General features: G+C 73.1%; 183 protein-coding genes, 3 tRNA genes, 3 rRNA genes and 10 pseudogenes (1 of these 199 cut by a window edge). 125 read left to right on the top strand and 74 right to left on the bottom strand.

What is annotated here, in order from left to right:
- The 5 genes and pseudogenes from BS72_RS06925 to BS72_RS37845 form a co-directional block, all read left to right on the top strand.
- A 16S ribosomal RNA gene (locus BS72_RS06925) occupies positions 1-327 on the top strand; the annotation flags it as partial.
- Positions 328-637: 310 nt separating this feature from the next.
- Positions 638-3762: ribosomal RNA gene (locus tag BS72_RS06930) — 23S ribosomal RNA — on the top strand.
- Between the two features lie 131 nt (positions 3763-3893).
- A 5S ribosomal RNA gene (gene rrf, locus BS72_RS06935) occupies positions 3894-4010 on the top strand.
- Between the two features lie 432 nt (positions 4011-4442).
- Positions 4443-5057 (top strand): annotated as a pseudogene (locus BS72_RS39770) (hypothetical protein); the annotation flags it as partial.
- 327 nt (positions 5058-5384) lie between these two features.
- Positions 5385-6407 (top strand): tetratricopeptide repeat protein, encoded by a 1023-nt coding sequence (locus tag BS72_RS37845; RefSeq protein ID WP_232792345.1) that lies wholly within the window; start codon positions 5385-5387, stop codon positions 6405-6407.
- 167 nt (positions 6408-6574) lie between these two features.
- Here BS72_RS37845 and BS72_RS33690 read toward each other — a convergent pair whose 3' ends face one another.
- On the bottom strand, positions 6575-7975 hold the full coding sequence (locus tag BS72_RS33690) for a DUF1015 family protein (RefSeq protein WP_051950767.1): 1401 nt from the start codon (positions 7973-7975) through the stop codon (positions 6575-6577).
- Positions 7976-8244: 269 nt separating this feature from the next.
- Between BS72_RS33690 and BS72_RS06955 the strand changes: the two genes are divergently transcribed.
- Positions 8245-9264, top strand: coding sequence for an HAD-IIA family hydrolase (locus BS72_RS06955; protein ID WP_037907997.1), 1020 nt, complete (start codon positions 8245-8247; stop codon positions 9262-9264).
- Between the two features lie 201 nt (positions 9265-9465).
- On the opposite strand, the gene BS72_RS06960 is transcribed toward BS72_RS06955, so the two are convergent.
- Both BS72_RS06960 and BS72_RS06965 read right to left on the bottom strand, forming a co-directional pair.
- A complete protein-coding gene (locus tag BS72_RS06960; protein ID WP_051950768.1) occupies positions 9466-10374 on the bottom strand; it encodes a siderophore-interacting protein in 909 nt (302 codons plus the stop codon).
- A 4-nt stretch (positions 10375-10378) separates the two neighbouring features.
- On the bottom strand, positions 10379-11404 hold the full coding sequence (locus BS72_RS06965) for an ABC transporter substrate-binding protein (RefSeq protein WP_232792258.1): 1026 nt from the start codon (positions 11402-11404) through the stop codon (positions 10379-10381).
- Between the two features lie 189 nt (positions 11405-11593).
- Here BS72_RS06965 and BS72_RS06970 point away from each other — a divergent pair, with 189 nt between their 5' ends.
- The 3 genes from BS72_RS06970 (at position 11594) to BS72_RS06980 (ending at position 14728) form a co-directional block, all read left to right on the top strand.
- A complete protein-coding gene (locus tag BS72_RS06970; RefSeq protein ID WP_232792346.1) occupies positions 11594-12559 on the top strand; it encodes a FecCD family ABC transporter permease in 966 nt (321 codons plus the stop codon).
- 86 nt (positions 12560-12645) lie between these two features.
- A complete protein-coding gene (locus BS72_RS06975; RefSeq protein WP_407638960.1) occupies positions 12646-13662 on the top strand; it encodes a FecCD family ABC transporter permease in 1017 nt (338 codons plus the stop codon).
- 103 nt (positions 13663-13765) lie between these two features.
- On the top strand, positions 13766-14728 hold the full coding sequence (locus tag BS72_RS06980) for an ABC transporter ATP-binding protein (protein WP_051950769.1): 963 nt from the start codon (positions 13766-13768) through the stop codon (positions 14726-14728).
- Here BS72_RS06980 and BS72_RS06985 read toward each other — a convergent pair.
- Positions 14676-15023, bottom strand: a complete 348-nt coding sequence (locus BS72_RS06985) for a sterol-binding protein (protein ID WP_037908004.1) — start codon at positions 15021-15023, stop codon at positions 14676-14678. The two genes, BS72_RS06980 and BS72_RS06985, sit on opposite strands and share 53 nt — an antisense overlap.
- A gap of 162 nt (positions 15024-15185) precedes the next feature.
- On the opposite strand from BS72_RS06985, the gene BS72_RS06990 reads away from it, so the two are divergent.
- From BS72_RS06990 to BS72_RS07020, 7 genes are all read left to right on the top strand, one after another.
- The gene (locus tag BS72_RS06990; protein WP_051950770.1) at positions 15186-16460 is read left to right on the top strand and encodes a hypothetical protein; all 1275 of its coding nucleotides are present in this window, start codon (positions 15186-15188) and stop codon (positions 16458-16460) included.
- A 95-nt stretch (positions 16461-16555) separates the two neighbouring features.
- Complete coding sequence (locus BS72_RS06995; protein WP_037908007.1) at positions 16556-16849, top strand: hypothetical protein; 294 nt, start codon at positions 16556-16558, stop codon at positions 16847-16849.
- Positions 16850-16856: 7 nt separating this feature from the next.
- On the top strand, positions 16857-17663 hold the full coding sequence (locus tag BS72_RS07000; protein ID WP_037908010.1) for a TlyA family RNA methyltransferase: 807 nt from the start codon (positions 16857-16859) through the stop codon (positions 17661-17663).
- A 2-nt stretch (positions 17664-17665) separates the two neighbouring features.
- A complete protein-coding gene (locus BS72_RS07005) occupies positions 17666-18598 on the top strand; it encodes an NAD kinase (RefSeq protein WP_198545859.1) in 933 nt (310 codons plus the stop codon).
- A 250-nt stretch (positions 18599-18848) separates the two neighbouring features.
- A complete protein-coding gene (recN, locus tag BS72_RS07010) occupies positions 18849-20621 on the top strand; it encodes a DNA repair protein RecN (RefSeq protein WP_037908012.1) in 1773 nt (590 codons plus the stop codon).
- 91 nt (positions 20622-20712) lie between these two features.
- Entirely contained in the window at positions 20713-21537 is an 825-nt protein-coding gene (locus BS72_RS07015) for a hypothetical protein (RefSeq protein WP_051950771.1), read from the top strand.
- A gap of 358 nt (positions 21538-21895) precedes the next feature.
- Positions 21896-23023: a glycosyltransferase family 4 protein gene (locus tag BS72_RS07020; RefSeq protein WP_037908014.1), complete on the top strand. Its 1128-nt coding sequence runs from the start codon at positions 21896-21898 to the stop codon at positions 23021-23023.
- Between the two features lie 76 nt (positions 23024-23099).
- Here the strand turns inward: BS72_RS07020 and BS72_RS07025 are convergent, their stop codons facing one another.
- A complete protein-coding gene (locus BS72_RS07025; RefSeq protein ID WP_037908016.1) occupies positions 23100-24911 on the bottom strand; it encodes a glycoside hydrolase family 15 protein in 1812 nt (603 codons plus the stop codon).
- Positions 24912-25616: 705 nt separating this feature from the next.
- Here BS72_RS07025 and BS72_RS07030 point away from each other — a divergent pair.
- The 9 genes and pseudogenes from BS72_RS07030 to BS72_RS07070 all read left to right on the top strand — a co-directional run bounded on the left by BS72_RS07030 (position 25617) and on the right by BS72_RS07070 (position 37886).
- Positions 25617-27275, top strand: coding sequence for a CTP synthase (locus BS72_RS07030; protein ID WP_078901110.1), 1659 nt, complete (start codon positions 25617-25619; stop codon positions 27273-27275).
- Between the two features lie 82 nt (positions 27276-27357).
- Positions 27358-27981, top strand: a complete 624-nt coding sequence (locus tag BS72_RS07035) for an NUDIX domain-containing protein (RefSeq protein ID WP_037908022.1) — start codon at positions 27358-27360, stop codon at positions 27979-27981.
- Between the two features lie 846 nt (positions 27982-28827).
- Entirely contained in the window at positions 28828-30864 is a 2037-nt protein-coding gene (locus BS72_RS07040; RefSeq protein ID WP_232792260.1) for a tetratricopeptide repeat protein, read from the top strand.
- Between the two features lie 385 nt (positions 30865-31249).
- On the top strand, positions 31250-32365 hold the full coding sequence (gene ald, locus BS72_RS07045) for an alanine dehydrogenase (RefSeq protein WP_078901262.1): 1116 nt from the start codon (positions 31250-31252) through the stop codon (positions 32363-32365).
- Positions 32366-32761: 396 nt separating this feature from the next.
- Positions 32762-33691, top strand: a pseudogene (locus BS72_RS07050) (ParA family protein); the annotation flags it as partial.
- On the top strand, positions 33676-34380 hold the full coding sequence (locus BS72_RS07055) for a hypothetical protein (RefSeq protein ID WP_232792261.1): 705 nt from the start codon (positions 33676-33678) through the stop codon (positions 34378-34380). The pseudogene BS72_RS07050 and the gene BS72_RS07055, both read left to right, overlap by 16 nt.
- Positions 34381-34561: 181 nt before the next feature.
- Positions 34562-35779: pseudogene (locus tag BS72_RS07060) on the top strand (segregation/condensation protein A); the annotation flags it as partial.
- 266 nt (positions 35780-36045) lie between these two features.
- Complete coding sequence (scpB, locus tag BS72_RS07065) at positions 36046-36789, top strand: SMC-Scp complex subunit ScpB (protein ID WP_078901111.1); 744 nt, start codon at positions 36046-36048, stop codon at positions 36787-36789.
- Positions 36789-37886 (top strand): pseudouridine synthase, encoded by a 1098-nt coding sequence (locus BS72_RS07070; protein WP_037908032.1) that lies wholly within the window; start codon positions 36789-36791, stop codon positions 37884-37886. Before scpB ends, BS72_RS07070 begins: the two co-directional genes overlap by 1 nt.
- A 92-nt stretch (positions 37887-37978) precedes the next feature.
- Here the strand turns inward: BS72_RS07070 and BS72_RS07075 are convergent, their stop codons facing one another.
- Positions 37979-38839, bottom strand: coding sequence for a nucleotidyltransferase domain-containing protein (locus BS72_RS07075; protein ID WP_063835997.1), 861 nt, complete (start codon positions 38837-38839; stop codon positions 37979-37981).
- Positions 38840-39359: 520 nt separating this feature from the next.
- On the opposite strand from BS72_RS07075, the gene BS72_RS07080 reads away from it, so the two are divergent.
- The 4 genes from BS72_RS07080 (at position 39360) to der (ending at position 43537) form a co-directional block, all read left to right on the top strand.
- Complete coding sequence (locus BS72_RS07080; RefSeq protein ID WP_037908034.1) at positions 39360-40445, top strand: prephenate dehydrogenase; 1086 nt, start codon at positions 39360-39362, stop codon at positions 40443-40445.
- Between the two features lie 210 nt (positions 40446-40655).
- The gene (gene cmk, locus BS72_RS07085; RefSeq protein WP_037908037.1) at positions 40656-41333 is read left to right on the top strand and encodes a (d)CMP kinase; all 678 of its coding nucleotides are present in this window, start codon (positions 40656-40658) and stop codon (positions 41331-41333) included.
- A complete protein-coding gene (locus BS72_RS07090; protein ID WP_037908039.1) occupies positions 41330-41989 on the top strand; it encodes a lysophospholipid acyltransferase family protein in 660 nt (219 codons plus the stop codon). The genes cmk and BS72_RS07090 overlap by 4 nt, the downstream gene beginning before the upstream one ends.
- An 87-nt stretch (positions 41990-42076) precedes the next feature.
- Positions 42077-43537 carry a ribosome biogenesis GTPase Der gene (gene der / locus BS72_RS07095; protein ID WP_037908041.1) on the top strand — a complete coding sequence of 487 codons (1461 nt, stop codon included), beginning with the start codon at positions 42077-42079 and terminating at the stop codon, positions 43535-43537.
- 254 nt (positions 43538-43791) lie between these two features.
- Here the strand turns inward: der and BS72_RS07100 are convergent, their stop codons facing one another.
- Positions 43792-44127: a hypothetical protein gene (locus tag BS72_RS07100; protein ID WP_078901113.1), complete on the bottom strand. Its 336-nt coding sequence runs from the start codon at positions 44125-44127 to the stop codon at positions 43792-43794.
- Between the two features lie 380 nt (positions 44128-44507).
- Positions 44508-45326: a hypothetical protein gene (locus tag BS72_RS07105; RefSeq protein ID WP_107498696.1), complete on the bottom strand. Its 819-nt coding sequence runs from the start codon at positions 45324-45326 to the stop codon at positions 44508-44510.
- Between the two features lie 282 nt (positions 45327-45608).
- Here BS72_RS07105 and BS72_RS35230 point away from each other — a divergent pair, with 282 nt between their 5' ends.
- Positions 45609-46349, top strand: a complete 741-nt coding sequence (locus BS72_RS35230) for a transglycosylase family protein (protein WP_078901114.1) — start codon at positions 45609-45611, stop codon at positions 46347-46349.
- Between the two features lie 501 nt (positions 46350-46850).
- Positions 46851-47069, top strand: a complete 219-nt coding sequence (locus BS72_RS37850; protein WP_078901115.1) for an I78 family peptidase inhibitor — start codon at positions 46851-46853, stop codon at positions 47067-47069.
- A 152-nt stretch (positions 47070-47221) separates the two neighbouring features.
- Here BS72_RS37850 and BS72_RS39775 read toward each other — a convergent pair.
- A pseudogene (locus BS72_RS39775) lies at positions 47222-48211 on the bottom strand (phosphatase PAP2 family protein); the annotation flags it as partial.
- Between the two features lie 438 nt (positions 48212-48649).
- Between BS72_RS39775 and BS72_RS07120 the strand changes: the two are divergent.
- The gene (locus BS72_RS07120; RefSeq protein WP_037908046.1) at positions 48650-49846 is read left to right on the top strand and encodes an acyl-CoA dehydrogenase family protein; all 1197 of its coding nucleotides are present in this window, start codon (positions 48650-48652) and stop codon (positions 49844-49846) included.
- Between the two features lie 136 nt (positions 49847-49982).
- On the opposite strand, the gene BS72_RS07125 is transcribed toward BS72_RS07120, so the two are convergent.
- Positions 49983-50426, bottom strand: a complete 444-nt coding sequence (locus BS72_RS07125; RefSeq protein ID WP_037908049.1) for a cell division protein SepF — start codon at positions 50424-50426, stop codon at positions 49983-49985.
- Positions 50427-50762: 336 nt separating this feature from the next.
- On the opposite strand from BS72_RS07125, the gene BS72_RS07130 reads away from it, so the two are divergent.
- On the top strand, positions 50763-51998 hold the full coding sequence (locus BS72_RS07130; RefSeq protein ID WP_198545801.1) for a DUF5685 family protein: 1236 nt from the start codon (positions 50763-50765) through the stop codon (positions 51996-51998).
- A gap of 134 nt (positions 51999-52132) precedes the next feature.
- Positions 52133-52885, top strand: a complete 753-nt coding sequence (locus BS72_RS07135) for a DUF1684 domain-containing protein (protein WP_037908053.1) — start codon at positions 52133-52135, stop codon at positions 52883-52885.
- Between the two features lie 124 nt (positions 52886-53009).
- On the opposite strand, the gene BS72_RS07140 is transcribed toward BS72_RS07135, so the two are convergent.
- Positions 53010-53474: a PPOX class F420-dependent oxidoreductase gene (locus BS72_RS07140; RefSeq protein ID WP_051950773.1), complete on the bottom strand. Its 465-nt coding sequence runs from the start codon at positions 53472-53474 to the stop codon at positions 53010-53012.
- Between the two features lie 583 nt (positions 53475-54057).
- On the opposite strand from BS72_RS07140, the gene BS72_RS07145 reads away from it, so the two are divergent.
- Positions 54058-57513 (top strand): DNA polymerase III subunit alpha, encoded by a 3456-nt coding sequence (locus BS72_RS07145; protein ID WP_037908054.1) that lies wholly within the window; start codon positions 54058-54060, stop codon positions 57511-57513.
- The gene (locus BS72_RS07150; RefSeq protein WP_037908056.1) at positions 57510-58502 is read left to right on the top strand and encodes a DNA polymerase Y family protein; all 993 of its coding nucleotides are present in this window, start codon (positions 57510-57512) and stop codon (positions 58500-58502) included. Before BS72_RS07145 ends, BS72_RS07150 begins: the two co-directional genes overlap by 4 nt.
- Positions 58503-58816: 314 nt before the next feature.
- Here the strand turns inward: BS72_RS07150 and BS72_RS07155 are convergent, their stop codons facing one another.
- A complete protein-coding gene (locus tag BS72_RS07155; protein WP_037908057.1) occupies positions 58817-60454 on the bottom strand; it encodes a glutamate--tRNA ligase in 1638 nt (545 codons plus the stop codon).
- 435 nt (positions 60455-60889) lie between these two features.
- On the opposite strand from BS72_RS07155, the gene BS72_RS36330 reads away from it, so the two are divergent.
- From BS72_RS36330 to BS72_RS07225, 14 genes and pseudogenes are all read left to right on the top strand, one after another.
- Positions 60890-61900 (top strand): ParB/RepB/Spo0J family partition protein, encoded by a 1011-nt coding sequence (locus BS72_RS36330; RefSeq protein ID WP_051950774.1) that lies wholly within the window; start codon positions 60890-60892, stop codon positions 61898-61900.
- Between the two features lie 428 nt (positions 61901-62328).
- Positions 62329-63078, top strand: coding sequence for a phytanoyl-CoA dioxygenase family protein (locus tag BS72_RS07165; protein WP_063835998.1), 750 nt, complete (start codon positions 62329-62331; stop codon positions 63076-63078).
- Between the two features lie 59 nt (positions 63079-63137).
- On the top strand, positions 63138-64364 hold the full coding sequence (locus BS72_RS07170) for a radical SAM protein (protein ID WP_037908058.1): 1227 nt from the start codon (positions 63138-63140) through the stop codon (positions 64362-64364).
- A 65-nt stretch (positions 64365-64429) separates the two neighbouring features.
- Positions 64430-65701, top strand: a complete 1272-nt coding sequence (locus tag BS72_RS07175) for a glycosyltransferase (protein WP_157856165.1) — start codon at positions 64430-64432, stop codon at positions 65699-65701.
- A 153-nt stretch (positions 65702-65854) separates the two neighbouring features.
- Positions 65855-67426 carry a B12-binding domain-containing radical SAM protein gene (locus BS72_RS07180; RefSeq protein WP_051950776.1) on the top strand — a complete coding sequence of 524 codons (1572 nt, stop codon included), beginning with the start codon at positions 65855-65857 and terminating at the stop codon, positions 67424-67426.
- Positions 67427-67482: 56 nt separating this feature from the next.
- Positions 67483-69588 (top strand): carbamoyltransferase family protein, encoded by a 2106-nt coding sequence (locus BS72_RS07185; protein WP_037908062.1) that lies wholly within the window; start codon positions 67483-67485, stop codon positions 69586-69588.
- On the top strand, positions 69588-70499 hold the full coding sequence (locus BS72_RS32040; protein WP_157856166.1) for an RsmD family RNA methyltransferase: 912 nt from the start codon (positions 69588-69590) through the stop codon (positions 70497-70499). Before BS72_RS07185 ends, BS72_RS32040 begins: the two co-directional genes overlap by 1 nt.
- Before the next feature lie 546 nt (positions 70500-71045).
- A pseudogene (locus BS72_RS39780) lies at positions 71046-71228 on the top strand (2OG-Fe(II) oxygenase family protein); the annotation flags it as partial.
- A 226-nt stretch (positions 71229-71454) separates the two neighbouring features.
- Positions 71455-72501 carry an alpha/beta fold hydrolase gene (locus BS72_RS07200; RefSeq protein WP_037908064.1) on the top strand — a complete coding sequence of 349 codons (1047 nt, stop codon included), beginning with the start codon at positions 71455-71457 and terminating at the stop codon, positions 72499-72501.
- A gap of 85 nt (positions 72502-72586) precedes the next feature.
- Positions 72587-73330: a hypothetical protein gene (locus BS72_RS07205; RefSeq protein ID WP_232792263.1), complete on the top strand. Its 744-nt coding sequence runs from the start codon at positions 72587-72589 to the stop codon at positions 73328-73330.
- Positions 73327-73644, top strand: coding sequence for a phosphopantetheine-binding protein (locus BS72_RS07210; RefSeq protein WP_037908065.1), 318 nt, complete (start codon positions 73327-73329; stop codon positions 73642-73644). The genes BS72_RS07205 and BS72_RS07210 overlap by 4 nt, the downstream gene beginning before the upstream one ends.
- Complete coding sequence (locus BS72_RS07215; protein ID WP_051950778.1) at positions 73641-75290, top strand: class I adenylate-forming enzyme family protein; 1650 nt, start codon at positions 73641-73643, stop codon at positions 75288-75290. Before BS72_RS07210 ends, BS72_RS07215 begins: the two co-directional genes overlap by 4 nt.
- On the top strand, positions 75287-76153 hold the full coding sequence (locus BS72_RS07220; RefSeq protein ID WP_051950779.1) for a TauD/TfdA family dioxygenase: 867 nt from the start codon (positions 75287-75289) through the stop codon (positions 76151-76153). Before BS72_RS07215 ends, BS72_RS07220 begins: the two co-directional genes overlap by 4 nt.
- Entirely contained in the window at positions 76150-77754 is a 1605-nt protein-coding gene (locus BS72_RS07225) for a pyridoxal phosphate-dependent aminotransferase (RefSeq protein WP_051950780.1), read from the top strand. The genes BS72_RS07220 and BS72_RS07225 overlap by 4 nt, the downstream gene beginning before the upstream one ends.
- Here the strand turns inward: BS72_RS07225 and BS72_RS07230 are convergent.
- Genes BS72_RS07230 through BS72_RS07250 form a run of 5 tightly spaced genes read right to left on the bottom strand, consistent with a single transcriptional unit; the run spans position 77734 to position 82112 of the window.
- Complete coding sequence (locus BS72_RS07230; RefSeq protein WP_037908067.1) at positions 77734-78816, bottom strand: SIS domain-containing protein; 1083 nt, start codon at positions 78814-78816, stop codon at positions 77734-77736. The two genes, BS72_RS07225 and BS72_RS07230, sit on opposite strands and share 21 nt — an antisense overlap.
- Positions 78813-79628, bottom strand: a complete 816-nt coding sequence (locus BS72_RS07235; RefSeq protein WP_078901117.1) for a BtpA/SgcQ family protein — start codon at positions 79626-79628, stop codon at positions 78813-78815. The genes BS72_RS07230 and BS72_RS07235 overlap by 4 nt, the downstream gene beginning before the upstream one ends.
- Complete coding sequence (locus BS72_RS36335; protein ID WP_051950781.1) at positions 79625-80596, bottom strand: aldose epimerase family protein; 972 nt, start codon at positions 80594-80596, stop codon at positions 79625-79627. The genes BS72_RS07235 and BS72_RS36335 overlap by 4 nt, the downstream gene beginning before the upstream one ends.
- Before the next feature lie 29 nt (positions 80597-80625).
- Entirely contained in the window at positions 80626-81120 is a 495-nt protein-coding gene (locus BS72_RS36340; RefSeq protein ID WP_051950782.1) for a hypothetical protein, read from the bottom strand.
- Entirely contained in the window at positions 81117-82112 is a 996-nt protein-coding gene (locus BS72_RS07250; protein ID WP_078901118.1) for an LLM class flavin-dependent oxidoreductase, read from the bottom strand. The genes BS72_RS36340 and BS72_RS07250 overlap by 4 nt, the downstream gene beginning before the upstream one ends.
- Before the next feature lie 238 nt (positions 82113-82350).
- Between BS72_RS07250 and BS72_RS07255 the strand changes: the two genes are divergently transcribed.
- The 12 genes from BS72_RS07255 to BS72_RS07310 are packed head-to-tail and all read left to right on the top strand — an operon-like array spanning position 82351 to position 97761.
- The gene (locus BS72_RS07255) at positions 82351-83094 is read left to right on the top strand and encodes a hypothetical protein (protein ID WP_037908073.1); all 744 of its coding nucleotides are present in this window, start codon (positions 82351-82353) and stop codon (positions 83092-83094) included.
- Positions 83095-83096: 2 nt separating this feature from the next.
- Positions 83097-85016: an ABC transporter ATP-binding protein gene (locus BS72_RS07260; RefSeq protein WP_051950783.1), complete on the top strand. Its 1920-nt coding sequence runs from the start codon at positions 83097-83099 to the stop codon at positions 85014-85016.
- Positions 85013-86848 (top strand): ABC transporter ATP-binding protein, encoded by a 1836-nt coding sequence (locus BS72_RS07265; protein ID WP_051950784.1) that lies wholly within the window; start codon positions 85013-85015, stop codon positions 86846-86848. The genes BS72_RS07260 and BS72_RS07265 overlap by 4 nt, the downstream gene beginning before the upstream one ends.
- The gene (locus BS72_RS07270) at positions 86845-88566 is read left to right on the top strand and encodes an amino acid adenylation domain-containing protein (protein ID WP_051950785.1); all 1722 of its coding nucleotides are present in this window, start codon (positions 86845-86847) and stop codon (positions 88564-88566) included. Before BS72_RS07265 ends, BS72_RS07270 begins: the two co-directional genes overlap by 4 nt.
- Before the next feature lie 44 nt (positions 88567-88610).
- Positions 88611-89438 (top strand): phosphosulfolactate synthase, encoded by an 828-nt coding sequence (locus tag BS72_RS07275; protein WP_198545803.1) that lies wholly within the window; start codon positions 88611-88613, stop codon positions 89436-89438.
- Entirely contained in the window at positions 89431-90399 is a 969-nt protein-coding gene (locus BS72_RS07280; RefSeq protein WP_198545805.1) for a DUF7714 family protein, read from the top strand. The genes BS72_RS07275 and BS72_RS07280 overlap by 8 nt, the downstream gene beginning before the upstream one ends.
- 3 nt (positions 90400-90402) lie before the next feature.
- Positions 90403-91776 (top strand): 3-sulfopropionylcysteine synthase XcbD, encoded by a 1374-nt coding sequence (gene xcbD / locus BS72_RS07285; protein WP_037908076.1) that lies wholly within the window; start codon positions 90403-90405, stop codon positions 91774-91776.
- Entirely contained in the window at positions 91773-92750 is a 978-nt protein-coding gene (locus tag BS72_RS07290; protein ID WP_198545807.1) for a D-cysteine desulfhydrase family protein, read from the top strand. The genes xcbD and BS72_RS07290 overlap by 4 nt, the downstream gene beginning before the upstream one ends.
- Entirely contained in the window at positions 92747-94333 is a 1587-nt protein-coding gene (locus BS72_RS07295) for a lyase family protein (RefSeq protein ID WP_078901119.1), read from the top strand. Before BS72_RS07290 ends, BS72_RS07295 begins: the two co-directional genes overlap by 4 nt.
- Positions 94330-96459 carry a hypothetical protein gene (locus BS72_RS07300; RefSeq protein ID WP_157856167.1) on the top strand — a complete coding sequence of 710 codons (2130 nt, stop codon included), beginning with the start codon at positions 94330-94332 and terminating at the stop codon, positions 96457-96459. Before BS72_RS07295 ends, BS72_RS07300 begins: the two co-directional genes overlap by 4 nt.
- A 43-nt stretch (positions 96460-96502) precedes the next feature.
- Positions 96503-97477 carry an FAD-dependent oxidoreductase gene (locus BS72_RS32045; protein WP_078901120.1) on the top strand — a complete coding sequence of 325 codons (975 nt, stop codon included), beginning with the start codon at positions 96503-96505 and terminating at the stop codon, positions 97475-97477.
- On the top strand, positions 97474-97761 hold the full coding sequence (locus BS72_RS07310) for an acyl carrier protein (RefSeq protein ID WP_157856168.1): 288 nt from the start codon (positions 97474-97476) through the stop codon (positions 97759-97761). Before BS72_RS32045 ends, BS72_RS07310 begins: the two co-directional genes overlap by 4 nt.
- A 203-nt stretch (positions 97762-97964) precedes the next feature.
- On the opposite strand, the gene BS72_RS07315 is transcribed toward BS72_RS07310, so the two are convergent.
- From BS72_RS07315 to BS72_RS07345, 7 genes are all read right to left on the bottom strand, one after another.
- On the bottom strand, positions 97965-99431 hold the full coding sequence (locus tag BS72_RS07315; RefSeq protein WP_051950787.1) for a glutamate--tRNA ligase: 1467 nt from the start codon (positions 99429-99431) through the stop codon (positions 97965-97967).
- 256 nt (positions 99432-99687) lie between these two features.
- Positions 99688-100710, bottom strand: a complete 1023-nt coding sequence (locus BS72_RS07320; RefSeq protein WP_078901122.1) for an amino acid--tRNA ligase-related protein — start codon at positions 100708-100710, stop codon at positions 99688-99690.
- A gap of 67 nt (positions 100711-100777) precedes the next feature.
- A complete protein-coding gene (locus BS72_RS32050; RefSeq protein WP_051950788.1) occupies positions 100778-102760 on the bottom strand; it encodes a B12-binding domain-containing radical SAM protein in 1983 nt (660 codons plus the stop codon).
- The gene (locus BS72_RS07330; protein WP_037908084.1) at positions 102747-104033 is read right to left on the bottom strand and encodes a pyridoxal phosphate-dependent aminotransferase; all 1287 of its coding nucleotides are present in this window, start codon (positions 104031-104033) and stop codon (positions 102747-102749) included. The genes BS72_RS32050 and BS72_RS07330 overlap by 14 nt, the downstream gene beginning before the upstream one ends.
- Positions 104034-104041: 8 nt before the next feature.
- Positions 104042-104896: a class I SAM-dependent methyltransferase gene (locus BS72_RS32055; protein WP_051950789.1), complete on the bottom strand. Its 855-nt coding sequence runs from the start codon at positions 104894-104896 to the stop codon at positions 104042-104044.
- Positions 104889-105959: an adenine nucleotide alpha hydrolase family protein gene (locus BS72_RS07340; protein ID WP_037908086.1), complete on the bottom strand. Its 1071-nt coding sequence runs from the start codon at positions 105957-105959 to the stop codon at positions 104889-104891. Before BS72_RS07340 ends, BS72_RS32055 begins: the two co-directional genes overlap by 8 nt.
- Positions 105956-107089 carry a S66 peptidase family protein gene (locus BS72_RS07345; protein ID WP_078901123.1) on the bottom strand — a complete coding sequence of 378 codons (1134 nt, stop codon included), beginning with the start codon at positions 107087-107089 and terminating at the stop codon, positions 105956-105958. The genes BS72_RS07340 and BS72_RS07345 overlap by 4 nt, the downstream gene beginning before the upstream one ends.
- Before the next feature lie 582 nt (positions 107090-107671).
- Between BS72_RS07345 and BS72_RS07350 the strand changes: the two genes are divergently transcribed.
- The 3 genes from BS72_RS07350 to BS72_RS07360 all read left to right on the top strand — a co-directional run bounded on the left by BS72_RS07350 (position 107672) and on the right by BS72_RS07360 (position 110665).
- On the top strand, positions 107672-109018 hold the full coding sequence (locus BS72_RS07350) for an HTTM domain-containing protein (RefSeq protein ID WP_037908087.1): 1347 nt from the start codon (positions 107672-107674) through the stop codon (positions 109016-109018).
- 127 nt (positions 109019-109145) lie between these two features.
- Positions 109146-110285, top strand: a complete 1140-nt coding sequence (locus BS72_RS07355) for a methyltransferase domain-containing protein (protein ID WP_037908088.1) — start codon at positions 109146-109148, stop codon at positions 110283-110285.
- A complete protein-coding gene (locus BS72_RS07360; protein WP_037908089.1) occupies positions 110282-110665 on the top strand; it encodes a GntR family transcriptional regulator in 384 nt (127 codons plus the stop codon). The genes BS72_RS07355 and BS72_RS07360 overlap by 4 nt, the downstream gene beginning before the upstream one ends.
- A 68-nt stretch (positions 110666-110733) precedes the next feature.
- On the opposite strand, the gene BS72_RS07365 is transcribed toward BS72_RS07360, so the two are convergent.
- On the bottom strand, positions 110734-111927 hold the full coding sequence (locus BS72_RS07365) for a DUF5925 domain-containing protein (RefSeq protein ID WP_078901124.1): 1194 nt from the start codon (positions 111925-111927) through the stop codon (positions 110734-110736).
- Positions 111928-112184: 257 nt separating this feature from the next.
- Here BS72_RS07365 and BS72_RS07370 point away from each other — a divergent pair, with 257 nt between their 5' ends.
- Both BS72_RS07370 and BS72_RS07375 read left to right on the top strand, forming a co-directional pair.
- Positions 112185-112973 (top strand): SGNH/GDSL hydrolase family protein, encoded by a 789-nt coding sequence (locus BS72_RS07370; protein WP_037908096.1) that lies wholly within the window; start codon positions 112185-112187, stop codon positions 112971-112973.
- Positions 112974-113129: 156 nt separating this feature from the next.
- On the top strand, positions 113130-113393 hold the full coding sequence (locus tag BS72_RS07375) for a hypothetical protein (RefSeq protein WP_078901125.1): 264 nt from the start codon (positions 113130-113132) through the stop codon (positions 113391-113393).
- A gap of 124 nt (positions 113394-113517) precedes the next feature.
- On the opposite strand, the gene BS72_RS07380 is transcribed toward BS72_RS07375, so the two are convergent.
- From BS72_RS07380 to hmgA, 3 genes are all read right to left on the bottom strand, one after another.
- On the bottom strand, positions 113518-114768 hold the full coding sequence (locus BS72_RS07380) for a type ISP restriction/modification enzyme (protein ID WP_037908101.1): 1251 nt from the start codon (positions 114766-114768) through the stop codon (positions 113518-113520).
- A 287-nt stretch (positions 114769-115055) separates the two neighbouring features.
- Positions 115056-115802 (bottom strand): GntR family transcriptional regulator, encoded by a 747-nt coding sequence (locus BS72_RS07385; protein WP_051950791.1) that lies wholly within the window; start codon positions 115800-115802, stop codon positions 115056-115058.
- Entirely contained in the window at positions 115799-117118 is a 1320-nt protein-coding gene (gene hmgA / locus BS72_RS07390) for a homogentisate 1,2-dioxygenase (protein WP_037908109.1), read from the bottom strand. The genes BS72_RS07385 and hmgA overlap by 4 nt, the downstream gene beginning before the upstream one ends.
- Before the next feature lie 424 nt (positions 117119-117542).
- Between hmgA and BS72_RS07395 the strand changes: the two genes are divergently transcribed.
- The 3 genes from BS72_RS07395 (at position 117543) to BS72_RS07405 (ending at position 121211) form a co-directional block, all read left to right on the top strand.
- The gene (locus BS72_RS07395) at positions 117543-118154 is read left to right on the top strand and encodes a TetR family transcriptional regulator (RefSeq protein ID WP_051950792.1); all 612 of its coding nucleotides are present in this window, start codon (positions 117543-117545) and stop codon (positions 118152-118154) included.
- 302 nt (positions 118155-118456) lie between these two features.
- Positions 118457-119899 carry an aldehyde dehydrogenase family protein gene (locus BS72_RS07400; RefSeq protein ID WP_051950793.1) on the top strand — a complete coding sequence of 481 codons (1443 nt, stop codon included), beginning with the start codon at positions 118457-118459 and terminating at the stop codon, positions 119897-119899.
- Positions 119900-120128: 229 nt separating this feature from the next.
- Entirely contained in the window at positions 120129-121211 is a 1083-nt protein-coding gene (locus BS72_RS07405) for a zinc-binding dehydrogenase (RefSeq protein WP_037909420.1), read from the top strand.
- Positions 121212-121606: 395 nt separating this feature from the next.
- Here BS72_RS07405 and BS72_RS07410 read toward each other — a convergent pair whose 3' ends face one another.
- Both BS72_RS07410 and BS72_RS07415 read right to left on the bottom strand, forming a co-directional pair.
- The gene (locus tag BS72_RS07410) at positions 121607-122131 is read right to left on the bottom strand and encodes a DUF402 domain-containing protein (protein ID WP_037908115.1); all 525 of its coding nucleotides are present in this window, start codon (positions 122129-122131) and stop codon (positions 121607-121609) included.
- Between the two features lie 46 nt (positions 122132-122177).
- Positions 122178-122804: a TetR/AcrR family transcriptional regulator gene (locus tag BS72_RS07415; RefSeq protein WP_037908118.1), complete on the bottom strand. Its 627-nt coding sequence runs from the start codon at positions 122802-122804 to the stop codon at positions 122178-122180.
- A gap of 65 nt (positions 122805-122869) precedes the next feature.
- Between BS72_RS07415 and BS72_RS07420 the strand changes: the two genes are divergently transcribed.
- Together BS72_RS07420 and BS72_RS07425 are read left to right on the top strand one after the other, a co-directional pair.
- The gene (locus tag BS72_RS07420) at positions 122870-124018 is read left to right on the top strand and encodes an acyl-CoA dehydrogenase family protein (protein ID WP_037908120.1); all 1149 of its coding nucleotides are present in this window, start codon (positions 122870-122872) and stop codon (positions 124016-124018) included.
- A 160-nt stretch (positions 124019-124178) separates the two neighbouring features.
- A complete protein-coding gene (locus BS72_RS07425) occupies positions 124179-124811 on the top strand; it encodes a TetR/AcrR family transcriptional regulator (protein ID WP_037908121.1) in 633 nt (210 codons plus the stop codon).
- Positions 124812-124948: 137 nt separating this feature from the next.
- Here BS72_RS07425 and BS72_RS07430 read toward each other — a convergent pair whose 3' ends face one another.
- Together BS72_RS07430 and BS72_RS07435 are read right to left on the bottom strand one after the other, a co-directional pair.
- Positions 124949-125410, bottom strand: coding sequence for a MaoC family dehydratase (locus BS72_RS07430; protein WP_037908122.1), 462 nt, complete (start codon positions 125408-125410; stop codon positions 124949-124951).
- A gap of 434 nt (positions 125411-125844) precedes the next feature.
- Positions 125845-127071, bottom strand: coding sequence for an LLM class flavin-dependent oxidoreductase (locus tag BS72_RS07435; protein ID WP_232792264.1), 1227 nt, complete (start codon positions 127069-127071; stop codon positions 125845-125847).
- 85 nt (positions 127072-127156) lie between these two features.
- Here BS72_RS07435 and BS72_RS07440 point away from each other — a divergent pair, with 85 nt between their 5' ends.
- The 7 genes and pseudogenes from BS72_RS07440 (at position 127157) to BS72_RS07470 (ending at position 137110) form a co-directional block, all read left to right on the top strand.
- The gene (locus tag BS72_RS07440) at positions 127157-128017 is read left to right on the top strand and encodes a helix-turn-helix domain-containing protein (RefSeq protein WP_037909423.1); all 861 of its coding nucleotides are present in this window, start codon (positions 127157-127159) and stop codon (positions 128015-128017) included.
- A 558-nt stretch (positions 128018-128575) separates the two neighbouring features.
- Entirely contained in the window at positions 128576-129337 is a 762-nt protein-coding gene (locus BS72_RS07445; protein WP_037908129.1) for an SAM-dependent methyltransferase, read from the top strand.
- A gap of 222 nt (positions 129338-129559) precedes the next feature.
- Positions 129560-132289: a penicillin acylase family protein gene (locus BS72_RS07450; RefSeq protein ID WP_322942139.1), complete on the top strand. Its 2730-nt coding sequence runs from the start codon at positions 129560-129562 to the stop codon at positions 132287-132289.
- A gap of 243 nt (positions 132290-132532) precedes the next feature.
- A pseudogene (locus BS72_RS07455) lies at positions 132533-133285 on the top strand (SDR family oxidoreductase); the annotation flags it as partial.
- A 149-nt stretch (positions 133286-133434) separates the two neighbouring features.
- Complete coding sequence (locus BS72_RS07460; protein WP_037908133.1) at positions 133435-135156, top strand: AMP-binding protein; 1722 nt, start codon at positions 133435-133437, stop codon at positions 135154-135156.
- 258 nt (positions 135157-135414) lie between these two features.
- Positions 135415-136101, top strand: a complete 687-nt coding sequence (locus BS72_RS07465; protein WP_078901127.1) for a TetR/AcrR family transcriptional regulator — start codon at positions 135415-135417, stop codon at positions 136099-136101.
- A gap of 16 nt (positions 136102-136117) precedes the next feature.
- Complete coding sequence (locus BS72_RS07470) at positions 136118-137110, top strand: NADPH:quinone oxidoreductase family protein (protein ID WP_037908134.1); 993 nt, start codon at positions 136118-136120, stop codon at positions 137108-137110.
- An 86-nt stretch (positions 137111-137196) separates the two neighbouring features.
- On the opposite strand, the gene BS72_RS07475 is transcribed toward BS72_RS07470, so the two are convergent.
- Positions 137197-138411, bottom strand: coding sequence for an acyl-CoA dehydrogenase family protein (locus BS72_RS07475; protein ID WP_037908136.1), 1215 nt, complete (start codon positions 138409-138411; stop codon positions 137197-137199).
- A gap of 5 nt (positions 138412-138416) precedes the next feature.
- The gene (locus tag BS72_RS07480) at positions 138417-139502 is read right to left on the bottom strand and encodes a phosphotransferase family protein (RefSeq protein ID WP_051950985.1); all 1086 of its coding nucleotides are present in this window, start codon (positions 139500-139502) and stop codon (positions 138417-138419) included.
- A 154-nt stretch (positions 139503-139656) separates the two neighbouring features.
- Here BS72_RS07480 and BS72_RS07485 point away from each other — a divergent pair, with 154 nt between their 5' ends.
- Positions 139657-140997 (top strand): glucarate dehydratase family protein, encoded by a 1341-nt coding sequence (locus tag BS72_RS07485; RefSeq protein ID WP_078901128.1) that lies wholly within the window; start codon positions 139657-139659, stop codon positions 140995-140997.
- A 39-nt stretch (positions 140998-141036) separates the two neighbouring features.
- Here BS72_RS07485 and BS72_RS07490 read toward each other — a convergent pair whose 3' ends face one another.
- Positions 141037-141510, bottom strand: coding sequence for a gluconokinase (locus BS72_RS07490; RefSeq protein WP_037909435.1), 474 nt, complete (start codon positions 141508-141510; stop codon positions 141037-141039).
- 301 nt (positions 141511-141811) lie between these two features.
- Positions 141812-142429 carry an NUDIX hydrolase gene (locus tag BS72_RS07495; protein WP_078901129.1) on the bottom strand — a complete coding sequence of 206 codons (618 nt, stop codon included), beginning with the start codon at positions 142427-142429 and terminating at the stop codon, positions 141812-141814.
- A 252-nt stretch (positions 142430-142681) separates the two neighbouring features.
- On the opposite strand from BS72_RS07495, the pseudogene BS72_RS07500 reads away from it, so the two are divergent.
- A pseudogene (locus tag BS72_RS07500) lies at positions 142682-144741 on the top strand (alkaline phosphatase family protein).
- Between the two features lie 110 nt (positions 144742-144851).
- Positions 144852-145730, top strand: a complete 879-nt coding sequence (locus BS72_RS07505) for an ATP-grasp domain-containing protein (RefSeq protein WP_037909438.1) — start codon at positions 144852-144854, stop codon at positions 145728-145730.
- Positions 145731-145766: 36 nt separating this feature from the next.
- Here BS72_RS07505 and BS72_RS07510 read toward each other — a convergent pair whose 3' ends face one another.
- The 7 genes and pseudogenes from BS72_RS07510 to BS72_RS07535 form a co-directional block, all read right to left on the bottom strand.
- Positions 145767-146504 (bottom strand): class I SAM-dependent methyltransferase, encoded by a 738-nt coding sequence (locus BS72_RS07510; RefSeq protein ID WP_037908141.1) that lies wholly within the window; start codon positions 146502-146504, stop codon positions 145767-145769.
- A 420-nt stretch (positions 146505-146924) separates the two neighbouring features.
- Positions 146925-148763, bottom strand: coding sequence for an AMP-dependent synthetase/ligase (locus BS72_RS07515; RefSeq protein WP_078901130.1), 1839 nt, complete (start codon positions 148761-148763; stop codon positions 146925-146927).
- A gap of 460 nt (positions 148764-149223) precedes the next feature.
- The gene (locus BS72_RS07520; RefSeq protein WP_037908145.1) at positions 149224-150093 is read right to left on the bottom strand and encodes a LysR substrate-binding domain-containing protein; all 870 of its coding nucleotides are present in this window, start codon (positions 150091-150093) and stop codon (positions 149224-149226) included.
- Between the two features lie 115 nt (positions 150094-150208).
- Positions 150209-151060, bottom strand: coding sequence for a helix-turn-helix domain-containing protein (locus BS72_RS07525; protein ID WP_037908147.1), 852 nt, complete (start codon positions 151058-151060; stop codon positions 150209-150211).
- A gap of 25 nt (positions 151061-151085) precedes the next feature.
- Positions 151086-151619 carry a DUF6879 family protein gene (locus tag BS72_RS07530; protein WP_037908148.1) on the bottom strand — a complete coding sequence of 178 codons (534 nt, stop codon included), beginning with the start codon at positions 151617-151619 and terminating at the stop codon, positions 151086-151088.
- A gap of 106 nt (positions 151620-151725) precedes the next feature.
- Positions 151726-151842 (bottom strand): annotated as a pseudogene (locus BS72_RS37095) (helix-turn-helix domain-containing protein); the annotation flags it as partial.
- 296 nt (positions 151843-152138) lie between these two features.
- A complete protein-coding gene (locus BS72_RS07535) occupies positions 152139-153488 on the bottom strand; it encodes a hypothetical protein (RefSeq protein ID WP_037908149.1) in 1350 nt (449 codons plus the stop codon).
- Positions 153489-153655: 167 nt separating this feature from the next.
- Between BS72_RS07535 and BS72_RS07540 the strand changes: the two genes are divergently transcribed.
- The 4 genes from BS72_RS07540 (at position 153656) to BS72_RS07555 (ending at position 156402) form a co-directional block, all read left to right on the top strand.
- Entirely contained in the window at positions 153656-154252 is a 597-nt protein-coding gene (locus BS72_RS07540) for an ATP-binding protein (protein WP_051950794.1), read from the top strand.
- A gap of 62 nt (positions 154253-154314) precedes the next feature.
- On the top strand, positions 154315-154605 hold the full coding sequence (locus BS72_RS07545) for a hypothetical protein (RefSeq protein ID WP_157856169.1): 291 nt from the start codon (positions 154315-154317) through the stop codon (positions 154603-154605).
- A gap of 221 nt (positions 154606-154826) precedes the next feature.
- Positions 154827-155954, top strand: coding sequence for a bile acid:sodium symporter family protein (locus BS72_RS07550; protein ID WP_232792265.1), 1128 nt, complete (start codon positions 154827-154829; stop codon positions 155952-155954).
- A gap of 64 nt (positions 155955-156018) precedes the next feature.
- Positions 156019-156402, top strand: a complete 384-nt coding sequence (locus BS72_RS07555) for a mycothiol transferase (RefSeq protein WP_198545877.1) — start codon at positions 156019-156021, stop codon at positions 156400-156402.
- A 62-nt stretch (positions 156403-156464) separates the two neighbouring features.
- Here BS72_RS07555 and fdhD read toward each other — a convergent pair whose 3' ends face one another.
- On the bottom strand, positions 156465-157310 hold the full coding sequence (fdhD, locus tag BS72_RS07560) for a formate dehydrogenase accessory sulfurtransferase FdhD (protein WP_037908155.1): 846 nt from the start codon (positions 157308-157310) through the stop codon (positions 156465-156467).
- Between the two features lie 269 nt (positions 157311-157579).
- Here fdhD and BS72_RS07565 point away from each other — a divergent pair, with 269 nt between their 5' ends.
- The gene (locus BS72_RS07565) at positions 157580-157933 is read left to right on the top strand and encodes a chorismate mutase (RefSeq protein WP_037908157.1); all 354 of its coding nucleotides are present in this window, start codon (positions 157580-157582) and stop codon (positions 157931-157933) included.
- A gap of 184 nt (positions 157934-158117) precedes the next feature.
- Positions 158118-158205 (top strand) — tRNA-Leu (locus BS72_RS07570).
- A gap of 551 nt (positions 158206-158756) precedes the next feature.
- Here the strand turns inward: BS72_RS07570 and BS72_RS37860 are convergent.
- A complete protein-coding gene (locus tag BS72_RS37860) occupies positions 158757-158933 on the bottom strand; it encodes a hypothetical protein (protein ID WP_232792266.1) in 177 nt (58 codons plus the stop codon).
- Between BS72_RS37860 and BS72_RS37865 the strand changes: the two genes are divergently transcribed.
- On the top strand, positions 158926-159255 hold the full coding sequence (locus BS72_RS37865) for a DUF4232 domain-containing protein (protein ID WP_232792267.1): 330 nt from the start codon (positions 158926-158928) through the stop codon (positions 159253-159255). The genes BS72_RS37860 and BS72_RS37865 overlap by 8 nt on opposite strands.
- A 50-nt stretch (positions 159256-159305) precedes the next feature.
- On the opposite strand, the gene ku is transcribed toward BS72_RS37865, so the two are convergent.
- On the bottom strand, positions 159306-160361 hold the full coding sequence (gene ku, locus BS72_RS07580) for a non-homologous end joining protein Ku (RefSeq protein WP_037908161.1): 1056 nt from the start codon (positions 160359-160361) through the stop codon (positions 159306-159308).
- A gap of 749 nt (positions 160362-161110) precedes the next feature.
- On the opposite strand from ku, the gene BS72_RS36345 reads away from it, so the two are divergent.
- On the top strand, positions 161111-161278 hold the full coding sequence (locus BS72_RS36345) for a hypothetical protein (RefSeq protein WP_157856170.1): 168 nt from the start codon (positions 161111-161113) through the stop codon (positions 161276-161278).
- Positions 161279-161589: 311 nt separating this feature from the next.
- Positions 161590-161663: transfer RNA gene (locus tag BS72_RS07585), tRNA-Met, on the top strand.
- Between the two features lie 60 nt (positions 161664-161723).
- Here BS72_RS07585 and BS72_RS07590 read toward each other — a convergent pair.
- Positions 161724-162005 carry a DUF6343 family protein gene (locus BS72_RS07590; RefSeq protein ID WP_037908163.1) on the bottom strand — a complete coding sequence of 94 codons (282 nt, stop codon included), beginning with the start codon at positions 162003-162005 and terminating at the stop codon, positions 161724-161726.
- 212 nt (positions 162006-162217) lie between these two features.
- Here BS72_RS07590 and BS72_RS07595 point away from each other — a divergent pair, with 212 nt between their 5' ends.
- Positions 162218-163855 (top strand): ABC-F family ATP-binding cassette domain-containing protein, encoded by a 1638-nt coding sequence (locus BS72_RS07595; protein WP_037908164.1) that lies wholly within the window; start codon positions 162218-162220, stop codon positions 163853-163855.
- Positions 163856-164057: 202 nt separating this feature from the next.
- Here the strand turns inward: BS72_RS07595 and BS72_RS07600 are convergent, their stop codons facing one another.
- A complete protein-coding gene (locus tag BS72_RS07600) occupies positions 164058-166100 on the bottom strand; it encodes a putative Ig domain-containing protein (RefSeq protein WP_407638943.1) in 2043 nt (680 codons plus the stop codon).
- 498 nt (positions 166101-166598) lie between these two features.
- Here BS72_RS07600 and BS72_RS07605 point away from each other — a divergent pair, with 498 nt between their 5' ends.
- Entirely contained in the window at positions 166599-167414 is an 816-nt protein-coding gene (locus BS72_RS07605) for a TrmB family transcriptional regulator (RefSeq protein ID WP_037908165.1), read from the top strand.
- Positions 167415-167606: 192 nt separating this feature from the next.
- On the top strand, positions 167607-168497 hold the full coding sequence (locus BS72_RS07610; protein ID WP_037908168.1) for a DMT family transporter: 891 nt from the start codon (positions 167607-167609) through the stop codon (positions 168495-168497).
- Positions 168498-168603: 106 nt separating this feature from the next.
- Here BS72_RS07610 and BS72_RS07615 read toward each other — a convergent pair whose 3' ends face one another.
- Positions 168604-169407, bottom strand: coding sequence for an enoyl-CoA hydratase/isomerase family protein (locus BS72_RS07615; RefSeq protein ID WP_051950796.1), 804 nt, complete (start codon positions 169405-169407; stop codon positions 168604-168606).
- Positions 169408-169840: 433 nt separating this feature from the next.
- On the opposite strand from BS72_RS07615, the gene BS72_RS07620 reads away from it, so the two are divergent.
- A complete protein-coding gene (locus tag BS72_RS07620; protein WP_037909449.1) occupies positions 169841-170314 on the top strand; it encodes an ATP-binding protein in 474 nt (157 codons plus the stop codon).
- A 43-nt stretch (positions 170315-170357) separates the two neighbouring features.
- Here the strand turns inward: BS72_RS07620 and idi are convergent, their stop codons facing one another.
- Together idi and BS72_RS07635 are read right to left on the bottom strand one after the other, a co-directional pair.
- Entirely contained in the window at positions 170358-170984 is a 627-nt protein-coding gene (gene idi, locus BS72_RS07625; RefSeq protein WP_037908171.1) for an isopentenyl-diphosphate Delta-isomerase, read from the bottom strand.
- Positions 170985-171223: 239 nt separating this feature from the next.
- Positions 171224-172123, bottom strand: a complete 900-nt coding sequence (locus tag BS72_RS07635) for a cation diffusion facilitator family transporter (protein WP_051950988.1) — start codon at positions 172121-172123, stop codon at positions 171224-171226.
- 708 nt (positions 172124-172831) lie between these two features.
- On the opposite strand from BS72_RS07635, the gene BS72_RS07640 reads away from it, so the two are divergent.
- The 16 genes and pseudogenes from BS72_RS07640 (at position 172832) to BS72_RS07715 (ending at position 192467) form a co-directional block, all read left to right on the top strand.
- Positions 172832-174688 (top strand): DUF5941 domain-containing protein, encoded by a 1857-nt coding sequence (locus BS72_RS07640; RefSeq protein ID WP_037908179.1) that lies wholly within the window; start codon positions 172832-172834, stop codon positions 174686-174688.
- On the top strand, positions 174685-175437 hold the full coding sequence (locus BS72_RS07645; protein WP_037908181.1) for a phosphocholine cytidylyltransferase family protein: 753 nt from the start codon (positions 174685-174687) through the stop codon (positions 175435-175437). Before BS72_RS07640 ends, BS72_RS07645 begins: the two co-directional genes overlap by 4 nt.
- Positions 175425-176486, top strand: coding sequence for an iron-containing alcohol dehydrogenase family protein (locus BS72_RS07650; protein WP_037908184.1), 1062 nt, complete (start codon positions 175425-175427; stop codon positions 176484-176486). Before BS72_RS07645 ends, BS72_RS07650 begins: the two co-directional genes overlap by 13 nt.
- Complete coding sequence (locus BS72_RS07655) at positions 176464-177243, top strand: CDP-alcohol phosphatidyltransferase family protein (protein ID WP_198545812.1); 780 nt, start codon at positions 176464-176466, stop codon at positions 177241-177243. The genes BS72_RS07650 and BS72_RS07655 overlap by 23 nt, the downstream gene beginning before the upstream one ends.
- 35 nt (positions 177244-177278) lie before the next feature.
- Positions 177279-178127: a glycosyltransferase family 2 protein gene (locus tag BS72_RS07660; protein ID WP_037909455.1), complete on the top strand. Its 849-nt coding sequence runs from the start codon at positions 177279-177281 to the stop codon at positions 178125-178127.
- 82 nt (positions 178128-178209) lie between these two features.
- Positions 178210-179139, top strand: a complete 930-nt coding sequence (locus tag BS72_RS07665) for an ABC transporter permease (RefSeq protein ID WP_037908189.1) — start codon at positions 178210-178212, stop codon at positions 179137-179139.
- Complete coding sequence (locus BS72_RS07670) at positions 179126-179938, top strand: ABC transporter ATP-binding protein (RefSeq protein WP_037908191.1); 813 nt, start codon at positions 179126-179128, stop codon at positions 179936-179938. The genes BS72_RS07665 and BS72_RS07670 overlap by 14 nt, the downstream gene beginning before the upstream one ends.
- A 520-nt stretch (positions 179939-180458) precedes the next feature.
- Complete coding sequence (gene hpnC / locus BS72_RS07675) at positions 180459-181349, top strand: squalene synthase HpnC (protein WP_198545814.1); 891 nt, start codon at positions 180459-180461, stop codon at positions 181347-181349.
- A 25-nt stretch (positions 181350-181374) separates the two neighbouring features.
- Positions 181375-182301 carry a presqualene diphosphate synthase HpnD gene (gene hpnD / locus BS72_RS07680; RefSeq protein WP_037908204.1) on the top strand — a complete coding sequence of 309 codons (927 nt, stop codon included), beginning with the start codon at positions 181375-181377 and terminating at the stop codon, positions 182299-182301.
- A gap of 145 nt (positions 182302-182446) precedes the next feature.
- Positions 182447-183873: pseudogene (gene hpnE / locus BS72_RS07685) on the top strand (hydroxysqualene dehydroxylase HpnE).
- Positions 183870-184949 carry a polyprenyl synthetase family protein gene (locus BS72_RS07690; RefSeq protein WP_051950797.1) on the top strand — a complete coding sequence of 360 codons (1080 nt, stop codon included), beginning with the start codon at positions 183870-183872 and terminating at the stop codon, positions 184947-184949. Before hpnE ends, BS72_RS07690 begins: the two are co-directional and overlap by 4 nt.
- Positions 184950-185048: 99 nt before the next feature.
- Complete coding sequence (gene shc, locus BS72_RS07695; RefSeq protein ID WP_051950798.1) at positions 185049-187100, top strand: squalene--hopene cyclase; 2052 nt, start codon at positions 185049-185051, stop codon at positions 187098-187100.
- 3 nt (positions 187101-187103) lie between these two features.
- A complete protein-coding gene (locus BS72_RS07700; protein WP_037908211.1) occupies positions 187104-187733 on the top strand; it encodes a phosphorylase family protein in 630 nt (209 codons plus the stop codon).
- A 7-nt stretch (positions 187734-187740) separates the two neighbouring features.
- Positions 187741-188769: an adenosyl-hopene transferase HpnH gene (gene hpnH, locus BS72_RS07705; protein ID WP_037908214.1), complete on the top strand. Its 1029-nt coding sequence runs from the start codon at positions 187741-187743 to the stop codon at positions 188767-188769.
- 195 nt (positions 188770-188964) lie between these two features.
- Positions 188965-190998, top strand: a complete 2034-nt coding sequence (gene dxs / locus BS72_RS07710) for a 1-deoxy-D-xylulose-5-phosphate synthase (RefSeq protein WP_078901135.1) — start codon at positions 188965-188967, stop codon at positions 190996-190998.
- Positions 190995-192467 carry an aspartate aminotransferase family protein gene (locus BS72_RS07715; RefSeq protein WP_078901136.1) on the top strand — a complete coding sequence of 491 codons (1473 nt, stop codon included), beginning with the start codon at positions 190995-190997 and terminating at the stop codon, positions 192465-192467. The genes dxs and BS72_RS07715 overlap by 4 nt, the downstream gene beginning before the upstream one ends.
- A gap of 45 nt (positions 192468-192512) precedes the next feature.
- Here the strand turns inward: BS72_RS07715 and BS72_RS07720 are convergent, their stop codons facing one another.
- Positions 192513-193364, bottom strand: a complete 852-nt coding sequence (locus tag BS72_RS07720) for a tyrosine-protein phosphatase (protein ID WP_107498704.1) — start codon at positions 193362-193364, stop codon at positions 192513-192515.
- A 295-nt stretch (positions 193365-193659) separates the two neighbouring features.
- On the opposite strand from BS72_RS07720, the gene BS72_RS07725 reads away from it, so the two are divergent.
- Positions 193660-194529, top strand: a complete 870-nt coding sequence (locus BS72_RS07725) for an SGNH/GDSL hydrolase family protein (RefSeq protein ID WP_051950989.1) — start codon at positions 193660-193662, stop codon at positions 194527-194529.
- Positions 194530-194638: 109 nt separating this feature from the next.
- Here the strand turns inward: BS72_RS07725 and BS72_RS07730 are convergent, their stop codons facing one another.
- Positions 194639-195097: an ATP-binding protein gene (locus BS72_RS07730; RefSeq protein ID WP_232792268.1), complete on the bottom strand. Its 459-nt coding sequence runs from the start codon at positions 195095-195097 to the stop codon at positions 194639-194641.
- Between the two features lie 176 nt (positions 195098-195273).
- Here BS72_RS07730 and BS72_RS07735 point away from each other — a divergent pair, with 176 nt between their 5' ends.
- On the top strand, positions 195274-196098 hold the full coding sequence (locus BS72_RS07735; protein ID WP_198545816.1) for a helix-turn-helix domain-containing protein: 825 nt from the start codon (positions 195274-195276) through the stop codon (positions 196096-196098).
- A gap of 3 nt (positions 196099-196101) precedes the next feature.
- Complete coding sequence (locus tag BS72_RS07740; RefSeq protein ID WP_037908222.1) at positions 196102-196353, top strand: DUF397 domain-containing protein; 252 nt, start codon at positions 196102-196104, stop codon at positions 196351-196353.
- Between the two features lie 344 nt (positions 196354-196697).
- Here the strand turns inward: BS72_RS07740 and BS72_RS07745 are convergent, their stop codons facing one another.
- Positions 196698-197726, bottom strand: a complete 1029-nt coding sequence (locus BS72_RS07745) for a saccharopine dehydrogenase family protein (RefSeq protein ID WP_037908223.1) — start codon at positions 197724-197726, stop codon at positions 196698-196700.
- Positions 197727-197828: 102 nt separating this feature from the next.
- Between BS72_RS07745 and BS72_RS37100 the strand changes: the two genes are divergently transcribed.
- From BS72_RS37100 to BS72_RS07760, 3 genes are all read left to right on the top strand, one after another.
- Positions 197829-198152: a DUF5302 domain-containing protein gene (locus BS72_RS37100; protein WP_037908224.1), complete on the top strand. Its 324-nt coding sequence runs from the start codon at positions 197829-197831 to the stop codon at positions 198150-198152.
- A 380-nt stretch (positions 198153-198532) separates the two neighbouring features.
- On the top strand, positions 198533-200587 hold the full coding sequence (locus BS72_RS07755) for a M3 family metallopeptidase (protein WP_037908227.1): 2055 nt from the start codon (positions 198533-198535) through the stop codon (positions 200585-200587).
- A 573-nt stretch (positions 200588-201160) separates the two neighbouring features.
- On the top strand, positions 201161-201871 hold the full coding sequence (locus BS72_RS07760) for a class I SAM-dependent methyltransferase (protein WP_322942143.1): 711 nt from the start codon (positions 201161-201163) through the stop codon (positions 201869-201871).
- 172 nt (positions 201872-202043) lie between these two features.
- Here the strand turns inward: BS72_RS07760 and BS72_RS07765 are convergent, their stop codons facing one another.
- The 3 genes from BS72_RS07765 to BS72_RS07775 all read right to left on the bottom strand — a co-directional run bounded on the left by BS72_RS07765 (position 202044) and on the right by BS72_RS07775 (position 204786).
- Positions 202044-202322 carry a hypothetical protein gene (locus tag BS72_RS07765; RefSeq protein WP_157856171.1) on the bottom strand — a complete coding sequence of 93 codons (279 nt, stop codon included), beginning with the start codon at positions 202320-202322 and terminating at the stop codon, positions 202044-202046.
- A gap of 42 nt (positions 202323-202364) precedes the next feature.
- On the bottom strand, positions 202365-203567 hold the full coding sequence (locus tag BS72_RS07770; RefSeq protein WP_198545818.1) for an IS110 family RNA-guided transposase: 1203 nt from the start codon (positions 203565-203567) through the stop codon (positions 202365-202367).
- A 580-nt stretch (positions 203568-204147) separates the two neighbouring features.
- Positions 204148-204786 (bottom strand): TetR/AcrR family transcriptional regulator, encoded by a 639-nt coding sequence (locus BS72_RS07775; protein ID WP_037908234.1) that lies wholly within the window; start codon positions 204784-204786, stop codon positions 204148-204150.
- Between the two features lie 227 nt (positions 204787-205013).
- Between BS72_RS07775 and BS72_RS07780 the strand changes: the two genes are divergently transcribed.
- Positions 205014-206207: an MFS transporter gene (locus BS72_RS07780; protein ID WP_037908236.1), complete on the top strand. Its 1194-nt coding sequence runs from the start codon at positions 205014-205016 to the stop codon at positions 206205-206207.
- Between the two features lie 196 nt (positions 206208-206403).
- On the opposite strand, the gene BS72_RS07785 is transcribed toward BS72_RS07780, so the two are convergent.
- From BS72_RS07785 to BS72_RS07805, 5 genes and pseudogenes are all read right to left on the bottom strand, one after another.
- The gene (locus BS72_RS07785; protein WP_037908237.1) at positions 206404-207576 is read right to left on the bottom strand and encodes an MBL fold metallo-hydrolase; all 1173 of its coding nucleotides are present in this window, start codon (positions 207574-207576) and stop codon (positions 206404-206406) included.
- Positions 207577-207635: 59 nt separating this feature from the next.
- A complete protein-coding gene (locus BS72_RS07790) occupies positions 207636-208478 on the bottom strand; it encodes a GNAT family N-acetyltransferase (RefSeq protein ID WP_037908241.1) in 843 nt (280 codons plus the stop codon).
- A 155-nt stretch (positions 208479-208633) separates the two neighbouring features.
- A complete protein-coding gene (locus tag BS72_RS32065) occupies positions 208634-211951 on the bottom strand; it encodes a glycoside hydrolase family 2 TIM barrel-domain containing protein (protein ID WP_063835999.1) in 3318 nt (1105 codons plus the stop codon).
- 452 nt (positions 211952-212403) lie between these two features.
- On the bottom strand, positions 212404-213306 hold the full coding sequence (locus BS72_RS07800; RefSeq protein WP_037908248.1) for a transketolase family protein: 903 nt from the start codon (positions 213304-213306) through the stop codon (positions 212404-212406).
- Between the two features lie 113 nt (positions 213307-213419).
- Positions 213420-214063 (bottom strand): annotated as a pseudogene (locus tag BS72_RS07805) (transketolase).
- A 201-nt stretch (positions 214064-214264) separates the two neighbouring features.
- On the opposite strand from BS72_RS07805, the gene soxR reads away from it, so the two are divergent.
- The gene (gene soxR, locus BS72_RS07810) at positions 214265-214783 is read left to right on the top strand and encodes a redox-sensitive transcriptional activator SoxR (protein ID WP_051950990.1); all 519 of its coding nucleotides are present in this window, start codon (positions 214265-214267) and stop codon (positions 214781-214783) included.
- 184 nt (positions 214784-214967) lie between these two features.
- On the opposite strand, the gene BS72_RS07815 is transcribed toward soxR, so the two are convergent.
- On the bottom strand, positions 214968-215261 hold the full coding sequence (locus tag BS72_RS07815) for a YiaA/YiaB family inner membrane protein (protein ID WP_037908252.1): 294 nt from the start codon (positions 215259-215261) through the stop codon (positions 214968-214970).
- Positions 215262-215415: 154 nt separating this feature from the next.
- Between BS72_RS07815 and BS72_RS07820 the strand changes: the two genes are divergently transcribed.
- Positions 215416-215489: transfer RNA gene (locus BS72_RS07820), tRNA-Pro, on the top strand.
- Between the two features lie 41 nt (positions 215490-215530).
- On the opposite strand, the gene BS72_RS39785 is transcribed toward BS72_RS07820, so the two are convergent.
- From BS72_RS39785 to BS72_RS37875, 7 genes are all read right to left on the bottom strand, one after another.
- Positions 215531-215749: a hypothetical protein gene (locus BS72_RS39785; RefSeq protein WP_078901137.1), complete on the bottom strand. Its 219-nt coding sequence runs from the start codon at positions 215747-215749 to the stop codon at positions 215531-215533.
- Positions 215689-216105, bottom strand: coding sequence for a site-specific integrase (locus BS72_RS36355; RefSeq protein ID WP_051950799.1), 417 nt, complete (start codon positions 216103-216105; stop codon positions 215689-215691). Before BS72_RS36355 ends, BS72_RS39785 begins: the two co-directional genes overlap by 61 nt.
- An 891-nt stretch (positions 216106-216996) precedes the next feature.
- Entirely contained in the window at positions 216997-217257 is a 261-nt protein-coding gene (locus tag BS72_RS07830; protein ID WP_037908254.1) for a hypothetical protein, read from the bottom strand.
- 362 nt (positions 217258-217619) lie between these two features.
- Positions 217620-217901, bottom strand: coding sequence for a hypothetical protein (locus BS72_RS07835; RefSeq protein ID WP_232792269.1), 282 nt, complete (start codon positions 217899-217901; stop codon positions 217620-217622).
- A 94-nt stretch (positions 217902-217995) separates the two neighbouring features.
- On the bottom strand, positions 217996-218208 hold the full coding sequence (locus BS72_RS33725) for a helix-turn-helix transcriptional regulator (protein ID WP_037908257.1): 213 nt from the start codon (positions 218206-218208) through the stop codon (positions 217996-217998).
- A gap of 44 nt (positions 218209-218252) precedes the next feature.
- Positions 218253-218648 (bottom strand): hypothetical protein, encoded by a 396-nt coding sequence (locus tag BS72_RS37870; RefSeq protein ID WP_232792270.1) that lies wholly within the window; start codon positions 218646-218648, stop codon positions 218253-218255.
- Between the two features lie 27 nt (positions 218649-218675).
- Positions 218676-218807 carry a helix-turn-helix domain-containing protein gene (locus BS72_RS37875; RefSeq protein WP_232792271.1) on the bottom strand — a complete coding sequence of 44 codons (132 nt, stop codon included), beginning with the start codon at positions 218805-218807 and terminating at the stop codon, positions 218676-218678.
- A gap of 276 nt (positions 218808-219083) precedes the next feature.
- Between BS72_RS37875 and BS72_RS39790 the strand changes: the two genes are divergently transcribed.
- The 3 genes from BS72_RS39790 (at position 219084) to BS72_RS36360 (ending at position 220602) form a co-directional block, all read left to right on the top strand.
- A complete protein-coding gene (locus BS72_RS39790) occupies positions 219084-219497 on the top strand; it encodes an endonuclease domain-containing protein (RefSeq protein WP_407638961.1) in 414 nt (137 codons plus the stop codon).
- A gap of 72 nt (positions 219498-219569) precedes the next feature.
- Positions 219570-220046, top strand: a complete 477-nt coding sequence (locus BS72_RS07855) for a transposase (RefSeq protein WP_157856173.1) — start codon at positions 219570-219572, stop codon at positions 220044-220046.
- A 349-nt stretch (positions 220047-220395) separates the two neighbouring features.
- A complete protein-coding gene (locus BS72_RS36360) occupies positions 220396-220602 on the top strand; it encodes a hypothetical protein (protein ID WP_157856174.1) in 207 nt (68 codons plus the stop codon).
- 1264 nt (positions 220603-221866) lie between these two features.
- On the opposite strand, the gene BS72_RS39470 is transcribed toward BS72_RS36360, so the two are convergent.
- The 3 genes from BS72_RS39470 to glgX all read right to left on the bottom strand — a co-directional run bounded on the left by BS72_RS39470 (position 221867) and on the right by glgX (position 227979).
- Positions 221867-222304: an RDD family protein gene (locus BS72_RS39470; RefSeq protein ID WP_322942148.1), complete on the bottom strand. Its 438-nt coding sequence runs from the start codon at positions 222302-222304 to the stop codon at positions 221867-221869.
- A gap of 503 nt (positions 222305-222807) precedes the next feature.
- Positions 222808-225474, bottom strand: coding sequence for an alpha-amylase family glycosyl hydrolase (locus BS72_RS35260; protein ID WP_037908258.1), 2667 nt, complete (start codon positions 225472-225474; stop codon positions 222808-222810).
- Positions 225475-225837: 363 nt separating this feature from the next.
- Entirely contained in the window at positions 225838-227979 is a 2142-nt protein-coding gene (gene glgX / locus BS72_RS07870; protein ID WP_037908259.1) for a glycogen debranching protein GlgX, read from the bottom strand.
- A gap of 244 nt (positions 227980-228223) precedes the next feature.
- On the opposite strand from glgX, the gene BS72_RS07875 reads away from it, so the two are divergent.
- Together BS72_RS07875 and BS72_RS07880 are read left to right on the top strand one after the other, a co-directional pair.
- On the top strand, positions 228224-229474 hold the full coding sequence (locus BS72_RS07875) for an SAV2148 family HEPN domain-containing protein (RefSeq protein ID WP_078901266.1): 1251 nt from the start codon (positions 228224-228226) through the stop codon (positions 229472-229474).
- Positions 229475-229711: 237 nt separating this feature from the next.
- Positions 229712-230425 carry a 3'-5' exonuclease gene (locus BS72_RS07880; RefSeq protein WP_037908263.1) on the top strand — a complete coding sequence of 238 codons (714 nt, stop codon included), beginning with the start codon at positions 229712-229714 and terminating at the stop codon, positions 230423-230425.
- A gap of 104 nt (positions 230426-230529) precedes the next feature.
- Here the strand turns inward: BS72_RS07880 and BS72_RS37880 are convergent, their stop codons facing one another.
- Positions 230530-230686: the end of an ATP-grasp domain-containing protein gene (locus BS72_RS37880; protein ID WP_051950800.1), read on the bottom strand. Its footprint extends 218 nt past the window's final position; the window shows 157 of its 375 coding nt (coding positions 219-375); the start codon falls outside the window, past its right edge; its stop codon occupies positions 230530-230532.

The raw sequence follows: 230686 nt of genomic DNA on the forward strand, positions 1-230686 counted from the left end.
TGGGCTGCACACGTGCTACAATGGCCGGTACAATGAGCTGCGATACCGTGAGGTGGAGCGAATCTCAAAAAGCCGGTCTCAGTTCGGATTGGGGTCTGCAACTCGACCCCATGAAGTCGGAGTCGCTAGTAATCGCAGATCAGCATTGCTGCGGTGAATACGTTCCCGGGCCTTGTACACACCGCCCGTCACGTCACGAAAGTCGGTAACACCCGAAGCCGCGGCCTAACCCCTTGTGGGAGGGAGTCGTCGAAGGTGGGACTGGCGATTGGGACGAAGTCGTAACAAGGTAGCCGTACCGGAAGGTGCGGCTGGATCACCTCCTTTCTAAGGAGCACTTCCTACCATCGCAAGGTGGTCAGGGGGCCAGTTCATCGGCGAGTGTCCGGTGCTGGTTGCTCATGGGTGGAACGTTGACTATTCGGCACTGCCGGTTCGCCGGCTCGATCTAGTACGACCTCTTCGGGGGTATGGAACGGTGGGGTCGGGGTGGTGGTGTCGGGCACGCTGTTGGGTCCTGAGGGAATGCCGTTGGTGTTCCTTCGTGTTATCGGGGCCTGTCGGATCATGCTTTCGGGTGTGGTTTGTGGGTGACCGGTCGTGGCTTGAGAACTGAACAGTGGACGCGAGCATCTGTGGCCAATTTATTAAGGGCGCACGGTGGATGCCTTGGCACCAGGAACCGATGAAGGACGTGGGAGGCCACGATAGGCCCCGGGGAGCTGTCAACCAAGCTTTGATCCGGGGGTGTCCGAATGGGGAAACCCGGCAGTCGTCATGGGCTGTCACCCGCTGCTGAACTCATAGGCAGTGTGGAGGGGAACGCGGGGAAGTGAAACATCTCAGTACCCGCAGGAAGAGAAAACAACCGTGATTCCGGGAGTAGTGGCGAGCGAAACCGGATGAGGCCAAACCGTTGGCGTGTGATACCCGGCAGGGGTTGCGTCAGCGGGGTTGTGGGAGTTTCCTTGATCGGTCTGCCGGCCGGTCGGAGAGTCAGAAACCGTATGTGTAGGCGAAGGGCATGCGAAAGGCCCGGCGTAGAGGGTAAGACCCCCGTAGCTGAAATGTGTACGGCTCTCTTGGAGATCACCCAAGTAGCACAGGGCCCGAGAAATCCTGTGTGAATCTGGCGGGACCACCCGTTAAGCCTAAATATTCCCTGGTGACCGATAGCGGATAGTACCGTGAGGGAATGGTGAAAAGTACCGCGGGAGCGGAGTGAAATAGTACCTGAAACCGTGTGCCTACAAGCCGTGGGAGCGTCGCAGTGTGTGCTTGCATGCACTGTCGTGACTGCGTGCCTTTTGAAGAATGAGCCTGCGAGTTTGCGGTGTGTTGCGAGGTTAACCCGTGTGGGGGAGCCGTAGCGAAAGCGAGTCCGAATAGGGCGTTTCAGTAGCACGCTCAAGACCCGAAGCGGAGTGATCTAGCCATGGGCAGGTTGAAGCGCGGGTAAGACCGTGTGGAGGACCGAACCCACCAGGGTTGAAAACCTGGGGGATGACCTGTGGTTAGGGGTGAAAGGCCAATCAAACTCCGTGATAGCTGGTTCTCCCCGAAATGCATTTAGGTGCAGCGTCGTGTGTTTCTTGCCGGAGGTAGAGCACTGGATAGGCGATGGGCCCTACCGGGTTACTGACCTTAGCCAAACTCCGAATGCCGGTAAGTGAGAGCGCGGCAGTGAGACTGTGGGGGATAAGCTCCATGGTCGAGAGGGAAACAGCCCAGAGCATCGACTAAGGCCCCTAAGCGTATGCTAAGTGGGAAAGGATGTGGAGTCGCAGAGACAACCAGGAGGTTGGCTTAGAAGCAGCCACCCTTGAAAGAGTGCGTAATAGCTCACTGGTCTAGTGATTCTGCGCCGACAATGTAGCGGGGCTCAAGTATACCGCCGAAGTCGTGTCATTGCAGCATTACCCCAACGGGGGCTGTGATGGGTAGGGGAGCGTCGTGTGCCGGGTGAAGCCGCACTGGAAGGTAGTGGTGGACGGTTCACGAGTGAGAATGCAGGCATGAGTAGCGATTCAAACGTGGGAAACGTTTGCGCCGATTGACTAAGGGTTCCTGGGTCAAGCTGATCTGCCCAGGGTAAGTCGGGACCTAAGGCGAGGCCGACAGGCGTAGTCGATGGACAACCGGTTGATATTCCGGTACCCGCTATGAAGCGCCCAGTATCGAATCCTCTGATGCTAAGGCCGTGAAGCCGCCCTTGATCTCTTCGGAGTGATGGGGAGTGGTGGAGCCGCTGATCCGAGGGGGTAGTAGGTAAGTGATGGGGTGACGCAGGAAGGTAGTCCAGCCCGGGCGGTGGTTGTCCCGGGGTAAGGGTGTAGCCCGGACGGTAGGTAAATCCGTCGTCCATGCAGGGTGAGACCTGATGCCGAGCCGATTGTGGTGAAGTGGATGATCCTATGCTGTCGAGAAAAGCCTCTAGCGAGTTTCATGGCGGCCCGTACCCTAAACCGACTCAGGTGGTCAGGTAGAGAATACCGAGGCGTTCGGGTGAACTATGGTTAAGGAACTCGGCAAAATGCCCCCGTAACTTCGGGAGAAGGGGGGCCATTCCTGGTGATGGGCCTTGCGCTCTGAGCTGGGGGTGGCCGCAGAGACCAGCGAGAAGCGACTGTTTACTAAAAACACAGGTCCGTGCGAAGCCGTAAGGCGATGTATACGGACTGACGCCTGCCCGGTGCTGGAACGTTAAGGGGACCGGTTAGTCACATTTCGGTGTGGCGAAGCTGAGAACTTAAGCGCCAGTAAACGGCGGTGGTAACTATAACCATCCTAAGGTAGCGAAATTCCTTGTCGGGTAAGTTCCGACCTGCACGAATGGCGTAACGACTTCTCGACTGTCTCAACCATAGGCCCGGTGAAATTGCACTACGAGTAAAGATGCTCGTTTCGCGCAGCAGGACGGAAAGACCCCGGGACCTTTACTATAGCTTGATATTGGTGTTCGGTTCGGCTTGTGTAGGATAGGTGGGAGACTGTGAGACCATGGCGCCAGCCGTGGTGGAGTCGCTGTTGAAATACCACTCTGGTCGTGCTGGATGTCTAACCTCGGTCCGTGATCCGGATCAGGGACAGTGTCTGGTGGGTAGTTTAACTGGGGCGGTTGCCTCCTAAAGGGTAACGGAGGCGCCCAAAGGTTCCCTCAGCCTGGTTGGCAATCAGGTGGTGAGTGTAAGTGCACAAGGGAGCTTGACTGTGAGACTGACGGGTCGAGCAGGTACGAAAGTAGGGACTAGTGATCCGGCGGTGGCTTGTGGAAGCGCCGTCGCTCAACGGATAAAAGGTACCCCGGGGATAACAGGCTGATCTTCCCCAAGAGTCCATATCGACGGGATGGTTTGGCACCTCGATGTCGGCTCGTCGCATCCTGGGGCTGGAGTCGGTCCCAAGGGTTGGGCTGTTCGCCCATTAAAGCGGTACGCGAGCTGGGTTTAGAACGTCGTGAGACAGTTCGGTCCCTATCCGCTGCGCGCGTTGGAGTCTTGAGAAGGGCTGTCCCTAGTACGAGAGGACCGGGACGGACGGACCTCTGGTGTGCCAGTTGTTCTGCCAAGGGCATGGCTGGTTGGCTACGTTCGGGAGGGATAACCGCTGAAAGCATCTAAGCGGGAAGCCTGCTTCGAGATGAGGACTCCCACCCCCTTGAGGGGGTAAGGCTCCCAGTAGACGACTGGGTTGATAGGCCGGATGTGGAAGCACCGTGAGGTGTGGAGCTGACCGGTACTAATAGGCCGAGGGATTGTCCATGTATGCTCGCGTCCACTGTTTGGTTCCCGGGTTGCGAAAGGTCGCACCGGTGAACTGGTTGTCTTAATTGAAAAGTGTGCTGGTTCGCTTGGAGCCCTGTCGACACCCCTTCCGGGGTGGCCCGATAGTGTTTCGGTGGTCATAGCGAGAGGGAAACGCCCGGTTACATTCCGAACCCGGAAGCTAAGCCTTTCAGCGCCGATGGTACTGCAGGGGGGACCCTGTGGGAGAGTAGGACGCCGCCGAACTATCTTTCTGGACCCTTGGTCCCGGCCTGAGTGCTGGGACCAAGGGTCCTTTTTCATGTCCAGAAGCGTTCATCCCGCCAGTGCGGGAGACTTGAAGTACAGCAGTTCGATCTCACAGGAGTCATGTCGATGTCCCACTCGCCCGAAGACCGGAACGAGCGCGGCGAGGGCCGCCGCGAGGATCGGCGTGACGACCGTCCGGCAGGCCAGCGTCGCGACGACCGTGGCGGCTCCGGTTTCCGCCGTGACGACCGCCCCCGCTACGACCGGTCGCGCGATGACCGGCCGGCCCGCCCCAGCGGAGGCGGCGGTTTCCGCCGTGACGACCGTGGCGGTTCGAGTTTCCGTCGCGATGACCGTCCCCGTGACGACCGGCGTGACGACCGTCCGCGTGGTCCGCGTCGTGACGACGACCGCCCCGGTGGCGGTTTCCGCCGCGATGACCGTCCCAGCGGTGGCTTCCGTCGCGATGACCGCCCGTCTGGTGGCGGTTTCCGTCGTGACGACCGTCCGCGCGATGACCGTCCCCGTGACGACCGGCGTGACGACCGTGGCGGTTTCCGTCGCGATGACCGCCCCTCGGGTGGCTTCCGTCGCGATGACCGTCCGCGTGACGACCGTGGCGGTTTCCGCCGTGACGACCGCCCGTCTGGTGGCGGTTTCCGTCGTGACGACCGCCCGCGTGACGACCGTCCCCGTGACGACCGTCGTGACGACCGTCCGCGTGGTCCGCGTCGTGACGACGACCGCCCCGGTGGCGGTTTCCGCCGCGATGACCGCCCCTCGGGTGGCTTCCGCCGTGACGACCGCCCGCGCGATGACCGTCCCCGTGACGACCGTGGCGGTTCGAGTTTCCGCCGCGATGACCGTCCGCGTGACGACCGCGGTGGTTTCCGCCGTGACGACCGTCCGTCCGGTGGCTTCCGTCGTGACGACCGTCCGTCCGGCGGTTTCCGTCGCGACGACCGTCCCCGTGACGACCGGCGTGACGACCGTGGCGGTTCGAGTTTCCGCCGCGATGACCGTCCGCGTGACGACCGCGGTGGTTTCCGCCGTGACGATCGCCCGTCCGGTGGCGGTTTCCGTCGTGACGACCGCCCGCGTGACGACCGTCCCCGTGACGACCGTCCCCGTGGCCCGCGTCGTGACGACGACCGTGGCGGCTTCCAGCGGGACGACCGCTCCCAGGGTTACAGCCGTGGCCCGCGCCGGGAGAGCGGCGACCGGGAGCGCGGCGGCAGTGCCCGTCGGCCGTCCGTGCAGGGGCGGGGCCGCTTCGAGAGCGGTGGCCGTGACGAGCGGCGGGACGACCGCGAGCCGATCAGGCGGCTGCCCATCCCCGAAGAGGTCACGGGCATGGAGCTCGACTCGAGCGTGCGGCAGGAGCTGAAGAGCCTGCCCAAGACCCTCGCCGACGACGTCGCCCGCAACCTGGTGATGGTCGCCCGCCTGCTGGACGAGGACGCCGAGCGGGCGTACGCGTACTCCCGCGTCGCCCTGCGGCTGGCCGCCCGCGTCCCGGCGGTCCGGGAGGCGGCGGGCTTCGCGTCCTACTCCACCGAGCGGTACGCGGAGGCCCTCGCGGAGTTCCGCGCGACCCGGCGGATGACCGGCTCGGTCGACCTGTGGCCGGTCATGGCCGACTGCGAGCGCGGGCTCGGCCGTCCCGAGCGGGCGCTGGAGATGGCCGGTGCCCCCGAGGTGCAGAAGCTCGACAAGGCCGGGCAGGTGGAGATGCGCCTGGTCGCGGCCGGCGCCCGCCAGGACCTCGGCCAGGCCGAGGCCGCGGTGGTGACCCTGCAGAGCTCCGAGCTGGCGTCGAACGCCGTCCACCCGTGGACGGCGCGGCTGCGCTACGCCTACGCCGACGCGCTGCTGGCCGTCGGCCGGGAGCACGAGGCCCGCGACTGGTTCGCCAAGGCCCTGGAGGCCGACCACAACGGCAGCACCGACGCCTCGGACCGGCTCGCCCGCCTCGACGGCGTCGACTTCGTGGACGCCTTCGGCGAGGACGAGGACGAGGACACGGAGGGTGGGGCGGCCGACGGTGCCTCCGAGGCCCCGCACGCTCCGGTCGTCGGCCACTCCGGCGACGACCGTGACCAGGCCCCCGCGGCCGGCGAGGCCACGGGCCGCAGCGGCGACCTGGAGCACGGAGCGGACGCTGACGAGGCGGACGACGACGCCGAGGGCGACGACGAGCCGAAGGACGCGGACGCCGCGTCGGACGACGACGAGTCGGCTGAGGCCGACGGCGAGGGCGACGACGGCGCGGACGCGCCTGCGCCCGCCGGCGCCGACGACGACTTCGACCCGACCGACGAGGAGCCGGACGCGTCCTCCTTCCTCGACTCGCCCTTCCGCGCTCCCGCCCCGAAGGAGCGGAACGGCGACTGACGCCGCGGCCGGAGCCGCTGACGACGCGGCGCCCGGCAAGGCATGACGAAGGGCGGCACCCCGGGACCTCGGGGTGCCGCCCTTTCGGCTGTCACCGCGGCGGCGTCCTCCCGGCCGGCGGCATCGCGGGCCGGAGCCCCCGCACGCCGCCGGCCGACGGATCGCGGTCAGGCCGGGCCGAGGGTCCGCATCACCAGCCCGGTAGCCGGCTTCGGCCCGAACGAGGTCGACTTGCGCGGCATCATCACTCCCTGCCGGGCCAGGTCGAGGACGACGGACTCGCGTACCGGGTGCATGAGGACAGCGGTGCCGCCGAACTGTCCGGCGAGGTCGACGGCGGCCTGGGCGTCGTGGATGTACCGGATGTGCTCGGGCAGGTCGGGCACCCGCCAGACCCGGTCCAGCAGCACGCCGTGCAGCACCGTCGCGTCCAGCCGGCGCCACGCCTCCGGCCGGTCGGCCGGGAGCCAGCCGCGCAGCCGCTCCGGGTCGGGGCGGTCCAGCAGGTGGAAGCCCGCGGCGCCGGCCAGTACGAACGCGTTGCCCCTGCCTGCTGCCAGGGCTGTGCTGTCATCCGCGCCATCCGCGCCATCCGCGCCATCCGCGCCATCCGCGCCGGTGGCGCCCAGGCGGCCCGGGCCGTCGCGGCCGTCCCGGGTGTCGCCCTGCCGTCCGCCGGCGGCGTCCGCCAGCGCGTCGAGCGCCTCGGCGAGGCCGCACCGGCCGAGCGCCCGTACCCGGAAGATCCCGCCCGCCGCGGCCAGCGCCTCGCCGGGCGGCAGGGCGGGCAGCACCCGGTGGATCGCGCGGACCTCCAGCGGGTAGCGGGCGGTGTCCACCAGCAGCACCAGGCCGAAGTCCCAGGGCGTGCCGGGCGGATGCTCGTCCTGGAGGAGCCGGTAGGTGGCCCAGCGGTGGTGGCCGTCGGCGATCAGGGCCTGCCGCCGGGCGAGTTCGGTGTCCACCGCGGCGAGGTCGGCCGGTTCGGTGACCGCCCACAGCCGGTGCCGTACGCCGTCGCCGGTGGTGGTGGCCAGCAGCGGCGTGCCGGCGGCGGCGTGTTCGACGACGCGGGCGGTGGCCGGGCCGTCGCGGTAGGCCAGGAGCAGCGGTTCGAGGTTGGCGACGGTGGCGCGCATCAGGGCGGCGCGGTCGGCCACCGGACCGGGCATGACGTCCTCGTGCGGGAGTACGGCGCCCTCTTGCGGGCTGCTCAGCCGCAGCGCGCCGATGACGCCGCGCTGGACCCGGGCCGCGTCGCGTTGCTCGTACACGTAGAGCGCGGGGCGCGGGTCGAGGGCGAGGACGCCGTCGGCCAGCCAGTCGGCCAGGGTGCGGGCGGCCGCGCGGTGGCGGTCGTCCGGGGTGGCGGCCTCCGGGAGGATGAGCCGGACGACGTTGTGCGGGTCGGCGGTCTCCAGGAGGCGCCGGCCGTCGGGGCGGACCACGACGTCGTACGGGGGCGAGGTGACCGCGGCGAGCCCGCCGACCCGTTCCCGTACGTAGCGCAGCCCGCGGAACGGCGCCAGGTAGGGATGCCGCGAGCGGTCCTGCTCGGAGTCGGTCACCAGCGCATGCTAAAGCCCTCCGGGCGGGTAAGGGGGATCATCGAAGGGAGTCAAAGGGCATCGAAGGGGGCTCGAAGGGGCTCGAAGGGCATCGGATCGCGGGACCGCGTCCGTGCGCGCCCGCGCCGGGCACGTGGGGGAGGCGGCTGTGTCCCCTTCGTACCTTCGTCGTACCTTCGTACGAGTAGGCGGTGGAGTCGGGCCGTCGTGCTCCGCGCGCACAGCCCCGACCTCAGGCACCACCGCCCCGACAGCAGGAGAGCGAACCCATGACGGACCGCACCACCCCCAGCGGCAGCGCCAAGCCGCTGGCCGACGCCTACGACACCGCCATGCTCGACCTCGACGGGGTGGTGTACGTCGGCGGTGAGGCGGTCGGCCACGCGGTGGAGTCGCTGGAGCACGCGCGGGAGCGCGGGATGCACCTGGCGTACGTCACCAACAACGCCGCCCGCACCCCGCAGACGGTGGCCGAGCACCTGACCCGGTTGGGGGTGCCGGCCGAGGCGGCGGACGTGGTCACCTCGGCGCAGGCTGTGGCCCGGCTGATCGCCGAGGCGGTGCCGGCCGGCTCGAAGGTGCTCGCAGTGGGCGGGCAGGGGCTGGTGGAGGCGCTGCGGGAGCGCGGTCTGGTGCCCGTGGACTCCGCCGACGACGACCCGGCCGCCGCGGTCCAGGGTTACGGCCCGGACCTGCGCTGGTCGCAGCTGGCGGAGATGGCGTACGCGGTCAACCGGGGGGTGCCGTGGTTCGCCTCCAACACCGATCTGACGATCCCGGGTGCCCGGGGCATCGCGCCGGGCAACGGTGCGGCGGTGGAGGCGGTCCGGTTCGCCACCCACGGCACTCCCACCGTGGCGGGCAAGCCGCAGCCGCCGATGCACCGCGAGACGGTGCTGCGGACCGGGGCCGAGCGCCCCCTGGTGGTGGGGGACCGCCTGGACACCGACATCGAGGGGGCCTACGCCGGTGGCGTGGACGCGCTGCTGGTGCTCACCGGCGTGACCACCCCGGCCGGGCTGCTGGCCGCCGAGCCGCACCACCGGCCCGCCTTCGTGGGGCGGGACCTGCGCGACCTGCTGGTGGCCCACCCGGAGGTCGACGCGGTGGACGGGGGCTTCCGCTGCGGCGGCTGGACGGCGCGGGTGGCGGGCGCAGCGCTCACCGCGGAGGGTGCGGGGGACGCCCTGGACGGGCTGCGGGCGCTGTGCGCGGCGGCCTGGACCCACGCGGGCGGCGGGGCCTGCGACCTGGACGCTGCCGAGGCGCTGCGCACGGTGGGCCTGTAGCCGCAGGCCCGTCAGCCGCGGCTGGACGAGGGGTGGCCCGCCGCTACAGGTCGGGAGCCGTCCCGGTACCGCCGAGGCGGCGGGCGGGGGTGCGGATGCCCCCGCCCGCCGCCTCGGCGGTCAGTGCCGCGAGGGCCCGTGCCAGGGCGGCGAGCGGGGCACACCGTGCCGGGAGAGGTACGAGCGCGGCGCGGCGCGGCCTCAGCTCCCGGCCGCGGCTGCCGCCGCCTCGTCCAGCAGCTGGTCCTCGGTGCGGCCGAGCCGCCAGTACCCGCTGAACGTGATGGCACCGCGTGGCATCCCGCGCTCGCCGGTGAGGTGACGGCGCTGGGCCCGGACGCACGCGGCCTCGCCGGCCAGCCAGGCGTAGGGGGTGCCGGCCGGGAACGGGGTGGCGGCCAGGGCGGCGAGGACGCCGGCGGTGCGGTCGGGGGCGGCCGGGTCGCGCACCAGCCAGGTGACCTCGGCGTCGGCGGTGGTCGGCAGCGGCAGCCGGTCCTCCGGGTGGGCGACCTCGATCAGCGCCTTGACGCGGGTGCCGGCCGGCAGTCCGGCGAGGATGGAGGCGAGCGCCGGAAGGGCCGTCTCGTCACCGGTGAGCAGCATCCAGTCGGTGCCGGCGGGCGGCCGGAAGTCCACGCCGCCGTTGTCGGTCGCCACCGGGGCCAGCACGGAGACGCGGTCGCCGGGCCGGGCCGCCTGGGCCCAGCGGGAGGCCGGGCCGAGGTCGCCGTGGAGGGCGAAGTCGACGTCGAGCTCCGCCTCGTCGGGACGGGCGCCGCTGACGGTGTAGGTGCGCATGACGCCCCGCACCCGCGGGTCCATGGCGCGCCAGCGCGCGTACCACTGGTCGTCCGTCGTCTCGGGCAGGACCGGCACCGTCTGGCCGGGGCGCGGCAGGAAGAGCTTGAAGCGCTGGTCGCCGCCGCCGCTGACCAGGCCGGACAGCTCCGGGCAGTGGAGGACGACGCGGACCAGGCTCGGCGACAGCCGCCGCACCCGCACGACCCGCGGGTGGAAGAAGGCGTACGGCGAGGCGGGCGGTTCGGACGCCTCAGGCGGCTCGGTGTCCGCCGGGGCGGACCGCCGCTCGGTCGCTCGGGTCGGCACGGTGTCAGCTCACCTTCTTCGCACTGGTGATGGCCTTGGTGAGGGCCTCGATGTTCTCGGCGCACCTGGCGTACGAGAAGATCGGCTCGCTCGGCCAGCCGAGCACCTGGCCGGCCTTCACCGCGGGCAGCTGGTTCCAGGTCGGCTTGCCGGTCAGGTCCTTGGGCTGGAGCGTGGCGGTGCGGTTGTCGAGCATCAGCACGTCGGCCTTGTACTTGTCGGCGTTCTCCCAGCTCAGGGTCTCGAAGAAGCCGCCCTCGACCTTGTTGGGGATGATGAACCGCACGCCGAGGCTCTTGTAGTACGTCAGGTCCGCCGCCGAGGACGGGGTGGAGACGTAGAAGGAGTCGGCGCTGCCGGAGCAGGCCATCACGGTGATGTCGCCGTGTGCCCTGGTCGCCGAGCGCAGCGCCGCCGACGCGTCGTCGAACCGCTTCTTCTGGGCGGCGTTGGCGGCGGAGGACATGTCCGCGCCCAGGGCGGTGGCGAGTTCGGCGTAGCGGGTGAGCGGGGTGGTCAGCGGGCCGCCTGCCACGTCGACGCCGATGCTGGGCGCCAGCGCGAGGATCTGCTTGGAGCTCTGGTCGGGCACGTACCACAGGGTGGGCTGCTCGTAGATGTGGCTGATCAGCAGCTGGGGGGAGAGGGAGGCGTACTTCTCGACGTTGAACTCGCCCCAGGTGTTGCCCAGCACCGTCACCTTGCTGACGTCGATGCCGCCGGCCTGCGGGTCGGCGGTGCCGTTCTTGAGGGTGGTGGGGCCGAAGACGCCGGTGCACTCGACGCCGTAGTCGTGCAGGGCCGCCGCGACCCCGACGTAGGCGACGACGCGGGTCGGGATAGCGTCAAGGGTGACGGTCTTCTTGCGGTCGTCGGTGAAACGGAACGGTCCGGACGCCTTACCGGACGCCGTCGCCTTCGCTTTCGCTTTCGCCGAGCCCGAACCGGAGTCGGACGAGCCGCCGCACGCGGCCAGGAGGGCGCCGAGGCCCACGGTGCCGCCTGCGGCGAGGAGGCCGCGGCGGGACATTCCGGGCGTACGGGTAAAGCGGGGCGTGGGCATGACGGGCAACCGATCTCGTCGAGGTGACCTTGTGAAGGGTAGGCTAACCTAAGTTCCGTGTTGGTCGACCATGACTCCCCCAGCGCCGGCGCCCCGCCGGCCTCCCCGCCCCGCGGTGGCGCTTCCCCGCCCGCCGGCGCCCGCCGCGCCGCGGGCCTGCTGCTGGCCCTCGGACTGCTGGCGGTGGTGGCCGTGGCCAGCATCGCGATCGGCGCCCGGAACATCCCCGTCGACCAGGTCTGGCACGGCCTGTTCCACCCGACAGGTACCGACGACGACGTGGTGGTGCGCCAGCTGCGGGTGCCGCGTACCGTCCTCGGCCTCCTGGTGGGCGCGGCCCTCGGCATGGCCGGCGCCGCGATGCAGGCGCTGACCCGCAACCCGCTGGCCGACCCGGGCCTGCTCGGCGTCAACGCCGGCGCCGCCGCGGCCGTGGTCAGCGCCATCAGCTTCTTCGGGGTCGGCTCCACCACCGGATACGTCTGGTTCGCGCTCGCCGGCGCGGCCGTCACCGGCACCCTGGTCTACCTCGTCGGCGGCAGCCGCTCCGCCACCCCCGTCCGGCTGGCGCTGGCCGGCACCGCGATGACCGCGCTGCTCCAGGGCTTCACCAACGCCGTCCAGCTGACCGACAAGGCCGCCCTGGACCGGATGCGGTTCTGGCAGGTCGGCTCGCTCGCCTCGGCCAGCATGGGCACGGTCCGGGCGGTGGCGCCCTTCATCGCCGCCGGCGCCGTCCTCGCCCTGGTCACGGCCCGCCCGCTCAACGCCATCGCGCTGGGCGACGACACCGCCCGGGGCCTGGGCGCGAAGCTCACCCGCACCCGGGTGCTGACGATGGCCGCCATCACCCTGCTGTGCGGCGGCGCCACCGCCGCCTGCGGGCCGATCGTCTTCGTCGGCCTGATGGTGCCGCACATGGTGCGCGGGATCACCGGCCCCGACATGCGCTGGACCCTCCCGTACGCGGCCGTGCTGTCGCCGGTGCTGCTGCTCGGCGCGGACGTCGTCGGCCGGGTCGTCACCCGGCCCGCCGAGCTGCAGGCCGGCATCGTCACCGCCGTCATCGGTGGGCCCGTCTTCATCGCCATGGTCCGCCGGCGCCGGATGGCCGAGCTGTGAGCCGGCCGGAGAGCACGCGCGGCACGCGCGTACCGGGCACGGCCGGCACGGTCGTCGCGGCCCCGGCCCGGCGCCGTCCGGCGGTGCTGCGGGCGGGCGGCTGGGCGCTGGCCGTGGAGCGGCGCGCGCTGCTCGTCGGAGTCCTGCTGCTGGTCGTGGCGCTGGCCGTCTCCGTCGTCCTGATCGGCACCGGCGACTACCACATCGCCCCGGTGGACGTGCTGCGTTCGCTGGTCGGACGCGGCGACCCCGGGCAGGACTTCATCGTCCGGCAGCTGCGGCTGCCGCGGGTGATCGTCGCCCTCCTCGTCGGCGCCAGCCTCGGCATGTCGGGCGCCGCGTTCCAGACCGTCACCCGCAACCCGCTGGGCAGCCCCGACGTCGTCGGCTTCGGACAGGGCTCCGCGGTCGGCGCGCTCATCGTGATCGTGCTGCTCAAGGGCAGCTCCTACGAGGTCGCGCTCGGCGCGGTGGCCGGCGGCCTGATCACCGGTCTGGCCGTGTACCTGCTGGCCTGGAAGCGCGGGGTGAACGGCTACCGGCTGGTGCTGATCGGCATCGGCGGCTCGGCGGTGCTCACCGCCGTCAACAGCTACCTCCTGGTCAAGGCCGACTTCGTGGACGCCGCCCGGGCCGAGGTGTGGATCGCCGGCTCGCTCGACGGCCGCGAGTGGTCCCAGGTGTGGCCGCTGGTCGTCGCCTGTGCGGTGCTCATGCCGCTGCTGCTGACGCAGGGCCGGGCGCTGCGGATCACCGAGATGGGCGATGACACCGCCCGCGCGCTCGGCGTACGGACCGAACGGACCCGGCTGGTCGTCGTCCTGGCGTCGGTGCTGCTCACCGCCTCGGCGACGGCCGCCGCCGGCCCCATCGCCTTCATCGCGCTCACCGCGCCCCAGCTCGCCCGGCGGCTGACCCGCTCACCCGGCGTCTCGCTGCTGCCCTCCGCGCTCATGGGCGCGGTGCTGCTGGTGGCCGCGGACTGGGCCGCCCAGCGCGCCTTCGGCTCCGGCCAGGTGCCCGTCGGGGTGCCCACGGCGGTCCTGGGCGGCGGCTACCTGCTGTGGCTGCTGGTCAGCGAGCGGCGGGCGGGACGGGTATGAGCGCGCGAAGCCGGGGGAGTCAGGGCAACCGGGGCAGCCGGGGCAACCAGGGAGGCTGGGCCGGACGGCGCCAGCAGGTCGGTCGAGGAGAGGGAACGTCCGCATGATCCGCCAGAGCGACAGGTCGACACAGCGGGTGGGCGCACAGCCGGTGCCGAGCACCGGGAGCCGGCTGCTCGCCGAGCAGGTCACCCTCGCCTACGACCAGCGGGTGGTGGCCGAGAACCTGTCGGTGGCCATCCCCGACCGTTCCTTCACCGTCATCGTCGGACCCAACGCGTGCGGCAAGTCGACACTGCTGCGCGCCCTCGCCCGGCTGCTGAGGCCTGCCGAGGGCCGGGTCCTGCTCGACGGCCGCGCCATCGGCTCGCAGCCGGCCAAGAACGTGGCCAGGACGCTCGGCCTGCTCCCGCAGAGCTCCGTGGCGCCGGACGGCATCACCGTCTCCGGGCTGGTGGCCCGTGGCCGCTACCCCCACCAGGGGCTGCTGCGCCAGTGGTCGCCCGACGACGAGCGGATCGTCCAGGAGTCGATGGCGGCCACCGGAGTGGCCGAACTGGCGGACCGACATGTCGACGAACTCTCCGGCGGCCAGCGGCAGCGGGTGTGGATAGCCATGGCGCTGGCCCAGCAGACCCCGCTGCTCCTCCTCGACGAGCCCACCACCTACCTGGACATCCAGCACCAGATCGACGTACTCGACCTGTGCGCGGACCTGCACGAGCAGCACGGGCGCACCCTGGTGGCGGTGCTGCACGACCTCAACCAGGCCGCGCGGTACGCCAGCCACATCATCGCCATGCGCGACGGCCGGGTCGCCGCCGAGGGCCGGCCTGCTGACGTCATCACGGCCGAGCTGGTCGAGGAGGTCTTCCGGGTGCGCTGCCGTGTCGTCGAGGACCCGGAGACCGGTACGCCGCTGGTGGTGCCCGCCGCCCGCCGCCGCCCCGGGGCGGGCACCGCCACCCCGGACGGCACTCCGGCTGCGGCAGCTCCGGCTGCGGCAGTCCCGGCTACAGCAGCGAGCGCAGCCGCAGCACGTCCCGAAGGCCCGCCTGCACCCTGACCCGGCCCGAGCCCCACGCCTTCGCGAAGTCCAGCCGGCCGGCGACCAGGTCCACCAGGTCGTCGCCGGTCATCTCCAGCCGGATCTGCGCCCGGTCGGCGGGGACGCCGGGCACCGCCGCCACGTCGTGGATGCCGCCCCGGGCCAGCCGGCCGGTGAAGGTGGTGTCCAGGTCGGTGATGCGGCAGCTGAGCGAGCGGTCCAACTGGACGGCCTGCCGGACCCCCTCCTGCGCCGTGGCCAGGTTCGCCGACAGGACGTCGAGCGCGGCGCGGCACTCCTCAAGCGTGGCCATCGGCTGGATCTCTCCCGGTCCTCGTCCCGGTCGGGCGGTACGTCCGGATGACGGTACCGCAGGGGCCCGTCAGCGGGGCGCGACCTCATGAGGCGGTAGCGTCGTGAGCGCATGCGTCAGCGTGCGTTGCGAGCGTCGACGGCGAGGCGAGGAGTGAGAGCGATGAGGGACGCGTTGCGGACCTGTCTGCAGATCGCGGGCGGCCTGACCGAGGCCACCCGGCGCCGTGCCACCGAGGCGGCCAAGGAGCTGTGCGACCAGGCCGGTGTCGACCCGGAGGCCCTGAAGCGGGACGTCCGGGAGCGGATCGAGGCGGTCGTCCCGGCCGAGGTGCAGACGCTGGCCGACGAACTGCTGGCCGCGGGACGGGCCAACCGCGACCTGCTGCTCGGTATCGCCAAGGAGGAAGTCGACAAGGCGATGGACCGGGTCTCCCGGCTCGCCGACGACATCACCAAGGTGGGCGTGGTCCTGGAGACGCTGGAGCGGCGCATCAGGAACCTGGAGGGCACCGAGGGCACCGAGGGCACCAAGGACGCCGAGGACGCCGAGGACATCGGGAAGGGGACGGGGACGGCCCGGCCGCACGCCGGCGAGTCCGGCCCGGCGGGACGGGGCGGTGCGCCCCGGCCGCCCCACCGGCCCGCGGCGGCCCCTCACCGGCCCGGCCGCGCCCGACCGGGTGCCGCGACGCCGCCTCCGCGCCCGGCGCGGCGGCCGGCGCCGCCCGTGCAGCACGTCCCCCTTGAGGACGAGCCGCCCACCGGAGCCTCCTCGGTGGCCAACCCGCGCCGCGTGTCGGCCGAGGGCGCGCCGGACGTGCCGCACGGGACGGGCACGGCGAAGAAGACCGCCGCGAAGAAGACCGCCGCGAAGAAGACGGCGGCGAAGAAGACGGCGGCGAAGGAGACGGCGGCGGCGAAGAAGGCTCCGGCGAAGAAGACCGCCCCCGCACGGCCCTCCGGAGCGGCGGACACCGGGTCAGCCGCCAAGAAGACCGCGCAGAAGAAGACCGCGGCGAAGAAGACGACGGCGGCCAAGAAGACCACCGCCAAGACGACGACGGCCAAGAGGACGGCGAGCGCGGCCGGGACGGCGGCTCAGGCGGGTGCCGAAGCCCCGACGGAGGCCGCGGGTCCGGACGCCGCCGCCGTGAAGAAGGCCGCAGCGGCGAAGAAGAGCACCGCCGCGAGGACGACGGGCGCCGCGAAGAAGGCCGCGACGGCCTCGGCCTCGGGTACCTCCGCCGGCCCGACCGCCGGGAGGGCGCCCGCGAAGAGCGCGGCGGCCAAGAAGCCCGCGGGGGCGGTGAAGAAGACGGCGAAGAGGGCGGCCGCTTCCACGGGTACCTCCCGTGCGGCCGGCGGCGCCGGGAGAACCGCTCCGGGCGGGGCCGCCGCCGACCGGCCCGCCGACCGCCCGGACGACGACGCCTGACACCGCCGTGCGACACCGGCGCGTGACTCCGGTGACGGCGCCGGGCGGGCCGCCGGCGGAGCCCGCCCGTGGACGAACGAGACTGAGCGAGAGCGATGAGTGAGACCTACGACCTGCCCGGGGTGACCCCGGCGCCGGCGCCCGATCCGGCCTCGGTGCCGGAGCCTGTCTCCGGAGCCGGGGCGGAGGAAGCCGGGGCGGTGCCCGAGCAGCGCCCCGAACCCCTTGGGGTGACGGTCGAGCCGACGGGGAATGCTGACGTCGACGCGGCCGTTGAGCGGCTGGGGGATGCCGACGAACTGCCGACCGCCGCGCACATCGAGGTCTACGAGGACGTGCACGCGGGGCTGCGGCAGGCACTCGCGGCACTTGACGAGAACAGGGGCTGAACCACACGTGGCACGACGCCGACTCGACGCCGAGCTGGTGCGCCGGAGTCTTGCGCGCTCCCGGGAGCACGCGAGCCAGTTGATCGCCGCCGGGCGGGTGACCGTGGGCGGCGCCACCGCGACCAAGCCGGCCACCCAGGTGGAGACCAGCGCCGCGCTGGTCGTCGCCGAGGACCTGGACGCACCCGAGTACGTATCGCGCGGCGGGCACAAGCTCGCCGGCGCGCTGGAGGCCTTCGTACCGCGCGGCCTGGCCGTGGCGGGCCGTCGGGCGCTGGACGCCGGCGCGTCCACCGGCGGCTTCACCGACGTGCTGCTGCGCGCCGGCGTCGCCGAGGTGGTGGCCGTCGACGTCGGCTACGGTCAGCTCGCCTGGTCCCTGCAGAGCGACCCGCGGGTCGTCGTCAAGGACCGCACCAACGTTCGGGAGCTCACCCCGGAGGCGATCGGCGGGCGGCGGGTCGACGTCGTGGTGGGCGACCTGTCGTTCATCCCGCTCGGGCTGGTGCTGCCCGCCCTGGTGGGGTGCGCGGAGCCCGACGCCGACCTGGTGCTGATGGTCAAGCCGCAGTTCGAGGTGGGCCGGGAGCGACTGGGCAGTGGCGGCGTGGTGCGCAGCACCCAGCTGCGCGCGGAGAGCGTCAAGAAGGTGGCCGGTCAGGCCGCCGAGCTGGGCCTGGGCGTCCTCGGGGTGACGGCGAGTCCGCTGCCCGGGCCGTCCGGGAACGTGGAGTACTTCCTCTGGATGCGGTCCGGCGCCCCCGCGCTCGACCCGGCGGAGGCCGACCGTGCCGTGGCGGAGGGGCCGAGGTGAACGTGGTGCCGGTGCAGAGCCAGGCGCAGGAGGAGTCGGGTGCCGCGCGCACCGTCTTCCTGCTCACCCACACCGGACGGGAGTCCGCCGTCCGCAGCGCGGAGCGGGTGGTCAACGGTCTGATGCGGTGCGGCATCGGTGTGCGGCTGCTGGAGGACGAGGCCGCGGACCTGGCGCTGCCGCCGGCGGTCGAGCTGGTCGCTGAGATCGGCCCCGGGTCCGTGCAGGGCTGCGAGCTGATCATCGTCCTGGGCGGCGACGGGACGCTGCTGCGGGGCGCGGAGTTCGCCCGCGCCTCCGGGGTGCCCATGCTCGGCGTCAACCTCGGGCGGGTCGGCTTCCTCGCCGAGGCCGAGCGGGACGACCTGGACAAGGTCGTGGACCGGGTCGTCACCAAGGAGTACGAGGTCGAGGAGCGGATGACCCTCGACGTGCTGGTGCGCAACGAGGGCCACATCGTGCACACCGACTGGGCGCTGAACGAGGCGTCGGTGGAGAAGGCGTCACGGGAGCGGGTGCTGGAGGTCGTCACCGAGGTCGACGGGCGGCCGGTGTCCGGGTTCGGCGGCGACGGGGTGGTGTGCGCGACCCCGACCGGGTCGACCGCGTACGCCTTCTCCGCCGGCGGCCCGGTGGTCTGGCCCGAGGTCGAGGCGCTGCTGATGGTGCCGATCAGCGCCCACGCCCTCTTCGCCAAGCCCCTGGTGACCTCGCCCCGGTCGGTGCTCGCCGTCGAGGTGCACCCGCAGTCGCAGCACGGGGTGCTGTGGTGCGACGGCCGCCGGATGGTCGAGCTGGCGCCGGGCGCCCGGGTGGAGGTGCGGCGCGGGGCGGTGCCGGTACGGCTGGCGCGGCTGCACCACGCCTCCTTCACGGACCGGCTGGTCGCGAAGTTCGCGCTGCCGGTGGCGGGGTGGCGCGGGGCCGCCCGATAGCGGCTCGGGCGGGCACGCTCCGCCCTCCCGGCCGGTTGCCGGACCTCGCGAATCACTACGGCGTGTCGCGCCCCTTCGCGGGTACCCCTGTGCGTACGGTCAGCCGGCCGGGGGAGTGGCGGAGGGCTCGCTCGCGCGCCCGCCGCGGGGAGGCCGGCAGGCAGGCGGGGACGCCCCGCGGGCCGGCGGCCGCGCGGGCCGCGGGGTGCCGGAACGGGGCGGGCGTCGCGCGGGGTGCCGTGAACCTCGTATGGTCGTATCCGTGTTGGAGGAAATGCGCATCCGCTCGCTCGGAGTCATCGAGGACGCCGTGGTGGAACTGTCCCCCGGCTTCACCGCGGTGACGGGTGAGACCGGTGCCGGCAAGACCATGGTCGTCACCAGCCTCGGCCTGCTCCTGGGCGGCCGGGCCGACCCCGCCCTGGTGCGGATCGGCGCCAAGCAGGCCGTGGTCGAGGGGCGCGTCGCCCTCGGCCCGGGCGCCCGCGCGGCCGTCCGCGCCGAGGAGGCCGGGGCCGAGCTGGACGACGGCGCGCTGCTCATCAGCCGTACCGTCTCCGCCGAGGGCCGCTCCCGCGCCCATGTCGGCGGCCGCGGCGTGCCCGTCGGGCTGCTCGGTGAGCTGGCCGACGACCTCGTGGCCGTGCACGGCCAGACGGACCAGCAGGGACTGCTGCGGCCCGCCCGGCAGCGCGAGGCGCTGGACCGCTACGCCGGCGACGCCGTCGACGTGCCGCTGGCGAGGTACGCCGCCTCGTACCGCCGGCTGCGGGAGGTCGCACGGGAGTACGAGGAGCTGACCACCCGCGCCCGCGAGCGCGCCCAGGAGGCCGACCTGCTGCGGTTCGGCGTCGAGGAGATCGCGGCAGCCGAACCGCTGCCGGGCGAGGACGCCGAACTGGCGGCCGAGGCGGAGCGCCTGGGGCACGCCGAGGCGCTCGCCTCCGCCGCCACCGCCGCCCACGCCGCGCTGGCCGGCAACCCCGAGGACCCCGAGGGCGTGGACGCCGGCACCGTCGTGGCCGCCGCCCAGCGCGCCCTCGACGCGGTCAGCCGCCATGACCCGGTGCTCCGCGACCTCGCCGCCCGGCTCGGCGAGATCGGCATCCTCGTCGGCGACGCGGCCGGCGACCTCGCCGGGTACGCCGCCGACCTGGACGCCGACCCGCTGCGGCTGGCCGCGGTGGAGGAACGGCGCGCCGTCCTCGCCCACCTGGTCCGCAAGTACGGCGCCGAGCCCGGCGCGGAGCTGCGGGGCACCGACGCCGTCCTGGAGTGGGCCCGGCGCGGCGCCGCCCGCCTCGCCGAGCTGGAAGGCGACGACGACCGCGTCGCCGGCCTCGCCGCCGAGCACGACGCGCTGCGCACCGAGCTGTCCGGCCTCGGCCAGGCCCTCAGCGACGCCCGGACGGAGGCCGCCGAGCGGTTCGCCGCCGCCGTCACCGCCGAGCTGGCCGAGCTGGCCATGCCGCACGCCCGGGTGACCGTGGCGATCCGGCAGACCGAGGCCGCGGACGCCGAGGCGGGCATCGACATCGGCGGCCGCGCCGTCGCCTACGGCCCCACCGGCGCCGACGAGGTCGAGCTCCAGCTGGCCCCGCACCCCGGCGCGCAGCCCCGGCCCATCGCCAAGGGCGCCTCCGGCGGTGAGCTGTCGCGGGTGATGCTCGCCGTCGAGGTGGTGTTCGCGGGCACCGCGCCGGTGCCGACCTACCTCTTCGACGAGGTCGACGCCGGCGTCGGAGGCAAGGCCGCGGTCGAGGTGGGGCGGCGGCTGGCCCGGCTGGCCAGGACCGCGCAGGTCGTCGTGGTCACCCATCTGCCGCAGGTCGCCGCGTTCGCCGACCGGCAGCTGCTGGTGGAGAAGACCAACGACGGGTCGGTGACCCGCAGCGGGGTGTCCGTGCTGGAGGGGGAGGACCGGGTACGCGAGCTGTCCAGGATGCTCGCCGGCCTGGAGGATTCCGAACTCGGCCGCGCCCACGCCGAGGAACTGCTCGCGGCCGCCAAGGCCGCGCGCTGAGGACGCTCCGGCCGCGTCTCCGCCGCGGTCGGGGCAGCCCGCTCCGGACGGCGCGGGCGCGGCACGCGGGCCGACCAGGGAGGCCGGAGAAGTGAGCAGAAGCGGGCACGTGTCGGTGGGGGCCGCGGCCGCCGCCGCGACCAGGGCCGCCTACGTCCAGTTGCGCCGCCGGCCCCCGGTGGAGCCGAGGTTGTGGCAGCGCACCAACTACGCCGGCCGGGGGGTCGAGCTCTACGGCGGTCTGGCCGCCGCCGCGGGTGCCGCCACCGCGATGGCCGCCGCCCGCGGGGTGAGCGGCAGGGTCCGGCTCGCCGCCGTGGGCGCGGTGCTCGCGGCCGCTGTCTGCGGCGCCTACGACGACCAGAAGGGCTCACCCCGCGAGCGGGGCTTCGCCGCCCACCTGCGGGCGCTGCGCGACCGCCGGCTGACCTCGGGCGGCGTCAAACTGCTGGGCATCGGTGCGGCCGCCGCGGCCGCGGGTGCCGCCCTCAAGGCCCGCCCGCTGGACCGGGCGCTGGCCGGCGTGGTCATCGCCGGCACGGCCCACGCGGTGAACCTGCTGGACGTGGTGCCGGGCCGGGCCGCCAAGGCGGTCATCACCGCCGGGCTGCCCGGCCTGCTGCGGCGCGGCCCCGGAGCGGTGCTCGCCTCCGCGCCGGTGGGCGCCGCAGCGGCCGTGCTCGGCGACGACCTGGACGAGCGGACCATGCTCGGCGACGCCGGCGCGCACGCCCTGGGCGCCGCCCTCGGCGCGGCCCTCGCCCTGGCCGACCGGCGGCCCGCGCTGCTGCTGCACGCCGCCACCGTCGTCGCCTTCGCCGTGGCAGGCGACCGGGTCGGCCGGCGAAGCCTGTGGAACGCCCGCGGGTTGCGGCACTTCGACACCTGGGGACGCAGATATCACCCGTACGGGTGATCGGCCCCTGGGGGAGCGGGTCCGATGCCGTACGAAGCGGTCGGGGCGGGGCCGGGGACTGGCATCCTGGGACGGACGCCGCGCCGGCGAACGTTCCCGCCCGCGCGGACGTCGCGTGGACCGCGCGGCTCCCGCCGCACCTCGCCTCAGCCCTGAGCCCGCAAGCCCAGAGCCGTAAGCGCCCGAGCCGTAAACCCCCCATCCCCGATCCTCCCAGCCGCAAGCCCCCGAGCCCTCAAGCCCCGCGAAGACGAAGCCGTACCCGGGACCCCGCCCTTGGCCCACCGTCGGAATCCCGGCCGGGCGCGGCGTCCCCGGGCCGGCCGCTGACCGCCGCCCAGTCAGGAGCCCCAGCCGCGTGAGCAGCACCGACCTCTCCGCCCCGGGACAGCTGCACGCCGTGCACGTGCTCGGCACGGTGGCGGGGGCGCACGTCAGCTCCCTGGTCGGCGGGCTGGTGGCACGCGGGGTGGACGTCACCGTGTGCGGCCCGGCCACCGCCGAGGCCGACTACGGCTTCGGTGCCACCGGCGCCCGCTACACCCGCGTCGACCTCGGGCGCGCCCTCACCGCCGACGCGCCCGCCGTGGCGGCCCTGCGCACCGCCGCCGTCGGCGCCGGGGTGGTCCACGCGCACGGGCTGCGCGCGGGGCTGCTGGCCGCCCTGGCCCTCGGCGGCCGCCGCACCCCGCTGGTGCTCACCTGGCACGGCGCGCGGCCGCCGGCCGACGGCCGTGCCGCCCTGCTGGCCCGCTGGCTGGAGCGCCGCGCGGCCCGTTCGGCCACCACCGTGCTCGCCACCACCTCCGACCTGGTCGACCGGGCACGCCGGCACGGTGCCCGCGACGTGCGGCTGGCCCCCGCCGGGGTGCCCAGGCCGGCGGCCCGGCCGCCCCGGCCGCCGGCCGACGGCGAGCGCCACCGGCAGCGGGTGCGCTCGGAGTTCGGCGCCGTCGACCGGCCGCTGCTGCTCGCGGTCGGCCGGCTGGAGCCGGACGCCGGGTACGAGACGCTGCTGGCCGCCGCCGGACTGTGGGCCGGCGATGCCCTGCAGCCGCTGCTGGTGGTGGCCGGGGACGGCCCGCGGGCCGAGGACCTGAGGCAGCGGGCAGCCGAGGGCAAGCTGCCCGTGCGGTTCCTCGGCGCCCGTGACGACGTGCCCGAGCTGCTGGCCGCCGCCGACCTCGTGGTGCTGCCCAGCCGCTGGGAGGCCCGCGCGCTGATCGCCCAGGAGGCGCTGTACGCGGGCGTGCCCCTGGTGGCCAGCGCGGTCGGGGGCACCCCCGAACTGGTCGGCGACGCCGCCGTCCTGGTCCCCTACGGGGACGCCGGGGCGCTGGCGGCGGCGGTGTCGGAACTGCTCGCCGACCCCGAGCGGCGCACCGCGCTGTCCGTGGCGGGCCGCGCCCAGGCCGCGACCTGGCCCACCGAGGACGACACGGTGGCCCAGGTGCTCAGCGTCTACGACGAACTGACCCGGGCCTGACGCCGTCCGCCGCGGGCACGCGCCCAGGTCGGGCACGCGCCCGCGGGCGGAGCGGTGGCGGCTGCCGGTGGAGGCACTAGCGGATGGCGCCGGCCGCGGTCAGGCGCAGGGCGGTGTCGATGAGCGGGACGTGGCTGAACGCCTGGGGGAAGTTGCCGACCTGGCGTTGGAGGCGGGGGTCCCATTCCTCGGCGAGGAGGCCGAGGTCGTTGCGCAGGGCCAGCAGCTTCTCGAACAGCTGTCGGGCTTCGTCGACGCGGCCGATCATGGCGAGGTCGTCGGCCATCCAGAAGGAGCAGGCGAGGAAGGCGCCCTCGTCGCCGGGGAGGCCGTCGACGTTCTCCTCGGGGTTGTCCGCGGCGGTGTGGGTGGGGTAGCGCAGGATGAAGCCGTCGGAGGTGGACAGCTCGCGCTGGATGGCCTCGATGGTGCCGATGACGCGCTTGTCGTCCGGGGGGAGGAAGCCCATCTGGGGGATGAGCAGCAGGGAGGCGTCCAGTTCCTGGGAGCCGTAGGACTGGGTGAAGGTGTTGCGTTCCTTGTCGTAGCCCTTCTCGCACACGTCGGCGTGGATGTCGTCGCGCAGGTCGCGCAGCTCTTCGAGGGGGCCTTCGATCTCGCCGGACTCGATGAGCTTGACGGTGCGGTCGACGGCGACCCAGGCCATGACCTTGGAGTGGGTGAAGTGCCGGCGCGGCCCGCGGACCTCCCAGATGCCCTCGTCGGGCTCGGTCCAGTGCTTGGCCAGGTAGTCGATCAGCTTCAGCTGGAGGACGCTGGCGTAGTCGTTGCGGGCCATACCGGTCATGTGGCCCAGGTGCAGGGCCTCGATGACCTCGCCGTAGACGTCGAGCTGGAGCTGGTGGGCGGCGCCGTTGCCGATGCGGACGGGGCGGGAGCCCTCGTAGCCGGGCAGCCAGTGCAGCTCGTTCTCGCCGAGCTCGCGCTCGCCGGCGATGCCGTACATGATCTGGAGGTTCTCCGGGTCGCCGGCCACCGCGCGCAGCAGCCACTCGCGCCAGGCGCGGGCTTCTTCGCGGTATCCGGTGCGCAGCAGCGAGGAGAGGGTGATCGCGGCGTCGCGCAGCCAGGTGAAGCGGTAGTCCCAGTTGCGGACGCCGCCGATGTCCTCGGGCAGTGAGGTGGTGGGGGCGGCGACGATGCCGCCGGTGGGCCCGTAGGTGAGGGCCTTCAGGGTGATCAGGGAGCGGATGACGGCCTCGTGGTAGGGGCCGCTGTAGGTGCACTGGGCGACCCACTCGCGCCAGAACGCCTCCGTGTTGCGCAGCGCCGCCATGGGGTCGGGCAGCGCGGGCTGCGGCTTGTGGGAGGGCTCCCAGCTGATGGTGAAGCAGGCCCGTTCGCCGGCGGCGACGGTGAAGTCGCTGTAGGTGGTGAGGTCCTCGCCGTAGGTGTCGACATCGGTGTCGAGCCACACCGAGTCGGGGCCGGCCACGGCGACGGTGCGGGCGCCGACCTGCTGGACCCAGGGGACGACCTGGCCGTAGGCGAAGCGCATCCGCAGGGAGGAGCGCATCCGCACCTGCCCGGAGAGGCCCTCCACTATCCGGATGACCTGCGGCGCGCCGTCGCGCGGCGGCATGAAGTCGGTCACCCGGACGGTGCCGGTGTCGGTGTCCCACTCGGACTCCAGGACCAGCGACTCGCCGCGGTAGTGGCGGCGGGTGGCGTCCGGTGTCCCGGCGCCCTCGGGAACGGCGGGGCCGATCCGCCAGAAGCCGTGCTGGTCGGTGCCCAGCAGTCCGGCGAAGACCGCCGGTGAGTCGAACCGGGGCAGGCAGAGCCAGTCCACGGTGCCGTCCCGGCAGACCAGCGCGGCTGTCTGCATGTCACCGATGAGTGCGTAGTCCTCGATACGCCCTGCCACGAGCTACTCCAGTCGAACACGGCGCCGCCCCCGAGGGGACGGTCTTCTTGCGGTCGGGGGACAGAAATCCTGCGGAAACCCGGTCTGGAACTGTCGGAAAAACTGGGCGAGCCGCGGTCCGACAAGAGGGCGGGGATGTGCCGTGCCGGTCGTCTCGCGCAAATGCGTCCGAGCAGAATACGTCCTCGGGCGGGCCGCTGCGTGCCTCTCGTCGATCTTCGCTCGGCCGAACGGGCGCACCCGAAGTCAAAGCCGTGGCAGGCGCCTTGGGGCACTCTCACGGACGGCGGTACGACCGTGTCGTACGGCACTCTCCGCACGTCTGTGCGAAAAAGCCCGCAGCAATTCCGTGCGTCCGCCGGCCGTGCCGCCGGTACGCGTTTCCAGCCTCGCATACGGCGCTGCCTACCCGCGGAAGCGCGCCCCACCGCCGTATTTCCACCCGATCGGCACTCGATCGGCACCCCTCCCGCCCGGACCCCTCACCGGTCCGGCACCCGGCCGCCGGCGATCGCCGCCCGGCCGCCGAGCGCCCCCTCAGGTCGGCGTGGCGACCTCGCGGCCGAGCCGCCCGCCGGTGCCACTGCCTGGTCGCTGATACCCTGGTAGCCCGTGGGCCGGTGGGCTGTGAACCACTGAACCGCCGCGACGGCGCTCCGACCGGAGCCGTCCCGACCCTCACATCGCGACCACGGGAGCCCCCTCTTGGCAAGTGCGCCGAAATCCACGACGACCAAGCACATCTTCGTCACCGGTGGTGTGGCGTCCTCGCTGGGCAAGGGCCTCACCGCCTCCAGCCTCGGTGCGCTGCTCAAAGCCCGCGGCCTCCGGGTGACCATGCAGAAGCTCGACCCGTACCTCAACGTGGACCCGGGCACCATGAACCCGTTCCAGCACGGTGAGGTCTTCGTCACGGACGACGGAGCCGAGACCGACCTGGACATCGGCCACTACGAGCGGTTCCTCGACGTGAACCTCGCGGGCTCCGCGAACGTCACCACCGGCCAGGTCTACTCCTCGGTGATCGCCAAGGAGCGCCGCGGCGAGTACCTGGGCGACACCGTGCAGGTCATCCCGCACATCACCAACGAGATCAAGTCGCGCATCCGGCGTATGGCCGGCGACGACGTGGACGTGGTGATCACCGAGGTCGGCGGCACCGTCGGCGACATCGAGTCGCTGCCGTTCCTGGAGTCGGTCCGCCAGGTCCGCCACGAGGTCGGCCGCGACAACGTCTTCGTCGTGCACATCTCGCTGCTGCCCTACATCGGCCCCTCCGGCGAGCTGAAGACCAAGCCGACCCAGCACTCGGTGGCCGCGCTGCGCAACATCGGCATCCAGCCCGACGCGATCGTGCTGCGCGCCGACCGCGAGGTGCCCACCGCGATCAAGCGCAAGATCTCGCTGATGTGCGACGTGGACGAGGACGCCGTGGTCGCCGCCATCGACGCCCCCTCCATCTACGACATCCCCAAGGTGCTGCACACCGAGGGCCTGGACGCCTACGTGGTGCGCCGCCTCGACCTGCCCTTCCGGGACGTGGACTGGAGCCAGTGGGACGACCTGCTCAAGCGCGTCCACGAGCCCGAGCACGAGGTGACCGTCGCCCTCGTCGGCAAGTACATCGACCTGCCCGACGCCTACCTGTCGGTGACCGAGGCGCTGCGGGCCGGCGGCTTCGCCAACAGCGCCCGCGTCCACATCAAGTGGGTCACCTCCGACGACTGCAGGACCCCGGCCGGCGCCGCCGCCCAGCTCGGCGGTGTCGACGCGGTGTGCGTGCCCGGCGGCTTCGGCGACCGCGGCGTGGACGGCAAGGTCGGCGCCATCACCTACGCCCGTGAACAGCGCATCCCGCTGCTGGGCCTGTGCCTGGGCCTCCAGTGCATCGTCATCGAGGCCGCCCGCAACCTCGCCGGCATCGCCGACGCCAACTCCACCGAGTTCGACCCGGCCACCGCCCACCCGGTGATCTCCACCATGGCCGAGCAGCTGGACATCGTCGACGGCAAGGGCGACCTCGGCGGCACCATGCGCCTGGGCACCTACCCGGCCAAGCTCGCCGAGGGCTCCATCGTCCGCGAGGTCTACGGCGACCAGCCCTACGTCGAGGAGCGCCACCGGCACCGCTACGAGGTGAACAACGCCTACCGGGCGGAGCTGGAGAAGAAGGCCGGCATCGTCTTCTCGGGCACGTCCCCGGACAGCAAGCTGGTCGAGTACGTGGAGTACCCGCGTGACGTCCACCCCTATCTGGTGGCCACGCAGGCCCACCCCGAGCTGAAGTCCCGGCCCACCCGGCCGCACCCGCTCTTCGCCGGGCTGGTCAAGGCCGCCGTCGCGGCCAAGACGGCCGGCCGGTAGCAGCCGCACGGCGATCCGCGGGCCCGTGTGCGCATGGGCCCGCGGGCACACCCACCCGGACACGGACCCCGGAAGGCGCAGCATGCTCAAGGACTCCCCCGAGGAGTGGCGGATCACCGCCAGCACCACCCCGTTCACCGGCAACAAGACCGGCGTGCGGACCGACACGGTGGTGATGCCGGACGGCTCCACCGTCACCCGCGACTACCAGGTCCACCCCGGCTCGGTGGCCGTCCTCGCCTTGGACGACGACGGGAAGGTGCTGGTGCTCAAGCAGTACCGCCACCCCGCCCGGCAGAAGCTGTGGGAGATCCCGGCCGGACTGCTCGACGTGCCCGGAGAGAACCCGCTGCACGCCGCCCAGCGCGAGCTGTACGAGGAGGCCTACGCCAAGGCCGACGACTGGCGGGTGCTCGCCGACGTCTACACCTCGCCCGGCGGTTCCGACGAGGCGGTGCGGATCTTCCTTGCCCGGGGCGTCTCCGAGGCCGAGGGCGAGCGGTTCGAGGTCGCCGAGGAGGAGGCCGACCTGGAGTACGCCCGGGTGCCGCTGGCCGACCTGGTGCGCGGGGTCCTCGCGGGTGAGCTGCACAACAGCTGCCTGGTCGTCGGCGTGCTGGCGCTGAACGCGGCGCTGACCGGCGACGGCGTGGACGCGCTGCGCCCGGCCGACGCGCCCTGGCCGGCCCGCCCCTTCACCGCCTGAGGGTCGTGACCGGCGGGTCCGTCCCTATGCGGGCATACGGGCTTACGGGCCCGCCCCTGCCTCTGCGCGGCGTCGGAGGCGGTCGGGCACCTGGGGAGCCGGGCCCGCGCGGTCGCGGTCCCTGGCACCCGGACACCGTCCGGGTGCCAGGGGACGTCACTCGGCGGCCGGACTCCGTGGTCGCCCGGACGCCCGGGCGGGACGGGGCACCAAGGTCGCGAGGCGTGGTCGGCGTCCTTGGGTCGCGGGTCGCGCTCTGTAGGTCGCTCGATGTGGGTGGGGTCCCTTGGAGGGCTGAGGTCGAGCCCCGTCGGCGGCGGTGCGATGATCCGATGGGGTGATTGTCGGTCGCGTTGACGGTGTCAGCTGCGGGAGCGCGGCGCCCCCCGTGAACTAGGCTCGACGCGCCCCCTTCCCAGGGCACCCCTCGACCTCCCGGGAGCGCGCCCGTGACGGACCAGGCCCTCGACCCCCGGCGGACCCCCCAGGGCGCTGGACCGGCGGGGACGCCTGCGCCCGGGGTGAAGCCCGCATCGCTGCGAAGGGCGAAGCAGGCCGCCGACGCCCCGGCGCCAGGACGCGCGCCCATGCCCCGGCGGGACCCCCTTCCGCGCCACCTGTGCCGTCCGCGCCGGCCGCGCCACCCTCCATGCCTTCCGCGCCGTCCGCCCGGGCGGCGCGGGGCGGCGCGTCGTCCAAGGCCGTCCCGCCGCCACCGCGCGAGGCCCCGGCCGTACCCGCCCCCATCGTCCCCGTGCCGGCCCCGGCCGCGCCGCAGCCGCCCCGTACCCGCCGTACGCCCCCGAGGCGGGCGCGCCGCCGGTCGCCGTGCGGAGCCTGCCCGAGGTGCCCGCCCACTTCGCCGGCCGCACCCGCGAACGGGCCGAGCTGCGCGCCGAGATCCGCCGTCCCGGCCTCTCCGCCGTCAGAGGCGGCCGGGCCGCGGCGCGGGTGCGGGTCCTGCTGGTGGCCGGGCGCCCCGGCACCGGCCGCACCGCGCTCGCCGTCCGCCTCGCCCACGACGTGGCCGGCGACTACCCCGACGGCCGGTTCTTCGTCCGCCTCACCGACGACGCGGGCCGTCCGGTGCCGCCTGCCCGCACCGCCGCCGCGCTGCTGCGGGCGCTGGGCGTCCTGGACGCGGGAGCCGACCCGGCCGGGCGCTGGCGGGCCGAGGCCGCGCGGCGCAGGCTGCTGCTCGTCCTCGACGACGTCCCGCACGCCGACCAGCTCGACGGGCTGCTGCCCGACGCCCCCGGCTGCCTCGTCGTCGCGACCGCCGCGGGGCCGCTGTCCGGCGTGCCCGACGTCCGGCCGTGCGTCATCGGCGGCCTCGACGCCGCCGCCGCGCTGGAGGTGCTTGTCGGCCGGATCGGCGACACCCGCGTCACCAACGACCCGCGGGCCGCCGAGGCCCTCGTCCACGAGCTGTCCTGCCACCCGGCGGCCCTGCGGATGGCCGCCGCCTGGCTCGCCGCCCGGCCCCGCACCTCGCTGGCCGACGCCGTCGCCCGGCTGCGCGCCGCCTCCGACACGCCGTTCACCCGGCGGACCGCGGCCGAGGAGCCCGGCTCCGTCCTGGAGCCCATCCCGGAGACCAGCCCGGAGCCGACCGCGGAGAGCCGCCGCCCGGCCGCTCCCGGTGTCCTCGTCCGGGCCTTCCGCACCGTCCACGCGGACCTTCCCGCCCCTTCGGCCCGGCTGCTGCGCGCCCTCGTCCTGGCCCCGGCCGGCAGTATCGACGCGCACATCGCCTCCGCGCTGGCCGGCTGCCCGCCGGAGACCGCCGCGCGGGCCCTGGACGCCCTGGAGGACGCCGCCCTCCTCGCCCCCGGGTCCGGCGCCGGCCTGTACCGGCTGCCGGAGTGCCTGGTGCCCATGCTCGACGCCCTGCTGTACACCTCCGAGCGCCCCCAGGACATCAGGCTCGCCAGGGCGCGGATGCTGGAGCGGACCGTCCGGCTGCTGGAGGCGGCCAGGCCGGCGCTCACCGGTGCGCCCGCCGACACGGCGCCGGCCGGCGGTATCCGTTTCGCCTCGGCCGCGGCCGCGGGCCAGTGGCTGCGCGCGCGGCGCCCCGCGCTGGTGGCCGCCGCCCGGACCGCCGTGGACGACGGCGAGCTCGACACCCTCGCCCGCCGCCTGGTCGCCGCCCTGGTGCTGGCCCTGCGGGCCGACCCCGGCGCCGACCCGGGCGCCGTCGACCGCTACCTCCTGCACACCCTGGCGCTCACCGTCGCCGAGCGGCGCGGACTGGTACGCGAGAAGGCCGCCGCGCTGGTCCACCTCGCCGACCTCGACGCCGAGGCGGGCCGTACGGAGCAGGCCGCGGCCGGCTACCGCAAGGCCCTGGACGCGGCGCGGGCGGCCGACGACACCGAGGCCGAGGGCCGCGTCCTCGAAGCGCTCGGCGGCGCCCACCTGGAGCGCGGCGACCTGCCCCGCGCCTGTGACTGGTTCGGCCGGGCGCTGGCCCTGCGCCAGGCCCGCGGTGAGCTCCTGGACCAGGCCCGGCTGCACGCCAGGACCGGCGCCGTCCTCGTCCGCCTCGGCCGCTATCCCGAGGCGCTGCGCGCCTGGAGGGCCGCCGGGCCGCGCACCGGCGGCTCGGCGACCAGCCCTCCCAGGTGCGGGCGCTCGCGGAGGCCGCCAGGGTGCAGGAGTACGCCGGCCAGGGCGAGGACGCCCTGCGCACGTGCCGCGACGCCCTGCAATGGGCCCGCCAGGGGAGCGACCACGCGGTGGAGGCCGCGGTGCTGCTGCGCCTGGCCGACATCCTCGCCCGGCTCGGCGACACCGGCGGCGCCGACGTCCAGCGCACCGCCGCCCGCCGGCTGCTGGGCCCCGGCGAGCGCCCGGCCTTCTGACCGGCCGCCTCTCTGATCGTCAGTCCTGCGGCCGTCCGGGTCGGGGATCCTTCCGGCCGTCCGGGTCGGCCGCCCTTCCACCGTCCGAGCGGCCGGCCTCCGGCCGACGCCTGGAGCCTCGGTCCCCTGTCCTTCCGGCCTGCCCGTTCCTTCGGGCCGCCGCCGGGCCGCCCGGTGCTCCCCGCGCACAACCCCATGCGCGCGTCCAAGAGAATGCCAGCCTACGAAACTGCCAACGCAATCGCGTGAACCCACCACTTTGTAAGGCTGGACACCGGCTCTCCCTTCACTAAACTGGCTCAGGCCGCTGTCAATGCGGTCAGATCCGGCGTGTCGTGCCGTAGTGCGCCATGCCTGGACGAATCTCCCGGCAATCCCAGAGCGCAAGGACCGTGATCGACGTGAAGGTGGGCATCCCCCGCGAGGTCAAGAACAACGAGTTCCGCGTGGCCATCACCCCGGCCGGCGTGCACGAGCTCGTCCGAGGCGGCCACCGGGTCGTCGTCGAGCAGGGCGCCGGACTGGGCTCCTCCATCCCGGACGAGGAGTACGCGGCGGCCGGTGCGGCCGTCCTGCCCTCGGCCGACGAGGTCTGGGCGGAGGCCGACCTCCTGCTGAAGGTGAAGGAGCCGGTCGCCGAGGAGTACCACCGGCTGCGCAAGGACCAGGTCCTCTTCACGTACCTCCACCTGGCCGCGTCCCGCGAGTGCACCGACGCGCTGCTGGAGTCCGGTACGACCGCCATCGCGTACGAGACGGTCGAGACCCCCGGCCGCCGGCTGCCGCTGCTGGCCCCGATGTCCGAGGTGGCGGGCCGGCTCGCGCCGCAGGTCGGCGCCTACCACCTGATGCGCTCGGCCGGCGGCCGCGGCGTGCTGCCCGGCGGGGTCCCCGGCGTGCGGTCCGGGCAGGCCGTGGTGATCGGCGCCGGCGTCTCCGGCTGGCACGCCACCACCATCGCGCTCGGCCTCGGCTTCCACGTCACCCTGCTGGACAAGGACGTGGACAAACTGCGCGAGGCGGACAAGGTCTTCGGCAACCGCGTGCAGACCGTCGCCTCCAACGCGCTCGCCCTCGAGCAGGCGGTGCTCGACGCCGACCTGGTCGTCGGCGCGGTCCTCATCCCCGGCGCGAAGGCGCCGAAGCTGGTCACCAACGAGCTGGTGTCGCGCATGAAGTCGGGATCAGTACTTGTCGACATCGCGATCGACCAGGGCGGCTGCTTCGAGGACTCCCGCCCCACCACCCACACCGAGCCGACCTTCACGGTCCACGACTCCGTGTTCTACTGCGTGGCCAACATGCCCGGCGCGGTGCCGAACACCTCCACCTACGCGCTCACCAACGCCACCCTGCCCTACATCCTGGAGCTGGCCGGCCGTGGCTGGCGGGAGGCGCTGAGCCGCGACGCCGCCCTCGCGCTGGGCCTCAACACCCATGAGGGACAGGTGGTTTACGGTTCGGTGGCGGAGGCCCACGGCCTGGCCGCGGCCGACCTCCAGCAGCTGATCGGCTGACCTCCGGCGGCCCCGCCGCCAAGTACCCCCGCGCGGCGGGGCCTTGCGAGCCAAGGCCCCGCCGCGCGTGTGGTCGTGCCCTTGACAGGGAGGGTGTTCGGTTGCCGACACATCGTGCCGTCTCCGGCGGATTGTGTTGCTGCGGAGTACCGACACGCCATAGAGTCGCAAAACGTCGGCTGTAGTTACGCTGACCTGTCTAGAAGTTCCCTGGTCACCAAGGAGGTAAGACGACTTGTGAATGAGTCGACATTTGCTCCCGGGGGTGGTCAACCAGGAACGACCGTCGGTTCCGTCGCGGTCCGGACCTTCGAGTCACGCCGACCCGATCCGACCGCGGAGACGCGGTACGCCATGACGACCCCTTTCGACGACGACCAGGACGACCTGCAGGACGGCCAGTTCTACGACCCTGACGCCGAGTACGAGCCCGATCCCGAGTACGCCGCCACCCTCGCGCCCGACGCGGCGCGCCAGCGGCGGGAACGCGTCGGCCCCACCGGCCGGCCGCTGCCGTACTTCCCGATCCCCAACCCGCTCACCGACCACGGCCCGGCGAAGATCGTCGCGATGTGCAACCAGAAGGGCGGGGTCGGCAAGACCACCTCGACCATCAACCTGGGAGCCGCGCTGGCCGAGTACGGCCGCCGGGTGCTGCTCGTCGACTTCGACCCGCAGGGAGCCCTGTCCGTCGGCCTCGGGGTCAACCCGATGGAACTCGACATCACGGTCTACAACCTGCTGATGGAGCGCGGTCTGGCCGCCGACGAGGTGCTGCTGAAGACCGCCGTGCCCGGCATGGACCTGCTGCCGAGCAACATCGACCTGTCCGCCGCCGAGGTGCAGCTGGTCAGCGAGGTGGCCCGGGAGTCCGCGCTCCAGCGCGCCCTGAAGCCGCTGCTGTCCGACTACGACTACATCGTGATCGACTGCCAGCCCTCCCTCGGCCTGCTGACCGTCAACGCGCTCACCGCGGCCCACTCCGTGATCGTCCCGCTGGAGTGCGAGTTCTTCGCCCTGCGCGGGGTGGCGCTGCTCACCGAGACCATCGAGAAGGTCCGCGAGCGGCTCAACCCCGAACTCGTCCTGGACGGCATCCTCGCCACCATGTACGACTCGCGCACCGTGCACAGCCGCGAGGTGCTGGCCCGGGTGGTCGAGGCCTTCGACGACCACGTCTTCCACACCGTCATCGGGCGCACCGTCCGCTTCCCGGAGACCACCGTGGCCGGTGAGCCCATCACCACGTACGCGTCCAACTCCGTCGGTGCCGCCGCCTACCGCCAACTCGCCAGGGAGGTGCTCGCCCGGTGCCACGCCGAGTGAGTCTGCCCGGCGCCGACGAGCTCTTCCGGACCACGGGCGGCTCCGCCTTCCAGGCGCCCCCGCCGGTCCAGGACGGGATGCGGCGGCGGGCGGCCCGCGACGGCGACGCCGACCAGGAGGACGAGGTACGCCCGGAGCCCGCCGTGGCGGGCGCACCGGGCGCACCGGGCACGGTCGGCTTCGGTGAGGGCGGCCCGGCCGGCTCCGAGGAGCACACCGGCCGCGAAGCGGTCCCGCCGGCGCAGCGCCGGCCGATGGGCGGTGAACGGCCCGGCGCCGTCCAGCCCGCCCTGTCGCCGAGCCCGGTCGCCACCGCGACGGTCAGCGCCTCCGTGCCGCCGATCACCGCTGCTCCGCCCGTCTCCTCGGCGCCGCCCGCCGCCTCCGCCGGCCGGCCCACGCCGCCGCCGATCACCGCCACCCCGCAGCCCGCCTCGACAGGCCGGCGCAAGGCGCCCCGGCAGAACCGCCGCCCGAGCGGCCGGGAACGGCACGACGAGAAGATCACCGTCTACGTCTCCGCCGAAGAGCTGATGGACCTGGAGCACGCGCGCCTGGTGCTGCGCGGCGAGCACGGGCTGGCCATCGACCGGGGCCGGATCGTCCGCGAGGCCGTCGCCGTCGTCCTCGCCGACCTGGAGTCCCGCGGAGACGCCAGCATCCTCGTGCGGCGGCTGCGCGGGCGGTAGGCCGCCCGCCGTCCGGCTCCCACCCGTCCCGGCGGGAGCCCGCGGCCCCGGGGGCTCCCGGTCTCCAGCGGGGCCCGCAGCGGACCTGTCCCAGGCCCGCCGCACATCGTCGGGGGCGCCGGGCCGTGGAACGGCCGGCCGGGGGATAGCCTGCTCATCCGACCCCCACCCTGGAACACCGATGCCCGCGAACCCGCCCCCAGACGCTCAGCGCCCACGACGCCGACTCGGTCTCGGCGCGAATTCCCCCGCGCCCGAGCGGAGCGAGTACGGGGCAGGGGCGCCGGCCGCGGCGGCGGCCACCGAGGTGCCTCCCGTCGCGGCCACCGCCACCCTGGAGCCCCCGTCCGGCGCCGCCGCGTCCGGCGAACCCGTGCCGGCTGCCCCCGGCGCTGCCTCGCCCTCCGGTCCTGCCTCCGCTGAGCCGTCGGCCGTACAGGCGGTACAGGCCGTACAGGCCGCCCTGACGGCCGCCGAGGCGCCCGGTGGCGCCGACGTACGTCCTGAGCCCTCCGGAGAGGCGGAGCCGTCGGCGGAGCCCCCTGCGGGGGCGGGGGAGGACGCCGAGGCCGACGGCAGCCGCTTCACCGTCCGGCTGGCCAACTTCGAGGGCCCCTTCGACCTGCTGCTCCAGCTGATCTCGAAGCACAAGCTGGACGTCACCGAGGTCGCGCTCTCCAAGGTCACCAACGAGTTCATGGCGTACATCCACGCCATGGGCCCGGACTGGGACCTGGACCAGACCACCGAGTTCCTGGTCGTGGCCGCGACCCTGCTGGACCTCAAGGCGGCGCGGCTGCTGCCCGCCGCCGAGGTCGAGGACGAGGCCGACCTCGCCCTGCTGGAGGCCCGGGACCTGCTCTTCGCCCGCCTGCTCCAGTACCGCGCCTACAAGCGCATCGCGGCGATCTTCGCCGAGCGGCTGGAGCAGGAGGCGCTCAGCCGCCCCCGGACCGTCGGCCTGGAGCCCCAGCACGCCGAACTGCTGCCCGAGGTCGTCCTCAGCGTCGGCCCGGAGCGGTTCGCGCGGCTCGCGGTGAAGGCCATGCAGCCCAAGCCCAGACCCCAGGTCTACGTCGACCACATCCACGCGCCCCTGGTGAGCGTGCGGGAGCAGGCCGAGCACGTGGTCGCGCTGCTGCGGGAGCGGGGAGCGGCCAGCTTCCGCGAGCTGACCGCCGACGCGGCGGACACCCTCACCGTCGTCGCCCGCTTCCTCGCGCTGCTGGAGCTGTACCGGGAGAAGGCCGTCGCACTCGACCAGGAGGAGGCCCTGGGCGACCTCCAGGTGCGCTGGACCGGTTCCGCGGAGGACACCGGCGCGCCCCTGGTCACCGACGAGTTCGACCAGGAGAGCGGGTCGCCCTCGTCGAAGGCGGCGAAGGGCGACAAGGGCGCGGACGGCGCGGGGGACGTCGCCGGAGCCGGCCACACGCCCAAGGACGCGGAGAGCGGCCCGGCACCAGAGGAGGCCGGGAGCGGTCCGGTGTCCAAGGTCACAGCAGCCGTTCCGGTCCCCGAGGTCGCCGGGACCGATCCGGCCCCCAAGGTCGCCGGGGCCGGGACGTCCCAGGAACGCCACGAGGAGCCCCCGGCGTCCTGGCATGCCGACGGGGGCGTGCAAGACCCGGAGGGCACTGCCCAGGGCCGGAAGGGAGAGCCGTCATGACCACTGCGACCGGAACGGACCCGGAGACCGGGCAGGAGCCCGGGCCGGACGGCGCCGCCCAGGAGGCCGGACGGCCGGGCGGCGGGGAGGCCCGGGAGGGCGCTCCTGCCGGGCTGCTCGCGGCCGCCGTCGCGGAGCTGGAACTCAAGCCGGCGCTGGAGGCCGTCCTCATGGTGGTGGACGAACCCGCCACAGAGGAGCAGCTGGCGAAGGTGCTGGAGCGGCCCCGCCGGACCGTCGCCAAGGCCCTGCGCGAGCTGTCCGACGACTACACCCGACAGGGGCGCGGCTTCGACCTGCGGCTGGTCGCCGGAGGCTGGCGCTTCTACACGCGTCCGGAGTTCTCCCCGGCCGTCGAGCGCCTCGTCCTCGACGGCCAGCAGGCCCGGTTGACCCAGGCCGCGCTGGAGACGCTGGCGGTGGTCGCCTACCGCCAGCCGGTCAGCCGCTCCCGGGTCTCAGCCGTGCGCGGGGTGAACTGCGACGGCGTCATGCGCACCCTGCTCCAGCGGGGGCTGGTGGAGGAGAGTGGGACGGAACCCGAGACAGGTGCGATCCTGTACAGGACGACTCACTACTTCCTGGAACGCATGGGCCTGCGCAGCCTCGACGAGCTGCCGGAGCTCGCCCCGTTCCTGCCGGAGGCGGACGCGGTCGAAGCGGAGTCCCAGGAGGGGCTTCCCTCCTTCGATCCCGACGCCCCCGACGAACCAGCCACCCCTTCGACGACGGAACCTTGATGCGAAGCAGCGACAGGAACAGCGGCGGCAACCGTAACCCCCGGAGCGGAGGCGGCGGGGGCGCCGGGCGCCCCCGTGACGGGCGCGGCGGTGACGGGCCCGAGAGGCCGCGCCGGCCGCGTCCCGAGGAGCGCCGCTACGACGTCGGCGGCACCGGCCAGTCCGGCGCGAACAAGCCCGGCGGCATGCCGCGCACCAAGGACGGCGCGGTCAAGCCGGGCACCAAGGGCACGGGCGGCGGGAAGCCGACCGGCCGGGGCGGCCGCACCATCCCGGCGCGGCCCCGCGAGCTGGACGCCCAGATCGAGGAGCGCAACCGGGAGCGGCACAGCAAGCGCGGCCCCGCGCTGCCCAAGACCTTCCCCGGCGCCGAGCAGGAGGGCGAGCGACTCCAGAAGGTGCTGGCCCGGGCCGGCATGGGCTCGCGGCGGGCCTGCGAGGAGCTGATCGACCAGCGCCGGGTCGAGGTCAACGGGCGGATCGTCACCGAGCAGGGCCTGCGGGTCGACCCCGAGCGCGACGAGGTGAAGGTGGACGGCCTGACCGTCGCCACCCAGTCGTACCTGTTCTTCGCGCTGAACAAGCCCGCCGGCGTCGTCTCCACCATGGAGGACCCCGACGGGCGGCAGTGCCTGGGCGACTACGTGACCAACCGCGAGACCCGGCTCTTCCACGTCGGGCGGCTGGACACCGAGACCGAGGGCATCATCCTGCTCACCAACCACGGCGAGCTGGCCCACCGCCTCACCCACCCGCGCTACGGCGTCAAGAAGACCTACCTGGCGGCCATCCAGGGCCCGCTCCCGCGCGACCTGGGCAAGCAGCTCAAGGACGGCATCCAGCTGGAGGACGGCTGGGCGCGCGCCGACCACTTCCGGATCGTCCAGAACACCGGGAAGAACTACCTGGTCGAGGTGACCCTCCACGAGGGCCGCAAGCACATCGTGCGGCGCATGCTCGCCGAAGCCGGGTACCCCGTCGACCGCCTGGTCCGCACCAGCTTCGGCCCGATCCCGCTCGGCGACCAGAAGTCCGGCTGGCTGCGCCGCCTGACCAACACCGAGGTCGGCATGCTCATGCGCGAGGTCGAGCTGTGAGCTGACGTGCGCGCCGGGGCGCGCCGGAGGCCGTCCGGTGCGCTCTTCCGGCGCCTCCGGGACCCGTGGGGCTTCCCCCGGGCCGGAGGCCGTCAGCGCGACCGCGTGCCCTGGGGCGTGCGGTCCGCGTCCGCGGGGGCGCCCCACGAGCCCGCCACGACCCAATCGGGTGGCCGCCCGGCGCCCTCGGAGGCCGGCCCGGGCCGTACGGACCCGTCTCCGCCGGGCACCTCGGCCCTTCGCGCCGGGGCAGCCGGCGCGGAGCGGGCCCGCACCCGGACGAGGAAGTCCTCCACCGCCGTCCGGTCGGGCTCCGCCGGCAGCGGCGTGCGGCCGGCGGCCTCGTCGATCTCGCCTTCCAGGGAACGGGCCCAGGACCGCACCCGCCCCCAGGGCAGCTCGCCCCGGCGGACGGCCAGCAGCCGCTCGCGCTCCTCGCCGACCTCCACCACCAGCCGTCCCGTGCGGACGAGGTCCCGGCAGCTGAGCAGCAGCCGCACCAGGTGCACGGCGTGGTTCCAACGCGGCTCTCCGTGCTCGCGGAGGGCGGTCTCCAGGCGGGCCGACCGCTGGTGCGCGTAGCCGCGGAGGGACTCCACGGCCCGCAGGGAGAGGAAGCTGCCGCGTAGTTCGAGCAGCTCCCGGCCGATCTCGTCGGCGTACTCCACCAGCGGCGAGTGCAGGCACTCCAGCACCTCGGGGCTCCCCCGGAGGGCAAGCGCGCAGAAGCGCTCCAGCTCCCAGGAGAACTGGTCCTCCAGCGGGCCCGCGACGTGTGCGGGCGGCTTGTCCAGACGCCAGAAGAGCGGTGCCGGCGCCGCGAAGACCCCACGGCGCTCGGTGGCGCCGCCCTCCTGGGCCAGCCCGAAGGCCCGCGAGCCCACCACACACGCGTAGACCGTGTGCTCCCGGACCAGGTCGAGGCCGGGGCCGTCCGCCAGTGACTCGTGCATGGGCGCGATTATCGTCACTCCGTACGGCCGTCCGCCCGCTTTTCCACCACCCGCCCCACCGGCCCCGGACGACCGATCCGCCCCGGCGGGCCCAGGCCGCCAGGACGCCGCGGATGTCCCCAGGCCGCCGATTCCGCTCCCCTGAAGTCGCCGGCCCTCCTAAGGACCCTTGACCGCCCTTCCCAAGGACGCGATCCGGCGGCCTCGTCACCCCGGTCCGCCGACGCCACCAGGACGCGGGACGCCGTCCGTCCGCACCGGGACGCGGGACGCCGGCACCGGGCCCCAGAGCACCGGCCCCGCACCTGGCGGCCCGGCCTGCCCCGGCCCGCACCCGTCCGCGGGGCGGCCCGGCCGGTGGCCGATCCGCGTACCGGTCGGTGCGGAGCTGCCCGCCTCGCTACCCTTGCGCAGTGACGCCGCCCCGGTACGGACCGGTACGGCGGAACGCCGCCCAGAGCCGCCCCGCCCGCGCCCCGCCCCTCGGGGAGCGGCCCCGCACCCCGCAAGGACACCGCCCGTGAGGACCGCTCTCGTCATCGGAACCGGCCTGATGGGCACGTCCGCCGCCCTCGCCCTGAGCAGCCGCGGCGTCGACGTCCACCTGGCCGACCACGACGAGTCGGCCGCCCTCACGGCCGCCGCCCTGGGCGCCGGCTCCGCGGAGGCCCCCGAGGGCCCTGTCGACCTGGTCGTGGTGGCCGTGCCGCCGGCCCACGTGGCCGCCACGCTGGCCGACGCCGTCGCCCGCGGGCTGGGCCGCGGCTACCTCGACGTGGCCAGCGTCAAGGGCGGGCCCCGGCGTGAGCTGCTCGCCCTGGGCTGCGACCTCAGCCGGTACATCGGAACCCACCCGATGGCCGGCCGGGAGCGCTCCGGCCCCCTGGCGGCCACCGCCACCCTGTTCGAAGGCCGCCCCTGGGTGCTCACCCCCACCCCGGACACCGACACCGAGGTCCTCAACCTCGCCCTGGAACTGGTGGCCCTGTGCCAGGGCGTCCCCGTCGTCATGGACGCCGACGCCCACGACCGGGCCGTGGCCCTCGTCTCCCACACCCCGCAGCTGGTGTCCAGCATGGTCGCCGCCCGCCTGGAGAACGCCGAGGAGGCCGCGGTCCGGCTGTGCGGGCAGGGCATCCGCGACGTGACCCGGATCGCCGGCTCCGACCCCGCCATGTGGCTCGACATCCTGGCCGCCAACCCGGGACCCGTCGCCGACGTGCTCGCCGACCTCGCCGACGACCTCACCGGGGTCGTCACGGCGCTGCGCGCCCTCCAGTCCGCCGACGACGCCAAGCGGCACGACGGCGCCGCCGGCGTCGAGGACATCCTGCGCCGCGGCAACGCGGGCCGCGCCAGGGTCCCCGGCAAGCACGGCACCGCCCCCCAGGCATACGAACTGGTGGACGTGCTCATCGGCGACCAGCCGGGCGAGCTGGCCCGGCTCTTCGCCGACGCGGGCGCCGCGGGGATCAACATCGAGGACGTGCGGATCGAACACTCCGCGGGCCAGCAGGCGGGCCTGGTCAAACTCGCGGTGGAGCCGCGCTCGGCGCCCGTGCTCACCGCCTCCCTGCGCGAGCGAGGCTGGGCACTGCGCCGTTAGGGCCCGCTGCCGGGAGGGGACCAGCGCCGGACGTGTTCCGGGTCACAGCCCCCGCACCTGCCGCGCCCGCGTGGACGCGGCGGGTCCGGACGCGGTTGTCCACAGGGTTGGCGCGGGCCTGTCCGGGCGGCCGGTAACCTTGAGGGATGGCATCCGGCCCCGCCGGCGCGCCCTCACCCCGAAACCCGTGCACGAGGAAGGCCTCCCGCTGTGTCAAATCCGGTGATCGTCGCCATCGACGGACCTTCCGGCACGGGCAAGTCCAGCACCTCGCGGGCTGTCGCCGCCCGGCTCGGGCTGAGCTACCTCGACACCGGTGCCATGTACCGCGCGATGACCTGGTGGATGCTCAGCAACGGCGTCGACGTCAGCGACACCGCGGCCGTCGCCGGCCACGCCGGCAAGCCCGCCATCGTCTCGGGCACCGACCCCGAGGCGCCGTCCATCACGGTCGACGGCCTGGACGCCGCCGGACCGATCCGCACCCAAGAGGTCACCGACGCGGTCAGCGCGGTCAGCGCGGTACCGGAGGTGCGCACCCGCCTGGTCGAGATCCAGCGGGCCGTGGCCACCGCCGCGCCCGTCGGCATCGTCGTCGAGGGCCGCGACATCGGCACCACCGTCCTGCCGGCCGCCACCGCCAAGATCTACCTCACGGCCTCGCCCGAGGCCCGCGCCGCGCGCCGCAGCGGAGAGCTGAAGGGTGTGCAGACCGTCGCCGAGACCCAGGCCGCCCTGGTGCGACGGGACGCCGCCGACTCCGGCCGCAAGACGTCCCCGCTGGCCAGGGCCGAGGACGCGGTCGAGGTCGACACCACCGAGCTCACCCTTGAGCAGGTCGTCGAGCGGGTCGTCGAGCTGGTCGGGGAGAAGCGGGCCGCGAGGTGAGCCCGCAGCGCGCCTCGGCTCCGGCGAGCGCACGAGGCGCCGCGGTCGCCCGCGGGATCGGCATCGGCCTGGTCAACACCCTGCTGCGGCCGCGCGTCCTCGGCACCTGGCGGATGCCGTCGTCCGGGCCGCTGATCCTCGCCGGCAACCACACGCACAACGTCGACGGGCCGATACTCGTCGGCACCTCGCCGCGGCCGGTGCACTTCCTGGTGAAGAAGGAGGCGTTCGCCGGCCCGCTCGACCCGTTCCTGCGCGCCATCGGCCAGATCGAGGTGGACCGCTCCGGTCCCGACCGGACCGCGATCGGCTCGGCGCTGGAGGTCCTGGAGGGCGGCGGCGTCCTCGGCATCTTCCCCGAGGGCACCCGCGGCGCCGGCGACTTCGCCGAGCTGCGGGCCGGCCTCGCGTACTTCGCGGTGCGCTCCGGCGCCCCCGTGCTGCCGGTGGCGGTGCTGGGCAGCGGACGGCCCGGCCGGGCCGTCCCCTCGCTGCCGCCGCTGCGGGCCCGGATCGACGTCGTCTTCGGCGAGCCGTTCGCGGCCGGCGACGGCTCGGGCCGCCGCACCCGCACCGCCCTGGACGCCGCCACCGTGCGCATCCAGGAGCACCTCGCCGCCCACCTCGCGGACGCCCGGCGGGCCACCGGCCGCTGACCGCCGGGGCAGGCAGCCGGCCCGGCAGCCGCCCCACGACCCCACACCTGATCGGCCAGACCGACCGACGTTCCACGGAGAGAGCTCATGGACCAGCAATACGAGCACGGCGACGCCGGTGAACTCGGCGACGCCGAGTACGCCGAGTTCATGGAGCTGGCCGCGGAGGAGGGCTTCGACCTCGAAGAGGTCGCCGACGACCTCGCCGCCGCCGGCCACGGCCCGCTGCCGGTGCTGGCCGTCGTGGGCCGCCCCAACGTCGGCAAGTCGACACTGGTGAACCGGATCATCGGCCGCCGCGAAGCGGTGGTCGAGGACCGCCCCGGAGTCACCCGCGACCGGGTCAGCTACGAGGCCGACTGGAACGGCCGCCGCTTCCGGATCGTCGACACCGGCGGCTGGGAGCAGGACGTGCTGGGCATCGACGCCTCCGTCGCCTCCCAGGCCGAGTACGCGATCGAACTGGCCGACGCGGTGGTCTTCGTGGTCGACGCCAAGGTCGGCGCCACCGACACCGACGAGGCCGTGGTCAAGCTGCTGCGCCGGGCCGGCAAGCCCGTGGTGCTCGCCGCGAACAAGGTCGACGGACCCTCCGGCGAGGCCGACGCGTCCGCGCTGTGGAACCTCGGCCTGGGGGAGCCGTACCCGGTCTCCTCCCTGCACGGCCGCGGCACCGGCGACCTGCTGGACGCCATCATGGACGCGCTGCCCGAGGCGCCCGCCCTGCAGTTCGGGGGCGTCGCCCCGGGCGGCCCGCGCCGCGTGGCGCTCATCGGCCGTCCCAACGTCGGCAAGTCCTCCCTGCTCAACAAGGTCGCCGGCAGCGAGCGGGTGGTGGTCGACGCCACCGCCGGCACCACCCGCGACCCGGTGGACGAGCTCATCGAGCTGGGCGGGGTGACCTGGCGGTTCATCGACACCGCGGGCATCCGGCGGCGTGTCCACCTCAGTGAGGGCGCGGACTACTACGCCTCGCTGCGTACCGCCGCCGCGCTGGAGAAGGCCGAGGTCGCGGTGATCCTCGTGGACGCCAGCGAGACCCTCGCCGAGCAGGACACCCGGATCGTCACCATGGCCGTCGAGGCCGGCCGGGCCGTCGTCATCGCCTACAACAAGTGGGACAACCTCGACGAGGAGCGCCGCTACTACCTGGAGCGGGAGATCGAGCGCGATCTCGTCCAGGTGCAGTGGGCGCCCCGGGTGAACATCTCCGCCCGCACGGGTCGGCACGTCGAGAAGCTCGTCCCCGCCATCGAGACCGCCCTCGCCGGCTGGGAGACCCGAGTGCCCACCGGGAAGCTGAACGCCTTCCTGGGCGAGCTGGTCGCGGCCCACCCGCACCCCATCCGCGGCGGCAAGCAGCCGCGCATCCTGTTCGGCACCCAGGCGGGCACCCGGCCGCCGCGGTTCGTGCTCTTCGCCTCCGGCTTCCTGGAGGCCGGGTACCGGCGGTTCATCGAGCGCCGGCTGCGCGAGGAGTTCGGCTTCGAGGGGACGCCGATCCAGGTGTCGGTGCGCGTGCGGGAGAAGCGCGGGCGCAAGAAGTAGTACCGGCTCGTCCGCCGCCCCTCCGAGGGGCGGCGACGCGGGAACGGCCCGTGCCCTCCGAGGGCACGGGCCGTTCCCGCGTCCGGGCTCCACAGGGACGAGCAACGGGCCCGGCGGCCACCGCCGCCCGGTCGCCGGCCGGTAGCCGCGGTCGCAGACGCCCCTGTACGGCCTCCTGCGGCCCTTTCCGCCCTTCGGGCCGCCCCTTTGGTCCAGCCATCCGTCAGGGCGCCCAGAGAGGCTCTCTGGCGCCGTCAGAGCATCCGGTTGTCCCCACGCCCGGGAGGCAGTGCCGCCGGGCCCTCGCCGGGCGGCACGGCGGCGTGGCCGGGGGCCTCGGGTCCTCGGTGCCGGCCTGGCGGCTTGGCCTGCGGGTACTCCGAGTGCCAGGACCCGAAGCCCTTGAACTGGATGGCCTCCTCGCCGGTGCGGTCGCCGGGCAGGGTGCGGAAGAGCCTTCGGTACTCCGAGTAGAGGGCGTCATAGATCGGCGTGCTGCTGACACCGCCTGCGGCCGGTTCCTGCGCCGCGCGCATGGACGGGATGTAGCGCTGGTAAGGGGCTCGGGAGGAGGCGTCGAAGCTGTGCACGTAACTGCCAACGAGGCGGAGCCCGGACGGGATGCGGGCCGCACGGCTGAATTGCCTATCTTTGACCTGGTCAGCGAAGTACCGGACGGAATGGTGCCCAATACCCGCGCATGCGGGACGGCGCGCACGCCCGCGGCACGCCCGCGGCACGCGCGCCCTCGCCACGGTCCCCGCACCCGGCTGCGACGCGACGGCCGACCGGGCGCGGGAAGCACGGCCAACCCGGTGCCGCCGCAGGACCGGTGCCGCCACGGCCGCCACGGAGGTCCGGAACGGCAGGCGGACGGCTCCGGAGCGGCTCCCGTGCGTCGGCCCGGCGGTGTGCCGCCGCGGGGCCCGTCGAAGCACCTGCCCGGCCGGGCGATCGGCCGGGCCGCTGATCAGGTGCCGGAGAGCGGCATCATCGCGGCCACCAGCTGTCCGCGCGCGCACGCCCGGGCCAGTGCCTCGCGCATCAGGTCCTCCCGCGGCTGCCGGCCGATGGAGCCGGCGGGGCCGGCGTAGACGTACACCTCGTTGCTGCGCTGGACCGCGGCCCGCCAGCCGTCGCTGACCGCGAGCGGCTGGTGTGCCTGCCACCAGGCGGCACCCGGGGAGCCGCCCACGCCGGGCTGGAGGACGGCGTGCAGCTTGCCCATGGCCAGCAGCACGGACCAGCCGGTCAGCGGGGACGGCGGCTGCTCCAGATCGAGCTGCGGCACGAAGCCCTGCTCGATCAGGAGCGGCAGGAAGTCGTCCCCCTGCCCGACGGAGCCCACCCGGGCCACCGGGCCGGTCGGCTCCACCACGAGAGCGGGGCGCAACTGGTCCTTGACGATGATCAGACCGCAGGTGATGCCGAGGACCGCCTGTCGCGGTGCGAGGTCGGCCGGCGGCACCTGCGCCTGGGAGGGGAAGGGCGCCTCCCCGCCGGCCCCCGGGGCGTCGGGGCTGATGCTGCGCACCGCGCCCTGGAGGTCGGCCTCCGCGACCGGCACCACCTGCGAGGGGATGCAGCTCGCGTGCGCGAAGGCGAGTACGGCGGTCTCCTCGCCGACGAACAGCACCGTGCTGGTCCGCTCCTGCCCGCTGTCGCCCGGGGTGCGGCAGGAGGTGCAGTCGTACGTCCCGGGTGAGCTCTCGCCGTTGAGGAGCCGCGCGGTCTCCTCGTCCCCGATCTCGGCTCGTACCTCGTCACTCACGTCGAGCATGGGCGCCACGGGAGTCTCCTTGGAAAAATGCCGTGCTGCGGCCGCGAACACGGTCCGAAGCGGGTTGTCCGGCCGCCGGGCGTGTCCCCGGCGCACTCTGTCAACGGACAGCGCGCGCGGAGGGTCACGGTCTGCCATCCGGTACTTCCGGCCGCCTGGCGGGCCCCGGAAACGGCCACATGGCCAGTCGGATACGAAACCAGGAGCTGCCTGGTCCACCCGGGTGGGTTGAGCGCGGCCGTGTGCCGTGTTGCCGGAGTTTCAGGGGGGCGACCTGCCTAGCGTAGTCTGATGATCGAACTGTCGAATTTGTCCGATTCATCGCGCCCATCGGATTCGTCTGATCTGCCGACCGATCGACAGATCCGCAGTGCGGGCCGGAGCTCCTCGTTCCGTGCCACCGGTACCCGCGCCGCCACGGCCCTCGCCGCGCTCGGCGCCTTCGCGCTGCTTCCGCTGCTCACCCAGCCCGCCCAGGCCGCCTCAGAAGCCGCTCCCCGGCCGGAGCTGGCCGCTCCGCCGCCCAGCCGCTCCGCCTCGGCGCCGTCGCCCCTGGGAGGCCTCCAGGGCATGGATCTGATCGCCCGCGCGGCCACCACCACCCCCGAGTTCACCCGGCAGCGGTCGGTGTGGGACGACCTCGCCATGTGCGAGAGCAGCGGGGACTGGCACATCAACACCGGCAACACCTTCTACGGCGGCCTCCAGTTCTGGCAGCCGACGTGGGAGCTGTTCGGAGGGCTGGCCTACGCCCGGCGCGCCGACCTGGCAACCCCGCAGCAGCAGATCGACATCGCCGAGGCCGTCCTGCGCGTCCAGGGCTGGGATGCCTGGCCGGTCTGCTCGCGCAAGATCGGCCGCAAGGGCTTCGAGCGCCTCGTGCACACCGTCCAGCCCGGCGAGACGCTGGGCGGGATCGCCGAGCTGTACGACACCCACGGCGGCTGGCCCGCGCTCTACTCGCTCAACCGGTCCCTCATCGGCGACGACCCGGACATGGTCGAGCCCGGCATGGTGCTGACCGTCACCTGAGTCGAGGCCGGTGCAGGGCCCACCGCCGCCTGGCGGAGCGGGCCCGGCCCGGTGCCGGGTGAGCGAGGGTCGCCCCCGGCGCACTCCCACCGAGCGGCCCGCACCCCCCTTCGCGGGTGCGGGCCGCGCCGACACGTACGCCCCCGAGGTGTCGTGCGCGCGTCCGAGACGCCCGTACGGCCCCGCCGGCCCGGTTCTCTCGGCGACGGTCGCTCCGCGGGGCACTCCGCCGGGGGTCTGTCTGCCCGGGCCGCTCTGCCGGGGGTCCCTCTGCCGGGCGGCCGTGGTCCGTCCGGGCCCGCTCCCCGGGCGCGTGAGGGAAAAGCCGGGGGCTTTAGCGCCTTACCGTGCAGGTGTCCGGCAAACCACCAGAATTGGCCCGTCCGTGTGAAGACTGTGCGGACGTTGTGGCAGTCGCCCTCATGCATCCCGCACGCGTCATCATGCGCCCCGGTCTCCTGCGGCTGCGGAACATCTATTCGGACGAATACCGTGACAGGTATGGCACCTGAACCGAACCCGCCCGGTGGCAATCCCTCCGACGATCTCGGCGCCTATGTGGGACTGACCCGTCAGGAAGCCGAGGACCGCGCCCGCGAGCACGGCTGGACCACGGTCCGCAGCCTGCCGACCGGGACCGTGGTGACGATGGAGTACGTCGTCGGACGCCTGAACTTCATCGTGGACGCGGACCGCGTGCAGCGCTGCTGGCTGGGCTGAGGGGCGACACCGGGCGCGTCGCCTGCCGGTCCTGCGGACGCCTGCTGCCCGCGGGGGACAGCGGGGTGCGCTCGCCGCGGGGGGTCGCCCCCGGCCGACCGGAGGGGTGCGCTCCGCCCGTCTGGGGCGCCGTGCCCTGACTCCTGGCCGTGCCGCTCCCGGCTCCCGGCCCCTGGGCCGCGGGGAGCCGCCGCCGGCCGCCGAGTCGCCGCCGGTGAGGCCGCCGGCCTGCGCCGGAGCGGTGGACGCGCCCGCCACCGGGCCGCCCCCCGAGCCCTTGGGTGAACCCTTCCCCCGGCCACCGGACGGCGGCCCGGCCGCCGCGGGGCGCTCAGGGCGTCCGCGCCGCACGCCGGGGCCGTGGCGAGGGCCGCCGCGGGAGCGGCCGGGGCATCGGCCTCCGCGGCTTCCGCCAGCCGTGCCGCGACGAGCCCCGAAGGCACCGCCATCGGCGTCCTCACGCGGGCGCGGCGGTACCGGAGGCGAGCCAGCAGCTCGGTCAGCCACTCCTCGGTATGGGCCATCGCTGGCTCGAACCACGGGAGGGCCAGCAGGATCAGCAGCCCGGCGGCCCAGCCGAGCAGGACGTCGCTCACCCAGTGCGTACCCAGGTAGACGGTGGTGGCGCCCACGCCGAGCGCGAGCAGCGCGCTGGCCACCGACCCCCAGCGGCGGGCGCGCGGGGTGGTGGCCAGGTAGGCCAGGACGCCCCAGGTCACGACCGCGTTGGCGGTGTGACCCGAGGGAAATATGTCCCCGCCGGCGAACATCTCGGCCGATCCGACCGTGGTCGCGTAGTGCGGGCCGAGCCGCCCCAGACCGTACTTGACCGCGCCCACGGTGATGTTGAGCAGCAGCAGCGAGGTGCCGAGCACGAGCAGCGGGTGCAGTGTGCGGTGGCGCCAGGCGCGCCAGCCCAGCCAGGCGAGCACCATCACGGCTGTCGGGCCGCGCTGGCCGAGGACCACGAAATAGTCCAGGAACGCGTGGATCTGCGGCCACTGCTTGTAGGGGCGCCACAGCATGACCTGCCAGTCCAGCGTCACCAGTTTGGACGTGGTCACAACGCCGACGACGATCGCCACGTAGGACGCCACAGTCAGGCCGAACAGCCACACGCGTGTTCGGCTCATCTGAGGCATCCTGCTCCCGGTCGAGCGCCTCGCCGGGGGGTGGAGCCTGTAATCGGTACGCACCCAATCGACGTTACAGCGTGTGACAGCACACAACCGCCGCAGGGGCGGCTTTGTAATGACGATGTGATGTGGAGTGCGTCTCACCACTCCTTTGGCGGATGGTCTTTCGGGGTGGAATGCGCCGGGGCTCGGAAGATTATGTTCGACTGCTCATACCCCCTGCGGAGCCGTCTTATTCGAAGCTTATTTCCCTCGAATTTATTCGGTGTTTCCCGGCGCCACACCCAGCCGCTCGGCCCTGGGGAGCCGTCGGAGAGCGGCTCCGCCGCGGGCCCTGTCGGGGGAAAGGCCCTCCGCCGGGGCTAACCTAGCCGGTCAGTGGTGTCCGCCCGCCGCTCGGGGCATCCGCCGGTACCCGGTCGGCTCTTCGCTCGGAGGTCCGTCATGTCCGCAGCAGCCGCCCCCCGGGCCGCCTTCGACCCCCGCGACCCGCTGGGCCTGGACGACCTGCTGACCGCGGAGGACCTCGCCGTTCGCGAGACGGTGCGTGCCTGGGCGGCCGAACGGGTGATGCCGCACATCGCCGACTGGTACGAACGGGGTGAACTGCCCGTCATCCGGGAACTGGCTCGCGAGCTCGGTGCCATCGGCGCCCTCGGCATGCACCTGGACGGCTACGGCTGCGCGGGTGCCACCGCGGTGCAGTACGGGCTGGCCTGCCTGGAGCTGGAGGCGGCCGATTCCGGCATCCGCTCCCTGGTGTCCGTGCAGGGGTCGCTCGCCATGTTCGCGATCCACCGGTACGGCTCGGCCGAGCAGAAGGAGCGGTGGCTGCCGGCGATGGCCTCCGGGGAGGTCATCGGCTGCTTCGGCCTGACGGAGCCCGACCACGGCTCGGACCCGGCCGCGATGGCCACCCGGGCGGTGCGGGACGGCTCCGACTGGGTGCTCGACGGCCGCAAGATGTGGATCACCAACGGCACGGTGGCCGGCGTCGCCGTCGTCTGGGCCCGCGCGGACGAGGGGGTGCGCGGCTTCCTCGTGCCCGCCGGGACCCCTGGCTTCTCGGCGCCGGAGATCCGCCGCAAGGCGAGCCTGCAGGCGTCCGTCACGAGCGAACTGGTCCTCGACGGGGTGCGGCTGCCCGCGGACGCCGTGCTGCCCGAGGCGGTGGGCCTGCGCGGGCCGCTGAGCTGCCTGAACAACGCCCGCTACGGCATCGTCTGGGGAGCCCTGGGCGCCGCCCGCTCATGTTTCGAGGCCGCGCTGCGCTACGCGGGGGAACGCGAGCAGTTCGGGCGGCCGATCGGCGGGTTCCAGCTCACCCAGGCCAAGCTCGCCGACATGGCGGTCGAACTGCACAAGGGGCTCCTGCTCGCCCACCACCTGGGACGTCGGATGGACGCGGGCACCCTGCGGCCGGAGCAGGTCAGCTTCGGCAAGCTCAACAACGTGCGGGAGGCGATCGACATCTGCCGGACCGCCCGGACGATCCTGGGCGCCAACGGGATCTCGCTGGAGTACCCGGTGATGCGGCACGCCGCGAACCTGGAGTCCGTGCTCACCTACGAGGGCACGGTGGAGATGCACCAGCTGGTGCTGGGCAAGGCGCTCACCGGGCTCGACGCCTTCCGCGGCTGAGCCGCCGCACGCCGCGGGGCGTGCCGGCAGCGTGCCATCCGACAGGCCGGCACCTGTGGCGGCGAGGTGGCGCGGGCGGACGCGGACCGGCCCGGACCGGACCGGCCCGGGCCGGGCGCGACGGCCCGTCCCGGGGTCAGTTCTGGTTGAAGAAACCGTCGCCGTGGTGGCGGCTGTTCGGGCTCATCACCGAGTAGTCCGCCGGGGTGAGGAGGAAGACCCGGGTGGCTACCCGCTCGATGGAGCCGCGCAGCCCGAAGGTGAGGCCCGCCGCGAAGTCGACCACGCGCTTGGCGTCGGCCGCGTCCATGGCGGTGAGGTTGACGATCACCGGCACCCCGTCGCGGAAGAGCTCGCCGATGCCGCGGGCGTCGCGGAAGCCGTCAGGGGTGATCGTCGCGATGCGGCGCCCCTGCTCGTTGGCCGACTCCGACGCCACCCTGACCCGGGGGTCCGTCACCCAGGTGTCGGGGCGCTCCGGGCTGTCGCCGTAGTCGGCGTACTCCTCGTCGTAGTAACCCTCGCCGCCGTTGTCGTCGACGAGGCCCAGCCAGGCGCTCGCCCGTCGAACCGAACCCATGGACGCCTCCTCTCTCGCACGCGGTCATACCGTCCGCTTAGTCCTATCGTCGTCCATGATGACTGCGATGCGCCAAGGGGATAGTCGACGTGTGGGCGAGTTGTGACGGTACTGGCACACACGATAGTGGCGCACCGTCAAGCTGGGGCAGGTCCGGGAGAGCTGACGAGACGATGGGAACGTCATCCACGATCGGGTGAAAGCATGGGCCGTCCGGCCGTAGGGTCGACGCGGTCCACGCCGATAACATGACCGGCGTTCGGCCGCCGAAACCTGATCGCTGGTCACGATGACGGCACGGCCGGAGGCGTGGGGACGGGGATACGGGGGCGCGGTGTGTTCGGAGTCATCAGGCCGTGCCGTCATCGCATGTCGGAGGGCATGCTGGCGTCCTGGACGGCCCACCTGTGCGGGCTCTGCCTCGCCCTGCGCGACGGACACGGCCAGTTCGCACGTGTGGCCACCAACTACGACGGTCTGATCATCTCGGTGCTGGTCGAGGCGCAGGACGGCCCCACTGACGGCGGCCGGCGGACGGCCGGCCCGTGCCCGCTGCGCGGGATGCGCACCGCTCCGGTGGCCGGAGGCGAGGGCGCCCGGCTGGCTGCGGCGGTCTCCCTGGCGCTCGCCTCGGCGAAGGTGCGCGACCACGTCGAGGACGGGGACGGCCTGTTCGCCCGTCGCCCGGTGGCCGTCGCGGCCCGCCGGGTCGCCGACCGCTGGGACCTGGCGGGCGCCCGGACCGGTGGCGACCTCGGATTCGACACCGCCGTGCTCGTCGACGCCGTCGGCAGGCAGCAGGAGGTCGAGGCCGCCGCCACCCAGGGCACCAGTGTGCTGGCGGTGACCGAGCCCACGGAGACGGCCACCGCCGCCGCCTTCGCGCACACCGCCGTGCTCGCCGGGCGGCCCGGCAACGCCGAGCCGCTTGCCGAGGCCGGCCGGCTCTTCGGCCGGCTGGCCCACCTGCTCGACGCCGTCGAGGACCTCGCCGACGACTCCCGGACCGGGGCGTGGAACCCCCTCGCGGTCACCGGCACCGCCCCGGCCGAGGCCCGCCGGCTGTGCGACGACGCCCGGCGCGGTGTCCGTCTCGCCCTGCGCGACGTGGAGTTCGCCGACCACGCCGGCGCCCGGCTGGTCCACACCCTCCTCGTCCACGAGGTGGAGCGCGCCGTGGACCGTGCCTTCGGCACGGAGCGCTGCGCCCACCGCCCTGCCGCGCAGGACCGGTACGGTCCTCCGCCCGAGCCCTTCGGCCCCGAGGCGCCGCCTCACCCCGGCCACGGGCCGCGGCATCCGCAGGGGCCGGCGGGGCCCGACGTCCCGCCGCCGCCCGAACCGCCACGGCGGCGAGGGCTGTTCGGCGGCTGCCTGGTGTACGCCGGTCTGTGCTGCACCTGCCAGCTGTGCTGCACCGACCACGCCGACCCGTGGACCGGCCGGCGGCGCGACGCGTGGTGCGATTCATGTGATTCATGCGACTGCGGAGACTGCTGCCAGAACTGCGCCGACTGCCTCAACTGCTGCGACGGATGCGACGGGTGCGACGACTGCGGCTGCGACTGCTGACGTCCCGCCGACCTCCTGCTGACGTCCCGCCTGTCCCGCCGACACCTCCGCCGGCCTTCGTCCACACGGTCCGTCCGCCTCTTCCCCGGCCCTGGAGTCGAGGCGGGCGGACGGGTGTGCGAGGCTTGAACCTCATGAGTACGGACAACCCTGCCGAGACCCGGGCGGAGTGGGAGCGCTGGCGCGCCCGCCGAACCGCTGCTGTCTCGACGCCGCACGGCCCCCTCGCCCTCGTCGGAACCTACTGGCTGGACGACTATCCCGACGGGGAACTCCCCGCGCTGCCCGGACGGTGGCGGCCGCAGGGCGGGCTGGTTCACCACGAGGTCGACGGCGGCGGCACCGTGCTGGAGCCCGAAGGGCGCCCCCTGCTGCTGCCGGACGGCCGCAAGGCCCTGGCGATCGACCGGGAGGGGTTCCTCGCCGTACGGCTCTGGGACCCGCAGGCGCCCGCCCGCCAGGCGTTCGCGGGTATCGACGCCTTCGACTGGGACGCGAAGTGGGTCGTGCCCGCCGTCTTCCGGCCCTTCGCCGAGCAGCGCACCGTCCAGGTCCCCAACGCCGACGGGCGTGAGCGCGGGCTGGGGCTGACCGGTGAGCTCTCCTTCTCCCTGGACGGTACCGCCTGCACCGTGTCCGCCACCGTGCAGGAGGACGGCGGGCTGTGGGCCGTCATCGCCGACGCCACCAGCGGGAAGAGCAGCTTCCACTTCCGCTTCCTCTACGCGCCGGAGCCCGCCGCGGACGGCTCGCTGACGCTGGACCTGAACCGCACCTCCCTTCCGCCGTGCGCCTTCGCCGACGCCTTCATCTGTCCCTTCCCTCCTCCCGGCAACACCCTTCCCCTTCCCCTCGAAGCGGGAGAGCGCGCCCTCCTCGCGAGCTGAGCGCGGAACCCGCGAGAGGCTGCGCCTGACCTGCGCCTGACCTGCGCCGGACCGGTGGGCCGTGGGGGAGGGGCGCCCTTCCCCCCCGGCCCACCGGCCGGGACCTCGGCTGCGAGCGCCCCGGCTATACCAGGGGCCCGCTGGTGCCGCCCTGGGCGAAGCCCCAGCCGTAGGCGCGATCGAGCCTCAGCCGGATGACCAGCCTGCCGTCGGCCACCATCGCCGCCCGGTACTCCTCCCAGTCCGGATGCTCGCCCGCTATCGCGCGGTAGACCTCCACCAGCTCGTCCGCCGTCGCGTCGTGGGGATCGGCGGCGACGGGGGTCAGCTCCGCCTCGCCCTCCCCGACCAGATAGGCCACGAGGTCGGGCGTGGTCACGTAGAAGCTCGCCCGCGGATCGCGGCGCAGGTTCCGGGTCTTGGCTCGGCTGTCGGTGGCGGAGACGCGCACGAGCCGTTCTGCTTCGTCGAAGTGGAAGGTGACGTTGGACAGTTGCGGCCGGCCGTCCTTCTTGATCGTGACGAGAACGCCGTTTCCCTGCTGGCGCAGCAGATCCAGCAGCGGACTGGCGGCGGGGGACTGGGACATCATGGCTCCTCGCATCGTGATCACCGTTCGTGTTCGGGACAACGCACTGTGTCCGGCGGTTGTTCCGAATCGAGCGCCGGATCGTACGGATTCACTCGTCCGAGTGCGGAAGTCCGGCCTGACCAGGCGTGATTCCGTACGGTGGTCGACCCGGTCCAGGGGGTCGGCGGTCGCCGACCGGAGGCGGGGCGTGCCGCGCACCGGCCCGTACGGCGCCCGCGCGGGCGAACGCCGGCGGATGCGCGTCCTCGCGCTCCTGGGGTGCCCGATTCGGCGGATCCCCGTGTCCATCCACTGACCCAGCGCTCTCACTCGTAGCCCTGGGTGACAGGTGTTCGCTTGCGTGACGTCCATCTCGAAAGGTCGCATCGCCGGCGCCGCGTCCCGTGGTGCCAAGTCCGCTGCCGGGCGGCGGAGATGGCGTGCGGGGGCGTGATCCGGCCACCGCTGTCGGTGGTCGGATCGTTCGATGTGGACGCGTTCGAGTCGCTGACCTGGGAGCACCGCGCTAAGCTAATCGAACGGACGTACGAGGAATGTTTCGGGCGGATGGCTGAAAAGGGGCGGAGGGTGGAGGTGTGGCATGGCGGACTTCGTCCATCTGCATGTCGCGTCCGGTTACTCCGAGCGGTACGGCGCCGCGCACCCCGAGCAGCTCGCTCTGCGGGCGGCCGAGCGGGGGATGACGGCACTGGCGCTGACCGATCGGGACACCGTCACCGGGGCGGTGCGGTTCGCCGAGGCGTGCCAGGAGACGGGGGTGCGGCCGGTCTTCGGGATCGACCTCGCCGTGGCCGCGCTCGCGCCGCCGCCCCCGGCCCAGCGGCGCAGGACTCCGGTACGCGGCGGCGCCCACGTGGTCGAGCCCCCGCTGCGGTTCGTGCTGCTCGCCCGGGACGCCGAGGGCTGGGCGCGGCTGTGCCGCATCACCAGCGCCGCCCATGTCGGCACCGCGGGCCGGGCCGCCCCCGCCCAGGTGCCGTGGGACGCGCTGCGCGAGCACGGCGGCGCCGGACTGACCGTGCTGCTCGGGCCGCTCTCCGAGCCGGTACGGGCATTGGCGGCCGGCCGGGAGGACGTCGCCGCCCGGCTGCTGCAGCCCTGGCAGGAGATCTTCGGCGAGGGCTTGCGTCTTGAGGCGGTCGTCCACGGCCGCTCCGGTACCGGCCCCGGCTCCCTGCGGCTGGCGGCCAGGACGCTGGCACTCGCTGACCGGACCCGTACGACCGCGGTGCTGACCAACGCCGTCCGCTACGCCGACGCCGACCAGCACCGGCTCGCCGACGTCCTCGACGCCGCCCGGCTGCTGCGGCCCATCGACGGGCGCCGGCTGGACGGCGGACAGCGCTGGCTCAAAGGCGAAGGCGAGATGGCACGGGCGGCACAGGAGATCGTGGAGTGCGCCGGCATGGGCCCGCGTCGGGCCGGTCGGCTGCTTGCCGAAACCGCCGCCACCGCGGCGGCCTGCCGTCTGGACCCGAAGGCGGACCTGGGAGTCGGGTCCCGGCACTTCCCCGAGCCGGAGGTCGTCGGAGCCCGGCCCGGCCCCGGCTCCGCCGCCCGACTGCTGCGGGAGCGCTGCGAAGCGGGCCTGGTCCGCCGCGGCCTGGAACGGGACCGTGCGGCGCGGGAACGGATGGAGGGCGAGCTGGGCATCATCGGCAAGCTGGGCTACGACTCGTACTTCCTGGCCGTCGGGCAGGTGGTGGCCGACATCCGCGAGCTGGGCATCCGGGTCGCCGCCCGCGGTTCCGGCGCGGGGTCGATGGTCTGCCACGCTCTCGGCATCGCCACCGCCAACCCGCTCGACCACCACCTGCTGTTCGAACGCTTCCTCAGCGAGCGACGCAAGGGGCTGCCCGACATCGACATCGATGTGGAGTCCGCACGCAGGCTGGAATGCTACGACGCGGTCTTCCGCCGCTTCGGCCACGAGCGGGTCGCGGTCACCGCGATGCCCGAGACCTACCGGGCCCGCAGGGCGCTGCGCGACACCGGGTTCGCGCTCGGTATCCCGCCGCACGACGTGGACCGCATCGCCAAGAGCTTCCCGCACCTGCGGGCCTGTGACATCACCAGCGCCCTCGCCGAGCTGCCCGAGCTGGGCGGACTCGCCGCCGAGGCCCCGGGCTACGGGCCGCTGTGGGAGCTGGCCGAGGGGCTGGACTCCCTCGTCCACGGCATGGCCATGCACCCGTGCGGGGTGATCATCAGCGACGCGACCCTGCTGGATCGCCTTCCTGTCCAACCGACTCCGCAGGGCGACTACCCGATGGCCATGGCGGCCAAGGAAGAGGTCGAGATCCTGGGCAACATCAAACTGGATGTCCTGTCCGTGCGGATGCAGTCCTCGATGGCGCACGCGGTCGGCGAGATCGAACGCGCCACCGGCGAGCGGATCGACCTCGACGACGGGAAGCAGGTCCCGCTGGACGACGTCTTCGCCTTCAAGCTGATCCAGCAGAGCCAGACCATCGGCGTGTTCCAGCTGGAATCCCCCGGCCAGCAGGACCTGCTCTCCCGCCTCCAGCCGCGTGACGTGCAGGACGTCATCGCCGACATCAGCCTCTTCCGCCCGGGACCGGTGGCCGGCGGGATGCCCGAGCAGTACATCGCCGCCCGGCACGGCGGCGCCCCGCACTTCGCCCACGACGACCTGAAGCCGGTGCTCGCCGACACCTACGGGGTGACGATCTGGCACGAGCAGATCATCGAGACGCTGGACGTGATGACCGGGTGCGGCAAGGACCGCGCGGAGGCGGGCCGGCGCCTGCTCGGAGACAAGGAGAAGCTGCCGGAGATCAGGGACTGGTTCCACCGGGCCGCCGCCGCCCGCGGCTTTTCTCCCGAGGTCCGCGACGAGGTGTGGGCGACGGTCGAGGCGTTCGGCGCCTACGGCTTCTGCCGGGCGCACGCGGTCGCCTTCGCGGTGCCGGCCCTGCAGTCGGCCTGGCTGAAGGCGCACTACCCGGCCTTCCTGCTGGCCGGGCTGCTGGAACACGACCCGGGCATGTGGCCCAAACGGGTGATCGTCGCCGACGCCCGCCGCCGCGGGGTGCCCCTGCTGCCGGTCGACGTCAACCGCTCCCGCCCGGAGTACACCGTCGAGCGGGCGGAGAACGACCGGTGGGGGGTGCGGCTCGCGCTGGCCGGGGTGCGCGGGATCAGCGAGGAGGAATGCGCACGGATCGCCGCGGGGCAACCGTACGGATCACTGTCCGACTTCTGGCAGCGGGCCAGGCCCAGCCGCCCGGTGGCCGAACAGCTCGTCGGGATCGGCGCGTTGGACGCGCTGCCCGACGGGCGGCTGACCCGCCGGGACCGGCTGCTGCAGATCGCCGAACTGCACCGGCAGTCCCGCACCCGCGACGCGGCCGAGGGGCAGCTGCCCCTCACCACCGACGTGATCGGCGCTACCGAGTCCGGCGGGCTGCCCGAGATGACCGGTCGGGAGATGCTCGGCGCGGAACTGCACACGCTCGGTATCGACGTCTCGCGGCACCTTATGGAATACCACCACCGACTGCTGCGGGAGATCGGCGCGACCGACGCCGCCCACCTGGACGACCTGCCGGCCGGCCGCCAGGTCCTGGTGGCGGGAATCCGCTCCGCGACCCAGACCCCGCCGATCGCGTCGGGCAAGCGGATCATCTTCGTCACCCTGGAGGACGGCTCCGGCCTGGTCGACCTCGCCTTCTTCGAGGACTCGCACGAGGCGTGCGCCCATACCGTCTTCCACTCCGGGCTGCTGCTGGTCCGCGGCACCGTCCAGGTCCGCGGCACCCGCAGGACGATCGTCGGCAGCATGGCGTGGGACCTGGAGGAGGTCGCCGCCACCCGGCGCGACGACGGGCCCGAGGCCGCTCTCGCGCTGCTGGGCCGGAGCGGCCCCCATCCGACGCCGGCGCAGCCGGGACGCACGCTGGCCAACGGCACCTCCGGCGCCCGCCTCCACCCCTACGCCGACCTGCAGCCCGTCGGCTCCCGCACCGCCGACCTGCGGAAGCTGGGGCACCGTAGCCCGGGGAGCGCGGGATGAGGACACACCACATCGCCCACCTGCGCCTGCTCGCCGACCTCGGCGCGGAACGCTACCAGCAGGTGCTTGAGCTGTTGAACGGGATCATCCCGCACGTCCAGGCGTTCCCGCCCGACGCGGTGCAACTCGACCTGACCCCGGCACTGCGCTACTTCGACCGGAGCCCCTACGAGCTGGTGCAGATGGCCAGGATGCGGGTCGCGGCCCTCTACGGCATCGAGACCAGCGCGGGACTGGCCAGGAACCCGATGCTGGCCGCGATGGCGGCGGCAGCCTCCCCGCCCGGACGCACCACGCGCGTCCCGGGCGGGCAGGAGGCGGTGGAAGCCTGGCTGGGGCCGCTGCCGGTGAGCGCGCTGCCCGGGGTCGGCCGGGCCACCGCGGCCACGCTCGGCACCTACGGACTGCACACCATCGGCCAGGTCGCCAGCACCCCCGCGGTCACCCTCCAGCGAATCCTGGGCGCCGCCACTGCCCGGCAGCTCGCCGAACGCGTCCGAGGCCACGACCCCAGGCCGGTCACCCCGCAGGCCCCCACGGCACGCATGACCGCCGACCTCGTACTCGACCGCGACTGCCTCGACCCCGTGCGGCACCACCGCGCCGTGCTCGGGCTCGCCGAAGAACTCGGCCGCAGGCTGCGCACCGGGACACAGGTCACCGGCCGACTCACGCTCACCGTCCGGTACGCCGACCAGAGCGCCACCACCCGGACGCGTACGCTGCCCGAACCCACCGCCCACTCGCCGCTGCTGGCCGCCCCCGCGCTGGGCGTCCTGACCTCCCTCGCCCTGCAACGCGCCCGGGTCCGCGGCTACGCGCTGACCGCCGACCGCCTGCTGCCCGCCGCCGACGCCACCCACCAGCTCAGCTTCGACCCCGCCGACGCCCGCGCCCGCGCCGTCGAGGCCGCCGCGGACCGGGCCCGCAACCGCTTCGGGCCGGGCGCGGTGAGCCCGGCGACCCTGGCCGACCCTGGCCGGGGGTGAGTCCGGCCCGCGGTCACGGAGTACCGGCGTCGCGCTCTCCACCCCAGGGCGTTGGCCAGGGCGAACGGAGAACGCTCAGGGGAGTGCCCATGCCCCTCCCGGCAGGGTGTGCCCCGCTCGCCGCCCTGGCACGGGCACGCGCCGCGCCGGCACGGGAACGCGCCGTCCTGGTGCGGGCACGCGCCGTGTCGGCCGAAAACCCGGACAGCCCATGACGAGGGCTTCCGGCCGACTTGCGACCGCCCGCACCAGGACACCTCGCCACCGGGCGGACCGCGCCGGTCACGGCACCGGCGCCTCTCCCGTCCGCGGCCCTAGGACGCCGCCAGCACCCGGGCGCGACGGACGACCTCGGCGGCGCCGAGGGTGTTCGCGACGGCGAAGAGGTCGGGGCTGCGGGTGGAACCCGTCAAGGCGAGGCGGATGAGCTGGGACGCCTCGCGGATCGAGCCGGGATAGGCGTCCGGGTCCTTCTTGTACTCCTTGGGGCTGGAGGCGAACCCGTGCTTGGCGGCCAGGGCGCGGATCTGGTCGAACCAGTCCGCGGCGTCGTGCCGGTAGCCCGCGGCGAAGTCCTCCGCGAACGCCCGGACGAGATCCGGCGCCATGCCGCCGAACTGCGGGTCGCCGACGGGGACCGGGACGAACAGCTGCCGGAAGAAGAAGCCGTAGGCGGTCCGGAAGTCCGACCACTTCCGCAGGTCCTTGCGCGGGTTGTCGACGCCCTCCCGCTCCACGGCCAGGGCCGCCAGGGCGAGTTCGCGCTCCGCGTCGAGCACCGGAACCAGCTCGGGGTCGTGCTCCGCCGCCCACGCGCGGACCGCGGCGAGGATCTGCTCGCCGCTGAGGGTGGCGATGTGGTCGGCGCTGATGTCCTCCAGCTTGACCAGGTCCACCAGCGGGCCGGCCACTCCGAACTCCGCCAGCCGGATCGGCTCCTCCAGGGCCTGCGGCAGCGGGAGTTCGGCGAGCCGGCCGTTGGCGAGCCCGCGCAGGTAGAACAGCACGGCCTCGGCGGGATAGCCCGCCTGCACGTAGAACGTGACGCTCGACTCCGGGTCCTTGCGCTTGGACAGCTTCCGCTTGCCGCCCGGGATCTTCTTCATCAGCGGCGCGATGTGCGCGTAGGTCGGGGGCGTGAAGCCCAGCGCCTCGAAGAGCTGGAGGTGGAGGGGGACGGAGGAGATCCACTCCTCGCCCCGGACGACCAGGGTGACCCGCATCAGGTGGTCGTCCACGGCGTGCGCGAGGTGGTACGTCGGCAGCGGGAGGGGGTGGGCGGAGGACTTGAGGAGCACGACGTCGTTGCGGTTGTCCTCGTGCTCCAGCCGGCCGCGGATCGCGTCGGTGAACGACGCCCGCGCCCCGGTGGTCCCCGGCGAGCGGAAGCGCACGACGTAGGGGGCCCCCTCGTCCAGCTTCGCCTGCACGGCGGTCGGCTCCGCGTCCCGCCAGATCGCCCACTCGCCGTAGTAGCCGGTGGGAACCTTGGCCTCCTCCTGGCGGCGCCGGGCCTCGGCCAGTTCCTCGGACGTGGCGAAGCAGAGGTACGCCAGGTCCCTGCGCAGGAGGTCGCGGACGTAGCTGAGGTAGATCGGCTGGCGGGCGGACTGGAGGTAGGGGCCGTAGTCGCCGTTGCGGTCGTCCTCGTCGGCGGGCACCCCGAAGTAGTCGAAGGCGCCGGCGAACTGGGCCACGGCCCCCTCGACCTCGCGGGACTGGTCGGTGTCCTCGATGCGCACCAGGTACGGGCCGCCGCTGCGACGGGAGATGTCGCGGTTGATCATGGCGACGTAGATCCCGCCGATGTGCACGAACCCGGTGGGAGACGGCCCCAGCCGAGTGACCTGGGCCCCCTCCGGCAGCCCGCGTGGCGGGTAGCGTTCCTCCCAGTGCCCGGGTTCGGGCAGGTCCGCGGGAAACAGCGCGTCAATGACGGATGGGACGAGCATGGCGGGTCAGGGTCTCCAGCGACGTCGGGAAGGGGGGCCTCATCCTACCCGCGCCGCAGCAGGCGCTCTCGGGGCCGGCCGCGGCCGCCGCCCTCCGAGGGCGGTCGCCACGACGGGCTTTCCGGCTCCGCCCGCGGTCCGCCGGGAGTCGCCCCGCGAAGCGCTTCGCCGGACGTCGGTGCGAAGTCTTTCGATATATCTTTACACCATCCTTGAATAATGAGGTTTGGCGAGCAGATCTTTCCTGCGCGTCGCCGGCGTGTGCGTCGGGTCCGGTATATGCGGCAGTAAATGTCCAGAATGGCAATTATCCGACCGCCTGATCCCCATGTGTCACAGTGGTGTGACGCCCGACCCCCTTGTAGTATCGGGACCAGGAAACGCGGTGATACCTATGGACTGCTATGTCCGTACGGTGTGGCGTGAGGGGGCTCGATGCGCGACGTGGTTGAAATAGCCAACCGGTCCGACGTGGGTGCGGAAAGGGAATTCGAGAGTGCGCCCCTGCTGATTTCCCGGTTGACCCCCGGTGATTCACCGAGGATATCCGGCCTTTCCGACGACCACGTGCGTAGGTTGGCGGAGGTGGAAGCCGCCCTGCCTCCGATCCTGGTGCACCGGCCGACCATGCGCGTCATCGACGGGATGCACCGCCTGCATGCGGCCGCGTTGCGGGGCGATGCCGTGATTATGGCGACCTACTTCGACGGAGGCGAGTTCGAAGCCTTCGTTCAAGCGGTGCGGTCCAACAACGCCCACGGTCTCCCGCTGTCCTGCAAGGAGCGGGAGACGGCCGCCAAGCGCATCCTGGCCGCCCGACCCAACTGGTCGGACCGTGCGATCGCCGAGGTCACCGGGCTCAGCGCGCCGACCGTCGCCGCCGTACGGGGCCGCTCAACTGAAAGATTCTCGCAGTCGAACAGCAGGGTGGGGCGGGACGGCCGGGTCCGGCCCCTCGACGGGGCGGCGCGCCGCCAGAAGGCCGTCGAGATCATCCGCAGCCACCCGGGCGCCTCCCTCCGGGAGATCGCCAAAGAAGCCGGTATATCCGTCGGAACGGCCCACAACGTACGTCTGAAGCTGCGGGAGGAGGAAGCCGCAGCCGAGGCCACGCGGCTGAGCGGAGGCGGCGGGGACCCGCAGGACGGGGATTTCGGGCACAGCGCGTCCCGGGCGCTGCCCCCACCTGACTCTCCCGCGGACGACCGGCGCAAGCAGCAGGTGCTGCACAGCCTGCGCCGGGACCCTTCGCTGAGGATGTCCCGCAGAGGGCGGTTCCTTCTCCAGTGGCTCGGAATCCTCTCGCTCGGACCCGACGGGCTCGACCAGTTCGCACTCTCCGTCCCGAACCACTGGCTGAAGATCACGGCCGACCTGGCCCGCGAATCCGCGGCCACCTGGAAGCATCTGGCCGACGAGCTCGAGCGGCGTGCCGACGGCCTCTAGCCTCACTCCCGGCGGGGTTCGCCCCGCTCGCCGCCCTGGCACGGGCGCCCGCCGCGTCGGCCGAGAACCCGAGCAGCCCACGACGAGGACTTCCCGCCGCCCGCACCGGGACACCTCGCCACCGGGCAGGGCTCGCCGGTCGCGGCACCGGCCAGGCCCTGTCCGACAGATCTCGCCTGGCCCCCCCATGACCGCGCACGGGGTGCCCCCACGCGCCGCGTTGCCGGTCGTCGGCGCAGCCCGCCGCGTTTCCTCCCCCCGGGCCCGGCGGCAGGGAGTACCCCCGTCCTCCGCCCCGCGGTCGACCATGCCGGACCTCGCCGGCCCCGCCCCACGGGCGGACGACGAGCTTTGTCAGACAGGACTCAGGGCGGCTCGGGCGCCGCGGTCCTTCTCCCTTCACATCGAGCCTCGGAGGTCGGGCAGACATGGATTACTCTCTGCGCAAGCAGGCGTTCGACAGGGATGGTTACGTCGTGGTCCGCCAGTTTCTGTCGTCCTCCGAACTCACCGAACTGGCGGACGAGATCCAGCGGTTCATCCGGGAGGTCGTGCCCGACCTTCCGGAGACACAGGTCTTCTACGAGGTCGGGTCCGACGGGAAAAGAGGGGTCCGGCAGATCCACCGCATGAACTGCGATCCGTACTTCGACTCGTATCAGCACCACGGGAAGTGGATCGCGTTGGCAACCGAGCTCGTCGGCGAGGCGGTGATAGCGAGGCCGCCCATCTATTTCAGCAAGCCGCCGAACACCGATTTCCCGACACCGCCGCACCAGGACAACTGCGCGTTCGGCCTCACTCCACCGAACGGGGTCGAGATGCTGCTGGCCCTGGAGGAGCCGTTCGACGAGGAGACCGGCTGCCTGCGCTACCTTCCCGGCTCCCACCGTGAGGGGCCGCGGCGCCACACCTACAGCGGCGTCCGCGGATTCGCCCTTGAGGTGGCCGACTTCGGTCCGCGGGACGAGGCGCGCGAGGTGGCGGTGGAGATGCGGCCCGGCGACCTCCTGTGCCACCACCCGCTCACCGTCCACCGAGCCCACCGCAACCGCTCGCAGGACCGCACCCGTGCGGGCTTCGGCATGTGGTTCCGCGGTGCGAGCACCCGCGTCGAGGCGGCGAACACCGAGGACTACGACCGAAGCGCGCGCCGGGCACAGCACGCCGGAAGGTGAACCCGCCACCTCCGCGAACGCCTCCGCGCGGCAACCCCACGGGAAAGGTCCGCCAACACATGGCCGGTCAGATCAGGGACTTCACCCCCGGAGACGCGACACCCGAGGACAGCATCGTCATCTTCGGCGCCGGTGACGTGGCCCAGCTCACGCACTACGCCCTCCGCGCGCTGGGGCTGGACGTCGCGTACGTCTGCGACCCCCTTCTCGCCGAGGCCGGGGGCACCCTGTGCGGAACGGAGGTGATCCCCCCTGGCGCCCTCGCCTCCCTCGACCCCGGGACGACCTGCGTCATCGACGCCTGGGACCACACCCGCTACGCGCGGCAGCCGGCGCTCCTCGACCGCTTCCCACGGGTCCACTTCAGCGTCTCGCTGCTGAGGGGGACGGATTTCAGCGGTCCGCGCGCCCCCGTGCTCCCGGGCGAGCGGGAGCGGCGTATCACCCACTACGCCAACCAGTGCCAGGCCCTTCTCGCCCGGAGCGCGCAGGTGCGCCTGCGGTCGCTCGACGTCGTCGTCACCGAGGCGTGCACCATGCGCTGCGTGGACTGCTCCAACCTGATGCAGTACTACGCCCACCCGCGCCATTCCGACCTCGACGAGCTGCACACGGCTCTCGAACGGCTGATGGCCGCCGTGGACGGGGTGGACGAGTTCCGGGTGCTGGGCGGCGAACCCTTCGCCAACCCCCGGTTCGGGCGCACCGTGGACCTCCTGACGAGCGTGGCGGAGGCGGAGCGGGTGGTGGTGTACACCAACGGCACCATCGTTCCCCGAGACGCGAACCTGGCCTCGTTGGCGCATCCCAAGGTGCTGGTCAAGATCACGGACTACGGCGGCCTCTCCGTGCGGCACGACGCCCTCGCCGAGACGCTCACCCGGCAGGGCGTCAACTGGCTCAGCCAGAAGCCGACGTGGACGGACTCCGGCCGCATCGGACCCGTCGAGCGGACCCGCGCCGAGTTGGAGCGCACCTTCCGTGACTGCTGCGTCAACGACCTTGTCACCCTGCTGAACGGGCGCCTGTACCTGTGCCCGTTCTCCGCGAACGCCATGAACCTCGGCGCGCTCCCCGACGCTCCGGACGACGTCATCGACCTGCGGACGGAGCGGCCCGCCGACGAGCTCAGGGAGCTCATCAGCACGCTCTACCGCCGGAGCGGGCCGCTGACGGCCTGCTCGTTCTGCCGTGGCCGCGACCACACCACGCCGACCATCGAGCCGGCGGTCCAGGTCCGCCGCCCGCTGCCGCTGATCGTCCTCTCGGAACGGACCGACCGGTGACCGGCCACGCGCCGGGCGGTGGCATACCGCGGAGAGCGGGCGCACCGCGCGTCGCCGTGGTGTCGATGGACGCGGTCGGCCATCTCAATCCGATGCTCGCGGCCGTCTCGGCGCTGACCGCACACGGCCGGGGCCCCCGGGTGCGGGTCTACGGATCGGCCGGCACCGGCGCGCTCTTCCGCGCGACCGGCGCCGAGTTCGAGGCGCTCCGGCCGCCGCCGGCGCCCGCGAGAACGCAGACCGCCTCGGGGCCGTCCCACCTGGCCGTCCGCAGTTTCCTGGCCCCGCAGGAGGGGCTCGCCTCCCTGGTGGAGGCGGTCGCCGGGTTCCGGCCCGACGCTGTCGTGCACGACGTCTTCGATCTGCGCGGGGCGGTTCTGGCCGCCGCGTTCGGAATCCCCAGGGCCTCTCTGATCGGGTTCGCCGGCCTCCGGGCGCTGGGCGGGGAATTCGTCGAGGAACACAGTGGACTCCACCCCTCCCTGCTCGCCGCGAACGACCGCCTCCTGCGCGACTTCCACCTCGACGTGCTGGGTGACGACGTGTGCCTGCCGGTGCTGTACCCGTCGCGCCGGCTGTCGATCGTCACGGCGGTCGAGGAGCAGTCCCCGCCGCCGGGCGGCACCGCGGGCGAGCGCCGGCTCGGCGCGACGGAGGCGGCACTCGGGCCGGCGCTCCGCTGGCTGGGTCCCTTCCTGGGCGACGTCCACTGGGGGAGCGCCGCCACGGGGGAGCTCACGTGCGCCGCCCCGCGGCGACGGCCCGCCGGTCCGCTCACCGTGCTGTTCTCCCTCGGCACGAACATCGCGACGTTCCGCCGCGGCTCGTCGATGGGAGGCGCCGCCTCCGGCCACGCCTTCGTCGAGGCGGCGGTGGGACTCCTGCTGTCGGCGTTCGGCGGCGACGACCGCTACCGGCTCCTGGTGGCCACCGGCGGCTGGGCGCCGCCCGCGGGAGCGGTGTGGCCCGGCAACGCGGTGGTGGCGGAGGTGCTGCCCCAGCGCCGGCTGCTCGCCGACGCCGCCGACGTGTTCATCACCCACCACGGCTACAACTCGACGGTCGAGGCGGTGGCTCACGCCGTGCCGATGGTCGCCTTCCCGGGGTACGGGGATCAGATCGCGAACGCGGAGCACAGCGTGCGGCGCGGGGTCTCGGTGGCGCGCTGGGACCTGCGGCGCCCGTTGGCGACCTGTGACGCCGACGCTCTGCGGGACGCGGTCCACACGGCGGCCTCGCCCACCGGGCCCCGCCTGAGGCTGCCCGCGCTGCGGCGGGATCTCTTCACCGCCGGGGGCGCGGCGGCGGCCGCCGATCTGATTCTTGATTTGGTCTGAATCTGAACACCGATTCACCGTGCGTTGACACCCTGCGGCGGGAATATCTAGCATCATGTGCGATGTGAATTCAATGAGAAGGAATGAGACTTCCGAGTACTGCGGCGCTGCGCTGACACCCCGCAAGGATCGACACCTTGGAGAGGTCCCGTAATGGAAGTGCTCGACCGGCGAATTCAGGATCCGCGGTTCCTCTGCCTGTACGCGACGCTCCAGTACTACCCCGACGAGGTCTGCCGCCCGGACAGTTCGCTCGGCCTGCCGTACATCCACGCGGCTCTCGCGCACGCGGGTTTCGACGTCGACCTCCTGGACGCCAGCATCGGCCGGCCGGGGCGCGACGACCTGGCCGACACCTTCTACCGCCGGACCCCGCTCCCCGAGATAGCGCCCGACCTCTTCCGCATCGGTCTGACGCCGGAACGCATCCTGGAAGAGGTCGAGCCCTTCGACGTCATTGCCGTCAGCTCCATCTTCACCCAGCAGACGAGCCGGTGCCTGGAAATAGCCCGGCTGGTGAAGAGCGTCTATCCGGAGAAGATCATGGTGGCCGGCGGGGTAAACGCCCGGAGCCTGAAGCAGCTTTTCTTCGACAGCGGATACGACGTCATCTTTCTCTCCGAAGGGGAGAAGTCGATCGTCGGCCTCGCCGAACACCTGCGGTCCGGCACCCCGTCCCTGAACGCCGTTCCGGCGATCAGCTTCCGCCGCGGCGGGGAGACCGTCACGACACCCGCCGGGCCGGCCACAACCGACCTGGACGAGTACCCGATGCCCTCCTGGGGCGCGCTGCCGAACGACCAGTACTGGGCCATCAGCGAGCCCTGGGGCGGCCGCGACGGCTGGCTCGACGACTCCAAGCCCCGCTTCGCCTCCATCCTGACCTCCCGGGGCTGCCCCTACCGCTGCACGTACTGCCACATCTCCAAGGAGATCGGGGGAGAGGCGGGCGACATCGGGCGGCTGCGCTTCCACAGCGTGGAGCGGGTGGAACGGGAACTGGACACCCTCAAGAGCCTGGGCGTCGAACTCGTCTACATCAACGACGACTCGCTGCTGGCGTGGAAGCACCGCGTGCACAAGGTGCTCGACCTGCTGCAGAGCCACAACTTCCTGCTCGCCGACATCAACGGCGTGAACATCCGCCACCTGTTCCGGCGTTCCGGTTCCGGGGACGACCTCGTGGTGGACGTCGAGCTGCTGGAACACCTCTACACGGCGGGATTCCGGCGTATCGGCCTGCCCTTCGAATCAGGTTCCCAGCGCCTGCTCGACAAGTACTCCACGGCCAAGTGGCGCATCGACAAGTGCGACATCTTCGAGCTCGTCAGGATCATGTCCGAGATGGGTTTCACGACCAACGCCAACTTCATGGTCGGCTACCCGGACGAGACCCTGGACGAACTCAGCGAGACCTATGCCATGGCCCGCCGGGCCATGGACGCCGGCCTGGACGGCTGCGGGTTCTTCATGGTCCAGCCGTTCCCCGGCACGGTCCTCTACGACCAGGCCGTGGCGAGCGGGCAACTGGACCCCGACATGCGCCCCGACGACATGGGCTGGTCGAAGTCCCAGTCGCCGTCGCCCTTCCGCCACCTGCGGATCGACCCGCAGGTCCTCCACTATTCGCGGAATCTGGCCTTCGCTCTTCTGAACACCGACCGACGCAGCCGGGCCTGGCTGGACAAGACGGCGGGCGCGGCGAGCGGCGCGCTCCCGCGCTGACCGCACCGAGGTGGCACGTCCGGGACGGCTGCGGGACGAAAGGACAGCGGGGTAACGTGATCATCCTGGGTACCAAAGCGGTGCAGCACGACGCGTGTTTCGTCCTGCTGCGGGACGGCGAACCGCTGTTCATCTACGAGCAGGAGCGCTTCAACCGCGTCAAGCACGGAATGTCGAGCGACCTGTCCGTGCTCTTCGACGCCCTTGAGGAGCACTCCATCACGCCGGATCAGATCGATCTGGTCACCAACTGCATCGACCCGGCCCGCCTGGGTGAGCGCAAGGCACAGGTGCGCACCTTCCTGCGGGGCCGCGCGGCCGACGAGATGGACGCGTACCTGGACTGGCGGCTCCCGACGTGGCGCCGTTCGCTGCTCGCGGCGGGCTTCCCCGAAGAACGCGTCGTCGACATCCGCCACCACCTCTGCCACGCCGCCGGCGTCTACTACGCCAGTCCGTTCGGTGACGCGGCCGTCCTCAGCGTCGACGGCAGCGGAGAGACCGAGACCGCGATGCTCGCCCACGGTCACGGGCACGACATCACGGTGCTGCGCACCACACCGCACCCGCAGTCGCTGGGCCACTTCTACCAGGCGGCCACGTTCTGGCTCGGCTGGGGGTTCGGCGAGGAGGGCAAGACCATGGCCCTCGCCGGCTACGGCGACCCCAAGCGGTACCGGAAGCAGCTCGACGCGTTCATGCTGGTGGACGAGACGGGCGCGTTCGCCTTCGCCCCGCTCGAAGCCCGCGAGGACAACCGCTACACGTCGGCGGAGCTGGCGGCGGACGTGTTCACGCGGCTCTTCGGGCCGGCCCGGCGCGACGGCGAGCCACTGCGGCAGCTTCACCAGGACGTGGCGGCCGCCGTGCAGGCGATCTGCGAGGACGTCATGCTGAAGTCCGCGCGGTTCCTGAAGGCGGAGACCGGATCCCCGAACCTCCTGCTCACCGGCGGCGTGGCGCTCAACTCCGTGGCCAACGGCCTGATCATGCGCAGCGGCATCTTCGACCGGATCGTCGTCTACCCGCAGGCCGGCGACTCGGGGACGGCGCTCGGCGGGGCGCTGTACGCCCACCACCGCAACGCCGGGGCCGGCGGCGGGCGTCGCTGGCACATGACCCATGCCTACTGGGGACGGCGCGTCGACGCCGAGAACGCGGCCGCCGCGGCCGCCGCGTACGGGCAGCGCGGGGCCCGCTCCCCTGACGTCGTGGCGGCGGCGGCCGACCTGCTGGCCGCGGGACGGACAGTGGGCTGGGTGCAGGGCCGCTCGGAGGTCGGGCCGCGCTCCCTCGGCAACCGCTCCATCCTGGGCAACCCGCTGGTCCCCGGCATCAAGCAGCGGATCAACGACGGCATCAAGCACCGCGAGAACTGGCGCCCGTTCGCGCCGTCCGTCCTCCGGGAGGACCTGTCCACCTACTTCGAGGCGGACCAGGACCTGCCGTACATGACCGTCGTGGCGCCGCTCAGGGCCGAGTGGAGGCAGCGGCTGGAGTCCGTCGGGCATGTGGACGGCACGGCCCGGGTCCAGACGGTCACCGAGCAGAGCAATCCGCGGTTCTACGCCCTGCTGCGCGCCTTCAAGGAGCGCACGGGCGTGGGCGTGCTGCTCAACACCTCGTTCAACGACCGGGGCGAGCCGCTGGTGCAGACCTGCGAGCAGGCGTTGCGGCTGTACACGACGTCCGACATGGACGCCCTGTGCATCGACGACTGGCTGTTCACCGAGAAGGCGCCGTCCCCGCGGACCCAGCCCTTCGCCCCGTACCTGGACACCTTCCGCAGACTGCCGAAAGCCCGGCTGCTGCTTCTGGAGGGGGACGCCCCCATGCCCCACCCGATGCTCGCCGAACTGCGGCGTGACCACCCCGACCTCGGCCGTGGCAGAGCGGACACGGTCGCGGTCGAGGAACTGGCCGCGTCCTACGACGCGGTGGTCTGCTACGTGGACGCGCCGGCCGACCACTTCATCTTCGACCGCGGCCTGTACCACTCGGACCTCGCCGAGACCTCGCGCCGCATCATGTCCGAGGCGCGTGTCCCGGTCCACTGGGTCGACAGCCGCGGGGACGTGGTCCCCGCCCGCGACGTCCTCTACGTGCACCACGAGGACGTCCGGTGCCCGGTGCCCTCCTCGTACGCCGGGAGGTGGAGCTGATGGCAGCGGACCTGGCGGCGTGGACGCAGGAGGTCGACGGCGACGTCATCGGCTACACGTTCTCCAACGGGTTGAGCGTCCAGGCGGAGGTCGGCGAGAAGGACGACAGGCTGCGTATCCTGCCGCTGACCCGGTTGCAGAGAGCGGTGCTCAACTACCTGATGAACGACCCGTCCCGCGCGCGCGGCAAGCGGGTCTTCGAACCCTTCGCCGGATCGGGCGCGTTCGGCTTCATGGCCCTGCGACTGGGCGCCGAGCACGTCGACCTTCTCGACGTCAATCCGCGGGCCGAGCAGTTCCACCGCCGAACCGCTTCCGCCAACGGTTTTCCGGAACATCGCGTGCGCTCCACCGTCGCGGACATTCGGGAATTCCAGCCGGACGAACCCTATGATCTGGTGCTGGCGAATCCGCCGTTCGTGCCGACCCCGGACTGTATCGAGGGCACGCTCAACTCCAACGGCGGCCCGGAGGGAAACGAGCTGCTGGCCGCCCTGGTGGAGAGGCTGGACGACTTCGTCAAGCCCGACGGTGAAGCGCTCGTCATCCTCTACCAACTGGTCCAGGACGGCCTGCCGCTGGCCGCCCGCGTCTTCGGGCCCCAGCTGGCGGGCCGGAGAACCGAGTTCACCCCGCTCCAGGAAGTCCCCGTGCCGCTGGAGAGGTTCTGCGCGGCCTGCGAAATCCAGCACCCGGCCGAGGCGGCCGGAATCCGCCAATGGCGGTCAGACCTTGAGCGGCAGTACGGGAACGGCTTGACGCTCTCTCACTACGTCATGCACATTGGACCGCGAAGTGACGCCCCCGGAGTGTGCGAGGTCACCGCTAACGCCTCCCAGAAATTCGGTGCGGAATGCGTGCTCCCCGAGGAGAACGCGGACTTTCTGCCTGTCGACGGCCGACGCCGATAAACCGCTTCTCTCCCACCATCACCGGACCTGGAGTGTCTCGTGGTTCTGTCTGCGATCGACTGCTCGGCGCCCGGGGCCGCGGTGCGGTTCCGCCGTTCGCTGGCCGCGACGGGGTGCGCGGTCGTCGTCAACCACCCCGTCCCGGCGGCCCGCGTCCGCGCCGTCTACGACGAGTGGCTGGCGTTCTTCGAGACCGACGCCAAACACCGCTACGCGGCGGGTGACGACCGGCCCGACGGGTACTTCCCACCCCCGGAGAAGCCGGCGGCGGGCGGGTTCGTGCCCGACCGCAAGGAGTTCTTCCACGTCTACCCGCGGGGCAGCTACCCGGCGGAGGTCTCCGACGCCGCCCTGCGGTACCTCGACGACGCCCTCGCCCTGGTCTCCACGCTGCTCGGCTGGCTGGCCGACGACGTCGCCGAGGCCGGCGCCGGCCTCCTGCCCGCGCTGCCGCAGCGCCTGTCCGAGGACCTCGGCGCCACCGTCCTGCGCGTCCAGCGGTACCTGCCGGGAGCCGGCGGCGAGACGCCCACGCGGCCGCGGGCGGTGGCGCACACCGACATCGACCTGCTGACCCTGATGCCCACGCCCAGCGCGCCCGGCCTCCAGTTCCACGACGGCGACGGCTGGGCCGACGTCCCGGCGGAACCGGGGGCACTGGTCGTCCAGGCGGGGGAGATGCTGCAGCTCGCCAGCGGCGGCCGCTACCCGGCCCTCCTGCACCGGGTCGTCCACCAGGGCGACGCCGCGGAGGAGTCGCGTATGTCCCTGCCGCTCTTCGTGCACCCGGGCGACGACGTGGAGCTGGGCGACGGCGTCACCGCCGCGGAGTTCCGCTTCCGCCGTATGACCGAGGCCAGGGCGCGGCAGTGGAACGTGGTCGCGGGCGGGGCGCGGCGGCCGCCCGTCGCCGGCCCGGACCGCGGCCGGAGAGCCGCCGCCCCGGGACCGCGGAGTGAGCCGCGGGGCGGGGCCGGGTGGGGAGGGCCCGCCGGACGCCGTCGAGCAGGTCGTCCGGCAGGCGTGGGGTGCGACGCTCGGCACCGACACGGCGGGCCCGCACGACGACTTCTTCGCGGCCGGCGGCTCCTCCCTGGCGGCCGTCCGGCTGGTCGGCGACATCCGCCGGGCGCTGCGGACGGACGTCCCGCTGGGGGCGCTGTTCGAGGCGCCGACGATCGACGGCCTGGCACGGCTCATCCGGCAGCGGAGCGCGCCCAGCACCTCGTACGTCCGCCTGCGATCCGCCGAACGCGACACGACGTTCGTGTTCGTTCACCCGGTCGGTGGGTCCGTCAGCGGATACACCGACGTCGTCGCGGCGCTGCCGCCCGGTGCCGGGTGTGTGGGCCTCCAGGCCCGCGGGCTGGACCCCCGGTGCGAGCCGCACCCCGACATCCCCTCCATGGCCGCGGACTACCTGGCGGAGCTGTCGGCCCGGCACCGGCCCGAGGACCTCGTGCTGGGCGGCTACTCGTTCGGCGGCCTCGTCGCGTTCGAGATGGCCCACCAACTCGGGCGCGCCGGACGGCCGCCCCGCGGAGTGGTGCTGCTGGGCACGTACTTCCCGCAGCGCGACGTGACGCGCGCCGGCCGGATCGAGACGCTCAGCGCACTGGTCGGCGCGATCTACCGGACCCCGGTGGACCCGAGGGCCCTCGACGGCCTGGACGACGACGCGGTGGTGGGCGCGCTCGCCGCCGCGGCGTGCGGGAACGCCTCGCTCCCCGAGCAGTACCGCCACGCCGGGCTGCGCCGACTGATCGAGGTCCTCGCCCGCAACCTCGCCATGGTCGAGGCGTTCGACGTGCCGGTCATCGAGGGGCAGGTCCACCTTGTGAGGCCGGAGAGTCCCGAGCCCCGCGACGTCCCCACCGCCTGGCGGCGGCACGCCCGGGGAGGAGCGGTGGCGCACGACATCGGCGGCGAGCACAACGCGCTGATGTCGCAGCCGCACGGCAGCCGCATCGCGCGCCTGCTGGCGGAGCTCTGGCCTGCGTGAACGAGGACTTCACCGATACGGAAAGCAATCGAACGCAGCCGCACCGACGCTCCGAGCCGGTGGCGGTACGGAAGAAGGTGTCCTGATGGGCGAAATGCTGAAGCGGTCCCCCGACCAGCTCAACGAGGTCCACGACGTCACGGAGTTCCGGGACGCGGGCCGCTGCCGGGTCACTCCGGTGGCGAGGTTCGACGCGCCGGTGGCGCAGGCGCTCGTCGACACGCTGACCGACATCGTCCGCCGAGCCCACGCGGAACCGAAGGCCACCGCGCCCGACGAGGAGGGCATCGTCCGGGCGCAGACCTTCGAGGAGGGCGAGGTCTTCATGCTGGAGGCACCGTTCGACGGCTACTTCGCCGACCGGTACCTGATGGACTTCTACGACGTGGGCCAGCGCGGCATCTGTTCGAGGATGCACCTGCACACCGGACTGCGCTTCGTGCGCATGATGACGGGCCCCGGAACGCGCATACGGGTGTCGAGCCTCTCGCCGTTCCACATGCTGCACGCCGAGGGCATCACGCCGTTCGCCCTGGAGCAGTTCACCGACGAGCTGCCCGACACGCCGGACGGTGTGACCGTGCCGCGGTACAACGCGGTCGTCCCGGAGAACGCGTGGGTCGACATGCAGATCCCGCGCGCGGTGTCCCACCAGTTCAACGCGATCGGTCCGCACGCCGTCATCGACTCCGTGCATCCGGAGGAGTCGATCGAGACGTTCCGGGAGAGGATGTCCGGTTATCGGATGATGGCCCAGACGGTGTTCCTCGCCGAGGACCTCCCGGCGGCCGAGACCTGTGACCAACTGCCCGACACGGCCATCGCATGAGCGCGCGCGAACCAGCACCCGGGCCGGCGTGGCAGCCGGGCCCCGGCGCCGCCGACGAGGTGGGCGGCCGGATCGTGGCCGTGCTGCGGGAGGTCGCCGCCGACGCCCCCGGGACCGCGGCCTGCCGGGACGTCGACACGGCGCTCGCCGGGCTCGACTCGCTCGGCGTCGTCCAGCTCATGGTGCGGCTGGAGGCCGAGTTCGCGATCGAGTTCTCCGCCGAGTCCGTGACCCGCGTCAACTTCACGTCGCTCGCGGCCGTGCGCGCGCTCGTCGACTCCACCGCCGGACACCGGACGGGGCGGGACGCGTGAGCCGGACCGCGTTCTTCGCGCCTCCCCCGGAGGGCGTGCACACGTACGTGCGCGACGGTGGACGCGTACAGCCGGACGCCGCGGCAAGCGTGGCCGCCGACCTGCTGCACTGGGCGACGGCCGGCCCGGACCGCCCCTTCCTGACCTGGTGCCCGCGAGACGGCGGCGCGACCGTCCTGACCTACGGCGAGCTCGAACGGTACAGCCGCCGGCTCGCGACCCTGCTGGGGGGCCGGGTGGGCCCGAGCCGGCTGCTGGCCCTGCTGCCCGCCAACGACCTGCCCTCGGTCGTCGCCATCGTCACCGCTCTCAGGACAGGGACGCCGTGCCTGTTCCTCAACCCGCAGGATCCGGTACGGCGGCTGCGCTCGGTACTGGCCGACTGTCCGGCGGACCTCGTCCTGCGCTCGCCCTACGCGGCGCCGCAGGCGGCCGAGTTCGCCCAGACCGTTCCGTGGGATCCGACCGCGTGGGACGACGCGGAGCGCACGGACGGCACGGCCCCGGAGGGGACGGACGACGCCGCCGGGTGCGCCGACGCGCGGGCGCTGCCGGCGACGCACCCGGCGCTGCTCTTCGGTACCTCCGGCTCGACAGCCGCGAGCAAGCTCGTGGTCCAGTCGCATCGGGCGCTGACCAGCAACGCCGAGGCGGTGCGCCGACACCACGGGCTCACCCGGCACCGCACGCTGATGGGCGGCCTGCCGCTGCACCACGTGAACGGCGTGCACTTCACCCTCGTCGCGGCGCTGCACGCCGGGGCGCACACCGTCCTGCCGCAGGCGATCTCCCCCTACACCTACCGGGAGCTGCTCGACCAGCACCGCCCGGACATCGTGAGCCTCGTCCCGCCCGTGCTGGAGATGCTGCTGGCCACGGGCCGCGGCTGGCGGCCGCCGGACAACCTGCGCTACTTCGTGTCGGCCGCGGCGCCACTGACCTCCTCCCTGGTCCGACGGGTCGTGGACGCCTTCGGCGTGCGCGTGCTGCAGGGCTACGGCCTGTCGGAGACCACCAACTTCTCCACCACGGTGCCGGCCGACGCCTCGGAGGAGACCTACCGGGCGGTCGCGCTCGACGCCGGGATCCCGTCGGTCGGCGTCCCGCTGCACGGCAACGAGGTGGAGGTCTTCGCCGAGGACGGCACGCTGCTCGGTGAGGGCGCGCACGGCGAGATCCGCATGCGCGGCCACAACGTCATGGAGGGCTACGCCCACCGGCCGGATCTGACCGACGAGGCGTTCGCGGGCGGCTGGTTCCGCAGCGGGGACCTCGGCTACTGGGCGGCCGGCCCGGACGGACGCCGCTACTTCTACATCACCGGACGCGGCAAGAACATCGCGAAGGTCCGCGGGGAGACGGTCTCGTTGGAGGAGGTCGAGCGGGCGCTGCTCTCGGTCGACTCCGTCACCGACGCCGGCTGCGTCGCGCTGCCCCACCCGGCGTGGGGCGAGCAGGTCGTCGCCCTGGTGGCGACCCGCTCCGACGATCTCGACACGGTGAAGGCACGCCTCGCCGAACTGGTCCCGCCGGTCGCACTGCCGGTCCGCTGGCTCCGGCTCGACACGGTCCCGCGCACCGCCACCGGCAAACTCCAACGGCCTCGCCTGGCCGACATCGCGCGTGAGGAGGCCGCGACATCGTGAGAGGCACCTTCCGGGAGCGCTCCGACCATCCCCACGTCGCCCTGCGCGGGGAGCGGCTCGACAGCGGCGCCCGCTACCCGGCGCCGCTGCGGCCACTGCCCGCCGCGGCGGCGGCACCGGCGGACGCCGCCGCGGCGGTTCTGGGCCAGCAGCTCCCCGAGCACGGGGTCGGCCACCTCGAACTGGACCGCGTGATGAGCAACGAGGAGTTCCGCGTCTTCGGCGAGGCGCTCGGCACGCCGCAGCCGGAGACGTCACCCGACGTCCGGGCCATGGTCGAGGACCAGGTGATCCTCAATCTCCGCACCGACGGCCCCGCGACCTCCGATCCCGCCCGGCAGCCGTTCGCGGCCAACTCGCTGACACTGCACTCGGAGAGCAGCGGCGCCCCGGCACCGGCCCAGCCGCGCTACATCGTGCTGATGTGCGTGTCGCCCGGTGACGACGACGGTGCCGCGCAGACGGTCGTCGTCCCCATGGCGGGGGTGCACGCCGCTCTGCCGCACACCGCGCGGGAGGTGCTCCACCGCACCCGCTACGACCGGGACGGGGAGGCGCCGCCCGTGCTCCGCGAGGCCGGCGGACGGCCGGTGTTCTCCTTCCGCGACTTCGGCGCCACCCCGCTCGCCTGGGCCGCCGACGGGGTCGACGGCGGCCCGGCGGCCGTGGACCGCGCCCTGGTCGAGCTGCACACGGCGATGTACGGCCACCGCGCCTTCGGCTTCCACTGGCGGCCCGGACGCCTCGTCGTCATCGACAACACCCGCCACTTCCACGGGCGCACCCGCGGCAGGGCCCCGGTGGCCGGACAGGCCAGGCACCTCAAGCGGTTGCGTATCCGGGCTGCGGAGGGGGCGCGATGACCGACCTCTCCGCACTGTTCTCGGCGCTCCCGCCGCCGTCGCGGAGGCGGCCGCCGACGCCCGCCGCGGCGGACGCGACCAGTACGCACCAGGCCCTGGCCCGCGCCGGGGTCCAGGAGTTCGGCCCGGACGAGTACCTGATCGAGGTCTTCGAACGGGCGCCGGACCCGACCGACGCGATGCAGCTGCGGGACCTGTACCTCGGCCGGATCGAGCAGGCGCTCGGAGCGCGCTCGTCCCGTCCGGAGCTGGCCGAGGCGTGGCGGGCGGCGCGGCACCGCCGCACCGTGACACCCGAGCAGGTCCTCGCCTCCCGGGCGACCGTGCGGTTCGTCAAGGAGATGTTCAACTTCTACTTCCGGGACGACCTGTACGGATCGCTGCGCCGGTCCGATCATCTGATCCTCTCCTCCGGAGCGGTGGACGAGGAGGAGTGGGGACTGCCGGCCGCGGTCAAGGAGTGCGTCACCTACGCCCTGAGCCGGGACTGGTACGGGTACTCCGACTCGCGCGGACGCGAACCGGCGCGCGAGGCGATCGCCGCGTACGAGTCCGCGCGACTGGGCGGCGCCTTCTACGACCTGCGGAACGTCGCCCTGACCATGGGCGGCACCTTCGCCATCAGCGGCCTCACCGACTTCGTGCTCACCGGCCGGCGGAGCACCGCGCCGGCCCTGTGCGCCATCCCCAACTACCCGCCGCTCATCGAGTCCATGTCACGCCGCTCCGCCACGCGGCTGGTACCGACCCCGCTGGTGAACGGCGTGACCTCGCTCGCCCCCCTGCTGGAGCAGCTCCGTCCGGACACCCCGCTCGTGCTCCTGCAGACGGCCACGAACCCGACCGGGGCACTGGTCGACGAGGCGGAACTCGAAGCCCTCATCAAGGGGGCCGGCCCCGACACCGTCATCGTGCTCGACGAGTGCCACGAATGGCTCGGCCCGAGCCAGCGGTGGTCGCCGGCGCGTGCCGCCGCCAACGTCGTGCGCGTCAGCAGCCTGTCGAAGAACTGGTCGGCTCCAGGGCTGAAACTGGGGTGGATCCTGGCAGGCAGCACGTTCATCGACGCGTTCTACGAGTACGCGTCGAGCAGTTACGGCGGACCGCCGTCGTTCTTCTACACCGCCGTCGAGGTGCTGGCCCGGATGGAGCGCTGGCGGTTCGAGTCGAAGGCGGAGGCGGGACCGTCCGAACTCGCCGAGTTCGAGACCGGGTACGGGTTGACCGCCGACACCCTGCGCGCCGCCTACGCCGGCTACCTGGAGGAACGGGACAGGCGGGAGCAGGAGCTGCTCCGGAACCGGGACACCGCCGTCAGCCGGCTGCGGGGGCTGCCGGACACCGAGGTCACCGCGCCGCGCTACTCCATCAACCTCGTCGCGGACTTCGAGGACTACTCCGACTCCTACCTGGCCTTCCGCGACCTGCTCGACCTGCACGACGTCTCCGTCTTCCCCGGGCTGCTGACCTTCTGCCTGTCGGGCGGGCTGGTCAGGCTGACGACCGCGCGCCGCTGGACGGAGCTCACCCCGGCCCTGTCCCGGATAGAGCGGTTCCGGCGGACGCCGCGGCCGGTCGGGTCACTGCCGGCCGAACGGTAGCCGGTGGAGCACGCGGGCCAGTTCGGCGGCCAGCGGACCGGACACCGCCGAGTCGACCAGGGGCCGGGCGACCTCGGCGACGTGCTCGGCGACCGGCACGGTGACCGCCGCCACCTCGCGGGCTTCGGCGTCGGCCGCGCCCGCCACGACCACGAGGCGCCGGGAGCGGGCCGTCCGGCGGGCGGTCTCCAGCGCGGCTCCTCGGTCGGGGCCGGGGGGGACGAAGAAGACCACCGGATGGGCGGGATCGTGGCCGAAGCGGTGTACGTGCCACCAGTCCTCCGGGTCGACCGCCATGGCCGGCACCCCGGCGGTCTCGGTGAACTTCGCAGCCAGGTACCGGGCGCTCCCCGACGTCGCCGGGCCGGCGACCACGAGCACCACCGGCACCGGGGCGAGGAGCGCCGCGACCGGACCGGCCGCCAGGCGCGCTCCCTCGATCGTGGCCGACTGGGCGCGCGCGATGGTTTCCGGATCGCCGAGCGCGGCCGTGTGGGCGACCACGTCCGCGGGGCGTCCGCCTCCGCCCCGGTGGGCAGGTGACCGGCAGACCGCCGCCCCGAGGTGCAGCAGCGCCAGCAGAACGGCCTGGTAGGTGCGGATGCCGGGGGAGGGCTCGGACGCCCGCGGGTCGACGATGACGGACGTCTCGGCCGCGCGCGCCAGCGGACTGCCGGCCGCGCAGGTGACCGCCACCGTGGCCCGGGCGTGCCGGCGGGCCCCGGCCACCGCGGAGACGACAGTGGGGTTGCCCCCCGAGGCCGAGACACCGACGACGGCGGTGGTCCGAGCCTCTGCCTCCGGCCACGGCGGCGACTGGAGGAACGTGGCGGCGGGCAGCACCGCGCACTCCACGCCCGCTCGGGCGAGCAGGGGCGCGGCCGACAGCGCCGCGTGCAGCGAGTCGCCGCTGCCCAGCAGCACGAGGCGTTCCAGGGACCGCAGGGACCCGGCCGCGCGGGCCGCGGCCGGTTCCGCGACCCGCGACAGTTCCACCAGGTCGGCGGGGAGCCGGGTGAACTGGCGGGTCACCTCCCGCAGCGTGTACGACCGCGGGCTCATCGGCTTCCGCCGTGCACGACGCGCGCCAGCCGCCGGACGCTGCCGACGTCCACCCGGCCGTCCGGGCCGCCGCCACCGCGGGTCGTCAGACAACCGCTGACGAACGCGCCGTCGGCGTCCGCCAGCAGCCGCGCGGCGTTCCCGTGGGTGACGAACCCGCCCAGCATGACCGTGGCCCGGGGCGACCGGGCGCGGATGTCCGCGATCTTGGCGAGCGTCGCGTCCTCGTCGGGGTGGGCCACGCAGACCGCGTCGGCGCCCACGAGTTCGGCCCGACGCGCGACCCCGCCGGTGGTCTCGCCCTCTCCCGCCCACCGGAAGTGCATGGAGTCGACGTCGGCGATCAGCCGGACGTCGAAGGCGTCGATCGCCCGCCGGTAGGCCATGATCTCCAGCGGGTCGGGGCGCACCCAGCCGTGCGTCGACAAGGTGGCCCCCACGATCGCGTCGGCGCGTACGAAGGAAGCCCCCACCACCTTGGCCACCGCGAGCGAGGCGCGGACGGCGTGCCGCATGATCTGGACGCCCAGTTCGAAGCCGTCCGCGGTGGCGTCGGCGACCCGTGACGCGCACAGGGTCATCGCGGCGGTCCGGGCGGGATCGGCCTCGTCCTCGACGCTGTACACCCGGTCCACCGTCTGCAGCAGGACACCGTCGGCGCCGCCCTCGCACAGGGCCTCGGCGTCGCGTACCGCGTCGTCGACGGCGGCTGCCAGCGAGCCCGGCACATGGAAGGGCGTTCCGGGGAGCGGGGGGAGGTGGACCACGCCGTAGAGCTTGCGGTGCCGCCGGTCGTCCGCTTCCGTCGTCATCCGGTCCTCGTCTCCTGGAAGAAGGTGTAGGTCGTCTCGCTCCGGTAGACCGCACCGGGCGCCAGCTCGGCCGAGGGGAACGCCGTATGGTGCGGCGCGTCGGGCCATGGCCCCGGCTGAAGGCAGACACCGGCCCGCGGCTGCGGCAGGTGGTCGCCGGTGTAGACCGCCAGGCCCGGCTGGTCGGTGGCCAGCCTCAGGCCGCGGGCTCCGCCCGGAACCCTGAGCGTTGCCGTCCAGGGCCCCGGGGCGACGGCCACGCAGCCGTCCAGTGCCGCGGCTCCGAGCGTCCGCTCGGCACGCAGGTCGTAAGGAGTGCCGTCGACCGGCAGCACCCGCCCGGTCGGCACGAACTCCTCGCCCGCCTCGACGAGCGCGTCCGCGTTCAGCCGCAGCAGGTGGCGGTCGACCGGCTCGCGGCCGCCGGTGAGGTTCCAGAACGCGTGCAGGGTGGGACCGCACAGGGTCGTCCGGTCCGTCACCGCCTCGTAGCGGACGACCAGCCGGTCGTCCGTGTGGAGTTCGAACGTCGCGGTGCACCGCAGGTTGCCGGGGTACCCCTGGTCGCCGTGCGGGCTGTGCAGGCACATGGCGATCCGGCCGGAGTCCGGCCCGTCCTCGGCGCGCCCGTCCCACACCCGGGCGTCGAACCCGTCGGGGCCCCCGTGGATGTGGTGCTCACCGGCGTTGCGGGCCAGCCGATGAGGGCGTCCGCCGATACGGGCGGTGCCGGAGGACACGATGCGCGCGTAGCGGCCCATGGTCGAGCCGACGTAGGCCCGATCCGTCTTCCGTTCGTAGGCCGCGAGGTCGGGCAGCCGGACCACGAGGTTCGCCCGCCGCGCGCCGTCCGGGACGGACACCTCGACCAGCGTCGCGCCGTACTCCCACACGGCGACGCGCAACCGGCCGTTGTCCAGGCCGTGTTCGTGGACGGTGCGGCCCTGTCCGAGGCCGGCGCGGCCCACGGGGCGCCGCCATGACCGGACCCCGGCGGTCACGGCCCGACCGGCCGTTGCAGGCGGGTGCGCCGCGGCGCGGGGGTGTCGACGGTCCCGTACCGGACGAAGCCCAGGGCGGTCAGCAGGCGCAGCACGTCCGGCAGGTCCGGATTGGCCTCGGCCCGAAGGACGTCGGCACCGCCGTCCGCCGCCGTCCGTATCGCCTGTCGCACGGCACGCGCGCCCGCCAGCGGGTCGGGGCAGCGGGGATGGACGGCCAGCCGCTGCATGTACCAGGGACGTGCGGCGGAGGGCAGCAGCGGTTCCGCCGACGCGTCGAAGGAGGGCACGGGCCCGACGGTGACGGTCGCCACTGGCACCCCGTCCACCGTCCCGACGTGCACCAGGCGCCCCGCGACCAGGGCGCGGGTCGACGACAGGCGGCGAGCGGGCGCGGGGGTGCCCGAGCGCTGGGCCGCCGCGCGGTCGGAGGCTTCGATCAGGGAGTGCACGGCCGCGTCGTCCGCGGCGATCCGCCAGAGCACGGTCACCGAGCTCCCCCCATCGCCCGCAGCAGCGGGGCGACCTCGGTGGCGAACAGCTCCACGGTTCGCCAGTCCACCGGTGGGCGCGAGGCCAGCAGGAAGTCCCGGACGCCGAGCTCGACATAGGGCGCGAGCTTGTCCAGGCACTCCTGCGCGCTGCCGAAGCAGAGGTATTCGGGGAGATCGGCCGGGTGGCCGAAGGTGCCGGCCGCGACAGCCCGCCGTGCTCTCCGCCCGTCCCGGGTGACGACCGCCCGGAAGGTGATCGACCTGCGCACCTCTGCCGGGTCCCGGCCGATCCCGGCGCAGTTCTCCTCACACGCCCGCACCGCGGCGGAGTACGAAGCGAACGGCAGCGCGAGGCAGTTCCACACATCGGCGTGCTCGGCCACCACGCGGAGCACGCGCGGCCCCGAGCCGCCGATGACCAGCGGCACGCGCTCCTGGACCGGGCGCGGGTCGAGGTACGCCTCGCGCAGCTGGAAGTACTCGCCGTGGAACGTCACCGGTCCGCCGCCCCACAGCGCCCGTACGACCCGGCACGCCTCGTCCAGGACGGCTGGCCTCTCGCGCGCGGGCGGCTGCTCGATGCCGTACTGGCCGAACGCGAGATCCGCGCCACCCGCGCCGAGACCGAGTTCCAGGCGACCGCCCGAGACGTGGTCGACGGTGGCCGCGGCGACGGCGAGGAGCGCCGGATGCCGCCACACGGCCGGGGTGACGAGCATCGCGCAGCGCACCCTGCTCGTCGACGCCGCCAGCGCGGCCAGGGCGGTCATCCCGTCCAGGCAGGGCCCGGCGGGCCCGAGCAGGGGCGGCCGGAAGTGCTCGAACAGCGAGACCCAGTCGTACCCGAGCGACTCGGCGGTCTGCCACACCGTCCGGATGGAGGCGAAATCGGGGTACTGCTGGCCGGAGTGGAGGCCGACACGGATCCCGCCGAGGGGATCCGCGCCAGCGCCGTCGCCTTCGGGCCGGGCCGGGACCCGCTGATTCATCGCTGCCTCCGGGGGGTCGCCACGATCACCGGTCGAACCCTCGCACCGGGCCTCCCGCCGCAGAAGCGCTCACCCTGAACGCGACAAGCAGGGAAAGCGCGTCGGGGAGAGACGCCGGCGGCATTGATCAGTATCCGGTTCTGAGGGCCTTGAACGCTGCTCGGACTCCTGGAACGATAGGGGCGTGTTTCAGCCGGGAAACGGCGGTCGATATATGTGTCGGTGAATGGAGAATTCGATGTCCGACGGGGAGGTTCGGCCGCTCGGTGGGCAGATGGCCGGGCTTCTCGAATTCTCCGGAGTCGGGCCGGAGCGGAAATTCTCGACTGCGTTCCCCGCCGATGTGCTCCCTGGTGTCCTCACCCGCGATCCGCTCGCCGGCCATGTCGAGGCGATCGGCGCGCCCGAGCGTGTTCCGGCGCGCGCCGCCGGGACCGCGGGCCCCGGGCCCGCCCGTGTGCGGCCCGGCGCCGCCCGCAGTGCGGCTTCTCTGCCGGTTCCCGTCGCCGAGGAGCCGATCCGGGCGGATGCCCAGGCCGTGGAGGTCATGGCGGTCGATCCGGTACGGGTCGGCCCGCCCCGGGTGCGGTCCGCGCTGCGCCGGAGCGCCGCCGATCCCGGCGGGGAGTTCCGTGACGACGAATACGCCGACGGCTGTCCGGTAGGAGATCCGATCGACCGGTGGATCGATTCCGCCGTCGACGACTCCTTCGACGAAGAGGCCCGTGCGATATCCTGCGGGACGTTGCGGAACGGATATGCGAGCAGGGTCGATTATGTACGACGGGCCGGCGTCGGGCTACGGTCGGCATGTGATGACGCGGCGCGGGTCCACACCGTCTCGCGCATGGCGGAAAAGCGCGCTGTCTTCGGCTCCGGAGCACGCGTGTCGGAGTTCCTGTACGCGGTGGACGGCATTCCCCTGCTTCTTCGCCAGGACGTTGTTCGCGACCTCCGCCCGCTCATAGCCGGGGAGGACTAGCGGTGCGCGCCGGGGCTGAGCCGGGCACGCGGGAGAGAGGCGGGACGGACCGGGGCCGCCCGGAGCGCTCCACCACGTGGTGGGCGGCCGCACGCCGGCAGTGGCAGCTTGTCGGTGCCGTCCGTGTCGCCGGGCCGGTCCTGCTCACCGGTGTCTGGGCGGTCAGCCTCATGCGCACCGTCCTGCCCACGTTGACGGGACTGTCCACCGGGTGGCTGGTGTCCCGGTTGGTCTCAGCCCCGAGCGACCACCACGCCCTGGTCCTCGCCGTCCTCCTGTCGTGCGCCCTGATGCTGGCCTCGCAGGTACTGGAGGCGTTCGCCCCCGCCCTTGCCTTCAGCGCCTCGCAGCGGGTGGACGCCTGGCACCGGGGAGTCGTCGCCGAGCTGATGGGGCGGCCGGCGGGAATCGGGCACCTGGAGGACCCCCTGGTCCAGGACCGGCTCGCCTCCGCGCTGCTGAAGGGGCTGCCGGGCTGGGCCTCGTACAGCTTCGGCACCGCGGCGGTCGGCCAGACGGTCATCGTCACCAGGATCGTCGGCGCCTGCCTGGCCACCGCCGTGCTCTGCCGGTTCTCCCCGGCACTGGCCGGCGGTCTCCTCGCGGTGACCCTGTTCACCCGCTTCGTCAGCCGGCGCGAGTGGCTGGCGCAGCACGCCGTGGTCCGCGCCCTCGCGCCCACGACCCGTCGCGCGGCCTACTGGGCCGAGGTCGGGGTCATGCCCTGGGCGGCCAAGGAACTGCGGATCTTCGGGATGACCGACTGGGTGGTCGAACGGTTCCGGCAGCGCATGACCGCACGCACCAGGGAACTGGCCGCGGTCCGCCTGCGGCTGCTGGCGCGGATGCGGTGGACGTCCCTGGTGCTGGTCGCCGCGGTGGCGGGCGGGCTCGGCGCCCTGGCCCACGCCGCCGCCTCGGGCCGGATCACCACCGGCGCCCTCGCCGTCTACCTCGGGGCGCTCTGGGTGGTGGTCGCGGGCAACGGCATGGAGGTGGAGTCCTTCGACGTGGCGTTCGCCGGCCATCCGACGCTGCTCGCACTGGAGGAGCTGCGCGAGGTGGCCGGCGAGCCCCCGGCGGCCCCTTCGGCCCCCTCGGCGCTCCCGGCGGCGGCACCCCTGCCGGCCCCCCTCGTCCGCTTCGAGGACGTCGCCTTCCGGTACCCCGGTGCCCGGGGCCCCGTGCTCAGCGGAGTGGACCTGGAGATCGCCCCCGGCGAACTGCTCGCCGTCGTGGGCGTCAACGGCGCCGGGAAGACCACACTCACCAAGCTGCTGACGGGCATGCACCAGCCGACGCGGGGCCGGATCACGGTCGACGGGCGTCCGCTCGACGCCGAGCCCGTCGACCGGTGGCGCCGGCGGATCGCGGTCGTCCTGCAGGACTTCGTGCGGTACGACCTCTCCTTCCGGGACAACGTCGTGCTGGGTGCCCCCTGGGGGGATGCCGATCCCGCGCTCCTCGACGAGGTCGCCGGGCGGTCCGGCTTGGACGAATGGGTACGAAGGGCGCCGGACGGCTGGGACACCCCGCTGACCCGCGGCCGCACCGGGGGGATCGACCTCTCCGGCGGCCAGTGGCAGCGAGTGGCCCTGGCCCGCGCCCTGTACGCCGTCGCCCAGGGTGCCCGGCTGCTCGTCCTCGACGAGCCGACCGCGCACCTGGACGTCAAGGCCGAACTCGACACGTTCACCCGCATCGCCGAGAGCGCCGGCGACGCGGGCGTCGTCCTCATCTCGCACCGGCTGTCGACGGTCCGGCGCGCCGACCGGATCGTCCTGCTCGACGGCGGCCGGGTCGCCGAGGAGGGCCGGCACGAGGAACTGCTCGCCCTGGGCGGGCAGTACGCGGCCATGTTCGCCGCGCAGGCCGACCGGTTCGGCGAGCCCGCGCGGTCCGCCGGGACGGCCGCGTCATGAGCCGCTTCTCGGTGATCCGGTGGCTCTACCAGGTGGCCTGGCGCGAGCAGCGGCGCGTCGTGGCGGCCTACGCCGTACTCCTGGCCGGCGACGTGCTGGCCACCGGGGGCTTCGGCCTCGCCCTGCGGGCCGTGATCCAGGCGTCCCTGCACGACGCCCCCCGCGGAGCGGTGGCCGCCTCGGCGGTGGCCGCGGTGTGCTGGGGGGTGACGGCGATCGGGTCGTCGGCCCGGACGAACATGCTCATGCTGCTCGCCGAAGCCGTCGGAGTGCGGCTGGACGAGCGCATCCTGCGCATGGTCGGCCGGCTTGAGGACCTGCGGCAGCTGGACGACCCCGGCTACGCCGACCGCGTCGCCCTGCTCCGCGGCGGCGGCGACCTGCTCGCCCAGTACGCGCTCAGAGCCCTCGACACCATCGCCATCGCGCTGCGCCTGGCGGTGGTACTGACCCTGCTCGCCGTCGTCGCGCCGGCGATGGTGGCGCTGGCCGGGGCACTCGTCCCCGTCCTGTGGTTCCAGCGGCGGGGACAGCGGCGCGTCGGGCGGAGCGTGCTGGCCTCCGGCAGCGACGTCCGGCTGGCCGAGCACCTGCACACCCTGCTCACCGAGCCCGGCTCCGGCATGGAGATCCGGGTGGCCGGCGCGGGTGCCGCCCTGCGGGGCAAGGCCGACGACACGTGGGCGCGACTGATCCGGCGTCAGGAGCGGGCCCGGTACGCGGCGGCGTCCCTCGTCGCGGCAGGCTGGGTGGTCTTCATGGCCGCGTACTGCGGCGCGCTGCTCGTCACCGTCGACTCCGTCGCCGCCGACCGCACGGCGCCCGGCGACGTGCTTCTCGTCATCACCATCACGGTGAGCCTGCGGGCGCAGGCGGAGAGCGCCATGGCGACCCTGCGGCGCAACGCCGACGGCACGCACTACCTCGACGCCTTCCTGTGGCTGGAAGGGGTGAGCGCCGCCGCGGAGCCGGTGGGGCCGACCGGGGCGGTCCCGGACCGCCTGGCCGACGGCATCACGCTGCGCGGTGTCCGCTTCGACTACCCGGGGACCGGCACGCCCGTTCTGCGCGACATCGACCTGGACCTCGCCGCCGGAACCACGGTGGCGGTCGTCGGCGAGCACGGTGCGGGCAAGACGACGCTGATCAGACTGCTGAGCGGGCTGTACACCCCGACCAGCGGCTCCATCACGGTCGACGGAACCGCGTTGCCGAGTCTGGCGAGGCGGGACTGGTGGTCCCGTACGACCGCCAACTTCCAGGACTACGCCCGCTTCGCGTTCGTGGCCCGGGAGGCGGTGGGCGTCGGCGATCTCGCGGCGCTCGACGACCGGGAGCGGATCGAACGGGCCGTTGTCCAGGGCGATGCCAGGTCGGTGGTCGACGGGCTGCCGTCGGGGCTGGAGACCCGGCTCGGCGGGCAGTTCGACGGTGCGGAGCTGTCGGGCGGCCAGTGGCAGCGTGTCGCGCTCAGCCGTGCCTTCATGCGGACCCGCCCGCTGCTGTTCGTGCTGGACGAGCCGACCGCGTCACTCGACGCGCGCAGCGAGTACGACCTGTACCGGCGGCAGATGGAGACGGCCGCGCGGATGGGCGCGGAGTGGGGCACGGTCACCGTCGTGATCTCGCACCGGTTCTCCACCGTGCGGATGGCCGACCGCATCGTCGTCCTTGCCGACGGACGGGTGACCGAGCAGGGCTCCCACGACGACCTCATGGCCCTCAACGGCACATACGCGGAGCTCTACCGGCTCCAGGCGGACGGCTACCGGCCCGCCGGGGCTCCCGCCCCCGCCCCGGTCCCGTCCGGCACCTCACCGGAGGAGGCATGACCTTGCGCGGACCGTCGTCCCCGCTTCGGCACCCCGCGGCTGCCGAACGGGGGAACAGCACGCATCGGCGGTTCCCGCGCGACGCGACGCTCGTCGACCTGCTGGACGCGGCCGAGACCACGTACCGGGACCTCCCGGCGGTCCGCACCCCGGAGGGCGTACGCCTGACCCACGGGGAACTCGGCGCGCGCAGTACGGGCCTGGCGCGGCGGCTGGCCGCGCTGGGTGTCGGGCGCGGGACGCCGGTGGCCGTCCTCGCCGACCATGTCCCGGCCGCCGTCGTCGCCTTCCACGCCGTGATCCGGGCGGGAGCCCACTACGTACCGCTGGACGACCGATGGCCCGCGCAGCGGATGGCCGGCATCGTCGAGTCCATGTCCGTACCCGTCCTTGTGGCGTCGGCGGACTTCGAACAGGCGGCCCTGGAGGTCGGCCGGCGGACCGGGACAGGGACCCTGGTGCTGCTGGACCCGGAGGGCGGCGCGGCGGCCGGAGGGTCCGCGGCGGCGGATGGGCAGGACCCGTGGCGCGTGGTGCGGTTGGCGGGCGGCGCCCCCGACCGTCCCCGGCGGTTGGCGGGCGCGGTGGCGGCCTCCGCCCGCCCGGAGGCGACCGACCTGGCGTACACCCTCTTCACCTCGGGCTCCACCGGCGTGCCGAAGGGGGTGGAGGTGACCCACCGGAGCGTCGTGAACCTCGTCGACTGGTTCAACCGCCGCAACGGTGTCGGCCCGGACGACGTCCTCCTGCAGACCGCGGCCTTCGGCTTCGACCTCTCCGTGTACGACCTCTTCGGCCTCATCGCGGCCGGCGGAAGCCTCCTGCTGCTGCCCGGTAGGGAGCTGGCCGAACCGCGGGCCGTCGCCGACGCGCTCACGGAGCACCGTGTGACGCTGTGGAACTCCGCGCCGGCCGCCTTCACGCTCGTGCTCATGTTCGCCGCGGAGACCCGGCACCGCGGCGGAGCCCTGCGCCGCGTCTTCCTCAGCGGGGACTGGATCCCGCTCGACCTGCCGTCGGCGCTGGAGAGCACCTTCCCGGGGGCCGTCCTCGTCGCCCTGGGCGGTGCCACGGAGGCGTGCGTCTGGTCCAACGACTTCGTCGTGACCGGTGTCGACCCGGCATGGCGGAGCATTCCCTACGGCCACCCCATGCAGAACTGCCGGTACTACGTCCTCCGCGACGACATGTCCCCCTGCGACCTCGGTGAGGCGGGGGAACTCTACATAGCGGGGGAGTGCGTCGCGGCCGGCTACGCCAACGATCCGGAAACGACGCGGGCGCGCTTCCTGCCGGATCCCTGGGCGCCCGGGGCCGGCGGCCGGATGTACCGCACCGGCGACCGCGCGCGATGGACGCCCGACGGCTGGGTCGAGTTCCTCGGCCGGCTCGACTCGCAGGTCAAGGTCCGCGGCTACCGCATCGAGCTGGGCGAGGTCGAGCACGCGGCCCGGCAGGTGGCGGGCGTCGAAGAGGCGGCGGCGGTGGTCGTCGGCGACCCCCGCGACCCGGTCCTCGCCGTCGCCGTCCGGACGCGGGAGCCCATGGACGGCAGGAACCTGACGCGCGAACTCGCCGCCCTGCTCCCCGCGTACATGGTCCCGACCAGAACCCACATCGCGAGATCCCTTCCCGTGGGACCCAACGGGAAGGTCGACCGGAACGTACTCCGCCGACTTCTCACGGGACCCGTGCGGGACGCGAAGGCGATGCGGTGAGGCTGAATCCAACGCACACTCTGCGAATTTGCGAGGGAAAAGTGTTGAAAGGTCTTGAACACCGGCGGGCCTGGCCGACGGGCACCGTCGACTCGCACGGCCTGCCGAACTTTCTCACGCTGCCGGCCCGGGAGGAGAAGCCGCGCCGGACGGGCATCACGCATGTGCTGGACAAGGGAACGCCCCTCCCCGCTCTTGAGGCGTACCTGGTGTCGCAGGCGCACCTCATCGACTACCTGAAGATCGGCTGGGGGACGGCCTACATCGACCCCACCGCCAAGGAGCGCGTCGCCCTGTGCTCCGCCGCCGGCGTCGACGTGTGCCTGGGCGGCACGCTCCTCGAAGTGTGCGCCGCGCAGGGCAAGGTGGCCGAGCTGTGCGGCTGGGCGCAGAGCATCGGCGTGGACGCCGTCGAGGTCTCCAACGGCCTGCAGTTCCTCACCCCGGACCAGAAGTCCGGTCTCATCCGCTCCCTGTCGCAGGACTTCACCGTTCTCGCGGAGACCGGCGCCAAGTCCCAGACGGCACCGGTCGTCGCCGAGGAGTGGCTGCGGGAGCTGGAGTCGGATCTCGACGCCGGCGCGACCCTGGCGATCACGGAGGGACGGGAGAACGGCACCGTCGGCCTCTACGGCCCGGACGGCTGCGTGCGGGCCGACCTGGTCGAGGCGATCGTGGCCCGGCTGCCGCGGGAGCGCGTCCTCTTCGAGGCCCCGAAGAAGGCCCAGCAGGTCTGGCTGGTCAACCGGATGGGCGCCCAGGTCAACATCGGCAACGTTCCGCTCGACGAGGTGCTCGCGCTGGAGACCACCCGGCTGGGACTGCGTGCCGACACCGTGCCCGTGCCGGACGCCGGAGCCGGCCGTGAGTGAACCGGTCCTGACCGGGCCGGTCATGAGCGGGCCGGCCGCCGGCGGGCGCACCCTCGCGACCCCCGCGCCCAACACCATGAGCCGCCCCTACCGGGGCCTGTCCGTGCAGGAGACCGACGTCCCACTGACGCCGTCGGCGATCACGGAGCACCTCGTGGGCCGGGAGGTCTACCGGCGGACCGACTACCTCGTGCTCCGCAACGGGCCCGACCTCGCCGTGGCGCAGGTCCGCAAGGAGTCGGACGAGGAGCTGTTCGTCCCGGTGGCCGAGTGCGTCGTCATGGCCGGGCCGGGGCAGACGCTGTGGATCGACGCGCCGGACACCGACGTCGGCAACGCGACCGACCTGGCGCGGACGGCGCTGGCGCACGCCCGGGACGGCGTCCTGGCCTACGTGGTGCGCGGCAGGTTCGAGCACGTGAACTTCATCTGGAAGCCCACCCCCCTGACCGTGCGGGTGAGCGAGGTCGTGCCGCCCGACCCGCCGAAGCTCTTCGCCATGGCGCAGCAGGCCGCCGCCTTCGACGAGGACCTCCCGCCGATCGACCTGCGGTTGGACGCGGTGGACATCGTCCGGGAGGCCGCGGACCACCCGTCGGACGTCTACCTGCTGCCCTGCCGGGGCAGCGGAGTGGACCTGCCCGCCCCGGTCGCGTTCCTCGACACCCGGCCGGCCGAGCGGCGGGAGTGGCTGCTGATCGGCTGCGAGCGCTCCGCCCAGTTCCACCGCCACTTCTACGGGGACGAGCCGCCCCGGGTGGACATCTGCCCCCGCCGGCTCCCCACCTCCGCCGGCGAGCTGCGACTGACCAAGTGCTGCCTGCTGGAGCGCGGCGTCGAGTACGAGGAGGGCACCGCGGTCGTTCCCTGGGGTGCCAACCTGGACGAGGTCCGCGACGCCCTGCGCTGGCTCGCCGGCTGGCGCGACGACGCCACCACGACCAGCCCGAGGGGGAGATGAGGGATGGGAGCACATCCGTCCGATTCGGCACTGTACGGACACCTGTGGGGCACGGAGGAGCTGCACGCTCTCTTCGACGACGAGGGCCGCATCCAGTCGTGGCTGGACATCCTGGCGGCGCTCGCGCTCGCGCAGGCCGAGACGGGACTCGTTCCCCCCGAAGCCGCACGCGCGATCGCCGAGCACGCCGACGTGCGCGAGCTGGACCTCACGCGGCTGGTCGAGGAGACCAGGACAACCGGGCACTCCACCCTCGGGCTGGTGCGCTGCCTGCGCGCCGTCCTGCCCGAGGACGCCCGGGAGTGGGTCTACTACGGCGCCACCGTGCAGGACCTCTCCGACACCTGGCAGGCGCTGGTGACGCAGAAGGTCGCCGCCGTTGTGGACCGGGACCTGAAGCACCTCGTCGACCGTGCGGCGGCGCTGGCACGGCGCCACCGGGACACCATGATGTGCGCGCGCACGCACGGCCAGCCCGGCCTGGTGATCACCTTCGGCTTCAAGGCGGCCGTGTGGGCCTCGGAGCTGTCCCGGCACCGCGAGCGGCTGGCCGAGGCGGCCCGCCGCAGCCGGCTGGTCCAACTCGGCGGCGCCGTGGGCACCATGGAGTTCTGGGGGGACGAGCGGGAGGCGCTGCTCGCCGGATTCGCCGAACGGCTGGGCCTGGGCGTACCGGACATCGCCTGGCTGACCGCGCGGGACCAGGTGGCCGAGTTCGTGTCGGTACTGGCGATGGCGACCTCCACCCTGGCGAAGATCGGCCAGGAGGTCTACACGCTGCAGCGCTCGGAGATCGGGGAGTTGCGCGAGCCCTGGGAGCCCGGCCAGGTCGGCAGCATCACCATGCCGCACAAGCGCAACCCGGAGCTGTCCGAGCACCTGGTCACCCTCGCCAAGGTCGTACGGTCCAACGCGATGCTGGCCACCGAGGGCATGGTCCACGAGCACGAGAGGGACGGCCGGGCCTGGAAGACCGAATGGCTCGTGATGCCCGAGGCGTGCCTGCTGTCGGGCGCGGCCCTCTCCCTGGCCCGTCGCCTGCTCGACGGCCTGGAGGTCGACGACCGGCGGATGCGGGCCAACGTGGACGCCACCGGCGGGTACCTGATGTCCGAGTCCGTGATGCGCGCCCTCGCCGCCCGCCTCGGCAAGCACACCGCACACGAGGTCATGTACGCGGCGGCCGCGGCCGGACGCCGGGACGGCACCTCCTTCCGCGCCGCCCTGCTGGCCGATCCGGGCGTGACGGCCCACCTCTCGGAGGCGGACATCGACCGCAGCCTCGACCCCGCGTCCGCCGTCAGGGCGTCAGCGGTGTTCGTCGACCGCGTCCTGTCCGCGCTGACCCCCCACGACGCGAACGGTGGTCCCCGGTGACCTCACTGACCTCGCTGCCCCGGCTCCGGCTGCTGCCGGGCCCCACACCGCTCCAGCCCGCCCCGCGGCTTTCCAAGGCGATCGGCACGGAGGTGTGGCTCAAGCGGGACGACCTCACCGGCACCGGCCTGGGCGGCAACAAGATCCGGGCCCTGGAGTACCTGGCGGCCGACGCCCTCCACCGCGGGTGCGACTGCCTGGTCACCGGGGCCGGCCCGCAGTCCAACTGGGCCATGCTGGCCGCTCTGGTGGCCCGCACCTGCGGCCTGGACCCCTACCTGGTCTACTACGGGTCGTCCGAGGAGCCGGCCGGCAACCACGCGCTGGCCGAACTGGTCGGTACCGACATCCGGTTCACCGGGTCCGCCGACCGGGCGTCCGTCGACGGAACGCTGGAGTCCGTGGCGCGGGAACTGCGCGGACAAGGTAGGCGCCCCTACGTCCTGCCGCGGGGCGGAGCCACCGCGCTGGGATCGGTCGGCTACGTCCGAGCCGGCCTGGAACTGGTGACGCAGGCGATGGACGCGGAGCTGGAACCGGAATCGCTCTGGCTCGCCACCGGCTCGTGCGGTACCCACGCGGGGCTGCTGGCCGCGGTCCGCTCGCTCGGGTCCCCCTTCCGGGTGGTCGGCGTGACGGTGAGCAGACCGGCCGCCGAATGCGCCGAACGGGTGGCCGCGCTGGCCCACCAGAGTGCCGGCCTGCTGTCCCTGCCGACACCGGAATCCGGGGACGACCTGGAGATCGTCGACGGCTACACCGGCCCCGGCTACGGCCGGTCCTCGCCCGAGGGCGAGGAGGCGGCGCGGCTGGTCGCGGAGACCGAGGGGATCTTCCTCGACCCCGTCTTCGGAGCCAAGGCCATGGCCGCGCTCGTCGACGCCGCACGGCGCGGCCGGCTGACCGGCCCGGCCGTCTTCCTCGTGTCCGGAGGGGCACCCACCCTGCTCGACCCGAGCCGGAGGCAGCGATGAACCCGTCCGTGCCCCCCGGATACCTCGGCAACGAGGCCAGGATCACCAGCGGGCCGGCGCCGCAGATGGTGGCGGCGGGCTACGCGGTGGAGACCGCCGACGCGCCCCTGCTCCACCACGGCCTGGGCCTGGCCGACCTCGCCCACCTGCTGGCCCTGCGGGAGGCGGACGCGGTGCCCGAGGCGCCCGCGGCCGAACTGGCCGCGGAGATCCTCCGCATCACCCGTGTCCGGCCGGGCGACTTCCCCTACGACCCGGTTTACGGGGACGCCTACAACAGCCGGGAACGGGAGCTGGAACGGCGCCTGGGCCCCGCGGCCGGCTGGCTGCACACCGGCCGCACCCGCCGGGAGGCGGGGCGTATCGCCTTCCGCATGGCGCTGCGCCACCGAATCCTGGCGCTGCACCAGGCGGTGACCGACTTCGTCACGGCGCTGGGCAGCCAGGCCGCGGCGTTCGCGGAGACGGTCTGGGCGGACAACACGTACCTCCAGCCGGCCCAGCCCTCCACGTTCGGGCACTACCTCGGCGGCTTCGGCGAGGAGGCGGCACGCCACCTCGACCGGCTGGAGCAGGCGTACGCGCTGGCAGACCAGGCACCGACCGGGGTGGGCGGCGTCGGCGGCTCCCGGCTCCCGCTGGACCGGGCCGGTATGGCCGAGCGCCTGGGGTTCGCCGCGGCGGGAGCCCACACCCGCGACATCATGTGGGCCACCGACAGCGTCACCGACGCCGCCCTGGCCGCCGTGCAGGCGGCCCTCACCGCCGACCGGCTCGCCGAAGACCTGGAGATCTTCACCAGCCCCGGCTTCGGCTACGTGACCCTGGACCCCTCGCTGTGCCGCGCGTCCGTGCTCATGCCGCAGAAGCGCAACCCCTACGCCCTGGCCGTCGTCCGCGCCGGGGCCGGCACCCTGATCGGGAAGGCGACCGGGCTGCTGGTCACCGCCCGGACGCCGTCGGCCCGGACGGACAACTGGCTCCACACCTACCGGGAGGTCGCCGCCGCTGTCGACTCCGGCTGCGGGATCGTCGCGCTCGCCGCGGAGATCGTCCGCACGCTCCAGGTCGACGCCCCGGCGCTCGCCGCGGTCGCGGCCGAGCACTTCACGGGAGCGGCGGATCTCGCCGAGGAGCTGGTCCTGCGGTGCCGGGTGGACTACCGCTCGGCCTACCGGGTGGTGGGACGGGCTGTCGCGGAGGCCCTCGACGCGGGGCGGAGCAGCCTGGCACGGAACGATCTCGACCGGGCCGCCGAGGCCGTGCTGGGGCGACCGCTCGCCATCGACGAGAAGGCGGTGCTGGAGGCACTCGACCCGAAGCACATCGTCTCCACCCGTACGGCAGTCGGCGGCAGCGCGCCCGAACGCGTGCGGGAGCACGCCGCGGCGCTGCTCCGGCGCGCGGACCAGGCCGTCGCGTGGTGCGAGGGACGGCGGGCCCACCTCCGCGCGGCGGAGGAACAGCTCCTCGCCGACGCGGCGGCACTGGCGTCGACGGCGGGTCGGCTCCCGACACCCGCGACCGGCACCCGTCCGGCGCACACCGCGGACGTCCGGTCGGCGGACGGGGAGGGCCGGTGAGCCGTCCCGCTGAGCCGTTCCCGGCACCTGCCCAGGACCCGGCGGCCGCGGGGGCGGAGCCCGCCGCACCTGGGCGGTTCACCGTGGCAGGACGGACCGTCGCCGCGGTGGAGAACGAGGCCGACTACGCGGAGGCGGCTCGGCGGACCGGCTGCGACGGGCCGCTGCCGGTCCTGCCGCGGGACTGGCAGCGGCTGCGCGCGACGCTGGGCGCCCTGCCCGTCACCTCCGACAGCACGCCGCGGCGGTGGCGCGGTGCCGTCTTCGTCTGCGACCCGGCGTACGCCCCGGCCGGCCAGGTCCTCGCCCGGGCGAGCGGCCGGCCGCTGCTGCACGGGGACTTCGGCGAGGCGCTGCGGGCGAGCCGCGACCACCCGGTGACGCTCGTCGCCGGCGCCGACACCGTCTCCCACGAGGACTTCACCGCGGTACCGCCCGACGCGCGGCTGGGCCTCTTCGTCACCCGCGACCTGGTGACGGCGAGCGAGCTGGCCGTACGGACCGTCCTGCACGGTCCGGCCGCCGCCGCGCACCGGGGCGACCTCTCCTTCGACGTGGTCTCCATGGAGCCCACTGCCCCCGGGCGGCTCACCGGGGCCAACGCCACCGTGGAAGGGCTCCGCGACGCGCTCGGTGACGGGGTGGCGGTGCTGAGCGGGAGAAGCCACGCCCGCGAGTGCGTCCTCCACCTCAACGGCGCCGGCATCTGCGGACTGTCGGCCAACCGGCCGCTGCTCCCCCTGGCACCCGCGCCGGCGCACAGCGGCCGGCCGGAGCACCTGACGGCGTGCCAGCAGAACGCCGGGTGCTGGCGGGGCGATCTCGACGTGCCGGACCATCTGCGGGCGTCCGAGGTGCGCGCGGCGTTCGTGATGCTGGACGGCTGCCAACTCGCGCTCGCCGGACAGGGCCCCGTCCGCGCGGACGTCTCGGTGCCCCTCACCATGCTGGAGGGCTCCGCGATCGCCGTCGCCGCGGCGGCCGGGACGCGCAAGGGCGCCTCGCGGGCCGGGCAGCTCTTCCAAGCCCTCATCCGCGGCGGCCTCGCCCTCGGCGACGTGCTGTCCGAGGTGAACGGTGCCATCGGAGCCGAGCCTGACGCCTTCGGCAAGCTGGTGCTCTTCGGCGACGCCGGGCTGGTTCCGGCGCCGGCCCGCGACGCCTCCCGCACGCCGGTGGAGGTTCGCGGCCGGGTACACGTCCCCGACCGCTCGGACGCCGTCCTGCTCGCCGGCCCCTCGCTCCTCGCCGAGCGCGGGGACGGCCCTCTCGTCATGCGCCGCGCCCAGCAGGGCACCTGGTGGGCGCTCACCTCCGCCGCCGGGCGCGGCGCCGGCGAGGTCGTCGCCGTACCCGTTCCGCTCGACGGCACCTGGCGCACCCGCGCGGTCCCGTGGATCCGGCGGCTGCGGGACCTCGCCGGGCTGCTGAAGGCGGACCCGGCGGAGCTGGACGGGATCGAGCGCAGGGCCGCCGCGGCCGTCCTGAAGCGGGCGAGGGCCGAGGACGCGCCGGCAGCCGAGGAGGCCACCCGGGAGTTCCAGGCGGAACTCGACGGGCTGCGGGCCTTCCAGGCGCGGCTGATCGCCGACGAGGTCGACTGGATCCGGGAGAACTTCTACACGTTCACCGACAACTGGGCCCCGCCCTGGTCGGTGCGCACGCACGACGAGCCGGCCGAATGCCCGCAGTGCGGCGGACGGACCGTCACCCGGAACGACGTGTGGCCCGCCGGGGGGACCGGGTCGGCGCTGTGCTACGCCGTTTGCGCGCGCTGCGGGGAGATCGCCTCGGGAGCCGCGCGGTTCGGCTGCGATGTCACCGTGCGCGCACCCACGGGGCAGGTGCGGGGCGAGGAGTTCACCGTCGGCGTGACCGTGCGGGCACCGGCGGACCGACCCCTGGCAGTCGCGGTCGGCGCCTCGATTCCCAACGGGCGGCGCCTGCACTGCGACATGGCCGGCTCCAGGTCGTTCGAGCTCGGCCCGGGCGGGTCGGCGGTCACCGAGTTCACCGGCGTCAGCGACAGGGCGCGGACCAAGCCCGACCAGTACGCCGTCAGGGTCCTCGTCGCCGTGGACGGGGCGGTGCGCTGCCTCACCCAGTACGTCTGGGTGCGGTCGTAGCGGCGTCCGCACACGAGGCGCCAGAGGCTCACAGGGAGAAGAGATGTCTCATCAGCGACTGTACGACGTGATCATTGTCGGCGCCGGGGCGGCCGGGCTCTCCGCCGCCGTCCTGCTGGGACGGTCCAAGCGGAGCGTCCTCGTGGTCTCGCTCACCGTCAGACGGAACTCCACCGCGGCGAAGGTCAACAACGTGCCCTTCGCCCACGGCACCCCACCGGCCGAGGTGTTCGCGAAGATGGAGGCCGACGCGGCCTCCTACGGTGTGGAGTTCGTGTGGGACGAGGTCGTCTCGGCCTCCGTCTCCGAGCGCGGCCCCGTCGTCGAGACCGCGGGCAGCGGCTCGTTCGGCGGCCGGCGGCTCCTCCTGGCCGCGGGAACGGTCAACGAACTGCCGTCCTGGATTCCCGAGGGCGAGTGGGGCAGGTCGGTCTTCGACTGCCCGTACTGCCACACCTACGACAACGACGGCGCCGACTTCGTGTCGGTCGGGGTGGGGGAGGAGGCGCTCAAGCACGCTCTCCTGTGCCGGCAGTACGCCAGGACGCTGACCACGCTGGTCTCCGATCCGGCGGCCCTGGAGAGCGAATTCGCGGACACGCTGGTGAAGACCGGGTCCAGCGTGTTCGCCGACACGATCGACACCGCCGTCCGACTGCCCTCGGGGGAGCTGCTCCTGGCGACGGCCGGCGGCCGGGAGATCCGGGCCGGAACGGTGGTCCTCGACTTCGTCATCAGGCCGAACCAGCGCATCCCCAGGGCGCTCGGCCTCGAACTGAACCACCACGGCTACCCGCGCGCCACCCTGTTCGGCCAGACCTCCCACCCGCTGGTCTACAGCGCCGGGAACAGCCCCGGGTCGCCGTACTTCATGTGGACGGGTGCCGCGTGCAGCGGCATCAACGCGGCTCGGAAGATCTCCGAGGACATCGCCTTCAACCCGTCCGTCCAGTGCCTCTCCGGGCAGACCCACCCGGCCACAGCACCGGAGAGCGTCGCACGAGGGGGGCAGTGGTGAGCGATTCCGCGGAACGCGTCGAGGAGCACGATCCGTTGAACGGCACCGAGGGCGGGCTGAGCGCCGAGGCGAGGCGCGTCGTCACGGAGCGGTGGTGCGCGATCCTCCAACAGGGCGAGGAGACGGAGGACTACACGTTCTTCGAGCTCGGCGGGACATCGGTCGTCGCCTCCCAGCTGATCCTGCAGCTGAGCCGGGAGCTGGACTGCCGCATACCGCTCTCGGCGCTCTTCGAGCACCCGACGCTCCGCGAGTTCCGCGACCACCTGGCCACGATCCTCTGAACGGCGGCCCACCGAAGGGCCCGTATAAGAGAGGAACGGGGAGTCCGGCCTCACGCCGCGACCGGGCGGACGGGCGGCGAGGCGAACTTGCGCACTGTCCGGTCGGGCCGGGGCCCGGCTGGGGCGGGCTGGGACCGGCCCGCCCGGGCCGGCGCACCGGCCGTCCGGCGCGGCTCCCTTCCTGACGAGGCCGGTGGCGTCGGTCAGGCCGCGTGCCGGCGCCACCGCCTGAGTGCCTCGTCCCGGCCGAGGACCGCCACGCAGTCCCGCAACGGCAGCCTGGTGCCGGAGGCGCCGAGCATGGCCAGCAGCGCGCGGGTGATCCGGCCGTAGGCGTCCCGATCGCCGCCGGCCAGCTCCTTGGCCGTGGCCACCAGGTCCTCTCCGTCGGCGAGCGCCGCCACCGCCGCCTTCGCCCAGAGGGCGGCTTCGGGCTCCTGGCTCCGCCCCCGCGGGTCGCGGACGGCGAAGTCGAGGAGATCCAGGATCTCGTCGGCGTCGCTCAGCCGGGTGCGCAGGACGGGCGCCGCGCGGCACGCCAGCCGCTCGGCGGCCTGCCGGGACACGCCGGCGCCGGTCAGCCGCTCCGTGATGATCTCCTCCACGAACCCCGTCGGCGCGGCCGAGCGCAGGTAGGTTCGCGTCATCCAGGCGAGCTTCGGCAGCGACTGGTTGACGAATTCCTTGCGGCTGATGCGGGTGTAGTCGAACCCCTCGACCATCTCGTCGAGCGTGCGGATCTCCCGGCTGTCGCCGTCCCCGTAGCCCAGCAGCCCGTAGTAGTTCACCACCGCCTGCGGGGGCGTCCCGGCCCGCCGCAGCTCGTCGACGTAGAGCAGGTCGCCCGTCGGCAGGAAGCGGTCCCCGATGGTGAATCCCGGAGTGCGCACCAGAGGGTGATGCAGGTAGAGCGGTGGCTCAAGGCCCAGCGCACGGTGCATCACCGCTTGCGGCGCCATGTTGGACAGTCCCTCGATGCCGCGGATGACGTGGCTGATGCGCATCAGGCTGTCGTCCACGACGACGGTGAGGTGGTAGGTCGGCCAGCCGTCCGGCCGGCAGATCACGAAGTCGCTCAACTGCGAGACGGGCACGGTGACGGGGCCGCGCAGCAGATCGATCGAGGTGATCGCACCGCTGTCCGGGACGCGCAGCCGGATGGCCGGGGCGCGGTTCTCGCGGGCGGCCGCCTCGATGTCCGCGCGTGCCGGCTGCCGGCATCTGCCGTCGTAGGCACGGTGGCGGCTGCCCGGCCGGCGGGCCGCCGCTGCCACCTCGGCCAACCGCCCGGGTGAGCAGTAGCACCGGTACGCGTGCCCGGAGGCGAGAAGCGTCTCGACCGCCTCGCGATAGAGGTGCAGGCGCTCCGACTGGCGGTACGGCCCGAAACCGCCGCCGACCTCGGGGCCCTCGTCCCAGTGCAGTCCGAGCCACCGCAGCGCGTCCGGGTAACTCTGCAGAGTTCCCGGCGTCTGGCGGTCGACATCCGTGTCGTCCAGCCGGAGGATGAACGTGCCGCCGTAATGGCGGGCGAACAGCCACGAATAGAGCACCGTGCGGGTGATGAACGCCGGGCACGGCATTTCACCGTTGGGCGCGAACCTGACGCGGACCTGCTCGTGTCCCTCCGCCAGCGGAGGCTGCGGCGACTTGGCGGCTGAGGTAGGCATGCCGAAGGACTCCTCGGAAAAGCAGTACGGGAAGACCGCCGTCAGTCTGTCAGCGCCGTCGGCACCTCAACAGGGCCCCGGGCCCGATCGCTTGAGCGGCTCTCCCCGGCCCCTGCCGGCGCGGCGCCCTCGTCCGGCAGACCGGGCACGCGCCGCGCGGGTCGCCGCGCGCGACACGGGGCCGGCGCGCGACACGGGGTCGGGCGCCGGCGCGGGAACGCCGCCGGCCTGGCCCGGGGGAGAGCCCGAAGCCACCTCAGGGGACGATGGCCTTCCCCATCTCGCGCGGCAGCAGCTGCAGGTCGCGGATGTCGGAGTGGTCCAGGACCCACATGAGGTAGCGCTCTATGCCCATCCCGAAGCCGGAGGTCAGCAGGGGGTCGGTGACGCGCATGTCGGCGTACCACTCGTAGGCGGACTGCGGCACCTCGTGCAGCCGCAGCGCCTCCCGGAGCGACACGGCGGTCCGGTGCCGCTCACCGGCACCGACCACCTCGCCTGGGCCGAAGAGGAGATCGGCGTTGAGCGCGCGCTTTCGGTGTCCGTCCGCGAACGCCTGGTAGAACGGGACGGCGAGGTGGTCCCAGTGTGTGATCCAGACGAACTCGCCCACCCGCGAGATCAGTTCGCGTTCGCTGCGGCGGGGCAGCGTCCGCCAGCCGCCGTGGTCCTCCACCCCGCCCGGCCCCAGGAGGTCGGCCGCCTCGTCGAACGTGAGCTGGTGGAAGACGGGGGACCCGGCCAGGCGCTCCAGATGGTCCAGCCGCCCTCCCAGGGACAGGACGAGATCGGCCTCCGCCTCCAGCAGGCCGGCCGTGACGAACCGCAGATAGTCCTGGACCACCTCGATCACGGAGGTCAGCCCGCCTCGGATCTCGGCCTCGCTGTGGAAGAACTGGCTGAGGTGCGTCGGGTCGCTTGGCTCGCCACGGAACGACGGCATGACGTAGTAGCAGTCCGTACCGCTGACCCGGCAGCCCAGTTCGAGCATGAACTGCATCGAGTCGGCCAGGTAGGTGCGAACCCCCCCGAGGTCGACCGACACCGGGGTCGAGTCGCTGCCCCGGCCCATGGGGCTGGAGATGGAACCGGTGGTCACCGGGAGATGCATGGTCCGGGCCCGCCGGCCCCGCCAGAAATCGGACGTCAGTTCGCTCACGGCGTTCTGCAGCGTCGCCACGCCCCGGTACCAGGGGTTCGCGAGGATCATCCGGTGGTACCCCGCTCCCGCGTGCCAGGCACCCGAAGGGGAGATCGTCCGCGTGAGGTGTTCGGTCATGGCCTGCTCCTTGGGTCCGGGGGCCGGGGGTCGGCTCGACAGGGGTACGGGCGGTCTGCGGCCGCACTCAGAGGCCGGGTTCGACGACCTGGAAGGACTTGGGCACCTGCACGCTGCCGTGGTAGATCGCGAGCAGGAAGGAGTCGGCGGGAGCCCCCGCGAACCGCGCGCCGTCCAGCCGCACGTCCACCTCCTGGCCGGCGGCCTCCCGCGCGTGCAGTTGGCCCACCTCCACCAACAGGTCGTGGACGGCGGCGGTCAACGTGACGGTGACCGGCGCGGCGTCGGGCTCGCCGGTGACGCTGGCCCGCAGCGCGCGCACGGCCGCGATCTGGAAGGCGACGAGGCCCTCGAAGATGTCGGCGTCGAGCGTGCCGTCCGCGCTGACGGCCTGCCACACCCGCGCCGCCGCCAGGCCGACGAGCTGCTCCGCGGCTCCCCCGGACAGCAGGTGCGTCATCACCGCCTGGTAGTGCGTGTGGTCCGGGATCACGTCGGTTCCGATCAACCCCGCCACGAGCTCCCGGTCGTAGGCGTCGGCGTCGGTCCACACCGCGCGATGGTTCCGCACGAGTGCGTCGAGCACCGCGGTGGTACGTGTCCTGCGGATCCAGTCGTTGAGGACGCGGCACAGGTCGACGACCCGCCGGCCGGTCAGCCGGCTCACGGCGCGGATGAGGCCGCGCAGCAGGCCCGCGTGGAAGACCGCCATCGTGAGCCGGAGTTCCATCAGCTCCAGCCATTCCGCCTCGGTCATCTCCGCGTGCTCGATGACGAACTCCGCCTGCATCTCGGCGTTCGTGATCTGGTACGGCAGCCGCCGGGTCCGTACCGCGTGGTCGTCCCGGAACGCCGACGTCGTGTACTCCGTGTTGTTGAGCAGGAGCAGCGGGTAGACGACGGGTGAGCCGCCACTGGCGATCACGTACTCAAGGCCGGCGAGGAACGTCTCGACGCTCTCGCCGGGCATCCCCCAGATGAGTTCGGTGTAGGTCGGGATGCCGCGGCGCTCGAATTCGCCCTGGAGGCTGCGGTAGTAGGCCGGCTTGATGTTGGTGCGCCGCGCTATGGCGAGGACCTCGGGCGTGAAGGACTGGGCCGACAGGGTGACGGCGGCGATGACGTTGCCGGAGTACAGGATGTCGGCGATCGCCAGCACCCGCTTGCTGGTGTTCTTGGCCCAGTTCGTGAAGAGGAAGATCCGCTTGTCGAACCGGCGGAGCTCCGCCACCAGCCACTCGGCGATCTCGACGTCCTGGCCGATGATCCCGAAGTTGGCGTCGGCGATGAACAGCGTCGCCTCGGGGCTCGCGTGCCGGACCACGAAGGAGATCTCGTCCTTGATCCGCTGGAGAGGGAAGGGGCGGACCTTGGACCGGGTGGCGCCGCCCCAGTAGCAGAAGGCGCACGAGTAGGGGCAGCCGCGGTTCGTCTCCAGGATGATCACCCGGGAGTCGCGGATCTCCTCCGGGCTGTACACCCCGCTGAGCAGCGGTGACGGTATCGAGGAGAGGTCGGAGATCCGTTCGCCCACCGGGACCGTGCAGATCTTCCCGGCCCGGCGGAAGCTGATGCCGGGTATACCGGCCGCACCTCTGCCCGCGGACGACCGGGCCAACTCCTTCAGCAGGTCGCGGAAGGTGAACTCGCCCTCACCGTGCACCAGGTAGTCGACGGCCGCTGACTCCGCGAACACGGCCTCCTGCTGATGGGTGACGTCGTTGCCCCCCAGGACGACCGTGCACTGCGGCCACTTGCGCTTGACCGCTTCGGCGAAGCGCATCGAGGGGTGCCGGTTCCAGAAGTACACCGAGACCGCGAGGACGTCCACGCGGCCGAGGCCGGCGAGCCATCCGTCGATGCGGTCCACGATGTCGGGCGCCTGGAAGAGCACATGCTTGTGGAACTCGTACGCCGCCTCGCACTCCTGGTCGGCGGCGGCCGCCGCGTGCAGGTACCCGAGGTTCAGGCTGTACCTCACACCCGGCATCGGGGTGATCTCCAGCAGGTGGCACGCGAGCTTGCGCTGCCCCGTGTCAGCCTCGGCCATCGCTGTCCCCTCCTGCCAGGAGGCCCGCGGAGCGCAGGCGGTCGCATGCCTCGGCGAGCGTGGCGGGCTCGCGCCCGATGAACATCCGCACGTGGTGGCCGCCGCGCGCCCCGGGGCGGAGGGGCCGGTCGGCCGGCCAGGCGTCGGACATCAGGACGCCCGCGCGCACCGCGCACCGCTCCAGATAGTCCGCCCGGCTCCCGCTCCGGAAGGCGTCCGGGACCGGGAGGAGGACGTAGGGCCCGGCCGGCCCGCTGATGACCGCGTCGGACGGGACGCCCGCGCCCGCCAGGCGGTCGATGACGGTCCGGCGCCGCACCCGGTACGCCGCGCGTTCGGTACGCAGGTACTCCTCGACCGCGGGTCGGTCCTCCAGCCACCGGGCCATCGCGTCCTGCAGCACACCGCCGGTGTTGAAGCTGTGGCGCGCCCGGTAGCGGTTGACCAGGGTGTCCAGCAGTGGCGGCGGGCCGGTCAGCGCGCCCAGGGCCCACCCGTTGCAGTTGAACTGCTTGCCGAGCGACCGGACGGCGAGCCACGTCAGGTCCTGGGCATCAGGCCGGGCGAGGATCTCGCGGACGGACGACACCGGCTCCTCGCCGGGATCGTCGAAACCGTAGTAGGCGTCGTCCACCAGGATCGCCGCCCGGTGTTCCGCGGCCAGTGCCACGAGGGCTCGGACGGCCTCCCGCGACCAGCTGCGCCCGGTCGGGTTGTGCTGGGCGTTGAGCACCACCAGGCCGGGCGACTCGGACAGGCCCGAGGCGAAGGCGTCGACGGAGGCGGCGGTGGGCTCCCAGCGGCCGTCCCGCGACACGTCGAGGTAGGCCATCCGGAAACCGAGGGGCTCCAGCACCCCGGCGTAGTCCCACGAGGGGCCAGCGACGACGGCGAGGGGCCGGTCGCGGTAGCCGGAGTCCCGCAGCAGTTCGGCGTAGTCGCGCATGGCCAGCCGGGTTCCGGTCCAGCTCACGGCCACCTCGAAGGCGCCCTCGAAGGTGCCGATCCGGTGGGTGTCGCGAATGTACCCGCGGAGCACCGAGCGCAGCCGCGGCAGGCCGTACATCGAGAGTTGGTATCCGTGTGCGGCGTCGGGGGCCGCGCCGAGCGCGTCCACCAGCGCCGCCGGGGTCCGGCCCCACACCTCACCAAGCCCGAGGAGGATCGGCTCACCGGGCCGGTCCGGTCGCGCGAGAAAGGCTTCGAGCCATGCCGTGTCCGGTAGCCGGTTGGGGCGGACTCCGGTCTCCAGAAGGGTCGCCAGGGCGTTCACCGGCGGCGCTACCGGACGGCTCGGCTCTGGTGGAGCACCCGCTCCGGATTGGGATGCCCGCGGCGGTACATCAGGATGTCGTACCGCGCGTAGCCGAGGTTCTCGTCGAACAGCTCGTAGAAGTAGGCCAACCGCCGGCCGACGGCGTCGAGGACCCGCGCGTCGAGGCGTGCCAGGTGCGGCTGGTCGAGGACGGACCGCACGTAGGCCGCGATGCTCTCGGGGCTCTGCCGTACGTACGCGTAGGTCTCCTGGTCGATCAGTGTGGACCCGTCGTCGGAGAAGAGGTCCCGCCAGTAGTCCTGGTCGGTGACGGGCAGGTCGACGCCTATCGCCGCGCCGACCCTCCGGCGGAGATCGTCGGGGGGCGGCGAGGCGTAGTAGATGGGCACGGCGGCGAGTACTCCCCGCGGCGCGAGGACGCGGTAGTACTCGTCCCGGGCGCCGCGGTGGTCGGTCATGAAGGACGTCACGTTGCTGCAGTAGACGAGGTCGAACGTGCCGTCCCGGTAGGGGAGGTCGGTGCCGTCGGCAACGTCGAAGCGCACGTTGTCCAACCCGTGGCGGGCGGCCTTCTCGGTGGCGAAGGCGGTCGAGACGGGGTTGACGTCCACACCGACGACCTCGCCGTCGATCCAGCTGGCGAACTCGATGCTGGTGTAGCCGGTGTTGCTGCCGACCTCCAGCACGCGAACACCCGGCCGCAGGCGGGCCATGTCGATGACGCGGCGGATCGTCCTGCCGCCGCCGGAGGGCATGTTCGGTTCGTTGACCAGCCCGACCAGCGTGGAGAAGTCCAGGTCCGGCACGTCGCCGACCCGCAGCCCCTCCAGGGCGTCGCTGATGACCGTGGACTCAGGCATGCGCGGTTCCTTCTCCAGTCGTCGCCAGGAAGCTCGGGATCCCCAGGTCGACAGCCTCCCGAACGGCGCTGCCGGGCCGCACGCCGATGCGCTGCACCTTGTCCAGCGCCTCCGCCCGGGTGAGGGAGCCCAGGCGGACGTGGTGTGCCAACTCGTACACGTAGGGGTGGAAGCCGTACCGGTTGACGTGGTCGAGGATCAGGACCCCGTTCAGCCGGCAGTTCGTCGAGCAGGAATCGGTGTCGCTCGGCCGCGACCACCCCAGCCGCGCGAGCTGCCGGACGGTGTCCTCCTCGCTGTACCCGGTGGCGTAGAGCGGGTTCAGCAGCCCGGCCGGTCCGCCCGGTGCCGCGGTGGCGCGCCAGGTCCGCAACTGCTCGGCCAGCGGACCCGACCGGGCCGACAGCGGGTCGAAATGGCGGTCGATCACATCCCGCAGAAAGGAGACCGGGACCAGCGGGCTCGTGGTCAGCTGCCCCGGTGTCCACCCCCCGACCAGCAGGGGGATGGTGTGGGCGGTCGCGAAGCGCAGGCCGGCCGCCAGCACCATCGAGATGCACGAACCGCATCCCCCCGTGGAGTACTTGATGGTGTCGGCCCCGAAGTCCGTCGCCAGACTGACCTGGTAGAGGGGCCGCATCAGGCCCTTCGGCGGCCGGAACCGGACATGATCGACGGCCAGGGCGTCCAGTACCCGCCGGATGTTCTCGTCGGCCTCGGCGGACAGGTAGCCGTTGTCGAGGGTGAAGGCCAGCGGCCGAAGGCCGAGCTCGCGCTGGGCCACCATCAGGGCGAGCGAACTGTCCTTGCCGCCGCTGTAGAGCACCAGGCAGTCGTAGGCGCGGTCCGGAGCGGCTCCCTCCAGGGCGGCGCCCACCGCGTCGGTGAGGGCCTCGCGGGCGACGTCGATCCGCTCGCTCTCGTCCCCGCAGTACCGGCACACACCGGACGCGTCGAACGAGATGTCGGGGAACGAGGCGGGCAGGACACAGCGCCGGCAGATCTGCTGGTCGTAGCGGACGCGGATCTCGCCGTCGGCGGTCTCGATCCGGACGTTCGTCAAGGTGCTCCCCCTGATGTGACGGGTGGTTCGGTGATCACCAACGACTGCTCTGTCGCGTCCAGCCGGCACGCGACGCCGACCGGGAGGGTGAGCCGGGGTTCGGTGTGCCCGAAATCGACGTCGACCATCACCGGGATGTCGTCGCGGCCCAGCGCCTCCCTGACCACCCGGTCGAACGCCGACGAGTCGCCCGGCGGACTGGTCGTCGGACGGCAGTGCCGTCCGACGACCAGTCCGCGGATGCCGTCCAACTGCCCGGACCAGCGCCACTGGGACAGCAGCCCGAGGAACTCCTCGGGGCCCGTGCCGAGGGTCTCCAGGCAGAGGATCGCGCCCTGGGTGTCCGGCATCCACGGCGTGCCGAACAGCCGCGAGGCGGTAGGCGCGCAGCCGGGCAGCAGCCACCCCTCCGCGGTCCCGGGCGCGAGTGTGCGCCAGGCGGCGGGTCGGGTACGGCGCGGGCGGACGTCGTCCACCTCCCAGAGGAGGAACTCGTCGGTCCACCGGCTCGGCGCCGTCAGACGGACGGGGCCCTGCCAGGGGGACACCGCCTCGCGGAACCGGGCCGCGGTGTAGGGCCAGGCTCCGCCGACCTCCCCCCATTCGGAGACGACCATCGGACCGTGGAAGGTGACGGTCCGCGCGCACCGCAGGGCGGCCCACAGCAGGGACGTGACGTCGCTGTAGCCCACGACGGGCTTGCCGCAGTCCCGTATGAGGTCGAAGTCCAGATGCGGCAGCACGCGAACGGTGGTGTAGCCGCCCACCGCGCACATCACCAGATCGACGTCCGGATCGAGCAGCAACCCGTGCAGGTCCGCCGCGAGTTCTTCCGGGGTACCGGCGCCGACACCGTCATCGCACCGCGTCCGGGCGGCGCACCGGACCGTGAAGCCGTCCTCCTCCAGAGCGGCCACGGCTCTGGAGAACCGTCGCGGAAACCGGGCGGGTGCCGGGGACGACGGCGTCCAGACGCCTATGACGGCGTTCCCCCCGACGGCCCGCGGCAGGTGCAGGCCGTCAGGACGCATCGGCGACCCGTCGGGACCCCGCGCGGGTTCCCGTACCGCCGAGAACCCGGTGTCCAGCACCGGTGCATTCGGCATTCGGAATACGCCGTGCGCGAGCATTCACGTGGTCGAGCTGAAAGTGCGGAACGGGGATTTTCGTATGGAACAGAGACACGTCTCCTCCTGCGGCGCAAGAGCTCGAACACAACCCGCCCATGGAAAGGGGCAGCGAGGCATTGCCCGATTCGGCTCCGATCATAACCACGGTCTCGCGTTCAAAGAAACGGTTGTGTTTTTCGCACCGCGTGGGTAGGAAGCGCCACGTGCCCCGATGCCAGGAGTCCCTCAGGAGCGGCCGCCGGGGCTGACCAGGCGCCGATGCCAGTCGTGCCACGAATCGCCGGACAGGGCGGGAAGCAGCTCGCGATCGACCTCGCCGTACGAGGTCAACCGCTCTTCCGGCCGCCGGTCGAGCCTGCTACGGTCGCTCCGGCTGTCGCGCATTGCCACGGCCCGCCGGTGTTCCGCACCGGGGGGAATTCGGAATCGAATGGGGGAGTGGACGTGTCGCAACGGCCTTTGTCGGCGACGGGGCGGAGTGCCGTGAAACGGGCGTTCCTGCCCGTGGGGGCGGCGCGGTCCGTCAGGGAGAATCGGGCTCGATACGTCACGGCGGGAATTCTCTGCCTTTCCTGCCTCGCCGTGGTCGCCCAGTCGGGCGTGCCCACAGGCGGCGGACACGCGGACGTCGAACCGGCTCTCGCCGTGCTGCGCGCGGCTCTGTGCTGCGCGGTCGTCTCCCTGCTTCTGGTGTGCCGCGTCTTCAGCTCGTTCTACACCGACGCGGGCTTCCTCTACCGAAGCCATCCGCTCCTTCCGAAGCGCGCTCTCGGTGCCGCCGGGTTCCGCCGGCTGAAACTGCTGGTCCTGGTGTCATCGATCCTGTACGGGATCGGATTCCTGCTCCCGCTCACCGGCGCGCTGTTCTGCTGTTCATTCGCGGTGCTGAACTTCTACGCCACGCGCTTCTCGACGGACTACTGGATCACCAACACCCATCTGAACATCTTCTCCTTCCTGGTCTACTTCTCCGGCGGCGGCCGCGGCCACAGCGTCGACAGCCTCTTCGGCGTCCCGGGCTGGCACGCGGCGAGCGTCGCGAGCCTCTCCTTCCTCGTCATGAGGCTCTACGTGGTGCTCGTCTACTTCCAGGCCGGAATCTCCAAAGTGCTGGCAGGGGGAAGCGACTGGTTCCTGACGGGGCAGTCGCTGCGCGTGGCCGTCGGCATCCACGGGACCCGCCGCGGAAGGCAGCTGCTCGCGACACCGGGAAGGCGCACCTGCGCGGCCGTCGCCACCGGCGTCTTCGAGCTGCTGGCCCCGGTGGCTTTGGTCTCCAGGACGGTCTTCATCTGCTTCCTGGCCATCGCCCTGGTCTTCCATTTCGCCACATGGCTGACCCTCGGCATATCGTTCTGGTTCCTCTGGATCCTCTACCCGGGGCTGCTGCTTGGAGCCCGGTGGCACGACGGCGCGGGCCCAGGCCGTCAGGTGTGGATCCTGGTCGCGTTGGCGGCGGTGATGCTGGCACACACGCTGCTGAGGGGCTCGCACTGGCCGATCTCCTGCCACGACCTGTTCGCCGATCTCTTCCCCATGGAGCTGGACTACTACGCCGTGGTCCTCGTCGACGCGGCGGGGGACGAGCAGTTCGCGCTTCCCGGCGCTGTCGTCCCGATCGAGTACTTCCGCACGGCGAACCTGATCGGGAACGTGTTCCTCAGGGGTTCCGACCGCGGTGTGCGGGACGCCCTGGCGAAGTCCGTTCTCGGCTGGGCCAACGGATGCCGGTGGCCGCGAGGCGGCGAGATCATGCATCCGGTCCGCCGGAATCCGCAGATCCCCTTCGTCGGTGTCAGAATCGCCCTGTACCGCTTCGACTTCCGGCGCCTTCAGCCGTCGCAGCAACTGGACAGCTGCGGCAGTCTGGTTCGGGACCTGCACGTGTACGGGGGCGTCCCCGGGGCCGCCGAGGAGATCGGCGCCTGAAGGGTGTTCCGCCACCGGCCGACCTGCTCCCGGTCCCGTCAGGTAGGCCCGGGCGTCTGCGGGCCCGGTCCGCCCCGTCTGACGAGCGGATCCCGGGGGTGTCACAGGGGGATGCCAGGCTGTTCCCATGGACGACACCACACAGAGCGCGGACTACTGGGACGCCCGGGCCGAGCGGTTCGACGAGGAGCCCGACCACGGCCTGCGCGACCCGCGGGTGCGGCAGGCGTGGGCGGCCCGGTTGCGCACGTGGCTGCCTTCGGAAGCCAGTGACGTGCTCGACCTCGGATGCGGCACCGGCAGTCTCGCGCTGCTCGCGGCAGAGGCAGGGCACCGCGTCACCGCGCTCGACCGCTCACCGCGTATGGCCGCGCTGGCCCGGGCCAAGCTGTCCGGCACGCCGGCGCGCGTTCTCGTGGCCGACGCCGCCCGCCCGCCCGTGCCTGCGGGCTCCTTCGACGTCGTCCTGGTGCGGCACGTGCTGTGGGCCCTGCCCGATCCGGCCGCCGTCCTGCGCCACTGGGCCGGCCTGCTGCGGCCGGGCGGCCGGCTCGTCCTGGTGGAAGGGCGGTGGAACTCCCTCAGCCCCGTCGGCATAGCCGCCACGGCCCTCGCCGAACTCGCCGCCCCTCTCGGCGGCTCGCTCCTCGTCGAACAGCTGGGCGGCGACCCCGGGCTGTGGGGCCGCGCGGTCGACGACGAGCGGTACGCGGCGGTGATCCGCCCCGCGGCCCGCCCAGCGGGTCGGCACACCGAGATCGTCGACGTGCACCTCCTGCTGCTGCGGGGCGAGGAGGTGCTGCTCGCCCGCCGCACCGGCACCGGATACGCCGACGGGCTGCTGGACGCCCCCTCCGGCCACCTGGAGGAGGGCGAGGACGTCAGGAGCGGGATGATCCGCGAGGCCCGCGAGGAGATCGGGATCGATCTCGACCCCGATCGGCTGGAGGCGGTGCTGGTCATGCAGCACCGGGCCCCGGGCGGGACGGCGCGCGTCGGCTGGTTCTTCACCGCCCGGCACGACCCCGGCGACCCCGAGCCGGTCAACCGCGAGCCGGACAGATGCTCGGAACTCCGGTGGTGTCCGCTCGACGCCCTGCCCGACGACATGGTCGCCTACTGCCGGGCGGGCATCGGCGCCTACCGGGCCGGGCACCGCTTCCTGCTCCACCTCCACGAGCCGGAGGACACCATCGCGTACGCCTCCGGCGGACCGGACCGCGCGGTGCCACTGGGGCCGTCCGCTGTGCCAGTATCCAGGCCATGAGCCTGAAGATCACCGTCGATCCGGGCGCGACAGCCCCGCCCTACGAGCAACTGCGCGCCCAGATCGCCGAGAGGGCGCGCACGGGAGAGCTCCCCGTGCACTACAAGCTGCCCACCGTGCGGGGCCTGGCCGAGGAGCTGGGGCTCGCGGCGAACACCGTCGCCAAGGCGTACCGCGCCCTGGAGGCGGACGGGGTGATCGAGACCCGCGGACGGCACGGCACCTACATCGCGGCGGGTGACGCCCACGCCAGGGAGGTTGCCGCGGCGGCGTCGGCCTACGTGGAGCGCGTCCGCCGCCTCGGTCTGGACCGGGACGCCGCACGCGCCGCCGTGGAGGAGGCACTGCGGGCCGGCTACCGCGAGGCCCGGGACGCCTGACGGCCCCGGCCGTCTCCCGGACCTCCCCGGCCGTCTCCCGGACCTCCCCGGGAGACGGCCGGGACGGGCTACAGGTACAGGCCGTCCGTCGGCCGGGAGGGCACCGGCAGGGCCGGGAAGGCGCCGCGGCGCAGGGCGTAGAGCTCCGCGAGAGTCGCGCCCTCGCGATCGATGCCCTCACTGGTGCCCAGCCACCGCGCGGCCTCGTCCCGGCTGAGCCGGCCGACCTCGATACGGGCCAGGCAGCGTCCGGGCCGCACCACCGCCGGGTGCATGCGCTCCAGGTCCTCGTTGGTGGTGATGCCGACCAGGACGTTGCGGCCCTGCCCGAGCAGGCCGTCGGTGAGGTTGAGCAGGCGGGACAGGGACTGGCCGGTCTGGTGTTTGGCCTCGCCCCGGATCAGCTCGTCGCAGTCCTCCAGCATCAGCAGACGCCAGCGCTCGCCGTCCTCGTCGCTCTCCCCGACGGCGACGTCCATGAGGTACCCGACATCGCTGAACAACTGCTCCGGGTCCAGCACGCAGTCCACCCGGCACCACTCCTGCCACGCGCGGGCCAGGGTGCGCAGCGCCGAGGTCTTGCCGGTGCCCGGCGGGCCGTGGAGGAGCAGCAGCCGACCGGTGACGTCGTCGGCCGTCATCTTCATCAGGCTGTCCAACGCCTCGGCCACCGGCGCCGTGTAGTTGGCGCGCAGTTCCTCCCACGGGGCCGCCGAGATCTTGCGGGTGATGCGGTGCGCGCCTCTGCGGGGTGAGACGTACCAGAAGCCCATGGGGACGCTGTCCGGCTGCGGCTTCGGCTCGTCCTCCGCGTCCTGGACCGCTGACGTGAGGACGTGCTCGGCGAGTTCGTCGGAGGTCGCGATCACGGTCACGTCGGCTCCGGCGCTCCATCGCGAGACCAGGATCGTCCACCCCTCGCCCTCGGCCAGGACCGCGCTGCGGGTGCCCTTGCGGGCCTGGCGCAGCACCAGGGCCCCCGGAGGCAGCAGCGTCAGGCCGGACCGTACCTTCTCCACGGTCGCGCCGCAGGAGTACGGCTGCTCACCGGAGGCGAACCTGCCGAGGAAGAGGGCGTCCACCACGTCTGCGGGGGAATCGCCGTCGTCCAGGGCCATGTGGAGCGGCAGCGCCCGTGCCGGGTCGGAGGACCCGGGGGTGCCCGCGCCGCCGTCGGCGGGCGGGTCGGTCCCCTCGTGCGGGGCGGATGCGGGGACGGTGGGCGGCACGAGCCTCCTCGGAGTCCGGGGTGCGGTGGACATGCCGCCATGGTCCGGCATGCGCCCGGATCAGCCCACCACTTTTTCACCGGAGAACGTACGTGTCCGCCACCGTAAACCCCACGAAAGGGTTGATTTGCCGTACGCGCGTCCGGATATGACCTGAACAGGGCCAACATCTCCAGCCGGTGACGGCCCTGACGACTGCTCACTCACACGTGCGGAACAGCGCCGCACCACCCCTCTCCCGCCGGGCGAAGTCTCCGGGGCCGTGGGGAACCGTCAAGGAGGTCACCGAAATGCACAGGCGCGCATCGGCTGCGGTCGCGTTCCTTCTCGCCTGCGTCCTCGCCGCCGTGGGCGCGTCCCCCGCCCGCGCCGCGGGCACCGGATACGTCGCGCTCGGCGACTCCTACTCCTCCGGTCTCGGCGCCGGGAGCTACGAAGCCTCCAGCGGCACGTGCGACCGAAGCAGCAAGGCCTACCCGTCCCTGTGGGCCAAGGCCCACAAGCCCGCCTCCTTCGCCTTCACCGCCTGCGCCAGCGCCACCACCACCGACGTGGTCCACCGCCAGCTCGGGCCGCTGAGCCGGTCGACCGGCCTGGTCAGCATCAGCGTCGGCGGCAACGACGCGGGGTTCGGCGACGTCATGACGGCCTGCCTGACCTCTTCCACGAACGCCTGCGAGGACCGCATCGCCCGGGCGCGGACCTTCATCCGGAACCGCCTTCCGGGGCTGCTCGACACCACCTACACCGCCATCAGGAGCCGCGCCCCGAAGGCCCGGGTGGTGGCGCTCGGGTACCCGCGCCTGTACGCCGTGCCGGGCACCTGTCTGCTGGGCCTGAGCGACACCGTCCGCCGCGCACTCGACTCCGCGGCGGACGATCTGGACGGAGTGATCGCCAAACGCGCCGCAGGCCACGGCTTCGCCTTCGCGGACGTACGCGGACGGTTCGCCAAGCACGAGCTGTGCTCGAACAGCCCGTGGCTGCACAGCGTGACACTCCCGCCCTCGGCGTCCTACCACCCGACGGCGACCGGGCAGTCCGGGGGCTATCTGCGGGCCTTCACCGACGCCGCATGACGCCCGGTCAGTGGTCCGTACTGGCGTTCTTGGCCAACCCCCTTGTGCGGAAGGTGAATCGGGAGATAAGGGCAACCAGGGGATGCGCACGTGACGCGGCGGAGCGATAGGGTTAATCTGCCCGAGGCGGGTGCCCTCGACAGGGTGGGGAGAACCATGGAACAGATAGCGATGCACAGCAGGCCGAGAGTGCCTGCCATCAACTGCGGTACCAGCGCGTCCAGCGCACGTCTGGACCGGCATCTGTCCGTCCTGGCCGGTCCCGCGCTGCCTCAGCGGGAGACCGAGGAAGCCGCTGTGCTCATGCGTGAGATCACCTCACGCAACACCGTCCACACCCAGGCCAACAGGGGTGCCCGCGTCTCCCTGTTCGCACCGCTGCGCCGGCTGAGCCGCTCCCTCTTCGGCAACGGGGGCTGACCTCCCCGGTACACCTCTTCCGGCGGTGCCGGTCACCACGGTGGCGACGGTCGTCCTCCCCAGCGACCGTCGCGTTCCGTTGTGCCCTGTCGCGTTCCGTCGCGCCCCGTTCGCTCCGTGGTGCTCACAGCAGGGCGAACTGACCGTCGGGGCCCTCCTCCCGGTGCTCCAGCACCAAGGCCGGCCGACGCCTGCCCACCGGTACCGGAAGCACTCCGGCCCTCCGCAGGGCCGCGGCCCCGACGGCTCCCGCACCGTCCGCCGCGGCCAGCCGACCGGCGAAGTCCCGCACCTCCCCGCGGAGCTCCGCCAGCAGGGTCAGCACACCGATGAGCTCCAGCAGCTCGGAGGTGGTGGCACGGGTCCACGCCGGCGGCCTCCGGGCCTCCAGGGAACCAGGAGCACCGACGGCGGTGCGCCGGGCGTACCACGCCTCAAGAACGCGTACACCGCCCGCGGTCAGCTCCCAGGCGGCCTCGGGAACGGGGGAGAGCAGGCCCGAGCCGATCCGCAGGACCCGTTCCCGGGCGTCGTAGCCCAGACCGTCCGCCTCGGGCGCCTCCGGCAGGGCGGCGCGGACGTAGGGGCGGCTGCCGCCCGGTGGACGGATCGGGCCGGACGGCCGCTCGGCCAGCGGGTCGACGCAGCGCGTGCCACGGGTGTGCAGCCACAGCGACCTGCGGCCCAGTTCGACCCCCTCCCGCCACAACTCCGCGGAGCGGGGGAGAGGGACGGCGCAGCCGCGGCTGTCCGGCCGTGCGGCCGCCGCCACCCAGGCCAGCAGGGCGTCAGGGGTGACGTCGGCGCCCACCCGGTCGGCGAGCCAGTCGGTCAGGCCCGGTGCCAGGTTCGGGTCGCGGCCGGCGGGGCGGCGGTACAGCGGCCGGATCAGGGTGGCCCTGCCCGCCGGGGAGCGTCCGTCGGGGAGCAGGGACGAGAAGGCGAGCGGTGCCTCGGCGGCGCCGGGCAGCGGGGGCTGTTCGATCGCGAAGACCTGCCGGCCGTCGGCGACACGCCACAGCTCCGGCCGGGCGGCGTCGATGAGGCGGTGGTCGGGTATCAGCCACTGCTGGTCGTACGGCCCGTGCTGGATGCGCACCGGCTCCGGGCAGGGGCCGTCCTCCACGGCGAGGGCCCTGGTCGGGGTGCGGTGGCCGGGCAGTTGGGTGACCGGCGTGTGCAGCCCGCGGGCGCGCGTGGGGTGCAGGAGCGAAGCCCGCGCCCCGGGGTCGGTCTCAGCGGTGAACAGCGCCCACCGGGCGCGCAGGCAGGCGGGTTCGGGCGCCATCGGCCAGCCTCGGCCGACCCGCATCGGGCGGACCGACCACGGCATCAGGTCCTGGAGCAGGGGCGCGTCGTCGCTCACTGGAAGCATGCTAGTGCCGTGGCGGGCGAGGGCTGCCCGGTATCGGACTGTTCAGGGCTTCCCGGCGGCTGCGTCCGGGGCCCGGAACGCGGGGCGGCCGGGAGCTCTCGTCGTGGACCTGCGGGGACTCCTGGCTGACGCGGCGCGAAGGTCCTGGACGCAGCTCGGCGGTATGCGCGCCAGCGGCGGTAGCGGGGTTGACGCTGGGGGGGGAGACGCCGTGAACGAGGCCGGGCAGAGCGGTGGGAGCGGCGCACGGGAACCGGGTCCGGCCGGCACCGGGTGTACCGGCGGGGTCAGGGCGCTTCCATGGTCACGGTGAACGAGAACCGGTCGCCGCGGTAGTGGATGCGGACCACGTCCACCGCCCGTCCGGCGTCGTCGTAGGTGACGCCCGTGTAGTGCAGTATCGGGCTGAGCAGCGGCACGCCCAGGAGCCGGGCCGTGTCGGGGGTGGAGAGCCGCGCCTCCACGGTGTCGGTGATGCGGCTGATCCGCACGCCCAGGACGTCTCGGAGCACCTTCGTCATGGGCCACCGTTCCAGATCGGCGGGGTCGACCCGGTCCGCGAGATCGGGGTGGACGAAGTTCTCCGCCCAGTTCGTCGGTTCACCGCAGGGATCGTGGCGCAGCCGCCGGAAGCAGACGGCCTCGCTCAGGCCGGGGAAGTGCTCGGCCACCTCCGGCGGCAGCGGCGCCGGGCCGTGCCCGAGCACCGTGGTGCGCTCGCCGGACTGCTGGGCGACGATGGCGTCCACCGAGCCGAGCAGCCGCACCGGGGCCGGGCGCCGGGCCGTCGGCTCGATGAACGTGCCGCGCCGGCGGTGGCGGGCGATCAGCCCCTCCTCCTCCAGCTCCTTGAGCGCCTGGCGCAGTGTCAGCACACTGACGCCGTAGTGGACGGCGAGCGCCTCCTCGGTGGGCAGCCGCAGCGGAGCGTCGGGTCGGCGGCCCAGTATCGAGGCGCGCAGGGACTGCGAGACCTGGTACCAGAGCGGGAGCTTCCGGTTGAGCACCAGGGAGTCGGGGGTGAAGGCGGTCACGGCCGGAAGTCTCTCCCGAGCCCCTCCCAGACCGCGTCGTACCCCTCCTGGCGGTGCGGGGCCTCCAGGGCGTAGGCGGTGGGCACCACGGGCCAGCGGGTCTCGAACATGAACGCCAGTCCGTCGTCGACCTTCTGAGGGCGCAGGTCGGCACCGCTGGCCCGCTCGAACGTGGCCCGGTCCGGCCCGTGCGCCGACATCATGTTGTGCAGCGAGGCGCCACCGGGAACGAAGCCCTCCGCCTTCGCGTCGTAGGCCCCCTCCAGCAGGCCCATGAACTCCGACATCACGTTGCGGTGGAAGTACGGAGGCCGGAAGGTGTCCTCGCCGACCAGCCAGCGCGGCGCGAACACGACGAAGTCGACGCCGGCCAGCCCAGGGGTGTCGGAGGGCGAGGTGAGGACGGTGAAGACCGACGGGTCGGGGTGGTCGAAGCTGATCGACCCGATCACGTTGAAGCGACGCAGGTCATAGACGTAGGGGACGTGGTTGCCGTGCCAGGCGACCACGTCGAGCGGGGAATGGTCGTACACGGCGGCCCAGAGGTTGCCACCGAACTTGTTGACCACCTCGGTGGGTTCCTGGTGGTCCTCGAAGGCGGCGACGGGTGCGAGGAAGTCCCTCGCGTTCGCCAGCCCGTTGGCGCCGATCGGCCCGAGGTCCGGCAACTGGAAGGGCTGGCCGTAGTTCTCACACACGTAGCCCCGGACGGGCCCCTGCGGCAGCTCCACACGGAAACGCACCCCCCGTGGCACCAGCGCCACCTCACCCGGGCCGGCTTCCAGCACTCCGAGTTCGGTCCGCAACAGGAGGGCCCCTTCCTGGGGCACGATCAGGAGCTCCCCGTCCGAGGAGGAGAAGACCCGGCCGGCCATGGAGCGGTTGGCCGCGTACCAGTGGATGCCGATGCCCTCACGGCGCAGGACATCGCCGTTGCCGCCCGCGGTGACCAGGCCCTGGACGAAGTCGGTCGGCTCCAGGGGCGAGGGGAGCGGCCCCCAGCGCAGCCGGTTGGGGTCGGGCTCCACCTCGCGGAACGGCCCGCTGCGCAGTGCCCTGTTCCCGATCCGGGTGAAGGGCGGGTGGGCGGCCGACGGACGGATGCGGTAGAGCCACGTCCTCCGGTTGCGGGCCCGCGGCTCGGTGAACGCCGTGCCGCTGAGCTGCTCGCTGTACAGGCCGAAGGGGGCCCGCTGGGGGGAGTTGCGCCCGATGGGCAGGGCGCCCGGCACGGCCTCCGAGCTGTGCTGGTTGCCGAACCCCGGTTGGTAGGCGATGCCCTTCCCGTCCTCCCGGCCGCTGCTGCTGACGTCCATGTCCGCTCCCCGCGTCGTCGCCGTGGTGATTCCTATGGTTCAGCACAGGATTCACCACGGCAACCCCCGGTGGGCCGCTGTGGACGGCGGGTTCGTTCGGGTCCCACGCTCCCGCCCTCTGGAGCGGCGGCCCTGACGGGGTGCCGCGTGGGGAAAGAGGACCGGCCTCGGCCCGCTACGGCACTAGGGTGGTCGGCGAGCCGCGTCCGGGAGCCGAGGCAGGCGCCGGCGGCGGGAGGCGGACGGCGGTGGCCGCGCCGCGGACCGGGGCCGCCGCTTCGGGCCGGGAGGCGCCCATCCGGTTCCGGACCGCTGCCGGCCGCGCGGGGGGACCGGGTCGCCGGACCGCACCGGAGCCTGCGGCGGCGGCCATCGACGGGCTGGACGCGTCGGCTTTCCGGAGCCGGCGTACGGGGGTGAGCGGATGGCGGGTCCGGCTGACGGCGGAGCGGACGCGGTCCTGCGGTGTGTCCCCGTGCAGCGGCGCAGCGCCGAGCGTCTGGCCCGCATCCTCGACGCCTGCGCGCGGGAGTTGGACGAGGGCGGCTACGAGAAGCTGAGCACGCGGGGCGTGGCCGCCCGGGCCGGCGTGCCGATCGGCTCGGTCTACCGCTTCTTCGCCGACAAGCGCGCGATGACCGACGCGCTGGCCCGCCGCAACCTCGACGACTTCCTCGACAGAGCGGTGGCGCGCCTCGCCGAGCCGGCTTCGGGGGAGGACTGGCGGGGCGCCGTCGATGTCCTCGTCGAGGAGTACACCGCGATGAAGCGCACCGCTCCCGGCTTCGCACTCGTGGACTTCGGCGTCCCCGGTGAGTCCAACCACGATCTTGCCGACCGGCTGCCGCTGCTGCTCGGCGACCGCCTCCCCGCCGATCCCGTCGACGCACGGGTGCGGCTGGCCTTCGTCGTCGCGGTGGAAGCCGCCGACGCGGTGCTGCAACTCGCTTTCCGTACCACTCCAACGGGTGATTCGCGCGTGATTGGCGAAGTAAAAGAGCTGGTCAGAGCCTATCTGGCCACCGTGCTCGAATAATGAACGCGTTTTCGAGGCGTCGGTGTCGGTGGTGCCGGGTAACGTCGTTTCGGACACCGGATCACGGGCGGGAATCCCGCCCCTTGCCCCGCGCGAGCGGGTATCTGATGACGAGTGGAGCCCCTCCGCGCCCGCATTGCCGCGGTGGTGGAGTGATGGCTCCGATTGCGCCGGGCGTCGCATCCCCGTATCGCGACGCCGCCGTGCCTGAGCGGTGTCGTCATGGGGGAGTACTGGCCAGAAAAAACTATCGACGCTAGTTTGGCTCTGAATCCAGAGCGACGATCCTGGAAGGCGAGACCGTGGACGGCAGGACGGAAACGGCGGGCGGCTCGGCCCGCTTCCACGAGGGGCGCGACGGCCTCTACATCAACGGCGCATGGCGGACGGCGGCGGCCGCGGAGCGGATCGAGGTCGTCGATCCGGCGACTGAACAGGTCATCGCGCGGGTGCCGGCCGGTGACGCGCGGGATGTGGACGCCGCGGTCCAGGCGGCTCGGGCGGCGCTGCCCGGATGGGCGGCCACCGCGCCGGCGAGGCGCGCTTCCGTGCTCGAAGCGGCGGCGGAGCTGATGGCCGGACAGCGCGAGGAGATCGCCGCCACGGTCACCGCGGAGCTGGGGGCGCCGCCCGCGTTCGCCGCCGCCGTCCACGCCGACCTGCCGACGGCCGTGCTCGGCTCCTATGCCGAGCTGGCGCGCGGGCACGCCTTCGAGGAGCGGATCGGATCTTCGACGGTGCTCCACGAGCCGGTCGGGGTGGTGGGCGCGATCACGCCGTGGAACTACCCCCTCCACCAGGTGGTCGCCAAAGTGGCTCCGGCGCTCGCGGCCGGCTGCTCCGTGGTGCTCAAACCCGCCGAGGACACGCCTCTGGTCGCACAGCTCTTCGCCCGGATCCTGGACGAGGCGGGAGTGCCGGCGGGGGTGTTCAACCTGGTCACCGGAGTCGGACCGGTGGCGGGCCGGGCGCTCGCGGAGCACCCCGGGGTCGACATGGTCTCCTTCACCGGGTCCACCGCGGTCGGGCGGCAGATCGGCGCGGCGGCCGGCGGTGCGGTGAAGCGCGTGGCCCTGGAGCTCGGCGGCAAGTCGGCCAACGTGATCCTGCCGGGCGCCGACCTGGCGCGCGCGGTGAACGTGGGAGCGGCCAACGTCTTCGCCAACTCCGGCCAGACCTGCAGCGCCTGGACGCGGATGCTGGTCGATGCCGCCCGCTACGAGCAGGCGGTCGAGCTGGCCGCGGCGGCGGCGGAGAAGTACGTGCCCGGGGAGCGGCTGGGCCCTCTCGTCAGCGCCGAGCAGCGTGAGCGGGTTCGCGGCTACATACGCAAGGGCGTCGAGGAGGGCGCGCGGGTCGTCGCGGGCGGTCCGGAGGCGCCGGAGGGGCTGGCGTCCGGCTATTACGTGCGCCCGACGGTCTTCGCGGACGTGCGGCCCGAAATGACGATCGCCCAGGAGGAGATCTTCGGCCCGGTGCTGGCCCTCATCCCGTATCAGGACGAGGAGGACGCACTGCGCATCGCCAACGGCACCGTCTACGGACTGGCCGGAGCGGTGTGGGGTGCCGACCAGGAACAGGCCGTCGCCTTCGCCCGGCGCATGGACACCGGCCAGGTGGACATCAACGGCGGGCGCTTCAACCCGTTGGCGCCCTTCGGCGGGTACAAGCAGTCGGGGGTCGGCCGGGAGCTCGGACCGCACGGCCTGGCCGAGTACCTGCAGACGAAGTCACTCCAGTTCTGACGTCATGCCGGCGGCAGTGGTCCGCGGGCCGGCCGCCCCCGCGGGGGTACGTGCCGGAGCGCGGCAGAGACGCGCCGAGCCCCGGGAACGGGCTCGCGGAGAGGCCGACAGACAGTGCCCGAAGGGCACCGCGGGAGCCGTCGACCGGCGCTGGTCGGAGTCGGGGCTCCACGTCACCACGACACAGGGACACAGCCGCCGGAAGGCGAAACGACGAGAGGAGATGACCGTGGTTCGCGCAGCTGTCCTGCCCGCTGTCGGCGCGCCGTTGACCGTCGCCGACATCGAACTCCCCGACACCGGCCCGGGGCAGGTGCGGGTACGACTGGCGGCGGCGGGGGTGTGCCACTCCGACCTGTCCTTGTCCAACGGGACACTCCGCCAGCCGGTGCCGGCCGTGCTGGGCCACGAGGGGGCGGGCACCGTCGTGGACGTGGGTGAGGGGGTGGCCCACGTCGTCCCAGGAGACGCGGTGGTGCTCAACTGGGCTCCCTCGTGCGGCCGCTGTCACTTCTGCGGGCTCGGCGAGCCGTGGCTGTGCGCCCGTGCGGGCACTGCGGCGGCAGAACCCTACGCGACTCTGACGGCCGACGGGAGCGCCCTCTACCCGGGGCTGGGGACGGCGGTGTTCGCGGAGGAGACGGTCGTGGCCGCCAACGCCGTCCTGCCGCTGCCCGAGGGGGTGCCGCTGGCGGACGCCGCCCTGCTCGGGTGCGCGGTGCTCACCGGCTACGGTGCGGTGCACCATTCGGCCCGGGTGCGTGAGGGTGAGTCGGTCGCGGTCTACGGGGTGGGTGGCGTGGGACTCGCGGTGCTCCAGTCCGCAGGGATCGCCGGCGCGGGCCAGGTGATCGCCGTGGACGTGGCGCCGGGGAAGGAGGAGCTGGCGGTGGCGGCGGGCGCTACGGACTTCCTTGTCGCGGGTGAGGACACGGCAAAGCAGGTCCGCCGACTCACCGGCGGGTACGGGGTGGATGTCGCCGTCGAATGCGTGGGCCGGGCGGCCACGATCAGAACCGCCTGGTCGTCGACCCGGCGGGGCGGACGGACCACCGTGGTCGGCATCGGCGGGCAGGACGAGAAGGTGTCCTTCTCGGCACTGGAGCTCTTCTACTTCGGCCGCACCCTGTCCGGGTGCGTGTACGGCAACTGCGATCCGTCCCAGGACCTTCCGCTGCTCGCCGAGCACGTGCGTGAGGGCCGGATCGACCTCTCCGCGCTGGTGACCGACCGGATCGGTCTCGAAGGCATACCTGGCGCCTTCGAGGCGATGACGCAAGGGCGGGGCGGGCGGGCGCTGGTCGAGTTCTGAGGCCTGACCGGCGGGGCGCGTCCTCGCCCCGGGGCCCAAGGCCGGCAGGAGGGTCCGGGCGGAAGGCCGTCCGACGGGGGCACGCGTTCCGGGCCGGACGGCACCACCGTGGCTCCCGTCGGACCGCCCCGGCGCGGCCTCACCCGGGTCGGGCACCGCAACGGCTCCGACCGAGGAGGGCGCTCACCACGACGGGGACATGGTCGTGCCAGGGTGCAGGCATCGGCGGCCCTTCGGCAGGGCGGCAAGAACGCCACGGGGCGCCAAACCCGGTGGCGGTCCGGAGGGAGTGCCGAGCCTCCCGCTGGATGGGGGTGCGGGAGCGGAGGAGTCCGCCGAGGGGAACCCGCCAAGGGGAGCCCGTCGCTTCCCGGAGCGACCACAGGCGGTGCTGCCTACCCGACCATGGCCAGCCAGCCCAGATGCCTGCCGTCGAAGGGACCGGTGCGTTCGGCGACAGCGTGCATCAGCCATCGCGCGGACTCCTCGGCGGAGCGGATGACGTCGGCGGGATAGCCGTAGTGGGCCTGGTGCTCGGCGAACTCGTCCTCGTCGACGAGGAGCGGCGTGGCGGAGCCGCGTTTGCGCAGGACATCGAGGTCGAGGTCGACCATGGTCACCTCGGCGGAGGAGGGCCAGAGAGGAGGTGTGGTGATGTCGCAGTAGATCTCCGTGGAGCGCGGCGGGGCGTTGAAGGACGCCGTCCACCAGGCGTCACGTGGGAAGAGCACCACGTGGGCTTCGGCTATCGGCACCTCGTGGTCGTGGCCCTTGCGCATGACGCTGGAGGCGGGAAGGCCGAGCCAGACACCGTGTTCGTCCTCGCCGAGGCGGCGCATGCGCAGGTTCCAGTGCAGGGAACCGTCGTACTTGCGGTAGTTGACCTGGACGAACGGGCTGGAGGGTTCGTGTTCCGACATGGTGGCATCCTGTCACCAGAACACCCCGCCGCGTCACCTTGTCGGCTCACTTGAACTGGAGGGCGAGACCGTCCACCAGGGCCCGCAGGCCGGTCTCGAAGGCGCTCGCGTCGACGTGTTCGCGATGCTCGGCCAGCAGGTGGGCCTGGCCGAGGTGGGGATAGTCGGCCGGGTCGTACGCGTCGGGGTCGCCGACGAAGCCGCCCGCGAAGGAGCCGAGGGCGGAGCCGGTGACGAAGTACCGCATCAGGGCGCCGATCCGGGTGGCCTGGGCCGGCGGCCAGCCGGCCTCGACCATGGCGCCGAAGACGGCGTCGGCCATCCGCAGGCCGGCCGGCCGCAGTCCTGGGCCGACGGCGAGGTAGGGCACGAAGTTGGGGTGTCCGGTCAGGGCGGCGCGGTAGGAGCGGCCCCAGGCCAGCAGCGCCGAACGCCAGTCGTGCGTGCCGTCCTGGAACATCGACACGTCGACCTGGGCGACGACGGAGTCGGCCGCGGCGTCGAGGATCGCCTCCTTGGTGGCGAAGTGGTTGTAGAGGGAGGGGCCGCTCACGCCGAGTCGTGCGGCGAGTCGCCGGGTGGAGAGTGCGCCCAGTCCCTCCTCGTCGATCAGGGCGAGGGCCGTGGCCACGATGCGCTCGCGGCTGAGGAGGGGGTTGCGGGGACGGGCCATGCGGCACATAGTAGGGGCCGCCGAGAGAAAACTAGCAACGGTAGTTTGAGAGACGGGTACGTCCGGTGGACCTGGAGCTGAGTGAGGAGCAGGCCGCGGCCCGAGCGCTGGCCAGGGAGTTCGTCGACCGTGAGGTCGCCCCGCACGCCGCGGACTGGGACCGTGCGGAGTCCGTTGACCGGGGCATCGTGAAGCGGCTGGGTGCGCTCGGCTTCCTCGGCCTGACCGTGGAGGAGGAGTACGGCGGCTCCGGTGGCGACCACATGGCGTACTGCCTCGTCACGGAGGAGCTGGGCCGAGGGGACTCGTCGGTGCGCGGCATCGTCTCCGTCTCGCTCGGCCTGGTCGCCACGTCGATCGCCCGCTGGGGAACGCAGGGGCAGAAACGGCGGTGGCTGCCCTCGCTGACGTCAGGCGAGGCGGTCGGCTGCTTCGGCCTCACAGAGCCCGGCACCGGCTCCGACGCGGCCAACCTGACCACCCGGGCGGTGCGCGAGGGTGACGAGTACGTGATCAGCGGCAGCAAGATGTTCATCACCAACGGCACCTGGGCCGATGTCGTGCTGCTCTTCGCCCGCACCGGAGAGGCGGGCCACCGGGGCGTCAGCGCCTTCCTGGTGCCGACCGCGACCGCCGGACTGGAGCGCCGGGAGGTGCACGGCAAGCTCGGGCTGCGCGGCCAGGCCACCGCCGAGCTGGCCTTCGAAAGGGTGCGGGTGCCGGCCCGGGCCATGCTCGGCCCCGAGGGTAAGGGCTTCTCCGTCGCCATGTCCGCGCTGGCCAAGGGGCGGATGTCGGTGGCGGCGGGGTGCGTAGGGATCGCGCAGGCATGCCTGGACGCCGCGACCGGCTACGCAAAGGAGCGCGAGCAGTTCGGTGCCCCGATCGCCGGCCGCCAGCTCGTCCAGGAGATGCTCGCGGACATCGCCGTCGACGTGGACGCCGCGCGTCTGCTCACCTGGCGGGTCGCGGACCTGATCGACCGGGGGCTGCCCTTCGCCACCGAGTCGTCGGTCGCCAAGCTCTACGCCAGCGAGGCGGCGGTGCGCTGTGCCAACAACGCGCTCCAGGTGTTCGGCGGTTACGGCTATATCGACGAATACCCGGTGGGCAAGCTGCTGCGGGACGCGCGGGTGATGACCCTGTACGAGGGCACCAGTCAGATCCAGAAGCTCCTCATAGGCAGGGCGCTCACCGGGATCCCGGCCTTCTGACGTGCGGACGGCGGGTCTGCCCGGTGGCGGCGAAGCGTCCCGTCCCCGGAGCCTGCCGGACGGCGCCCCTCGCGCCGGGGCGTCCCAGCGGCGCTAAGCGCTTGCTCAGTCGGGAGGGTAGGGTGTGACCCTGACAATGAGCGGGTGTGAGGAGCAGGAGATGGGCGCGGAGGCGGCAACCGGCGAGGCGTGGGGCGACATCACCCCCGACGCTGCCAGGCGACTGGTGGTCGCGGCGGTGGAGGCCTTCGCCGAGCGCGGCTACCACGCCACCACCACCCGGGACATCGCAGGCCGGGCCGGCATGAGCCCCGCCGCGCTCTACATCCACTACAAGACCAAGGAAGAGCTGCTCTACCAGATCAGCAAGGTCGGGCACCTGCGCTCACTGGCCATGCTCGCCGGGTCCCGGGACGCCCCGGGTACCGCCGGGGAGCGGTTGGCGGAGGCCGTGCGCGCCTTCGTCCGCTGGCATGCCGAGCACCACACGACCGGGCGCGTCGTCCAGTACGAACTGGGTGCCCTCGCGCCCGACCACTACCGGGAGATCGTCGCCCTGCGGCGGCAGACCGAGGAGGCGATCCGGTCGATCATCGAGGACGGCGTGGCGGCCGGGGAGTTCGACGTGCCCGATCTCTCCGGCACGACCCTGGCGGTGCTGTCGCTCTGCATCGACGTGGCGCGCTGGTTCAACCCGAAGGGCCACCGCACGCCCGACGAGGTCGGAACGCTCTACGCGGGCCTCGTTCTGAGGATGGTGCGGGGGGCGGAGGCGGGCGGCGAGGCCGCGTAGGCCGCATCGACGGGCGGGCGGCCGGGCGGCCGAGCGGACAAGCGAACAGGTGGTCGGACGGGCGAGCGCGCTCGCCGGGCCCGGGATGGGGCAGCTCCCCACGAGGCCCGGCGGGCGCACGGCATGCGGGCCGGCCGCTACAGGTAGAGGCGCGTCACCATCTCCGCGACGCAGACCGGCTTGTCCCCGCCCTCGCGTTCCACGGTGACCCGCGCCACCAGGTGGATGCCGCCACCGGTCTCCGCGACCTCGGCGATCACCGCCGTCGCGCGCAGTCGCGAGCCGACCGGGACCGGCGCGGGGAAGCGCACCTTGTTCACCCCGTAGTTGACGCCCATCCGCACTCCTTCGACTCGGAAGATCTGCGGGGTGAAGAGCGGGAGCAGTGACAGCGTGAGGAAGCCGTGCCCGATGGTGGTGCCGAACGGGCCGCCGGCCGCGCGTTCGGGGTCGACGTGAATCCACTGGTGGTCACCGGTGGCATCGGCGAACTGGTCGATCCGCTTCTGGTCGATCTCGATCCAGTCCGTCCAGCCGAGCTGCTCGTCGACGGCGGCACGGAGCTCGTCGGGCGAGGCGAAGACGCGGGGCTGGGACATGACGGGAGCCTCCTGCTGGTGAGGGAGTCGGGCCGGGACGTACCGGGCGGGGCCCCGGTCGTTGGCTTGGAGCTTGGCGAGGCTGGGCTGGACCCTCGCGGGGTCGGGCCCAGAATCCGGTTGAGCCCTGGCCGCGCCCTCCCCAGCTTCCGCCGAGCCCGGCCGGACGCGGCACGCCGGACCGAACGGGCTACCCGGCCCCGGACGCCGGGCAGCCCGACCCGTGCGGGTCGCCGTCTCCCGAAGAAGCAGGCGGGCGCCGTACCCGGGCGCGGCGCCGGGCGGGCTGAAGCCGGTTTCCAAGCGCTTGCTCAGCACGCCTCAGCATGGTTCCGCCGCCCCGGGTGTGTCAACGGCATGCCGTCCCGCGCGCCACGACCTGGGCGCGGCGTCCGGTTCCGCGTCGCGCGGGCCGACCACGTGGCGGTGGCCTCTCAGGCCGCCGCCTCCACCCCGGCACGGGCCTCCAGCAGCGGCCGGAGCTCGGCCAGGGCCTCCACCTGTGCGCGCTGCTCCACGACGTCGGGGGCCGCGCACCGGATGACGAGGTCCCGTGCGCCGGCCCGTACGTAGGCGGCCAGGTGCTCGGCCACGACGTCGGCCGGGCCGGCCACGACGGCCTGGATCTGCTCCAGCGAGCTGATCGGCATGCCGTAGGCGCGGTGGGCGTAGTCGTCCAGAAGCGCCCGGCCGCCGTCGGTCGCGTCGCTGACCAGGACGTTCACGAAGAGAGCGGGGGAGAAGGGCTGTTCGGACCGCCCGGCGCCATCCGCCGCCGCCCGGATCGCGGTGAGCCCGGTCGCGTAGTCGGCGGGGTCCGGCGGGTAGGGCAGCCAGCCGTCGTAGAGCCGTCCGGCCCGGTCCAGCGCCTTCGGCGTGGCGCCGCCCAGCCAGATCGGCGGCCCCTCCGGCCGGGTCGGGCGCAGCGGCGCGGGCACGTCCTCGAACCGCAGCACCTCGCCCTCGAAGGTGACCGGCCCCTGAGCGCTCCACAGCCGGCGCCACAGGTCGACCGTCTCGTCGAGCCGGGTGAAACGGCGCGGCCAGGGCGTGCCGGCCATCTCGTAGACCGGCCGGCCGAAACGGCCGGGGAAGCCCGCGCCGACCCCGAGGACGAGTCGCCCGTCGCTGAGCCGGTCCACCGAGGCGATGGTGTGGGCGGCCTGGACCGGGGTGCGCAGCGCCGGGAGCAGAGCCCCGGTGCCGAGGACCACGCGTTCGGTGACCATGGCCAGTGCGGTGAGCGCGGTCATGGCCTCGATCCGCGGGGTCAGCAGCGAGTCGGTGACCCAGAGCGAGTCGAAGCCGAGGCGTTCGGCCCGGACCCCGAACTCCACCACGCCGTGCGGGTCGAGGCCGTGCTCCCATGGCGCCTCGACGGTCGGGACGAAGACGCCGAGCCGCAGCCTTCCCGGGGTCCCCCCGCTGTGCCCGCCGTCCGTGGTCCCGCTGCCGCCGGTACCGCTGCCTGGGTGGATGCCGACGGTGGCGCCGGTACCGCCGCTGAACTCGGTGCCGGTGCCGGTGCCGGTGCCGTTGCGGGGGTGGGAGCGGGAGCGGGGATGGGCGCCGGGTGCGGGGTGCGGAGTGGTCGCCGGGCCGGTGGTGGCGGGTGCCGGGGGCACGGTCGTGTCCGTGCCCCCGCTGGTCGTGTCGGTCATGGTGCCGAGCCTGTGCGGCGGTCCGCACACCCGCAATTCCCGCCAGGGAATCGCCGAACGGCCGCGCGCGGGATACAACTACGGCGTGGACTTCGCCCATGCGCTCCGGGCGGCCCGCGGCCGGCGCCGGTTCAGCCAGTTGGAACTCGCCTCGCGGGCCGGCACCACCCAGCGGCACATCAGCTTCATCGAGAACGGACGCTCGACCCCCGGCCGGGCCCTGGTCGCCCGGCTCGCCGACTCCCTCACGCTCCCCCCGCGCGAGCGCAACGCGCTGCTGCTGGCGGCCGGGTACGCCCCCGTGCACTCCCAGCGCGACCTGGCCGACCCGGAGCTGGCGCCCGCCTGGGAGGCGCTCGAACACATCCTGGCCGGGCATCTGCCCTATCCCGCCGTGGTGGTGGACCGTTTCGGCACGCTGATCGCCGCCAACGACGCCCTGCCGGTCCTGACGGACGGCTGCTCCCCGGCGCTGCTGCGGCCGCCCGCCAACATCCTGCGGATCGCGCTGCACCCCGAGGGCATGGCGCCGCGTGTCCGCAACTTCCCGCAGTGGGCACGGCACGTCACCGCCGGCGTCGCCGAGGAGCAGCGCCGCGACCCGGACGAGCGGTTGGCCGCGCTCCACGAGGAACTGGCCGGCTACGTCGCCGAACAGCCGTCGCCGAGCGGCGACGACACCCTCCTCGGGTTCGCGGTGCCCATGGAGCTGGCCACCGTCGACGGACGGGTGCTGCGCCTCATGACCACGGTGGCCGTCTTCGCCACGGCCGCGGACGTGACCATCGCCGAGCTCAAGCTGGAGGCGTTCCTCCCGGCCGACCGCGCCACGGCGGAGGCACTCCGCGCGTTCGCCGCGCGACGGCGGCCGCCCGCCGGTACGGACACCGCGGCCGGGAGCGGGCACCCGCCGTCCGGACCGGCCGGCCACGCGGGACCACGGTGATCCGCAGCGGGCGCCGGTAGGGCGACCACCGCCGGGGCGCCCGCCTCTCCCCGCGCGACGGGAGTTCCTGGGCCCGCGCGTATCCCGGCGTGAACCGGGCCGGGCAGGACGGGGCAGGCGACGCCCACCCCGTCGTCGGCCGGCCAGCGGGTGCCGCAACCCCCCCGTCGGCCAGGCCCCGGAGCGGTACCGGCCCGCGCCGTACGGCCGGCGGGCGGCCCGTGGCATGCTCGAACGCGCACTGCCCGTCCGACGCGGGCGACCGCGCCGGACGGACCGGTGCGGCCGCCCACGACGGCGCCCGTGCGCCCCCGTGCACTCCCGCGGGCCCGTACGCGGCCCCGCACCCGACGCGCACACGGCACGCAAAGCCGTACGAACACGCGAGTGGTACGAACGCGCGAGCGGTACGAGCGCGCGAGTCGCAGGGGGCACGCGAGCCGTACGGGTGGGCAGGCCGCGCGACAGCCGCGAGCGAACGAGCGAGCCTCGTGGCCGAGCGTGGAACGACCCTGGAACGACCGACCAGACCAACGAAACAGGAGCACCGGAAGCCCCATGAGCCTGCGCCACCACGAGATCGCCGAGGCCGGCCACCGCATCCTCAACCCGATCACCGACGACAAGCTGATGCTGCTCGGCCGGATCTGCCGGTTCCGGGAGGGGCAGCGGCAGCTCGACCTCGCCTGCGGGAAGGGCGAGATGCTCGCCCGGTGGGCGCAGCGGTACGGCATCGGCGGGGTGGGGGTGGACGTCAGCGAGGTGTTCCTGACGGCGGCCCGTGAGCGCGCGACGGAGCTGGACGCCGCGGACCGGCTGGAGTTCGTCCGCGGGGACGCCGGCCGCTACGAGGCCGAGCCGAACGCCTTCGACGTGGTCTCCTGCGTCGGGGCCACCTGGATCGGCGGCGGGCTGGCGGGCACCGTCGAGCTGATGCGGCGGGCGCTGAAGCCCGGCGGGCTGATGCTGGTCGGCGAACCGTACTGGATCGGCGAGCCGTCGCCGGAGGCGTACGAGGCGATCGGCCTCGAACCCGAGGACCACGCCACCCTGCCCGGCACGCTGGACCGGTTCGAGGCGATGGGCGTCGAGCTGGTCGAGATGGTGCTGGCCGACGGGGACAGCTGGGACCGGTACGCGGCGGAGCAGTGGTTCGCCATCGACGAGTGGCTGCGCTCGGTGCCGTCCGACCACCCGGACGCGGCCGACATGCGGGAGTTCCTCGCCCACGACCGGCGCACGCATCTGGAGCACCGCCGCTCCCACCTGGGTTGGGGTGTGTTCGTTCTGCGCGAGCCCCGAGGCGGCCAGAAAAGCTGACGTATGTTCATCTTCCGAGGGCGGCGTACCGGCGGTAACCTCCGCGCACCGGCTTCCGGAAGGAGCAGAAATGCCGCTACGGACCCCACGACCGATCGGCACCCGCGCCGCCGCGCGGACCAGAGCCCGGACCCGCGCGGACGACGCAGCCCAGCCCGCCCCGGGGCCGGGCTCCGGCCCCGGCCCGCACGGCGCACCACTCGGGCGACGCGGGTGACCCGGGTGACCCGCCCCCTGCGCACCGCCGCGGCCACCGCCCTCCTCGCCCTGGGCGTCACGCTGCTGGCCCCCGGCGCGCTGCCCGCGCACGCCGCCACCGCCAGCAACGACTACTGCGGCGGGCAGTGCTCGGACATCCTGCCGCCCGGCGAGAACGGCAACGCCAGCTTCGCCGACATCCTCGCCAACAAGGCGCTCGGCACCCGCCCCGCCCACACCATGGACCAGCTCGGCCCCTACTCCTCGCTGGCCACCGGATACCAGGGGCTCACCGACACGACGATCGACTCGTTCTTCAACGACTCCTCCTTCGGCGTCCCCGCCAACCAGGTCGCCTCCGTCATCCAGCCCCGCTCCGACGTCACCATCACCCGGGACAAGGCCACCGGCGTGCCGCACATCCAGGGCACCACCCGCTCCGGCACGGAGTTCGGCGCCGGGTACGCCGCCGGCCAGGACCGGCTGTGGCTGATGGACCTCTTCCGGCACGTCGGCCGCGGCGAACTCTCCTCCTTCGCCGGCGGCGCGGCCGCCAACCGCGGCCTGGAGCAGGAGTTCTGGCAGCAGGCCCCCTACACCGAGGACGACCTCCAGGCCCAGGTGGACTGGCTGAGCACCCACACCGGCGACCGCGGCAAGCAGGCGCTCGCCGACGCCCAGTCGTACATCGACGGCATCAACGCCTACATCACCGCCGCCAAGAACGGCCGCTACTTCCCCGGCGAGTACGACCTGACCGGGCACATCAACCCGATCACCAACGCCGGGGACATCGAGCCGTTCAAGCTCACCGACATGATCGCGCTCGCCTCGGTGGTCGGCGCCCTCTTCGGCACCGGCGGCGGGGGAGAGGTGCAGGCGGCCCTGTCGCTCCAGGCGGCGCAGGCGCGGTACGGCGTGGCGCAGGGCACCAAGGTGTGGGAGTCCTTCCGGGAGCGGGACGACCCGGAGGCGGTCGCCACCGTCCACGACGGAACCTCCTTCCCGTACGCGGGCAAGCCGGCCGACCCGCAGGGCGAGGCGCTGCCCGACGCGGGCTCGGTGACGGCCGAACCGCTGGTGTACGACGCGACCGGCGGAGCCACCCAGAGCACCACGAAGAGCCCCGGCGTGCTGCCGTCCAACCTCTTCGACACCCCGCGCAAGGGCATGTCCAACGCCCTGGTGGTGAGCGGCGCGCACACCGCCAGCGGCCACCCGGTGGCCGTCTTCGGGCCGCAGACCGGCTACTTCGCCCCGCAGCTGCTGATGCTGGAGGAGCTCCAGGGCCCGGGCATCAGCGCCCGCGGCGCCGCCTTCGCGGGCCTGGGCATGTACGTGGAGCTCGGCCGCGGCCAGGACTACGCGTGGAGCGCCACCTCCGCCTCGCAGGACGTCACCGACACCTACGCGGTACGGCTGTGCCAGGACGACCACCACTACGTCCTGAACGGACAGTGCGTGGCGATGGAGGAACTGGAGCGCACCAACTCCTGGACGCCGACGCTCGCCGACTCCACCGCGGCCGGCTCCTACACGATGCGGGTGTACCGCACCGCGTACGGCCCGGTCGAGTACCGCGCCACCATCGGCGGCCAACCCGTCGCCTACACCCAGCTACGCAGCTCCTACATGCACGAGGCCGACTCGATCATCGGCTTCCAGGAGCTCAACGATCCGGGCTTCGTGCAGGACGCCGCCTCGTTCCAGAAGGCCGCACAGGACATCAACTACACCTTCAACTGGTTCTACGCCGACTCCCGGCAGACCGCCTACTACAACAGCGGGACCAACCCGGTGCGCGCCGCCGGCGTCGACCCGTCCCTCCCGGTCTGGGGCACCGGCGCCTACGACTGGCAGGGCTGGGACCCCGCGTACAACACCGCCGACTACACCCCGCCCGCCCAGCACCCCCAGTCGGTGGACCAGGACTACTACGTCAGCTGGAACAACAAGCAGGCCCCCGGCTACACCTCCGCCACCTTCGGCAACGGCTCGGTGCACCGGGCGAACCTGCTCGACGCCCGGGTCAAGGCGCTGGTCCAGGCCGGCGGGGTGACCCGCTCGAAGCTGGCCAAGGCGATGGAGGACGCGGCGCTGACCGACCTGCGGGGGGAGGACGTGCTGCCGGACGCGCTCCAGGTGATCGGCAGCGCGCCGGTGACCGACCCCCAGGAGGCGGCGGCCGTTCAGCAGCTGACGACCTGGCTGGCCCACGGCGCCAAGCGCACCGAGACGTCGGCGGGTTCGCACACGTACGCCGACGCGGACGCCGTGCGGACCATGGACGCCTGGTGGCCGCTGCTCGTCCAGGGTGAGTTCCGGTCCGGGCTCGGCGACGGCCTGTACAGCGCGCTCGGCACCGACCTGACCGTCGACGAGTCGCCCTCGGCCGGGCACGGCCCGACCGGCTCGCACGCCGGCAGCTCCTTCCAGTACGGCTGGTGGTCCTACGCCGACAAGGACCTGCGCGCGGTCCTCGGCAAGCCGGTGCAGGGCCCGCTGGCCCAGACGTACTGCGGCGGCGGACAGCTCTCCGCCTGCCGCGACATGCTGCTGTCCACCCTGAAGCAGGCGGCGGCCACCCCGGCGGCCACGGTCTACCCGGGCGACGACGGCGGCTGCTCCGCGGGCGACCAGTGGTGCGCCGACAGCATCGTCCAGCGCCCGCTGGGCGGCATCACCGACGACCGGATCAGCTGGCAGAACCGTCCGACGTACCAGCAGGTCGTGGAGTTCCCCTCGCACCGGTAACCAGCCGCCGGCCACCGGTGGCCCACCGGTGGCGCGCCTGCCGTCCGCAGGCGGTGGGCCGCCGGCCGTCGGCCGCCCCGTGCGGGTCCGGGGCGGTCGGCGGGCCGCTGTCCGTGCCCGGGGGACGGCCGGGGGCGCGGCCGGGCGCGGCCGGGTATGGCCCTTCCGCTGAGGTGACCGACCGCTTAGTATGCGAAGCGCCTGCCATCGAGTCGGTCGAGTCGAAGGAGACGCGTCGTGGTCGTGGAAGCGCTGCGCGGTGCCCGGGTGGTCGTCACGGGAGCCGGAGGCGGTATCGGTGCCGCCCTGGCCCGCCGGTTCGCCGCCGAGGGTGCCCGGGTGGCGGTCAACGACCTGGACGCCGGCGCCGCCCGCGCGGTGGCCGCCGAGATCGGCGGCGCGGCCGTCCCCGGTGACGCCTCCGACGTGGTGCCGGCCGCCCGCGCCGCGCTGGGCGGCGGCGTCGACGTCTTCTGCGCCAACGCCGGTGTCGGTACCGGCGGCGGCCCCGAGGCGGACGAGGACGCGTGGGCCCTGGCCTGGGACGTCAACGTGATGAGCCACGTGCGGGCGGCCCGCGCGCTGCTGCCGGAGTGGCTGGAGCGCGGGTCGGGCCGCTTCGTCTCCACCGTCTCGGCCGCCGGGCTGCTCACCATGATCGGCGCCGCGCCCTACTCGGTGACCAAGCACGGCGCGCTCGCGTTCGCCGAGTGGCTGTCGCTGACCTACCGCCACCGGGGCGTGGCGGTGCACGCCGTCTGCCCCCAGGGCGTGCGCACCCGGATGCTGGACTCCACCGGCCCGGCCGGCGACCTGGTGCTCGCGCCGACCGCGATCGAGCCCGAGGACGTCGCGGCCGCCGTGCTCGACGGCATCGCGGCCGGACGCTTCCTGATCCTGCCCCACCCCGAGGTGGCCGGCTACCACGCGGCCCGCGCAGCCGAACCCGAACGGTGGCTCCGCGGCATGAACAAGCTCCAGCGCGCCTACGAGGACGTCCTGGCAGCAGGGAACGCCGCCCGGACCGCGGCGGGTACCGGGGACGCCGGACCCGCGGCCGTGCCGGAGGACCCAGGACCGTCGCGTCCCGCCCCGGACGCGGCCGTATCCCTCGCCGGGCCGGCGGGAAGGGAAGGCGGACAGGCATGACCGGCAACCAGGCGGCGACCACCTCGGCGGACCAGCCCTGGCTGAAGCACTTCACCCCGGAGCAGCGGCAGTTCCCCGAGCCCCCGCCCTCCGTGCTGCACAGCTTCCTCGGCGCCGCCGCCCGCCGGCCCGGCCACCCCGCCGTCCGCTACTTCGACGGGGTGCTCGGCTACGGCGAGCTCGACACGCTCTCCGACGGGCTCGCCCGCCACCTGGTCTGCCGCGGCTTCTCACCCGGCGACCGGCTGGCCGTCATGCTGCAGAACGTGCCGCAGTTCGCGGTCGCCGTCCTCGCCGCCTGGAAGGCCGGGGGCGCCGTCGTCCCCGTCAACCCCATGTACAAGCAGGCCGAGCTGGCACACATCCTCACCGATTCGGGCGCCGCCGCCGTCCTCGCCTCCGAGACCGCGTGGACGGCGTACGTACGGCGGACCGCCGCCGAGGCCGGGGTGCGCATCGCGCTCACCGCGAGCGAGTACGACCTCCAGACCCGCGACGACCCGCGGGTGCTGCCCGCGCCCCGGCCGCCCGCCGAGGACGCCGGGGACGCCGAGGGCGTCGGCGATGCCGAGGACGGCGCCGAGGACGTGCTGGCCGCCGCCCGCGCCGCCGCCGGGCCGCGCCCCGAGCTGCCGCTGCCGCAGGCCGGCGACACGGCCCTGGTCAGCTACACCTCGGGCACCAGCGGCCGGCCGAAGGGCGCGCTCAACACCCACGGCAACATCTCCTGCAACGCGCACCGCCAGGTCCGGATGCACGAGCTGCCGCCGGACGCGGTCCTCTTCGCGCTCGCCCCGCTCTTCCACATCACCGGCATGGTCTGCGAGCTGGCGGCCGCGCTGGCCGGCGGGCAGACCCTCGCGCTCGCCCACCGCTTCGAACCAGGCGCCGTCCTCGACGCGTTCCGCGAGCACCGCCCCGCCTACACCGTCGGGCCCGCCACCGCGTTCATGGCGCTGCTGGCCCGGCCGGACGCCACCGCCGAGGACTTCGCGTCCTTCACGCTGGTCTCCTCCGGCGGCGCCCCGCTGCCGCCCGCCGTCGTGGAGTCCTTCCGCGCCCGCACCGGGGGCCTGTACCTGGCCAACGGCTACGGTCTGACCGAGTGCACCGCGCCCTGCGCGAGCGTGCCGCCCGGCGAGGAGGCGCCCGTCGACCCCGCGTCGGGCACCCTCGCCGTCGGCGTGCCCGGCCCCGGCACCATGGTCAGGATCGTGGACGAGGCCGGGAACGAGGTGCCGTTCGGGGAGCACGGCGAGATCGCGGTCAGCGGTCCGATGGTCGTACCCGGTTACTGGGGCCGCCCGGAGGACTCCGCGGCGGCGCTGCCCGGCGGCGAACTGCGCACCGGCGACATCGGCTTCATGGACAGCGACGGCTGGCTCTACGTGGTGGACCGCAAGAAGGACATGATCAACGCCTCCGGCTTCAAGGTCTGGCCGCGCGAGGTCGAGGACGTCCTCTACACCCACCCGGCGGTGCGGGAGGCCGCGGTGGTCGGGGTGCCCGACGCCTACCGGGGGGAGAGCGTCAGGGCGTACGTCAGCCTGCGGCCGGGCGCCGAGGCGGAGCCGGCCGCCCTCGTCGCCTGGTGCCGGGAGCGGCTGGCCGCCTACAAGTACCCGCGCGAGGTGGAGGTGCTGGCGGAGCTGCCGAAGACCGCCACGGGCAAGATCCTGCGCCGGGAACTGCGGGCGGCGGCCGGCCGGCAGCCGTGACGGAGCCCGTGGCCGGGTCCCCGCCGGAGGCGGTGACGGCGGCCGAACGCCCGGCGGACCGCGGTCGGACACCGTCCGGACGGCAGCCGGACGGCAGCCGGACAGCGGCAGGTCAGCGCCGGATAGGGTCTGACGGACCGATCGGAGCCCGGCAGGGAGGCCCGGCGGGAGGGGCCCTGAGCGACGGGTCCGCCGGAGGGCCGAGGACGGGCCCGGCCGGAACCCGGAAGGCCCGAGGGGCCGAGAGGAAGGCAGGCCATGGCACGCAACGCCGACAGCACCGGCACCGACGCCACCGGCCCGGACGGACGCCCCCAGGCGCGGGCGCAGGCGCAGGCCCAGGCGCAGGCTCCGGCAACGGCGTCGGCACCGGTGGCCGCCGTGCCCGAGCGGCTGCTGGCCGAGGCCACCCGGCTGTTCGCCGACCGCGGGTACGACCGCACCTCCGTGCAGGAGATCGTGGAGGCGGCCGGCGTCACCAAGGGCGCCCTTTACCACTACTTCGGCTCCAAGGACGACCTGCTCTCCGAGATCTACGGTCGGGTGCTGCGGCTCCAGACAGAACGGCTCGACGCCATCGCGTCCACCGACGCGCCCGTTCCGCAGCGGCTCGCCGAGGCCGCCGCCGACGTCGTCGTCACCAGCATCGAGAACCTCGACGACACGAAGATCTTCTTCCGCTCGATGCACCAGCTCAGCGCGGAGAAGCAGCGGGCGGTGCGGGCCGAACGGCGCCGCTACCACGAGCGGTTCCGGGCACTGGTCGAGGAGGGCCGGCGCGAGGGCTGCTTCCGGTCCGATCTGCGGCCTGACCTCGTCGTGGACTTCTTCTTCGGCTCCGTGCACCACCTCGGCACGTGGTACCGCGCGGACGGCCCGCTCACCGCCGAGCAGGTCGCCGCGGACTTCTCCGACCTGCTGCTGCACTCCGTGCGGCGGCTCTGACCCCTGGGAGGCCCCGGTGCGGGCATGGCGCGTCCACCACTACGGCGAACCACGCGAGGTGCTGCGCCCGGACGAGGTGCCCGTCCCCGAACCCGGCCCCGGCCAGGTGCGGTTGCGGGTGCGCGCGGCCGCGGTGAACTTCCCGGACGCCCTGCTCTGCCGCGGCCGGTACCAGGTCCGGCCGCCGCTGCCGTTCACCCCGGGCGTGGAGATGTGCGGCGAGGTCGAGCTGCTCGGAGAGGGTGTCGAGGCGGGCGCCCCGCTCACGCCCGGCTCCCGCGTCGTCAGCACCGCGGCCCTGCCCGGCGGGGCGTTCGCCGAGTACGCGGTCGTACCGGCGGCCGGGGTGCTGCCCGCGCCGGAGGCGCTGGACGACGCGGAGGCCGCCGCCTTCCACATCGGCTACCAGACGGGCTGGTTCGCGCTCCACCGGCGGGCCGCGGTCCGCCCCGGGGAGACGCTGCTGGTGCACGCGGCGGCCGGCGGTGTCGGCAGCGCGGCCGTCCAGCTCGGCAAGGCGGCGGGGGCGGTCGTCGTCGGCGTGGCGGGCGGACCCCGGAAGGCCGATGCCGTCAGGGCACTGGGCGCGGACGTGGTCGTCGACCGGCACGCGGAGGACTTCGTCGCCGTCGTCAAGGAGGTGACGGGCGGCCGCGGCGCCGACGTCGTCTTCGACCCGGTCGGCGGTGACGCCTACACCGGGTCCACCAAGTGCGTCGCGTTCGAGGGGCGGATCGTCGTGGTGGGCTTCGCCGGCGGTACGGTCCCCGCACCTGGGCTCAACCACGCGCTGGTGAAGAACTACTCCGTCCTCGGCCTGCACTGGGGCCTGTACGCGCAGCGCGACCCGGCCGCGGTACGGGCCGCGCACGCCGAACTCACCCGTCTCGCCGCCGAGGGGACGATCCGCCCCCTGGTCTCCGAACGCCTCCCGCTCGCGGCCGCGCCCGACGCCGTCCAGCGCCTCGCCGACGGCGCCACCACCGGCCGCCTCACCCTCCACCCCTGAGCCGCCTCACCCCTGAGCGCCGCGCGGTCGGCGCGGCAACGGCCCCGCTCGCCGGACCGCCCCGGCGAGCGGAGGCACCGGGGACGCTACGCGTACCGGCGCAGCTCGCGGCGCGCCAGCGACCGCTTGTGGACCTCGTCCGGCCCGTCCGCGAGCCGCAGCGTCCGGGCCGCCGCCCACAGCTGCGCCAGCGGGACGTCCTGCGAGACGCCCGCGGCGCCGTGGACCTGCACCGCCCGGTCGATGATCCGCAGCACCGCGGCGGGCGTCGCGATCTTGATGGCCTGGATCTCCGTGTGGGCGCCGCGGTTGCCCACGGTGTCCATCAGCCAGGCCGTCTTGAGCACCAGCAGCCGCAGCTGCTCGATCTCCACCCGCGCCTCGGCGATCCACTCGCGCACCACGCCCTGGTCGGCCAGCGGCCGGCCGAACGCGGTGCGACCGACCGCCCGCCGGCACATCAGCTCAAGGGCCCGCTCGGCCATCCCGATCAGCCGCATGCAGTGGTGGACGCGCCCCGGTCCCAGCCGGGCCTGGGCGATGGCGAAGCCGCCGCCCTCCTCACCGAGCAGGTTCGCCACCGGCACCCGGACGTCGCGGAAGACCACCTCCGCGTGCCCGCCGTGGTCGCCGTCGTCGTATCCGAAGACGGTCATCGCGCGCCGCACCTGCACGCCGGGGGTGTCGCGGTCCACCAGGACCTGGCTCTGCTGGCGGTGGCGCTCGGCGGACGGGTCGGTCTTGCCCATCACCACGAAGACGGCGCACTTCGGGTTCATCGCCCCGGAGATGAACCACTTGCGCCCGTTGACGACGTAGGAGTCGCCGTCGCGCTCGATCCGGGTCTCGATGTTGGTCGCGTCGGACGAGGCCACGTCCGGCTCGGTCATGGCGAACGCCGAGCGGATCTCCCCGGCCAGCAGCGGCTCCAGCCACCGCTCGCGCTGCTCGGGGGTGCCGAACTCGGCCAGCAGCTCCATGTTGCCGGTGTCCGGGGCGGCGCAGTTGAGGGCCGGCGGGGCCAGGTGCGGGCTGCGGCCGGTGAGTTCGGCCAGCGGCGCGTACTGGAGGTTGGTCAGGCCGGCGCCCAGCTCGCCGGGGAGGAAGAGGTTCCACAGGCCGAGGGCCCGCGCCTGCGCCTTCAGCTCCTCCACCACCGGCGGCGCCGACCAGCGCGCGTCGCCCTCGGCGGCCTCGCGCTGCCGGGCGAAGACCTCCTCGGCCGGGTACACCCGCTCGTCCAGGAATGCCTGGAGCCGGCCCCGCAGCTCCTCGGTCCGGGCGTCGTAGGCGAAGTCCATGCTGCTCAGTCCTCCCTGTACTGGTCGTCGCCGCGCTCCCCGGCGAGGTGGCCGCCGTCCTCGCCGAGGGTGGCCAGGCCGCGCCGGACGATGCCGGGGACGGCGGCCCCGATCCGGTCGAAGCCCTCGCCGACGGTCTGTCCGAGGGTCCAGCGGTAGTGGATGCCCTCGGCGATCACCGCGAGCTTGAAGCAGGCGAAGGCGGTGTACCAGCCGACGGCCGAGACGTCCCGCCCCGATTGCTCGGCGTACCGGTGGACGATCTCCCCGGTGTCCGGGTGGCCGGGCGCCCCGCCGGCGGCGGTGGCCGACAGCAGCTCGGGGCCGCGCTGCCCGGAGTACATCACCAGCAGGCCGAGGTCGGTGAGCGGGTCACCGAGGGTGGACATCTCCCAGTCCAGCACCGCCGTCAGCCTGCCCGCGTCGTCGATCAGCACGTTGTCCAGCCGGTAGTCGCCGTGCACGACGGTCGGCGCGGGGGAGTCCGGCAGCCGCCGGACGAGCGCGGCGTGCAGCGCGTCGATCCCGGGCAGCTCGCGGCTGCGGGAGGCGTCCAGCTGCCCGCCCCAACGGCGCAGCTGCCGCTCCAGGTAGCCCTCGGGCCGCCCGAAGCCGGCCAGCCCCACCGCCACCGGGTCCACCGCGTGCAGCTCCACCAGGGTGTCCACCAGCGTCTCGACGGCCGCGCGGGTGCGCTCGGGCCCGATCGCGCGCAGCTGCTCCTCGCCGCGGTACGGCGTCCCCGGCACGTCCTCCATGACGTAGAAGGGCGCGCCGAGCACCTCCGGGTCCTCGCACAGCAGCTCACCGCGCGGGACGGGGACGGGGGTGGCGGCCAGCGCGCTGATCACGCGGTACTCCCGGGCCATGTCGTGCGCGGTGGCGAGCACATGGCCCAGCGGCGGCCGGCGGACGATCCAGGTGCGGGCGCCGTCGGCCACCCGGTAGGTGAGGTTGGAGCGGCCGCCGTGCACCAGCTCGGCGGTCAGCGGGCCGGCCGCCAGCCCGGGGCGCTCGCGGTCCAGGTGGCGGCGGAGGCGGTCCAGGTCCAGTCCGGGCCACGCGGTGGGGACGTCGGAGGCGTCAGGCATGCGCGCATCGTACCGACTGGTCGGTATGTCGTCCAGGTTCCCGGTCGGACCGGCGCGGGTGGGCATGAGGCGGGTGCGGACGCGGACGCGGGTCCGTTGACGCTGTCGTGGGCCCCGCCTACGCTGTGGACTTATGGGTGAACGCAATTCACATATGCAGACAGCGGTTTCGACGGTGGCCCCCTCGGCGGCCCTCTCCGAGCGGGACGCGGCGCGGACCGTCGCCGAGGTACGGCTGACCCCCATCCTGATCGCCGACCCGCCGCTGCTCAACACCCACGGCGTCCACCAGCCCTACACGCCGCGCCTGATCGTCGAGGTGGTCACCGAGGACGGCACCACCGGCGTGGGTGAGACCTACGGCGACACCCGCTACCTGGAACTGGCCGCCCCGCTGGCGAAGGCGCTGCCCGGCCACCTGATCAGCGACCTGAACGGCCTCGCCGCCCTCGCCGACCGGGTCTGCGCCCCGCCGGAGCAGACCTCCGACTCCGTCAGCGCCGGCGGCCTGCGCGGTGTGCAGACCGCCGACAAGCTGCGGCTGTCGGTCGTCTCCGGCTTCGAGGTCGCCCTGCTCGACGCGCTCGGCAAGACCCTCGGCCTGCCCGTCCACGCCCTCCTCGGCGGCAGGGTCCGCGACCGCGTCGACTACAGCGCCTACCTCTTCTACCGTCTCGCCGAGCACCCCCAGGGCCAGGGCGAGCCGGACACGTGGGGCGCCGCGCTCGACCCGGAGGGCGTGGTCGCGCAGGCCCGCCGCTTCGCCGACACCTACGGCTTCGGCTCCTTCAAGCTCAAGGGCGGCGTCTTCCCGCCCGAGGAGGAGGTCGCCGCGGTGCGCGCGCTGGCCGAGGCGTTCCCCGGCCGGCCGCTGCGCCTGGACCCCAACGGCGCCTGGTCGGTGGAGACCTCGGTGAAGGTCGCGCGCGACCTGGCAGACGTCCTGGAGTACCTGGAGGACCCGGCCGGCGGCACCGACGGCATGGCGGAGGTGGCCGCGGCCACCGGCGTCCCACTGGCCACCAACATGTGCGTGACCACCTTCGCGGAGATCCCCGAGGCGTTCACCCGCGGCGCCGTGCAGGTCGTCCTCTCCGACCACCACTACTGGGGCGGGCTGCGCAACACCCAGCACCTCGCGGCGGTCTGCCGCACCTTCGGGGTGGGCCTGTCGATGCACTCCAACACCCACCTCGGCATCAGCCTGGCCGCGATGACGCATGTCGCCGCCACCGTGCCCAACCTCGACTACGCCTGCGACACGCACTACCCGTGGCAGACCGAGGACGTCATCACCCGACGGCACACCTTCCACGACGGCGCGCTGCCGGTCAGCGACCTGCCGGGCCTCGGCGTCGAGCTCGACCGCGACGCGCTGGCCGTCCTGCACCAGCGGTGGCTCGACGACGACGGCACGATGCGCGACCGCGACGACGCCGCGGCCATGCGCAAGGCCGACCCGCGGTGGCGCACCCCCTCGGTGCCGCGCTGGTAGCCGCGGCGGCCGGGAAGCGGGAAGCCGCCTGCACCGGACTCAGTGCGGCAGGAGGGCCAGCGCCCGCTCGACGACCGCGTCGGGGCCGCCGTCGACCGGGACGGCGGCCCCGCGCTCGTCGTCCTCCAGCGCCTCCAGCGTCTCCAGCTGGGAACCGAGCAGGCCGGCCGGCATGAAGTGCCCGGCGCGGCTCGACAGCCGGGTGGCGATCAACTCCGGCGCGGCGGTGAGGTGCAGGAAGAACAGGTCGGGTGCGGCGGCCCGCAGCCGGTCGCGGTAGCGGCGGCGCAGCGCCGAGCAGCTCACCACGCCGCCCTGCCCGGCGCGCCCGGCGATCCAGTCGGCTATGGCGTCCAGCCAGGGCGCGCGGTCCTCGTCGTCCAGCGGGTGCCCGGCGGCCATCTTGGCGACGTTGGCGGGCGGGTGGAAGTCGTCGGCCTCCGCGTAGGGCAGGCCGAGCCGCTCCGCCAGCGACATGCCGACGGTCGACTTGCCGGAGCCGGACACCCCCATGACCACGATCACGGGCAGTGCGGCGGGGGCGGCGGTCACGGGGTCCTGCCTTCCACTTCGCGACCGGGCGGTCCGGTCGGACCTGGTCACTCAACACCGGGGGATCGGGTTTTCACAACCCCGGCCCGTGGTCCGGCCGCCCTGGGGCCGATCAGGGCGGCCGGACCGGCGGAGGCCCACCTCGGCGGCGCCGGGCCGCTCCCGCCGGACGGGCCTACCCGTTCGGCCTTCCCGGCGTCACCCCTGTCGCTCAGAGCCGCTCCGTACCGATCCGTGTCGCGCGGGGGCGTCCAGCGGTCGTTCAGGGTTGCTGGGTGTCGCTCTCGCGCAACCGCAGCAGGCGCTGGTAGGCGGCGAGCCCGTCCGGTACCCACGGCCACTGCGTGAGCCGGGCGGCCACCTCGTCCTCGGTGAGGAACGCGTGCCAGGCGACCTCCTCCGGCTGCGGGTCCACCGGCCCGTCCCAGCGCACCTCGTACACCGCCGACCACCACGAGCCGCGCCCGCCGCCGTCCTCGTACAGGAACCTGAACAGCGGGGTGGGGCGCGGCAGCCCGGTGACGCCCAGCTCCTCCTCGGCCTCGCGCAGGGCGGCCTCGTCGTACGACTCGCCCGCGCCGAGGACGCCGCCCACGAACAGGTCGTAGCGCGAGGGGAAGATGAGCTTGCGGTCGGTTCGGCGGTGCACGAAGATCCGCTCCCGCGCGTCCCGGACCAGGATGAACGCGGCACGGTGGCGCAGCCCGCGGGCGTAGACGTCGGCGCGGCGGGCGGTGCCGGTGACGCGGTCGTGCTCGTCGACCACGTCCAGCACCTCGTCGGCGCTGAGCGGCTCCCCGCCGCCGGACGCGGCGTCCCGCGCCTCCCCGTACGGGGCGTCAGGTTCCGGGGAGTGCTGCGGCTCGGACGCTCGGCTCATGCCGGGATTCAACCACCGCCGCCCCGCGCGGCGCAGGCCAGGCCGACCCGCACAGGAGTCCGGAGGACGCGGAAGGGTCCCGGACCGGCGCGCGGCCGCCCCCGGCCCGCGCCGGGCGCACGTCGGGGCACGTCGGGGCCACTGCCGGCAGACCCGTAAGGTGGGAGGGTGCCTCAGCAGCCCGGTGGACGTGGGGGGCGGGTCGCGGGGCGCGGTGCCGTGCGGGCCGCCGGCCGCGTGCTGGCCGTGTGGATGGTGGCTTCGGCCACCCTCGCGGTGCTGGCCGCCCTGCTGCCGGACTTCCGCATCGAGGCGCCCGGCGGCGACAGCCCCACCCAGATAGCCGTGACCGCCGCGATCGGCGCCGGCGCGTTCGGCCTGCTGAGCGCCCTGGTGTGGCCGCTGCTGGTACGGGCCCTGCTGCTGGTCCCGGCGCTGGTGCTCGGCGCCCTGGTGTTCTTCCTCAACGGCTCGCTGCTGCTGGTCGCGCTGCGCTTCACCCCGGACGGCCGCGGCGAGGTGGCCCCGCCACCGCCGTGGTGATCGCCGCCGTCATGTCCGCCGCGTCCTCCACCACCAGCACCGCCCTCGCGATGCGCGACGACGCGGCCTACGGGCGGCGGCTCGCCCGGCTCGCCGGCCGTCGCCGCCACCCCCACGACCCGCCGCCGCCGGGCACCCCCGGCACCGTCTTCCTGCAACTGGACGGCCTGGGCCACGACGTGCTGCGCGACGCCCTCACCGCGGACCCGCCGGTGATGCCCACCCTGGCCGGCTGGCTGGGCACCACCCACGACCTGGTTCCGTGGCGCACCGGCTGGAGCAGCCAGACCGGCGCCAGCCAGCTCGCGATCCTGCACGGCAGCGACCACGACGTGCCCGCCTTCCGCTGGTACGAGAAGGAGACCGGGCAGGTCATGGTCTGCAACCGCCCCTCCAGCGCCGCCGAGCTGGAACGGCGGGCGGTCGCCAGGACCGGCCGCCCGGGTCTGCTCGCGGACGGCGGCGCCAGCCGCGGCAACCTCTTCACCGGCGGCGCCCGCCAACTCGCCCTGGTGATGGCGGTGGCCGCCCGGCGCGGCCGGCTCACCCGCTCCCGCTCGGGCTACTTCGCCTACTTCTCCGACCCGGCCAACGCGGTCCGCACCGCCTGGTCGTTCGCCGCGGAGGTGGTCCGCGAGATCGGGCAGTCCACCGCCGCGCGGCTGCGCCGGGACCGGCCCCGGGTGGGGCGCGGCGGCCTCTACCCGCTGGTGCGGGCCTTCGCCACCGTGGTGGAGCGGGACGTGGCCGTCGCCGCCGTGGTCGGGGACATGCTCGCCGGGCGGGACGCCGTCTACGCCGACCTCGTGGCGTACGACGAGGTCGCGCACCACTCCGGTCCGCGCAGCCGCGACGCCCGCAAGGTGCTGGCCCGGCTGGACCGCTCGGTGCGGCTGGTCGCCGACGCGGCCCGCCACGCGCCCCGGCCCTACCGGATCGTGCTGCTCTCGGACCACGGGCAGAGCGCCGGCGAGACCTTCGAGAGCGCCTACGGGACGAGCCTGCGGGAGCTGGTGCGGGCCGGCTGCGGCCTCGGCCACAGCGGCCACCGGCCACCCCGGCGCGGCGGCGCCGAGGCGCGCACGGCCGCCCGTACCGCCCTGCGCCGGCCCGAACGGGGCCGCGCGGCGGAGGAGGCGGAGTGCGCCGGCCCGCCCTCGGACCCGGTGGTGCTCGCCTCCGGGAACCTCGGCCTGGTGGCGTTCCCGGACATCCCGGGGCGGGCCACGCTGGAGGAGCTGGAACAGCGCTGCCCCGACCTGCTGCCCAGGCTCACCGCCCACCCGGGGATCGGCTTCGTCCTGGTGCGCAGCGCCGTACGCGGCCCGCTGGTGCTGGGCGCGGACGGCTGCCGCGAGCTGGCCACGGGCAGGGTCGAGGGCACCGACCCGCTCGCCCCCTTCGGCCCGCACGCGGCCCGGGTGGTGCTGCGCGCGGACGCCTTCCCGCACACCGCCGACCTGATGGTGAACTCCCGCGTGGACCCGGCCACCGGCTCGGTGCACGCCTTCGAGCACCAGGTGGGCTCGCACGGAGGCCTCGGCGGCCCGCAGTCCCGGCCGTTCCTGCTGCACCCCGCCGAGCTGGCCGTGGCCGAGGAGCCGGCCGGCGCGGAGGCGGTACACGCCCTCTTCCGCTCCTGGCTGGCCCCGTCGGCCGAGCCCGCTCCCGGGCCCGCGCCTGCTCCCGAGCCCGCACCCGCGCCTGCTCCCGAGCCCGCGCCCGCACCCGCTCCCGTAGCGGGCCCGGACGCCGCCGGGGCGCGCTGACAGGGGGCGAGCGGGAGGGCGGCGGGCAGGCGGCCCTGGACCGACGCCTGCCGCGCTGCGCGGCGGGAAACCCGTGGCGCGAGAGCCGGCGGTTCCGTAGCGTGCAGGTCATGCCGACACCCGTCCTGTACTGCGGTGATCCGCTGGAGCCCCGACGTGTGGACGAGCACTTCGCGCCGGAGGCACAGGAGGTCCGCGCCTGCGGCGGAGCGGTCGGGCTGATCGACCACGACGCGCTGCTACGGGGCGACGCGCGGCAGGCCGTCGCACACGTACCGGCCGGGCTGGGGAACGCCTGGTACCGGGGCTGGATGATTCCCGGCGATCGGTACGCCGCGCTGGCCGAGGCGCTGAGCAGGCGTGGCACCGAGTTGCTCGTCACACCGGAGCAATACCGGACCGCTCACGAACTGCCGGGCTGGTATCCGGCGTTCACCGGCATCACGCCGGCGAGCGTCTGGCGCCCCACCGAGCCCGGCGGGACGTTGACCGCCGACGACCTGGCCGCTCTCGCCGAGCCCCTGCCGCCGGGCCCGGGAATCGTGAAGGACTACGTCAAGTCCCGCAAGCACGAGTGGGAGCAGGCGTGCTTCGTTCCCGATCTCGCCGACGCCGCGGGGCTGGGGCGGGTGGTGCGGCGCTTCGTCGAACTGCAGGAGGAGTTCCTGGCCGGCGGGATCGTACTGCGCGCCTTCGAGGCGTTCTCGAAGCCCGAGTCCGTCGCGGCCGAGGCCCGCGTGTGGTGGCTGGACGGGGACCCCAGGCTGCTGACGCCCCATCCGGACAGTCCGTTCGGAAGAGGACTGGTGCCCGACCTCGACCACGTCCGCCCCGCGGTGCGGCGCCTGGGGTGCCGGTTCGTCACGACCGACATGGCCCTTCGCTCGGACGGGGTGTGGCGGGTCGTGGAAGTCGGCGACGGCCAGGTCGGTGATCTGCATCCGTCGGTCAGCCGAGGCGCACTGGCCGCGCTGCTGGTCGGTCCATAGCCCCCGCGGCGCCAGCGGCCGCGGAGCCACGCGGGCTCAGTCCTCCTTGCGGAGGGCCAGCAGCCGGAAGACGGGGTCGGCCCGCGGCACCTCGGGCTGCGGCAGCAGCGCCAGCTCCCGGGCCAGGGCGCCGGTCTGCTCGGCGTCCAGGGCCAGCTCCGAGGCGAAGCGGCCGTCCGCGATGTCCCCCGCCAGCCGGGCGGGGGAACGGCCCTGGCCGTGCCCGGTGAACCGCGCCTCGCCGGCCCGGCGCAGGCCGTGCTCGGCGGCCACCGCAAGAACCCGCGGCGCCGCGTCGGAGGCCGGGGCGCGCCGCACGCGGTGCGGCGCCAGCAGCCGCGCCATGTCGCTGTCCATGTCGTGCCCGGCCGCCTTGTCCACCGTGGCGACCAGCACCCCGCCCGGCCGCAGCACCCGCGCGCACTCGGCGACCACCGCCGCGGCGTCCGGCAGCAGGTGCAGCAGCCACACCGCGCACACCGCGTCCAGCGAGCCGTCGGCGAACGGCAGCCGGCGGCAGTCGCCCAGCACCAGGCCGGGGCCCACCCGTCCGGCCGCGAGCCGGGCCATGCCGGGGGAGGCGTCCAGGGCGACGACCCGCAGCCCCGGCCGCGTCAGCCGCTCGGTGACCAGTCCCGTGCCGCACCCCACGTCCAGCAGCGTCCGGGTGCCCGACGGCAGCAGGGCGAGCACCGCCCGGGCCGCCGCACCCGCCCGCGGTACGCCACCGCGGCTCGCGTCGTAGGTCAGCGCCTCGACGTCGTAGTCCAACATGCCCAGAGCGTAGGTCAGTTGTATGAACAGCGGCCGATCCGCAGCCTTGCGCTCCGGTTACGGCTCCGGCTCGCGCTCCGGTCCGCCCCGCCGGCCGAGCCGGTGCGCGACGTCCGTGCGACGTCCGCGCGGCGCCGCCCCGACCGCCCCGAGCAGGGGCCCCGCGACCGGCACCGCGACCGCCCCGAGCCGGCGGGCCCGCGCGGCCCCGTCGCCCCGGCCGCTCCGCCGTCCGGGGACCGCTCCGGCGCGCCGCCGCCGTATACGGGGCCGCGTACGACAGGTGACGTCCTCTCAGCTGCGGCCGTGTGTGGCGCTTCCCCTGGGCCGGGCGGGGTGCGGAGGGCACGAAGGGCCCGGGGAGGGGACGAAGGGCCCGGTGCGGGGACGGTGCGGGGACGGTGCGGGGGCTTCCGGCGGTCAGACGTGGGGCTGGTGGCGGTAGAGGGTCTCGATCTCCCCCGCGTAGGCCGTCTCGATGGCCCGCCGCTTCAGCTTCATCGACGGCGTGAGCGTGCCGGCCTCCTCCGAGAACTGCCCGGCCAGGACGCGGAAGGTGCGGATCGACTCCGCCTGCGAGACCAGCGTGTTGGCAGCCGCCACCGCCCGCCGCACCTCCGCCTCCAGCTCCGGGTCGCGGACCAGCTCCGACAGCGCCGGACGGGACCTGCCGCGGACCAGCAGCCAGTGGTCCACCGCCTCCCGGTCCAGGGTGATCAGCGCCGCCACGTACGGGCGGTCGTTGCCCACCGCCACGCACTGCGCCACCAGCGGATGGGCGCGCACCCGGTCCTCCAGGGCGGTCGGCGACACGCTCTTGCCGCCGCTGGTCACCAGGATCTCCTTGCGCCGCCCGGTGATCGTCAGATAGCCGTCCTCGTCCAGCGAACCCAGGTCGCCGGTGGCCAGCCAGCCCTCCCGCAGTGCCTGCGCGGTGGCCTTCTCGTCGTTGAGGTAGCCGGAGAACACCTGCCCGCCGCGCAGCCAGATCTCGCCGTCGTCCGCGATCAGCACGCTCGTCCCGGGCACCGGCACCCCGACGGTGCCGAAGCGGGTCTGCTCGGGCGGGTTCGCCACCGCCGCGGCCGTCGTCTCGGTCAGCCCGTAGCCCTCGTAGATCGTCACCCCGGCCCCGGCGAAGAACAGGCCGAGCCGCCGCTCCATCGCCGACCCGCCGGAGATCCCGTACCGGACCCGCCCGCCGAGCGCCCCGCGCACCTTGCTGTAGACCAGCTTGTCGTAGAGCTGGTGCTGCATCCGCAGGCCGGCGCTGGGTCCGGGCCCCACACCGAACGCCCTCGCCTCCAACGCCTCCGCGTGCCGCACCGCCACCTCCACGGCCTTCTCGAACGGGCCGAGCCTGCCGCCGATCTCGGCCTTGCGGCGCGCCGCCTGGAAGACCTTCTCGAAGACGTACGGCACCGCGAGCACGAACGTCGGGCGGAAGGCGGCCAGGTCCGGTATCAGGTCGGCGGCCGACATGCTCGGCTGGTGCCCCATCTTCACCCGGGCCCGGACGCAGCCCACCTCCACCATCCGGCCGAAGACGTGCGCCAGCGGCAGGAACAGCAGCGTCGACGGCTGCTCGCCCGGCTTCGCCGCGAACACCGCCTCGAAGCGGGCCACCACGTTGTCGGTCTCGGCCATGAAGTTCGCGTGCGTGATGAGGCAGCCGCGCGGCCGCCCGGTCGTACCCGAGGTGTAGATCACGGTGGCCACCGAGTCCGGGGTCACCGCGAGGCGGTGCCGGTCCACCACCTCGTCGCCCAGGTGGCGGCCGGCCGCCGCCAGTTCGGCCACGCAACCCGCGTCGAGCTGCCACAGCCGCCTCAGGTGGGGCAGCCCGTCCACCGCCGCGCCGACGGTCATCGCGTGGTCCTCGTGCTCGACGACCGCGGCCACCGCCCGCGCGTCGTGGAGCATCCAGCGCACCTGCTCCGAGGAGGACGTGGGGTACACCGGCACCGGTTGGGCGCCGACGGACCACAGGGCGAAGTCGAACAGGGTCCACTCGTAGCGGGTCCGGGACATGATCGCGACGCGGTCGCCGAACCGTACCCCCTGCGCCAGCAGCCCCTTGGCCACGGCGAGGACCTGGTCGCGGAACTCCGCCGCCGTGACGTCCGTCCAGCCGCCCTCCCCGTCCGACCGCCCCAGCACCACGTGGCCGGGACACTCCTCGGCGTTGGCGTAGACGGCGTCCGCCAGTCCGCCCGCCTGAGGCGTCGCGACCATCGGGGGCACTGTGAACTGACGCAACGGCTTCTCTCCTAGCTGGCCGATTCGGGCCCGTAAGCTATCCGATCCCCACGGTGGGCGGGAGGGGTCGGAACGGATCTCCGTTACCGACGGTTCCCGCAGGTGAGTGGCGGATCGGCGTTCCTGGCAAGGGAGTCCTGGGGGTGGTCGGCGGCCGGGCGGGTCCGGCGGGAGGCCCGGATCTCCACCAAACCTGCCCCCCGCGGGCACGGCCACTCCACCCGGTTCGCGGCCCTTCACGGTCCTTCGCGTTCCCCCCCCGCACGACCGCGCCACCGGCGGGCCGCCGCTCCGCTCCGCGCGAGGGCCGCGGCGCGGCGGCGGCCTCCCGGCCACGGGACGCGAGGGCGGGCCGGTCGGCGCCGCCGCGGAACGGGCGCAGGGCAACCAGGGCAATCAGGGCGATCAGGGCACCTCGGGACGGCCTCAGCCCAGGGATCGCAGGGCCTCTCAGGGCCTCTCAGGGGAGGGGACGGTGCAGGCTGTCCCCGCCGGCGAGGATCGCCTGCGCCAGCGCCCGGGCCGCCTCGCCGGCGTCCTTGCCGTCCCTGCCGTGCAGCAGGACGAAGTCCACCCAGCCCAGCTCCGGCAGCCCCGCCCGCGCCGGCACCCGCACCAGGCCCGGCGGCACCAGCTGCTGCGCGTGGGCCATCACCCCGAGGCCCGCCCGCGCGGCGGCCACCAGGCCGCTGAGGGAACCGCTGGTGCAGGCCACCCGCCAGGCCCTGCCGTCGCGCTCCAGCACCTCCAGCGCGCGGGCCCGGGTGATGCCGGGCGGCGGGAAGGCGATCAGCGGGACCGGGCGGTCGGGGTCGAGCCGCAGCCGCTCGGAGCCGATCCACACCAGGCGGTCGCGCCACACCAGCTGGCCGGGTCCGTCCGGCCCGTACCGCTTGGCCAGGCACAGGTCCAGCCGGCCGGCGTCCAGCAGCTGGTGCAGGGTGCCCGACAGCTCGACGGTCAGCTCCAGGTCGACCTCCGGGTGCTCGCGCCGGAAGGTCGCCAGCAGTTCGGGCAGCCGGGTCAGCACGAAGTCCTCCGACACCCCGAACCGGAGCCGCCCGCGCAGCCGGGTGCCGGCGAAGAAGCCCGCCGCCCGCTCGTTGGCCTCCAGGATCGTCCGGGCGAAGCCGAGCATCGCCTCGCCGTCCTCCGTCAGCTCCACCCCGTGCGTGTCCCGCGCGAAGAGCCGCCGCCCGGCCGCGTCCTCCAGCCGCCGCACGTGCTGGCTGACCGTGGACTGCTGAAGCCCCAGCCGCTGGGCGGCCCGCGTGAAGCTCAGCGTCTGCGCGACGGCGAGGAACGTCCGCAGCTGCACCGGTTCGAACACCCCACCAGCTTAGGCCGCCCCCGGAACCCGAGCCCGTTCCGTACGCGGCCCGAGTCACGGGACTCGAACCCACGGCACCCGCCGTCGGGGGGGCTTCGGCATAGCCCGCCCGGGATCAGCGCAGCGCCTCGACGGCCCGCACGATCAGCGTGCGGGCTTCGGCCCCGTACACCGCGAGGGACTGCAACTGCTCGAAGGCCCTCAAGTAGAGCCTGATCTCGCTGGGCTGCGTGATGTTCACCTCCGCCGAGATCAGCTCGACGCACGCGAGATCCCGGTCGAAGACGGAGAACGTCTCCGCCGCCCACAGCGGCCGGTCCCGCGTCGCCATCGGGATGATGCCGAGCGAGACGGCCGGCAGGGCCCCCGCAGTCAGCAGGTGTCCGAGCTGCGCCGCCATCGCTTCCGCGTCGCCGAGCTGGTATCGCAGGACTGCCTCCTCAACGAGGAGGACGAACCGGCGTCCGGCCCGATGGATGATCCTCGACCGGTCGACTCGGGCCGCCGCCGCCTCGGGTCCGTCGTCCGGCAGGCCGAGGAAGCGGGCGTTCGCCGACAGCAGCGCGCGGGCGTAGCCCTCGGTCTGAAGGAACCCTGGCACCAGCGTGGTGGAGTAGACCCGGAACGTGGTGGTGGACTCGTACAGCGACCGGTAGCTGTCCTGGAGCCTGCGGAGGCCGTCGCGTGCCTGCCGTTTCCACTCCGTGTACTGCGATTCAGCGTGCAGGGACGCGGCGATCAGGTCGTCAGCCTGATCATCTGCCCCGGTGGCCCGGCACCACAGCCGGATGTCGGTCGGCGACGGCGGCGTCCGCGCGTTCTCGACCCGGCTCGTCTTGGCGTGGTGCCAGGAGCACCGGTTGGCCAGCTCGGTGACCGTCAGGCCGGCGGTCCGGCGCAGGGACCGGAGGCGTCGGGCGACGTCCTCTCGGGCGGCTTGCGCGGACGACGACGGCGATGCGGGCATGGGCCGGTCTACCGGTGCTCTCGACTCAGCGGATCTTGTACTCGTCGTGCGGGGTGGCGCGGTCCCAGACGGCTTCGAACGCGGTCACGCACTGCTGCACTACGGGCGGGTCGGTCACCAGCTCCATGTCGGGGTCGGCCCAGTTGCCGTCGCCGGTGAAGTGGTTGAACACGACCTTCTCGTTGTCGAAGATCCACAGGTCGGCGGCGGGGACCAGCAGCGTCGCAGCTTGATGACGGGGCAGCCATCGCACCTGCTCGCCGGCGGCCACGTTGATGCCTGTGCCCGCGTGCTCGTAGCGGATGTAGTCGGTGGTCGGTTCGCTGACGATCCGGGCTCGGCGGACGGAGACGCCGCGGGCTCGGGTCCGGGTGATCAGGCCGACCCACGGGGCCCAGTAGTCCGAGACGGGGTCGACGTCGCGGTGCCCGGTGGCCCTCCAGCGCTCGAAGTCGGTGGCTTCGTCGCCGACGGCGTACTGGTCACGCATCTCCAGGTGCACGGCCGACGTCTGGGCCGACTCCAGCAGGCCCGTGAAGTCCAGTTCGCTCGGCAGCATCGCACGCCTTTCGCAGGATCGGGATCATGTGCAGGGGGATTCGGATGACCGTCTCGTGGTCAGGGATGCCCGTCGCGTGGCCAGGGGCGGTATGGGCGATGCACTGCTGACGGGTGGGGTCGTCGGCGGTGTAGTGCTGAAGCCCCAGCCGCTGGGCGGCCCGCGTGAAGCTCAGCGTCTGCGCGACGGCGAGGAACGTCCGCAGCTGCACCGGTTCGAACACCCCACCAGCTTAGGCCGCCCCCGGAACCCGAGCCCGTTCCGTACGCGGCCCGAGTCACGGGACTCGAACCCGCGGCACCCGCCGTCGGGGGGCTTCGGCATAGCCCGCCCGGGATCAGCGCAGCGCCTGCGGGCCCAGCCTCGGTCGCGGCATACCACAGGCGGACGTCCTTCGCCGAGGGACCTGTCTGGCCGTTCTCGATGGGGGAGGTGGACCGCACGGGCCTGACGGGGCCGAGCGGCGTGGTGTACGCACCCGGCCGCTACCTGGAGCGCACAACCCACCTCGCTGCCCGGCTATGCCGCCGCGCCCTTGCGGGCCGCCACCTCGCGCGCCCGCTGCTGCAAGCTGCGGACCACGTGGGACGTGCGGTGGGGGCGGATGCGGGTGCGCATCGTGTCGAAGTGCTCGTCGCCTCGGGACGACGAGACCTGCTCGTAGTCGTCCAGGAAGCGACCCCAGGTGGCGCAGGCGGCGTCGAGGTGGCCGAGTTCCAGCTGGCGTTGGGCGAGGAGGCCGTTGGCGTGGACGCGGCCCTGGCGCTCCGAGGGGGGCTGGGTACGGAGGCAGTCCTGCATGGCCTTGACCGAGCCGGGGAGGTCGCCGAGGTGGTAGAGGACCGTGCTGGTGTGGAAGAGGAAGGCGGAGGTGTCGTAGCCGCCCACCGCGTCCTTGCGGGAGTCGGCCCTGGACAGAGCCGCTTCGGTCTCGGTGAGCCGCGACAGTGCTTGGGCCCGGTCGCCGGTCATCGCGGCCGAGGCCGCCTGCTGGCCGGCTAGGAAGGCGTGGAGCCGGGGGCCCGCCTTGGGGGAGGCTTCGGCGGCGGCGTCGGCGAGCTGGAGCGCCTTGGCGCCGTAGCCGAGATTTCCTGCCTGCAGGCTCATCCCGCGCAGCGTTCGGCAGTAGGTGAGGTGGTCCTCGGCGGCCCCGGCCAGCTTCAGTGCCTTGACGTAGTAGCGCTGTCCGAGGCCGTGCTCCCGTTCGTACATCGCCATCCAGCCGGTCAGGTACACCAGGTCGGACGCGGCGGAGAGCATCGCCGAGCGCTGGGCCTCACTCGCGTCGGCGCGCAGGTACGGGGAGACCGTGTTCACCAGGAAGGCCGCGGCCATGGGCCGGGCGTGGCCGCCGCCGAAGACATCGAGGATGTCCGCGATGCGCTCGGTCATGGAGCGGACGATCTCTACCTCGCCGTTCCCGATACGTGAGGTCGCCCTCGCCGGGACGGCCACGCTCGCACCGGCGAGGTCCGGGAACCCCGGCACGGCCAGTGCCGCGGAGTACAGAGCCGTCGTGAGTACGCCTCTACGGGAAGGGTCCATGTCTGCCTTTCCGAGTTCGAGGAGGTCGTCAACAGTCTCGCCCCCCTCGACGGCCGCCGGAGCGCCGGTACGCGCCAATCCCGCTTCCTGAAGGGTCACCGGCCGCTTCAGCCGCCGCGCGAACACCTCCACGATCACCGGACGGACGCGGGCGCGCGGCATCGTCCCGCTCAGCCAGTGGCTCACCGCGCTCTGGTCGTAGTGCAGCGCCATACCGGCTTCCTGACCAGCGCGGTTGACCGCGAGAGCGCACTGTGTCCGTGACCAGTCCGCCTCATCGAGCAGCGCGGCGAGACCGGCGTTGCGCGGAGCGTGGTGGTTCATCCCTGTCAACTCCTGGACGGCACAGCCTGCTTCATGACTTTCATGGACTCCCCCTCGCTCCACGGTACCGCTCAGCGTGTTCGCACGGTTGCGTAGTGCGTGCAACAAGCAAGCCGCGAGACGCTTATGGCTGGCCGCCCGTCTCGCACGAACGAGGAGGTACGACCATGACACTCGGTGATGGCCCGCTGATCAGCAGCCTGGATCTCACCCCCGAGCTGTCCTCGGTCCGGGAAGCCCGCCGCTACGTGACCGCCACGCTCCAGGATTGGCAGGTTCCGACCGCGACCGCCGAGGATGCCGTCACGATCGTCTCCGAGCTGGTCGCAAACGCGGTCAGGCACGCGGAACCGGCGTCCGCGGTGGCGTCGACGGCCAAGAGCCCCGAGGTCGCCGCCTGCACCGTGGTGCTTGAACTCCGGACCGACAGCGTGTGCGTCTTCGTCTGCGACCAGGACCGCCGACCGCCGGTGCTCCAACACCCTTCGCTCGAAGCCGAGGGCGGACGTGGTCTCCGACTGGTCGACGAGCTGAGCGAATCCTGGGGGTACGTCCCCAGGGGCCACGCCCCGGGGAAAACGGTCTGGGCCGAGGTCGTGTTCAGCGAGCACCTGGAGCCGCCGCGCTCGGGCGCCCTCGGCCGACTCCGGCCGTCTCCGGAGCGGCTGATCCGGGGAGGCCGGAGCTGCGACTCCGCCGGGGAACCGGGAGATGCCGTGCACCCGCCTCGGTCGGTCCAAGCGCTCCCGGAGTCCGCGCGATGACCCGCACCCACGCCCTTGGCTTGGTTTGCGGAGCGACCGCATGCTTGCCCACCTCCTTGGCCGTGAGAGCAGCCGTCATGGCGGCGCCCCACGGAAGCGTGCAGATCGAGGACGTGGAGCGGCAACTGCGCTGCGGCCTTCAGTCACACGAATCCAGCGAGCACTGCGCGTTCGTGGTGGAGCTGGACGGTGCCGACGCAGGCGCTGTCTGGACTCGCTGGACGGATGGGACCTGCCCTTCGGCCCTGATGGTGCTCCCTGATTGCGCCGCCACCGACAAGGCGTCGCGGGAGCCGTGCGGCGAGTTCGGGGGGCACCCCGGCGGACACACGTACCAACTCGTTGACGAGTAGCGGCACGACGACCGCCAGGCAGGATTCGAACCTGCGACACCGGCTTGAGGAGAGCCGTGCTCCGTCCGGGCGGCTCTCGGCGGGGTGGGGGCTCCAGGCGCCTGCCCATGGCCCGCCTGTGCGCGGCGCCCGGCTCGGGAGGGTGGTTATCGTGATTCGTGATGGCAGTGAGTGGGGCCAGCGGGGTTCCTGATGGGGCGGGTGGCGGGCAGGCTGGGCGGGTGCTTCGTTCCGTCCTGCGCCGGCTCCCGGTCGATCCGTACATCGCCGCCCTGCTGGGCACCGTGCTCCTCGCCGCGGTGCTGCCCGCCACGGGCGGGGGCGCGCAGGTGGCGGACGACGCCGCGAACACCGCCGTGGGCCTGCTGTTCTTCCTCTACGGCAGCCGGCTGTCCACCCGCGAGGCGATGGACGGGCTGCGCCACTGGCGGCTGCACCTGACCGTCCTGGCCGCGACCTTCGTGGTGTTCCCGCTGCTCGGCCTGGCGGCCCGCGGGCTGGTGCCGTACGTGCTCTCGCCCGCGCTGTATCCCGGCTTCCTCTTCCTGTGCCTGCTGCCGTCGACCATCCAGTCGTCGATCGCCTTCACCTCCATCGCCCGCGGCAACGTCGCCGCCGCGATCTGCGCGGGGTCGTTCTCCAGCATCGTCGGGATCGTCCTGACCCCCCTCCTGGCGGCGGGGCTGATCGGCGGCAGCGCCTCCATCAGCGGGCACGCCGTCACCGGGATCGCGCTCCAACTGCTCGCCCCGTTCCTGGCCGGGCAGCTGCTGCGCCGCTGGACGGCGCCCTTCCTCACCCGCCACCGCAAGGCGCTCGGGCTGGTCGACCGCGGCTCGATACTGCTCGTCGTCTACTCCGCGTTCAGCGCCGGCATGGCGGAGGGGATCTGGCACCAGGTCCCGGTGGGGCGGCTGCTCGAACTGCTCGCCGCCGAGGCGGTGCTGCTCACGCTGATGCTCACCGCCACCAGCAGGGGCGCACGCGTCCTCGGCTTCTCCCGCGAGGACCGCATCACCATCGTCTTCGCCGGCTCCAAGAAGAGCCTCGCCTCCGGTCTGCCCATGGCCACCGTCCTCTTCGGCGCCCACGCGGGCCTGGCCGTGCTGCCGCTGATGCTCTTCCACCAGATGCAGCTGATGGTCTGCGCGGTGATAGCGAAACGGTGGGCGGGGCGGCCGGACACTCCAGTACGGTCGGCCGATGAACGACCCGGCGACCTCCCCGAGCCCGACCTCCCCGGCCGCGACAGCCCCGGCTACGGCGGCCCCGCCCCGGAACTCCCCGGCCGGACCGCCGCCGCGGGACCCGGGCAGCGACCTGCGGCCTCCGGAGGCCGAGAACGGTGAGAAGGCCACCCTCCTCAGCTTCCTCGGCTACCTGCGCGAAGCGCTGGTCCGCAAGGTCGAGGGCATGCCGGACACCGCCGCCCGCACCCCCGGCGTGGAGTCCGGCACCAGCCTGACCGGCCTGCTGCGCCACCTCGCCGCCGTCGAGCTGAACTGGTTCGTGTGGTCCTACGAGGGCACCGGTACCGAGCCCCTGGACGACGCCGTGGCCGCCGGCCCCGCCGACACCGTGGCCGAGGCCGTCGCCGCGTACCGGGCCGCGGTGCGCCGCGCCGACGCGGTCGTCGACGCCTGCGACGACCTCGCTCGGCCGGGGGCCCGCTCACTGCGCGAGACCGCCCCGCCGTCCATGCGCTGGGTACTCGTCCACATGATCGAGGAGACCGCACGGCACGCCGGCCACGCCGACATCCTGCGCGAGCTGTACGACGGCGCCGTCGGACGCTGACCTCGGACCCAGCCGGTCGGGCCGGTCGGGCCGGCTGAGATGTCCTTGATCCCCCGCCCTCCTCAGCGGGCCGGGGACGGCTCCAGCGCGATCCGCTCCTCGCCCGCGTACACGTTCATCGAACTGCCGCGCAGGAAGCCCACCAGCGTCAGGCCGGTCTCCTGCGCCAGGTCGACGGCGAGGGAGGAGGGCGCGGAGACCGCCGCCAGCACCGGGACGCCCGCCATCACCGCCTTCTGCGCCAGCTCGAAGGAGGCCCGCCCGGAGACCATGAGCACCGTGTCCGCCAGCGGCAGCCGGTCCTCCCGCAGGGCCCGACCGACCAGCTTGTCCACGGCGTTGTGCCGCCCGACGTCCTCGCGGACGTCCACCAGCTCCCCGTCCTCGGAGAACAGTGCCGCCGCGTGCAGCCCCCCGGTCCGCTCGAAGACGGCCTGGGCCGCCCGCAGCCGGTCCGGCAGCACGCTCAGCAGACCAGGGGTCAGGCGCGGGCGCGCCGGGTCCGGCGGCGGCATCCGGGTCGCGGTGCGCACCGCGTCCAGGCCGGCCTTGCCGCACAGGCCGCACGAGGACGTCGTGTAGACGTTCCGCTCCAGCGTGATGGCGGGCATCGGCACGCCCGGGGCCAGCGCCACGTCCACCACGTTGTAGGTGTTCGAGCCGTCGGCGGTGGCGCCCGCGCAGTACACGACGCTCACCACCTCCTCGGCCCGGGCCACCACGCCCTCGCTGACCAGGAAGCCCACCGCGAGGTCGAAGTCGTCGCCGGGGGTGCGCATGGTGATCGCCAGAGGGCGGCCGTTGAGCCGGATCTCCAACGGCTCCTCGGCCACCAGCGTGTCCGCCCGGTGCCCCGCCACGCCGTCCCGTATCCGCAGCACCCGGCGCCGCTCGGTGACCCGTCCCATGCCCCACCCGCCCTGCTGTCAGCTCTGCCGCCGCCGATCGGAACCGTCTGCCGGAAAACCGCAGCCCGGTACCGCCCTGTCGCTCCAGGGTGTCACCACGCGCGGTGAGGGACGCCCCCGCCGCGCCCGGCCGTCCGATCGCCCGTTCGCGCACCCGTCCCACCAGGTGGAACGTCGATCGGAGCCACTCCGCCCGCCGTCCCGCATGCCATAGGGTGAACCTGGTAGCTCAGCGGACCACCGACGAACTCCCAGGATGGCAGACCGACATGACACAGCAGCCGACGCCGCCCGCCGAGGACCGCCTGGTCGGCAAGGAACAGGCCCTGGAGAAGCTGCGGGCCCTGCGCGGCAGCATCGACAACCTGGACGCCGCCCTGGTCCACCTGCTCGCGGAGCGTTTCAAGTGCACCCAGGAGGTCGGCGAGCTGAAGGCCGCGCACGACCTGCCGCCGGCGGACCCCGCCCGGGAGGCCGACCAGATCGCGCGCCTGCGCCGGCTTGCCACCGACGCCCGGCTGGACCCGGCCTTCGCCGAGAAGTTCCTCTCCTTCGTCATCGACGAGGTCGTCCGGCACCACCGCGCGATCGCCGCCCGCCAGGACGGCACCACCGCGTCCTGATTCCGGCCCGGCCGGGCGGGGCGCGGCGCCCCGCGCCCCGCCCGGCCGGCGGCGGGGAACCGCGGCTGGACGCCGGGTTGAACGGCAGGTGGAATCACCGGCGGAATCGCAGGTGAGAGACGCCTCGAATCCTTGGTATCGTTGTTCCTGTCACCGCGACGCACGCGCCGCGGCGACTCCACCGGTCCGGGTGGCGGAATGGCAGACGCGCTAGCTTGAGGTGCTAGTGCCCTTTATCGGGCGTGGGGGTTCAAGTCCCCCCTCGGACACCAGCTGAAACCCCTGCTGAGCAGGGGTTTTCTGCTTTTCTGGGCTGCGGCCCGGCTGCCCGTCGACGGTGGTGGACGGACGGTCCGGCCAGGTGCTCTGCCGGCCGGCGCTCACGGCGAGCCCGAACCCACGGAAGCCGGACCGCCCCTCTCCTGCCGCCACCTCGGCGCCGCCTCCCGGCCGACCCGTGGCGTACGCCCGGATGCCCTGCGGTGCCTGAGGCTCCGGCCGTACGTCACGGGCGTTCTCCCTCCGTGTCACAGGCGTGTCCGGGTGGGCCGGTTCCGCAACCGTGCAGGTGGCGGTGGTGTCCGATGGGGTGAAAGGCCTGGCCGCACAGGCGGGCCCCTGGTGGAGGAGAAGCAATGCGCGCTCGGAAGATCTCGGCTCTGGCCCTCGTCGCCCTGGCTGCCGGGCTCACGCTCACGGCCTGCGGGAACGGGGGCACGAACGGTGCTTCCGCCGCTGCGGGGGCTTCTGCCGGGGCGCCCGCTGCTTCCTCCTCGACGGCGCCGCGGGGTTCGGGCGACGACGGCTCCAGCGCGGCCGGCGGTCAGCCGGCGGCGGCCACCAGCAGCTCTGCCGGCGGCTCCTCGAACGGGTCGAGCGGTTCGAACGGTTCCGCCGGGGGTTCCTCGGGCGGCTCCGGCACCGCCGATGCCGGCATCTGCCAGACGGCGAACCTCTCCTTCAGCAGCTCGCACGGCATGGCGGAGGGCGAGGTGCTCATCAACCTCACCAACACCGGGGCCGGCACCTGCACGATGCACGGTTTCCCGGGCGTCGACCTGAAGAGCATGTACGGCACCGTCAGCGCGGCGCGCAGCGGCCTCGCGGCGCCCGACGTGACGCTGCGGTCCGGGCAGGAGACCAACTTCACGCTGCACTTCCCGGTGAACAACACCGGCGGCAGCGGGCTCACGTTCACCAGCCTCGTCGTGACGCCGCCCAACGAGACCCACGCGCACACCCTGTCGCTGGCCGTCAACGTGCCGGCCAGCAACGACCCCGGCCCCACGTTCACCGTCGACCCCGTGGGCGCGGGCAAGTAGCCCGCCCGCAGAGCCGCCGACGGGAACCCGCGACGGTGATCGGCGCGACGTCAGCCGGTGCGGCGGCGGGAAGCGGAGCCCGCGGCCTTCTGCTTCGACCGGGCGGTCTTCTTCGCCGTCTTCTTCGGCTCGGCCTTCTTGGCCCTCGACCGCCCGCCGCTCTCCCCGGTGGAGTCCGACGCGGCTGACGAGGACTCCTTCTTCGCCGTCCGCTTCGCCGGGCCGCCCGTCCCCTTCTTCGCGGCGTTCCGCTTCGCGCGGTGCTCGTGGAGGTGGGTGACGTCGGCGTCCCGGGTCTCCTTGCCCGAGGCGTCGGACGAGCCGGAGGCGCGGGAGGTGCGGGCGCGGTCGACGCTCGCCGACAGCGCCTCCATGAGGTCCACCGTCTTGCCGCCCCGCTCGGCGGCGGACTCCGCCTCCGGCGGCTCCTCACCCTCAGCCCGCGCGGTGATCAGCGACTCGACGGCCGCGCCGTAGTCGTCGTGGTAGTCCTCGACGTGGGCACCGCTCATCGACGCGACCAGCTCCATCGCCCCCCTCAGCTCCTCCTCGCTGATCTCCACGCCCTCCTGGGGTGCCGCGCCCGCGTCCGCTCGCAGCTCGTCGTTCCAGTGGAGCATCTGCAGCACCAGCACCTCGTCCAGCGCGCGGACCAGGGCGAGCCGTTCGGAGCCGTGCAGGGCGAGCTTGCCCACCGCGGCCTTGCCCGCCTGCGCCAGCGCGTCGCGCATCAGCACGTACGGCTTGTTGGCCGCGGGGGAGGCGGGGGCGAGGAAGTACGGGGTGTCGAACTGCTCCGGGGGCACCTTCTCCAGCTCGACGAAGCCGCTCACCTCGATGGTCTTCACCGTGGGCAGCGGCATCGCGTCGAGCTCGTCGTCGGTGACCTCGACGAGCGTGCCGTCCGGGGCCTCGTAGGCGCGGGTGATGTCCTCCTGCTCCAGCACCCGCTCGTCCAGCTCGCAGGTCTTGCGGTACCGCACCCGGCCGCCGTCCTCGGTGTGGACCTGGCGGAAGGCGACCTTGTGGCTGCGGGTCGCGGCCTCCAGCGTGACGGGGATCGTGACCAGCGAGAACGTCAGACTCCCCGACCAGATGCGTGGCACGTTTCACCCCTTGTGTCACCCTTCGCGTGGGTCCAGCGTAGGGCGCGGCGGCCCGAGCCGCAGCCGCGCCGAGGCTGTTCGGCGCGCGAGTGCGGGTTCGGTGTTCCGTTGGCAGCGGGTCCTGCTGGAACAACGGATTCTGGGTCGGGTCGGCAGCGAACCGATCGGCTGATCTTCAGCAGTCTCTCGGCGCGGGGGCCGGGTCACCCCTTGGCCGTAGACGATCGTCCCGGACGCGGCCCTGGTGTTCCCTGCCGGCCTGCCCACTGACGATGTCCCTGGGGACTGGCATGATGGGCACCATGACGCAGACCCGAAAGGCCGATGGCGCGTAGGCCGCCCGGCGCCATCCGCTCCCAGTGGTGGCCAGCCCGCAGCGACAATGGTCCAGTCCGCCGGATTCCCGGCGTTTCCCACCGGACCCTGTCGGCCATCCACCGGATCGAAGCCCGGCATCTCGGGCGTGGCGCGGTCTCCGAGGCCCTGCACCGATACGAGCGCTTCCTCCACCAACCCGGCAGATTCCTCTGCCTGCCGTGGGACGAGTGCCCTTGCTGCGACCCGACGGACGCTCGAGACATCCTTGAAGAGGCGCTCCGCCGGTTGCCCCCCGCAGCCCGGGCGGAGCTCGGCAGGACCGTCGCCCGGCTGGATGAGGAGTTCCTCCGTCGAACTCTGCCCGACCCTCGGGCCGCATCCGTCAGTTCGTGGCACGCGGCGGCGTGGTGGCGGCAGAGAATCCGCGAGAAATGACCGCTGACCTGCTGCCGGGCAGCGTGCTTCTCAACCACGACGAGACGGACATCATCGAGCAGGCGCTCTTCGTCGCCATCCGCCATGGCCGGCCACACGCTCGACGACGGTGGGAGCCGTCTCCGCACCTGCGGTCGCTGATCGGCCCCTTCGTGGTTGGCTGACTCCGCGCTGAGGACCGAGTCGTCCTCGCGCCGGACCGAAGCCTCCGCGGCCCCTGCGCGCCGCCCTTGGCGCTCGTACGCTCAGTAGGCATGCGATGACCGCAGGAAACCGACCGAGGTCAGGCGCAGGATGGCCGAGATCTTCCCTGAAGCGATCGACGTCGCCTTCTGGCATTGCTGACGCGCCCGGAAGATCGCCAGCCCGCCGCCAAAGATCGACCGAGAGTGCCGACGGAGACCCGGAACTCTACGACGAGCCGGCCAATGGATTTGGTGTCCGGGCCGGGTGCCCGTAGAGTGGTGTTCACCGACGCGGGGTGGAGCAGCTCGGTAGCTCGCTGGGCTCATAACCCAGAGGTCGCAGGTTCAAATCCTGTCCCCGCTACGAAACGAAGGGCCCGGCGCTTGTGCGCCGGGCCCTTCGCTGTCCCCCGCGCCCCGCCGGTCAGCGCCGGCTGCTGTGGCGCGGCCGTTCCACCGGGCGGTACGGCGGGACGTCGCGGCCGGGCTGGTAGTGCGGCCCCTGGCGCATCCGGTGCACGACGACGGCGCAGTCCGCCAGCGCCAGTGCCGCGATGAGCGCGCAGATCCCCGCCCAGGCCGGCTGGCCGACCACGGCGAAACCGACGGCCGCGACCGCGCCCCACACCAGTCCGAACAGGGCCAGTCCGAGCCGCAGCCGCAGCGGACTGCGGGCCTGCGTCGGTTCGTATCCGGTCCTTCCCATGGCGGCGTGCCTCCCTCCGGGGCCGATTTCCCTTCTTCCTCTCCCCTTCGCCTGCCCGCGGGGCAGGGGGTAAATCCGTTTTGTCGGGTTTCCGACCGCATTTCGGGCGGGCGGGTGTGCGGGGGAAGCGCCCAGCGCGCTGCCGTGACGACGGGCGCCCGCCGGAACGGCTTCGCTCGCGGCCTCGGCGGGACGGTAGGATTCCGACTCTTGTGAGTGCCACTCTCGTTGCCAAGAACCTCGCCGCCTCCCATGGCGAGCGAACCCTTTTCACCGGGCTGGACCTGGTCGTCTCCGACGGGGACGTGGTCGGTCTGGTCGGTGCCAACGGTGCGGGCAAGTCCACGCTGCTGCGGCTGCTGGCCGGCCTGACCGCGCCCGAGGAGGGCGAGGTACGGACCTCCCCGGCCACCGCCAACGTCGGCTACCTGCCGCAGGAGCCCGACCGCCGGGCGGAGGAGACCGTCAGGGCGTTCCTGGCCCGGCGCACCGGCGTCGCCGCCGCCCAGCTCGCTCTGGACACCGCCACCCAGGCCCTGGCCGAGGGTGCGCCCGGCTCCGACGACGCGTACTCCGACAGCCTGGAGCGCTGGCTCGCCCTGGGCGGCGCCGACCTGGACGAACGCGCTGAGGAGGCAGCCGCCTCCCTCGGCCTGGGCGTCAGCCTGGACCGTACGATGCCGGAACTCTCCGGCGGCCAGGCCGCCCGTGCCGGCCTGGCATCGCTGCTGCTCAGCCGGTACGACGTCTTCCTGCTCGACGAGCCCACCAACGACCTGGACCTCGACGGCCTGGAGCGGCTGGAGGCGTTCGTCACCGGCCTGCGCGCCGGTACCGTCCTGGTCAGCCACGACCGGGAGTTCCTGGCCCGCACCGTGGACCGGGTGGTCGAGCTGGACCTGGCCCAGCAGCAGGTCTCCGTCTTCGGCGGCGGCTACGCGGCCTACCTGGAGGAGCGCGCGACCGCCCGCCGGCACGCCCGCGAGGAGTACGAGGAGTACGCGGGCACCCGCGCCAGCCTGGAGGCCCGGGCCCGTACCCAGCGCGGCTGGATGGACAAGGGCGTGCGCAACGCGGTCCACAAGGCTCCGGACAACGACAAGATCCTCCGGAAGGCGCGGGGCGAGAACAGCGAGAAGCAGGCGTCCAAGGTCCGCCAGACCGAGCGGATGATCGAGCGCCTCGACGTCGTGGAGGAGCCGCGCAAGGAGTGGGAGCTGCGGATGGAGATCGCCGCCGCGCCCCGCTCGGGAGCGGTGGTCGCCACGCTGCGGCAGGCCGTCGTGCGGCGCGGGGACTTCGTGCTCGGCCCGGTGGACCTCCAGGTCGACTGGGCCGACCGGGTGGCCGTCACCGGCCCCAACGGAGCCGGCAAGTCCACGCTGCTGGCCGCCCTGCTGGGCCGGGCGGAGCTGGACGCCGGCCAGGCGTCGCTCGGCTCCGGGGTGCTGGTCGGCGAGGTCGACCAGGCGCGCGGGCACTTCCGCGGTCAGGAGCCGCTGCTGGACGCCTTCCGGGGGCCCGTGCCCGACATGGCGCCCGCCGACATCCGCACCCTGCTGGCGAAGTTCGGGCTGAAGGCCGACCACGTGCTGCGGCCGGCCGCGACCCTCTCGCCGGGGGAGCGCACCCGGGCCGCCCTGGCGCTGCTCCAGGCCCGCGGCGTGAACCTGCTGGTGCTCGACGAGCCCACCAACCACCTGGACCTGCCCGCCATCGAGCAGCTGGAGTCGGCGCTGGCCGAGTACAAGGGCACGCTGCTGCTGGTCACGCACGACCGGCGGATGCTGGACGCGGTGCACACCACGCGGCGCTTCCGGGTCGACGCGGGCCGCGTCACCGAGAGCTGACACCGCCGGCCGGCCAGCCAGCCGGCCCGTACGCCGGCCGGCTGGCCCGTCCGCACGCCGCTGCCGGCCCGACGGTCCTCGGGCCGGCCTGGGCACGGTCGGAGGCCCTCCGAGGCCCTCCGAGGCGCGAGCAGCCCCCTACGGAGTACGGGACCCGGGCGGGCATGGAGCCGGCCCGGGTCCCGTGAAGCGCTGTCCCGCGTCAGCTCACGTTGAGCGCGGTGTCGTCGATGAGGAACGACGTGGCGAGGCTGGAGTCCTCGGCGCCGGTGAACTTCAGGGTGAAGGTCTTGCCGATCTGCGAGGAGACGTCGATCGTCCGCTGCACGTACCCGCTGCCCCCGTTGAGGTTGGAGTACGTGGCCAGCGTGGTGCTGCCGGCCGCGACGGTCAGCTTGTCGTAGGCGGTGCCGGTGGTGGCCTCGTCGGTGGAGACGTACAGGTAGAAGCTGAGCGAGGCCGTGGTGCAGCCGGCCGGGACGGTCACCGACTGGGAGACGGTGTCGGTGTGGGTGGTGCCGTAGCCGTCGAGCCAGGCCTTGTAGTTGCCGGCGTGGGCCGGGGCGTCCGTGCTGTCGTCGATGACGCCCGAGCTCGCGGTCCAGGACGCGGTGCCGGACTCGAAGCCCGGGTTGGCGATGACCTGGGACGCCGTGCAGCCGCCGGTGCCGCCGCCGGAGCCGGTGACGGTCCAGGTGAAGGAGGCGCTGCCGGAGGCGCCGGTGCCGTCGGTGGCGGTCACCGTGACGCTGTAGGTGCCCGCGGTGGTCGGCGTACCGGAGATCAGGCCGGAGGAGCTGATCGACAGGCCCGCGGGCAGGCCGCTGGCGCTGTAGGCCAGGCTCTGGCCGGAGGCGGAGTCACTGGCGCTGACCTGGAGGCTCACCGCGGTGCCGGTCGCCGTCGAGCGGCTGCCCGGGTTGGTGACGGTCACGGTGTTGCCGCCGGTGGAGCCGCTGCCGCTGGTGAAGGCGGCGGTGCCGTTGGGCGTGCCGAGGCCGGTCGGGCCGTCGTAGCCGGTCCCGGCGGTGCAGAGGTAGCTGACGGAGCAGGAGCCGTTGTTGCCGGAGGTCACGTCGTTGAGCGACGAGGTGTGGGCGTACGGGTAGGACGCCGGGACGGTGCCGGCGGCCGGGGTGCCGGCCAGGGCGTAGACGGAGGCGATGATCGGCGACGAGGCGCTGGTGCCGCCGTAGACCTGCCAGCCGCTGGCGCCGTAGCTGTCGTAGACGGCCACACCGGTTGCCGGGTCGGCCACGGCGGAGACGTCGGCGACGGTCCGCTTCGAGCAGCCGGTGTCGGTCTGCCAGGTGGGCTTGGCGTCGTAGGCGGAGCAGCCGGAGCCGGTGCCCTCGGTGCTGCTGGTCTTCCACACCGTCTCGGTCCAGCCGCGGGTGCTGCTGGAGGTCTTCAGCGAGGTGCCGCCGACGGCGGTGACGTACTTCGAGGAGGCCGGGTACTCGGCGCCGTACGCCTCGTCACCGGAGCTGACGGTGATCGCCACGCCGGGGTGGTTGAAGTACTGGCTGTCGGCCGTGGTGTCCGAGGAGTCCTCGTCGCCGCCGTAGCTGTTGGAGACGTACTTCGCGCCCAGCGAGACCGCCTCGTTGACGGCGGTGCCCAGGTCGCTCATGCTCGCCGAGGTCGCCTCGACCAGCAGGATGTGGCACTGCGGGCAGACCGCGCTGACCATGTCCAGGTCGAGCGAGATCTCGCCGGCCCAGCCGGAGTCGGCGCTGGGGTAACTGGTCCCGCCGCTCTGGTTGACCTTCTTGAAGCAGCCGTTGGCCGTGGTGCAGGCGGCCAGGCCGTACTGGGAGCGGTAGCTGGCCAGGTCCGACTCGGCGTTCGGGTCGTCCTGCGCGTCCACGATGGCCACGGTCTGGCCGGAGCCGCCGGTGGGCAGGTTGTAGGCGCTCTTGAGGTCGGTCGGGCCGTAGCCGCTCGGCGTGGCGAGCGGGGTGATCCCCAGGTGGTGCGCGACGTCGGTGCGGGCCAGTGCCAGGCAGGACGCCTGGCCCTTCGACGGGGCCGCGCACAGGTGCTGGGCGTCGCCGACGGTCGTTCCGACGGCGGCGGTGCCGTTGCCGGTGACGGCGGGTGTGCTGGACGACGAGGCCGACGGCGCGGCGGCGAACGTCGGCGCGGCGGCCGCCAGGCCGCCGGTGACGAGTGCGCCCGCGGCGAGGGCCGCGATGGCCGTGCGGCGGATGGCCCGTCTGACGGGGCCGGGGGTCAGGTGCAAGGAACTGCCCTCCATGGGGTCGGATTCCGGAACGACGCGCGTAGATCCAGCAGTCAATGTCAAGGTCATGACAAGTGATCGCGTGCGGCGTTCCACCTGCGCTCCGGGTTGGTCCCGGACTCAGGGGTGGCGCCTGTGCGCTCGGGGGTGCGGTGCGGGTGCCGTGCGCGGGCGGTGCGGCGCATGCGCCGGTCGGGCGGTGCCGATGTGCGGCGGGTGCGGGAGGCGGGCGGCGCGGGGTGCGGGGCGCCGGCGGTGGAGCAGGTGGGGCCGATGCCTCCTGCGGTGCGCGGAGCGGGCGAGCCCGCTGGGGCGGATGCCAACTCCCGTTCACTGCCACCCTGTTGAGTGGTGGCGTGTTGAAGGTAGTGAGGAGCATCGTCAAGGAACTACCTGGTGTTGGCAAAGGATTGACCATGACTCACTCGGCGATGCTCTGCGGAAAGCTTCGCTGGCACGCTTCCGCTCAACGATCTCCGCGCTATACCGTCAGGGCCCATGGAGACGGAGGACGAGCCGGTCAACGACCTGGTCGCGCTGGGGCTCGCGCGGTACGAGGCCCGGGTCTACCTCGCCCTCGTACGACGGGAGTCCTACACGGCGGCCGAGGTGGCGCGCGAGGCCGACGTGCCCCGGCAGCGGGTCTACGACGTGCTCGACGCGCTGGTGCGCCGCCGGCTGGCGACCGCCCGCCCCGGGCGGGTGGCCACCTTCTCGGCCGTCGCACCCGAACTCGCGGTGGCCCGGCTGATGGCGCTCCAGCGCGAGACGCTGGAGCGGCTGGACCGTACGTCCGCCGCGCTCACCGCGGCGCTGGTGCCGCTGTGGTCCGACGGCCGCACGCAGACCGTCCCGCTGGACTACGTCGAGATCCTGCGCGACCCCAAGTCCATCGGCGAGGCCTTCGCCGACATCCAGAACCAGGCCCGGCACGAGCTGCTGAGCTTCTGCAAACCCCCCTTCGTCGCCTCGCCCATCAACGCCATGGGCATCAAGGTGGTCCGCCGGCTGCGGCGGGCGGGGGGCTCCGTACGGGCGATCTACACCTACGAGGCGCTGGACGACGCGGACGTGCTGGAGAACGTGCGGCGGTTCGGCGCGGCGGGGGAGGAGAGCCGGTTCGCCGCGAAGCTGCCGCTGAAGCTGGTCGTCGCCGACGAGTCCCTGGTGCTGTGCGACATGCCCGACCCGGTGGCCGGCACCGACGCCACCACGGCGCTCTACATCGAGCACCCGGCGCTCGCCGCGTGCCTGCGGACGGCCTTCATGACGATGTGGGAGTCGGCCCAGACGGTGCCCAGCGCCCGGCCCTGAGGAGTCCAGGGGGAACCCGAGGGCCCTGACGGCGCTCGGGGCCCTGACGGTGCGGAGCGTCCGGGGCGGGAAGGGCCGGCCGATCGGCAGTCCGCGTGGGGGCGCCGCCGCGAACGGGCCGGCCTGACCCGTTTGCGGCGGCGCGGCCCGGCAACACCGGGTCGCCGCCGGAGCTGGAGCTACAGTGACCGCGTGGCCGTCTTCCTGCTCGGAGTCAGTGCCGCCTGCTGCCTCGGGCTGGGATTCGTGTTGCAGCAGCGCGCGGCGGCCCGCGCCCCGCTCTCGGACTTCCTCTCCTTCCGGCTGCTGCTCGACCTTGCGCGCATGCCGGACTGGCTGCTCGGCGTCGGCTTCATGGTCGCCGGGCAGGTGCTCAGCGCCGTGGCCCTCGCCTTCGGCGAGGTGACCCTGGTGGAGCCGCTCACGGCCACCAACCTGCTCTTCGCCATGGCCCTGTCCCGCTGGCTGTCGCCCCGCCAGCCGCTGGGCTGGTCCGGCTGGGGCGGGGTCCTGCTGCTGGCGCTCGGCGTCACCGCGTTCATCGTCGCCGGGCAGCCGCACAGCGGCGGGGAGGTGGCGGGGGCGCTGCGGCACTGGCTGGTGTTCGGCATCGTGGCCGGCCTGGCGCTGACGGTCACCCTGTGGGCGCGCCGGCTGCCGCCCTCGTCGGAGGCGGCGCTGCTCGCCCTGTCCGCCGGCCTGATGTACGGCCTCCAGGACGCCCTCACCCGCACCAGCGGCTCCATCGCCAAGGCCGAGGGGGTCGCCGCGCTGCTGACGCACTGGCAGCCCTACGCGGTACTCGGGATCGGCATCACCGGGATGCTGCTGGTGCAGTCCGCGTTCGAGGCGGCGCCGCTGCGGATGTCGCTGCCCTCGCTGACCGCCGCCCAGCCGCTGGCCGGCATCGCCTGCGGCATCGGCTTCCTCGGCGACCAGTTGCGGGTCACCCCGGGCGCGCTGGCCTGGCAGGCCGCCGGGCTGGCCGCCGTGATCGGCGGTGTGCTGCTGCTGGGACGGCACCCCGCGATGCCGCAGGGCCCTGCGCAGCGGGCGACGGTGGGCGCGACCCGGGTGCTCTGACCCGCTGCCACCGTTCCCCGCGTCTCGGGGAACCTCCGGACGGAACCCCGGACGGACCCTCAGGCGAACCTCAGGCGGAACCCCGGACGGACCCTCAGGCTGAACCTCAGGCGGAGCCGAGGTCCGGACCGGTCCCGGGTGCCCAGGTGAAGCGGGGCGGGCGCCGCTCAAGGAAGGCGGCCGTGCCCTCCGCGGCCTCCGCCGCCGCGGCCGGCTCGGCCGCCGCCCGCTGCCAGAAGGCGATCCGCTCCGGCGCCGGGGGCCGCGGGCCGGCCAGCTCCTTGGCGGCGTACTGCGTCAGCAGGGACCGCTCCGTGAGCGCGCGGGCGAATCCGGCGACCCGGGCGTCCAGCTCGTCGTCCGGGAGGACCTCGTCGACCAGCCCGGCGCGCAGCGCCCGCCCGGCGTCCACCAGGTCGCCGGAGAAGAGCAGGTACTTGGCCATCGCGGAGCCGGCCAGCGTGGCCAGCCGCCGGGTGGCGGCGGGCGGGTAGACGAGGCCGAGCCGGGACGGCGTCACCCCGAAGCGGGCCCCCTCGGCCGCGAACCGCAGGTCGCAGGCGACCGCGAGCTGGCAGCCGCCGCCCACGCAGGAGCCGCGCACCGCCGCCAGCGCCGGCTTGGGGAAGGCGGCGAGCGCCTCCTCGGCGGCCACGGCCGCCTGCTGCGCCGCCCGCACGCCGCCGGGAGCCGACAGCTCGGAGATGTCGGCGCCGGCGCTGAAGACACCGCCCTCGCCGGTGAGCACCAGCACCCGCACCCCCGGGTCCGCGGTCAGCCCGGCCAGCACGCCGGGCAGTGCCCGCCACATGCCCAGCGTCATGGCGTTGCGGCGCTCGGGGTGGGAGAGGGTGACGGTGGCCACGCCGCCCTCGGTACTCACCAGCAGGCCGGGACCGAAGGGGGACATGGGGGGGCTCCTTGAACAGGCGGGATCGGGGGGGATCAAGCGGAGATCAGGCGGGGACCGGGCGAGGACCGGGCCGGACCGGGGGACAGGGGGAGTCGGCGGAGGTGTGGGGTTGACGCGGGGCGGACGGGCCGGGGGCCGCCGGGCGGACGCCGGGAGTACGGCGCCGCGCGGAGTGCGGCTGCCGGACCCGGGAACAGGGGGCGGTGCCGCCCGCCGAGGGACGATCCTAACCACGCGCCATTCGGCCACCATTGGTCGCCCTTCGATCGAATGACGCCGCAACCGGTCGTAAACCGTCGAAACCTGGTGGACTTCCGCTCTCCTGCACGTGCAGGTGCACTTGTCACTGACACTCGACAGGTGAATCGGGGCGGCCGGTCCGGCGGCCCTTCGGCAGCGACGTCACGCGAAGGCGATGGTGGGTGCGGTCATGGAGCTCCGCGGGAGCGTCCCACTCGGTCAGGCCCCGGCACCGAGACCGTACGAGGGGGTGTGGCGGATCACGGTCCCCGCCGTCGACGCGTCGGTGCCCCAGGTGCGCCACGGGGTGCGCGCCCTGCTGCGCGACCAGGCCGTACCGGTGGACGAGGACACCCGCTACGGGCTGCTGCTCATCCTCTCCGAGCTGGTCACCAACGCGGTCAGGCACGCCGCCGTGCTCTCACCCGAGGTCGGGGTGGAGGTCGCGATCGGGCCGGAGTGGGTGCGCATCGCCGTCGAGGACAACCACCCCTACCGGCCCCAGGCCCTGGAGGCCGACCACGGGCGCACGGGCGGCCGCGGGCTGCTGCTGGTCAAGAGCATCACCGACGAGGCCGGCGGCACCTGCGAGGTGACGCCGACCCCGTCCGGCGGCAAGATCGTCTGGGCCGCCGTCCCGCTGCGCGCACCGCTCGGCGACTGAGGCGGCGGTCGGCCGCCGCCGGCGGTGCGCCCGGCCCGGCGGGCTACCAGCCCGCCGCGCCCGTGATCTCCCGCACGCCCGGCAGCGCGGCGTCCAGCACGGTCTGGAACCAGGCCGAGAACGTGCCGTTCTCCCGCAGCCGCGCCAGCTCGGCGGGCGTGGCGAAGAGGGTCTCGCCGATCTCGTCCGGGTCCGGCCGCAGCGGGTCGTGGACCAGGCCGACGAACAGGTGGTTGTACTCCTGCTCCACCAGCCCGGAGGCCGGGTCGGGGTGGTTGTAGCGGACCGTGCCGGCCTCGCGCATCAGAGCCGGGGCCGCCCCCAGCTCCTCGGCGGTGCGCCGTGCGGCGGCCACGAACGGCGGCTCGCCCGGGTACGGGTGGCCGCAGCAGGTGTTGGACCACACACCGGGGGAGTGGTACTTGCCCAGCGCCCGGCGCTGGAGCAGCATCCGGCCCTCGTCGTCGAAGAGGAACACCGAGAAGGCCCGGTGCAGCCGTCCGGGCGCCTGGTGCGCCGACAGCTTCTCCGCCGTGCCGATCGTCACGCCGTCCTCGTCGACCAGTTCGAGCATGATCGGTTCGGGCTCCTGCGCCGGGGGCACGGACCCGTTGGCGGAAGGCGCGGTGGCGGACGAGCCGGGTCGGCCGCTGGCGGGGCTGGTTGGCATTTCCATCCTTCACGTTCGACGACGAGTGCTTAGTCTGCCTCACCGCCCCACGGCATCGGCGCGCGCGTCACCGTGCCGGACCGGCGCCTCGGCGCGCGACGGTGGGTACGCGCCGGCGTGCCGCGCGCCGCCGCACGCCGGCGGCGGCCGCACCGGCACCGCGCGGCGGCGGACACGGCGGCGGAACACGCCGGGGAGCCGGGACCCGACGGCGCGGGGCACGGGGGCCGGGGCCCGGGTCAGCCGCACTGCCCCGGTTCGTGGGCCTGGTGGCCGGCCGGTTCCAGCTGGAAGGTGCAGTGCTCCACGTCGAAGTGCGCGCCCAGACAGCCCTGGAGGTCGTGCAGCATGCTCTCGTAGCCGACGGAGTCCAGCACCTCCTGGCTGACCACGACGTGCGCCGAAAGCACCCGCAGACCGGAGGTGATCGTCCAGGCGTGCAGGTCGTGCACGCCCTCCACGCCCTTCAGCCCGGTGATGTGCCGCCGCACCTGCGCCATGTCCACGTCCCTGGGGGCCGCCTCCAGCAGCACGTCCACGGCCTCCCGCAGCAGCTGCCAGGTGCGCGGCACGATCAGCACGCCGATCAGCAGCGACGCGACCGCGTCCGCCTCCGGCCAGCCGGTGGTGAGGAAGACCACGGCCGACACCACGACCGCGAACGACCCGAGCGCGTCGGAGAGCACCTCCAGGAACGCGGCGCGCACGTTGAGGCTCTCCCGCTGCCCGCCGGTGAGCACCATCAGCGAGACCGAGTTCGCCACCAGGCCGACCAGGCCGAAGACGATCGTCGCGCCGCCGTCGAAGCCCTCCGGGGAGATCAGCCGGCGCACACCCTCGTAGAAGATGAACACGCCGACGCAGAAGAGCAGCACCGCGTTGAGCACGGCCGCCAGGATCTCCGCCCGGGCCAGGCCGAAGGTGCGCCGCTCGCTCGGCGGCCGGGCGGCGATGCCCACCGCCAGCAGCGCCATGCCCAGCCCGGCGGCGTCGGTGGCCATGTGGCCGGCGTCGGCCAGCAGCGCCAGCGAGCCGGTGAGGAGGCCGCCGACCACCTCGGTGACCAGCACCAGTACGGTGATCGCCAGGGCGATCCGGAGCCGGCCCCGGTGGGCCGCGCCCGCCGTGCCGCCCGGCAGTCCGTGGCCGTGGCCGTGGCCGTGGCCGTGTCCGTGGCTGTGACCGCGCCCGTGGCCGTCCTTTCCACGGCCCCTGTCGCCGCCCGTGGTGTGGCCTTTCCCGCGCCCGGGCGTCTCGCGCCCCGTGCCGGACCCGCCACCGGGCTCCCCGCCCGGACCCGGATCGCGGTCCGGGCCCGGCTCCGGTACGTCCGGCTCCCCGGGGCAGCCCCCGGAGGACCCGGAAGCGGGTCCGTGGGCGTGACCGTGTCCGATCGCTGCCCCCATCCGCGAGGCCCCCTTCCGCTTGCGGTGCGCTCCGGCCGCGGCGCGTGGCCGGACGGCTGCTTGCGTCCGGCCGTCCAGTCAACACCGGTGACCCACCGTGGGCAAGCCGATACTGGAGACCGTTGTCATGTGCGATGACCTGCGGTGGTGAGGCGCGCCTAACCGGTAGCGGAACGGAGGCGCGAGGTCCGCTCGAACGGCTCAATGTGCCAGTTTGGGAGGCATTCGGCGGCGGCCGGGAGGGGGGAGCTTGTGAGGTCAGCGGTGCATCGAGGATGATGATCACACTTGTTGGGCTACGTTGCGGCGAACACGCAGTGAACGGACGTCGACCCGCATCCGGTAGCCTCTCGCCGTCGTGCCGGTCCCGGTGCCGCCGCAGCCCCGCCGCGAGCACGTCCTCGCACGCATCCTTGGGAGTGGGTTCCTCTGCCGACCGCAATGCCGACCGCCATTCTCACCGGCCCCCCCGCCGCGGCCGGTGCGCCGTCGCCGCTCGCGGACGACCTGCGGGCCCTGGGGTTCCAGGTGGTCGAAGCGTCGACGTCCGCCGAGATCTCCGCACGCCTCTCCGCCGTCCCCGCCGCCGAGCGCGTGGCCGTCGTGGACCGCAGGTTCCTCGGCCACCGCCACGCCCTGCGGCTGGCGCTGACCGACCCGCGCTTCGACGCCGCCGCGGTCGGCGGCGCGCTCGGCGTGCAGGCCGCCGCCCGCCCCGCCCTCGCCCGCGCCGTGCGGGCGCTGGACGCGGCCCCGGCCGCCGCGGTCCGCGACCCCGGCGCCGCGGGCGCCGCGACCACCGCCGACCGCGACGTGGCCGCCGACGTGCTCGCCGAGGCGCTGGACGCCGACGGGACCGCCCCGCACCGGCCCGAGCTCGGCGTCCTGGTGGCCCGGGTGGCCCGCGACGCGGACGAGCGCGCCGAGGCGGCCGCCGCCGTGGCCGCCGTGGACGAGGAGCAGGTGCGGCTGCGCAGTGCGGTGAAGTCCCGCGACGGCTTCTTCACCACGCACTGCGTCAGCCCCTACTCGCGCTACATCGCCCGCTGGTGCGCCCGCCGCGGCCTCACCCCCAACCAGGTCACCACCGCCTCGCTGCTGGTCGCCCTGATCGCCGCCGGCTGCGCCGCGACCGGCACCCGGGTGGGCTTCGTCGCCGCCGGCGTGCTGCTGCTCGCCTCGTTCGTGCTCGACTGCACCGACGGCCAGCTGGCCCGCTACTCCCTCCAGTACTCCACCCTCGGCGCCTGGCTGGACGCCACCTTCGACCGGGCCAAGGAGTACGCCTACTACGCCGGCCTGGCCCTGGGCGCCGCCCACCGCGGCGACGACGTGTGGGCGCTGGCCCTGGGCGCGATGGTGCTCCAGACCTGCCGGCACGTCGTCGACTTCGCCTTCAACGAGGCCAACCACGACGCCACCGCGAACACCAGCCCCACCGCCGCCCTCTCCGACAAGCTCGACAGCGTCGGCTGGACGGTGTGGGCGCGCCGGATGGTCGTCCTGCCGATCGGTGAGCGGTGGGCCCTGATCGCCGTGCTGACCGCGTTCACCACCCCGCGGATCACCTTCGTCGTCCTGCTCGTCGGCTGCGCGCTCGCCGCCTGCTACACCACCGCCGGCCGGGTGCTGCGCTCGCTGACCCGGCGCGCGGTGCGCACCGAGCGGGCCGCCCGCGCGCTGGCCGACCTCGCCGACAGCGGCCCGCTGTCCGAGGCCGCGGCCCGGCTGCTGCGCCCGGTGGCGCGCCGGCTGCCCGTGCTCGCCCCGCCGGCCGTCGCCGGGCTCGGCGCGGCCGTGCTCGCGGGCACCGCGGCGCTCGCCCCGCGCGGCTCCTGGTGGGTGGTGGCGGCCGCCGTGCTGTACGTGCTGACCAGCGCGCTCGCGGTGGCCCGCCCGCTGGCCGGGCCGCTGGACTGGCTGGTGCCGGCCTTCTTCCGGGCCGGCGAGTACGGCACGGTCCTGGCGCTGGCCGCCGTCTCCGACGTGCGCGGGGCGCTGCCCGCGGCATTCGGGCTGGTGGCCGCGGTCGCCTACCATCACTACGACACGGTCTACCGCATCCGCGGTGGGACCGGGGCCCCACCGCGGGGACTGGTACGCGCGACCGGCGGACACGAGGGCCGGGCGCTGCTGGTAGCGGTGGCGTCCGCGGCTCTGGCCGGCCGCGGCGGACTGACCGCCGCCCTCGCCGCGCTGGCAGCCGTTCTGGCGGTGCTCGTACTGACCGAGAGCATCCGCTTCTGGGTGTCCTCCGGGGCCCCCGCCGTCCACGACGAACCAGGAGAACCCGCATGATCGGCCTCGTGCTGGCCGCCGGCGCCGGACGCCGTCTGCGCCCGTACACGGACACGCTGCCCAAGGCGCTGGTGCCGGTCGGCCCCGACGGCGCCGAGGACGGACCGACCGTGCTCGACCTCACCCTGGGGAACTTCGCCCAGGTGGGCATCACCGAGGCGGCCGTCGTGGTCGGCTACCGCAAGGAGGCCGTGTACGCCCGCAAGGAGGCCCTGGAGGCCCGCTACGGCGTCGCGCTCACCCTGATCGACAACGACAAGGCCGAGGAGTGGAACAACGCCTACTCCCTGTGGTGCGCGCGTGACGTCCTCCGGCACGGTGTGATCCTCGCCAACGGCGACACCGTCCACCCCGTCTCCGTGGAGAAGGCCCTGCTGGCCGCGCGCGGCCAGGGCCGGCAGATCATCCTGGCGCTGGACACCGCCAAGGAGCTCGCCGACGAGGAGATGAAGGTCGTCACCGAGCCCGGCCGGGGTGTGCGCCGGATCACCAAGCTCATGGAGCCCGCCGAGGCCACCGGCGAGTACATCGGCGTCACCCTCGTCGAGGGCTCCGCCGCGGCCGAACTCGCCGACGCGCTGAAGGCCACCTTCGAGCGCGACCCGGACCTCTACTACGAAGACGGCTACCAGGAGCTGGTCAACCGCGGCTTCACCATCGACACCACCCCCATCGGCGACGTGCCCTGGGTGGAGATCGACAACCACGCCGACCTCGCCCGAGGACGGGAGATCGCGTGCCAGTACTGACCCGGCTGATCCCCTCGCCGGTCGTCGTCGACATCCGCCGCGGCGCCGTCGCGGGCCTGGCCCGCCTCCTCGCCGACCAGCGGATCTCCTCCTCCGGGCGGATCGCCATAGCGGTCAGCGACGGCTCCGGCGCCCTGCTGCACGAGCGGCTGGCGCCCGAGCTGCCCGGCGCCGACTGGTTCCCGGTGGCCGGCGGCACCATCGACGCGGCCGTCACCCTCGCCGACGCCATGCGCGGCAAGCACTACGACGCGGTCGTCGGCCTGGGCGGCGGCAAGATCATCGACGCCACCAAGTACGCCGCCGCCCGCGTCGGCCTGCCGCTGGTCGCGGTGGCCACCAACCTCTCGCACGACGGCATCTGCTCCCCGGTGTCCACCCTGGACAACGACAACGGGCGCGGCTCCTACGGGGTGCCCGGCCCGATCGCCGTGGTGGTCGACCTGGACCTCGTCCAGGAGGCACCGGCCCGCTACGTGCGGGCCGGCATCGGCGACGCCCTCTCCAACCTCTCCGCCCTCGCCGACTGGGAGCTGTCCCACCGCGAGACCGGGGAGCGGATCGACGGACTGGCCGCCGCCATGGCCCGCAGCGCCGGCGAGGCCGTGCTGCGCCACCCCGGCGGCATCGGCGACGACGCCTTCCTGACGGTCCTGGCCGAGGGGCTGGTGCTCTCCGGTATCGCCATGTCGATCAGCGGCGACACCCGGCCCTCCTCCGGCGCCTGCCACGAGATCAGCCACGCCTTCGACCTGCTCTTCCCGCAGCGGGCCGCCGCCCACGGCGAGCAGTGCGGCCTCGGCGCGGCCTTCGCCATGCACCTGCGCGGTGCCCGCGAGGAGTCCGCGCTGATCGCCCAGGTCCTGCGCAGGCACGGCCTGCCGGTGCTGCCGGAGGAGATCGGCTTCACCCCGGAGGAGTTCGTCGAGGTCGTGGGCTACGCCCCGCAGACCCGCCCCGGGCGCTACACCATCCTCGAACACCTCGACCTGTCCGCTTCCGAGATCAGGGACGCCTACGCCGACTATGCCAAAACCATCAGTAGCTGAACTGCGCCCGGTCGTGCACCCCGCGGGCGTGAAGGACCGGCGCAGCGGCGAGCACTGGGCCGGAAGGCTGTACATGCGCGAGGTCTCGCTCCGCATAGACCGGCACCTGGTGAACACCCGCGTCACGCCCAACCAGCTGACGTACCTCATGACCGTCTGCGGCGTGCTCGCCGCCCCGGCGCTGCTGGTGCCCGGGATCGGCGGCGCCGTGCTCGGCGTGGTCGCCGTCCAGCTCTACCTGCTGCTCGACTGCGTCGACGGCGAGATCGCCCGCTGGAAGAAGCAGTACTCGCTCTCCGGCGTCTACCTCGACCGGGTCGGCGCCTACCTGACCGACGCCGCCGTGCTGGTCGGCTTCGGGCTGCGCGCCGCCGACCTGTGGGGCAGCGGCCGCATCGACTGGCTGTGGGCGTTCCTCGGCACGCTCGCCGCGCTCGGCGCCGTGCTGATCAAGGCCGAGACGGACCTCGTCGGCGTGGCCCGCCACCAGGGCGGGCTGCCCCCGGTGAAGGAGGCGGCGTCCGAGCCGCGGTCCTCCGGGGTGGCCCTGGCCCGCCGTGCCGCCTCGGCGCTCCAGTTCCACCGGCTGGTGCTCGGCATCGAGGCGTCCCTGCTCATCCTGGTGCTGGCCGTCGTCGACCAGATCCGCGGCGACCTCTTCTTCACCCGCCTCGGGGTGGCCGTCCTGGCCGCGATCGCGATCCTCCAGACGCTGCTGCACCTGGTCTCCGTACTGGCCTCCAGCAGGCTGCGGTGAGCGCCGATCCCACGGTCGGGGCGGTCGTCATCACGATGGGGAACCGCCCGGCGGAGCTGGCCGACCTGCTCGACTCGGTGGCCAAGCAGCAGGGCGACCCCATCGAGGTGGCGCTGGTGGGCAACGGCTCGCCGCTGCCCCCGCTGCCCGGACGGCGGCTGCGCACCGCGGAGCTGCCGGAGAACCTGGGCATCCCCGGCGGCCGCAACGTCGGCGTCGAGCTCTTCGGCCCGGGCGGCCGGGACGTGGACGCGGTGCTCTTCCTCGACGACGACGGGCTGCTGCCCGGCGACGACAGCGGCGAGCTGGTCCGAAGGGCGTTCCGCGACAACCCGCGGCTGGGCATCATCAGCTTCCGCATCGCCGACCCCGTCACCGGGCGCACCCAGCGCCGCCACGTGCCGCGGCTGCGGGCCTCCGACCCGCTGCGGAACTCCCCGGTGACGACCTTCCTCGGCGGCGCCTGCGCGGTCCGTACCGAGGTGATCCGCCAGGTGGGAGCGCTGCCCGCGGAGTTCTTCTACGCCCACGAGGAGACCGACCTGGCCTGGCGGGCGCTGGACGCCGGCTGGCAGATCGAGTACCGCTCGGACATCGTCCTGCACCACCCGGCCACCTCGCCGGCGCGGCACGCGGTCTACCACCGCATGGTGGCCAGGAACCGCGTGTGGCTGGCCCGGCGGAACCTGCCATGGGCCCTGGTACCGGTGTATCTGGGCGTATGGTTGTCGCTCACCCTGGTACGCAGGCCGTCGGGTCCGGCGCTGCGCGCCTGGTTCGGCGGGTTCCGAGAAGGCTGGACGACTCCCTGCGGTCCGCGGCGTGCCATGCGCTGGCGGACGGTGTGGCGGTTGACCAGGTTGGGCCGACCCCCGATCATCTGACAAGCTCAGTTCTGAGAGCATCAGGCGCAGCGCGGGGAACTCCCGCCCCCTGGCGCGCACATTGAGGACGAAAGTGTCAACTGTGAGCGAGACAACGCACAATGGTGCGGTCGCCGTTGGTGCACCCCCGGTGCCCTCGGACGACGCCGGGCTCAGCCCCTCCCAGCTTGCCGCCAAGTACGGTCTGTCGGTCAGCGGGGCCAGGCCCGGCCTGGCGGCGTACACCCGCGACCTGTGGGGGCGGCGCCACTTCATCAACGAGTTCGCCAAGGCGCGGACCGCGGCGCAGTACACCCAGGCCCGGCTCGGGCAGCTCTGGCAGGTCATGACCCCGCTGCTGAACGCGGCGGTCTACTACCTGATCTTCGGCCTGCTGATCGGTACCAACCGGGGCGTCGACAACTTCATCGCGTTCCTGGTCACCGGTGTCTTCATCTTCACCTTCACCCAGTCCTCGGTGCTGGCCGGGGTGCGGGCGATCTCCGGGAACCTCGGCCTGATCCGGGCCCTGCACTTCCCGCGCGCCTCGATGCCGATCGCCCTCACGCTCATGCAGCTCCAGCAGCTGCTGATGTCGATGTTCGTGCTGATCGCGATCGTGCTGATGACCGGCGAGGTGCCGGACGCCTCCTGGCTGCTGGCCATCCCCGCGCTGGCGGTGCAGTTCGTCTTCAACACCGGCCTGGCGCTGATCGTCGCCCGGCTCGGCAGCAAGATGACCGACCTCGCGCAGCTGATGCCCTTCCTCCTGCGCACCTGGATGTACATGTCCGGTGTGATGTACAGCATCTCCAAGCTGACCTCGACCGCACCCCACCCCGTGGTCCTCCTGCTGGACATCAACCCGGTGGCGATCTACATCGACCTGATGCGGTTCGCGCTCATCGACTCCGTCACCTCCGCGCAGATGCCGCACCACGTGTGGGCGCTGGCCGTGGCGTGGGCGGTGGTCGTCGGTGTCGGCGGCTACATCTACTTCTGGAAGGCGGAAGAGTCCTATGGCCGTGGCTGAGCAGCAGCCCCTTCCTCCCGTCGCCCGCCCCACCGAGGCCCGGGTCCCCACGGTGATCGTCGACGACGTGCACATCGTCTACACCGTGCACGGCGCCGGCACCGGGAAGGGCAGCGCGACCGCCGCGCTCAGCCGACTGCTGATCAAGAAGCGGCGCAACACCAACGTCCGGCGGGTGCACGCGGTGCGGGGCGTCAGCTTCACCGCGTACCGCGGCGAGGCGATCGGCATCATCGGCTCCAACGGCTCCGGCAAATCCACCCTGCTCAAGGCCATCGCCGGCCTGCTGCCGGTGGAGAGCGGGAAGATCTACACCGACGGCCAGCCCTCGCTGCTGGGCGTCAACGCGGCCATGATGAACGACCTCACCGGCGCCACCAACGTCATCCTCGGCGGCCTGGCGATGGGCATGACCCGCGAGGAGGTCCGGGCCCGCTACAAGAACATCGTCGAGTTCTCGGGCATCAACGAGAAGGGCGACTTCATCTCGCTGCCCATGCGCACGTACTCCTCGGGTATGGCCGCCCGGCTCCGCTTCTCCATCGCCGCGGCCAAGAACCACGACGTGCTCATGATCGACGAGGCGCTGGCCACCGGTGACCGCTCCTTCCAGCGGCGCTCCGAGAACCGCATCAAGGAGCTGCGCAAGGAGGCCGGCACGGTCTTCCTGGTCAGCCACAACAACAAGTCGATCCGCGACACCTGCGACCGGGTGGTGTGGGTGGAGCACGGCGTGATGCGCATGGACGGCCCCACCGAAGAGGTGCTGGCCGCCTACGAGGAGCACACCGGCAAGTAGTCCCGGCCGCTTCCCGCCGGGGGCGCGCGGGCTGACGTACGCGCCCCCCGAGCGGGCTGACGTACGCGCCCCCGCCCGAGCGGGCCGTCCGGTGCGCGTCGCGGGAGCCCGCGCGTCGCACAGAGGCCAAGACGTTATGAAATCTCCGTCCCCCGTCGGATGATCCGGCGGGGGACGTGTGTTGTGGTGCTGTGGTGACTTCCTGCCTCGGCGGCGCCGGCGCCGCCCAACAGGGCGACAGCGCCCCCGTTCCGGTCGGCGCCGCCCGGCGCCCCTGGTCACAGGGACGGTGTGTCACGCCCCCGGCGTACGCCGGGGTGAGGCCCGACGTAAGCTGTAGCGGTGCTGGGAGCCTGCCGATGACCGAGAGCCCGTGGCGCGTGATTCCGGGTACGGCGTGTCCGAAATGGGAAGTTTGCTCCAGGCGGTGTAGAACGGGGGGTGTGGCGGCCATGTCGATGGGGATCGTGACCCTCCTGCTGCCGGGCACGCCCGCCGCCTGTGTGCCGGGAAGCCCGCGGTGACCGGGGACGTCGCGTCCCGGGCCGTCCTGGACAAGGCCGCGCGTGAGAACTTCCCGGTCGCTCCCGTCTTCCTGCCCCGTGCCTGGCGCCAGGACCTGATGGCGGTCTACGGATTCGCCCGCCTCGTCGACGACATCGGCGACGGCGACCTCGCCGAGGGCGGCCGGCCCGACGCCGTGCGCCTGGGCCTGGACCCCGAGGCGGCCGAGGACCGGGTCGCCATGCTCGACGCCTTCGAGGCCGACCTGCGCCGCGTCTTCGACGGCGCCACCCCCTCCCACCCGCTGCTGGCCGCGCTGCGGCCCACCGTCCGGCGCCACCGGCTCACCCCCGAGCCCTTCCTCGGCCTGATCGCGGCCAACCGGCAGGACCAGCTGGTCAGCCGGTACGCGACCTACGAAGACCTGCTGGCCTACTGCGAGCTGTCGGCCAATCCGGTGGGCCGCCTGGTGCTCTCCATCACCGGCACCTCGACCCCGGAGCGGGTGCGCCACTCGGACGCGGTCTGCACCGCGCTCCAGATCGTCGAGCACCTCCAGGACGTCGCCGAGGACCTGGCCAGGGACCGGATCTACCTGCCCGGGCAGGACATGAAACGCTTCGGGGTGGACGAGGCTGATCTCGCGGCGCCCACCGCGGGCCGCCCGGTGCGCGACCTGGTCGCCTTCGAGGCCGCCCGGGCCCGGGAACTACTGGACGAGGGCGCCCCGCTGGTCGGCAGCGTCCGCGGCCGGCTCAGGCTGCTGCTCGCCGGGTTTGTCGGCGGCGGGCGGGCGGCACTGCGCGCGGTCGAAGCAGCGGGACACGACGTGCTGGCGACCTCGCCCAAGGCCGCCAAGTCCGTCCTGCTGCGTGAGGTGGGGTCGACACTGCGAGGAGAGGGGTGACCGGGCCGTGAACAGTTCCACACGCATGTCCGGACAGGTGCTTGCCGCGTACAGGTACTGCGAGACCGTTACCGGCCACGAGGCCCGCAACTTCGCCTACGGCATCCGCCTGTTGCCCACTTCGAAGCGGCAGGCCATGTCGGCCGTGTACGCCTTCTCCCGGCGCGTCGACGACATCGGCGACGGCGTCCTGCCGCCCGAGGAGAAGCTGCGCCGGCTGGAGGAGGCCCGCGCCCTGGTGGAGCGGGTCGACGCCGGCGACGTGGAGGAGGACGACACCGACCCCGTCGCGGTCGCCCTCGCCGACTCCGCCCGCCGCTTCCCCATCCCCCTCGGCGGCCTGGGTGAACTCATCGACGGCGTCCAGATGGATGTTCGAGGCGAGAGCTACGAGAGCTGGGACGAACTGGCTGTCTACTGCCGGTGCGTGGCGGGAGCTATCGGAAGGGTCTCGCTGGGCGTGTTCGGCACGGTGGATGGGCACGATGACGCTCGTGCCGCCGAATACGCCGACACCCTCGGCCTCGCTCTCCAGCTCACCAACATCCTGCGCGACGTTCGAGAGGACGCCGCCAACGGACGCACCTACCTGCCCTCCGCCGACCTGGCCAAGTTCGGCTGCGCCGAGGGCTTCCACAGCGCCACCCCGCCCGCCGGCTCGGACTTCGCCGGACTGGTGGAGTTCGAGGTCCGCCGGGCCCGCTCCCTCTTCGCGACCGGCTACCGGCTGCTGCCCCTGCTCGACCGGCGCAGCGGCGCCTGCGTCGCCGCCATGGCCGGCATCTACCGCCGGCTCCTGGAGCGGATCGCCGCGGAGCCGGAGGCCGTGCTGCGCGGCCGGGTCTCGCTGCCGGGCCGGGAGAAGGCCTACGTCGCCGTCCGCGGCCTGGCCGGCCTCGACGCCCGCCGCACCGCCGCCGGCGCCCCACGCGTCACCCGGGGTGAGGCGTGACCGAGTCCCGCACGCACCACGCGGGCCCATCCGCACCCCGTCCCTCCAGCCGGTCCGCGCGGCGGGCAACCCCGCGGACCCGCACGGCGTCACTTCCCGCGACAGCACGCCGTACCCGGCCGGGGACGGCCCGAGGGGAGCGCGCATGACCACCACCGCCCGGCCCGACGGGCCGGCGCCCGCCGGGGACACGGCGGCACGGCGGCACGCCGTGGTGGTCGGCGGCGGCCTCGCCGGGACGACCGCGGCCCTCGCGCTGGCCGACGCCGGCCTGCGGGTCACCCTCACCGAGGGCCGGCCCCGGCTGGGCGGCCTCGCGTTCTCCTTCACCCGCGGCGATCTGACGGTCGACAACGGCCAGCACGTCTTCCTGCGCTGCTGCACCGCCTACCAGTGGTTCCTGGACCGGATCGGCGCCCGCGACCTGACCACCTTGCAGGACCGGCTGGACGTGCCGGTGTTCGACGCCGACAGCGGCCGGCTGGGCCGCATCGGCCGCGTCCGGCTGCCGGTGCCGCTCCATCTGGCGCCCAGTCTGCTGACCTACCCGCACCTGTCGCCGCGCGAGCGGGCCGCCGTCGGGCGCGCCGCCCTCGCGCTGCGCGCCCTGGACCTGGACGACCCGGCGCTGGACGCCGTCGACTTCGGCAGCTGGCTGGCCCGGCACGGCCAGTCCCGCCGCACCGTCGAGGCGCTGTGGGACCTGGTCGGCGTGGCCACCCTCAACGCCACCGCCGGCGAGTGCTCGCTGGGCCTGGCCGCCAAGGTCTTCAAGACCGGCCTGCTGTCCGACCCCGCCGCCGCCGACATCGGCTGGGCCAGCGCCCCGCTGGGCGACCTGCACCACGGCAGGGCCGCCACCGCGCTCGCCGCGGCCGGCGTCCAGGTGCGGCTGCGCACCCGGGCCGCCGCCGTCGAGCGGCAGCCCGACGGCGGCTGGCGGATCGGTGTGGAGACCGGCCCCGGCCGGGCCGAGGAGCTGACCGCCGACACCGTCGTCCTGGCCGTCCCGCAGCGCGAGACGCACGGACTGCTGCCCGCGGGCGCCCTGGACGCGCCGGAAAACCTCTTGCGCATCGACACGGCGCCGATCCTCAATGTGCATGTGGTCTACGACCGGAAGGTGCTCGACCGGCCGTTCCTCGCGGCCCTCGGCAGCCCGGTCCAGTGGGTGTTCGACCGCACCGCCAGCTCCGGCCTCACCGGCGGCGGCCAGTACCTGGCCCTGTCCCAGTCCGCCGCACAGGACGAGATCGACCTGCCCGTCGCCGAGCTGCGCGCCCGGTACCTGCCCGAACTGGAGCGGGTGCTGCCTGCCGCGCGCGGCGCGGCGGTGCGGGACTTCTTCGTCACCCGGGAGCGCACCGCGACCTTCGCGCCCGCCCCGGCGTCGGCGCCCTCCGTCCCGGCCCCGGCACCCGCGCGCCCGGCCTTTTCCTGGCCGGGGCATGGACCGCCACCGGCTGGCCCGCGACGATGGAGGGTGCGGTGCGCAGCGGCCTGCACGCCTCCCGAGAAGCCCTGTCCGCCTTCGGACTGACCAGCGAGCACAGCGTCCTGGAGGCGGCATGAGTGCAATCGGTGCGACAAGAGGAGAGAACGTGACCGCTGACAGCGTGACAGCGCTGCTGGAGAACGGCCGCATCATGACCACACCGGTGCTGCGCGCGGCCGTGGCCCGGCTCGCCCCCCCGATGGACACGGTCGCCTCCTACCACTTCGGGTGGATCGACCAGACCGGACGTCCCGCCGACGGCGACGGCGGCAAAGCCGTACGCCCGGCGCTGGCGCTGCTGTCGGCGCAGGCCGCCGGCGCGCCCCCGGAGACCGGGGTGCCCGGTGCCGTGGCGGTCGAGCTGGTCCACAACTTCTCGCTGCTCCACGACGACCTGATGGACGGCGACGAGCAGCGGCGCCACCGCGACACGGTGTGGAAGGTCCACGGGCCGGCCCAGGCCATCCTGGTCGGCGACGCGCTCTTCGCGCTCGCCAACGAGGTGCTGCTGGAGCAGGGCACGGTCGACGCCGGCCGCGCCACCCGCCGGCTCACCAGCGCGACGCGGAAGCTGATCGACGGTCAGGCGCAGGACATCTCCTTCGAGCACCGCGAGCGGGTCACCGTCGAGGAGTGCCTGGAGATGGAGGGGAACAAGACCGGAGCCCTGCTGGCCTGCGCCTCCTCCATCGGCGCGGTGCTCGGCGGCGCGTCGGAGTCCGACGCGGACGCCCTGGAGGAGTACGGCTACCACCTGGGTCTCGCCTTCCAGGCCATCGACGACCTGTTGGGCATCTGGGGCGACCCGGCCACCACCGGGAAGCAGACCTGGAGCGACCTGAGGCAGCGTAAGAAGTCCCTGCCGGTGGTCGCCGCGCTGGCCGCGGGCGGCCCGGCGTCCGAGCGGCTGGGTGAAATCCTCGCCGCCGACGCGAAAAATTCGGGGAATTTCGATAATGACGCCTTCAGCGAGGAAGAGTTCGCCCTGCGTGCGGCGTTGATCGAAGAGGCAGGCGGCCGCGAGTGGACCTCCCAGGAGGCCCGTCGGCAGTACGCGACCGCCATCGCCGCCCTCGACAAGATGGACATGCCCGACGAGGTCAGGCGCAAGCTTGTCGGGCTCGCGGACTTTGTGGTGGTCCGCGAGAAGTAGAGCAGCAAACGTGGAGCGTATGACGTCGCCGACGCCACCGGCGTGACGGCGGACGGGCGCCCCCGACACCGCAGACGTCTCAACTGCAAAGGGGAAGCCATGACAGCGACGACCGATGGCGGTCCGGGCACTCCAGCCCGCAGGACACCTTCGGCCAGCAGCGCCTCGGCGCCGGAACCTCTTCCATCCGGCGACGTCGAGGCGGCGGCGCAGCATGCCGTGCAGCGCGCCGCAGAGCACCTCCTGGCACGGCAGCACCCTGACGGATGGTGGAAGGGCGACCTCGAAACCAACGTGACGATGGATGCCGAGGACCTCCTGTTGCGGGAGTTCCTCGGCATCCGCGACGAGAAGGTCACTGCCGCGTCCGCCCGCTGGATCCGTTCCCAGCAGCGCGAGGACGGCGCCTGGGCGACCTTCCACGGCGGCCCGGGCGACCTGTCCGCCACCGTCGAGGCGTACGTGGCGCTGCGGCTCGCGGGCGACGACCCGCAGGAGGCGCACATGCGTCTCGCGGCCAAGTGGTCGCGCGGCGAGGGCGGTGTGGCCTCCGCCCGCGTCTTCACCCGGATCTGGCTCGCCCTGTTCGGCTGGTGGAGCTGGGACGACCTGCCGGAACTGCCGCCCGAGGTCATCTACCTGCCCAAGTGGATGCCGCTGAACATCTACTCGTTCGGCTGCTGGGCCCGGCAGACCATCGTGCCGCTGACCGTCGTCGGCGCGCTGCGGCCGGTACGGCCCGCCCCGTTCGGCATCGACGAGCTGCACCTGGACCCGAAGCAGCCCAACCCGCCGCAGCGCAAGGCGTCCATCACCACCTGGGACGGCGTCTTCCAGCGGCTGGACAGCGCGCTGCAGGTCTACCGCCGGCTCTCCCCCCGGGCGGTGCGCCGCAGCGCCATGAACGCCTGCGCCCGCTGGATCATCGAGCGCCAGGAGGCCGACGGCTGCTGGGGCGGCATCCAGCCGCCGGCCGTGTACTCGGTCATCGCGCTGCACCTGCTCGGCTACGAGCTGGACCACCCGGTGCTCAAGGCGGGACTGGAGTCGCTGGATCGTTTCGCCATCTGGCCCGAAGAGGGCGTGCGGATGATCGAGGCGTGCCAGTCCCCGGTGTGGGACACCTGCCTGGCCACCATCGCGCTCGCCGACGCCGGCGTGGCGGCCGACCACCCCGCGCTGGTCCAGGCCGCGGACTGGATGCTGGGCGAGCAGATCACCCGGCCCGGGGACTGGTCCGTGCAGCGCCCGCAGCTCGCCCCCGGCGGCTGGGCCTTCGAGTTCCACAACGACAACTACCCGGACATCGACGACACCGCCGAGGTGGTCCTCGCGCTCCAGCGTGTCGCCCACCCCGATCCGGGCCGGGTCGCCAACGCCATCGAGAAGGCGGTCCGCTGGAACCTCGGCATGCAGTCCCGCAACGGCGCCTGGGGCGCCTTCGACGCCGACAACACCAGCCCCTTCCCGAACCGGCTGCCCTTCTGCGACTTCGGCGAGGTCATCGACCCGCCGTCGGCCGACGTCACCGCCCACGTGGTGGAGATGATGGGCGCCCTCGGCCTGGAGGGCGACCAGCACACCCGTCGCGGCATCGAGTGGCTGCTGTCCGAGCAGGAGGAGAACGGCTCCTGGTTCGGCCGCTGGGGCGTCAACTACATCTACGGCACCGGCTCGGCCGTGCCCGCCCTGGCCTGCGCCGGGCTGGGCGCCGACCACCCGGCGATCCGCCGGGCCGTCGACTGGCTGCACTCCGTGCAGAACGCCGACGGCGGCTGGGGCGAGGACCTGCGCTCCTACTCCGACCTGGAGTGGGCCGGTCGCGGCCACTCCACCCCCTCGCAGACCGCCTGGGCGCTGATGGCGCTGCTGGCCGCCGGCGAGCGGGACAGCGAGTCGGTGGTGCGCGGGGTGCGCTGGCTGACCGACAACCAGCTGGCTGACGGCTCCTGGGACGAGCCGTACTTCACCGGGACCGGCTTCCCCCGTGATTTCTCGATCAACTACCACCTGTACCGTATGGTCTTTCCGCTCACCGCGCTCGGCCGCTACGCGCGGCGCGAGCCCTTCGGCGCGAACCATCGGCCCGGCGGCGACAGCGTCGCCGCCCTCAGCACGCCCAGCACCGCGACGATCGGAAAGGGGGCCTAGTTCGTGGGCCATACCCGACCCCCGCTGCTCGTGGTCTGCGCCCTGCCCGTGGAGCGTTTCGCCCTGCGTCGAGGCGTCGCCAGGAGCACCGCGGACCACCCGGTCACCGTGCTGCACACCGGCATGGGGCCCAAGGCCGCGGAAGGGGCCGTCGCCCAGGCCCTCAAGGACCCGGCGCTGCACGGGGCCTCCGTCCTGACCACCGGCTTCTGCGCCGGGCTCGCGCCCGGCATGCGGCCGGGTGACGTCGTCGTCTCCGACGACGGGCACGAGAGCGCGGCGCTCGCCGCCGCGCTCAAGACCGCCCTCCAGGACGGCCCGCGCCGGCGGTACCCCGCCGTGCACACCGGAACGCTGGCGGAATCCGACCATGTCGTGCGGGGCGCCGAGCGCTCCGCACTCGCGGCGACGGGTGCCATCGCCGTGGACATGGAGTCGGCCGCCATGCGGCGCGCCGCCCTCGCCGCGGGGGCGTGCCGCATCGCGGCGGCCCGCGTCGTCGTCGACACGCCCGAGTTCGAACTCGTCCGTGTCGGAACGCTTCGCACCGGGATCATCGCATTCCGGGTGCTGAGAGATCTTGTTCCCGCCTTTCTCGATTGGCACCGCACTACCACGCTCCCCCGGAGGTGAGCTCTCGATGGCCATGCCGCTCCGTCAGACCGTCCGCGTCGCGTCGTACCTCTTCGAACAGAAAATGGTCCGGCGTCGCGAAAAGTTCCCGCTCATCGTCGAGCTCGAACCCCTCTTCGCCTGCAACCTGAAATGCGAGGGCTGCGGGAAGATCCAGCACCCCGCCGGTGTCCTGAAGCAGCGCATGCCGGTGGCCCAGGCCGTCGGCGCCGTGCTGGAATCGGGTGCGCCGATGGTGTCGATCGCCGGCGGCGAGCCGCTCATGCACCCGCAGATCGACGAGATCGTCCGTCAGCTCGTGGCGAAGAAGAAGTACGTCTTCCTCTGCACGAACGCCCTGCTGATGCGTAAGAAGATGGACAAGTTCACACCGTCTCCTTACTTTGCTTTTACCGTCCACATCGACGGCCTGCGCGAACGGCATGACGAGTCGGTCGCCAAGGAGGGCACCTTCGACGAGGCCGTGGCCGCGATCAAGGAGGCCAAGCGGCGCGGCTTCCGGGTCACGACCAACTCGACCTTCTTCAACACGGACACCCCGCAGACCATTGTCGAGGTTCTCAACTTCCTCAACGACGACCTCCAGGTCGACGAGATGATGCTCTCGCCCGCGTTCGCCTACGAGAAGGCGCCCGACCAGGACCACTTCCTGGGTGTCGAGCAGACCCGGGAGCTCTTCCGCAAGGCGTTCAGCGGCGGCAACCGCGGCAAGTGGCGCCTCAACCACAGCCCGCTCTTCCTGGACTTCCTGGAGGGCAAGGCGGACTTCCCCTGCACCGCGTGGGCGATCCCGAACTACTCCCTGTTCGGCTGGCAGCGCCCCTGCTACCTGATGAGCGACGGATACGTGCCCACGTACCAGGAGCTGATCGACAAGACCGACTGGGACAAGTACGGCCGCGGCCGCGACACCCGCTGCGACAACTGCATGGCGCACTGCGGCTACGAGCCGACCGCCGTGCTGGCCACGATGGGTTCCCTGAAGGAGTCCATCCGCGCCGCCCGGGAGACCGTCGCCTCCAACCGCGTGAAGTGACCGGCGGAGCGACCGCCTGAAGTGGCCGCCTGAAGCGGTCACGGACGGGAAGACGGGGTACGAGCCACCACCGGCACCGGCGTCCACTGCCGGTGCCGGTGGCTGGCGTTCCTCCGACCCCGCACCGCACGCGCCGCCACCGGCCCGGCCGAGGCCGACGACCCACCGAACACCCGGCAGGAACGAGGTCCACCCATGTCGTTGCTGGAGAACATCAAGGGCCCGCGCGACCTGAAGGCTCTGCCCGAGGGGCGGCTGGACGAACTGGCCGCCGACATCCGCCACTTCCTGGTCCAGGCGGTCGCCAGGACCGGCGGCCACCTCGGCCCCAACCTGGGCGTGGTGGAGCTGACCATCGCGCTGCACCGGGTCTTCGACTCGCCCGCCGACCGCGTCCTGTGGGACACGGGCCACCAGAGCTACGTGCACAAACTCCTGACGGGGCGCCAGGACTTCTCCAAGCTGCGCGCCAAGGGCGGCCTGTCCGGCTACCCCTCGCGCGAGGAGTCCGAGCACGACGTCATCGAGAACAGCCACGCCTCCACCGTGCTCGGCTGGGCCGACGGCCTGGCCAAGGCCAACCAGCTGCACGGCAACGGACGGCACGTGGCCGCGGTGATCGGCGACGGCGCGCTCACCGGGGGCATGGCCTGGGAGGCGCTGAACAACATCGCCGCCGCCCGCGACCGCCCGCTGATCATCGTCGTCAACGACAACGAGCGCTCCTACGCCCCCACCATCGGCGGTCTGGCCAACCACCTCTCCATCCTGCGCACCACGGACGGCTACGAGCGCGCCCTGTCCTGGGGCAAGCAGCTGCTCCAGCAGACCCCCGTCATCGGCCAGCCGCTGTACGAGTCGCTGCACGGCGCCAAGAAGGGCTTCAAGGACGCCTTCGCGCCGCAGGGGATGTTCGAGGACCTGGGGCTGAAGTACCTCGGCCCGATCGACGGCCACGACATCGCGGCGGTGGAGTCGGCGCTGCGCCGCGCCCGCCGCTTCGGCGGCCCGGTGCTGGTCCACTGCCTGACCGAGAAGGGCCGCGGCTACTCGGCCGCCGAGCAGGACGAGGCCGACCACTTCCACGCCGTCGGCGCCATCGACCCGGAGACCGGGCGGCCTCTGGCGCCCTCGGCCGGGCCGTCGTGGACCTCCGTCTTCGGCGACGAGATGGTCCGGATCGGGCGGGAGCGCGAGGACGTCGTCGCCATCACGGCCGCGATGCTCCAGCCGGTCGGACTGGGCCCGTTCGCGGCGGAGTTCCCCGACCGCGTCTTCGACGTCGGCATCGCCGAGCAGCACGCGGCCACCTCGGCCGCCGGGCTGGCCACGGGCGGACTGCACCCGGTGGTCGCGGTCTACGCGACCTTCCTGAACCGCGCCTTCGACCAGGTGCTGATGGACGTCGCCCTGCACCGCTGCGGTGTGACCTTCGTACTGGACCGGGCCGGGGTCACGGGTACCGACGGGGCGTCCCACAACGGCATGTGGGACATGTCGATCCTCCAGGTGGTGCCGGGCCTGCGGATCGCCGCGCCGCGCGACGCCGACCAGCTGCGCGCCCAGCTGCGCGAGGCCGTCGCCGTGGAGGACGCGCCCACGGTGCTGCGCTTCCCCAAGGAGACCGTGGGGGAGCCCCTGGAGGCGGTCGCCCGGATCGGCGGCATGGACGTGCTGAGCCGCCCGGCCGAGGGCCAGGAACCGGACATCCTGCTCGTCGCGGTGGGCGCGCTGGCCCCGGCCTGCCTGGCCGCGGCCGACCTGCTCGCCGGGCGCGGCATCGGCGTCACCGTCCTGGACCCGCGCTGGGTCAAGCCGGTGGACGCCGAGCTGCCCGCGCTGGCCGCCGGGCACCGGATGGTGGCGGTGGTCGAGGACAACGGGCAGACCGGCGGCGTCGGCGCCGCGGTCGGGCAGGCGCTGCGGGACGCCGGCGTGGACGTGCCGCTGCGCGGCCTCGCCATCCCGCAGCAGTTCCTGGCACACGCCAAGCGCGACGAGGTGCTGGCCGACATCGGCCTGACGCCCGCGGAGATCGCCGGGTCGATCGGGGCGTCGCTGGTCCGGCTGCGCGAGCGCCAGGCGGCGGAACAGGGCGCCCAGGACGCCGGTTCGGGCTCCGGGAAAGCCGGGCGCGCCGGGGGAGACCCGGCTGTGCCGGCCCCGGGCGGGCCCGCGCATACTGCGGTGAGCAGCAGAAACGTACGCGAGGAGCAGGTGAGCGAATGACATCCTCTGACGACGCGCCCGTCGAGGGCGCCCCCGAGCCGACCGGCGCCGGCGCGGCGGCCACGGCCACGGCGGACGGCCCGCCGGTCAAGGGGTTCGACCTGGCGACGCTGCTGGCCGAGCGCGGCGCGGACCGGTACGACCTGTACACCCGGCACCTCAACCACCAGCTGCCGCGGATGCTGCACACCATCGGCTTCGACCGCTTCTACGAGCGGGCCGAGGGCGCCCACTTCTGGGACGCCGAGGGCAACGACTACCTCGACATGCTCGCCGGGTTCGGCGTCATGGGCCTGGGCCGCCACCACCCGGTGGTCCGCAAGGCGCTCCACGACGTCCTGGACGCCGGGCTGCCGGACCTCACCCGGTTCGACTGCCAGCCGCTGCCCGGGCTGCTCGCCGAGCGCCTGCTGCCCCACAGCCCCCACCTGGACCGGGTGTTCTTCAGCAACAGCGGCGCCGAGGCCGTCGAGACCGCGCTGAAGTTCGCCCGCTACGCCACCGGCAAGTCGCGCGTCCTGTACTGCAAGCACTCCTTCCACGGCCTGACCACGGGCGCCCTGTCGGTCAACGGCGAGGCGGGCTTCCAGGACGGCTTCGCGCCGCTGCTGCCGGACACCGCCATCCCGATGGGCGACCTGGACGCGCTGGCGAAGGAGCTCAAGCGCGGAGACGTGGCCGCGCTCATCGTCGAGCCGGTGCAGGGCCACGGCGTCTACTTCTCGCCGCCCGGCTACATGGCCGCCGCACAGGAGCTGTTGCGCAAGCACAAGGCGCTGCTGATCTGCGACGAGGTGCAGACGGGCCTGGGCCGGACCGGAGAGTTCTACGCCTACCAGCACGAGGAGGGCGTCGAGCCGGACCTCGTCACCGTGGCCAAGGCGCTGTCCGGCGGCTACGTGCCGGTGGCGGCCACCCTCGGCAAGGACTGGATCTTCAAGAAGGTCTACTCCTCCATGGACCGGGTGCTGGTGCACTCCGCCAGCTTCGGCTCCAACGCCCAGGCGATGGCCGCGGGGCTCGCCACCCTGGCGGTGCTGGAGGACGAGCAGCTGGTGGCCAACTCCCGCCGGATGGGCGACCTCCTGCGCACCCGGCTGGCCGCCCTCGTCGACCGGTACGAGTTCCTCAAGGACGTGCGCGGGCGCGGCCTCATGGTGGCGATCGAGTTCGGCCGGCCCAAGTCGCTGGGCCTGCGCAGCCGCTGGACGATGCTCCAGGCCGCCCGCAAGGGCCTGTTCGCGCAGATGGTGGTCGTGCCGCTGCTCCAGCACCACCACATCCTCACCCAGGTCTCCGGCGACCACGTCGAGGTCATCAAGCTGATCCCGCCGCTGGTGGTGGACGAAGCCGACGTGGACCGGTTCGTGACCGCCTTCACCGCGGTGATGGACGACGCGCACAACGGCGGCGGCCTGATGTGGGACTTCGGCAAGACCCTGGTCAAGCAGGCGGTCGCCAACCGGTGAACCGGTCCGTCTCCCCCGCGGCGGCCCGCCGCGGGGGAGACGGGCTCAGCCCTCGGTGAGCAGCCGCTCCCGGAGCAGCTCGCGGCGCTCCGGGGAGAGCCCCAGGCCCTCGCGCAGGTAGCGGTCGACCGAGCCCCACTCCTCGTCGATGGTGGTGAAGGCCGCGCGCAGGTACTCGACGCGGGCCTCGAAGAGCGGGCTGAGCAGCTCCCACACGGCAGGGTCGATCGCGGTCCCGGTGCTGCCGTCGCCACGCACCACCCGGTAGCGGCGGTGCGGCGCGTTGGACTCCAGGTAGTCCGCCTCGATCGCCTCGCGGCGCACCCCCAGCGCCAGCAGGATGATCGCCATCGACGTGCCCGCCCGGTCCTTGCCGGCCGCGCAGTGCAGCAGCGCGGGTACCGCGGGGTCCGCCGGCTCGGCCAGCATCCTCAGCATCCGCCCGTGCTCGCCGGTGCGCTCCAGCACCAGCGCGCGGTAGGAGGCGGACATCCGGGCCGCGCCCTTGCCGTCCCCCAGCACGGCGGCGAGGGCCGTCAGGTCGCCGTCGCGCACCGTCCGCCAGAAGTCGGCGTTCCGCGCGGGATCGCTCAGCGGCATGTTCACGTTGCGGGTGCCCGGCAGCTCCCGGTCCGGCCCCTCCATGGCGATGTCGTCGGCGTTGCGGAAGTCGAAGACGGTGTGCAGGCCCAGGCCGGCCAGGAAGGCGGTGTCCGCCTCGGTGGCGTGGGCGAGGTGGCCGCTGCGGAAGAGCACCCCCGGCCGCACGCTGCGGCCGTCCACCGCGGGCAGTCCTCCGACGTCCCGGAAGTTGCGCACTCCGCTGAGCCGGGGTTCCTGGGGGCCGGTTCCGGCCGGCTGCCGCACGTCCTGCGTCACCGCTGCTCCTTCGTCCATCCGTACGTCTGTACGTCCGTCCGTACCTCGTGCCGGAGCGGGCCCGCCTCGGGGGAGGCCCCGGCGGGGCCGGTGCGGGCCCGCCTCGGGGAGGCCCCGGCGGGGCCGGTGCGCGGCCATCGCCGACACCGGCCACTGCCGACCCTACGGCAGGTCCGTCGGCGAAGCCGCGCCTCGCCCCGGCCGCGACCGGGCCGACCGGCTGGTGGGATGAATCACGTCCCGTCCGGCGTTCCTTACGGTCGCGTAGGTCGAGGCCGGAGGGGAACAATGGCGCGACGTGGCTGACGACATCCTGGCCGGCACTCCGGACCTCACCGACGAACCCGGCGCCCACGGCGCCTCCCCCTCCGGGACCCCCTCCTTCGGCTCGTACGCCGCCGTAGGGGACAGCTTCACGGAAGGTGTCGGTGACCCGGGCCCGAACGGGCTCTACGTCGGCTGGGCGGACCGGCTGGCGGCCGTACTGGCCGGGCAGGCCCCGCCCGGCGGGTTCCACTACGCCAACCTCGCCGTACGCGGCCGGCTGCTGGACCAGATCATCGCCGAGCAGGTCCCCCTCGCCGCCCGGTTCGCCCCCGACCTGGTGACCTTCTGCGCCGGCGGCAACGACATCCTGCGCCCCGGCAGCGACCCCGACGACCTGGCGGCGCGGTTCGAGGCGGCCGTGGCGTCGCTGCGGCGGCACGTCGGCACGGTCGTGGTCTCCACCGGCTTCGACACCCGCGGGGTGCCGGTACTGGGCCTGCTGCGCGGCAAGATCGCCACGTACAACGGCCACATCCGGGCGATCGCCGACCGCTACCAGTGCCCGGTGCTCGACCTGTGGTCGCTGCGCTCCCTGCGGGACCCGCGCGCCTGGAGCGAGGACCGGCTGCACCTGTCCGCGGAGGGGCACACCCGCGTCGCCCGGCTGGCCGCCCAGGCACTGGGGCTGCCCGGCCAGGCCGACCCGGACACGCCGTTCCCGCCGCGGCCGCGCCGGCTGCCGGCCCAGGTGCGCCGGGAGAACGTCCGCTGGGCCCGCGAGTACCTGGCGCCCTGGGTCGGCCGCCGACTGCGCGGGCGCTCCTCGGGTGACACGGTCCTGGCCAAGCGGCCCGCGCTGCTGCCCTTCACCGGGCTGGACACGGACGCGGCGGGCGCCGCGAAGAGAGCCGGGTGAGAACGGGGGAGCGCCGTCGGCGCCCGGAGCAGGGCCGGACCGCCGGGGCTGGGCGAGGGCCGGCCGCCGGGGCCCGCCCTATCCGCCTTGCCTGTCGTGGGTGCAGGTGTCAACAGGGCGCGCGGTGCAGGGCCAGTTCGGCCCACACCACGCGCCCTGACCCGTCCTCTGCGGGGTCGGAGCCCCAGGCCGCCGCCAGCACGCTCACCAAGAGCAGTCCCCGGCCGCCCTCATCATCGGTGTCGGCCGCGTACGGCACAGGGTCTCCGTCCCCGCTCCCCTGATCGGTCACCTCCACCCGCAGCACGGGACCGGCGTCATGCAGGGCGCAGGTGATCATTTCACTGTCGGTGTGCCGGACCGCGTTCGTGAACAGCTCGGTCACCACCAGACAGGCGTCGTCCCTCAGCTCCGCGTCCACGCCCCACTCCCGCAGCCGAGCTCTGATCCGCCCGCGGGCGTCCGCTACGGACGCTCCTTGCGCGGGCAGCCGGAACACATCGCGGCGGCCGGAGACGCCGACGCCGGACCGGCGTTCGTACCGGAGGGCGTCAGTTGAAGGAACCACCCCGCAACTATGAGGCTCGGCAGGGACACATGGCAAGGTCCGAAGTGTAATTTGCAGAATCAACAGAACATGCTGTCGGTCGACGTGACGTCGTGACACACTGCTTATCAGCCAAGGAAGTTGGAGGACAGCACGTGATGGACCCGCGGCCGGGTGGTGCTCCGACCGTCCTGCGCATGGTGCTCGGTAAACGCCTCCAGGATCTCCGGGAGAAGGCCGGCCTCAGCTTCGAGCAGGCAGGCAGGGCCCTCGACGTCACCCACGCCACCATCCGGCGGATGGAGAAGGCCGAGGTCGGCCTGAAGATCCCCTATGTGGAGAAGCTCCTCTCCACCTACGGGATCACCTCCTCCGAGGAGGTCAGCGGCTTCCTCGCCCTGTGCCGGGAGGCCAACCGCCCCGGCTGGTGGCACAACTTCCGCGACGTCCTGCCCGAGTGGTTCAGCGCCTTCGTCAGCCTTGAGGGCGAGGCGTCGGTGATCCGCGAGTACGAACCGCACTACGTGCCCGGCCTGCTGCAGACCACCGACTACGCCCGCTCCGTGCTGCGCGCCGGGCAGCCGAACGCGCCGGCCGAGGAGATCGAGCGGCAGACCGTCCTGCGGATCGAGCGGCAGGTCCTGCTGCGGCGCGAGCAGGCGCCGCTGCTGTGGGCGGTCATCGACGAGACGGTGCTGCGGCGCCAGATCGGCAGCCGCGCCGTCATGCGCGAGCAGTTGGGCGCCCTGATCGAGGCGACCGAGCGGCCCAACGTGCGCCTCCAGGTGCTCCCCTTCAGCACGGGGCCGCACCCCGCGATGTACGGGCCCTTCCACATCTTCCGGTTCCAGATCAAGGAGATCCCCGACATCGCCTACACCGAGAGCCTGGTCGGCGGTGCCTATTTCGACAACCGGGACGATGTCTCGACGTTCCTCGAAGCACTGGACCGGATGTGCGCGCAGGCCGCGCCCGCACAGAGCACGAAAGCCATCCTCGATGGCATGCGCAAGGAGATCTGAACCATGGATCGCGTCACCAACGACGGCATCTACAACGGGATGCCCTCCGCCGACCTCGGCGCCGAGGGTTGGCGGAAGCCGTGGAGCGGCGGCAACGGCGGCGCGTGCGTCGAGGCCAAGAAGCTCAACGACGGACGGGTGGCGCTGCGCCAGTCGACCGACCCGGACGGGCCGGCCCTGATCTACACCAACCACGAGATCACGACCTTCATCCAGGGCGCCAAGGAGGGCGCGGCCGACTTCCTCCTCGGCTGAGGCGACCGGCGCGGTCCAGGCGGTTGAGGCGGCTGCCTCCCCGGGCTGCTCCGGTTCACCGCCGTTGAACCCGGTCGCTCCGGGACCGGCCATGGGACCGGCCCTGGCTGACCCCGGTCGGGCCTGGTCGGCCCCGGTTCATCGCACGCGGTTCGTCGGCCCTCCGCGGGCACGGCCCGGCCGTGGACCGGGCGGGCCCGGCCGGTTCTGCCCGGGAAGCCACGGTTTCCGACCGCTGCCGGACCGCTGCCGGACCGTCGCCGGATGCCCGGATGCCCGGATGCCCGGATGCCCGGATGCCCGGATGCCCGGATGCCCGGATGCCCGGGCTCCCGGGCGGACGATCAGCGCAGCGCGGCCGTCGTGACGGTGACCCCGTCCAGGGACGCGGCGAAGTCCGCCCCCAGCGCCCGCGAGGGCGTCTGGAAGCCGACGGGCAGGCCGTCGAGCAGCGGCATGATCCGCGTCACCGAGTCCGCCGTCAGGCTGTAGGGACTGGGGCCGGTCAGCGTCGCGGTGACCGTGTTGCCCGCCGCGTCCCGGGCCCGGCCCCACACCTCGCACCGCCCGGAGGCCAGCGCCCGCTCGCCCGGACCGCGCACCAGCCGCCCCACCGCTCCGGCCACCGCGTCGCGCAGCGGGCCGAGCCGCAGGACCCGGCTGGTGGCCACCGCCGGAGCGGGCACCGCGGTGTAGGTGGTGACGTCCGGGATGCCCGTGGAGTGGTAGGCCGTGCTCACGTCACCCCACGGCACCGACACCACCGTGCGAGGCCCCGACGGGAAGGCCGCCCGCACCTGCCGCGAGCCGACCGGCACCACCCGGATCTCCCCGCCGGTCCTGATCCGGCCGCCGTCCGCCGCCCCGGCCAGCACGGTGCGGGCGGTCCCGGGGCTCACCCCGTTGCCGACCAGGAAGGCCAGGTCCAGCTGCGTGGCGTCCGGCAGCCGCTCGGCCAGCAGCGCCGCCACGCAGTCGGTCGCCACCACGTCGAAGCCCGCACCCGGCAGCAGCGCCGTGCCGGCCGCCGCGGCCCGGGGCCCGAACGCGTGCAGCGCCTCGAAGACCTCGATCTCGCCCGTGATGTCCAGATACGGCACACCGGTGTCCGCACACGCCTGCGCCATCGGCAGCGCCGTGCGGCTGAACGGCCCCGCGCAGTGCGCGACTCCGCTGGCCCCTCGCACCCCGCGCCGCAGCGCGGCCTGGTCGGTCAGCGGGAACACCCGGTGCTCCAGGCCGAGTTCGGCGGCCAGCGGCAACAGCTTGGCCGCGTCCCGCCCGGCCAGCACAGGGCGCTGTCCCCGTTCGACGGCACGGCGGGCGATCAGGCGGCCGGTGTACCCGGTGGCGCCGTACAACAGCCAGGTCATGGAACGCATCCTCCTCGGCGGTGCTGACCGGAACCGTACACGCGCGGCCTGTCGGTGCGTCATCCGGTACACGGCGGCCGGTCGTCGTGCCAGGCTGGGCACATGAGCGATACACAGCGGGCGGCCGGTCCGGCCGCCGAGACCCCCGACGGGTCCGCCGCCGGCGTACCCGAGACGCCCGGCGCCGCGGACGGCACGGATGGCACGGATGGCGCGGACGGCGCGAACGGCGCAGGCGCCGCGAATGCGGAGCCGGAGGAGGCCGGACCCGAGGACATGAAGGCCAGGTTCCGCGAGGCCCTGGCGCGCAAACAGGGCGGGCGCGGCGGCCGCGGTGCCGGCGGGCCGGGCGGCGATCCGGCGAAGATCCACCGCTCCAGCGGGCGGGCCGGCGGGGCCCGAGAGTTCCGCCGAAAGAGCGGCTGAGGCAAGGAGGTCCGTCGCCCCCTCCCGCGCACCGGGGCGGGAGGGGGCCGACGGGCGGGACCCTCGCGCGGGGGTGGCCGTGCCGGGGCCCGCGAGGACCTGGCACGCCGCTCCGAGCCGCGCCGGCCGTCGCGGTCAGGCGGCCGGTCGGGATCAGGCCACCTGTCGGGGGCAGGCCGGCCATCGCGGTCAGGCCGCCTGTCGCGCTCAGGCCTGCCGGAACGGACCGGCGCGCCCCTGTTCCCGGCGGCCGGGGGAGCGTACCCGGTGGATGGCCCACCACTCCTCTGACCAGCTGTTACGCCCGGTCGGAGAAAGTTATCCACAGGCTTGGGTGCTGACTCCGCGGGGGTGGTCACGCACGCACTACTGTCGGCCGCGTGACGACGAACCAGCCGACGACGGCCACCAACCCGCTGCTCCGCGAGAGCACGCTGCCCTACGGGCTGCCCCCGTTCGCGGAGATCCGCGAGGAGCACTACCTGCCCGCCATCGAACGCGGTATCAGCGAGCACCTCGCCGAGGTGGCCGCCATCGCGGAGAACCCGGAGCCACCCGGCTTCGCCAACACCGTCGAGGCGCTGGAGCGGGCGGGCGCGCTGCTGCTGCGCGCCACCCTCGCCTACTCCAACCAGGAGGGCGCGCACCTCACGCCCGAGCTGCGGGCCATCCAGACCCGGGTCAGCGCCATACTCGCCGAGCACAGCGACGCGGTGCACCTCGACACCCGCCTCTACGCCCGCGTCAAGGCCCTCTACGACGTCCGCGCCGGTCTCGGCCTCGACGCGGAGTCACTGCGGCTGCTGGAGCGCCGCCGCACCGAGTTCCGGCGGGCCGGCGCCGAGCTGGACGAGGCCGGCCGGGAGCGGCTGCGCGAGCTCAACGCCGAGATCGCCGCCGCCTCCACCGCCTTCGGCCAGAACGTCCTGGACGCCGGCACGGCCGGCGCCCTCCTCCTCGATGACCCGGCCCAGCTGTCCGGCCTGGCCCCGGACGCGGTGGCGGCCGCCGCGGAGGCCGCCCGCGAGGCCGGCCACGCGGGGGCGTGGCTGCTCCCGCTGCGGAACTTCTCCAACCAGTTCGAGCTGGCCGACCTCGACGACCGCGAGGTGCGCCGCCGCCTGCTCGCCGCCTCCCTGGACCGCGCCCAGGACACCAACGGCCCCCTCGCGGTCACCCTCGCCACCCTCCGCGCCGAGCGCGCCGCGCTGCTCGGCTACCCCAGCCACGCCGCCTACGCGGTGGCCGACAGCACGGCGCGGACCCCCGAGGCGGTCACCGCGCTGCTGGCCCGGCTGGTGCCGCCGGCCGTCGTCAACGCCCGGCGCGAGGCCGACGCCCTGGCCGCGGCGGCCGGCGGACCGGTCGAGGCGTGGGACTGGGCGTACTGGTCCCGGAAGGTCCGCAAGGAGCGCTACCAGGTCGACCAGGCCGCGCTGCGCCCCTACTTCGAGCTGGACCAGGTGCTGCGGGAGGGCGTCTTCCACGCCGCCCGCGAGGTCTACGGCATCACCCTGACCGAGCGCCCCGACCTGCCCGGCTACCACCCCGACGTACGGGTCTTCGAGGTCTTCGACGCGGACGGCAGCGGAGTCGGCCTCTTCCTTGCCGACTTCTTCGCCCGGCCCACCAAACGGGGCGGGGCTTGGATGAACCCCCTCACTGTGCAGTCGGAGCTGCTCGGCGGCCGGCCGGTGGTGGTCAACAACCACAACATCGCCAAGCCGGCGCCCGGCGAGCCCGCGCTGCTCACCTCCTCGCAGGTCGATACGCTCTTCCACGAGTTCGGGCACGCCCTGCACGGCCTGTTCTCCGCCGTGCGGTACCCCTACTTCTCGGGCACCCGGGTCCCGCGCGACTTCGTCGAGTTCCCCTCCCAGGTCAACGAGGTGTGGGCGACACGGCCCGACATACTCGCCCGGTACGCCCGCCACCACCGGACCGGCGAGCCGCTGCCGGCGGAGACCGTCGCGCGCCTGGCGGAGGCCGAGCGCTTCGGGCAGGGCTTCGCCACCGTGGAATACCTGGCCGCCGCCGTGCTGGACTGGGCCTGGCACAGCCTGCCGGCCGGCACCGACCCCGGCGACCCGCTCGCCTTCGAGGCGCGGGTCCTGCGGGAGGCGGGGCTGGACCTCCCGGCCATCCCGCCCCGCTACCGCACCACCTACTTCAGCCACGTGTTCCAGAGCGACTACAGCGCCGGCTACTACTCCTACATCTGGAGCGAGGTACTCGACGCCGACACGGTGGAGTGGTTCCTCGACCGCGGGCACGCGCTGCGCGCCGCCGGCGACCTCTTCCGGGCCGGGTTGCTCTCCCGCGGCGGCAGTACCGACCCGATGGAGGCGTACCGGTCCGTGCTCGGCCGCGAGCCGCGGGTGGAGCCGCTGCTGGCCCGCCGCGGCCTGGACGGGAAGGAGGGCGGCGAGAGCTGAACGAGCAGGCGCCGCGGGGCGTCGGGTCCCGCCGGTCGGGGTCTGTCCGGCTCGTCCGGTCCGTCCGGTCCGTCCAGTGCATCCCGTGCTTTCGGCCTGTCGGGTGCGCCCGGTCGGGGCCTGTCCGGGCCCGTTGATCCGTCCGGTCGGGGTCCGGTCGGGGTCCGGTCGGAGTCCGGTCGGCGGCTGGGTGCCGCTCCGCTCCGGCACGCCACCCGCAGCAGGTCGTGGGCCGCGAACGTGAGCCCTGAGGCGGCCACCTGCCCGGCCGGTGGCGTGCACCGGGCTCGTCCGGCTCGTTCCACCGCCGGTGTGGCGGCCGGGCCGGTCGGGCGGCGCCGTCGCGGGCGCGGCGCCCGCCCACGAGGTCGGCGGTGGCGTTCGCCCGGTGGAGCGGGAGGCGGTGGGTCGCCGGGTGCCTGTGGCGCGAGCATCCCCGGGCTTTGCCGGAACGGCAAAGCGGCTTGGCGTTGCGGCACGCTCTGCCGCAGGCTTCCGGTGGCGCGTGGACGTGGCCCACTCGGGCGATGGCGCGCGCTGGTCCAGTCGATCAAGGAAGGGAACGGGCGCGCGATGGGTGAGGAGAACGCGGTGGCAGGCGGCGACGCCGAGGTCCGGGCTGTCGTGGCCGGGCACACGCACGGAGCGGACGGCGGCGGGACGGGCACGGAGGCGCCGGTGTCGGACGCGGAGTACTGGGACGGCCGCTACCGCGAGCGCCACCACATCTGGAGCGGTCGCCCCAACGCCGCGCTGCTGCGGGAGGCGGAGGGCCTCGCCCCCGGCCGCGCTCTGGACCTCGGCTGCGGCGAGGGGGCCGACGCGATCTGGCTGGCCCGGCAGGGCTGGAAGGTGGTGGCGTCCGACATCTCCGCCGTGGCGCTGGAGCGGGCCCGGGAGCACGCGGCGGAGTCCGAGGTCGCCGACCAGGTCGACTTCCAGCGCCACGACTTCGCCGAGAGCTTCCCGGCCGGAGCGTACGAACTGGTCTCCGCGCACTTCCTGCACGCCCCGCACGACATGCCGCGCGACAGCATCCTGCGCCGGGCCGCCGACGCCGTGGCCCCGGCGGGGTGCTGCTGGTCGTCGGCCACGCCGGGGTGCCGCCGTGGGCGGCGGCCGCCTCCATGCACGCCCACCACGTGTCGCTGCCCACCCCGCAGGAGGTGTACGACGGCCTCGGCCTGCCGGACGACGAGTGGGAGATCCTGGTCGCCGAGGAGTACGAGCAGCCGACCACCGATCCGGAGGGCCGCCCGGCGGTCCGCCACGACAACACGCTGAAGCTGCGTCGCCTCCCTGCCTGACAGCGGACCGCTCGCCCAGGGAGCGCGGCCGGTGCCCGTGCCGGCCACGGCCGCTCGCCTGGGCCTCTTGCTCACCTTGGGCCCCTTGGGCGGCTTGCGCGGCCGGGGGGTGCCCCTATGGGTTTAGTCAACCTGCGTGGGACGGCGCCTCAGCTGTCGGTTGCCGGTTCGGCTCCGGTGTGTGCGTAGATCCAGCCGGCCGGGGCATCGGTGGAGCGGACGGCTTCGTAGACATGCCGATTCGGGCCCGCTGGTCCGCCGCTCGCCCGCAAGGGCGAGGGTGGCGTCCCGTCCTGGAGGAGGTGCACGATCTTGGTGCGGCCTTCGAAGGGGCCACCGACGACGGGGATGCCGACGGTGTTGTTGACAGTCTCGCCGGTGAGCCAGCGATTGACGGTCGTCATGTGCTCGGAGTCTTCGGCGGCCATGAACACAGCGGATCACGGGCGATGCTGGGTGGACAAGAGGGCTCAGGTCGTGGCGGCGGACCGGGATTCATAGAAGGTTCCGTCGCGGAGCATGGCGAACAGGACGTCGGCCCGGCGTCGGGCGAGGCAGAGCAGGGCTTGGGTGTGGTGTTTGCCCTGGGCGATCTTCTTGTCGTAGTAGGTCCGGGAGTCCGGGTCGGCGAGGGCGGCGAACGCGGAGAGGAAGAAGGCTCGTTTGAGCTGCTTGTTTCCTCGTCTGGAGGGTTGTTCGCCGCGGATGGAGGAGCCGGAGCTGCGGGTGGCGGGGGCGAGGCCGGCGTAGGCGGCGAGGTGGGCTGCGGAGGGGAATGTGCTGCCGTCGCCGACGTCGATGAGGATGCGGGCTCCGGTCCTGACGCCGATCCCGGGCATGGACGTCAGGACCTGGGAAAGAGGGTGGGCCTCCAGGAGTTCCTGGATCCGGGCGGCGAGGAGTTTGCGTTGGTCGAGGACAGCAGTCAGGGAGCCGGCGAGGCTGGGGACGATCAGTGCGGCAGCGTCGGTGCCGGGGACGATGACGGTCTGCTCGTCCAGTGCCGTGAGGATGTCGTCGACCAGCCGTTCGGCCATGCGCGGAGCTTTCGGGCGTATCAGGGTCACCAGCTGCCGGCGTCCGGCCTTGCGGATCTGGGCCGGAGACCCGAACCGTCCCAGCAAGGTCAGGACGGCCGGGTGCTGGATGCGCGGGCCGAGGACTCGCTCCAGGTGGGGGTGGATCTGGGTGAGCAGGCCGCGGAGCCGGTTGCTGATGCGGGTGGCCTCGCCGGCCAGGTCGTCGTCGAAGCCGACGATCATTTCCAGCTCGGCGATGGTCTCGTCTTCCAGGTCGACCGAGCGCAGCGTGTGCGGCATCACGCGGGCGGCGTCGGCGATGACGAAGGCGTCGCGGGCGTCGGTCTTGGCCTCGCCGGGATACAGGTCGGCGATCCGCCGCATCGTCAGGCCGGGCAGGTAGGCGACCGGGCAGCCCATGTCCCGGGCTACTGCGAGCGGCAGGGCGCCGATGGAGGCGGGCTGGTCGACCACCACCAGCACGGTCCCGTGCTTGGCCTGGAGTTTGCCGAAGACTTCGCGGAGCTTGGGCTCGCTGTTGGGCAGCCGCTTGTCGAACGCCTTCTTCCCGGCCGGGGTGACGGCGGTGGCGTGGTGTTCGCCCTTGCCGACGTCCAGGCCGAGGAAGGCTCCGATGTCGCTGGTGTCGATCACGTGCGTCCTCTGGTTGGTCCCGCCCGGCCGTCCCACGGCACCGATCGCCACATCCACATTACGAAGAGCCTCCCGACCTGCGGACAAGCCGGTGGTCATGCCCCTAATCAGCGGTCTGTCGATGCCTCCGGGACCGGTGACACCACCCCCCAGGCCATGCATTCAACAGGGGGGAGCAGTCATGCCGGTCCCGGAGGCCGGGAGCCCCGTTGCGGGGCCACCAAAAAGGTAATGGGGGAGGACGGCCGGCGGATGTTCCAAGGCCCCACGGGGAGGGGCCCGGCCCCCCTTCACCATGGCCTTGGCCGGCTGGCTCCGGGCGGAGTTCGGCTCTCACCGCACGGTCTGTCGAAGCCCCCCGTGAGGACGTACCGCGGCTCCAGAAGGCTGTCCGCAGCGCCCGGCGCCGCAGCGTCCGCGTCGCCGTGCGCCCACGGCCGACGCGGTATCACGGCCCCGTCCGCCCGTGCTCGGCGCGGCCGGACGAGGCAGGCCGGACCGCCCCCGCTCAGGAACGGCCGGCAGGAACGGCGCGGTCCGCGCCCGGTGCCGGGGCCCGCGCGGCCGCCCCGGTCGCCGGTCAGCCTCCGTGGACCGGCACCCGCCACACCGCGAGGACGGCGTCCGCCGCGGCGTGCAGGCTCTGGGCGGGCATCCCGTCGCACACCTGGGTGGAGAGGCCGAGCTGGAACGAGTGGATCATGGACGCGATGACGTCCACGTCGGTGTCCGCGGGGAGTTCTCCCGCGGCGACCCCGCGGACGACGCACGCTCTGATGCGCGCCCGGCCCACCGCCCGCCATTCCTTCATCGTGCTGTGCGCGGCGGCCCGGTCCGTCTCCTCGTCCTTGTGCGGGTCCTTCGCCTTGTCCCCGACGACGCCCGCCAGGGAGACGAGGCAGCCGCGCGGGTGCGAGGGGTCGGTCTGCATGTCGATGGAGCGGTGCAGCATCAGCGCGACGGCGTCGCGCGGGCTCAGGGACTCGTCGTCCACCACCGCCGTGACGCTGCCCGGTCCGGCCATGTAGTGCTCCACCGCCCGCTCGAACAGTCCGTACTTGGAACCGAAGGTGCCGTACACGCTCGCCGAGGACAGGCCGGTCGCCTCGCGGAGCTGGGCCATGGAGGTCGCTTCGTAGCCGTGCTCCCAGAACAGGAGCGCCGCGGCTTCCAGAACCTTCTCCATGTCAAAGGCGCGGGGGCGCCCGACTGGGGACATAGCGCACCTCCTGCGCTCCGTAATTTCGGATCGATCGCTCTACTTTAGCACCGGCGGGGTGGGCGCGCGGTGTGGTGCACCCACCGGTGCCGCGTCGGTCGCGAGTGGCGTGAGGTGCGTCGATGGACCCCCGCCTGATTTTGGATTGACTGATCCAATTTGACGGCGGGAGCCGTTGCGGTCGATACTGGATCAATCGATCCGTAATTAAGGGAGTCAGGTCTCCGATGACAGCTACGCACGTCCCTCCCACCCTGACCCGGGCTGACACACGGCTTCCCCTCGCCGCCCTGATCGTCATGGCGGCCACCGTCCTCGTCGTGATCATGACCGAGACGATGCCGGCCGGACTTCTCCCGCAGATCGCCGGCGGGATCGGCGTCTCCGAAGGCGCGGCCGGCCAGTTCGTCAGCGCCTACGCGCTCGGCGCAGTCCTCGCAGCGATACCGGCGATCGTGGTGACCCGAGGGGTCCGGCGGAAGCCGCTGCTGATCATCAGCCTGCTCGGCTTCCTCGTCGCCAACACCCTCACCGCGCTGGCGCCCAACCTCGCCGTCGCCCTCGCCGTCCGGTTCGTCGCCGGGGCGTTCTCCGGACTGCTGTGGGGCATGCTCGCCGGGTACGCCATGCGCATCACGCCGCCCGAGCAGGCCGGACGCGCCCTCGCCATCGCGATGAGCGGCACCCCGATCGCGCTCGCCGCGGGTACCCCGCTGGGCACCTGGCTGGGTTCTGCGACCGGGTGGCGCTGGACGTTCGCCGCGATGTCCGCGCTCATCGCGGTGGTCCTGGTCGCCGCGATGGCCCTCGTCCCAGACGCCCCCGGCCAGGCCGAGCACACCCGGCTGCCGTTCGGGCACGTCCTGCGGCTTCCGGGAGTGGCGACCATCCTCGGCGTCGTGTTCGTCTGGATGCTCGCGCACAACCTGATGTACGCCTACATCGCGCCCTTCTTGAAACAGACGAACCTGGATGTGAAGCCCGACGTCGCGCTCGTCGTCTTCGGCGTCGCCGCGCTGGTCGGCCTCTGGTTCACCGGGGCGACGGTCGACCGCTTCCTGCGGCCGCTCGTCCTGTCCAGCGTGGTCCTGTTCATCGTCGCTGGCGCGGTCCTGCTCGGCGCCTCGGGCTCGACGCCCCTGGGAATCCTGGCCATCGTCCTGTGGGGCATCGCCTTCGGCGGTTCGGCCACGCAGCTCCAGACCGCCACGGGCGCCGCGGCCGGTGCGAACTTCGACGCGGCCATGGGCCTGGTCGCCACGTCCTTCAACCTGGCGATCTCCGCGGCCGGCGCGGTGGGCGGAGCCCTCGTCGAGGGCGTCGGGGCCCGCTCGCTCCCGGTGGCGATGATCATCCTGGCGGCCGTCGCACTGGTCGCGGTCGGCTTCGGCCGGCGCGCGGCGTTCAAGCCCGTCCGCTGACCGGCCCGAGCAGGGCGGCACCGGCCCCCGGCCGGCCCGCGGCGAGGGAACTGCCCCCGGCCGGCCCGCGCCGACGGAACTGCCCCCGGCCCGCCGACGGAACTGCCCCCGGCCCGCGGCGACGGGACGGTCTCCCGGCCCGCGGCGAGGGAGCCCCCGAGACGCGGCGCGGCCCTGCGCGCGGCGGCCCCGTCCGTCAGGCGTCCGCGTTGGCCTCGCGGTGCTCCAGGCCAACCGGGGGCCAGGCGCGCCAGCCCTGCGCCGGGGTGACGGCCACCTCGCGCCACCACAGGTCCGGCTCCGGCGGGTCGGCGGGCTCGAAGGGCAGGCCCGGCACCGGCGCCGCCACGGCCACGCCGGCGGCATGCGCGGCGAAGAGGGTGCCCTCGGCCGGGTCGGACCACGGGTGGGGCGCCAGGTTGAAGGTGCCCCAGTGGATGGGCAGCAGCACGCCGTGCGGGGTGCCGCCGGACAGGTCCACGTGGGTGGCCACGCCCTCCTCGGGCGTCATGTGGATGTCGGGCCAGAACTCGCTGTAGGCGCCGATCTGGATCATCGTCGCGTCGAACGGCCCGTGCTGCGCGGCTATTTCACGGAAACCGGGGAAGTACCCGGTGTCGCCGCTGTGGAAGATCCGGTGGGTGCCGTCCGTGACCACCCATGACGCCCAGAGCGTCTGCTGCCGCCCGCGCAGCCCCCGGCCGCAGAAGTGCCGCGCCGGGGTCGCCGTCAGGGTCAGCCCCGCGACCTCCGCCGACTCGTTCCAGTCCAGCTCGCGCAGCCGCTCCGGCGCCACCCCCCAGTACTCCAGGTGCGCGCCCACCCCCAGCGGCACCGCGAAGACCGCCCGGCCGCGCACCAGCGCCTTGATCGTCGGCATGTCCAGGTGGTCGTAGTGGTCGTGGCTGATCACCACCACGTCGACGTCCGCCAGCGCCTCCAGCGGAACCGGCGCCGGGTGCAGCCGCCTGGGACCGGCGAAGGAGAACGGGGAGCAGCGCTCGCCCCATACCGGGTCGAAGAGCACCCGCCGCCCGCCGATTTCGGCGAGTACCGAGGAGTGCCCCAGCCAGGTCAGCCGCAGCCCCGAGGCCGGCGGGCGGGCCAGGTCGTCGAGGGTGCTCGGATGCAGCGGTATCGGCCGGGCCGGCTTGCGGGCCTGCCGGGCCTCCTTGCGCATGTTGCCCGGCAGCGCTTTCAGCATCCCCGGGCCCGGCGTGCTCCGGGCCCCGACCGGGTTGGTGAACGTGCCGTCCGCGTAGTTCGGCGAGGCGAGGATACGGGCCAGCCGCGCTCCGACCGGGTCCGCGCCGAACGGGGCGGGGCGCAGTTTCACGAGGCGGGACGGCTGTCGGCCGGAGCCGGTCACGGGTCCTCCAGGGATCGTGGAGCGGCGGGGCGTCCGCCGCGTCCATTATGGCTGCCGGGTCACGGCGCCGAGTCGAAGGCAAGTGCGATCTGGTCCTCGACGGGGACGTAGCCGAGGCGGGCGTAGAGACGGTTGGCCACCGGGTCGGCCAGATTGGTGAAGAGCAGCACCTGGGCCGTCCCCGCCGCCAGAGTGGTCTCCGTGACGGCGGCCGTGGCAGCCCCGGCGTAGCCCCGGCCGCGCAACTCGGGCGGCGTGTACACGGACACCACCCGCACCGCCCCGTCCTCGGGCGGCGTGACACCGGCCATCGCCACCGGCTCCCCGTCCACCTCCCACAGGGTGCGGCCGCCGTACGCGAGGGCGTCGTCGAGCAGCCGCTCGCCCCCGGGGTCCGCCTGCCCGATGTCCCGGAAGTAGCCCTCCTGCCAGCGCAGCAGCAGCCCTCGGTCGGCCGGGCCGGCCACCCTGGCGCGTCCGGGCGGCGCCGGTAGCGGCGGGAGAAGGGTACCCAGCCGGTACAGCCGCAGCTCCCGGTCGGTCCGCGCCTCGGTGCCGGTGCGCTCCCGCCAGGCCGCGGCGAACTCCCGTACGGTCGCGCTCTCCCCGCGCACCCCGGACAGCGGTCCGTCCAGGGCGGCGGCCAGCTCCCGGGCCGCCTCCGGGGTACCGCGGGCCAGCAGCGGCGGGAACGGCGGCGTGCACAGGAACGCGGCGGCCACCAGGCCGTCCGCGTCCCGCCACCAGCCGAACAGGGGTGGCTCGCCGTAGCTGTCGAGCCCGTTGCGGCGCAGGGTCGAAGCAACCGTGAGCAGGACCGAGTTCTCCACCGGGCGTCGCCTCAGAAACGGGCCGGCCTCGGAGGCGAACCCGTCGAGCGAACGTGTGATCGTCCATCCCATGACGCCCATCCTCACCACCGCCTCACGTCCCCGCACCCGGTTTTGCCCGCCGACCGACCCTGGCTCCGGCTCGGCTCGGCTCGGACCGCTCCGGCCCGATCCAGCCGGGCTGGGGGAGGGGCCGGCCGCGCCGCCCACCGCCGGCCGCGCCGACCTCAGCGCGGTGTGCCCGTCCCGCCGTCCGGCTCCCGGCTCGGCCAGCCGTACGGCGCTCCCTCGCCCGGTAGCGTGCCGAACGATCCCTGCGGGCCGAAGGGCCGGTCCCGGCCGAACAGCCCCTCCCCGGCGAACGACCCGTACGAGCCGGACGACCCGTACGATCCCGACGACTCGTACCCGCCGTCGGCGTCGTACCCGTCGTACCCGTTGTCGGCGCTCAACGGCTCACGGGAACCGCGCGGTTCGGCGCGATGGCCCTGGACCGCGCCGCCGGCCCCGCCGGACCCGTCGGCCGCGCGCGACAGCGGGGTGAAGGTGAAGGCGAACACGGCGGGCGCCGCGGCGAGTTCGTACCGCGGCAGGACGCCGGGACCGCAGGAGGCCGAACCCACGCCGTGCAGCGCGTGGTCCAGGTGCAGCCACAGCGCGGGCCCCTTGCGCAGCTCATGGGTGTGTGCCGCCGCGTCGAGGTCCTCGGTCGTCCACGGCCGGGCGGTCAGCCAGAAGACCGGGTCGCCCGCCACCCGCATCCCCGTGCCGTCCGCCCGCCGCAGCTCCGCCCAGCGGACGTCAGCACGCGCCCCGTTCTCCTGCGGCCGCACGTACGGCGTCTGGAAGGCGTCCAGCGTCGAGCGGTACCGGCCGATCCGGGACGCGGTACGGGTGTCCGGGTACGCCTCGCCCGGTCCGCCGCCGAACCACTCCACGCGCTCCAACGCCGGGCACAACCCCATCCGCAGCCCCAGCCTGGGCAGCGGCACCGGCCAGTCGCCCTCCGGCTCCACCTCCACCGCCACCCGCAGCCACCCGTCGGCCGCCGTCCACCGGTAGACCGCCCGCAGCCCCAGGTCGGAAGCGGCCGGCGCGACCCGCGTGGCCACGGTCAGGGTGTCCGCGCCGACCTCCACGCCGTCCACCCGGTGGCGCATCCGGTGCAGGCCGAGGTGCCGCCAGCTCTCGTCCAGCCGGCTGTTCTCCGCCCGCTTCGAGCCGAAGTCGTTGTCCACCGGGGCCCGCCACACGTCGAGCACCGGCCCGGCCACCTCGTTCCCGCCGAGGTAGCGCAGCACCCCCGACGCCGCGTCGAAGGTGCCCGGCCCCAGTACCACCAGGCCGCCCTCGACCCGCCGCGGCGCCCGCGCCCGGACCGGCCCCACGGCGTCCCGGGCGGCCCCGGTGGCCCCGGTGGCCCCGGTGGCCCCGGCGATCTTGACCAGGTCCGACTCCGGCTCCGGCTCCGGCTCCGGCGCGGCGGCGAACTGCGTCCACGCCACCTCGTGTCCGGACGGCGCCCACACCGTGTCCTCGGCCAGGACCGCCCGCACCGTCCACCAGCCCTCGCCGCGCTCACCGCCCTCCTCGGCGGTCCTGCCCGGGCCCGGCTCCAGCTTCGGCAGCGCGACCTCGGCGGACTCGCCGGCGGCCAGCACGGGCACCTCCAGCCGCCCGCCGGCCACCTGCCGGCCCGCCACCTCGTACGCCCAGCGGAAGGCCAGCCCCGACGTGTCGGCGATGTCGTACCGGTTGGCCACCTCCAGCACCCCGCGCACCGCGTCCCCGGCCATCCGCACCGGCTCGACGACCTTCTTGAACTCGACCAGCCCCGGCGAGGGCGTGCGGTCCGGGAAGACGAGCCCGTCGCAGACGAAGTTGCCGTCGTGCAACTCCTCGCCGAAGTCCCCGCCGTACGCGAAGTACGGCGTCCCGTCGGCGGTGCGGCGGCGCAGCCCGTGGTCGATCCACTCCCACACGAAGCCGCCCTGGCACCGCTCGTACCTCTCGAACAGCTCCTGGTACTCGGCCAGCCCGCCCGGGCCGTTGCCCATCGCGTGGGCGTACTCGCACAGCACGAACGGCATAGCGCGGCGCCGCCGGTCCAGCTCGGGATCGGCCAGCGGCTCCTCCGCGCGGCGCCCGACGGCCTCCGTCTCGGCGTGGTCGGCGTACATCCGCGAGTAGACGTCCACGTCGGGGCAGGACCAGTCGCCCTCGTAGTGGATCGGACGCTCCGGGTCGCGGGCCCTGATCCAGGACGCCATCGCCGACAGGCCCCGGCCGGTGCCGCACTCGTTGCCCAGCGACCACATGACGACCGACGGATGGTTCTTGTCCCGCTCCACCATCCGCGCCGCCCGGTCCAGCAGCGCCGGCGTCCACCGCTCGTCGTCCACCGGGTTGCGCCGCCAGTCCGCCTCGGCGAAGCCGTGCGTCTCCAGGTCGCACTCGTCGACGACCCACACGCCCAGCTCGTCGCACAGGTCCAGGAACGCCGGGTGCGGCGGGTAGTGGCTGGTGCGGACGGCGTTGACGTTGTGCCGCTTCATCAGCACCAGGTCCCGGCGCATCGTCTCCAGGTCCAGGGACCGTCCGTGGTCGGGGTCGAACTCGTGCCGGTTCACCCCCCGGAAGAGCAGCCGCCGCCCGTTGGCCCGCAGTACCCCGTCCTCGACCGCCACCGTGCGGAAGCCGATGCGCAGCGGTATCCGCTCGCCCTCGGTGGCCAGTTCGGCGTCGTACAGCCGCGGCACCTCCGCCGACCAGGGCTCCACCGGCACGGTGACCGCCTCACCGGTCGCGACGTCGACGCCGAGTTCCGGCACCGTCACCGTGCCGGAGGGCTCGCACTCCACGCGCAGCGTGCCCAGTCCCGTGCGGTGGTCGTAGGAGCAGTGCGCGAAGAAGTCGGCCACCGCACCCTCGGGCCGCTCGATCAGCAGCACCTCGCGGAAGATCCCCGGCAGCCACCACATGTCCTGGTCCTCCAGGTAGCTCCCGGACGACCACTGGTGCACCCGCACCGCCAGTGTGTTCCCGCGCGGCCGCAGGACCTCGCCGACCTCGAACTCCACCGGCAGCCGACTGCCCTTGAAGGTGCCCAGCTCCTCCCCGTTCAGCCACACCCGGGCGCAGCTGTCCACCCCTTCGAAGCGCAGCACCGCCGCGCCGCCCGGCCAGTCGTCCGGCAGGTCGAAGACCCGCAGGTGGTCACCGGTCGGGTTCTCCGTCGGCACCCGCGGCGGGTCGACCGGGAACGGGTAGCGGACGTTGGTGTACGCGGGGGAGCCGTGCCCCTGGAGCGGCCAGTGCGACGGGACCGGCAGCACGTCCCAGCGGGAGGCGTCGAAGCCGGGCCGGGTGAACGACTCGTCCTCCGCCGCCGCGGTCGCCGACAGCCGGAACCGCCACGCCCCGCCCAGGTTCAGCCGCCGCGCGTCGGACGCCGCCGTCCACGCCCGCGGCGGCAGCGCCCCGGCCCCTGGCGAGACGTCCTCCCAGTAGGGGAGTTCCTGCCCAGCCGGCGGCGCCTGTTCCATGGCCCTGCTCCTCGTGGTGCTGGTGGTCCGGCCTGCCCGGCCGTCCACGCTCTGCCCGGCCCGCGCCTTCTCCCCCGTCCGGCGCCGAGCGGGCCGCCGGCTCCCCGCATACCCGAGCGGACGGCGCGACCCGCGGGGACGATTGTCGCCAGGGGAAGGGGCGCGGCGCCAGGGTGTATCGGTCATCGAGATCTTCGCGTAGCCCCGTCGCGCCGTTCGTCCCCGCTCGTCCCTGCTTCCTCCCGCTCGTCCCCTGTTGGTCCCCGCTTCCCTCCGCTTCCCTCCGCTCCCGCCGCTCGCTCCCCGCTCGCCCCGCTGTGCGCGGTGGCCTTCGCGACCTTCGTACCGTTCCTGCCCGGCCTGGCCGAAGTGGCCGACGGGACGGGGCGGGTGGTGAGGCCGGGCACGGCGAGGACGCCGCCGGGCCCCGGCCTCACCACCCGGCCTCGCCGTCAGACGGGGAGGAAGCCGTCGAGTCGGCGCCGCAGCCCGGCGGCGTCGAGGCCGTGCGCCGCGACGTGCTCCGGCCACGAGCCGTAGCGCCGCAGCTCCCGCCGCCCGGTGCCCAGGGCCAGCACCCGGTGCGGGAACTCGGCCAGCGCCTCAGCGGCGAACGGCGTCGACGTGCCCGCCAGGTACGGCTCCACCACCGCCAGGTCGGGGGCGTCGGCCCGGCGCACCGCCTCCCGCACCGTCGCCGCGTCGAACGGCCGTACCGTCGAGGCGTACAGGACGGTCACGTCCCGTCCGCTGGTGGCTTCGAGGACGGCGTCCAGCATCGGACCCACCGCCAGCACGACCCCGCCGCGCCCCTCCCGCACCACCTGGAAGCGACCGGGCGAGACCGGCAGCGGCGAGCCGTTCGACTGGTCGCTCAGCCGGACGTACACGCGCTCGTCGCCGTCCGCCGCGGCGTGCCGCAGCAGCGCCTCCGCCTCGTCCGGGTGCCCCGGCACGTGGACGGTCCAGCCGTCGAGCGTGTCGAGCAGCGCCACGTCCCCGGGCGCCTGGTGCGTGCGTCCGCCGGGCGCGACGTCGTACGACGCCCCCGCGCTCACCAGCACCGCCCCGACACCCTGGTGCCCGAGGTCGAGTTTGACCTGCTCGAAGGGGCGCTCGACCAGGAAGCTGGCGAAGGTGTGCACGATCGGCCGCAGGCCGGTCAGCGCGAGGCCCCCGGCCGCGCTCACCAGGAGCTGCTCGCGGATGCCCACGTCGATCACCCGGTCCGGGTGCCGTCGGGCCGCGTCCGCGAACCTGTCGCCCGAGATGACCGCGAGGACCACGGCCAGCCGCGGGTCCTCGTCGAGCATCGCGCTCACCACTGTGCCGAAGCGGTCGCGCATCGTGTCCATGCGAGGTGCCCTTCCGTGCTGCTGCGTCGTCTCGGTCTCGGGGTGGTCCCACGGGGGCGGTGCCGGGCGGAACCGGGGAACGGAGAGCGGGGGAGCGGGAGCGGCGCAGGGCGTCACCGCTGCTCCACCCGGGCGACCACCGCGTGCGGCCGACCCGGATGGGGCGCGGTGAACGCCTCGTACAGCGCGTCGTGGTCGCGCCCGTCCACCGTCACCGCGGACCAGCCCTCCGCCTCGAAACGGGAGGCGAGGCCGCCGCGCCAGCCGTACGTCCCCGACCGGTTGTCCACGGCCACCGTGTGCAGCCGGTCCAGCCCCACCGCCCCGGCGAACTGCACGGCCTCCATGGCGCTTCCCTCGTCCATCTCGGCGTCCCCGACCAGCACCCAGACCGCCGGGTCGGGCAGGCCCGCGCCCGCAGTCCGAGCGCGGTCCCGACCGCCAGGCCCAGGCCGTGCCCGAGCGAGCCCGAGCTGATCTCCACGCCCGGCACGAGGGTCCGGTCCGGGTGCAGCCCGAGCGGCGAGTCGAACCCGCCGAAGCCGGGCAGCCACTCGACGGGGACGAACCCCTTCGCGGCCAGGACGGCGTAGTACGCCATCGGCCCGTGCCCCTTCGACAGCAGGAAACGGTCCCGGTCCACCGCCTCGGCCCGCTCCGGGGCCACCCTCAGCACCCGGTCGTAGAGCACCCACAGCACGTCGAGCGTGGAGGTGGCCGCCGGGCCGTGCTTCTCGTCGCCCGACATGAGCGTCATCAGCCCGGCCAGGTCCTCGTACCCCGGAGGGGACGCGGGGGCGTCCGCTGGCGCGGGTCCGGCTCCGCTGCCGGTGGTGCCGGTGGTGCCGGTGGTGCCGGTGGTGCCGGTGGTGCCGGTGGGGGTCGTACGCATCGCTGGCGTCATAGGGCGACTGTGCAACTTCAAGCCCGCTTGAGGTCAAGCACTACCGTGGGTGTCGTGAACGTCTCCAGCCGCGACCGCCTGACCATCGGCGACCTCGCCGCCCGCAGCGGCTTCGCCACGTCCGCGCTGCGCTACTACGAGGACCTCGGCCTGATCACCGCCGAGCGCACGGCGGGCCGGCAGCGCCGCTACCGCCGCGCGACACTGCGCCGGCTCGCGTTCATCCGAGCCGCCCAGCGCATCGGCCTCTCCCTGGACGAGGTCCGCGACAGCCTCTCCCACCTCCCGGCCGACCACGTCCCCACCTCCGAGGAGTGGAGCGAGATCGCGCGGACCTGGCAGCGCCGTATCGACGCCCAGATCGACGAACTGCGCCGGCTGCGCGACCAGCTCACCGGGTGCGTGGGCTGCGGCTGCCTCTCGCTCACCCGGTGCGCGCTGTACAACCCGGACGACGGCGCCGCGGCGGCCGGCCCCGGGGCCCACTACCTCTACGGCGGCGGGCCCGCCCCCGCCCCCGGCCGAACCCCTGAGCTCCCAGGCTCCCGGGCTTCTGAGTTCCTGGGCTCCTGAGCTTCTGGGCTTCTGGGCTCCTGGGCTCCTGAGTCGCGCGAGCCCGGAGTGCGTGCGCGGCGTGCGGCCTTGGACCGGCCGGCGCTCCAGCCGCGGGCGCCCGGGAGCGCGGGCGGCGCCACCGGAGCTTCCCACCCAGCCGCGGGCAGGAAGCTCCAGGTGGCTGGTCCTCTCCGCTCTCCGCTCACATGTTCTCGACGCGGAACGGATCGTGCTCGGCCAGCAGCTTGTCCAGCCGTGCCTGATCCACCCGGCTCACCACCTGCCCTTCCTGCTGCCGGTCCCGCACCACCTTGGCCAACGTGAACGTCGCGGTCACGACGTACAGCAGCCCCATCGCCAGGAAGGCCCGCTCCCACGCGCCGACCGGCAGGTAGGCCACGCCCACCACCATCGCCCCCAATGCGACCGCGAACGAGATCACGGCCTGCGCGGCGTACGCAGCAGTCGTCTGCTGCTGCGGAATCACCTTCGTCATGCCCCCACGGTCCCGCCGCCCCGCCGCCCCCGCATGAGTACCCCTACTCACCCCGCCCCCCACCCCACCCCCAGGTGGGCATGAGCGGTGACCCGAGTGCGCTATAGTTTTCTTACGCGATCACGCCGGGGCCGAGCCCCGGAAGATCGAGTACCGGGACGTGGCGCAGCTTGGTAGCGCACTTGACTGGGGGTCAAGGGGTCGCAGGTTCAAATCCTGTCGTCCCGACGGTACAGCGGGCTTAATGCCCAGGTCGGGGCCTTGTTTCACTAATGTGAAACGAGGCCCTGCGGCGTTTCCGGGACGTGCGGCTCACAACTTCTCACGAACGCTGTTGATCTTGTTTCAGCCGAGCAGCTTCTTGCGCTTCTTCGAGCCCGCCCGGAGGCTGTCGGGGGCGGGTGGACGTACGTGGGTTTGGTGAAGCTCAGGTCCGAGTGCCCGGCCCGTGCTGAAACGACAGTGTCCGGAACCCCGTTGTTGGCCATCCACGACAGGCACGCGTGCCGTGCGTCGTACAGCCGAACCTTACGGACCCCGCCGCGGCCGTCAGCTTGTACGCCTCCCGCCGCAGCTTGTCCGTCTTCCACGGACGTCCGACCATGTCGACCAGGATGTAGCCGCTGTGCGCGTACGCAGTGCCAGCGACCTCCTTCTCCTTCCCTTGCTGGAGCTGGAAGGTCCGCAGGGCCTTGCGTACGGGCCTGGGAAGCGGCAGCGTGCGCCTGCCGGCATCGGTCTTGGTGCCCTTCTCGACGACCTTGTTCCGCTCCCCCTTCGCGCGGTTGCGGTCGTAGACGATGGTGCGGGTGCTGTCGATGGTGATGGTGCCTGCCCCGTCCAAGTCGACGTCCTCCCACCGGGGCCCCGCACACCTCGGCCGGGGTCGGGCTGCTTCACGGTGACACGGCGAGACGGTGGACCGGGAATCCGGCCGCACCAAACGGCCTCGCGGAAGACGGCGGAGGAGACGCGCGCCCAATTAGGCACGGCCGGGAACAGCGGCCTCACCGACGAGCAGATCACCGCCTGGCAAGCAGCCTCACCCGCCTGCGGCCACCGCCAAGCCGTACGCACCGGCAAGCTCCCCGACTGCCTGACAAACCCAGGCCACACCGGCGGCGTTCCCGCACAGCCCGCGTCCGAAGAGATCACCTTCAGCCGCGACTGCGGAACCTCACCGTGCCGCCACGCCGCATCCCTCACCCACGCTGTCACCACACACCTGAGCAGCCGCCCCGCCGACTTCGCCACACTTCGTGGACTCCCCGAACACCCCGTTCGGCCCCCCGCCGCCAGCGCGGAGCAGCCGGTCACCACCACCCGCACGACACCCGCGGAAAGATTCACATCCCCGCCCACCACGCATGGGCCTGGCACCGCGAATGCGCCGAACCACCCCTGCTGCCCACCTACACACCCGAACCGACCGACGAACCGGTACTGAGCCTCCCGGCCCCGACGGCTCCCCCGCACCTGCGCCTGATCGAGCGCGGATCCGCACACTCATCAGCGACGCTGCAGCACAGGCGCGAGCACACCTACGGGACGTGACCCCGCTGCAGTGCGCACTGCACGAGGACGCACTCCGACTCGCCGCCGCAGCACCCGGCATCCGGCTTCCCGAAACAGCCTTTGACGACTGGGCATCGACGTCGCGGATCTGCGAGAACAAATCTCGGAGTACACCCTCGCCCGAGGCAGCACCAGACGAACCCCCAGTGTGTGACCTGCGTCATGCTCTCTGGAGCAGGCGGCGGCAGCCCTCGCAGCTTGCGTCCTCGTGACTGCGGGCGAACATGTAGCCGGTCGGGCTGAGGCGTCCGCTGAAGACGCCCCAGGCCAGACAGCTGTTGCCAGACGTCCTGGCTGACCGAGTCCGAGTGCCCGCAACAGATCTGCCGTAGGGCTCGAACAGCGGCACCGGCTGCCGCCAGTACCGGTTCACGTGCAGCCGCGTGATCTGGCTGTAGGCCGCCTGGTCGGTGCGCGGCAACTCCTTGCGCTTCAGGGGTCGCTGGACGGTGTCCGGGTGGTCGGGACGGGCGTGGGCTGGAGGGCGAGACTCCGGACTGCCCGGCGCATGTCCACCTCGTCGCTTCCCTCGGGTGGCTCGGGCCGAAGGTACGGGAGTGCGGCGGTGTTTGCACCTCCCAGTCGCATGCACCGGTGGGCGGTGGGCGGTGGGCGGTGGGTGCGCGACAGGTGTCGCGGATCGGGGTGGTGGCTGCGATGGCGGGGCTGAAGACGGCGGGTTGTCGCCACTGACTGTTCGGGGTGTGGGCTGCCGGTTGTTGCAGGGTGATCGCGTTGCCTGGTCGGGGCATCCGGTGACGGGAGGTTCGAGGCGACAGCGTCTCAGGTATGCCGAGACCAGAAGACGACGAACGCGACGTAGGTGATGGCGGCGGTTGCCACGAACCAGAAGTACGGATCGCCGCTTCGTCCGGATGCGAGCTCACCGACGAAGGCACTGAGATTCCCCACGGTAAGCACCACGCCTGTGCCGGCCCAGGCGCGCCCGGCGATCCGGGCGAAGCGCTCGTCGGGTTCCTTCTCGGTGAGGCCCTGATAGGTCTCGCTCCGGCGTCCCAGCACCAACAAGGCGAGACCGCAGACCGCCAGGATCCCGAACGTCACCAGGCCGATAGCGAGGCGGCCTCCGACGGTCGCCGCTACGAGGCAGGCCCCTCCGAGAACAAGGAAGAAGCCGGGGGCGGACCATCTGGCTGTGCTATTGGTCATCTGCTGGGCCCTCATGGGCATGAAACATCTCCTCAACGCTGACCTCGAAGAACTTGGCCATGGACATGGCGAGCGGCAGGGACGGTGTGTACCGCTCGGTCTCGATGGCATTGATCGTTTGCCTTGAGACCCCGAGGGCGGTTCCTAGCTGGCCTTGGGAGAGCCCTCGCGACGACCGCAGTTTCCTGACACTGTTTCGCACATGTAAAGCTTACTTGTCACCTCTTGACGGCTGTCAAGTGTGCTTTACAGTGCTGACGGGGCCGCGGACCAGACGTCACAACACGCGCCGGGCCGTGAGGCGATGGCGCGGTCAGCGGCTCGCTGAGCCGTCAACTCGCGGTTGGCCGCGCGCGCTGCGGCGAGGTCCTCGCCCCGTTCAACGAGTTCGGCGTGGAGGTCGAGGACCTGCTGCTCCAGTTCGGTGGCGCGATGAGTGAGGGTGTCGATGTCGGCGGGCGCGCTGATGCCGGATGCCTCCCAGGCCGCCTGTCCGAGGTTCTCGGACAGGCGCTGTTCGAGGCGGGTGATGTGCGCGGACAGGCGTCCGTTGCGGGCCGTGAGGTTCGCGACGTCGGGCCGGCGGCGACGTGCGGCTGACCGGCGTACCCGTCGCCGTGCCGGGCGGAGGTTCGGACGCACGGGGGAGGGCGGCCGCGTGCAGGTCGCCTACCGGTGGATCGGACTCCTGTGGACGCCGGCGGCGCGGGCGACGGAGGAGACGGTGATCTCCTCGCCGTCCGCGGCCAGCCTGCCGAGGACCTTGAGGACACGGGTCCGTCGCTGATCGGATTGCGCCACGGCTGAAGCGTCGACACCTGCGTCAAGTCGACGCCGGGCATCCAGCCTTCGCCGAACGGCGCGACTGTTGAGCTTGCCCCGAGGTGCGTTGTCGGCGATATGCCCTACCTTCCTCTCACCGAGGAAGGAAGAAACGCTGTGGCGAGCCGGATTCAGAGGAGCGATTGGGACTGGGACTGCAACCCCGAGGAACTATGCGGCTTGTGCGAGGAATGGGTGCCTCGCCTGGTTGCTGGTGCAGAGGTCTGCGCCCGGTGTCGTCGGATGCAGCGGCGCATGTGGAAGTACGGGCTCTCCATAGCGCGCTACAACGCGATCTGGAGGGCGCAGGGCTTCCGATGCGCTCTTTGCGGAGAAGACACCGAGGCCTGTGACAGCGGCATCCTGCACGAGGCGAAGTCGATCTGGCAGATCGATCACGATCACGCATGCTGTGGTCCATTGGGCTCGCGAGGATGCTGTGTGCGCGGCATCCTATGCAAGCCGTGCAACCTTCACAGGCTGCCTATCTACGAGCGGTGGCCTGCGCAACTGCGTGACAGCCCTGTCTTCAACAACTACCTGAGCGACCCGCCTGCAAAGCAGCCAGCGGCGAGGGTCATCAAAGGCCGTGACGACCAATACCTACCTACTTCATGGTCCTTCATCATGGACCGGAGGTATGCCGAGGCACTCACCAGGAGGACTTAAAGGTTGTCTCATGTGGCGCGTTGGTGATGGGCATGATGCTGCCTTGAGAGTGGCGATCTGTCGCGCCGGGTGGTGCTGGACGAACTCGGCACAGAGGCGGGCTGGACTGGTCGTCCGCGATCGTCGATGCCGCCTCGGTGCGGGCGAAAAGGGGGCTCGCCAACCGGGCTGAATCCGGTCGATCGCGGCAAGAAGGGCAGCGAACTGCACGTGCTGTCCGAGGCCCAGGAGCGGCCGCTTGCCGTCGCGGTCTCAGGTGCGAATCTGCACGACAGCCAGGCGCTCAAGCCGCTGATCCTCGGGATATCCGCGGTCCGCTCCCGGCGCGGGCCCCGCCGGAGTCGGCCGGTGAAGGTCCGCGCGGACAAGGCGTACTACTCAGTCGATCACCTGCACTGGCTCCGCGCCCGCAACCTCCTCCCGCACATCGCCCGTCCCGGCATTGAGTCCGGCGAGCGCCTCGGCCGACACCGCTGGAAGATCGAACGGTCGATCGCCTGGCTTTTCGGCTACCGCCCCCTCACCGTTCCGATACGAGCGGAAAGGTAGCCACTTCCTCGCCTTCCTCGGACTTGTCGCAGCCCTCACCTGCTACAAGAGACTCGCCAAGATCACCACGTGAGACAACCTCTAAGGTACGTGGTGGGCTGAATGACTGCCCTGCTGTGTACCAAAAGCGTCGAAGGTGGGGCAATGGGGGGTAAGGAGCCGTGGAATTGGTGGCTTGCATCACCGGGTGGATCCAGGATGCAGTCGATTTCGGGCGTGCCAGGTGGGGTGATGACGTGGTGGTGCCCGAGGAGGTTCCAGGGGAAAACGTGTCCGTTTTCGTAGACAGAGTCCGGAGAGGCGAGGCAGGGTCAAGCCGTTCTCGGGAACGATTGCGCAGATTGAGGCCATGCCTGATGGAGTGATCTGGGTAACGGTGAAGAGCGATGACGGGACGGAGGATGAATTTGAGGGATTGGGAAATGTGGAACACTACCGGCTGGGCCGTTTGATGACTGTCCGTGAATTTATTTTCCCGCCCTCTGGTGGTAAAGGGCGGGTCTCGACCTACCCCGCTGAAATCTGGATCGGTGATCGGCGACCGGTGACCGTTTGATCGAAGACTTCTTGGTGCCAATTGCTCCCTAGTCTCGATCTTTCGTGAGGGTTCGCCGATGACGTCGGTGGACCGGCGTGATTTCTGTGAGAGGTTGCAGGCGGGCGTCCCTGGTGATGTCGCGGGATCACGCACCCCGCCGTCTCGGTCCGTGCGGCCCCCGCAATCCCGCCGAAGCTGTCCGGGGCCATGGGGGGAGATTAGCGCAAGGCGCTGGCCGTTCAGGAGATAGGAGAGTTGTTGCGATGAAACCGGTACGCTTTTGGGAGCTTGCCGCAGACGTTGGATCGAGGAAAGAAGGGAGTCCCTGGATTGGCCTCGCGATGGGATTGATCATGCTTCTGGTCGGCGGTCTTGGGGCGGTAAATTTCAGAAAAATACCCAGTCGAGTGCATGATCTCCTGCACCGCCGGGTCCTGCACCGCCGTGTCCCTCCAGGCAGCAGGCAGGCCGCGGTCACTTCCTTTGAATTTCAGAGAATTGTCGCCGGAGTGCTGGCGTGTGTGGGGATCGTTTTGACTGTCGTTTCGGGCATCGAACTCGCGATCTCTTAGTTCGGCCCCCTAGGGTCGGCGTAGGTCAAGGCGATGTGCTCCTGGTGGTAGGTGTTTTGAGTGACCTTGGATTTAGATATATCGAGGTAGTCGCCGGGAGCCTTTTGTGTAAAGTGAGTACAAACAGGATGAGGCTGCTGTCGCGTTGAGGGTGAGGGTCTCATCGGCCTCGTTCCGAGGTCGATGAGACCATTCGATCCGGCGGACGGATCAGCTCGGATCGCCAGGGATTTCGATCTGACCGGGAAGGTCGGGGTCGGACACCTGGTGCAGTCGGCCCTGCACGGCCTCCGCTATCTGGGTCAGACTCATTGGCGGCATGAGCGCTCCGCTCCTTCGCGAGAACAGGACGTACCGCAACCTAACCGGGGACGCCACCGAACCCCGGCGCTTCGAGGCGACAGAGCTGCTGGATTCCGCGGGATTGCCGACTGCGGAGTCGGTCACGGTCACCGTTCGCGGGGGAGAGGTGATGAGGGCTGGCTCATGCACGATCAAGCCGAGTCGAATCGCTGCCCCTCCTGCCTCTTGAAAGCGGGGGGGCAAAAGCGTGCTGGCCTGGCTGCGTCCGCGCTGCGACGGCCCCGCTGCGACGGCCTCGCTTCGGTCTTGGCCGCGAGGGGACCTTGGTAGGACAGGGTCTTCGGGTAAAGGAAACCGCCTTGCCGGTTGGACCGGCAAGGCGGCAAGGGGGGTTGGGCGGCTGAGGGTCAGGGCTTGATGACCACGGAGGAGACGATCTTGTCGGCGAAGGTCTGCCGCTTGGCGTCCCAGAGGGGCCACAGGTAGCCGAGCAAGCAGGCGAGCCCGTCCAGAACGTGCAGCAGGCGTCGGCCCAGTGCCCGGCCGAAACCGAGCAGTTGGCCGTCCGCCTCGCGGAGCGTCCGGGTGCCGACGGCCATCTTGCCGGGGGTCTGGCCCTTGGTGCCCTCCAGGTAGGCGAAGACGACCAGGCCGGCCAGTGCGACCACGTCGGCGAGCGCGCTGCCCAGGGCGAGGCTCACGACGACGTTCAGTACGCCGAGGATCACGGCGTCGATCAGCCCGGAGAGGAAGCGCCAGCCCCAGTGGGCCAGCGGCGGCATGCCGGAGGGCGTCTGGCCGTAGGCGCTCAGGTCCTGCTGGCCGCCGCCGGGGTAGGACGGCACGCCGGGCGGTCCGTAGGGGTTCGGCTGGCCGTACGCAGGCGGTTGGCCGGGCTGTCCGTACGCGCCGGGCTGGCCGTAAGCCGGCGGTTGGCCGTAGGCGGGCGGTTGGCCGGGCTGGCCGTAGGCGGGCGGCTGGCCGGGCTGGCCGGGTTGGCCGGGCTGGCCGTAGGGATTCTGACCGTAGGGTCCGGGCTGTCCCCCCGGAGTACCGCCATACGGTGGCTGGTGCTCACTCATGCGGGTGAGTAAAGCAGGTAATTCTACCAGCGGAAAGTCATAAGGTGTATCGATACAAACCCCTTGCGCCACACGCGATCCCGCAGGACCGCCGGTGGCCACGGGGAGCTGCGGGAACCGCGCCGATGCCGTCCCGGAGCGACGCGAGCCCCGCTCGCCCAGCGCCTCTCCAACCGGTGGAAGTCGGGCCGGGCGTCACCCACGAGCCCTGGACCCGGCGGCTGTTGGTGCGGCATCGGCCGGAACGGGGGCCCTGTCTCCTCCCGCTACTCCTCGCGGGTCAGCAGGGCCACCGGCCAGGCCGAGAGCAGGTCCGCCAGCGGCACCCGGCCCTCGTACGCGCCGCCGCCGATAACGTCGTGCCAGCGGCCCGCCGGCAGCGGTAGCGCCGTACCGCGCCAGCCGCCGGCGTCCTCCAGGCGCCGCGAGAGCCGGGTGGCCACCGTGACGGAGCCCCCACCGCGGACGAACGCCAGGCAGTGCGCGGCGGCCGGACCCTCCGCGGTGAGCGGGGAGTAGCCGGCTCCGGGGCCGTACCAGTCGGGTCGGGCGCGGCGCAGCCGCAGGGCCAGGGCGGTCAGCCGCAGCTTCGCCTCGTCCGCGCCGTCCGGCTCCGCGCCGTCCAGCAGCCGGGCCAGTACGCGGTCCACGCCGGACCGCGCGGTGCCCGGCTCCGGCTCGCTGAGCGGCCCGCGGTTGTCCGGGTCGACCAGGGTCGCCACCGGGAACTCGGTGCCCTGGTAGACGTCGGGCACGCCCGGCATCGTCAGGTGCACCAGGGCGGCGCCCAGGCTGTTGGCGGTGGCGTACGGCTCCAGTGCCTGGGCGAACTCGGCGACGTCGTACACCTGCGGCCCGCACGGGCCCTGCTCGGCGAAGTCGGCGACGGCCTTCTCGTACGCCTCGTCGGACTCGGTCCACGAGGTGCGCAGGCCTGCCTCGCGGACGTGCTTCAGGGCGGCGGGGACGAGTCGGCCAGAGTGGCAGAAGCCCAGGCCCACGGCGGTCTGGAAGACCGTCCACGCGGTGTGCCGGTCGGGTGCCGGGGCGCTGCCGAGAGCGGCGCCGCGCTCCTCCCGGCCGGCCATCCACGTGCGCCACGCGTCGGGCATCTCGGTGAGGACGGCGAGCCGCAGCCGTACGTCGGCGCCGCGCTTGGTGTCGTGCGTGGACAGCGCGGTGCCGGTGGCCGGCCGGGTGCGCAGCACATCCGCGCAGTACGCGTGGAACTCCTCCGGCGTGGTGGCCGGCCGGGCCGGGTCCCGCCCCACCTCGCACAGGGGCAGCAGCGGGGTGTAGCGGTAGAACGCCGCGTCCTCGACGGACTTGGCGTGGAGCGCGGAGGCGACCTGCGGGAAGCGGACGAGGAAGTCGGCCCCGTCCGAACCCATCGAGCCGTCCGAGCTGTCCGAGCTGTCCGAGCTGTCCGAGCTGTCCGAGCTGTCCGAGCTGTCCGAGCTGTCCGAGCCGTCCGAGCCGCTCGAACCGCTCGAACCGCTCGAACCGTCCGAACTGTCCGAACGCTCCGAGCCGTCCGAACGCTCCGAACCGTCCTCGCACCGCGCGTCCGTCCCGGCGCCGCCGCTGTCCGGGGTGCGGGTGCGGGTGCGGCCCGCCGCCAGGTCGTGCAGCAACTCCACGACCGGGGCGAGCCGTTCGCCGCCCGTCGCGGCGGCCTCCCGGGCGGCCTCGGCCAGCAGCTCCGCGTCAGCGGCCGAGGGCGACTCGCCCGGGCGCACGTATGTGCGGTAGACGGGGAAGCGCACCAGCAGCTCGCGCAGCCCCTCCTCGACCAACTCCTGTGTGTAGAAGACCGGTTGCGGGCATGCTCGGAGAGCTGTGCGGGCCAGCCGGGAGACCTCGGCGGCCAGGTCGCGGGCCACCACCTGGCAGGCCGCGCGGCGGACGGTCGGCTCCCAGCGGCCGCCCTCGTCGTCCGGGACTCCGGTGAACGCGCGGTAGGTGTCGGCGAGTTGTTCGACCCCGGCGGGGTCGGTGAACAGGCCGTCGATCCGGTCCAGCGCGTCGTAGCCGGTGGTGCCGGCGCAGGCCCAGCCGGGCGGCAGCGGTTCGTCGCGCCGCAGGATCTTCTCCACCACCGTCCAGCGTCCGCCGGCCGCCTCCGCCAGCCGCCGCAGGTAGCCACCGGGGTCGGCGAGGCCGTCGGGGTGGTCGACGCGCAGGCCCTCGGCGACGCCCTCGCGCAGCAGCCGCAGCACCGTCGCGTGGGTGGCCTCGAACACCTCCGGCCGCTCCACCCGGACCGCGATCAGGTCGGAGATGGTGAAGAACCGCCGGTAGTTGAGATCGGTACGGGCCGCCCGCCAGAAGGACAGCCGGTAGTGCTGGGCGTCCAGCAGCTCCGGCAGCGGCAGGTCCTCGGTACCCCGACGCAGCGGGAAGCGGTGGTCGTAGTAGCGCAGGACCCGGCCGCCGGCCTTCTCGTCCTCGACGACGGCCAGCGTGTCCATCACGTCCGGCAGCGGCTCGCCGAGGACGGGCAGCAGTACCCGGCCGTTCAGTGCCGCCCAGTCGATGTCGAACCACGCCGCGTACGGGGACTCCCGTCCGTCGCGCAGCACGGCCCACAGGGCCTGGTTGAGGTGCTCGGGGGCGGGGACGGCCATGTGGTTGGGGACGATGTCGAGGACGAGCCCCAGCCCGTGCTCGCGGGCCCGGCGGGACAGCTCCCGCAGCCCCTCCTCGCCGCCCAGCTCCGTTCGCACCCGGGAGTGGTCCACCACGTCGTAGCCGTGCGTCGAGCCGGGCACCGCCTCCAGCACCGGCGACAGGTGCAGATGGGTGACGCCGAGCGCGGCCAGATAGGGGACCCAGGCGGCGGTGTCGGCGAAGGTGAAGCCGGGCTGCACCTGCACGCGGTAGGTGGCCGAAGGGGCGGCGGGGGTGGCCGGGGTGGCGGGAGGAGCCGTCATGAGGTCTTCTCTACCCCGGATCGGCGGTGCGGGCGCGCGGGACGGACCGGGACACGCCGACCCCGCGCCCCACCCGGCCGCCTCACCCGGACGGCCCAACGCCGGCCCAACCCGCTACCCCGGACGGCCCAACGCGGCCCTGCGCGGTACCCCGGACGGCCCAAAGCCGCTCGGGTCCGCTTCCCCCGGACGGCCCAACGGGACCGCCCCCCCGGGCGACGCGGTCCCGCCACCCGGTCCCGCTGCTCCGTCGTCCCGCTGCTCCGTCGTCCCGCTGCTCCGTCGTGCCGCCGCTCCGCCCCGCCCGCCGCGCCGACACCCGGGAGCCCGCTCGCACCGCCTCGCCGGATGCTCCTACAGATGTCAGTCGGCCGGCCGCTGGAGCACCACCAGGCTCCGGTCCGCCAGCAGCAGCCGGTCGCCGGCGCTGATCTTCTCGCCGGTGCCCGGCGCGACCCCCTCCGGCCGCTCGGTGTCGACCACCAGCTGCCACTCCCGCCCGTGGCTGACCGGCACCACGAACTCCAACGCCCTGGGAGCGGCGTTGAACAGCAGCAGGAAGGAGTCGTCGGTGACGGGTTCGCCGCGCGGCCCCGGCTCGGAGATCGCGTTGCCGTTGAGGAAGACCGCCAGTGAACGGGCGTGCGCCGCCTGCCAGTCCCGCTGCGTCATCTCCCGGCCGTCCGGGGTGAACCAGGCGATGTCCGACAGCTCGTCGTGGGTGCCCTCCACCGGGCGGCCGTGGAAGAAGCGGCGGCGGCGGAAGACGGGGTGGTCGCGGCGCAGCCACACCATCGTCTTCACGAACTCGTGCAGCACCAGCGCCTCGTCGTCGGTCGCCTCGCCGCTGCCTGCCTTGCCCGGCCACCGCACCCAGGAGATGTCGCTGTCCTGGCAGTAGGCGTTGTTGTTGCCGCCCTGGGTACGGCCGAACTCGTCGCCGTGGCTGAGCATGGGCACGCCCTGGGAGAGCATCAGGGTGGCGATGAAGTTGCGCATCTGGCGTTGCCGCAGGCTCCGCACCGCGCGGTCGTCGGTGGGTCCTTCGACCCCGCAGTTCCAGGAGCGGTTGAAGCTCTCGCCGTCGCGGTTGCCCTCGCCGTTGGCCTCGTTGTGCTTCTCGTCGTACGACACGAGGTCGCGCAGCGTGAAACCGTCGTGGCAGGTGACGAAGTTGATGGAGGCCAGCGGGCGCCGCCCGTCGTCCTGGTAGAGGTCGGAGGAGCCGGTCAGCCGGGAGCCGAACTCCGCCAGCGTGGCCGACTCGCCCCGCCACAGGTCGCGTACGGTGTCGCGGAACTTGCCGTTCCACTCCGTCCACAGTGGCGGGAAGTTGCCGACCTGGTAGCCGCCCTCGCCGACGTCCCAGGGCTCGGCGATCAGCTTCACCTGGGAGACCACCGGGTCCTGCTGGACCAGGTCGAAGAACGACGACAGCCGGTCCACCTCGTGGAACTGCCGGGCCAGCGTGGCCGCGAGGTCGAAGCGGAAGCCGTCGACGTGCATCTCCGTCACCCAGTACCGCAGGCTGTCCATGATCAGCTGGAGCACGTGCGGGCTGCGCATCAGCAGGCTGTTGCCGGTGCCCGTGGTGTCCGTGTAGTAGCGCTTGTCGCCGGCGAGCCGGTAGTACGAGGCGTTGTCGAGGCCGCGCAGTGACAGCGTCGGCCCCAGGTGGCTGCCCTCGGCGGTGTGGTTGTAGACCACGTCGAGGATCACCTCGATGCCCGCCCGGTGCAGCGCCCGTACCGCCGTCTTGAACTCCAGCACCTGCTGGCCGCGGTCGCCCAGCGAGGAGTAGCCGTTGTGCGGGGCGAAGAAGCCGATGGTGTTGTAGCCCCAGTAGTTGGCCAGCCCCGCGTCGGCCAGCCGGTGGTCGGTGACGAACTGGTGTACGGGCATCAGCTCCAGGGTCGTCACCCCCAGCTCCACCAGATGGCCGATCACCGCCGGGTGGGCCAGTGCGGCGTAGGTGCCGCGGATCTCCTCCGGCAGCCCCGGATGGTTCATCGTCAGGCCCTTGACGTGGGCCTCGTAGATGATCGTCTTGTGGTAGTCGGCGCGCGGGGAGCGGTCGTCGGCCCAGTCGAAGTAGGGGTTCACCACCACCGAGGCCATCGTGTGCGGCGCGGAGTCCAGGTCGTTGCGGGAGTCCGGCTGCCCGAACCGGTAGCCGTAGACCGCCTCGTCCCAGTCGATGCTGCCGCTCATCGCCTTCGCGTACGGGTCCAGCAGCAGCTTCGCCGAGTTGCAGCGGTGGCCGCGGGCCGGCTCGTACGGGCCGTGCACCCGGAAGCCGTAGCGTTGGCCCGGCATCACGCCGGGCAGGTAGGCGTGCCGCACGAACGCGTCGGCCTCGCGCAGCTCCACGGCCGTCTCGGAACCGTCGTCGTGCAGCAGACACAGCTCGATTCGCGACGCCACCTCGGAGAACACGGCGAAGTTGGTGCCCGCGCCGTCGAAGGTGGCGCCCAGGGGGTACGAATGACCGGGCCAGACGTGCATGTGATGACTCTTCCGCTCCGGGGACCGGCCGCATCGCGGACGGCCCCGCTTCCGGCGTTCACTTTGCGGCAGCATCATCCTCCCACCCGGGTTCCACCCGAGGGTGACACTGCGGCAACGGGCAGCGATGTCGAGGCTGATGGGGTTGTCTGCTAGTAGTCAAGTAGGGTCGATACGGCTGCGACGCCCCCCGCACCGCAGTACCCTTCCTTGATCGTGGACGGGGGCGGGAGGCGGTGAGGTGGTGACGTCCGGAGGTCTGATGCTCCCGGGTGGCGGTGAGCAGGGTGACCGGAACGTCCCCGACGACCCCACGGTGGAGGAGCGGTCCCCTGTGCTCCCGCTCGCCGCGCCGATGGAGATCGGCGCGGAGGTGGACTGGGACGCCGGAGCCTGGGCCGAGGTACGGACGCGGGCGCGCCGGGCAGGGCGCGCGTACGTGTGGCTCAACCTCGTCGAACAGCGGCTGCGGGCCGTGGTGCACGCGGTGCTGAGCCCGATCTACCAGCCGGTGCACGGCGAGGAGTGGGTGGTCGCCGCGGCCGGCCCGGCCGGCCACGAGTGGGTGCAGCGGGCCGTCGCCGTCCGCGAGGTCAGCCGCCGCAAGGGCTTCCTGCTCGACCCGGCCGACGACAATGTGCTCAGCTTCCTGACGCTGCCGCAACTGCGCGAGCTGGTGGTCCAGCACTGGCCCTGCTTCGAGCCGTACGTCGACGACCGGCGCGAGTTGGAACTCGCCCTGGACGAGCTGGAAGTGGCCCGGCACGTGGTCTCCCGCAACCGGGCGCTGTCGCGCACGGTGCTGGACCAGGCGGAACGGGCCTGCACCCGGCTGCTGGCGATGCTGGGCGCGCAGGCGGCGTCCGGCGGCGGCTCGCGCCGGCTGCCGGTGGACGCCGTCGAGGAGCTGGTCGCCGACCGCTACAGCGACGTCGTCGGCGTCTACCCCGACCGGGTGCGCCTCCAGCGGCAGCTCCCCGTCGAGGACCTCTTCTCCGGCGCCCGGCGGCTCGACGCCGTCGGCATCGGCCTCAACCTGCTGGTGCAGAACTTCTCCGGGCGGCGGCTGGTCCGGCTGGCGGAGGACGGCTGCCGGGTGCGGCTGCTCTTCCTCAACCCGGCCAGCGGCGCGATCCGCCGCCGGGAGCGGGAGCTGGGCCTGGGCCGGGGCGAACTGAGCCGGTCGGTCGAGATGAACATCATGCACATGCGCCGGGTGCGGGCCCGGCTGCGCGACCAGGGCGCGTTCGAGATCCAGGTCTTCGACGACACGCCCCGCTTCACCGCCTACCTCATCGACGGCGAGGCCGGCGAGGGCCTCGGCGTCGTGCAGACCTACCTGCGGCGGGCCCGCGGCATGGAGGTGCCGGTGATGGTGCTGCGCGGTGGCAGCACCCGGGTCGTCGCCGAGGACAAACCAGTCGAAGCGGGGCTTTTCGAGGTCTATCGGGAGGAGTTCGACGGGATCTGGTCGGAATCCCGGCCGGTCTCCTGACGGCGGCCCCCGGCCCGTCCGTCTCCCCAAGGCGGCGCCCGGCCCGCTCCCGGGCCTGGCGTCGGGCCCGCTCCCGGCCCTGGCGTCCGGGCCTGTCGTCCGGGCCGGACGGGTCCCGCCGTCCCCGAACGGGGATCTTGTCGAGCACCCGCGGCACGCGATGTCAGAGGTGCACGGAATGATGGACCAGCACGACCGGGGGAGACCGGGGGAGAACTCAGCGGGAAGGACACACCCATGGCATGGCACGAGGAGCTGCTCGTCGGCTTCGACCTGGAGACCACGGGGACCGATCCTCGGCAGTCCCGCATCGTGACCGCGGCCGTCACCGAGGTCAAGGCCGGCGAACCGGTGCGCCACCGGGAGTGGCTGGCCGACCCGGGTGTGCCGATCCCGGCCGAGGCCGTGGCCATACACGGGGTCAGTACCGAGCGCGCCGCCGGGCAGGGCCGCCCGGCAGCCGAGGTCGTCGCCGAGATAGCGGACGCCCTGCGCGGCTACTGGGCGGCCGGGGTGCCCGTCGTCGTCTACAACGCGCCCTTCGACCTGACGCTGCTCGACGAGGAGCTGGCCCGGTACGCGCTGCCCCGGCTGACCGCGCCGGGCGCCCCGGCCGGCCCGGTCATCGACCCGCTGGTCATCGACCGCGCCCTGGACCGCTACCGGCGCGGCAAGCGCACCCTGGAGGCCGCCTGCGCGGTCTACGGCGTGGTGCTCGACGGTGCGCACGAGGCCGGGGCCGACGCCCTGGCGGCCGTGCGGGTGGCGCGGGCGCTGGCGCTGCGCTTCCCCGAGGCGGGCGGGGCCGACCTGTGGGAGCTCCAGGAGCGGCAGCGCACCTGGTACGCCGTCTGGGCCGAGGACTTCCAGGGCTGGCTGCGCCGCAAGGGCCAGGCCGACGCCGTGGTCGACCCCACCTGGCCGATGCGGGCGGCGGACGCAACACAATAGGGCGAATTGTCCGTATTATCGGCTCGGCTTGGTTGGGGGAAGGCGGCACTCGGCCCGGGGCCGTCGCGGGCCCGGCGCCCGTCCGTCGTCCGCCGCCGACGGCGTCAGCCCGCCGGGACGCCCTGCCCGCGTTCCAGCGCGTGCGCGATGGCGCGGGAGATCGGCTGCCCGGTGAGCGACTCGTAGTAGCTGAAGGCCGGGCTCGGGTTGACCTCCAGGCAGTAGGGGCCGCCGTCGTCGGGGTCGTCGGGCAGGATCAGG

This window comes from Actinacidiphila yeochonensis CN732 (genome assembly GCF_000745345.1).
Classification (GTDB): Bacteria; Actinomycetota; Actinomycetes; order Streptomycetales; family Streptomycetaceae; genus Actinacidiphila; species Actinacidiphila yeochonensis.

Coding starts and splice junctions, on each gene's coding strand:
- BS72_RS06955 (WP_037907997.1), top strand. CDS start 8,245: ATGACGGACCGCACCACCCCCAGCGGCAGCGCCAAGCCGCTGGCCGAC.
- BS72_RS06965 (WP_232792258.1), bottom strand. CDS start 11,404: ATGTCCCGCCGCGGCCTCCTCGCCGCAGGCGGCACCGTGGGCCTCGGC.
- BS72_RS06980 (WP_051950769.1), top strand. CDS start 13,766: ATGATCCGCCAGAGCGACAGGTCGACACAGCGGGTGGGCGCACAGCCG.
- BS72_RS06985 (WP_037908004.1), bottom strand. CDS start 15,023: ATGGCCACGCTTGAGGAGTGCCGCGCCGCGCTCGACGTCCTGTCGGCG.
- BS72_RS06990 (WP_051950770.1), top strand. CDS start 15,186: ATGAGGGACGCGTTGCGGACCTGTCTGCAGATCGCGGGCGGCCTGACC.
- BS72_RS06995 (WP_037908007.1), top strand. CDS start 16,556: ATGAGTGAGACCTACGACCTGCCCGGGGTGACCCCGGCGCCGGCGCCC.
- recN (WP_037908012.1), top strand. CDS start 18,849: ATGGTCGTATCCGTGTTGGAGGAAATGCGCATCCGCTCGCTCGGAGTC.
- BS72_RS07035 (WP_037908022.1), top strand. CDS start 27,358: ATGCTCAAGGACTCCCCCGAGGAGTGGCGGATCACCGCCAGCACCACC.
- scpB (WP_078901111.1), top strand. CDS start 36,046: ATGACCACTGCGACCGGAACGGACCCGGAGACCGGGCAGGAGCCCGGG.
- BS72_RS07070 (WP_037908032.1), top strand. CDS start 36,789: ATGCGAAGCAGCGACAGGAACAGCGGCGGCAACCGTAACCCCCGGAGC.
- BS72_RS07075 (WP_063835997.1), bottom strand. CDS start 38,839: ATGCACGAGTCACTGGCGGACGGCCCCGGCCTCGACCTGGTCCGGGAG.
- der (WP_037908041.1), top strand. CDS start 42,077: ATGGACCAGCAATACGAGCACGGCGACGCCGGTGAACTCGGCGACGCC.
- BS72_RS35230 (WP_078901114.1), top strand. CDS start 45,609: ATGATCGAACTGTCGAATTTGTCCGATTCATCGCGCCCATCGGATTCG.
- BS72_RS37850 (WP_078901115.1), top strand. CDS start 46,851: ATGGCACCTGAACCGAACCCGCCCGGTGGCAATCCCTCCGACGATCTC.
- BS72_RS07120 (WP_037908046.1), top strand. CDS start 48,650: ATGTCCGCAGCAGCCGCCCCCCGGGCCGCCTTCGACCCCCGCGACCCG.
- BS72_RS07125 (WP_037908049.1), bottom strand. CDS start 50,426: ATGGGTTCGGTTCGACGGGCGAGCGCCTGGCTGGGCCTCGTCGACGAC.
- BS72_RS07135 (WP_037908053.1), top strand. CDS start 52,133: ATGAGTACGGACAACCCTGCCGAGACCCGGGCGGAGTGGGAGCGCTGG.
- BS72_RS07140 (WP_051950773.1), bottom strand. CDS start 53,474: ATGTCCCAGTCCCCCGCCGCCAGTCCGCTGCTGGATCTGCTGCGCCAG.
- BS72_RS07145 (WP_037908054.1), top strand. CDS start 54,058: ATGGCGGACTTCGTCCATCTGCATGTCGCGTCCGGTTACTCCGAGCGG.
- BS72_RS07150 (WP_037908056.1), top strand. CDS start 57,510: ATGAGGACACACCACATCGCCCACCTGCGCCTGCTCGCCGACCTCGGC.
- BS72_RS07155 (WP_037908057.1), bottom strand. CDS start 60,454: ATGCTCGTCCCATCCGTCATTGACGCGCTGTTTCCCGCGGACCTGCCC.
- BS72_RS36330 (WP_051950774.1), top strand. CDS start 60,890: ATGCGCGACGTGGTTGAAATAGCCAACCGGTCCGACGTGGGTGCGGAA.
- BS72_RS07165 (WP_063835998.1), top strand. CDS start 62,329: ATGGATTACTCTCTGCGCAAGCAGGCGTTCGACAGGGATGGTTACGTC.
- BS72_RS07170 (WP_037908058.1), top strand. CDS start 63,138: ATGGCCGGTCAGATCAGGGACTTCACCCCCGGAGACGCGACACCCGAG.
- BS72_RS07175 (WP_157856165.1), top strand. CDS start 64,430: ATGGACGCGGTCGGCCATCTCAATCCGATGCTCGCGGCCGTCTCGGCG.
- BS72_RS07180 (WP_051950776.1), top strand. CDS start 65,855: ATGGAAGTGCTCGACCGGCGAATTCAGGATCCGCGGTTCCTCTGCCTG.
- BS72_RS32040 (WP_157856166.1), top strand. CDS start 69,588: ATGGCAGCGGACCTGGCGGCGTGGACGCAGGAGGTCGACGGCGACGTC.
- BS72_RS07205 (WP_232792263.1), top strand. CDS start 72,587: ATGGGCGAAATGCTGAAGCGGTCCCCCGACCAGCTCAACGAGGTCCAC.
- BS72_RS07210 (WP_037908065.1), top strand. CDS start 73,327: ATGAGCGCGCGCGAACCAGCACCCGGGCCGGCGTGGCAGCCGGGCCCC.
- BS72_RS07225 (WP_051950780.1), top strand. CDS start 76,150: ATGACCGACCTCTCCGCACTGTTCTCGGCGCTCCCGCCGCCGTCGCGG.
- BS72_RS07230 (WP_037908067.1), bottom strand. CDS start 78,816: ATGAGCCCGCGGTCGTACACGCTGCGGGAGGTGACCCGCCAGTTCACC.
- BS72_RS07235 (WP_078901117.1), bottom strand. CDS start 79,628: ATGACGACGGAAGCGGACGACCGGCGGCACCGCAAGCTCTACGGCGTG.
- BS72_RS07250 (WP_078901118.1), bottom strand. CDS start 82,112: ATGAATCAGCGGGTCCCGGCCCGGCCCGAAGGCGACGGCGCTGGCGCG.
- BS72_RS07255 (WP_037908073.1), top strand. CDS start 82,351: ATGTCCGACGGGGAGGTTCGGCCGCTCGGTGGGCAGATGGCCGGGCTT.
- BS72_RS07265 (WP_051950784.1), top strand. CDS start 85,013: ATGAGCCGCTTCTCGGTGATCCGGTGGCTCTACCAGGTGGCCTGGCGC.
- BS72_RS07270 (WP_051950785.1), top strand. CDS start 86,845: ATGACCTTGCGCGGACCGTCGTCCCCGCTTCGGCACCCCGCGGCTGCC.
- xcbD (WP_037908076.1), top strand. CDS start 90,403: ATGGGAGCACATCCGTCCGATTCGGCACTGTACGGACACCTGTGGGGC.
- BS72_RS07295 (WP_078901119.1), top strand. CDS start 92,747: ATGAACCCGTCCGTGCCCCCCGGATACCTCGGCAACGAGGCCAGGATC.
- BS72_RS32045 (WP_078901120.1), top strand. CDS start 96,503: ATGTCTCATCAGCGACTGTACGACGTGATCATTGTCGGCGCCGGGGCG.
- BS72_RS07315 (WP_051950787.1), bottom strand. CDS start 99,431: ATGCCTACCTCAGCCGCCAAGTCGCCGCAGCCTCCGCTGGCGGAGGGA.
- BS72_RS07320 (WP_078901122.1), bottom strand. CDS start 100,710: ATGACCGAACACCTCACGCGGACGATCTCCCCTTCGGGTGCCTGGCAC.
- BS72_RS32050 (WP_051950788.1), bottom strand. CDS start 102,760: ATGGCCGAGGCTGACACGGGGCAGCGCAAGCTCGCGTGCCACCTGCTG.
- BS72_RS32055 (WP_051950789.1), bottom strand. CDS start 104,896: ATGCCTGAGTCCACGGTCATCAGCGACGCCCTGGAGGGGCTGCGGGTC.
- BS72_RS07345 (WP_078901123.1), bottom strand. CDS start 107,089: ATGCTCGCGCACGGCGTATTCCGAATGCCGAATGCACCGGTGCTGGAC.
- BS72_RS07355 (WP_037908088.1), top strand. CDS start 109,146: ATGGACGACACCACACAGAGCGCGGACTACTGGGACGCCCGGGCCGAG.
- BS72_RS07360 (WP_037908089.1), top strand. CDS start 110,282: ATGAGCCTGAAGATCACCGTCGATCCGGGCGCGACAGCCCCGCCCTAC.
- BS72_RS07365 (WP_078901124.1), bottom strand. CDS start 111,927: ATGTCCACCGCACCCCGGACTCCGAGGAGGCTCGTGCCGCCCACCGTC.
- BS72_RS07370 (WP_037908096.1), top strand. CDS start 112,185: ATGCACAGGCGCGCATCGGCTGCGGTCGCGTTCCTTCTCGCCTGCGTC.
- BS72_RS07375 (WP_078901125.1), top strand. CDS start 113,130: ATGGAACAGATAGCGATGCACAGCAGGCCGAGAGTGCCTGCCATCAAC.
- BS72_RS07380 (WP_037908101.1), bottom strand. CDS start 114,768: ATGCTTCCAGTGAGCGACGACGCGCCCCTGCTCCAGGACCTGATGCCG.
- hmgA (WP_037908109.1), bottom strand. CDS start 117,118: ATGGACGTCAGCAGCAGCGGCCGGGAGGACGGGAAGGGCATCGCCTAC.
- BS72_RS07395 (WP_051950792.1), top strand. CDS start 117,543: ATGGCGGGTCCGGCTGACGGCGGAGCGGACGCGGTCCTGCGGTGTGTC.
- BS72_RS07410 (WP_037908115.1), bottom strand. CDS start 122,131: ATGTCGGAACACGAACCCTCCAGCCCGTTCGTCCAGGTCAACTACCGC.
- BS72_RS07415 (WP_037908118.1), bottom strand. CDS start 122,804: ATGGCCCGTCCCCGCAACCCCCTCCTCAGCCGCGAGCGCATCGTGGCC.
- BS72_RS07425 (WP_037908121.1), top strand. CDS start 124,179: ATGGGCGCGGAGGCGGCAACCGGCGAGGCGTGGGGCGACATCACCCCC.
- BS72_RS07430 (WP_037908122.1), bottom strand. CDS start 125,410: ATGTCCCAGCCCCGCGTCTTCGCCTCGCCCGACGAGCTCCGTGCCGCC.
- BS72_RS07435 (WP_232792264.1), bottom strand. CDS start 127,071: ATGACCGACACGACCAGCGGGGGCACGGACACGACCGTGCCCCCGGCA.
- BS72_RS07445 (WP_037908129.1), top strand. CDS start 128,576: ATGAGCCTGCGCCACCACGAGATCGCCGAGGCCGGCCACCGCATCCTC.
- BS72_RS07460 (WP_037908133.1), top strand. CDS start 133,435: ATGACCGGCAACCAGGCGGCGACCACCTCGGCGGACCAGCCCTGGCTG.
- BS72_RS07465 (WP_078901127.1), top strand. CDS start 135,415: ATGGCACGCAACGCCGACAGCACCGGCACCGACGCCACCGGCCCGGAC.
- BS72_RS07475 (WP_037908136.1), bottom strand. CDS start 138,411: ATGGACTTCGCCTACGACGCCCGGACCGAGGAGCTGCGGGGCCGGCTC.
- BS72_RS07480 (WP_051950985.1), bottom strand. CDS start 139,502: ATGCCTGACGCCTCCGACGTCCCCACCGCGTGGCCCGGACTGGACCTG.
- BS72_RS07485 (WP_078901128.1), top strand. CDS start 139,657: ATGCAGACAGCGGTTTCGACGGTGGCCCCCTCGGCGGCCCTCTCCGAG.
- BS72_RS07490 (WP_037909435.1), bottom strand. CDS start 141,510: ATGGGGGTGTCCGGCTCCGGCAAGTCGACCGTCGGCATGTCGCTGGCG.
- BS72_RS07495 (WP_078901129.1), bottom strand. CDS start 142,429: ATGAGCCGAGCGTCCGAGCCGCAGCACTCCCCGGAACCTGACGCCCCG.
- BS72_RS07505 (WP_037909438.1), top strand. CDS start 144,852: ATGCCGACACCCGTCCTGTACTGCGGTGATCCGCTGGAGCCCCGACGT.
- BS72_RS07510 (WP_037908141.1), bottom strand. CDS start 146,504: ATGTTGGACTACGACGTCGAGGCGCTGACCTACGACGCGAGCCGCGGT.
- BS72_RS07525 (WP_037908147.1), bottom strand. CDS start 151,060: ATGCCCGCATCGCCGTCGTCGTCCGCGCAAGCCGCCCGAGAGGACGTC.
- BS72_RS07530 (WP_037908148.1), bottom strand. CDS start 151,619: ATGCTGCCGAGCGAACTGGACTTCACGGGCCTGCTGGAGTCGGCCCAG.
- BS72_RS07535 (WP_037908149.1), bottom strand. CDS start 153,488: ATGAACCACCACGCTCCGCGCAACGCCGGTCTCGCCGCGCTGCTCGAT.
- BS72_RS07540 (WP_051950794.1), top strand. CDS start 153,656: ATGACACTCGGTGATGGCCCGCTGATCAGCAGCCTGGATCTCACCCCC.
- BS72_RS07555 (WP_198545877.1), top strand. CDS start 156,019: ATGCCGGACACCGCCGCCCGCACCCCCGGCGTGGAGTCCGGCACCAGC.
- fdhD (WP_037908155.1), bottom strand. CDS start 157,310: ATGGGACGGGTCACCGAGCGGCGCCGGGTGCTGCGGATACGGGACGGC.
- BS72_RS07565 (WP_037908157.1), top strand. CDS start 157,580: ATGACACAGCAGCCGACGCCGCCCGCCGAGGACCGCCTGGTCGGCAAG.
- BS72_RS37860 (WP_232792266.1), bottom strand. CDS start 158,933: ATGAGCACCTCGCCCTCCGCCATGCCGTGCGAGCTGCTGAAGGAGAGG.
- BS72_RS36345 (WP_157856170.1), top strand. CDS start 161,111: ATGACCGCTGACCTGCTGCCGGGCAGCGTGCTTCTCAACCACGACGAG.
- BS72_RS07590 (WP_037908163.1), bottom strand. CDS start 162,005: ATGGGAAGGACCGGATACGAACCGACGCAGGCCCGCAGTCCGCTGCGG.
- BS72_RS07605 (WP_037908165.1), top strand. CDS start 166,599: ATGGAGACGGAGGACGAGCCGGTCAACGACCTGGTCGCGCTGGGGCTC.
- BS72_RS07615 (WP_051950796.1), bottom strand. CDS start 169,407: ATGTCCCCCTTCGGTCCCGGCCTGCTGGTGAGTACCGAGGGCGGCGTG.
- BS72_RS07620 (WP_037909449.1), top strand. CDS start 169,841: ATGGAGCTCCGCGGGAGCGTCCCACTCGGTCAGGCCCCGGCACCGAGA.
- idi (WP_037908171.1), bottom strand. CDS start 170,984: ATGCCAACCAGCCCCGCCAGCGGCCGACCCGGCTCGTCCGCCACCGCG.
- BS72_RS07640 (WP_037908179.1), top strand. CDS start 172,832: ATGCCGACCGCCATTCTCACCGGCCCCCCCGCCGCGGCCGGTGCGCCG.
- BS72_RS07645 (WP_037908181.1), top strand. CDS start 174,685: ATGATCGGCCTCGTGCTGGCCGCCGGCGCCGGACGCCGTCTGCGCCCG.
- BS72_RS07655 (WP_198545812.1), top strand. CDS start 176,464: ATGCCAAAACCATCAGTAGCTGAACTGCGCCCGGTCGTGCACCCCGCG.
- BS72_RS07660 (WP_037909455.1), top strand. CDS start 177,279: ATGGGGAACCGCCCGGCGGAGCTGGCCGACCTGCTCGACTCGGTGGCC.
- BS72_RS07670 (WP_037908191.1), top strand. CDS start 179,126: ATGGCCGTGGCTGAGCAGCAGCCCCTTCCTCCCGTCGCCCGCCCCACC.
- hpnD (WP_037908204.1), top strand. CDS start 181,375: ATGTCCGGACAGGTGCTTGCCGCGTACAGGTACTGCGAGACCGTTACC.
- BS72_RS07690 (WP_051950797.1), top strand. CDS start 183,870: ATGAGTGCAATCGGTGCGACAAGAGGAGAGAACGTGACCGCTGACAGC.
- shc (WP_051950798.1), top strand. CDS start 185,049: ATGACAGCGACGACCGATGGCGGTCCGGGCACTCCAGCCCGCAGGACA.
- hpnH (WP_037908214.1), top strand. CDS start 187,741: ATGGCCATGCCGCTCCGTCAGACCGTCCGCGTCGCGTCGTACCTCTTC.
- dxs (WP_078901135.1), top strand. CDS start 188,965: ATGTCGTTGCTGGAGAACATCAAGGGCCCGCGCGACCTGAAGGCTCTG.
- BS72_RS07715 (WP_078901136.1), top strand. CDS start 190,995: ATGACATCCTCTGACGACGCGCCCGTCGAGGGCGCCCCCGAGCCGACC.
- BS72_RS07720 (WP_107498704.1), bottom strand. CDS start 193,364: ATGGACGAAGGAGCAGCGGTGACGCAGGACGTGCGGCAGCCGGCCGGA.
- BS72_RS07735 (WP_198545816.1), top strand. CDS start 195,274: ATGGTGCTCGGTAAACGCCTCCAGGATCTCCGGGAGAAGGCCGGCCTC.
- BS72_RS07740 (WP_037908222.1), top strand. CDS start 196,102: ATGGATCGCGTCACCAACGACGGCATCTACAACGGGATGCCCTCCGCC.
- BS72_RS07745 (WP_037908223.1), bottom strand. CDS start 197,726: ATGACCTGGCTGTTGTACGGCGCCACCGGGTACACCGGCCGCCTGATC.
- BS72_RS37100 (WP_037908224.1), top strand. CDS start 197,829: ATGAGCGATACACAGCGGGCGGCCGGTCCGGCCGCCGAGACCCCCGAC.
- BS72_RS07760 (WP_322942143.1), top strand. CDS start 201,161: ATGGGTGAGGAGAACGCGGTGGCAGGCGGCGACGCCGAGGTCCGGGCT.
- BS72_RS07765 (WP_157856171.1), bottom strand. CDS start 202,322: ATGGCCGCCGAAGACTCCGAGCACATGACGACCGTCAATCGCTGGCTC.
- BS72_RS07775 (WP_037908234.1), bottom strand. CDS start 204,786: ATGTCCCCAGTCGGGCGCCCCCGCGCCTTTGACATGGAGAAGGTTCTG.
- BS72_RS07780 (WP_037908236.1), top strand. CDS start 205,014: ATGACAGCTACGCACGTCCCTCCCACCCTGACCCGGGCTGACACACGG.
- BS72_RS07790 (WP_037908241.1), bottom strand. CDS start 208,478: ATGGGATGGACGATCACACGTTCGCTCGACGGGTTCGCCTCCGAGGCC.
- BS72_RS32065 (WP_063835999.1), bottom strand. CDS start 211,951: ATGGAACAGGCGCCGCCGGCTGGGCAGGAACTCCCCTACTGGGAGGAC.
- BS72_RS07800 (WP_037908248.1), bottom strand. CDS start 213,306: ATGGACACGATGCGCGACCGCTTCGGCACAGTGGTGAGCGCGATGCTC.
- BS72_RS07815 (WP_037908252.1), bottom strand. CDS start 215,261: ATGACGAAGGTGATTCCGCAGCAGCAGACGACTGCTGCGTACGCCGCG.
- BS72_RS39785 (WP_078901137.1), bottom strand. CDS start 215,749: ATGGCCAACAACGGGGTTCCGGACACTGTCGTTTCAGCACGGGCCGGG.
- BS72_RS39790 (WP_407638961.1), top strand. CDS start 219,084: ATGTGGAAGTACGGGCTCTCCATAGCGCGCTACAACGCGATCTGGAGG.
- BS72_RS36360 (WP_157856174.1), top strand. CDS start 220,396: ATGCCTGATGGAGTGATCTGGGTAACGGTGAAGAGCGATGACGGGACG.
- BS72_RS35260 (WP_037908258.1), bottom strand. CDS start 225,474: ATGACGGCTCCTCCCGCCACCCCGGCCACCCCCGCCGCCCCTTCGGCC.
- glgX (WP_037908259.1), bottom strand. CDS start 227,979: ATGCACGTCTGGCCCGGTCATTCGTACCCCCTGGGCGCCACCTTCGAC.
- BS72_RS07880 (WP_037908263.1), top strand. CDS start 229,712: ATGGCATGGCACGAGGAGCTGCTCGTCGGCTTCGACCTGGAGACCACG.